This window comes from Roseovarius indicus (genome assembly GCF_008728195.1).
Classification (GTDB): domain Bacteria; phylum Pseudomonadota; class Alphaproteobacteria; order Rhodobacterales; family Rhodobacteraceae; genus Roseovarius; species Roseovarius indicus.
Map to the genome: position 1 here is coordinate 2419271 of NZ_CP031598.1, position 220357 is coordinate 2639627.

Here is a 220357-nt window from a genome sequence, read left to right on the forward strand (position 1 = left end):
CGGCCAATGATTAACGGGCGTGAGCGGAGGGGGCGCTGCGCGAGAGGAAGTCTACGAGTGCGACGGAAGGGCAGGTGCCGTCAGGTTGGCGATCCAGGTATTCAACCTTTTCGAACACGACTTCTACCGTCACGTCGTTGAACGACACCGTCCAGAACCGGGGTTGGAGCGACTCCCATTTTTCTGTTCGGTCGGCGCCGGAAATTTCTGTGAATTCCCAGTGCCTTGTCGGGTATTTCGCGTCTGCCAGCCCTTTTGTGTTGGTTGGATTCTGTTCGAAGTGGATGACCGAGGAGAACCTGAGAATGGCTATGCCACCGCCTGCGACTGGCGCAATCTCGTAACTCAATAGAAGGTCGTCTCCGTCGCTGAAGAGGGCGGGATTTTGCACCGTGCCAATGGAGGGAAAGGCCTCTGTCGGGGTTTTGGCTTCCATCTTCTCCTCGCAAGGCCACCTGGCCAAAGTGCGGATCAGCGTAGAGCCAGGTGCAATTTGCGGCAAGGTCGCAGTGCCGGGCCGCGATGGCCAACGAAAAAGGCCGCGCCTGTGCAGCGCGGCCCTTGATCTTTCGGGAAGGCGGGAGGGCCTACTTGTCCTCGTCTTCGCCTTCTTCCTCTTCGGGAAGCACGTCTTCGACCGCGTCGGCGAGATCTTCATCGTCGGAGGCGGCGGAGCCGATATCGTCGAAGAGTTCCGCGATTTCGTAATCGGCGGCTTCCTCTTCCTCGGCGGCGACTTCCTGGATGGTCTTGCCGGACGCCTGCAGCTCGGCCTCTTCGGGCGAGCGGGCGACGTTGACCTTGATGATGACCTCGACCTCGGGGTGCAGGGTCACGTGGACCTCGTGCAGGCCCAGATCCTTGATCGGGCCGCCCATCGCGACCTGTTTGCGGTCGATGGAGAAGCCTTCCTCGGAGACGGCGTCGGCGGCGTCACGGGTGGTGACGGAGCCGTAGAGCGCGCCCGAGTCGGAGGCCTGGCGAATCACGACGAACTGTTTGCCGTCGAGGGTTTCGGCCAGTTTCTCGGCTTCCTTGCGGGTTTCGAGGTTGCGGGCTTCGAGCTGTGCCTTCTGGTCCTGGAACTGGGCGATGTTGGCTTCCGAAGCCGTCAGCGCCTTTTTCTGGGGCAGGAGGTAGTTGCGGGCGAAACCCGGTTTCACGTCGACGACTTCGCCCATCTGGCCAAGCTTGGCGACACGTTCGAGAAGGATGACTTGCATTGATATTCCTCCTTACTTCACGGCGTAGGGCAGAAGGGCGAGGAAGCGGGCGCGCTTGATGGCGCGGGCCAGTTCACGCTGCTTCTTCGCCGAGACGGCGGTGATGCGCGAGGGGACGATCTTGCCGCGCTCGGAAATGTAGCGCTGCAGGAGCTTGGTGTCCTTGTAGTCGATCTTGGGTGCATTCTCGCCCGAGAAGGGGCAGACCTTGCGGCGGCGGAAAAACGGTTTTGCAGCCATGGTTTAGTGTCCTTTCTTCAAGCTGGGATCAACGACGCTCGCGACGGTCGCCGCGTTCTTCTTTCTTCTGCATCTGGACCGACGGGCCATCTTCGTGGCTGTCGACCTTGATGGTCAGAACGCGCATCACGTCGTCATGCAGCCGCATCAGGCGTTCCATTTCGTGAACGGCCGGTGCCGGGGCATCGGTCTTCAGAAAGGCGTAGTGGCCCTTGCGGTTCTTGTTGATCTTGTAGGCCATCGTCTTGACGCCCCAGTACTCGCTGTCGACGACTTTGCCGCCATTGTCCGCGAGAACGGTGCCGAAATGTTCGACGAGGCCTTCGGCTTGCGCGTTGGACAGGTCCTGGCGCGAGATGAATACATGCTCATAGAGCGGCATGTTTGCTCCACTTCTATCTAGGCGCATTTCAAAGGCGGGCCTTTTCATCCTTTCGCGGCCCGTCCACGAGAGACTGCGCGGTTCATGCGTGATGCGAAAGGAATGCGGCCTATACGACGGATCGGCGGGCTTGGCAAGCGCCGAACAGGTGCCGGAGTTTTGCCCACGCGCCGCCCTATTGCTGGCGCGATTGCGGGGCAGGGTGCGGCCCTGACCAGACCAGACAGCGTGGACCGATCCGATGACTGCATTGCCCGATTTCGCCGACCAGTTTCAAGCCCATGACCGCCGTTCCGCGCTGCGTGAACCGGTGGACGCGGTCGACGGGCCGGGCGGGATGGCCGGGCGGTTCGCGATGTTCTGCGCGGCCACGGCGCTGATGATGGCGGCGGCGGGCATCTGGATGTTCCCGGCGCCGGATCACGCGGTGATGCTGGTCAAGCTGGGCGCCTCGCTGGGCATGTTCGGGGCGGGCGCGGTTCTGCTGTCGGGGCTGAATGCGACGCAGGAGATGGCCCGGGTCGAGATCGACGCCGGCCGCGACGAGATCCGGACCTATGACCGCGAGCTGCGGGGGCGCGTTTTCCTGACCGGGCGCTACCGGATGTCGGAGTTTGCCGAGATCCGGCTGTGCAACCGCACGTTTTTTGCGCGCGACACCGCCGGGCAGCTTGTCGTCTCGGTGCCGGTGCGGAGCCGGTCGCAGGAGCGGGCGATCCGCTCGGCGTTGTCGCTGGCCTGAGGGGCGGTTTTCACTTCACCTGCCGGGCGGCCGTCACGACCATTTCGCTGGCACGGGTCAGCCGCGCCGGGCGGGCGCGGCCGCGGCGCGTGACGAGCCAGAGTTCGTGCCAGCGGCGTTCCGGCAATTGCACGATGGAGAGACGATCCTTGCGGTCGAAGGCCTCGACCCCGCTGCGGGGCAGGAGAGTGTAGCCGATGCCCCGCGCCACGGGCGCCGGGATCTGGCCGATCTGGTTCACGTAGCCGCGGACATGGATGCGGTCGGCGCCGGGATAGGCGCCGGGGAAATTCCGGTAAAGCAGGTCGTCGGCCAGCGCGTAGCCGTCGGGATGGGCGATGAAGCCGCGCGCGTCGAGCTCGTCGAAGCTGGCGATCGTCTCGGGGGCGCCGGCGGGCAGGATCAGGCAAAGCTCTTCGCGCCCGAGCTGCCGGGCCTCGAGCCGGGGATGATCGGGGTCTGCTCCCAGCACGCCGAGGTCGAACCGGCCGTCGAGCAGGCCCGAGAGGATGTCGGGCTGGGGGGCGGCCTCGAGGTGGATCGAGAGGGCCGGCGCCGCGTTCATCCAGGGCATGAGGATCGGGTAGAGCAGCATGGCGAAGCTGCCGGAACAGGCGATGCGGAGCTCGCCGATATCGGGGTCATCGGTTTCTATCGTCTCGCGCAGGCGCTTTTCCTCGGTCCGGCGGGAGAGGCCGAGTTGAAAGACGGCCTCGCCCGCCGCCGTGAGGGCAAAACTCTTGCCCTGCTGGGTGACCAGCTCGTGGCCGACCTGGTCTTCGAGTTTGCGCAGGTGCTGGGAGACGCCCGGCTGGGTCATGTTCAGGCGCCGGGCGGCGCGAGTGAAGTGCCCGGTTTCGCAGAGCGTGGTGAAGGTATTGAGCCAGGTGGCATTGAGCATTGGTGCGCAAACGTTTTGTTATGATTTTTATTTGAAATGATAATTTCACACCGGAGGGTCCGGTGTCTACCTCCGCGGTATCGCTCATTGAATGGAGATGGAGATGACCCAGACGACCCCCCGTACATTTTCCCATATCGGCCTGTCCGTGCCCGACCTCGAGGCGGCGGTTAAGTTCTATTCCGAGGTGCTTGGCTTTTACGTGGTCATGGAGCCATCCGAAGCCGTGGAAGACGAGAGCGCCATCGGCGTGATGTGCACCGACGTGTTCGGCCCCGGCTGGGGTTCGTTGCGGATTGCGCATCTGTCGACGGCGGATGGTATCGGCATCGAGATCTTCGAATTCCCCGGCAATTACGCGCCGGAGGAGAAGCTCGAGCACAAGCGGCACGGCACGTTTCACTTCGCGCTGCAGGACCCGGACGTGGAAGGGCTGGCGCGGCGGATCGTGGAGGCCGGCGGGCGGCAGCGGATGCCGGTGCGGGAGTATTTCCCGGGCGAGAAGCCCTATCGGATGGTCTATGTCGAGGACCCGTTCGGAATCGTCTTCGAGCTTTACAGCCACAGCTACGAGCTGACCTATTCGGCCGGGGCCTATGCGTGATGGCCGGGGTCGGCGCGATTGCGCCGGTTTTCCGGGCAGATGCGCGGGATTTTGCGGCATGTGCGGGCAGGCCGCGCCGTCTGTGTGTTTGTCCACACATCCTGTTGATTTCCACCGGATTGAAGGCGGCTGACCGCGCGTTAGCTTCTGCACCACGACGATACTGTCGCATTTGAAACAGGAGTTACGCGATGAAAACGACACTGATGGCCGCAGCTCTGGCCTTCGCGGCCACCGGCGCCGTTGCCGCCCCCGTGCAATACGACCTCGATTCGAGCCACAGCCAGGTGGTGTTCACCTACGAGCACCTCGGCTATTCGACGACCTACGGCATGTTCTCGGGCTTCGAGGGCGAGATCATGTTCGACCAGGAAGACCCGGCGAATTCGTCGGTGGAAGTGTCGATGCCCGTGCGCTCGATGCTGACCGGCTGGGAAGAGCGTTTTCAGCACTTCATGTCGGATGACTTCTTCGGCGCGGAAGAGGGCGACATGATCACCTTCGTGTCGACCGGCATCGAGGTGACGGGCGAGGACACCGCGAACATCACCGGCGACCTGACCATCGGCGACACCACGCAGGAAGTCGTTCTGGACGCCACGCTGAACCAGGCGGGCACGCACCCGATGGCCAACAAGGAGTGGGTCGGCTTCGACGCCACGACCACGGTTCTGCGCTCGGATTTCGGGCTGGACAAGTTCGCGCCTGCGATCAGCGACGAGGTTCAGGTGATGATCTCGATCGAGGCCGGGAAGGCTGAGTAAGCTTTTCGGATTTCAGAGTTGATGGGGCCGCCGGGGACACCCGGCGGCCTTTTTGTTCGGGTGGACGGAATTTTTCAAAATTCCGTCTCGGAAAATTGGAATTTTCCGGACCGTTTTCTTCGAAGAAAACGGGGGCGTCGCTAGCCTGTCACCGGCGTGCGCACCCAGAGCAGCACCGCCAAGGCGATCAGCAGGCCCAGCCAGATCCCGCCGTTGATGAGGGAAGATCGGCGGGCCTGTTTCTTTTCGAACCAGGTGCGGGGGGTGATGCCGCGCGACAGCATCACGACCTGGGCCGCGAGGTTGACGCAGGCGACGTTGACGCAGAGGAGGAGCGCCGCGCCGAGGGCGAATTCGGGGTGCCCTGCGCCGAGGAAGAGGCCGATGGCGGCGGTGGGGGGCAGCAGCGCCACGGCGACCATCACGCCGACAAGCGCCGAGGAGAGGCCGGTGACGAGGGAAAGCGCCGCGGCGGCGCCGGAGGCCAAGGCGATGGCCATGCCGTCGAAGCCCACCTGCGTGCGGGACATGAGTTCCTTCGACGCCGCATCGACGGGCCAGACCGCGCCGATGAGCAGGCTGAGCCCGAGGGCCACGGCGATGCCGGCGGCGTTGGTGGTGATGGCGCGGCCCATGAGCTTGCCGTCGCCCAGGGCCACGCCCACCGCCAGCGCGAGGTTGGGGCCGAGAAGGGGGGCGATGACCATGGCGCCCACCACGACCGCGACGTTGTCGGCGATCATGCCGAAGGCCGCGACGACCGTGGAGAGCACCACGAAGACCAGGTAGTTGCGGTCGGTCTGGGCCTGTTTCCAGACGTTGTTGTAGATCTCCTCGCGCGACTGGCCGCCGCGGTTCTTGCGGGCGTCTTTTGTGGCGTCGTCTTCCTCTTCCTCCTTTTCTTTCTCGGGGAAGGGAATGGTGGTTTCCACGGGCAGGAGGGTGATGCGCCAGTCGTCGCGTGTGCCCATCAGGGATTGCAGGCGGTCGAGCAGGGCCTGGCGGTGGTCCTGCGTGGCGAGGATGTGGACGCAGACATGGTCGGTATTGTGGAGGTCGGCTGTTGCCGTGGTGCTCAGGGCCTCGTGCTCCTCCGCCTGCCGGAGGATATCCGGCAGGGCGTCTTTCGGGGCGGAGACGATGATCTGGCGCAGGCTCATGGCGCAAAGTGTTAGCGCATGGCTGCGCCGGGGTCACTGGCGTTTGGCGGTCAGGTCGAAGGATATGTCGACGGTGAAGCCGAGGGTGCCTTCGTCCTTTGTGCCGAGGCCGATGTTGAAGTCGCGCCGGTCGACGGTGAGGGCGCCGTTGGCGGTGGCGGTGTCGCCGTCGATGGTGAGGGTGAAGGGGAGCGTGACGGGGACAGATTGGTCCTTGATCGTCAGCGTGCCGTCGGCGACGTGGCCGTCTTCCTGCGCCATGATATCGGCGTTGAACGTTGCGGTTGGGTGGGTTTCGGCGGCGAAATAGTCGGGGCCCATGGCCTGATCGGTGACGGAGCCGAGGGTGAGGGAGGGGATGGAGACGGTGACGGTGACGTCGCCGTGCATGCCGTCGGCATCCGGGTCTTCGGAATAGGCGATCTCGGCGGTCCAGTCGGAGAAGGAGCCGGAGACGTCGGAGCCCATTTGCGAAACGGTGATGTCGAGGGAGCCGTTTTGCACCTGCCAGTCGCTTTCGACGGCTTCGAGGGCGGCGGTTTGGGTGGGTTCAGAACCGGCTTGGGGGAAGAGGCCCGCCGCGGCGCCGCCGCCGATGGCCAGTGCCCAGACCGCGAGGGCGGTGAGGACCGGCAGGGCGTGACCGGGCTGGCGTGGTGTGGGTTCGGCGCGGGTGCGGCCGGGGAGCATGCGGCGGAGGGTGGCGTCGCGGTCGATGCTGTGGTGCTTGATGGCGCCGAGGATGTGGAGGGTGATGGCGCCGATCAGCACCCATTGCAGGATGTAGTGCAGGGTGCCGGTGACCTGGGCCACGGTTTCGTCCTTGGGGACGAAGGGGAGCGACTGGCCGAAGGGCCACCAGATGGGTGCGAAGCCGGAGGTGGCGGCGTGGTGGATCCAGCCGGTGAGGGGGACGATGACGAGGGAGCCGTAGAGCAGCCAGTGGATGGTGTGGGCGAGCCAGGCCTCGGCGGGTTTGTCGCCGTTGAGGAGGCCTGTGCGGGGCTGGCCGAGGGCCCAGAGGATGCGCAGGAGGGCCGTGAAGAAGATGGTGACGCCGATGGTCTTGTGCAGCGAGAAGAGGAGCGCGGCGCGGGCGGTGTCGGCGTCGGTCGTGGCGATGTCGGGGTTCCGGACCGCATGGGCCAGGTCGCTGGCGATGAGGCCGAGCGGAATGACGGTGAGGATCAGCAGGGCGGTGAGCCAGTGGAAGGCCTTGGTGACGGCGCCGTAGCTGTCGTGGGAATTGGCGTAGGGCATGGGGTATCCGGTGAGCGAAAATATGTTGTGGGGGAGAGTAGGGGCCGCGGCGGCGGGAGCAACTGCAATCGGCGCACATTTCCGGTGCGCCGGGTGAGAGGCGTTGCCTCTGGACGGCGGGCAAGGTATCGGGGGGCACGATTTGGAGGGGATTGAGCATATGAGCCGAGCATTCGTATTTCCCGGGCAGGGCGCGCAGAGCATTGGCATGGGCCGCGACCTGGCCGAGGCCTATCCGGCGGCGAAGGCCGTGTTCGACGAGGTCGACGAGGCCCTGGGCGAGAAGCTGAGCGCGCTGATCTGGGAGGGGGAGGCCGACGAGCTGACCCTGACGCAGAACGCGCAGCCGGCGCTGATGGCGACGTCGCTGGCGGCGATGCGGGCGCTGGAGGCCGAGGGCGTGGGCGTGGAGGCCGCGGGCATGGTGGCCGGGCATTCGCTGGGCGAGTATTCGGCTTTGGCCGCGGCGGGCGCGCTGAGCGTGGCGGATACGGCGCGGTTGTTGCGGACAAGGGGCCGCGCGATGCAGGAGGCGGTGCCGGTGGGCGTGGGTGCGATGGCGGCCTTGCTGGGCATGGACCTGGAGGGTGCCAAGGCGCTGGCGGCGGATGCGGCAGGCGACCAGGTGCTGCAGGCCGCGAATGACAACGACCCCAGCCAGGTGGTGATTTCCGGGCACAAGGAGGCCGTGGAACGGGCCGTCGAGATGGCCAAGGAGCGGGGTGCCAAGCGCGCCATGCTGCTGCCGGTGAGCGCGCCGTTCCATTGCGCGCTGATGGAGCCCGCCGCGAAGGTGATGGAAGAGGCGCTGGCCGCGGTGGAGATTGCCGCACCGAAGGTGCCGCTGGTCGCCAATGTGCGGGCCGGGGCGGTGAGCGATCCGGCCGAGATCAGGGCGTTGCTGGTGGAGCAGGTCACGGGCTCGGTGCGGTGGCGCGAGTCGGTGGAGTTCATGAGCCGCGAGGGTGTGACCGAGGTCTGGGAGATTGGCGCCGGGAAAGCGTTGAGTGGCATGATCCGGCGGATCGACAAGGCGATTGCCTGCCGGGCCGTGGGCGCGCCGGCGGATGTGACCGCCGCGGCGGAGAGTTTGAAAGGTTAAGGCCGTAGGCCCCGGGGGATGCCCCCGGAGACAGGATGAACAGGGAGACCTAGATGTTTGATCTGACGGGAAAATATGCGCTGGTCACGGGTGCCTCGGGCGGCATCGGCGGCGCGATTGCCAAGGCGCTGCACGCGGCGGGCGCGACGGTGGGCCTGAGCGGCACGCGGGTCGAGCCGCTGGAGGCGCTGGCCAAGGAGCTGGGCGAGCGGGCGCATGTGCTGCCCTGCAACCTGGGCGATCCGGAGGCCGTCGATTCGCTGCCCAAGCAGGCGATCGAGGCGATGGGCGGCCTCGATATCCTTGTGAACAACGCGGGCGTGACGCGCGACCAGCTGTTCATGCGGATGTCGGACGAGGACTGGCAGACGGTTCTGGACGTGAACCTGACCGCGACGATGCGGCTGTGCCGGGCCGTGGTGCGGCCGATGATGAAGGCGCGCTGGGGCCGGATCATCAATATCAGCTCGGTCGTGGGCACCACCGGCAATGCGGGGCAGGTGAACTATGCCGCCTCGAAGGCCGGGATGGTGGGGATGACCAAGTCGATCGCCCACGAGGTGGCGAGCCGGGGCATCACCGCGAATGCCGTGGCACCCGGTTTCATCGCCACCGCGATGACCGAAAAGCTGTCGGATGCGCAGAAAGACGCGATCAATACGCAAATTCCCGCCGCGCGCATGGGCACGCCCGAGGAAATCGCCGCGGCGGTGCTTTACCTGGCCAGTCCGGAGGCCGGATATGTCACTGGCGCGACCTTGCATGTGAATGGCGGCATGGCCATGATTTAGGGCGTGACGCCTTGTAAATGCGCCGGTAAACCACAGGTTGGGAAAACATTTGCCAATCGCGCGCCATGTGCTATAGGCGGCGCAGTTTCGAACCGGGGGCGGGTGAATGTCTTGCCCGCCGACGCCCGCAGTGAACGGGCCGAATGAACCGCCCAGAGGGGCATAACCGAAGGCCGCTTCCCGGTGCGGGCAGGGGCGGAAAACGGGCCAGAGCGCCCGAGACAGAATGAGGAACAAAAACATGAGCGATATCGCAGACCGCGTGAAGAAGATCGTTGTCGAGCACCTTGGCGTGGAAGAGGACAAGGTGACGGAGAACGCTTCGTTCATCGACGATCTGGGCGCAGACAGCCTCGACACGGTCGAATTGGTCATGGCCTTTGAAGAAGAATTCGGCATCGAAATTCCCGATGACGCCGCCGAAACCATCCAGACCTTCGGCGACGCGGTCAAGTTCATCAGCGAAGCCCAGTAAGCCACGCGAGAACGACCGCAGGATTGCAGGCCCCCGCTTGAAAAGGCGGGGGCTTTTTGCATGCGCAGGTTGTGGCCGGGAAAGGCTGGACGGGGGCGGGTGGCGTTCTATTTGAGGCTGTGAGGCCGTTTACGGCGCTCATCATGCCGATTTGGAGATATACCCGAAATCGCATAGACTTCATTTTCCCCGCCGACCGCTGTGCTGGGCGGGGACAAGCCGAATCAAAAGGGCTATTTACATGATTATCTATCCCACCCTCGAACTTTATAACGGCAAGGTCGTGTCGCTGACGCGCGGACGGCTGGAGGAGCCGGTCATCTGGCATGTCGACCCGATCGAGACGGTCAAGAAATTCGCCGCCGACGGGGCGTCGTGGCTGCATGTCACCGATATCAACGCGCTGGCCGGCGACGGCGACAACAACGAGCTGCTGGAACAGATCATCCGCGCGGCGGGCATTCCGGTGCAGCTGGGCGGCGGGTTCCGGTCGCGCGACGGCGTGATGCGCTGGATCGACAAGGGCGCGGGCCGGGTCGTGATCGGCACGATGGCGGCGCATGACCCCGATGCGGTGAAGGAGCTGGCGAAATACTATCCCGACCAGATCGTTCTGGCGGTCGATATCTTCGACGGCTCGGTGATGACCGAAGGCTGGCGCACGCGCAGCGCCTTCGTGCCCGAGACCTATGTGGCCGCCTTCGAGGAAGCGCCGCTGGCGGGGATCATCGTGACCGATATCGACGCCGATATCGAGGATACCGATGGCAGCCTTGGCGTGATTTCCGGGCTGGCCAAGCAGACGCGGCATAACGTGATCGCCCGGGGCACCGTGCGCACCGCCGATGACGTGGCGCGGCTCAAATACATCCCCAATATCGAAGGGACGCTCATTGGCCGGGCGCTGCTTTCGAAGGACATCGACCTGAAGGAAGCGCTGGAAATCGCCGCCGCCGAGGGCGAGCCGATTGCGGAATTCCAGTAATCTCCGCAGGATGTGAACGAGCGGGGGCGCCGATGCGGGCGCCCCTTTTTCGTTGGGCTTGCCCCTTGGGGGCAAGGCACGGTATGAGCAGCGAACAGAGTTGAGAAAGGGCATATTATGCGTCGTGTCGTCGTCACAGGTCTGGGACTGGTTACGCCTCTGGCGGATGGGGTCGAGGAAACCTGGAAGCGCCTTCTGGAGGGAAAGTCCGGGGCGGGGCCGATCCAGAAATTCGATGCCAGCCGGGTGATCACCAAGTATGCCTGCGAAGTGCCCTATGGCGATGGCAGTGACGGGACGTTCAACCCCGACACCTACATGGAGCCGAAGGAGCAGCGGAAGGTCGATGATTTCATCCTTTACGGGATGGCCGCGGCCGACCAGGCGGTGAAGGATGCCGGCTGGACGCCCGAGGACGAGGAAAGCCTGCTGCGCACCGGCGTGATGATCGGGTCTGGCATCGGCGGCTTGCGCTCGATCGAGCAGACGACGCTTCTGATGCATGAGAAGGGCCCCAAGCGGGTGTCGCCCTTCTTCATTCCGGGCGCGCTGATCAACCTGGTCAGCGGGCAGGTGGGCATTCGGTACGGGTTCAAGGGGCCGAACCACGCGGTTGTGACGGCCTGTTCGACCGGCGCGCACGCGATCGGGGATGCGGCAAGGCTGATTCAGCATGGCGATGCCGAGGTGATGGTGGCCGGAGGCGCGGAATCGGCCATCTGCGAGATCGGGATTGCCGGGTTCAACGCCTGCAAGGCGCTGTCGACCAAGCGCGAGGACAACCCGCAGGCGGCAAGCCGCCCCTATGACGTGGACCGCGACGGGTTCGTCATGGGCGAGGGCGCGGGCGTGGTGGTGCTGGAGGAGTACGAGCACGCCGTGGCGCGGGGCGCGAAGATTTACGCGGAAATCCTTGGCTATGGCCTGTCGGGCGATGCCTATCACATCACCGCGCCGAGCGAGGATGGCGATGGCGGGTTCCGGGCCATGCAGGCGGCGCTGCGCAACGGGGGGCTCGACGCCTCTGAGGTGGATTACATCAACGCGCACGGTACCTCGACCATGGCCGACACGATCGAGCTGAAGGCGGTGGAGCGGATCCTGGGCAATGCGGCGAGCAAGGCGACGATGAGCTCGACCAAGTCGTCGACCGGGCACCTTCTGGGGGCCGCGGGGGCGATCGAGGCGATCTTCTCGATCCTGGCCATTCGCGACCAGGTGGCGCCGCCGACGATCAACCTCGACAACCCGGCGGTGGAGACGCCGCTTGATCTTGCGCCGAACGCGAAAGTCGAACGGAGTATCAGCGTGGTGATGTCGAACAGCTTCGGCTTTGGCGGCACCAACGCGTCGGTCGTCATGGGGGCGCCGCGCTGATGTGGCGGAACATTGCGTCGAATTTCCTGACGTTCCTGGTGGTCGTGGTGTTCCTGGTCGCCGGGGTGATCCTTTGGGGACAGAACGAATATAACGCGACCGGGCCGCTTGAGGGCTCGATCTGCCTGCGGGTGGAACGGGGCAGCAACATGCGGCGCGTGTCGGAGGACCTCGAGGCGCGGGGCGCGGTGAGCAGCAGCACGATCTTCCGGATCGGTGCGGATTACACCGGCAAGGACAGCCAGCTGAAAGCCGGAAGCTGGCTTATTCCCGAGGGCGCCACCATGGCGGAAGTGACCGATCTCGTCACCCGCGGCGGGGCCAGCACCTGTGGGACGGAGGTCGTCTATCGGATCGGGGTGACGCAGGTTCAGGCGCAGGTGCGCGAGCTGGACCCGGATACGGAGACCTACGAGGAGGTCGCGGAGTTCGACCTGCTGGGCGAGGAGGCCGCGCCGGCGGAGTATACCGACGTGGTGGCGCAGGCCGACACGCGGTTCCGGATCAACATTGCCGAGGGCGTGACCAGCTGGCAGATCGTCACTGCGCTGAACGCGGTGGACGTGATGGAAGGCGAGGTCGACGGCGTGCCCCCGGAAGGCAGCCTTGCGCCCACCAGCTACGAGGTGGAGCGCGGCGACGGGCGCGTGGCGCTGCTGGACCGGATGAAGGAGATCCAGAAGACGCGGCTGGCCGCGGCCTGGGAGGCGCGGGACGAGGACCTGCCGCTGGAAAGCCCGGCCGACGTGCTGATTCTGGCCTCGATCATCGAGAAGGAGACAGGCCTGCCGGACGAGCGCGGGCAGGTGGCCAGCGTGTTCGTGAACCGGCTGCGGCGGGGCATGCGGCTTCAGACCGACCCGACGGTGATCTACGGGATCACCAATGGCGAGGGCACGCTGGGGCGGGGTCTGCGGCAGAGTGAACTTCGGCAGGCAACGCCTTACAACACTTACGTGATTGCCGGTTTGCCGCCCACGCCGATTGCCAACCCGGGCGAGGCCAGCCTGATGGCTGCCGTGCAGCCCGCCGAGACGGATTACGTGTTCTTCGTGGCCGATGGCTCGGGCGGGCATGCCTTTGCCGAGACGCTGGACGAGCACAACCGGAACGTGGCCCGCTGGCGCGAGATCGAGGCGCAGCAGCAGAACCAGTAGGCCGGGGCGCGGGCGCGCCGGCCCTTGGCATGTTTAACAAAACGTAATCATTACGGGCGCTTAGCTGGCAAGGCTCGGGCGCAACAGATTGACTTTTGGTCAAGTTGCACGTATAGGTTGTGCTTGCGTGCCGGTGGGTTGGGGTGACCGGAACAGAAGCTGCCGGTCACAGGCGGTGAGCGTCGCCCGCCCCGGATGGGCGCGCCTCACGAGCGGTGACACATGATTCTCATAACACGGGACGACGGGCCTTCGGGCCTGGCGGCATCTGTCGGCCTGATCGAACGCCAGCTGGCGGAGATGCGGGCCGAGATGGAGGCCATTCACGGGCGGATCAGGAAGGGTGAGCTGGAGGGTATCAAGGATGCCGCCCGGGTCACCGCCGATATTCGCCATTGGTTCAAACTTGCGCTGGAAGCGGAGGTGCAATTTGCAAAATACACATCAGAGGAAAAGGGAATCGTGCGCGATTACGCCCTCGATTTCTCGGAAGCAAGAGAGTCTATCCGGGGCCGCCTGGCTCGTCTCGGAAGGGGCTGAGGTTCAGGCCGAGTTTCTCGACAGCCTGAGCGACGGGGAGATCCTGGCGCTGCCTTACCTGTTCGAGTTCTGGGCGATGGCGCACCAGATGCCGCCCGAGGGCGACTGGCGGGCCTGGGTGGCCATGGGCGGGCGCGGCGCGGGCAAGACACGCGCCGGGGCGGAATGGGTGCGGGCGCAGGTCGAGGGGGCCAAGCCGCTCGACAAGGGGCGGTGCCGGACGGTGGCTTTGGTGGCCGAGACGGTGGACCAGGCGCGCGACGTGATGGTGTTCGGGGAGAGCGGGATCCTGGCGTGTTCGCCGCCCGACCGGCGGCCCGAGTGGCAGGCGACGCGGCGGCGGCTGGTCTGGCCGAACGGGGCCACGGCGCAGGTTTTTTCGGCCAGTGAGCCGGAAAGTTTGCGGGGGCCGCAGTTCGATTGCGCCTGGGTGGATGAATATGGGTGCGCGGCGATTGACAAGGGGACGAACCAGCCCAACAAGTTCCTCGATCCGAAGTCGTCGGAAAGTGCGGTGCCGCATTATTCGAATGGCCAGCAGGACGAGCTGATCCAGTTCCAGTACCTTCGGGCGATGGCGGGGTATTGGGGCGATCCGGCGCACAACCCGGTGTCGGAGGAATATGGCGGGCCGATGGTGGATATGGAGCACGCCTATGCCTGGTCGTGGGATGCGCGGCCCTATCCGTTTTTCCCCAACGATTCCGAACGGTGGTCCGAGGGGGAGAATTACCTGCGCGGGCACTGGATCACCGGCCGGATGACGGCGTGGCGGCTGGCCTCGGTGGTGGAGGAAGTCTGCGGCCGGGCGGGGCTGGACGCCTGCGATACGGGCGGGCTGCACGGGCATGTGCGCGGTTACCTGGTGGAGCAGGTGGCCGAGCCGCGGGCGGCGTTGCAGCCGCTGGCGATCCGGTACGGCTTCGACGCGGTGGAGCGCGGGGGCGCGTTGGTGTTCCGTCCGCGGGACGGGCTGGCGGATCACGTGGTCGATGTCGACCGCGTTGTGCGCGATGACGAGCGCGACGGTGCGATCGAGGAGGTGCGCGGCAGCGACGTGGAACTGGCGGGCCGCGTCAGGCTGCGGTTCATCGAGGCGGGGGCGGATTACGACGTGATCTCGGAAGAGGCGGTGTTGGGCGTGGATGATGCAAGCGTCTCGACGTCGGAGATTCCGCTGGCGATGACACGGGCCGAGGGGCGGCAGACGGTGGAGCGCTGGTTGTCGGAGTCGCGGGTGGCGACCGATACGGTGCGGCTGACGTTGCCGCGGTCGCGGCTGGCGGTTGGTGCGGGGGATGTGATCGCGCTGCCGGAAGAGGGCGGGCAGGGGCATTTCCGGGTCGACCGGGTTGAGATGCTGGCCCATGCGCAGAAGCTCGAGGCGATCCGGATCGAGCCGGCAAGCTACCGGCCGGTGCTGGTGGAGCCTGAGCTGGGCCCGCTGCGTGGGTTCGACGCGCCGGCGCCGGTGACGCCCTTCTTCCTCGACCTGCCGCTGATGACCGGCGAGGAGGTGCCACAGGCGCCGCATGTGGCGGTGACGGCGCGGCCCTGGCCCGGGTCGGCGGCGGTCTACGTGGCGGAAGGGGGCGAGGATTTCAGCCTCGACCAGATACTGGAGGCGCGGACGCCGATCGGGGTTACGGAAAATGCTTTGGCGCCGGCACCGAGCGGTGTGTTCGACCGGGGGGCGGCGCTAAGGGTGCGGATGCGGCATGGCGGGTTGCAGAGTGTCGGCGCCGACCGGTTTTTGTCGGGTGCGAACCTCTGCGCCATTGGAGATGGCAGCCCGGACGGGTGGGAGCTGTTCCAGTTCCGCGATGCGGCGCTGGTGGATGTGGACACCTACGAGATCGGGTTCCGGCTGCGGGGGCAGTTGGGGACGGAGGTGGAGGCGATCTGGCCTGCGGGGTCTTATATCGTGCGGCTGGATGGGACGCCGAAGCAGATCGGATTGACGGAAGGCCAGATCGGGCAGGAGCGGCATTACCGGGTGGGCCCGGCGAGCCGGCCGGTGGATGATCCGTCTTACGTGCACACGGTGCTGGCGTTCGAGGGGGCGGGGCTGCGGCCGTTGAGCCCGGTGCATTTGTCGGTGAACGGGGCGCCTGGTTCGGATATGGCATTCGGCTGGATTCGGCGGACGCGGATCGGCGGGGACCGGTGGGAGACGCCCGAGGTTCCGCTGGGCGAGGAGGCAGAGCGGTATGTCGTGCGGGTCGTGCAGAGCGAGGCTGTGCTGCGCGAGGAGATGGTGAGCGCACCGGTCTGGACCTACACGGCGGCGGCACAGGGCGCGGACGGGCTGGCGGGGGCGTTCGAGGTCCGGGTGGCGCAGGTGTCGGCGCTGGTAGGTGCGGGGCGGTTCGCGGCGCTGGGGCTGGTGGCGTAGGGTGGGTGCGAACCCACCTTCGCGACGGTGAACGGGGTTTGGTGGGTTGGCACCCACCCTTGTCTCTTTGATCTGTGCGATATTGTGTATCGGCAGGCGAGACCCCGTCCCACCCTTGGTCCTTGAGACCGTCACGTAGCCCGGGGCTCGTCTGCCGACCGTTGTCAAACCTGAACAGTTGCCAGGGAGGGCTGTGCAACCAGCCGATCCCGCAGATCAAGGACAGGCCCCATGACTTTGCCACAAGATGTCATCGGCGTCGATATCGCCAAGGACTGGATCGACGTCTTCTTTCTGTCCGCCCGCCGGGCGGAGCGGGTGCCGATGGCGACCGCCGAGCTTCGGGCTTTCGCCGCCCGGGCCCGGGGGGCGCTGGTGGTGTTCGAGGCCTCGGGCGGGTACGAGCACCCGCTGGCCGAGGCGCTCGGCGCGGCGGATGTCACCTACGCCCGGGTCAACCCGCGGCAGGCGCGGGAGTTCGCCCGCGCCACGGGCCGGCTGGCCAAGACCGACCGGGTCGATGCCCGGGTGCTGGCGGAGATGGGTCGGGCGCTGGCTTTGCGCCCGACGCCGCCGGCCGATCCCGGGCGGGCGCGGCTGGCCGGCCTGATGGGCCGCCGGGACGATCTCGGCGCGATGCTGCGGGCCGAGATGGCGCGCCTGCGTCAGGCCCGCGATGCCTCTGTCCGCCGCGATATCGGCAGCATGATCGCGCTGCTGCGCCGCCGGATCGGCAAGCTCGAGGCCGAGATCGCCGCGGTGATCGGGGCGGATGAGGCGCTGTCGGACCGGTCGCGCCTCTTGCGGACGATGCCGGGGGTGGGGCCGCTGCTGGCGGCAAGCCTGCTGGCCCGGCTGCCCGAGCTGGGCCGTCTCGACCGCCGGGCGATCGCCAGCCTCGCCGGTCTGGCGCCGCATGCCTGCGACAGCGGCCGGTTCCGGGGGAAGCGGCGGATCTGGGGCGGCCGCGCGGAGGTGCGGCGCACGCTCTGCCTCGCGGGGTTCATCGCCAGCCGGTATGACCCGGCGCTAAGGGCCTTCCGGCGCAAGCTGCAGGAAGTCGGCAAGCCCGTGAAACTCGCCATCGTCGCCTGCGCCCGCAAGCTGATCACCGTCCTCAACGCAATGCTGCGGGATCAAAGGGAGCACCGGCCAGGGACGGGATAAGAAAGACAGTTGCTACGGGTCAGCCGCTCGCGCAGTCAACGCAGCGGGAGGCGGCCGGGTCGAGGCGGAGGCGGCCAGGGGCGATGGCGTCGCCGCAATCCTCGCAATAGCCGAACTCACCGTCGTCCATGCGGGACAGGGCCGCCTGGAGCCGGGCGCGTTCGGTCTTGCGGCGGGCGCTGGTGGCCTTGGCCATGGCCTGGTTCTGGAGGGCGTCCATCCGGCTGAGGCGGCCGACAGCCTGTTGGTCAAGTTCCACCGTCGCCTGACCGGCCTCGCCCATGTGATCCTCGGCGTCGAGCTCGGCCATGCGCGCGGCGATCAGGTCGCGGAATTCCTGAAGGCTTTCTTCATTCATTCTTGTGAAAGCTCCCATCACGCCTTTGCATTTTACGCGCCGTGCCTAAATGGTATAGTCCGGCATGCCCATGAGGAGCAATGACATGGCTGAAACCCGTACCAAACTGGCCGAGCTCGACCCGGTCTGGGCCCGGATCAAGACCGAGGCCGAAGAATCCGTCGAGCATGAACCGCTTCTGGGCGGGGTCGTGCATTCATCCATTCTGCACCACAAGACGCTGGAATCGGCCCTGGCCTACAGGGTGTCGATGAAGCTGACCTCGAACGAGATGTCGGAGCAGATCCTGCGGGAAATCTGTGACATGGCCTATAGCGACGACGACAGCCTGGGCATGGCGGCGCGGGCCGATATCGTGGCGGTCTATGACCGAGACCCGGCCTGCGACCGGTTCCTGCTGCCGATGCTGTTCTTCAAGGGCTTCCAGGCGATCCAGGCGTATCGCATCGCGCATTGGCTGTGGACGAAGGGCCGCCGCGACATGGCGCGGTTCTTCCAGATGCGCGCGTCGGAAACCTTCGGGGTGGATATTCACCCGGCGGCGAAGATCGGCAAGGGCATCATGATCGACCATGCTCATTCGATCGTCATCGGCGAGACGGCGGTGGTGGGCGACAACGTCTCGATGCTGCATTCGGTCACGCTGGGCGGGACCGGCAAGGAAGAGCAGGACCGTCACCCCAAGATCGGCGATGGTGTTCTGATCGGGGCCGGCGCCAAGGTCCTGGGCAATATCAAGGTCGGGCATTGCAGCCGTATCGCCGCAGGGTCGGTGGTGTTGCAGGAGGTGCCGCCTTGCAAGACGGTGGCCGGTGTGCCCGCGAAGATCGTGGGCGAGGCGGGCTGCGATCAGCCGTCGGTCAACATGGACCAGCTGCTGGGCGTGCGCTGAAGGAGCCTCGCGTCCCGGGCTTGATCCGGGACCTCGTGCTGGCCCTGGCTGAAATGAAAAAGCCCCGGATGATGTCCGGGGCTTTCCTGTGTCCGACGGTCTGACGCGGCTCAGTTCACCGAGTCGAGCTCTGCTTTCTTGGCTTCGCGTTGCTTGCGCGCGCGCTTGTAGGCGAAGACCTCCTGGCGCGGGGTCCAGTTGTAGCGGGTGTCCTCGCGGACGATGTCCCAGTACAGATCGCCGGCGTTGCGCCAGGGGTCGAGCACGATGCTGTCATACATCGAGTCGCCGCGACGGCCGAGGATGGTCGAACTGTGCTCCAGCCGGATGTTGTTGTAATTGGCGATGGCGCGGTGGATCTCGAGCGTCTTGAACCGCTCCATCTGAAGGCGGATGTCGAGGTCATGCGCCCAGTGCCAGCAGAGGCCGCGGGGCTTCTGGCCGAAATTGACCTTGGTGTTGTGCGCCAGCGGGCTGCTGTCTTCGATCTGGTACTCGACGACGAGCTGGTCGACATAGGTGTAGACGACGCGGGCGGCGCGGGCCGCTTCCTCGGGGTCGACGCCTGGGCCGAGATTCATGAACGCCTGGCGAAGCTTTTCGATGTCGGCGGCGTGTTTCTGCGCCGAGGCATCGCGGAACGCCTGGTCGAACAGCTTGGGCGGCGGGACAGTGCGGACCTGACGGGTGCCGTAGGCGGTTTCGACTTCCCGGATCGTGCCGTTCGTTGCGGCGCTGCCGGGGGCGAGGGCGTTGGTCGTCACATCCTCGGAGAAGCTGGCCGACGTGACGGGCGCGCGCACATCGTTGGGGGCCTCCACGCAGCCGGCGGCAAGTAGGATGAGCGGAACGGCGGCGAACCGTCTGACAGTCGATAGCATATACTCGGAATCCGATCGTCGTTGGGACTTTCGTGCAAGCTAGTCTCAGCGGCCCGGGAAGTCGATAGAACGCGATGGATTGTGCGCCCGGGGTGGCGCCGACGCATCAGTTCGCGGTCACGATTTCGTCAGCAGAGCTGATCGTAGGCTTCCATCGCCTTCACGCCGTACATGAAGCCCGGCCCGCCGTTCATCATCACGCAGACATTGATGGTTTCGGCGATCTCGTCGCGCGTGGCGCCGGCGCGGATGGCGGCCTTGACGTGGAAGCCGATGCAGTCGTTGCACTGCTTGGAAATGCCGATGGCGAGGGCGATCAGTTCCTTCTCCTTCGTGCCGAGCGCGCCGGGGGCCAGGGCTGCGTTGTGCAGGTCGCGAAAGCCCTTGGCGGCGTCGCTTTGCTCGGCGCGGAAGGGGGTGAGAAGGGAGTTGGTATGGTCGAGGGTGGCTTTCCAGTCCATCGGGTGTCTCCTGTTGCCGGTTGGTTTCGGGATAGCGCCAGATGGACCGGGGCGAATTGAGCCAGATCAAGATGTGAAAAGGCCCCCGGGGATGCCGGGGGCCTTGGGTGTCTGGAAGGGGTGGCCCGGGTCAGGCCAGCATCACCATCGGGTTCTCGAGGTTCTGGACGATCTGCTCCAGAAGCTGTGCGCCGAGCGCCCCGTCGATGACCCGGTGATCGACCGAGAGGGTGACCGACATGACGGTGGCCACGGTGAGTTCGCCATCGTCGCCTACGACCGGCTTCTTCACGCCCGAACCCACGGCAAGGATGCCGCCATGGGGCGGGTTGATGACGGCGTCGAAATTGTCGATGCCGAACATGCCGAGGTTGGAGATGGCGAAGCTGCCGCCCTGGTATTCCTGGGGCGCGAGCTTGCGGTCGCGGGCGCGGGTGGCGAGGTCTTTCATCTCGGCCGAGAGGGTCGAGAGCGATTTCATGTCGGCATCTTTCAGCACCGGTGTGAAGAGCCCGCCTTCGATCGCCACGGCGACGGCCACGTCGGAGGCCTTCATCTTCAGCACCCGGTCGCCCGCCCAGACGGCGTTGGCATCCGGCACGGCCTGAAGCGCGAGGGCGCTGGCCTTGATGATGAAGTCGTTGACCGACAGTTTGACGCCGCGGCCTTCGAGCTGCTTGTTGAGTTGGCTGCGGAATTTCAGCAGCGCATCAAGCTTGATATCCCGGCGCAGGTAGAAATGCGGGATGGTCTGCTTGGCCTCGGTCAGGCGGGCGGCGATGGTCTTGCGCATCCCGTCGAGCTTGATCTCTTCGTACTCGCGGCCCTCGTACATGGCGGCGACGGCGTCGGCCGATGGGCCGGCCGGTGCGGCGGCAGGGGCTGCTGCGGCGGGTGCGGCTTTTTCCTCGGCCTTGGTCGGGGCCGCCTCGGGCTTGGCGCCTTCCACGTCGGCCTTGACGATGCGGCCATGGGGGCCGGAGCCCTTGATCTGGCCGAGGTCGAGACCTTTCTGTGCGGCGATCCGGCGGGCGAGGGGGGAGGCGAAGATGCGCTCGCCCTTGTCGTCTTTCGGGGCGGCCGGGGCAGGGGTGTCAGGCTTGGCCTCGGGCGCGCCGCCACCGCCGCCTTCGGGCGTGGCGGCGGGTTTCTCGGCCTTTTCGTCACCGGCACTGCCGCCTCCGGCAGGTTCCGATTTCGGGGCCGAGGCGTCGCTGTCGATGTCGTCGGCGCTTTCGCCTTCTTCCAGAAGCACGGCGATGGGGGTGTTCACTTTCACCCCTTCGGTACCTTCCTCGATCAGGATCTTGCCGATCGTGCCTTCGTCGACGGCTTCGAACTCCATCGTCGCCTTGTCGGTCTCGATCTCGGCCAGAAGGTCGCCGGAATTGACCGTGTCACCTTCCTTGACCAGCCACTTGGCCAGCGTGCCCTCTTCCATGGTCGGAGACAGGGCGGGCATGAGAATTTCGGTAGGCATTCGTTGATCTCCTTACCGGTAGGTGACTTGGCGAACCGCTTCGAGCACTTCGGCGGTCGAGGTCAGGGCCAGCTTTTCGAGGTTGGCGGCATAGGGCATCGGCACGTCCTTGCCGGTGCAGTTGATGACCGGCGCGTCGAGATAGTCGAAGGCGCGTTCCATCAGCGTGGCCGAGATGTGGTTGCCGATGGAGGCGACGGGCCAGCCTTCCTCGACCGTGACGCAGCGGTTGGTCTTCATGACCGACTTGATCACGGTGTCGTAGTCGATGGGGCGCAGGGTGCGCAGGTTGATGACCTCGGCCTTGACGCCGTCCTCGGTCAGCTTCTCGGCGGCTTCGAGCGCGTATGTCATGCCGATGCCGAAGCTGACGATGGTCACGTCCTCGCCAGACCGCTCGATGCGGGCCTTGCCGAAGGGGATGGTGAAATCGTCGATGGCGGGCACCTCGAAGCTCTTGCCGTAGAGGATCTCGTTTTCGAGGAAGATCACCGGGTTGGGGTCGCGGATGGCGGTTTTCAGCAGGCCCTTGGCGTCGGAGGCCGAGTAGGGCTGGACCACCCGCAGGCCGGGCACCTGGGCGTACCAGGCGGCATAGTCCTGGCTGTGCTGGGCGGCCACGCGGGCGGCGGCGCCATTGGGGCCGCGGAACACGATGGGAGAGCCCATCTGCCCGCCGGACATATAGAGCGTCTTGGCAGCCGAGTTGATGATCTGGTCGATCGCCTGCATGGCGAAGTTGAAGGTCATGAACTCGACGATCGGCCGCAGACCGCCCCAGGAGGCGCCGACGCCGATGCCGGCGAAGCCGTGCTCGGTGATGGGCGTGTCGACCACGCGCTTGGCGCCGAACTCGTCGAGCAGGCCTTGGGTGATCTTGTAGGCGCCCTGGTACTCAGCGACTTCCTCGCCCATGATGAAGACGGTGTCGTCGTTGCGCATCTCCTCGGCGATGGCCGAGTTGATGGCCTCGCGCACAGTCATGGTCTTCATCTCGGTGCCTTCGGGCCAGTCGGGGCTGGCGTCAGGTTCCGGGGTTGCGGGGGCGGCGGCTTTGGCCGGGGCTTTCTCCTCGGACTTGTCGTCTTTCTTGTCGTCTTCTTCGGACGTGTCGTCGCCGGACGCGGCGGCCGGGGAGGTCGCGTTTTCAATGTCGGAGGCGTCTTCGCCTTCTTCCAGAAGCACCGCGATCGGCGTGTTCACTTTCACGCCCTCGGTGCCTTCCTCGATAAGGATTTTGCCGATCGTGCCTTCGTCGACCGCCTCGAATTCCATCGTGGCCTTGTCGGTTTCGATCTCGGCGAGGATATCGCCCGAGCTGACTTCATCGCCTTCCTTGACCAGCCACTTGGCCAGCGTGCCTTCTTCCATCGTCGGCGACAGGGCGGGCATGAGAATTTCGGTTGCCATCTTTCTTATCTCCTTCTCACGCGTTCTGCGGGGCGACGTCGGCGACGATGTCGGTCCAGAGCTCTTCGGTCGCGGGCTCGGGGCTGTCCTTGGCGAAATCGGCGGAGGCGTTCACGATGCCCTTGATCTCCTTGTCGATCGCCTTGAGATCTTCCTCGGTGGCGTGGTCGCCGGCCAGCAGCAGGTCGCGCACGTGTTCGATGGCGTCTTTCTCCTCGCGGATCTTCTGGACCTCCTCGCGGGTGCGGTACTTGGCCGGGTCCGACATGGAGTGGCCGCGATAGCGGTAGGTCTTGATTTCGAGGATGTAGGGGCCGTCGCCCGAGCGGCAGTGCTTGACTGCCTTTTCGCCGGCTTCCTTGACCGCCAGAACGTCCATCCCGTCGACCGCCTCGCCGGGGATGCCGAAGGCCTCGCCGCGGGTGTAGATCTCGGGGGTGGAGGTCGAGCGTTTCTGCGAGGTGCCCATGGCGTACTGGTTGTTCTCGATCACGAAGACGACCGGCAGCTTCCAGAGGGCGGCCATGTTGAAGGTCTCGTAGACTTGGCCTTGGTTGGCGGCGCCGTCACCGAAATAGGTGAAGGTGACGCGGCCGTTCTCGAGATACTTGTCGGCGAAGGCGAGGCCCGCGCCGAGGGGCACGTTGGCGCCGACGATGCCGTGGCCGCCGTAGAAGTGCTTGTCGGTCGAGAACATGTGCATGGACCCGCCCTTGCCCTTGGAATAGCCCCCATCGCGGCCGGTGAGCTCGGCCATGACGCCATCGGGGTTCATCCCGCAGGCCAGCATGTGGCCGTGGTCGCGGTAGGTGGTGACCCGCTTGTCGCCTTCCTCTGCCGCGGCCTCTAGGCCGACGACGACGGCCTCCTGGCCGATATAGAGGTGGCAGAACCCGCCGATGAGCCCCATACCGTAAAGCTGACCGGCTTTTTCCTCGAATCGCCGGATCAGAAGCATGTCACGGTAGTATTGTTTCAGCTCGTCGGCAGAAACGTTTGGTTTCTTTGTGGTTTTCCGGGCAGCCATGGGTGGCGTTCTCCTCCGCTCACAATATAGTTTAGTGTTAAACTATTCATACCATGAGAAGGCCCTTTGTGGCGAGGGCGAATTTGCCGCAGGGTTGTGTGGCAATTCCACGGGGGCGGTGTAGGCTGACGCGGCAGGGCTTCGGAGGTGCGCGCATGGCTGTGAGGATCGAGAAGAACGGGGCGGTCTGGACGATCGTCAATTCGCGGATCGAGGCGCGCAACGCGGTCGATCCCGAGACTGCACGGGACCTGTACGACGCCTTTCTCGGGTTCGAGGCGGATGACAGCGCCGCGGTGGCCGTGTTCTGGGGCGAAGGCGGGGCGTTCTGCGCCGGATGGGATTTGAAACGGGCGGCGACGCTGTCGGAACCGGACGCCATCGATGCGTATGATTTCGGTGATGGCGACCCGCCGGGCATGGCGCCGATGGGGCCGAGCCGGCTGGACCTGTCGAAGCCGGTGATCGCGGCGGTGGCCGGGCCCGCGGTGGCGGGCGGCATGGAACTTGCGATGTGGGCGGATATGCGGGTGATGGAGGAGACCGCTTTCATGGGCGTCTATTGCCGCCGCTGGGGTGTGCCGCTGATCGATGGCGGCACGGTCAGGTTGCCCCGCCTTGTGGGCGAGGGGCGGGCGATGGACCTGATCCTGACCGGTCGCAAAGTAGATGCGCAGGAGGCCATGCAGATCGGGCTGTGCGAATACGTGGTGCCCGAGGGCGGCGCGCGGGCGAAGGCCGAGGCGCTGGCGCAGGATATCGCGCGCTATCCGCAGAGCTGCGTGCGGGCGGATCGCCGTTCGGCCCGGGCGCAGGCGGGGCTGTCGGAGCGTGAGGCGATGCGGGCCGAGTGGCAGGGCAGCAAGGGCGAGGTTGCGGCAGCAGGTGTCGCCGGCGCCGGGCGATTTGCCTCGGGCAAGGGGCGGGGCGGTGATTTCGGGGATATCTGAGAGGTCAGGGAGGCGCCGATATGGTTGAAACCCCCTATTACGCGGCGCTGCGGGACAGCGTGGAGGCGGCCTATGCGGCCGCGCCTGACCGCGTGTCGCCCGGGCTTGAGGTTTGCGACTGCCCGGTCTGCATGACCGAGGAGGTTCGGCAGAAGATCATTGGCAGCCCGTGTCGCGACCTGAAGGGCTGGCTGATTGCCGAGTACAGCAACTCGGCGCATGGCGTGCCGTCGACCCTTGATGACCTGGCGGCGCTGTTGCCGCGGTACCTCGACCTGATGGCCGATGGGGAGGCGACAGATTCGCTTGGTATCGGGGTGGAGCTGTCGCGCTTTGGCGGGGCGGTGGCGGTGTCGGAGGGGGCGTTTCCGCCTGCGAAACTGCGGGCAGCGTATCACCAATGGGCCGAGCTGATGCTGCTGCATGGGGGCTGGCTTCGGGCGCGGGCGCTGCGGGGCAAGGGCGTGGGTGAAGACCGGCTGTCAGCTTTCTACCTGTTCCAGGCCATCGCGGCGGGCGGCGTGCCGGCGGGGGTGGTGACCGGGGCCCTGGACTCTCTGTTTGCCGATCCGGAGGTCGGCAAGACGGCGCAGGTTCAGTTCTTTTCCGAGCTTGGCAAGGCGTGGGATCGGAAGGCGTTCGACCTCTACGCGCTGAAACAAATCGACGAGAGCGGGCGCGCCGCTTTGGTGGAATGGCTTCAGAGGTGGCTGTCGTCCTGGGAATTGGAAGAGCTGATCACGGATCCGGGCATCCTTGGCCCGCCCTTCTGGGCCGAACAGGTGCAGGCGGCGATCACCAATCGGGATGCCCTGACGCCCAAGGGGATTGCGGAAGAGGGGTAGGGGCCGGCCCTTAGCGGATCACGATCTCGTCGGCGCGGATCATGCCGAGCACGTCGCGGGCCTGCTGGTCGAGCAGGTCGAGATCGAGGAAGTCGTCGGACAGGCGCTTGGTGAGGTTTTCCATCCGCGCGACCTGGGTCTCGAGCTGGTCGAGTTGTGCCTGCAGGGCCTTTTCCTCGGCCACGATCTCGGCACGGCGGAAGAGGCCATAGTCGCCCTGCACGGCGGCGAAGGTGAAATAGCCGCACATGGCGAAAGCGATCATGAAGTAGACTAGCGCGCCGAAGGCGGGCCGTTTGCGGGTGGACATAGGGTGTCTGCTCTGCCTTTTGTTGCCGCCTCTTTGCGGGCGGTCGCTTGCATCATGACACAGGCGAATCGCTTTGTGAATCCCCTTTCGTTCACAAGGGTTTGCGCGCTAGAAATAGGGGCGAGGAGAGTCTTTCATGCCACATCTGCCCCCCCGAGCCGACCTGTCGACGCACGAGGTCACGAACCAGCCGCCCACGCGCGGCGATATCGACCTCTGGGCGAGTGATCCGGCCTTGCAGACTCATGCCGGTGCGGCAGGTGCGGATGCGGCGCACCTGGCCAGATATGGCGCGACGATCGGGACGGCGGAGATGCAGGCGGCGGGGCGTACGGCCAACCGGCAGGCGCCGGAACTGGTTCTGTTCGATGCGGGCGGGCGGCGGCTGGACGAGGTGCGGTTTCATCCCGCTTATCACCAATTGATGAAGGCAGGCGTGGGGGCAGGGTATTCCGCCATCGCCTGGGAAGGGGCGAAAGGCGGGCATGCCACCCACGCGGCGATGGTGTACCTCACCAGCCAGATCGAGCCTGGCGTGTGCTGCCCGATGACGATGACCTATGCCGCCGTGCCGGCGTTGCGGGCCGATGAGGGCCTGTTCGGCACATGGGTGCCGAAGCTGACCTCGCGGGTCTATGACGGCTCGGCCCTGCCGCTGGGGCGCAAGCCCGGGGCGACGCTGGGCATGGCCATGACCGAAAAGCAGGGTGGCTCGGACGTGCGGGCCAATGCGACGGTGGCCACGCCGGATGGCGAGGCCTATCGGCTGCACGGGCACAAGTGGTTCTGCTCGGCGCCGATGTCGGACGGGTTCCTGACGCTGGCGCAGGCCGACGGGGGGCTGACCTGTTTTCTCGTGCCTCGGTGGCTGGAGGAGGGGCGCAATGCCATCCGCATCCAGCGGCTGAAGGACAAGCTGGGCAACCGGTCGAACGCTTCGTCGGAGATCGAGTACGAGGGGGCTTTGGCCTATCGCGTCGGAGAAGAGGGCGCGGGCGTGCGCACGATCATCGAGATGGTCCACCATACAAGGCTGGATACGGCGATGGCGCCGGCGGGCTTGATGCGGGCGGCGCTGGATCATGCGTGGTATTGGGCAAGGCATCGGACGGCGTTTCAGAAACAGCTGAGCGACCAGCCTTTGATGCGGGCCGTGCTGGCCGATCTGGCGCTCGACTGGGAGGGCGCCTTGGCGCTGGGGATGCACGTGGCTCGGAGCTTTGACAGCACGGGTGAGGGGCACCGGGCGTTTGCCCGGCTGGGTGTGGCGCTGGCCAAGTTTCTTGGCAACAAGCTGTGCCCCAACGTGGTGTACGAGGCGATGGAGTGCCTTGGCGGCATGGGCTATGTCGAGGACACGCCGATGCCGCTGCTCTATCGCGAGGCGCCGCTCAATTCGATCTGGGAAGGGTCGGGCAACGTGATTTGCCTCGATATCCTGCGCACGCTGCGCAAGGCGCCGGAGGCGGGCGAGGTGCTGGCCGCGGAACTGGGCCGGGCCACGGGGCAGGATGCCCGGTTCGATGCAGGACTGAAGGCGCATATGGAGCGGTTTCCGAAGCTGCCCGAGGAGGGGCAGGCACGGTGGTACGTGGAAAGCCTTGCGTCGCTGCTGACGGCGGCGGTGCTGATCCGGAACGCGCCGGCGCCGGTGGCCGAGGCCTATGCCGCCACGCGGCTTGGGGCGCCGCGCGGCCGGGTGGCGGGGGCGATGGAAGGCGTGGATACCGGCGCGGTGCTGGCGCGGCTGGGGGAATGACGGCTAATTGATCCCGTTCTCGCGCTGCACGGCGCGCACGTAGGCCACGATATTCTCGATATCGGAATTGGTCAGCCCCTCGACGGGCGGCATGTCACCGAATTTCCAGTGATGCGCCCGCACGCCCTGCCGGGCGGCCATCAGGAAAGCCCCGTCGCCGTGGTGGCTGGGTTCGTAGATCTTGTGGATGAGCGGCGGGCCGTTGCCCACGAGTCCGCCCGCGTTCTCGCCGTGGCAGGTGGCGCAGTTGCCCTCGAAGGCCTGTTTCCCCAAGGATTGTTGCTCTGTGAACTCGGCGGGCAGGGTGACATCGACCATCGTCACACCGTCGGATGACGGGTTTGCGGTTTCCGGGGTGTGCTGGCCGCTTTGCGTGAGTAGATAGGTGCCGCCGGCGAGCAGAACCGCCGCGAGAAGCCAGAGAAGTCGGGAAGTCATGTGTCGTTTCATCCTTGCCAGTCAGGTCGGCGCGCGCTCGGCGATTGCCGAGTGCGCGCCGTTGCCGCCTTCTATGCGGGTTCCAGCAGGAGGAAGGTCAAGCGCCGTTTTGCGCCCGTCTCACCCGGCGAGGTGGATCTTGAACCGGTCGCGGATGGCCCTGTCGGTCAGCGGGTCGAAGCGCGCCAGCGAGGGCTCCGACAGGATCGCCTCCTTCCGCCGGATCGCGCTCTGGTTCAGGTCGGGCTTGTCCTTTTCGACCCATTCCTTCGGTGACATGCGCTCGCCCGTGGAGGGGTAGACATAGTCGCGCTGCATGCGCGCCAGTGTCTGGCCCATGCCGAGGTAATGGCCGGGGCCTTGAAGGCAGACCTCGCGGATCTGTTCGACGGCAAGCGTTTCGTCATCCACCTCGATCCCGCGGACACAGCGCAGGGCGTGGCCGATCAGGTCGTCGCCAAGGATAAGGCTTTCGTGGCAGAAACCCAGGAGGGAGGCATGCATGCCCGCCGCCTCGTAGACCATGTTGAGACCCGAGAGCCCGGCCATGACATTCGAGCACATCGATTCCCAGCCGGCCTGCATGTCGGGCAGCTTGGCGTCGGTGATGCCGCCGACCGCGCCGCCGGGCAGGCCGTAGAACTTGTGCATCTGGGCGCAACCCGCCGAGAGGAGCGCCTGCTCGCCCGAGCCGCCCGTCATGGCGCCGCTGCGCAGGTCGAGGCCGAAGGGCCAGGTGCCGAAGATCGCCGGGGCGCCGGGGCGCACGGCGTTGACGTAGACCAGCCCGGCCAGGCACTCGGCGACCGACTGCACGATGGCGCCGGCGATGGTCGAAGGGGTGGTCGCGCCCGCCATGCCGGCCGACAGCAGCAGCACGGGCATGCCGCCCTCGATGCAGAGTTCCATCGTCTGGCAGGCTTCGGTCGCGAATTTCATCGGCGGGACGACGAAGCAGTTGGAGTTGCTGACGAAGGGGCGCGCGCGCCATTCGGCCTCGCCGCCCGCGATGAGGTGCAGCATCTCGAAGGCGTCGGCCACGTGCGACGGGTCGGAGAAGGAGACGCCCACGTGTTTCGTCGTGCCCGCGGTACAGGCATAGAGCGTGTTGAGGTCCATCTCGCGGCTGTCGGTGATGTCGCGGGGCACCATGGGCCGCTGCAGGAAGTGGATATTGTCGAGCCGGTCGGTGATGCGGGCGGCATCGTGCAGGTCCTGCAGGGTGCTGTCGCGGTAATTGCGGCCGTCGACATCGACCATGTTGACGGCCGCGCCGGCGGTGCCGTAATGCACGCGGTTGCCGGAAAGCTCGAGGTCGCGCTTGCCGTCGCGGCTGTAGAGCATGATCTGCCGGTTGGCATGCGCCACCGTATCCTCGACCAGCGCACGGGGGAACCGCATGCGGCCGTCGGTGCCGTGGATGGCGCCGGCCCGGGTCATGTGGTCGATCCCGCTTTGCGGCGCATCGGCGAGGCCGATCTCTTCCAGCACCTGCAAGGCGGCGTTGTGGATCTTCAGGATGTCCGTCTGTGACAGCACCTTGAGGGCGTCACATTCCATACCCGGGCGTACGGGGCGGATGGCGTCATCAAGCGGGGCGGCACGGCTCGCACGGCGAGCGGCGCGTCCACCGGTGCGGCGCGGAGGGTTGTCTTTCATGATCTTGATCCTTGTCGTGAAATTGGCCTTGGGGAAGTTCAGAACCTTCCCGGCCTTCCACGTGCGGCGAGCCCGCGCACGGCGCCGATCGTATAGATCACAAGGGCGATCTTGCAGCTTGGCGACATCGGCCAGCTCCTCCCGAAAGTGGGAGGAGATGACCATGATTCCCTGCGACAGTCTGTCCCAATTGCGACTTGTGTCGCTTTCGGACCATGCGGCAGCGTTTGGGGGTGATCAAGCGGCCAGTTCGGTGGCCAGCTCGATCAGCAGGCCGATGGCTCCGGCAAGGCGGTCGTCGTCGACGGTGAGCGCCACGCGGATGTGCCCCGCGGCCGCCTGACCGAAGCTTTCGCCCGGCATGACGCCGACGAGGTGCTCGGTCAGCAGCCGGTCTGCGAACTCTTCACCGGAGAGCCCGGTGGCACGAACGTCGAGCATGACGAACATGCCGCCGTCGGCGGGGATGGCACGCACCGCTGTCTGGCCTTCGAGCATGTCGATCACCAGATCCCGGCGGCGACGGAACGGGTCCGATACCTCGGTTTCGAAGGCCTCGCCCATGCCGAGGGCAAAGGTCGCGGCCTCCTGAACGAAGCCGGCCACGCCATAGGTGGTGTGGGTCGAGAGGTTGCCGAGATGCTCGATCGCCTCTTCGGGGCCGACGATCCAGCCGATGCGGCTGCCGGTCATGGCGTGGCTTTTCGACATCGAGCCGACGACGAGCGTGCGCTCGGCCATGCCGGGCAGGGTACGCGGGCTGATGTGTTCGCCTTGCCAGATCATCGACTCGTAGACCTCGTCGGAGATCAGCCAGAGGTCGTGATCCTGGCAGGCACCGGCGATGCCTTCCATTGTCTCGCGCGTATAGATCACGCCGCTGGGGTTGTTGGGCGTGTTGATGAGCAGGCTTTTCGCGCCCGGGGCAACGGCGGCAATCTCTGCCGGGTCGGGCTGGAAGTTCCGGTCGGGCCGGGCGAAGACGGGTTGCGCCCTGGCGCCCACGCCGCGGATCGTGCCGGGGTAGGTGGCATAGTAGGGGTCGATGTAGAGCGCGGTGTCGCCTTCGTCGCAGGCGGCGTGATGGGCGGCGAAAAGGCCGGCCTGGCCGCCGGGCACCACGAGCACGTTCTCGGGTGTCGTCGGCACGCCGGTGCGCGTGGCGACGCGGGCTGCCACGGCCTCGCGCAGGTTGAGGTTGCCGTTGAACATGGAATAGCCGACATGGCCTTCAAGCGCGGCGGCATGCATGGCGTCGATGATCTTGCGATCGGTGCCGATGTCGTGTTCGCCGATGGTCAGCTGGATCACGGGCTCGCCCGCGGCCAGCATGTCCTTGGCGCGATAATACACATCCCACCCGTCCGAGCCGCCGGCCGTCAGCCCGGTGATCCTGCGCGACAGTTGCATGGCCTGCCTCCTCCTGTTCAGTGCCCTCTGGAATTGCCGCGCCAGATGGCCCGGGGCGTATGGCCAAGTCAAGCAGGTAGCCAGGGGCCGGGTGTTCAGATGTCGTCGGAGCGATCTCCCATGACGTAGCGAGGCCCCTGGCCCCGCGTGCGGGCCTTGTCTTTCGGGTTGTAGAGCGAGCAGGTCTTCAGCGACAGGCACCCGCAGCCGATGCACCCGTCGAGCCGCGACCGCAGGGCCTGCATCTGTTCGATCCGGGCGTCGAGCACCTTTCCGAACCGGCGCGAGATGCGGGACCAGTCGGCCTTGCTGGGCGTGCGGTGCTCGGGCAGGTCGGCCAGCGCCTCGCGGATTTCCGCGATGGTGAAGCCGAGCCCCTGCGAGATCATGACGAAGGAGAGCCGCCTGATGTCGGACCGGGCATAGCGGCGGTGGCCGCTGTCGTTGCGGTCGGGCGTCACGAGCCGTTCGTCCTCGTAGTAGCGAATGGCCGAGGGCGCGAGGCCCGTCCGGCTGGCGATCTGGCCAATTGTCAGGCCGCGATTTCGCAAGGCGTTGGCAGGCATGAATATTTTCCGTCTTGGCTTAAAGTTAACTTGAAGAATTAATCTGATTTGGCAACGGAATCAACATTCGAAGGAGGACCCCATGCAGATCGAACATGTGAACATCACCGTCCCCGACCCCAAGGCGAGCGCCGCCAAGCTGTGTGAACTGTTCGGCTGGCACATCCGCTGGCAAGGCGATGCCCTTAACGGAGGGTTTACGGTGCATGTCGGCGACGAGGACAGCTATCTTGCGCTCTATGCCCCGATACCGCCGCTGGAACCGCGCGGTGTGACCTATGGGCGGGTCGGCGGGCTTAACCATGTGGGCGTGGTGGTCGACGACCTGCGCGGCACCGAGGCAAAGGTGAAGGCGGCCGGATATACGCCGCATAACCATGCAAATTATGAACCCGGCGAACGGTTCTATTTCGACGGGCCCGACGGGATCGAATTCGAGGTGGTGCATTATGGCTGAGGCCGCGACTACGGGGCGGGCCATAAGTCTGTTGCTTTACACCGGCGCGTTGCTGGGGGTGAACTTCCCCCTCGGCAAGCTCGCGGCAGAGGCCGGGATGCCGCCGCTCATGTGGGCGATGGTGGTCTCGGCCGGGGCGGTGGGGCTGATGATCCCGGCGCTGGTGGTGCAGAAGCGGTTCGTGGTGCCGAGGGGGCAGATGCTGCGCTACACGGCGGTTTCGGGGCTGGTGACCTTCGCCGCCGTCAACGGGCTGGTCTTCCTGCTGATCCCCCATGTCGGCGCGGGCTATGCCGGGCTGATGTTCGCATTGTCGCCGGTGGCGACGCTGGGGGTGACGGCCTTGGCCGGTCTCAAGACGCCGCCGCGGTTGGGCGTGATCGGCATCGGGTTCGGGCTGGCCGGGGCCGTGGTTGTGGCGTTGACGCGCAGCGGGACGGGCGGCGCCGAGGGGGTCATCTGGCCGCTTCTGGCCTTTGCCATCCCGGTGATCCTGGCGCTCGGCAATGTCTATCGCACCCTCGACTGGCCCGAGGGGGCGCATCCGGCGGCGCTGGCGGTGTGGAGCCATGTCTTCGCTTTGCTGGCTTTGGCCGGGTTTCAGGTGGCGCTGACGGGGGACCTGCCGCTCCACCACCTGCGCGACGCGCCGCTGGCCGTGATGGGCCAGGCGCTGGCGGCAGGGCTGACCTTTCCGGCATTCTTCGCTCTGCAGAAGGCGGGTGGGCCGGTGCTGCTCAGTCAGATCGGCTATGTCGCGGCAGCGGTGGGGCTGGCGACTGGCACGCTGCTTCTGGGCGAAACCTATGCCCCGCTTACATGGGCGGGGGCGGCGGTCATCGCGGTGGGCATCGGGCTCACCATCCGTGCACAGGTGGCGCCCCGTCCCGACGTCAGCCGTGCTGAGACGGCCGCAAGTCGCTGCCCCGCCTGATCCGGGGCGCCGCCACCGACACCAGGTGGCGGCGCTTTTTGGTGGTTTGACGATGAGGAGCTCCCCATGCAGATCGAGAAATTCGGCATCATACTGAACACCGAGCAGTACGCCGCGTGTGTGAGCTTCTACCGGGACGCGCTTCAGTTGGAGGTGTTGTTCGAGAAGGACACGGAGGAGGAGCGGCTGACCTGTTTCGACCTGGGCGGCGTCTATCTCATGGTGGAGCCGGGCGGGCGGGCGTCTGCTAGCGGCAAGCCTCCGGCAGACTGCCCGTCCAAGCTGCGTTTCAACGTGGCCGATGTCGAGGCGGCCGTGGCGGAGCTGGCCCGCCGGGGCGTGCGGGCCGAGCTGCGCCGGCGCCCCTGGGGCATCACGGCGGAGTTCCATGACCCCGACGGAAATCGCTGTGCGCTGCGGGAGGTGGCGGGTTTCGGGGCATGAGATGGCTTGACCGGCCGGGGGCGGCCTCATATGGTCGCCCTCATGACGACCGCACCCATCATCATTTGCTGCATTACCCGTTGACATAGTCAGGCGGGCCGGTCTTCTATTCCATCTTCCAAACCGAGTTGATAAGCCCGCCGCGGGAAACGCATGCCTGCGCAAGAGGGCCCTATGACCGAGATCACGCTCTACAACACGAAGACGCGGAAGAAGGAGCGGTTCGCGCCGCTTAATCCGGAGAATGTGCGCATGTATGTCTGCGGGCCGACGGTCTATGACCGGGCCCATCTGGGCAACGCGCGGCCCGTCGTGGTGTTCGACGTGCTTTACCGGCTTTTGCGGCATGTCTATGGGCCGGACCACGTAACCTACGTGCGCAACTTCACCGACGTGGATGACAAGATCAACGCGCGAGCGAAGGAGAACGTGGGCGAGGGCGGCGACGTCAATGCCGAGATCGCCCGGCTGACGGCGCAGACGACGCAGTGGTTCCTTGACGACATGGGGGCGCTGGGGGCGCTGGAGCCGTCGATCAAGGATGATCCGGATCATCAGAAGGCGATGCCGCGGGCGACGCAGTATATCCCGCAGATGATCGCGATGATCGAGGGATTGATCGAGAAGGGTCATGCCTACGAGGCCGAAGGGCATGTGCTTTTCGCGGTCGATAGCTGGAAAGAGCGGTACGGCAACCTGTCGGGTCGGTCGGTCGACGACATGATCGCCGGTGCCCGGGTGGAAGTGGCGCCCTACAAGCGGAATCCGATGGATTTCGTGCTGTGGAAGCCCTCGTCGGACGACCTGCCGGGGTGGGAAAGCCCCTGGGGACGCGGTCGGCCGGGCTGGCATATCGAGTGCTCGGCCATGTCCTATGAACTGCTGGGGGACAGCTTTGATATCCACGGGGGCGGCAACGACCTGATGTTCCCGCACCACGAGAACGAGATCGCCCAGTCCTGCTGTGCCCATCCGGAGGGGGAATTCGCCCGCGTCTGGATGCATAACGAGATGCTGCAGGTGGAAGGCAAGAAGATGTCCAAGTCGTTGGGCAATTTCTTTACCGTGCATGACCTGCTGGAGAAGGGCTATCCGGGGGAGGTGATCCGGTTCGTGTTCCTGAGCACGCATTACCGGAAGCCGATGGATTGGACACACGAAAAGGCCATGGAGGCAGAGGCGGAACTTCGTCGTTGGAGAGCCTTTGCGGCTGGCATCGAGCCGATGGGATCGCCGCATCAGGACGTGGTGAAGGCGCTGGCGGATGATCTTAACACCCATGGCGCTATCACGATCCTGCGGGAGCTCTACAAGTCCGGCAATGCACATGACTTCCGTCAATCGGCTGAGTTGTTGGGGTTGCTGACGCCTGAGCTTGGCAGTTGGGCAGATGGAGACATTGAGCCGGAAGTCGGCGAGCTTATCGATCACGCTCTGAAGATGCGGACTGAAGCGAAGGCAACGAAGGATTTTGCGACCGCCGATGCTCTCCGGGATGCATTGGCGGAGGCAGGCGTTCTGGTGAAAGATACCAAGGATGGCGCCTCGTGGGAGTTGGGCCCTAACTTCGACCCTGCCAAACTGGAGGCCCTGAAATGAGCCACCCGGCAACGACGCACCGTCGCTTCCCGGGCCTGACCCGGGACCTCTGCGCCACCGCGAGGCCCCGGCTCGGGGGCCGGGGCGGGGAGGTCTGTCGATGACCCGCGAGCGCCTCTACCTCTATGACACGACGCTGCGAGACGGGCAGCAGACGCAGGGGGTGCAGTTCTCCACCCCCGAGAAGCAGGCCATTGCCGAAACGCTCGACAAGCTGGGGCTCGATTATATCGAGGGGGGCTGGCCGGGCGCGAACCCGACCGATAGTGCGTTTTTCGACGCCGCGCCGGAGACGCGGGCCACGATGACCGCCTTCGGCATGACCAAGCGGGCCGGGCGGAGTGCGGAGAATGACGATATTCTCGCCGCTGTGCTGAATGCGGGTACGAAGGCGGTGTGCCTTGTCGGCAAGACCCATGATTTCCATGTCGAGACCGCGCTTGGCGTCACGCTGGAAGAGAATACCGAGAATATCGCCCGGTCGATCGAGCATATCGTCAAGCAGGGCCGCGAGGCGCTGTTCGATGCGGAGCATTTTTTCGACGGGTACAAGTCGAACCCCGACTATGCGTTGGAAACGCTGAAAGCGGCGTTGGATGCGGGGGCGCGGTGGATCGTGCTGTGCGACACCAATGGCGGCACGCTGCCCACGGAGATTTTCACCATCACCAGCGCGGTGATCGCGGCCGGTATTCCCGGCGAGCGGCTGGGCATTCACACCCATAACGACACCGAGAACGCGGTGGCGGGGAGCCTTGCCGCTGTCGATGCGGGGGCAAGGCAGATCCAAGGCACCCTGAACGGGCTGGGGGAACGGTGCGGGAATGCGAACCTGACCTCGCTCATCCCGACGCTGCTATTGAAGCAGCCCTATGCCTCGCTTTACGAGACCGGGATCACGGAAGAGGCGCTGACCACGCTGACCATGGCGAGCCGGCAGCTGGACGAGATCCTCAACCGGGTGCCGATGAAACAGGCGGCCTATGTGGGCGCCTCGGCCTTTGCCCACAAGGCGGGGCTGCATGCCTCGGCGATACTGAAGGATCCCAGCACCTACGAGCATATCGACCCGACTGCCGTGGGCAATGCCCGCGTCATCCCGATGTCGAACCAGGCCGGACAGTCGAACTTGCGCCGCAGGCTGGCCGAGGCGGGGCTGGAGGTGGAGCCGGGCGACCCGGCGCTGGCGCGTATTCTCGACGAGATCAAGGAGCGCGAGGATCGCGGCTATACCTACGACAGTGCGCAGGCGAGTTTCGAGCTGCTGGCGCGGCGGGAGCTGGGGCGGCTGCCGGATTTCTTCGAGGTCAAGCGCTACAAGGTCACGGTCGAGCGGCGGAAGAACAAGTACGACAAGATGGTGTCTCTGTCCGAGGCGGTTGTCGTGGTGAAGATCGATGGCGAGAAGAAGCTGTCGGTCTCGGAATCGATGGACGAGCTGGGCTCGGACCGGGGGCCGGTCAATGCGCTGGCCAAGGCGCTGGCCAAGGACCTGGGCAAGTACCAGTCGGCGATCGACGACATGCGGCTGGTGGATTTCAAGGTGCGGATCACGCAAGGGGGCACCGAGGCCGTGACACGGGTGATCATCGACAGCGAGGATGGCTCTGGCCGCCGCTGGTCGACCGTGGGGGTGAGCCCGAACATAGTGGATGCGTCTTTCGAGGCGCTGCTTGACGCGATCGCGTGGAAGCTCTTGCGCGATGCATGAAGACGTCATCGCCTGTGCCGATCTGGTGCGCCGGGGCGATCCTGACCGCTTTCGCGCGGTGATGGCGGCGCCTGTGCCCGCGCGCGAAAAGCTGTTTCCGGTCTATGCCTTCAACCTCGAGGTGTCGCGGGCGCCGTGGGTGACGGAAGAGCCGATGATTGCCGAGATGCGCCTGCAATGGTGGCGCGATGCGCTGGAGGAAATCCGCTCGGGCGGGCCGGTGCGGCGGCACGAGGTGGCGAGCCCGCTGAGCGAGACGGTCGATGCCGAAGGTGCGGAACTGCTGGATCAGCTGGTTGCCGCGCGGCGGTGGGATGTCTACCGGGAGCCCTTCGAGGATCTGGCGCATTTCCGGGAATACCTGGGCAAGACGTCGTCCAACCTGTTGCTGGCGGCGGCCGGGTCGCTGGCCGAGGTGCCGGAGGATACGGTGCGGGAGGCGGGCTATGCGCTGGGGCTGGCCAACTGGCTGCGGGCGGTGCCGGCGCTGGAAAAGGCGGGGCGCATTCCGCTGGTCGAAGGCACACACGCGGCGATCCGGTCGCTGGCGGAAGAGGGGCTCGACCACCTGGCCAGTGCCCGGTCGGCGCGCGGCAGTATCCCGAAACCGGCGCGGCCCGCCTTGCTGGTGATGTGGCAGGTCGGGCCGGTGCTGAAGGCGGCGCGGGACGACCCGGGGCGCGTGGGTGACGGGCTGCTCGACCCGGCGCCGTTTCGCAGCCGGCTCGAGCTTATGGCGCGGGCGGCCACGGGGATGTGGTAGCCGCGGCTCAGGCGCCCTTCTTCACGGTCCAGCCTTCTGCGCGGGTGACGAAGCGGCGGGTCTGGGCCATGGCGAAACTGTCATCGCCCTCGGCGGCCGCATAACGGGTCACGTCGATCAGCCCGTCGTCGATCTCCAGCAGGTTGAAATCGTTGTCCTGCCCGCGCAGGCGGGTCGACAGGCCGGTGCCGGCATGGACCTGCAGGACCGCGTTGCGCCCCGGTTTCTCGGCAAAGGGATCGGCGCGCCAGCTGTGCAGGTGGCCGGAGAGGACGATGTCGGTGTTGAGGCGTCCGAGTTCCTCCATCGCCTCGTCGGCGCCGCGCATCAGCTTCTTCTTCTCGCCCGGCAGGTGTTCGAGCGGGTGATGGGCCACGACGATCCGGGCGCGGCGGCCGCGGGTGTTGCAAAAGGCGTTGCGGACCCTGTCAAGGGCACGGGGCGTGAACCAGCCGCTCTGGTGTGCCATGGGGTTCACGGTATTGACCCCAAGCACGATCATCTCGCTGTCGTGGAATTCCGGCTCGAGGTCGGGCGATATCCACTTGCGGTACTGCCGCCACGGCCAGAGGAACCGCAGAAACAGGTTATGAAGCGGCACGTCATGATTGCCCGGGACGGCCAAGACCGGCGCTTCGAGCCGGTCGATGAAATCCCGTGCCGCGCGGAACTGCGAGGGGCGGGCGCGCTGGGTCAGGTCGCCGGAAATGGCCGCGAGGTCGGGCTCGAGCTCGTTGACCGCCTCGACCAGCGGGTCCAGCAGTTCCGGCCGGTCGCGCCCGAAATGCAGGTCTGACAGGTGGGCGATGCGCCTCAACGGATATCCCCTTGCCGTGACTCGGGGGCCATGACGTTCAGCTCGTTTTCAATGACCTGAAGGTCGTAAGGCGCCGCCATCCGGTCGCGCTCGCCATCGCAGGCGATGTCGTGCTTTTTCTTGTGGTCGACGATCTGGATGCGCTTGGCCGCGACGAAGTCGAATTCCTTTTCCCGCTCGGCCAGCCCCAGCGCCAGCAGCAGCGCGTTGCGCAGCATCCCCCAGCGGTTGGTATCTGGGGCGATGAAGAGGGCGAGCCGCCCCTTGGCAATCTCCTCTTCGCCCTGCAGGCCAACCTGGTTCAGCTGAAAGGCGTTGTTGACCGCGAAGATCAGGGGCGTGCGGCGCTCGAGCACTTGGTCGCCCGCCTCGATGCGCACGCGCAGCGGACGGCGCAGGGTGACCAGCGTCAGGAAGACCGACCAGTAGGCGGCGATGCGGCGGCGGCCCCAGCGGCGATAGACATCCTCGCGCGTCTTGAGGATGGCGGGGTAGGCGCCGAGGCTGGCGTTGTTGAGGAAGATGCGCTCGTTGATCCGGGCGATGCGGACGGGGCGGGCGGCGCCCTCGCAAAGCAGATCGACCGCCGCCGGTATTTCGGTGGGAATGTCGAGCGACCGGGCGAAATAGTTGAACGTGCCGAGTGGCAGGATGCCCATGGTCACGCCGGTGCCGTGCAGGACACTGGCCACGCCCGACACTGTGCCGTCGCCGCCGGCGGCGACGACCATGTCGAAGCCTTCCTCGACAGCCTTGCGCGTTGCCGGAAGCAATTCCGACCCGCTGTCGAGAATGCGCAGCTCGGCGCCCGGCGCATTGGTTTCCAAAGCCTTACGGATCTGCGCAGGAATGTCCTGCGTATCGCGGCGGCCGGATTTCCCGTTCATGATTACGCAAATGCGCCCGAGATGACTTCGGGTACCTTCAATTGGTTGCATTTTCATTCTGTCCCCGCGCGTTGCGCATACACCTGTCCTTCAACGCGACGCAGGCGGGCGAGTTCCCCGGCTTCACGAAAAGCTGATAGCGGGCGGAGGCGGTCAGTATGCGGCCAAGGCCTTGCGGAGCCAGCTTGCGGGCCGTTTGGAAAGATATGCGAAGGCATCCTCGGGCGCGATGGCTTTGCGGTGCATGAATTCGGCAAGCGCGACGGCGCGAGATGCCTGTGACATATACCCCGCCCAACCGGCCTGTTCGGCCGCTTCAAGCTGGATCACGCCAAATCCGGCGATAATGGCGTGGAGGTCGGTGGCCAGTTCATGGGCGGGTTCGCCCCCGGGCAGATCGTCGACCACCGGGGACAGACGGGCATGGATCAGCTCGTGTGCGAGCGTGTTAATGAACACGACCGGGCGGCGCATCAGCTTGGGATTGTAGGTGATCAGCGGTGTCTCGGCGTCATCCCAGTACTGGCCGGCGGTGTCGCTCATCCGGCCATATTCATGCAGCAACTCGTCGGGCAGGTCCGGCAGCGGCTCGAGCTCGATGGGTTGCGTGGTTCCGAGCAGGCGCTTTATGTCCTCGAAAACCAGCAGGGCGGTTTCGTGATTATGCCCGCCCGGGGCGTGAAAATATTCTTTCGTCGGGCGGATGAGCTCGGCCATTTGCCACCAGAACGGCCGCTCGCTTTCGACCCAGTCGAAATTTTCGGTGATCCAGTCGTGCAGATCCTCGCCGATCAGGGGCTTCTTCCCGAACAGGCGCACCTCAGGCCTCTTTCGGCCTCAGCACGAGCCAGATCAGCGCCCCGCCGGCCAGCGTCAGGCAGGGGATCATGGCGAGGTTGACCGAGGCCCAGCCGGCTTCGGGCGTGCCGCCGGAGCAGTTCATCAGCCCGCCCGAGGACAGCGAGGCCATGGTCACGCCGCCGAAGACGATCAGGTCGTTGAGCCCCTGCATCCGCCCGCGCTCATGCGGTTCATGCGAGGCGGCGAGCATGGTGGTGGCCCCGATGAAGCCGAAATTCCAGCCGAGGCCCAGCAGGATGAGGGCGAGGAAGAAGTTCTCCAGCTCGACCCCCTGCAACGCCACGGCGCCGGCGCAGGCCAGGATGAACAGCCCCAGCCCCATGATCTTTTCTGTGCCGAAACGCGCGATCAGGTGGCCGGTGAAGAAGGATGGCGCGAACATCGCCAGCACGTGGCCGGTGACCACGTCGGCGGCGTTGCTCGTCTCGAACCCGCAGCCCACCACCGCAAGCGGCGTCGAGGTCATCACGAGGTTCATCAGCGCATAGGAGACGGTGGCGCAGATCACCGCCACGGCGATGCGCGGGGTGGTCAGGAGCTCCATCCGCGAGCGCCCACGCGGCGCGTCATCCCCCGGCACCGGCGGTTTGGGAATGTCGAGGAAGAGGAACAGGAAGGCGCCCACGAGGTTCACGCCGATCACCGCGAGGTAGGTGCCGAGGAACGGGATCACCATCGCCTCGGCCGTCATCTTGACCAGCTGCGGCCCGATCACCGCGCTGATCAACCCGCCGGCCAGCACGTAGGAAATGGCCCGCGGGCGGAATTCGTCGCTGGCCGTGTCGGCCGCGGCGAAGCGGTAGAAGCCCTGTGCCGACATGTACATGCCGGTGAAAAGGCTTCCCAGCAGGTAGACCGGGAAAGAGCCCAGGTAGAGGCCGTAAGCCCCGATCGTGGCCCCGATGGCCCCGCCGGCGGTGCCGATCACGAAGCCCGCGCGCCGCCCCCAGCGCTGCATCGCCCAGCTGAGCGGCGTGGCCGACAGCATCGAACCCAGCACGATCAGCGAGATCGGCAGGGTGGCGAAACAGATATTGCTGGCCAGCGACTGCCCGGCCAGCCCGCCGACCACGAAGATCATCGGCATCTGCGAACCAAGCACCGCCTGCGCCAGCACAAGGACGGCGACGTTGCGCTTGGCGCGGGTATCGGAGTGGGGCAGAACGGCATCGGTCATGCCGCTCTGCTAGCCCCGTTCCCCGGGGGCCGCAAGTGGGTGCTAGCGCACAGTCGGACCTGCGTCGATGACATGGGCGAAGCTGCCGCTGACCCGGCCGCGGCGCAGGCCCATGTCTGGCAGGCATGTGCCCTCGGCATCGGTGGCGCGAAAGAGCGGGTCGCCGACTTCCCGCAGGGTCGTGGCATAGTGGAATTCGTGGCCGCTGAGCGGCCCGGTGAAGGGCCCGCCGAGGGGCGCGAGATGGCGATACCCGAGGTGGAGGCGCCGCGATTCGAACGAGGTCTCGACGCTCAGCAGGCCGGCCATCGCGTGGCGGGTGCCACCGGCATCGACCAGCCCGTCGCCGAGCACCATGTAGCCGCCGCATTCTCCATATATGTCGGTGGTTTGTGCCGCTCTCCTCAGGCTTTGAAGGAAGCGTTCCGACGACGCGATGCGGCCGGCATGCAGTTCCGGATATCCGCCCGGGAGAAAGACGAAGCCGGCCTCGGGGACAGGGTCGTCGGCCAGTGGTGAAAAGGGGCGAATCTCGGCCCCCCTGGCGCGCCAGTCGGCCAGCATATGCGGGTAGGAGAAGGCAAAAGCCTCGTCGCGGGCCAGGGCGATCACCTGGGCGGGCGGGTCGAGCCTTGGAGAGGGGGGCGCCTCGGGCAGTGGGCGCGCGAGAGCGCACAAGCCCGCCCGGTCGAGCGTATCCGCCAGCGCGTCGGCCGCCCGGTCGAGAAACGCCTCGAGGTCGGGGCGCTCCTCTGCCTGGACGAGACCGAGGTGCCGCGACGGCTGGGTGAGGTCTGTATCCCGCCGCAGCGCTGCCAGAATGGGCAGGCCCAGCGGTGCGAGGGCCCGGCGCAGCATCGCCTCGTGCCGGGCGCTGCCCACGCGGTTCAGGATCACGCCGGCCACCCGCACGGCCGGGTCGAACGCGGCAAAGCCTGCCACCAGCGGCGCGACCGATCCGGCCATTCGGCCCGCATCCACCACCAGCACGACCGGCAGGTTCAGTTCACGCGCCAGATCGGCCACGGCGCCGCGCCCGTCCGGCGGCGCGCCGTCGAAGAGGCCCATCGCCCCTTCGATCAGCAGCAGACCATCGCCCGCCGCCAGCGCCCGCAGGCGTTCGGGGCCCATCGCCCAGGCGTCGAGGTTCACGCAGACCTGGCCGCAGGCGGCCTCGTGAAACTTCGGATCGATGTAATCCGGCCCGGATTTCGCCCCACGCACCGGCATCCCTTCGCGCGCCAGAAGCCGCAACAGCGCCAGCGTGACGGTCGTCTTGCCCGCGCCGGAAGAGGGGGCCGCAAGGATCAGGCCCTTTCCCACGCCAGGACTTTCATCTTGCCGGAAATACTCCGGGGGAGGCGTTGAAATTCCAAGGGAATTTCAACGTCAGGGGCAGCGCCCCCCAAGTCCCGTCCACCCTTCAAGACGCCTCGGCGGGGCGCCCCCGGCCCAGCGGGTCGAGGTTGCGCGGGCGTTCGCCCGCCAGCATGCCCTGCCAGTCGAGCACCTGCCGCATCAGAACCGAGCGCCCGACGCAGAGGATGGCGGGCGGCTCGAGCGTGCTGGCGGCGATGTCTTCGGCCATGCGGCCCAGCGTGGTTTCGAGCACCTGCTGGTCGCCCGTGGTGGCGGCACAGACCACGGCGCAGGGTTCGCTGGCCGGGCGGCCAGCGTCGATCAGCGCTCCGGTGATCTGTTCGACGTGCTTCATGCCCATGTAGATGACGATGACCTGGCTGCCCTGGGCGATGGCTTTCCAGTTGAGGGACGAGGGTGTCAGCCCCGACTGGTCGTGGCCGGTGACGAAGGTCACCGACTGGTTCACGTCGCGGTGGGTGACGGGGATGCCGGCATAGGCCAGCCCGCCGATTCCGGCGCTGATGCCGGGGATGATGCGGATGGGAACGCCATGCTGCACAAGGGTTTGCGCCTCTTCCCCACCGCGGCCGAAGACGAAGGGGTCGCCGCCCTTGAGGCGCAGGACGCGCTTGCCCGCCGCCGCGAGGTCGACCAGCCGGAGGGAAATGTCGCGCTGTACCGCGGAGGGTTTGCCGCCGCGCTTGCCGGCGTAGATATGTTCGGCCAGCGGGGCCCAGTCGAGGATGCGGGGCTCGACCAGCGCGTCGTAGATCACGACGTCGGCCTGCCGCAGGGCGTTGAGCGCGTGCAGCGTCAAAAGCCCCGGGTCGCCGGGGCCGGCGCCGCAAAGCCAGACCCAGCCGGGTTCGAGCGTGGGCCAAGGGCCGTTGGGAAGATCAAGCGAGTCGGTCATGACCCTTGTATGCCCCGACTTTGCCCGTCGGGAAAGGGCGGCAGCGACGCCTGACCCTGCCTGTCGCGACATGTGAATTGCGGATTGGCCTCGATTTGCGGCATGCCTATAGTCCGCCCCTGAGATGGCCCGCAAACCCGACAGACCCCTGCGCCGCGGCTGGACCACGGGCGCCTGTGCCACCGCCGCGACGAGGGCGGCGTTGCTGGGGTTGTGGGGGGCGGAGCGGCCGGACCGGGTGACCATCACGCTGCCGAAGGGCGAGCAGCCGGAGTTCGGGATTTCCCATTGGGATCAGGGCGATGGGTGGTGCGAGGCGGGTGTGGTCAAGGATGCGGGCGACGACCCGGACGTGACGCATGGTGCGCTGGTGAAGGCGCGTGTGTCGGCGTCTGAGGGGGGCGTGGTGTTTGCCGCAGGAGAAGGGGTTGGGACCGTGACCATGCCGGGCCTGCCCATTCCGCCGGGGGAGCCGGCGATCAACCCGGTGCCGCGCCGGATGATGGAAGACGCGGTGGGCGAGGTGGCGGCCGAGTTCGGGAAGGCGCCGGATATCCGGATCGAGGTGTCGATCCCCGGGGGCGCGGCCTTGGCGCAGAAGACGTGGAACCCGAGGCTGGGGGTGAAGGGCGGTTTGTCGATCCTGGGGACGACGGGGATCGTGCGGCCGTATTCCTGTGCCGCCTGGATCGCCTCGATTCACCGGGGGATTGATGTTGCCTGTGCGCAGGGGCTGGAACATGTGGCGGGCTGTACGGGTGCAAGCAGTGAAAGGGCGGTTCAGGCACTCTACGGCCTGCCGGATCATGCGATGCTGGACATGGGGGATTTTGCCGGGGGCATGTTGAAATACCTGGCGAAACATCCGGTGCCGCGGGTGACCGTAGGCGGCGGGATCGGCAAGATGACCAAGTTGGCGCAGGGGGCGCGGGACTTGCATTCGGGGCGCAGTCAGGTGGATTTCCGAAAGCTGGCCGAGGTGCTTGGGGATGAGGATGTGGCTTACATGAATACGGCCCTTCAGGTGTTTGAAAATACGGGTGAAAAATACGCTGAATGGGTGGCGGAAACGGCCTTGGACCAAGTGCGGGCGATGCTGCCGGAGGGGGTTCGGGCCGATACGGTGGTGACCGATCGCCAAGGCGCGATACTGGCGAGGGCCGGGGTATGAAACTGTTGCTTCTGGCGGGCACGGGCGAGGCGCAGCAGGTGGCCAAGGCATTGGTGGAAAGGGATATTCCGGCGGTGGCGTCGCTGGCCGGGGCGACGCGGGCGCCGAAGCCGACGGGGTTGCCAACCCGGATCGGCGGGTTCGGGGGCGAGGAGGGGTTTGCCGCGTTCCTGGAGGCCGAGGGGATCACGGCGGTGCTGGATGCGACGCACCCCTATGCACATCGGATATCGGAACGCACGGCGCGGATTTGCAAAGAAAAATCAGTGCCTTACTGTCAAATCCTCAGACCGGAATGGATCCCGGGGCCAAAGGACCGGTGGACACAGGTTCAGCGCGAGGAGGACGTGGCAGCGCTGGTGCCGGAGGGTGCGACTGTATTCCTGGCGACCGGGCGGCAGACGCTGGACCGGTTTGCCAACATGGGCCATGCGCAGCTGATCTGTCGCCAGATCGACCCGCCGGACCGCCCATTTCCATTCGTTAACGGAAGGTTTCTTGTGGGGCGTCCGCCTTTTTCGGTGGAGGAGGAGCGAAATCTGTTTCAAGAGCTCGGTGTCGACTGGCTGGTTGTTAAGAACGCGGGCGGGGCGGCGGCGATGTCGAAGCTGGTGGCGGCGCGGGAGTTGGGCTTGGACGTGGCGATGATTGTACGGCCGCCGCAGCCCGATGCGCTTAAGGTTGCGAGCGTTGCGGAGGCGCTGGACTGGGTGGAGGGCCTGTGACCGGGCGGATCATCGAGACGTCGGCGGATGTCGAGGAGGGTGCGGATTACCTCGAGCGCGTCTGCCCGCGGCTGGCGCATGCGCGGCAGCTGACGGGGCCGCTGCCGCTCAGGCGGAAGCCGGACGGGTTTGCCCAACTTTTGAGCGCCATCGTCAGCCAGCAGGTGAGCATCGCGTCGGCCGCGGCCATCTGGGGCCGGATGAAGGCTGCCGGGCTGACCGGGCCGCGCAAGATCATGTGGGCGAGCGACGACGATCTGCGGGCCGTGGGGCTGAGCCGGCAGAAGATCCGCTATGCCAGGGCGCTGGCGGAGGCGCGGATAGATTTCAAGGGGTTGCGGGGCAAACCTGATGCGGAGGTCGTGGCGACGCTGACCGAGGTGCCGGGCATCGGCGTGTGGACAGCGGAGATCTACGCGATGTTCAGCCTTGGCCGGGCGGACGTGTTCGCGCCCGGTGACCTGGCCCTGCAGGAGGCGGCGCGGGTGCTTTACGATCTGCCGGAGCGGCCGAAGGACCGGGAGTTGAGGGCGATGGCCGAGGCGTGGAGCCCGTGGAGATCGGTTGCGGCGCGGCTTTTGTGGGCCTACTACCGGGTGGACAAACAAAGGGAAGGGATCAGATGACGCGCGTTCTGAAAGCGGGCCGGACGGAGCCGCAATCCGGTGAGACACGGTCGATCGTGGTGTTCCTGCACGGCTATGGTGCGAACGGGGCGGATCTGCTGGGGCTGGCCGACGTGCTGGGCGAGCATCTGCCCGATACGCTGTTCGTGGCGCCGGATGCGCCGGAAGTGATCCCGATGATGCCGACGGGGCTGCAATGGTTCCCGATCCCGTGGATCGACGGCTCGTCCGAGGAAGAGGCCGAGCGCGGGCTTATGGCCGCGGCGGAGGATCTGAACGCCTTTCTCGATGCGCTGATGGTGGACGAGGATGTTCTGCCGGAACAGGTTGTTTTGTTTGGGTTTTCCCAAGGGACGATGATGGCACTGCATGTTGCGCCGCGGCGCGAGGATTCGGTGGCGGGCGTGGTGGCCTTTTCGGGGCGGCTGTTGTCGCCGGACCTGTTGAAGGACGAGGTGGTGAGCCGGCCGCCGGTGCTTCTGGTGCATGGGGACCAGGATGACGTGGTGCCGCCGCAATCGCTTCCCGAGGCCGCCGAGGCGCTTCAGGCGGCGGGGTGGAAGGACGTCTATGCCCATGTGATGAAGGGCACGGCGCACGGGATCGCGCCCGATGGGCTGTCGGTGGCGCTGGCCTTCATGCGCGACAAGCTGGGGCTTTAAAACCAGGTTAATTTCCGGCCGGACAGGGCCCCAAAGGTGTTGCGCGGCCCGGATGAATTAATTTCGGTAAACGGCTGAAATGGCCGGAAATCCAACGTCGGTATAACGTCGGTATTTTGTCGGTATGCCATCGGTGCGGGGGAATGGCCGATGGGATGCGGGCGGAAGGTTAAGGCGCGGTCTGGCCTTTTCGGCGCGCGCGGTTGGTACGCGGCGAACCGTCTTGGCTGTTGACTGTTTTTCGCGGCGGGCCCACGCTCGGAGCAAGGACGCTCTGACAGGAGGATTGCCGTTTGCCGATGAAATTGCCTCGCCTCTTCTTTGTCGCCACGATGGCCGCCGCGATGACGGCCTCGGTGCCTGCCAACGCGGCGGACAGCGCGGATATCCCGGGCTGGCTGCAAAAGCATGTCGGGACAGGATATGGCCAGATTGCCCCGGTGGTGCTGGAACGGGCCCGGGCGCTTTACCAGCAGAAGGTCAAGGCGGGTGAGATCAGCAACCCCTGCTATTTCGCCAAGGATGTGACCCGGCCAAGCGGGACGAACGGTGTGGCGACGCCGCGCTTCTACGTGATCTGCGAGGAAGAGAAGTCGTTTCAGGCGGTGTCGTCGGGCTATGGCAACGGGCGGAACCTGAAGAAGGCGGATTTCTCGAACGGGCGGCAATGCGCGCAGAATTTCAGCAATGCGGAAGGGTCGAAGCTGACCATGGGCGGGCCCTATGTGACGGCGGAGACGAAGACCTCGTTCAAGGGTTATTACGAGCAGGGGGGCAAGAAGACGCCGTTCTATCGGTCGTTCCTGCAATACGACGGCGAGGGCGAGACCGAGAATGCGCGAGAGCGGGAGATCGGCGGGCACGAGGCGCGGTTCCTGAAGTGGCAATGCCGGTTCACGAAAGAGGACAGCCCCCATGCCGACGAGGAGGGCTATGTGCCCTTCGGCACGCTGGTGAACTATACCGGCGGGCGGAGCAATGGCTGCACGACATGGTCACCATCCGAGACCGAGGAGGTTCTGCCGCTGGCGGACGGGAAGCCGACGACGCTGTATGTCTATCCGGAGTCGCGGGATATCGACGCCGTGGCGAATGCGGTGACGGCGGGGACGTCGCTGTCGAAGGCGGGTGTTTACTGGAACGCGGAGTGCCTGAAGGCGATTGGCAAGCCGAAGTTCTGGCCCAAGAGCCAGTTGCAGCCGATCATCGACGATTGGCGGGAGTCCTTGCCGGAAATGGCGCCCTATGTGCTGCCGATCTGCAAGTGAGGGGTGAGGGGGCTGTGGGGCTGAGCGGCGCAGATTGACGGAGCGCCCACGCAGCGACCCAGGCCGCGGCTGGAAGCGGGGCGGGCCGCGCCCACCTGCGGTTGGGCGCGGCCCGGCTTTTACCCCAGCTTGCGGAGCCGCTTGAAGAGGCTCGAGGTGTCCCAGCGGCCGCCGCCCATCTTCTGGACGTCCTTGTAATACTGGTCGACCAGCGCCGTGACGGGCAGGGATGCGCCGTTTTCATTGGCGGTGTCGAGGCAGATGCCGAGATCCTTGCGCATCCAGTCGACCGCGAAGCCGTGGTCGAACTTGTCGTCGAGCATGGTCTCGTAGCGGTTGGCCATCTGCCAGGAGCCGGCGGCGCCCTGGCTGATCACCTCGACCACGGAGCGGCCGTCGAGGCCGGCCTTCTCGGCGAAATGGAGGGCTTCGGAGAGGCCCTGCACGAGGCCGGCGATGGCGATCTGGTTGGCCATCTTGGTCATCTGCCCGGCGCCCGAGCCGCCGATTCGGCGGCAGAGCTTGGCGTAGGTGTTCATGACCGGCTCGGCGGCGGCATAGATGTCTTCGTCGCCGCCGCACATGATCGAGAGCTGGCCGTTCTCGGCGCCCGCCTGGCCGCCGGAGATGGGGGCGTCGACATAGCCGAGACCCGCCTCTTTCGCGGCGGCGTAGAGTTCCTCGGTGACCTTGGCCGACACGGTGGTGTGGTCGACGAAGGTGGCACCCGTCTTCATGCCGGCAAAGGCGCCGTCGTCGCCCAGGCAGACGCTGCGCAGGTCGTCATCGTTGCCCACGCAGGACATGACGAAATCGGCGCCGTCGGCGGCCTCGCGAGGGGTGGGGGCGTGGGTGCCGCCGTGCTGATCCACCCATTTCTCGGCTTTCGCGGTGGTGCGGTTGTAGACACAGACCTCGTGGCCCGCCGCCTGCAGATGCCCCGCCATCGGGTAGCCCATCACGCCAAGGCCCAGGAATGCCAGTTTTGTCATCGTCTCTTCACCTCCCATTGTCTCGCCCCGAATTTCTGACTATCCCGGCCCGAGATGCAAGGAGAAACCGGGCGGCATGGCGCAGGTCTTCAAATGGCTTTTTCGGATTGCCGGGGCGATGGTGGTGCTGGCCGTGCTGGGTGTCACGGTCGTCTATTTCCTGCTGTCCCGGTCATTGCCGGAGTATGACAAGACGCTGGCGGTGAACGGGCTGTCCAGCAAGGTCGAGATCGTGCGCGACCATTCCAACGTGCCGCATGTGTTCGGGGGCACCGACCTCGATACGTTCTTCGGGCTGGGCTATGCCCATGCGCAGGACCGGCTGTGGCAGATGGTGATGCTGCGGCGCACGGTGCAGGGGCGGCTGTCGGAGGTGTTCGGCACGCAGACCGTCGAGATCGACAAGGTGCTGCGGCGGTTCGACCTGTACGGGCAGGCGCGGGATTCGGTTTCGGTGCAGGATGCGTGGACGCAGGAGGCGCTCAGGGCCTATTCGCGGGGGGTCAACGCGCGGCTGAACGAGATCAACGAGGAGGCGCGGGGGCGCGGGGCGCCGGAGATGTTCCTGTTCGATTTCCCGATTTCGCCGTGGCAGCCCGCCGATTCGATCGCCATCGTGAAGCTTCTGTCGGTGCAGCTGTCGGCGCATCTGCAGGAGGAGGTGCTTTTTGCGCGGACCTCGATGGCGCTGGGGGATGACGGTCTGATGGAGGATATCATGCCGCTGGCGCCGGGCAGCGGGATCGCGGCGCTGCCGGATTATGCCTCGCTGTTCCCGGAGCTGAAGGACCACGCGCCGCGCTATGCGAAATCGGATATCACCGCCAATCCGCTGTCGCCGTTCCATGACCGGGCCTTTGCGGGGGCGTCGAACGCCTGGGCCGCCGCGCCGTCGCGCTCGGCCGCGGGCGGCACGCTTCTGGCCAATGACCCGCATCTGGAACTGACGGCGCCGGCGATCTGGTACCTGGCGCGGATCGAGCTGTCGACCGGCGGCGTGATCGGCGGGACGATCCCCGGCGTGCCGGTGGTGATGACGGGCCGGAGCGAGAAGCTGGGCTGGGGGGTCACGTCATCCTACATGGACGATCAGGACGTCTATATCGAGCGGCTGAACCCCGACAACCCGGGCGAATACCTGACGCCCGACGGCTACAAGGATTTCCGCACCGAGAGCACGATCATCGAGATCAAGGACATGGACCCGATCACCCTGACGCTGAGGTGGACGGATAACGGCCCGGTCATGCCCGGCACCCATTACGACCTGGCCGAGGTGACCCCGCCGGGGCATGTGGCCTCGGTCGCGTGGACGGCGCTGTCGGGGGCGGACACGACGATGACCGCCGCGATGCGGCTGATGCAGTCGCAGAATGTCGACGAGGCGCTGGAGGCGGGCAGGTTCTACGTCGCGCCGTCGCAGAACCTGATGCTGGCCGATGACGAAACCATAGCCATGAAGATGATCGGGGCGATGCCGCGGCGCAATGCCGGGCACGAGACCAAGGGGCGGATGCCGTCGCGCGGCTGGGTGGAGGCGAACCGCTGGCCGGCGATGACGCCCTATTCGGCGAACCCCGAGTTCGTGGCGCCGATCGGCGGGGTGCTGGGCAACACCAACAACAAGACGGTCGACCGGCCGTTCCCGTCGCATGTGAGCTTCAAATGGGGGGACACGCAGCGGATCCACCGCTGGCAGCGGCTGATGCAGTCGCGCGAGGTGCATACGCGCGACAGTTTCATCGAGGCGCAGCTGGATACGGTGAGTTTCACCGCGCGGTCGCTGTTGCCGCTGATCGGGCGGGACCTGTGGTTCACCGGCGAGGCCGCGCCGGACGGCACGCCCGAGCGGCAGCGGCAGCGGGCGCTGGACCTGCTGTCGAACTGGAACGGCGAGATGAACGAGCATCTGCCGGAGCCGTTGATCTATGCCGCCTGGCTGCGGGCGCTGATGACCCGGCTGATCCAGGACGAGCTGGGGCCGCTGGCGACCGAGTTCACGCATCCCGACCCGGTGTTCATCGAGCGGGTGTATCGCGATATCGACGGGGCGTCGGAATGGTGCGACATCAAGCAGTCGACCCAGGAGGAGACTTGCACCGACATCGCGCGGCTGGCGCTGGACGATGCGCTGGTGTGGATCGACGACAACTACGGCACCGCGCTGGAAAGCCTGCGCTGGGGGGATGCGCACCAGGCGACCCATGACCACCAGGTCCTGGGCGATGTGCCGTTGCTGCGGTATTTCGTGAATATCCGGCAATCGACCTCGGGCGGGGACAACACCCTGTTGCGCGGGCGGACGAGCGGCGAGGGGCCGGACCCGTTCCAGAACGTGCATGGCGCGGCGTTCCGGGGGGTGTATGATTTCGCCGACCCCGACAGCAGCGTGTTCATCATTTCCACCGGCCAGTCGGGGCATTTCCTGAGCCGGCATTACGACGACCTTTCGCAGCTTTGGCGGCGGGGGGAGTATATTCCGATGTCGCTTGACCCGGCGTTGGCGAGGGCGGCGGCCGTGGGAGTGACGATGCTGGTGCCGCGGTAGGGGCGGGTGCCGGAATTTTCGAAAATTCCGGGGACGGAAAATTGGAATTTTCCGGGCCGTTTTCTTCGAAGAAAACGGGGCGTTGCGGGTGGGCCCAATGTGGCGACGGGCAGGGACATGGCGGTTGGCCGCCCGAGAGGGCGTTGTTCAGACCACCCTGTCGTCAGTATTGCGGCATCCGGGCAAGACAGTTTTTTGCGAGCATTCGAACACTTTGCCAGTCTTCCGAGTGCCGAAGCGCACCGAATGTCCAAATATGCGCGTTTGTGGTGGCGCTCATGATCCCGAACAAGTCGTCGAGTTTTCGAAGCTCGTCGAACAGGGCGGCGTGATCCGGTTTGATGGCTTCGATCGCCCTGTACATGTCATCGAATTCGAGTGCGAGTTCGCCAGGACCGACGCCGCATTGTTCGGGATCGATGTCATCGAGATAGGCGACCTGAGTATCGACCGGGCTTGCCAGGACGCGTAAGGTTTCCTTCAGCATGGAAAGCCGGTTGTCCATGACATCTCCCCGTGTCTCATCCTGGTGGAAGGCCGTCCTTCCGCAAATCTTCCAGGGCCGCCGCCGGTGCGGCCGCAATGGCAACGTACCGGGTATTTCGCTTATGGCGCCAGCCTCTATCGCTCCGTGTTTGACCTTGTGCGGAACCCCCACTAGCTTCATTTCCAACGCTTCCGAACAGGAGACCCCATGCTCGACCGCCCTGTCGGCCACCCCGTCGCCCGCATCGAGAACTTGCGGGTGGACTTCCAGACGCGTGATGGACCGGTCACCGGTGTCGAGGACGTGTCGTTCGAGGTGTTCCCCGGGGAGACGGTTTGTATTGTCGGCGAATCCGGGTCGGGCAAGTCGGTGTCGTCGCTGTCGCTGATGCGGCTGGTGGAGTTCGGGGGTGGCGAGATTGCCGGGGGCCGGCTGATCTTCGACGAGGGCGAGGGGCACGAGATCGACCTTGCCAAGACGCCGCAGAACCTGATGCGGACGATCCGGGGCAACCAGATCGGGATGATCTTCCAGGAGCCGATGACGGCGCTGAACCCGGTCTTCACCATCGGGCGGCAGCTGACCGAGGGGTTGCGGCTGCACAAGAACATGGACCGGAAGGCGGCGAGGGCGCGGGCGCTGGAGCTGTTGCGGGAGGTTCGGATACCGGAGCCGGAAAGGCGGCTGACGCAGTATCCGCACGAGCTGTCGGGCGGGATGCGGCAGCGGGTGGTGATTGCGATGGCGCTGGCCTGTCAGCCGAAGCTGCTGATCGCGGATGAGCCGACGACCGCGCTGGATGTGACCATTCAGGCCGAGATCCTAGCCCTGATGAACCGGCTGAAGCGGGAGACCGGCACGGCGGTGATGTTCATCACGCACGATATGGCCGTGGTGGCGCAGATGGCCGACCGGGTGGTGGTGATGTTCCGGGGGCGGAAGGTCGAGGACGGGCCGGTGGAGGAGATCTTCGCCAACCCGCAGCATGAGTATACGAAGGCGTTGTTGGCCGCCGTGCCGCGTTTGGGCGAGATGCGGGGGAAGGCGGCGCCGGAGCCGATGAAGCTTTTCGGGGTCGAGGATCAGGAGATCGCGCCGATCGTCGGGAGCGACGAGACGCTGTTATCCGTGAAGGGGCTGGTGACGCGGTTTGCGGTGCGCGGCGGGCTGCTGCGGCGGACGGTGGCCAATGTGCATGCGGTGGAGGATCTGTCGTTCGAGCTGGGCCGGGGCAGGACGCTGTCTCTGGTGGGAGAGTCGGGCTGCGGGAAGTCGACCGCCGGGCGGTCGATCCTGCGGCTGATCGAGCCTTTGCGGGGCGAGATCACGCTGGATGGCACGGATATCATGGCGCTGGGGGATGGCGCGTTGCGCAAGGCGCGGCAGGACATGCAGATGGTGTTCCAGGACCCGTTCGCGAGCCTCAACCCGCAGATGAAGTTGGCCGATCAAGTGGCGGAACCCATGAGAAATTTCGGGATCGGCAGCGGGTCGGAGCGGGATGACCGGGTGGCGATGCTGTTCGACCGGGTGGAGCTGCCGCGCAGTTTCCTGCGGCGCTATCCGCATGAGTTGTCGGGCGGGCAGCGGCAGCGGGTGGCGATTGCGCGGGCGCTGGCGCTGAACCCCAAGCTGATCGTGGCGGACGAGGCGGTGAGCGCGCTGGATGTCAGCGTGCAGGCGCAGGTGCTGAACCTGATGATGGAGCTGCAGGCCGAGCTGGGCGTGTCATTCCTGTTCATCAGTCATGACATGGCGGTGGTGGAGCGGGTGAGCCACGACGTGGGCGTGATGTACCTGGGCCGGATCGTGGAGCGCGGGCCGCGGGCGAAGGTGTTCGAGAACCCGCAGCACCCCTATACCAAGGCGCTGCTGAAGGCGGTGCCGGTGGCGGACCCGGCGAGGCGCCACAAGGAAGATGACTTGAAGTTCAAGCCGATCCCGTCGCCCATTCACGATGTGGGATACGAACCGGGCCCGTCTGTTTACGAAGAGGTGGAGCCGGGGCATGTCGTGCTGGTGTCCGACAGCGGCTATTGAGGAAAAAGGAGCGAAAGAGATGCCCGTGAAGAACCGGTTTGCAGAGATGCATGACGAGATCACCGCCTGGCGGCGGGATATGCACGAACACCCGGAGATCCTGTTCGAGACGCACCGGACGAGTGCGTTGGTGGCCGAGAAGCTAGAGGCGTTCGGCTGTGACGAGGTCGTCACCGGGTTGGGGCGCACGGGCGTTGTCGGGATCATCAAGGGGCAGAAGGCCGACAGCGGCAAGGTGATCGGGCTGCGGGCCGACATGGATGCGCTGCCCATTCATGAGCAGACGGGGGTCGAGTATGCCTCGAAGACGCCCGGGGCGATGCATGCCTGCGGGCATGACGGGCATACGGCGATGCTGCTTGGCGCGGCGCGCTACCTTGCGGAGACGCGGAATTTCAATGGCACGGTCGCGGTGATCTTTCAGCCCGCCGAGGAAGGCGGCGGCGGCGGCAAGGAGATGTGCGACGACGGGATGATGGAGCGGTTCGGCATCCAGGAGGTCTACGGGATGCATAACTGGCCCGGGGTGCCGATGGGGCAGTTCGCGATCCGGCCGGGCGCGTTCTTTGCCGCGACCGACAAGATCGAGATCCTGGTCGAGGGCAAGGGCGGACATGCCGCCAAGCCGCATGAGACGGTGGACCCCTCGGTGATGGCGGCGCATCTGCTGACGGCGATTCAGTCGATTGCCAGCCGGAACGCCGACCCGACCGAGCAGCTGGTGGTGTCGGTTACGTCGATGGAGACCTCGTCGCATACGTTCAACGTGATCCCCTCGTCGGTGAAGATGATCGGGACGGTGCGGACGCTGAGCGGCGAGATGCGGGATTTGGCCGAGGAACGGTTGCAGGCGCTGTGCGACAGTATCGGGCCGGCTTTCGGGGGCAAGATCACGCTCAACTACGAGCGGAACTACCCGGTGATGGTGAACCATCCCGACCAGACCGAGTTTGCGGCGCAGGTGGCGCGATCGGTCAGCGGGCAATGCGATGACGCGCCGCTGGTGATGGGGGGCGAGGATTTCGCCTTCATGCTGGAGGCGCGGCCGGGGGCGTATATCCTTGTGGGCAACGGCGACACGGCGGCGGTGCATCACCCGGAGTACAATTTCAACGACGAGGCGATCCCGGCAGGGTGCAGTTGGTGGGCCGGGGTGGCCGAGCAGCGGATGCCTTTGTGATACGGGTGTAGGAGTGGGGGCCAGCCCCCACGCCCCCGGGATATTTTTACCAAGAAGAAGCTGGGGCGGCGTGCTGACCTGCGAATGGTGCTTTGGCGTTAACGGTAGGCGTGGGGGGCGGCCTAACGGTAGGCGTGGGGGGCGGCCCCGCCGCCGTTGGGCCCGGACGAATGGTGCACGATGGCGGTCTCCGGGATGTTTTCGGCCAGAAGAAGAGGGGGTTAGCCCTCGGACCAGAGCCGGTCGTAGACGGCGGCGATGGCGGTGGCTTCCTGCTCGATGCTGTAATGGGTTTGGGCTGCGGCGCGGGCGGCGGTGGACATTGCTTCGAGGCGCGCGGGATCGGAGAGGAGGGTGGCGAGGGTTTGGGCGGCGGTCTCGGGCTCGGTGATGAGGCCGCAGGTGCCCTGGCCGGAGAAGCTGCGGTAGTAGCCTTGGTCGGTGGCGACGAAGGGGGTGCCGGAGGCCATGCCTTCCAGCGGCGCCATGCCGTAGCCTTCGTAGCGGGGGAGTTGGACGACCGCCGAGAGGGCGCGCATGAGCGGGGGCAGGTCATCGGGGGGGAGTTCGCCGGGGAAGAGGATGCGGCCCGTGAGGCCGGCGGCGGCGATGCGCTGTTCGAGGCCGGCGAGGAAGGCGGCGTCGGATTTGGCGGCGCGGCCGATGACGAGGGCAGTGAGGCCGGGGTGGTTCGGCAGCAGCTTTATCATGGCGTCGACGAAGCGGTCGGTGCCCTTTTCGGGGCGGATGCGGCCGATGGTGGCGATACCTGACGTGCCAGGGTGGCCGGTGGCGGCCCAGGCGGCGGCGCGATCTGTGGCCGGCGTGAAGCGGGCGGTGTCGACGCCGTGGGTGACGGTGGCGCGGACATGGGGGACGAAACCGGCGGCTTTTTCGGTGGTGGCGATCACCGCGTCCATGCGCGAGATGAGCCAGCGGGGGAAGGCCGAGTGGCGGCGGATGGCGGCGGAGGTGAAGACGATTTTCACCGGCAGGCGGAGCACGTCGCGGGCCCACAGGGCGGCGCGCATTTCCGGGTTTCGGCGGACGTGCCAGATGGTGAAGGGGCGGTTTTCGGGTTTGGTGCGGGAGAGGCGGAGGGCGTCGCGGCGCGTGACAGGCGTCGGGCAGCCCGGCAGGGGGTGGCCGGCGAGGACCATGTCGAACCGAGAGGCCTGCTGGCGGATGACGCCGGCGGCGGTGGCGGAGACGCCGGTGAAGTTGGGGTTGAAGTTGGTGACGATGAGCTCGGGCAAGGGAGGTGCCTTGGTTGGGGTGGCGCCTGCCTAGCGCATGGCGAGGGCCTTGCAAAGGGTGTCGGCGAAGGCGTCGAGCACGTCGTCCTGGGCGGCGGCGAAGCGGCGGGCGTTGTCACGGAGGGTGTCGAGGCGGTCGGGACTCTTGAGGAGTTTGTCGAGTTCGGTGGCAAGGGCCTTGGCGTCGTCGACTTCGATGCCCGCGCCGGCGGCGTCGAGCTCGGGGTAGGTTTTGGCGAAATTGGCGTAGAGCGGCCCGTGGAGGATGGCGGAGCCCGCATGGGCAGGCTCGAAGGGATTGTGGCCGCCCACCGGCGTGAAGGAGCCGCAGAGGCAGGTGAGGGGCGAGAGGGCGTACCAGAGGCCGGTCTCGCCCAGCGTGTCGGCGAGGTAGACCTGGGTCGTGGCGGTGAGAGGGTCGCCTTTGCTGCGCCGGGCCGGTGTGAGGCCGGCGTCGGTGATCTGTTTCGCGATGGTGTCGGCGCGCTCGGGGTGGCGGGGGACGAGGATCAGCAGGGCGTCGGGGTTGTCTTGCAGGACGGATTTGTGGGCGGCGAGCATGACCTCGTCTTCGCCGGGATGGGTGGAGCTGGCGAGCCAGAGGGGGCGGTTGGCGATCGTCTCTTGCAGCCCGGCGAGGGCGGCGGCGTCGTAGGGGGCGGGGCCGGCGAGGGATTTCAGGTTCTGGCCGGCTTCGGCCTGGGTCAGGCCGAGATCGTGGAGGTGGTCGGCCGTGCGCTGATCCTGGCAGTGGATCATTCGGAAATGGTTCATCAGGTAGCGCGCCGTTTCCGGGAAGCGCTTCCAGTTGCGGGCCGAGCCCTCGGAGATGCGGGCGTTGATGAGGGCGAGCGGGATGCCCCTGTCATGGGTGCGGGTGAGCATCTGGGGCCAGAGCTCGCTTTCGACGAAGACCGCCGCGTCGGGGTGCCAGTTGCTGAGGAACCGGCGGAGCGGGCGGGAGGCGTCGAGGGGGGCGAACTGGTGCTGGGTGCGGGGCGGCAGGCGCTTGGCCACGACCTGGGCCGAGGTGGCGGTGCCGGAGGTGAGCAGGAAGGAGGTGTCGGGGAGGGCCTGGCCGAGGTGTTCGATGAGGCGCAGGACAGAAAGGCTTTCGCCGACGGAGGCTGCGTGGAACCAGACGAGGCGGCCCTTGGGGCGCGCGGCGGTGGCGCGGCCCATCCGTTCCTTCTGGCGGGTGGGGGAGATGCCCTGGGCGTCGAGCTTGGCGGCGACGCGGCGGTAGGCCAGCGGGGCCACGATGTTGGCCGCGGCGCGGTACAGCCAGATGGGCAGGGGCGCGCCCTGCATCACCCGCCGGTGTGGCTCATGTGGCGGGACATCTGGCCGTCGACGGCCTGGCGCGAATAGTCGAAATCGTGGCCCTTGGGCTTATGCGCGATGGCGTCGCGGATGGCCTGTTCGAGGGGCGCATCGTCGGCGGGGTTGTTGCGGAGCGGCGCGCGCAGGTCGGCCATGTCTTCCTGGCCGAGGCACATGTAGAGCTCACCCGTGCAGGTGAGGCGGACGCGGTTGCAGCTTTCGCAGAAATTATGGGTGAGCGGCGTGATGAAGCCGATCTTCTGGCCGGTTTCTTCCAATTGCACGTAGCGGGCGGGGCCGCCGGTGCGTTCGGCCAGGTCGGTGAGGGTGTATTCCTGTGACAGACGGGCGCGGAGGTCGGTCAGTTTCCAGTACTGGTCGAGCCTGTCCTCGTTGCCGATATCGCCCATCGGCATGACCTCGATGAAGGTGAGGTCCATGTCGCGCTCGGCGCACCACTGGACGAGGGTGAACAGCTCGTCTTCGTTGAAGCCCTTGAGCGCCACGGTGTTGATCTTGACCAGGAGGCCGGCCTTCTGGGCAGCGTCGATGCCCTTGAGCACCTGCGGCAGGCGGCCCCAGCGGGTGACGTCGGCGAATTTTTTCTCGTCGAGCGTGTCGAGGGAGATGTTCACCCGGCGGACGCCCGCGGCGTAGAGATCGTCGGCGAAGCGGGCGAGTTGGGAGCCGTTGGTGGTGAGGGTCAGTTCGCGCAGATCGCCGCTTTCGAGGTGGCGGGTCATCGACTGGAAGAAGGTCATGATATCGCGGCGCACCAGCGGTTCGCCGCCGGTGATGCGCAGCTTTTCCACGCCGAGGCGCACGAAGGTCGAGCACATGCGGTCGAGCTCTTCCAGGGTCAGGAGTTCCTTCTTGGGCAGGAAGGTCATGTTCTCCGACATGCAGTAGACGCAGCGGAAATCGCAGCGGTCGGTGACGGAGACACGCAGGTAGGAAATGGCGCGCTGGAAGGGGTCGATGAGCGGTGCTGTCATGGGGCAGAACCTATGCCGTGGGGGAACGGGGCACAAGGGCTGTTCTTTGGATTGTCGGGGGCGGCCGGGGGCCCTAGATTGGGGGCATGAAACGGGTTTTCTTGATTTTCGGCGGCTTGATGCTGGCCGGGTGCGGCGCCTTCGAGGGAGGGCTGTTCGCGCCGAAGGACCGGGCGCCGGAGACGGCGGAGGCGCAGGCGACGACCACCGCGGCGGCACCGCCGGCGGGGGCTAATACGGCGGATACGCTGGATACCACGAGCGAGGAAGAGCGGGCGCAGGCCGTGGCCGATGCCGGGGCGGCCGGGGGCGAGACCGATCTTGGCGTGACCATCGCCTCGCTGGGGGCGGTGGCGGAGCCGGGGATCTGGCTGAAGACGCCGCTGGTGCAGGCCGAGGCGCGGGGCCGGGTGGAGTTTCCGGAGAAGGGCACCAAGGTGGCTGTCGATCTTATTCCGCTCGATGCGGAGCCCGGTGCGGGGAGCCAGATTTCGCTGGCGGCCATGCGGCTGCTGGAGGCGGACCTGACCTCGCTGCCGGAGTTGCGCGTATACCGGACGGAGTGAGGCCCCGCATCAGCCGAAGTTTTCGTCGAGATATTTCGAGGCTTCGCGGCGGGCGAAGCGTTTCATGTGGCTGGCGTTCGCCTTGAGGAAGGCGCGGACGCGTTCGGCATCGTGTTTCGACAGCTCGCGCAGCCACCATGCCACGGATTTCTGGATGAACCAGTCGGGGTCTTGCACATAGGCCTCGGCCCAGCCGAGGACGCGGGTGCGAATCTCGTCTTCATGCGGCTTGGGGTTGTTCTGGTGCGCGAAGGGCAGGGTGATGACCATCGCGGCGCGGCGAATCCAGTGGGAGTCGGACTCGGTCCAGCTCGCCACCTCCTCGATGCGGGAGGGCTCGGCGGTGAGGCGTTTCTGCCCCGCCATCATGGCGTGATCGGCGATGGCCCAGCTGTCGAGGTCGGGCAGCCAGCTTTTTATGAGCTCCCAGACCGCGTCATCCGGGCGGATGCGGGCCTGGGTCAGCAGCTTGGCGGCGGCGAGGCGGGCCTCGAAGATATCGGTGTTCCAGAGATCGCGGGCGAGGGTGACGCGCTCGTCGACCGTGAGGGTCTGGCGCCATTCCTTGGCAAGCTCGTTGATGGCCGGGTTGGCGACGCCGAGATAGCGGCGGGGCACCTTGTGATAATCGGCCATCCCCTCGGCGCGGCCGGGTTCGACATGCGTTTCGAGCTGGGCGAGCGCGTCTTCCAGGGTCATGCCGGGCCCTCGATGCCGGTGGGGGCGCCGTCGACGGTTTTGGCGTTGCGTTCCGTCCAGTAGGTGCGGATGCCGTCTTCGCCCTTGTCGTCGGTCCAGTGTTTGAGCGTGTCGCGGTCGCCCACATGCTCGAAGAAGGGCACGGCATAGCCGCAGGATTTCTGCACCATGTCGATGGACATGTCGTAGATCTGGCGCATGCCGGGCTGGGGCGGGAAATGGTCGGCCATCTCGGCCCAGTCGGTATCGTGCGGGTGGATGGTGCGGGCGGTGCCGTAGGCGCGCAGGATGATCGGCTGACGGGTGAAGGAACACCACATCAGGGTCATCCGGTTGGATTGCGCGAGGTGGCCGGCGGTTTCGTTGCCGCTGCCGGTGAAGTTGCGCCAGAGGATCCGGTTGGGGGAGAGGACGCGGAGGCTGTCCATCCCCTTGGGCGAGACGTTGACGAACCCGGTGGGCGCAGCGGTGGCGCAGAAGAAGAGGTGCTGCTTGCCGATGAGCTTTATGTGGGCGTCGGAGAGGGCGTCGTACTGGGTTCCCATGGGGTTACTCCACCGTGACGGATTTGGCGAGGTTGCGGGGCTGGTCGACATCGGTGCCCTTGGCCACCGCCGTGTGATAGGCGAGGAGTTGGGCCGGCAGGGCATAGAGGATGGGGGCGACCAGCGGGTCGCAATCGGGGACGATGAGCTGCCACCAGACGCCGTCATCGGCCTCTTCCGCGCCGCCGCGGTCGGTGACGAGGAGGACCTTGCCGCCGCGCGCCATCACCTCCTGCATGTTGGAGACGGTCTTGTCGAAGAGCGCGTCGCGGGGGGCCATGACCACGACCGGCATCTGCTGGTCGATGAGGGCGATGGGGCCGTGCTTGAGTTCACCAGATGCGTAACCTTCGGCGTGGATGTAGCTGATTTCCTTGAGTTTCAGCGCGCCTTCGAGGGCGAGGGGGTAGAGCATGCCGCGCCCGAGGAAGAGGGCGTGGTCGGCCTCGGCCAGGTGGTTGGAGGCGCGGCGGAATTCCTCGCCCCGTTCCAGTGTCAGGTTCATCAGCGCCGGCAGGGAGCGGACGGCGGAGAGCTTGTCGGCGAGCTGGTCTTCGGTCATGGCGCCGCGATCCCTGGCGGCCTTGAGGGCGAGGAGCAGCAGGACGACCAGCTGGCAGGTGAAGGCCTTGGTGGAGGCGACGCCGATTTCGGTGCCGGCATAGATCGGCAGCGCAAGGTCGCTTTCGCGGGCGATGGAGCTTTCATTGGCATTGACAATGGAGAGGAGCCGCTCGGCCCGGCCGTTGCAATAGCGCAGGGCGGCGAGCGTGTCGGCGGTTTCGCCCGACTGGCTGACGAAAAGGGCGGCGGTGCGGGGCGGCACGGGCGGTTCGCGATAACGGAATTCCGAGGCGATATCCACGTCGACGGGGAGGTTCGCCACCTGTTCGAACCAGTATTTCGCCGTCAGGCAGGCGTAATAGGCGGTGCCGCAGGCGACGAGGGTCAGCCGGTCTAGCGAGGCGAAGTCGAGCTTCGGGTCGTCGAGCGCGATGTTGCGGCCATCGTCGGAGAGGTAGTGGCGCAGGGCGTCGCCGAGGACGACGGGCTGTTCGGCGATTTCCTTGGCCATGAAGTGCTTGTGCCCGGCCTTGTCGACGCGGGCGTTTTCCATGTGGATGGTGCGCATCTCGCGGTTGGCAAGGTCGCCATGGGCGTCGGTGATGGTGACGCCGGTGCGGGTGACGACGGCGCAGTCGCCTTCCTCGAGATAGGTGATGCGGTCGGTGAGGGGGGCGAGCGCGATGGCGTCGGAGCCCACGAACATCTCGCCGTCGCCGTGGCCGATGGCGAGCGGGCTGCCCTTGCGGGCGGCAACCAGAAGGTCTGGCTCGCCGTCGAAGAGGAAGCAGAGGGCGTAGGCGCCCTCGAGCTCGTTCAGGGTCAGCTTGGCGGCCTCGACGGGGCCGTGGCCTTCCTGCATGAAGTGGCGGGTCAGGAGGGCGACGGTTTCGGTGTCTGTGTCGGTGTCGAAATCGTGGCCCTTCTCGGCGAGCCTTGCGCGGAGGTCGCGGTAATTCTCGATGATGCCGTTATGGACGACGGCGACGGGCCCGGCCTTGTGCGGGTGGGCGTTGGAGACGTTGGGCGCGCCGTGGGTGGCCCAGCGGGTGTGGCCGATGCCGGCCTTGCCCGCGAGCGGCTGGTGCACGAGCAGGTCGGAGAGGTTGACGAGCTTGCCCACCGCGCGGCGGCGGTCGAGCTGGCCTTCGTTGATGGTGGCGATGCCGGCGCTGTCATAGCCCCGGTATTCGAGCCGCTTGAGCGCCTCGACCAATGTGGGGGCGACCTCGTGGGTGCCCAATACGCCTACGATGCCGCACATGTCAGCCTGCCTCCGTTTTCGTTTTTTGCGCCTTCTTTTTTCGAAGAAGGTCGAAGAGTTTCCGGGCCATGCCGGGCTTGTTCACCTGGGTGGCGCGGGCGATGGCCAGCGCGTCGGCGGGCACGTCCTTGGTGATGACGGAGCCAGAGCCAGTGAGGGCGCCGTTGCCCACGGTGACGGGGGCGACGAGCATGGTGTTCGAGCCGATGAAGACGTTTTCGCCGATCTCGGTGTGGTGCTTGGAGACGCCGTCATAGTTGCAGGTGATGGTGCCGGCGCCGATGTTGGAGCGCTGGCCGATATGGGCGTCGCCGATATAGGACAGGTGATTGACCTTGGCGCCCTCGTCGATGGTGGCGTTTTTCACCTCGACGAAATTGCCGATACGGGTGTCTTCGGCCAGTTCCGCGCCGGGGCGCAGGCGGGCGTAGGGCCCCACGACCGCGCCGCGGGAGACGTGGCAGCCCTCGAGATGCGAGAAGGCGCGGATATGGGCGCCGGTTTCCACGGTGACGCCGGGGCCGAAGACGACGTTCTGTTCGATGATCGTGTCGCGGCCTATGGCGGTGTCGAAGGCGAAATGCACGGTTTCGGGGGCGGGCAGGGTGACGCCGTTCTCCATCGCCTCGGCCCGGGTGCGGGCCTGGAAGGCGGCCTCGGCGGCGGCGAGGTCGGTGCGGGAGTTGATGCCGAGGGTTTCGGCCTCGTCGCAGGCGATCGCGGTGGCGGAGAGGCCCTTGGCGTTCGCGATGCCGACGATGTCGGTGAGGTAGTATTCGCCGGAGGCGTTGTCGTTGCTGACCTGTTCGATGAGGTCGAAGAGGGTCGCCGCGTCAGCGCAGATCACGCCGGAATTGCAGAAGGTTATGGCGCGCTCTTCATCCGAGGCGTCCTTGAATTCGACGATCTGGTCGAGGCGGTCGCCGGACATGACGAGACGGCCGTAGCGGGCCGGGTCGGCGGCTTCGAACCCCAGCACGACAACGTCGTGGGTTTTGCGGGCCTCGGCCATGCGTTCGAGGGTTTCGGGCGAAATGAACGGCGTGTCGCCGTAAAGGACGATGGCGTCGCCCGAGAAGTCGTCGAGGGCGGGTTTGGCCATGGACACGGCGTGGCCGGTGCCGTTCTGCTCTTCCTGGAGGGCGATGAGGGCGTCGGCGTCGTAGTCTTTCGCCGCCTTTTCCACCTGATCGGCGCCGTGGCCTGCGACGACGATGGTGCGTTCGGGCGAAAGCGCCGCGCCGCCGCGCATGGCGTGGTGGAGCATCGGCACGCCGGCCACCTTGTGGAGCACCTTGGGCAGGTCGGATTTCATGCGGGTGCCCTTGCCTGCGGCAAGAATGATGAGCGCGGTGGCCATGCGGTTCCTCTTCCAATTTCGATGCGCCCGTTTTATCGGGTTGCGTGTCCCGTGCAAGGCGGGGGCCCATCAAAGTTGATTGCGGCATGTGACAGGCCTTGGCGGATTGATGCCGAGAGGGAGACAGGCGATGCGGACGGTTGTGTTCGATCTGGATGGAACGCTGGCGGATACGAGCGGCGACCTGATCGCGGCGGCGAATGCCTGTTTCCGGGGCATGGGCGAGGGCGACCTGCTGGACCCGGTGGCCGATGCCGGGACGGCGCTGCGCGGCGGGAAGGCGATGCTTACGCTGGGGATGGAAAGGCTGGGTCGGGCTGGCGATATGGCCGAGGTGGAGCGGCAGTATCCGTTGTTGCTGGAGGCCTATGCGGGGGCGATCGATACGCATACGACGCTTTATCCGGGCGCGATGGAGGCGGTGGCGCTGCTGGCGGACAGTGGCTATCGCGTGGCGATCTGTACCAACAAGCCCGAGCGGCTGGCGGCGATGCTGCTGGACCGGCTGGGGGTGAGCGGGGCGTTCGGGGCGATGATCGGGGCGGATACGCTGCCGGTGCGGAAGCCCGACCCCGAGCCGCTGCGCGAGGCGGTGCGGCGGGCCGGGGGCGTGCCGGAGCGCGCCCTGCTGGTGGGCGATACGGTGACGGATCGCGAGACGAGCCGGGCGGCCGGTGTGCCGTCGGTTCTGGTGACCTTCGGGCCGACGGGGATGAGCGTGGCCGAGCTGGAGCCGGAGGCGCTGATCGGGCATTTCGACGAGCTGCCGGGGGTGTGCGACCGGTTGCTGGGGCCCGCGTGAAGGCCGCGTGAAGGGGCGTTTCGGGTTTTCTGAAAGCGGTGGTGTCAGAGCGGGCAGGTTCTTGACCTGCGCGTAAGGCGGGCGCACAAAAGGGCCATGACGGAAGTTTTCAAAGGCAGTTTCACCCAGCAGGAGCCGATCCCCGAAGACGGGATCGCGGCGGCGCTGGACGTGCTGCGGCATGGGCGGTTGCACCGGTATAACCTTGCGCCGGGCGAGGACGGCGAGGTGGCGCTGCTGGAGCGGGAGTTCGCGGCCTATGTCGGGGCGCGCTATGCGCTGGCGGTGGCGTCGGGCGGCTATGCGCTGGCGACGGCGCTGCGGGCCGTGGGGGTGAAACCCGGCGACAAGGTGCTGACCAACGCCTTCACACTGGCGCCGGTGCCGGGGGCGATTGCGAGCGTCAATGCGGTGCCTGTCTTCGTGGGGGTGACTGAGGATCTGGTCATCGATCTCGATGACCTCGAGGCAAAGGCCGGTGAGGCCAGCGTGCTGATGCTGAGCCATATGCGCGGGCATATCTGCGACATGGATCGGCTGATGGAGGTCTGTAACCGGGCCGGGATCACCGTGATCGAGGATTGCGCCCATACGATGGGGGCGGCGTGGAAGGGCGTGCCCTCGGGCCGGCATGGGCTGGTGGGGTGTTATTCGACCCAGACCTACAAGCACATGAATTCGGGCGAGGGCGGGTTTCTTGTCACCGACGACGACGAGGTGATGGCGCGGGCGGTGATGCTGTCGGGGTCGTACATGCTTTATGGCCGGCACGGGACGGTGCCGCCGGAAGAGGTTTTCGCGCGGGTGAAATACGAGACGCCCAACGTGTCGGGGCGGATGGATAATCTGCGGGCGGCGATACTGCGGCCGCAGCTGGCGAAGCTGGACGACCAGTGCGCCGCGTGGAACGCGCGGTACGGGGCCGTCGAGGATGGGCTGCGCGGGACGCCGGGGCTGACCGTCGTCGCCCGGCCGGAGGCGGAGAGATATGTGGGCTCGTCGATCCAGTTCCTGCTGCTCGACTGGCCGGATGCTGCCGTGGCGGACGTGATCGACCGGTGCAAGGCGCGGGGGGTGGAGCTGAAGTGGTTCGGCGGGGCGGAGCCCACGGGGTTCACCAGCCGGTATGACAGCTGGCGATATGCCCCGTCGGAGCGGATGCCGAAATCGGACCGGGTGCTGAAGGGGATCGTGGACATGCGGTTGCCGCTGACCTTCAGCCTCGACGATTGCGCGCTGATCGCGCGGATCATCCGGGCCGAGGCGGGGGCCGTCTGGCAGGAGCAGGCGGCGTAAATTGAAAGGCGCGGCCCGGGAGGGAGCCGCGCCTTTCGCGTTCTGCAGATCGGTTCAGATCAGTTTCAGAACGTCAGGTGGCCGTGCTTGCCGAGGTCGGGGGTGTCCTCGGTCATGTTGGCGCGGGCCATTTCGAAGAGGGTCTTGGCGGTGCCGTCGGTTTCCCAGACTTCGGCCTTGGTGGGCTTGAACCCGACGAGGCAGACCTTGTCGTCGTGGCGGCCGTCTTCGAACCACGCGGCGGCCATGGGCGACCAGATTTCATCGAGCTTGTCGGGGTCGTTCACCAGCGAGAGCGTGCCCTCGACGGCGGCGTAAAGCTGACCGTGCGAGGAGGCCAGGGTGTAGTGCCCCTGGGCGCCGCCCTGTGCGGCTTCTTCGATGTCGGTGCCCTTGGCGGTGATGAACCACAGCATGTCGTCCTTGCGCTTGGCGACGTGGGCCATCGGGCGCGGCGGGGCGGTGGGGGTCGAGAGCATACCGGCGGTGATGTCGTCGAGCCGGTCCCAGAACGTGTCTTTCATGGTGTCGGTCATGGTAGGATCCTTTCCGATGTTGGCCTGTTTGAAGGGTCAACGCGCGCCTGCTCGGCGCGGTTCCTCGCTGATCGGGCGGGATGGCGGGGCGGCGCCGACGGTTCCGGGATTGACGCGACTCGGTTTGCGATATAGTAAATGAACAAGTGTTCAATAAATGCCGGAGGAGGCCCATGTTCAACGCCGTGATGAAATTCGATCTGGGCGAGGATGTGAACGCGCTGCGCGAGATGACGCATCGCTGGGCGCAGGACCGCGTGAAGCCCATGGCCGCCGGTATCGACGAAGAGAACGCCTTTCCCAACGAGCTTTGGAAAGAGATGGGCGAGATGGGCCTTCTGGGCATCACCGTGCCGGAGGAATATGGCGGGGTGGACATGGGCTACCTCGCGCATGTCGTGGCCGTGGAAGAGGTGGCGCGGGCGTCGGCCTCTGTCTCGCTGAGCTACGGGGCGCATTCGAACCTGTGCGTGAACCAGGTGAAGCTGAACGGCAGCCCGGAGCAGAAGGAGAAATACCTGACCCGTCTGGTGTCGGGCGAGCATGTGGGCGCGCTGGCGATGTCGGAGGCGGGCGCGGGCAGTGACGTTGTCGGCATGAAGCTGAAGGCCGAGAAGCGGAACGATCATTACAAGCTGAATGGCAACAAGTACTGGATCACCAACGGGCCGGATGCCGACACGCTGGTGGTCTATGCCAAGACCGACCCGGAGGCCGGGAGCAAGGGGATCACCGCCTTCCTGATCGAGAAGAGCATGAAGGGGTTCTCGACCAGCCCGCATTTCGACAAGCTGGGGATGCGCGGGTCGAACACTGCCGAGCTGATCTTCGAGGACGTGGAAGTGCCCTTCGAGAACGTGCTGGGCGAGGAAGGTAAGGGCGTGCGCGTTCTGATGTCTGGCCTCGATTACGAGCGGGTGGTGCTGGCCGGGATCGGGCTTGGCATCATGGCCTCGTGCCTCGACGAGATCATGCCGTACATGGTGGAGCGCAAGCAATTCGGCCAGCCGATCGGGAATTTCCAGCTGATGCAGGGGAAGATCGCCGACATGTACACGGCGATGAATTCGGCGAGGGCCTATGTGTATGAAGTTGCCAAGGCCTGTGACCGGGGGGAAGTGACCCGGCAGGATGCGGCGGCGTGCTGTCTTTATGCCAGCGAGCAGGCGATGGTGCAGGCGCACCAGGCCGTGCAGGCGATGGGTGGCGCGGGCTTCCTGAACGATGCGCCGGTGGCAAGGATTTTCCGGGATGCCAAGCTGATGGAGATCGGCGCCGGGACGAGCGAGATCCGGCGGATGCTGGTGGGTCGCGAGCTGATGGGGGCGATGTCGTGAGGATCGCGCTTCTGGCGGTGATGCTGGCGGGGCCTGTGGCGGCGCAGGAGCGGGTGTTCGATGCGTCCGTGGCCGAGGCCTGTCTCGAGAGCGTCGGGGTGTCGGGTGCGTTCGAGGACTGCGTGGGGCAGGCGGCTGAACGGTGCATGGACGAGACCGATGGCGGGCAAACGACCGCGGGCATGAGCCAGTGTTTGCAGGCCGAGGCGCAGTGGTGGGACACGGTGCTGAACGCGACCTATGGCGAGCTGCTGGCGTTTTCCAAGGAGGCGGATGCGGCGAACGGGGTCGAGGTGCCGAGCCAGGAGACGGCGCTGCGGGACATGCAGCGGGCGTGGATCGGCTATCGCGACGCGAAATGCGGGTTCGAGCGGTCGCAATGGGGCCGGGGCTCGGGCGCCGGACCGGCGGTGGCCGCGTGCCTGATGGAAGAGACGGCGCAGCAGGCGCGCGTGTTGAAATCGGCGCTGCCGGAGTAGGCGATGCTGGTTAGGGCCGGGTCATACGAGGCGCTGTACGACGGGTTCCGGTGGAACCTGCCGGAGCAGCTGAACATGGCGGCGCAGGTGTGCGATTACTGGGCCGGGACGGCGCCCGACCGGGTTGCGATCGTCGATCTGAGCGACGGGCGGCAGGAGATCACCTATGGCCGGCTGCGGGAGATGGCCGACGGGCTGGCGCAGGCGCTGGTGGCGCGCGGTATTGGCCGCGGCGACCGGGTGGGCGTGCTGCGGAGCCAGGGCGCGTGGTGTGCGGCGGCGCATGTGGCGATCTGGAAAATCGGTGCGATTTCAATCCCCTTGTTCAAGCTCTTCAAGCAGGATGCGCTGACGAGCCGGGTGTCGGATGCGGGGGCCCAGGTTGTGGTGACCGATGCCGAGGGCGTGGGGATGCTGACGGCGTTGCCGGGCGTTTCGGCCTTCGTTCCGGAGGAGGAGCGTTTGCCCGGGGGGCGGTTCGAAACGGTGGAGACGGCGGCGGACGACCCGGCGGTGCTGATCTATACTTCCGGGACGACGGGCAGCCCCAAGGGGGCGCTGCACGCGCATCGGGTGCTGACGGGGCATCTGCCGGGGGTCGAGATGAGCCATGATTTCCTGGGCGAAGAGGACGATTGCCTGTGGACGCCGGCGGATTGGGCGTGGATCGGCGGTCTGTTCGATGTGCTGATGCCCGGGCTGGCGCTGGGGGTGCCGGTGGTGGCGGCAAGGCTGGCGAAATTCACGCCGGAGGAATGCGTGAGGGTCGTGCGCGAAGCCTCTGTCAGGAATGTGTTTTTCCCGCCCACGGCGCTCAGGATGCTGAAGGCGGCGGATACCCGGATCGAGGGGTTGAGGACGGTCGCAAGCGGCGGGGAGCCGCTGGGGGGCGAGATGCTTGACTGGGGGCGGTCGGCCTTCGGGGTGACGATCAACGAGTTTTACGGGCAGACCGAGTGCAACATGGTGGCGAGTTCCTGCGGGGCCCTCTTCAGCCCGTTGCCGGGCTGCCTCGGGAAGCCGGTGCCGGGGCACGAGATCGCGGTGCTGGATGAGGCCGGCGAGCCTGCGGATGGCGAGGGCGACGTGGCGATAAGGCGTGGCTCGGCCTCGATGATGCTGGAATACTGGAAGCGGCCGGAGGCGACGGCGGAGAAGTTTCGCGGCGACTGGATGCTGACCGGGGACAGGGGCGCCTGGGAGGGCGATTACCTGCGCTTCGTGGGGCGGGAGGATGATGTGATCACCTCGGCCGGGTACCGGATCGGGCCTGCGGAGATCGAGGATTGCCTGCTGAAGCACCCGGCGGTGGCGACGGTCGGCGTGGTGGGCAAACCGGACGAGATGCGCACCGAGATCGTCAAGGCCTTCGTGGTGCTGAAGGACGGGGAAACGCCGAGCGACGAGATGGCCGAGGCGCTTCAGGTGTTCGTGAAGGAACGGCTGGCAAGCTATTCCTATCCAAGGGAAATCGCGTTTCTCGATGAGCTGCCGATGACGGTGACGGGCAAGGTCATCCGCAAGGAGCTGAAGGCGCGTGCGGCGGCGGAGGGTGGCTCATGATGCCTGAAACGCAACGGGCCGACGTTTCCGCCGGCCCGTGCCTGTCCCGCCCTTTGATGGGTTCAGAATTTCATGACGTAGGCGGCACCGATCACGATCGGGTCGATGCTGACATTGCCGATCGGCACGCCGCCGACCTTGGCCTTGGTGTCGATGTCCATCCAGCGGATGTCGGCACGCAGCGAGGCTTTCTCGCTGATCTTGAAGTCGAGGCCCGCGTGGACGGCGACGCCCCAGCTGTCGTCGAGGCTGACCGGCACGCCGGCCAGAACGCCGGTACCTTTTTCATCCCAGAAGTGGGTGTAGTTGACACCGATGCCGGCGAAGGGCGTGATGTTCGACGAGTTGGTGAAGTGGTACTGGATCGAGACCGTCGGCGGGAGGTGCTTGGTCTTGACGACGTCACCGGCGCCCAGCAGCTGGGCGTCGTGTTCGAAGGGCCAGGCGGCCAGCACTTCGAGGCCGATACGGTCGGCGACGAAGTATTCGAAGGTCAGGGTCGGGCGGACGTTGTCGTCGACGCGAACCGGACCGGCGAGCGTGGCGCTCCAGCTGTCGGTCGGCATCACCCAGTGGACACCGAGGCCGAGGAGCATGTCGCCCTTGGACTGTGCGAGGGCCGGGGCGGCCGCTACGGTGGCGAGGGCGGTGGTGAGGGCAAGTTTCGTGAGGGTTTTCATGGTGTGTCCCAGTCTTTCTGTACGGGGACTGCATGCGCCCGCCGGGGTGATTCCGGCTTTGACCTGCATCAAATGAAATCGCTTGTGCGGCACTGCAGCATAATTGCAACAACCCGGGCCATGTTCGGCCTGCGCGTGTGTGAGGAGATCCGATGAAACTGAAATCCAAGGCTTTGACATCGTCGGAGGATTTTCTGGCCAACCGCAAGGCGCATCTCGAGGCGCTGGGGCTGGTCGAGGAGGCCGTGGCCGCCGCCGCGCAGGGCGGGGGCGAGGCGGCCCGCGACCGGCAGCGCAGCCGGGGCAAGATGCCGCCGCGGGAGCGGGTGGCGAACCTGCTCGACCCGGGCAGCCCGTTCCTGGAAGTGGGCGCCACTGCGGCGCATGACATGTACGGGGGCGACGCCCCCTGTGCCGGGGTGATCGCCGGTGTGGGTCGGGTGAGCGGCACCGAATGCATGGTCGTCTGCAACGATGCGACCGTGAAGGGTGGCACCTATTACCCGATGACCGTGAAGAAGCACCTGCGCGCGCAGGAGATCGCGGCGGAATGTGGTTTGCCGTGTATCTACCTGGTGGATAGCGGCGGCGCGAACCTGCCCAACCAGGACGAGGTATTTCCCGATCGCGACCATTTCGGGCGGATCTTCTACAACCAGGCGAACATGAGCGCGAAAGGCATTCCGCAGATCGCCGTGGTGATGGGGTCTTGTACCGCGGGCGGGGCCTATGTGCCGGCGATGTCGGACGTGACGATCATCGTGAAGGAGCAGGGGACGATCTTCCTGGCCGGTCCGCCGCTGGTGAAGGCGGCGACGGGCGAAGTGGTGAGCGCCGAGGAACTGGGCGGGGGCGATGCGCATACAAGGCTGTCGGGCGTGGCGGATTACCTGGCCGAGGATGACGCGCATGCGCTGGCGCTGGCAAGGCGGGCGGTGGCCGGGCTGAACCGGCGCAAGCCGGATACGGTGATGTGGCAGGCCTCGGAAGAGCCGGCCTATGACCCGGACGAGATTTTGGGGGTGGTGCCGGCCGGGTTGCGGACGCCCTATGACATTCGCGAGGTGATTGCGCGGGTGGTCGACGGGTCGCGCTTCGACGAGTTCAAGGCGCGGTTCGGGGAGACTCTGGTCTGCGGGTTCGCCCATGTGAAGGGGTGTCCCGTGGGGATCATCGCCAACAATGGCGTGCTGTTTTCCGAGTCGGCGCAGAAGGGCGCGCATTTCGTGGAGCTGTGCAGCCAGCGGAACATTCCGCTGGTGTTCCTGCAGAACATCACGGGGTTCATGGTCGGCAAGGCTTACGAGAACGAGGGGATCGCGCGGCACGGCGCCAAGATGGTGACGGCGGTGGCGACGACGAGCGTGCCAAAGATCACCATGCTGGTCGGCGGCTCGTTCGGGGCCGGGAATTATGGCATGGCCGGAAGGGCTTATCAGCCGCGCTTCATGTGGACATGGCCCAATTCGCGGATCTGCGTGATGGGGGGCGAGCAAGCGGCGGGCGTGCTGGCCACGGTCAAGCGCGACGCGATCGAGCGCAAGGGCGGGACGTGGTCGGCCGAGGAGGAGGCCGAGTTCAAGCGGCCGACGCTGGAGCAGTTCGAGCACCAGAGCCACCCGCTCTTTGCCAGTGCGCGGATGTGGGATGACGGGATCATCGACCCGAGGAAGACGCGGGATGTGCTGGCGTTGAGCCTGAGCGCGGCGCTGAACGCCCCGATCGAGGAGACGAAGTTTGGTGTGTTCCGGATGTAGGCATGGCGCGCGGGCGTAAGGTCGTTCCGTTCCGCCGTGGGGCGCGCCGTCATCCCAAGTGGGATATGGGGGCGCCGAACCCGCGGGGGAAGACCCCGTTGCGACCGCGTCGGGGTCGGACGAACTGGCCGGTGGTGCTTATGATCGTGGGGGCATCTGTAATTTTCGGCCCTGTGGCGCTGGATGCCGCAAGCCTGACATGGAGGCAGAGCGAAGGATGCAAGGTCTGGATGGTCGTGGATGGCGACACGGTGAAGATGACCTGCCCCGCGGAGGGCTATGTCAGCGGACGAATCCTGGGGTTCGACACACCGGAAATGAAGTCGCGCTGCCCGACGGAGCTGGTGATGGCGGTATCGGCAACCTTCTACCTGCGCTGGCAACTCTGGACGGCGGGAAAGGTGGTGGCGACACCGCGCGGAAAGGACCGGTATGGAAGGGTTCTGACATTGATGACGGTCGACGACGAGCTTGTCGGGACACGCATGGTCGGGGCCGGACTGGCCCGGTGGTATGACGGCGGCAAACGTCGGAGTTGGTGCGGGGCGGATGGATGACGCTGAGCTTCGTCACTCGCGCCATGGTGCTGACCGCGGTGACGGTGGCGGGGTGGCTCTATATCGCGGAGCATGCCGGGACGTGGGGCGAGGGCGAGGTGATGGAGGGCTGCGAGGTGGCCGAGGTGATCGATACGCGGACGGTGCGGCTGATGTGTGGAGAGGCGGACCGGCTGGTCAGGCTGGAAGGGCTCGGGGTGCCGGATGTCGGCGAGCCAGGGTGCGATGCCGAGCTGGCGCATGGGGCGCTGGGGAGGGATCGGTTGCGGGTGCTGCTGGAGGATGGCCCCCTGGAATGGCGGCGGACGGGCGAGCCCATGGAGGGTGTGCCCGGTACGCCTGTTCCTGTCCGGGTGACGGTGGGAGACGAGAATTTGGCTGACCGGCTGGTGCGCGAGGGGCTCGCGGTGGAGGCCGGTGGCGAGGGGGCGAAGGTGAACTGGTGCGATCGGTTGGGCGCCCCGGTGGAAGTTGAGAAGGATTGAGCATGTTTGACACGATACTGATCGCGAACCGGGGCGAGATTGCCTGCCGGGTGATCGAGACGGCGCGGGCGATGGGCGTGCGCACGGTGGCGGTCTATTCCGATGCCGACCGCACCGCCAAGCACGTGGCGATGGCCGACCGGGCGGTGCATATCGGGGGCTCGGCGCCGTCGGAGAGTTACCTGAAGGGCGACCGGATCATCGAGGTGGCGCTGGAGACGGGGGCGCAGGGGATCCATCCGGGGTATGGCTTCCTGAGCGAGAACCCGGATTTCGTGGAGGCGGTCGAGGCGGCGGGACTGAGCTTCATCGGGCCGTCGGCGAAGGCGATCCGGGCGATGGGGCTGAAGGATGCCGCGAAGAAGCTGATGGAAGAGGCCGGGGTGCCGGTGGTGCCGGGCTATCATGGCGAGAACCAGGAGCCGGGGTTCCTGGCGGAGCAGGCCGATGAGATCGGCTATCCGGTGCTGATCAAGGCTGTTGCCGGGGGCGGCGGCAAGGGGATGCGTCTGGTCGAGAAGCCCGAGAAGTTCGCCGAGGCTCTGGAGAGTGCCAAGGGCGAGGCGAAGACGGCGTTCGGCAACGAGGCGGTGCTGATCGAGAAGTTCGTGCAGAAGCCGCGGCATATCGAGGTGCAGGTGTTTGGCGATGGTACGAAGGCCGTTCACCTGTTCGAGCGGGATTGTTCGCTGCAGCGGCGGCACCAGAAGGTGATCGAGGAGGCGCCGGCACCGGGGATGACCGAGGAGATGCGCGAGGCGATGGGCAATGCCGCCGTGCGGGCGGCCGAGGCGATCGGCTATGCTGGTGCGGGGACGATCGAGTTCATCGTCGATGGCTCGGATGGGCTGCGCACCGACGGGTTCTGGTTCATGGAGATGAACACGCGGCTGCAGGTGGAGCATCCGGTGACGGAGGCAATCACGGGTGTCGACCTTGTGGAGTGGCAGCTGCGCGTGGCCAGTGGCGAGGGGTTGCCGAAGGCGCAGGAGGAGCTGACGATCAACGGGCATGCATTCGAGGCAAGGCTCTATGCCGAGGATGTGCCGAAAGGGTTTTTGCCGGCGACGGGGCGGCTGGCGCATCTGGAATTCCCGGAGGGCGCGCGGGCCGACAGTGGCGTGCGTGCGGGGGACGAGATTTCGCCCTTCTACGACCCGATGATCGCGAAGCTGATCACCCATGGCGCGACGCGGGCCGGGGCGCTTCGGCGGATGTCGGCGGCGCTGGGGGATTGCCAGGTGGCGGGGACGGTGACGAACCTCGCCTTCCTGGGCGCGCTGACGCATCACAAGGGGTTTGCTGCGGGTGACGTGGACACGGGGCTGATCGAGCGCGATCTTGATGAGCTGGTCGTGGTGCCGGAGCCGGGGCCGCGGGAGACGGCGCTGGCGGCTTTGGCCGCGCTGGGGCTGCTGGGCATGGAAGGGTTCGAGACCGGGTTCATCCTGTGGACGCCGTTGACGCGCAGTGTGCATTTGGTCCGGGGCGGTGAGGAGATCGTCGTGAAGGTGCGGACGCTGTCGGCCGAGGCGCATGACGTGGTCGTGGGCGAGGCCACGGTCGAGGCGCGGCGCAGCGGGGGGCGCTGGCAGCTCGATGGTGAGACGGCGCCGCCGGTGGCGGTGAACGACCAGCTTGTCAGCGTCTTCTCCGATTACGGGCTGAGCTTCCTGGTGGTGGACCTTCTGGAGCGCGACAGCCTGGCCGGGGGGGATGCCGACGTGATCGAGGCGCCGATGCCGGGGTTGGTGAAGGTACTGCTCGCCAAACCCGGGCAGGAAGTCAAGGAAGGCGACCGGCTGGCCGTGCTGGAGGCGATGAAGATGGAGCACAGCTTGCTGGCGGCCCGTGACGGGGTTGTGGCCGAGGTGCTGGTCGAGGAAGGCGCGCAGGTGACGGCGGGCGCGGCGCTGGTGCGGCTGGAAGAGGGGGAGGCATGAGCGACGTTACCCTGACCGGGTATCATCTGAGCGTCTACACCTGGGCCGCACGGATGGCGCTGGCGGCGAAGGGCGTGCGCTTTGGCACCCGGGAGATCGACCCGTTCGAGCCGGAGAACCGGGAGGCGATGCGGAAACTGCACCCGTTCGGCAAGGTGCCGGTGCTGGAGCATGACGGGTTCCGGGTCTACGAGACGCAGGCGATCATGGATTATGTCGACGGGGCCTTCGACGGGCCGACCCTGACGCCGGTGACGCCCAAGCACCGGGCCAGGATGCGGCAGGTGATGGGGATCGTCGACAGCTATGTCTTCCAGCCGCTCGTGCTGGGGGTGTTCGTGCATCGTGTGTACCGGCCCCTTGTGGGCGAGAGTGTCGACGAGGCGGCGATTGCGGCCGGGCTGGAGACGGCGGGGCCGGTGCTGGATGCGCTGGAGGAAATAGCTGCGGAGGAGCAGACGCTGGTGCCGGGGCGGTTGTGCCTCGATACCTGCCTGTTGTGGCCGATGCTGGGATATTTCCGGATGGCGCCCGAGGGGGCCGAGATGATGTCGGCCCGTCCCGCGCTTGCGGCATGGGCGGCCTGGGCCGAGCGATGCGATGCCGCCAGAGAAAGCCGGCCGGAGCTGCCGGAAGGAGCTGACCGATGATCACGTTGCACCATGTGCCGCAATCCCGTTCGATGCGGGTGCTGTGGCTGCTGAACGAGCTGGACGTGCCGTTCCAGCTGGTCGAGCACCCGTTCGACAAGTCGCTGCGGCGGCCGGAATTCCTGACGCTGTCGCCCGCGGGCCGGGTGCCGGCGCTGGAGATCGAGGGCGAGCGGATGTTCGAGAGCGGCGCGATGGTCGAGTACCTGTGCGAGAAGTTTCCCGACAGGGGGCTGGGACGGCTTCCGGGCGACATGGGCAGGATGGACTGGCTGATGTGGGTGCATTTCGCCGAGACGATCAGCCAGCACGTGGCGATCCTGACGCAGCAGCATATCATGCTGTATGACGACGCGATGCGCAGCCCGGTGGTGATGAAGCTGGAGGCGGCGCGGTTGAAGAAATGTTACGCCGCGATCGAGGCGCAGCTGTCGACGCCGGTGGAGAACCGCGACTATCTGCTGACGAGTGGGTTTTCGGCCTGTGATATCTGTGTCGGCCAGGCCGTCTACATGGCGCGGCACTTCGCGAAGACCGACGAGTTTCCGGAAGTGACCGCGTGGATGGAGCGGATCACCTCCCGCGAGGCGTTCAAGGCGTCGCTGCCGGGGCCGGATGCCATGTTGCTTTATACAAAAGACTTCTACGAGGCCTGGGATGTCTGACTATGTCGAGATTTTCGAAGTGGGCCCGCGCGACGGGCTGCAGAACGAAAAGCGCCAGATCGCCACGAAGGACAAGGTCGCGCTGGTCGACTGCCTGAGCGGGGCGGGGTTCCGGCGGATCGAGGTGGCAAGCTTCGTGAGCCCGAAATGGGTGCCGCAGATGGCGGATTCGGCGGAGGTGCTGGCGGGAATCCGGCGGGCCGAGGGGGTGCGATACGCGGCGCTGACGCCCAACATGCGCGGGTTCGAGGCGGCACAGGCGGCGCGGGCCGACGAGGTGGCGATCTTCGGGTCGGCCTCGGAAGGGTTTTCGAAGGCCAATATCAACGCGACGATTGCCGAGAGCCTCGAGCGGTTCGCGCCGGTGGCGGCGGCGGCGAGTGTCGCGGGGCTGCCGGTGCGGGGCTATGTCTCCTGCGTCACCGACTGCCCCTATGACGGGACGGTCGCGCCCGCGTCGGTGGCCCGGGTGGCCGAGGCGCTGTACAGGATGGGCTGCTACGAAATCAGCCTGGGCGACACGATCGGGCAGGGCACGCCGGAAAGCATCGACGCGATGCTGGCGGCGGTGGCCGAGGTCGTGCCGGTGGAGAATCTGGCGGGGCATTACCATGACACGTCGGGCCGGGCGGTGGAGAATATCGAGGCCTCGCTGGAGCGGGGCGTGCGGGTGTTCGACGCGGCGGTCGGCGGCCTGGGAGGTTGCCCCTATGCGCCCGGGGCCAAGGGGAACGTGGCGACCGAGAAGGTGCATGCGCGGCTGAGGGGGCTGGGCTATGAGACAGGGCTCGATTCCGCGATCCTGAACGATGCCGCGGTGCTGGCGGTCGAGATGCGTGGCCGGGCGGGCGGATGAGCGGGCTCTACCGCGCCACGGAACGCCTGATGGGCATGAGCGACCGGGTATGGGCGCGGCATGCGAGCCCGTGGTCGGTCTATAGCCGCTTCACGATCCTGCCGCTTCTGGCGCTGGCCGTCTGGTCGCGGGTGTGGATCGGGGCCTGGGCCTGGGGCGCGGTGACGGCGGTGCTGCTTTGGACATGGGTGAACCCGCGGGCTTTTCCGCCGCCTGCGAGCCTGGATAGCTGGGCGTCACGGGGCGTGCTGGGGGAGCGGGTGTTCCTGAACCGGCGGGACGAGGTGCCGGGGCATCACCGGGTCTGGGGGGCGATGCTGTCGGCGGGCGCGCTGCCCGGCGCGGTGGTGATGGCGTGGGGATTGTGGGCGCTTGACGCGGCCTGGGCCGTGTTCGGCACGCTGCTGACGATGATCCCGAAGATATGGTTCGTGGACCGGATGGTGTGGGTTTACGCGGACTGGCTGAGAAAGACTGGCAAGGAGTTGGGCGATGTATGAGACGGTGAGTATCGAGACCGACAGCCGGGGGGTGGCGACGCTCTGGCTGGACCGGGAGGAAAAGCACAACGCGCTGTCGGCGCAGATGATTGCCGAGCTGCATGATGCGGCCGAAAAGCTGGGGCAGGATGACGACGTGCGCGTGGTCGTGCTGGCCGCGAAGGGCAAGAGTTTCTGCGCGGGCGGTGATCTGGGCTGGATGCGGGAGCAGTTCGAGGCGGAGCCCGGCGTGCGCTCGGCCGAGGCCACGAAGCTGGCGATGATGTTGCAGGCGCTGAACACGATGCCCAAGCCGCTGATCGGGAAGGTGCACGGGAATGCGTTCGGCGGCGGGCTGGGCGTGATGAGCATCTGCGACGTGGCGATCGGTGCGGAGGGGGTGAAGATGGGCCTCACCGAGCCGCGGCTGGGGCTGATCCCGGCAACGATCGGGCCGTATGTCTGTGCCCGGATGGGAGAGGCCAAGGCGCGGCGGGTGTTCATGTCGGCCCGGATCTTCGACGCGGAGGAGGCCGTGCGGCTGGGCTTGCTGGCACGCGTGGTGCCGGCCGGCGAACTGGATGCCGCGATCGAGGAAGAGGTCGTGCCCTATTTCAACTGTGCGCCGGGCGCGGTGGCCCGGTCGAAGGCGCTGCTCAGGGCGCTGGGGCCACGGATCGACCGGGAGATGATTGACCTCAGCATCAATGCGCTGGCCGATGCGTGGGATACCGAGGAGGCGCATGAGGGGGTTGCCGCCTTCTTCGACAAGCGCAAGCCCGGGTGGATTCCGGAAGGATAAGGTGATCCGGCCGATGCGGGGCCGTGGTTAACGGCCCATAAACCATGCTGTGTCAGACCTGTTGCCATGAAGTGCAGGAGGTCGGGCATGGCTGGTTTCATGAGGCGTTGGGTTGCGGCGGTGGTGTTCGTGCTGGGCGCGATGCCGGCGGCCGCGGAGGAGGGGATGTACAACCCCGACGGGCTTGTGCGGACGAGCCTGCGATATTCGGAAGAGATGTTCGACCGGCAGGCGCATGTGCCGAACAAGATTGCGCGGATGTTCCTGGCCCGCAGCGAAGGGCGGCTGGAGCCGGGGGCGCTTTATCTTGGCGGGCGGTTCGTGGCCACGCGGATCTGGGAGACGACCAATACGCCGGGGCGGTTTCCCATCCTGTCGCGGCTGCCGCCGACCCATACCGCCGGCACGTCGGACGGGTACGGGGTGATCAACGAGATATCGGTTCATACGACACTCGCGCTGCCGATGGTGACGGCCTTTGCGCAAGGGGAGTATACCGAGGTCGAGTATCCGGGGCAGAAACCCATCCAGTTACGGAAGTACTGGGTGGCGATCGGCGATCCGGACGTGGCGCCGGTCTATCTGGCCTTCGGGCGCAAGACGGTGAATTTCGGGAATTTCGCCACGTATGCGCCGTTCACGCATAGCCATTCCACGCATTATTTCTGGCCGCAGAGCGACGACCCGGTGATCGAGCTGGGCTATGTCACGCCGCGGACGGAGCTGGCCTTCACCCTCATCCCGGCGCATCGCGGGCTGCGTGTGCTGAGCACCCCGAAGAATGACGGGGCGTTCAGCAATTTCGCGGTGAACGGGTCGCACCGGTTCGACCTTGGCCGGGGCAGGAGCCTGCGGCTGGGGGCCGGGTTTCTGCGCGGGACGATCTATGACAGCGTCATCGCCCATCACCCGCCCGGCGTGGGCATTAACCGGCAATGGAACGGGTTGTGGGACGTGAATGCCGTCTACAATGCGCCGCGCTTCGACCTGATGGCCGAGTTCACCCGCACGCTGCATGACTGGCCGGCGACGGGGCATCACGTGCAGGCCACCACGTTGCAGGGGCGCTGGCGGGGTGAGGTCTTCGGCCGGCCGGCGGTTTGGTCTGCCTCGGTGAGCCGGGGGGTGCAGGGCGCGCGGGGCCTGCCGTGGGAGGTGATGGAGCAGGCGATACTCGGGCTCGAGGTGGACCTGGCGCCGCATGTGAAGGTTGGCGCCGAGTACATGTATAACGAAGGGTTCGTGCCGCTGATCCTGCCGCGGGTGACAAGCGTGGCGGGGGTGAAATCGCACACGGTGATCCTGGGGGCGGAACTGACCTTTTGAGCGACCCGACCGGGCGATCACCTGCGGGACAGGTCATGGCGGTCGGCTGGCCGTTGGTATTGCCGGGCGCGCCCGCGCGATGCGGTTTGTCTGGCGGTTCGGCGACGTTGCGGCAAGACGCGGACGGGGCGGGACCAGGTGCCCGTGCAGGGCAGACTCAGGGGGCGGGCGCTTTGCCGCGTTGCAGGCATGGATCATGCGGCAGCGCGGCGAAAACTTGACCGGCGGCCCCCTCGACAGCGTTGGCTGGCGGCATATGTTGTGTTGCATGACGCGCCTGAGCGCCTTGAAATCAAGCAGTTTTTGGCGAACCGGCCCGCGATCTCGCCGTGTGACGATCGGGGCCGTCCGGCCCGTGCGAAATTGTCACCGTCTGGTTGACCCCATCATGGGGCAGGGGTAAACCCGATTATGTCAAAAGAGCCAGCTTGATGCGCATGGCATTGCGCATGAAAGGAGCCACCACGTGGATGAGATGCTGAGGGAGTACCTCCCCGTCCTTTTTCTTCTGGCCATTGCCATCGGTCTTGGCCTTGTCCTGATCCTCGCCGCCGTCGTTCTGGCCGTCCGTCACCCGGACCCGGAGAAGGTGAGTGCCTATGAATGCGGCTTCAACGCTTTCGACGATGCGCGGATGAAGTTCGATGTGCGGTTCTACCTCGTGTCGATCCTGTTCATCATTTTCGATCTGGAGATCGCGATGCTGTTCCCGTGGGCCGTGGCCTTCCAGGATATCAGCATGGCCGCCTTCTGGTCGATGATGGTCTTCCTTGCCGTGCTGACCGCCGGGTTCGCCTATGAATGGAGAAAGGGAGCCATGGAATGGGAGTGAAGAGCGAGACTGCCGAAAAAGAGGGCCTTGTTACCGAGACGCAAGGCCAGGGCCTTCAGAGCGACCGCGTGAAAAGCGGCCCCTCGGCGGAAGCGCCGATCGGGGCGGAGCAACCCTCGGCTTCGGCCGAACCGGCGGTTCAGGCGCTGAACCGCGAGCTGCAGGACAAGGGTTTCCTGCTGACGTCGACCGAGGACATCATCAACTGGGCCCGGACGGGTTCTCTGCACTGGATGACCTTCGGGCTGGCCTGCTGTGCCGTCGAGATGATGCACACGTCGATGCCACGCTACGACCTCGAACGCTTCGGTACCGCGCCGCGGGCCAGCCCGCGCCAGTCGGACCTGATGATCGTGGCCGGGACGCTGACCAACAAGATGGCCCCCGCGCTGCGAAAGGTCTATGACCAGATGCCCGAGCCGCGCTACGTGATCTCGATGGGTTCCTGCGCCAATGGCGGGGGGTATTACCATTACAGCTATTCCGTGGTGCGCGGCTGTGACCGGATCATCCCGGTCGATGTCTACGTGCCCGGCTGCCCGCCGACGGCGGAGGCGCTGGTTTACGGCATCCTGCAGCTGCAACGCAAAATCCGCCGGACGGGGACGATCGTAAGATGACAGCAGCACTGAAGGAACTGGGCGCCCATATCGAGGCCAAGCGCACCGATTGCGTGATCAGCTGGGAGGTGGCGTTCGACGAGTTGAATGTCGACGTGGCGCTGGCGAATATCGTCGGGCTGGTCGACTTCCTGAAGACCGACCCGACCTGCCGTTTCTCGACGCTGGTGGACATCACGGCGGTGGATTACCCGGAACGGCCCAAGCGGTTCGACGTGGTCTATCACTTCCTGTCGATGTACCAGAACCAGCGCATTCGCCTGCGGATGGCAGTGCGCGAAGAGGACATGGTGCCGTCGATCACCGGTATCCACCCGTCGGCCAACTGGTTCGAGCGGGAGGTGTTCGACATGTTCGGCATCCTGTTCTCGGGCCATCCGGACCTGCGGCGCATCCTGACCGATTATGGCTTCCGCGGCTATCCGCTGCGCAAGGATTTCCCGACCACGGGCTACACGGAAGTGCGCTATGACGAGGTGCAGAAGCGGGTGGTCTACGAGCCGGTGAGCCTTGTGCAGGAATACCGGCAGTTCGACTTCATGAGCCCGTGGGAGGGTGCCGAGTACATCCTGCCGGGGGACGAGAAAGACACCGCATCGAAATGAACGGGTGGGGGCGCAGCGAGGGGCGACGGTATGATCTGGCTCATTCTACTCTCGGTGGCATTCGTGGTTCCGTTCTGGAAGCTGCTGCCGGAGTACGGCATTTCCAGCTACTGGCCGATCACCGCGATCTTTCCGCTCTGCACGCTCATCATGCTCTATATCATGGCCTTCGGGGCCGAACGTAAGGGAGGTCCGCGATGATGGACGGCTCCAAGGGATTTGACGACGCCCAGACGGGTGAACAGAAGATCCGCAACTTCAACCTGAACTTCGGCCCGCAACACCCTGCGGCGCACGGGGTTTTGCGGCTGGTGCTCGAGCTTGACGGCGAGATCGTCGAGCGCTGCGACCCGCATATCGGGCTGCTTCACCGCGGCACCGAGAAGCTGATGGAAAGCCGCACCTACCTGCAGAACCTGCCGTATTTCGACCGGCTGGATTACGTGGCGCCGATGAACCAGGAGCACGCCTGGTGCCTGGCGATCGAGAAGCTGTGCAAGGTCGAGGTGCCGCGGCGGGCGCAGCTGATCCGGGTTCTGTATTCCGAGATCGGGCGCATCCTGAACCACCTGCTGAACGTGACGACTCAGGCGATGGACGTGGGCGCGCTGACCCCGCCGCTTTGGGGGTTCGAGGAACGCGAGAAGCTGATGGTGTTCTACGAGCGGGCCTGTGGCGCGCGGCTGCACGCCGCGTATTTCCGGCCCGGTGGCGTGCACCAGGACATTCCCGACGAGCTGATCGACGATATCGAGACCTGGGCGAACGAGTTTCCGAAGGTGCTTGCCGATCTCGACGGGCTTCTGACCGAGAACCGGATCTTCAAGCAGCGCAACGCCGATATCGGCGTGGTGAAGGAGAAGGATATTCTCGAATGGGGCTTCTCGGGCGTGATGGTGCGCGGCTCGGGCCTTGCCTGGGATTTGCGCCGGGCGCAGCCTTATGAATGCTACGACGAGATGGAGTTCCAGATCCCCGTCGGCAAGAATGGCGATTGCTATGACCGCTATCTCTGCCGGATGGAGGAGATGCGGCAATCGCTGAAGATTATGCACCAGTGCTTTGAGAAGTTGCGGGCGCCGGAGGGGAAGGGCGACGTGCTGGCGCGCGGCAAGCTGACGCCGCCGACGCGGACCGACATGAAGACCTCGATGGAAGCATTGATCCACCACTTCAAGCTTTATACCGAGGGCTTCCACGTGCCCGAGGGCGAGGTGTATTGCGCCGTCGAGGCGCCGAAGGGGGAATTCGGGGTGTACCTGGTGGCGGACGGGTCGAACCGGCCGTACCGCGCCAAGCTTCGGGCGCCCGGCTTCCTGCACCTGCAGGCGATGGATTTTGTCGCCGGCGGCCACCAGCTGGCCGACGTGGCGGCGATCATCGGCACGATGGATGTCGTGTTCGGGGAGATCGACCGGTAATGACGCTGGCACAGGCTGCCATATGGCTTTCCGGCGGGGGCGTGCTGGTGACGGGGGTTCTGGCCCTCATGTTTCTGCGCGACCCGGTGAGCGGGATGGCGGCCACGACACACCGGGCAGAGAAGCTGCCCGAGGTGATGACCGACCGGTATATTGCCTTCCTGATCCTGGCGATCGGGGCGACGGTTTACGGTGACCTGAAGGTCATCGCGGTTCTGTTTTTCGCGTTCTCCTTCATGGGGTACGCGGATGCGTATATTTATGCGCGCGGCGGCTATCCCTACGCCAAGCATGTCGGGGCCGGGACGGCCGCGCTGTTGGTGGCGGCGGTCGCGGTGCTGGCGCTGCTGGGCAGCGGAGAGGGAGTATCCTGATGCGTTTTGCGAAATGTCTGGCCCTTGCGGGGCTGCCCTTGGGGCTTGCGGCCTGTATGACAACGCCCGAGGGCGTCAACGAGCAGATGATCGCGGATTACACGGCGGCCGTGGCGACGATCGGCTGCGAGATGAAATACGATTCCGATTACCTGCCGGTCGAGCTTCAAGCCGGGATCACCCGGCAGCAAGCGCTTGATATCACATCCTACATGCTCGCCAACGACAAGGCCGTGAACCTGCCTGACGGTGGCGTGAAACTTACTACGGGAGCCTGTGCCTGAGCATGCTGAGACGTCTTCACCACGAACAGCCAGAGAGCTTTGCGTTCACCGAGGCCAACCGGGCCTGGGCGGAAGCGCAGATCACCAAGTACCCCGAGGGCCGGCAGGCCAGCGCCGTCATCCCGCTTTTGTGGCGCGCGCAGGAGCAGGAAGGCTGGCTGACGCGGCCGGCGATCGAACATGTGGCCGATATGCTGGACATGGCCTATATCCGGGCCTTGGAAGTGGCGAGCTTCTACTTCATGTTCCAGTTGCAACCCGTTGGATCGGTTGCACATATCCAGATTTGCGGGACGACCTCCTGCATGATCTGCGGGGCGGAGGACCTTGTGGGGGTCTGCCGCGACAAAATCGCGCCGAATGCCCATGAGGTGAGCGCCGACGGCAAGTTCAGCTGGGAAGAGGTGGAATGCCTCGGTGCCTGTGCGAACGCGCCGATGGCGCAGATCGGCAAGGACTACTACGAAGACCTGACGGCCGAACGGCTGGTCGAGATCCTCGACGAGCTGGCCGCCGGAAAGGTGCCGGTGCCGGGCCCGCAGAACGGGCGCTATGCGTCGGAGCCGGCCTCGGGGCTGACCACGCTGAAGGAGTTCGACAGCGGGCAGACCAAGTATAACGCGAGCGTGCAGTTGGCGACCGATATCGGCGACACGGTCAAGCGGATCGACGGCACCGAGGTGCCGATGCTGGCGCCGTGGCGCGAGAAGGGGGCGAACCACCAGCCGGCGGACCCGGCCGTGAATGTGAAAGAGCCGCCGAAGCAGGAAGCCGCGAAGGACCAGCCGGTCGAGAAGGCGCCCAAGGCCAAGGCCGACGATACCGGCGTGAGCAAGGCGGAGGCGCAGGCCAAGGAGAAGGGCAAGCCCGAGTCGAAGCGTGCGCCTGAGGACAAGGCCGGCAAGGCGGAGAAGGCTGTGCCCAAGTCGAAGGCGAAGGCCGGCGACAAGGCCACGGCCGATGCGGGCGAGGGCACCAAGCCGGAGCTGCTTTCGGAGGCGCGCGAGGGCGGGCCGGACGACCTGAAATATATCAAGGGGGTCGGGCCGAAGCTGGAGCAGGCGCTGCACGATATGGGCGTGTTCCATTTCGACCAGATCGCCAGTTGGACCGACGAAGAGGTGGCCTGGGCCGATCAGAACCTTGTCGGGTTCAAGGGCCGGGTGAGCCGTGACGACTGGGTCAGCCAGGCGAAAATCCTGGCCGAGGGCGGCACGACGGAGTTCTCGGACCGGGCCAAGAAGGGCGACGTGTACTGACGCCCCGACGGGGCATCTGAGGAAAGGCTGCGATGTCAGAGACCGCGAAACCGGAGACCTGCCTTTGGGCATGCTGGGGCGTTGGCGCGCTCGCCGGTGTCGTGGCGCTTTGGCAGGTGATCGAGGCGTTTCCGGTGCTGGCGGCGCTGATGTTCAGCGGGGCCCTGGCGGTGCTGATCGCCATCGCGGTGTCGCGGGCGGTGTGTGTCGACAAGGGGATGAAGCGCAATCTCGGCCTGGCGATGGGGCTGGAGATCGACGACAGTTACAAGGACGAGACCGAGACGGTGTCTCTGGCCCGGGTGCCTGCCGACAAGGGGGCCGATGCGCGGCCCCCGAAGCTTGGTGCGGCGCGGGACGGCCAGCCGGACGACCTGAAGAAGATCAAGGGGATCGGGCCCGCGCTCGAGACCCTGTGCCATGAGCTTGGGATCACGCATTACGACCAGATCGCCGCGTGGGGACCAGACGAGATTGCCTGGATGGACGACAATCTCGAGGGGTTCCGCGGACGGGTGGGCCGGGACGATTGGGTGAGCCAGGCCAGGGCCCTCTGTGACGACGCGGAGACGCAGGCGTCAAAGCGTGGTAAGAGTGCAACGGACGGTGCCGCATGACGGGCCGCGTTCTGCACATAACCACAGGGGGGAAATGACATGGCGAATTCGAACTCGGGACTGAGCTGTTCGGCCGGATGCTGGCTTATGGCCGCAGGGGCGGGCGTGGTGGCGCTGATACTGATGCTGACCTTGGGCAGTGTCGGGTTCATCGGCTCGATCTTCCTGAGCGGCGTGATCTTCGTGGTGCTGGGGCTGCTGTTCGGCTTCCTGTTCTGTCGCGAGCTGCCGCAGTCGGGCGTGGCCACCGCCGGCAAGGCGGCCCCCGCGGCGAAGCCGGCCCCCGCGGCCGAGGCACCGACACCGGCGCCGGCGACCGAGCCGGCCCCGGCCAGCCCGGCCACCGCTGCGGCACCAGCGGCGGAGGCGAGCGCCGTGAAATCGGGCACGCAATTGCCGGGCGAGGAAGAGCTGGCCTCGCGCAAGGGCGAATGGAAATACGAGGGCGGTGCCGACGCGCCGAAAGCCGCGCCCAAGGCGGCGGCCAGCGATGGCGGCAGCAAGCCCGAGGGCCTGTCTGAGCCGCGCGGCGGCAAGGCGGACAACCTCAAGGAAATCAAGGGCGTCGGGCCGAAACTGGAACAATTGCTCAACTCGATGGGCTTTTACCATTTCGACCAGATCGCCAGTTGGGGCCCCGCCGAGGTGGCGTGGGTCGACGAAAATCTCGAAGGCTTCAGGGGCCGGGTCACCCGCGACAACTGGGTCGAGCAGGCGAAGACGCTTGCCGGCGGCGGGGAAACCGAGTTCTCGAAGCGGGTCGAGGATGGTGACGTGTACTGAATGAGCAAGGGGCATGAGCGACCGCGACACAGCCGCCCGCAAGGGGCGCCAGGCAGCGCTGGTCATCGCCGGAACGGCGGTGTTCTGGATCCTGGTGACCCTGATCGGAGACAAGGAAGGCTTCAGCCAAGGGCTGAGGCTTGTCTTCGATCTGCTGGCGCTGGCGGGGTTCGTCTTTGCCTTCTGGCTGATCTTTCAATACTGGCGGGCACGCCAGGACAATCAGGGGTAGCGGCATGCTAAAGGACCAGGACCGTATCTTTACCAATCTCTACGGGATGCACGACCGCACGCTGAAAGGCGCGCAAAAGCGTGGTCACTGGGATGGTACGAAGAAGATCATCGAGATGGGCCGGGCCGAGATCGTCGACCAGATGAAGGCGAGCGGCTTGCGCGGCCGGGGCGGGGCAGGCTTCCCAACCGGGCTGAAATGGTCGTTCATGCCGAAGGAGAGCGACGGGCGGCCGGCCTACCTGGTGGTCAATGCCGACGAGTCGGAGCCGGGCACCTGCAAGGACCGCGAGATCATGCGGCACGATCCGCATACGCTGGTCGAGGGATGCCTGATCGCGAGCTTCGCGATGGGGGCGCATGCCAGCTATATCTATATCCGCGGCGAGTATATCCGCGAGCGCGAGGCGCTGCAGATGGCGATCGACGAGGCCTATGACGCGGGGCTGATCGGCAAGAACGCCTGTGGCTCGGGCTGGGATTTCGACCTGTACCTGGTGCACGGGGCCGGGGCCTATATCTGTGGCGAGGAAACCGCGCTTCTGGAAAGCCTGGAAGGCAAGAAGGGGATGCCGCGGATGAAGCCGCCGTTCCCGGCGGGGGCGGGGCTTTATGGTTGCCCGACCACGGTGAACAACGTCGAGTCGATTGCCGTTGTGCCGACGATCCTGCGGCGCGGGGCCGACTGGTTCGCAAGCTTCGGGCGGGCGAACAATGCCGGGACCAAGGTGTTCGCCATTTCCGGGCACGTGAACAACCCCTGCGTGGTGGAAGACGCCATGTCGATTTCCTTCGAGGAGCTGATCGAGACCCATTGCGGCGGTATCCGCGGCGGGTGGGGCAACCTCAAGGCCGTCATCCCCGGCGGCTCGTCCGTGCCGTGTGTGCGCGGCGAGAAGATGAAGGACGCGACGATGGATTTCGACGCGCTGCGCGAGGTGGGCTCGAGCCTTGGCACCGCGGCGGTGATCGTGATGGACAATTCGACCGACATCATCAAGGCGATCTGGCGGCTGTCGAAATTCTACAAGCATGAAAGCTGTGGCCAGTGCACGCCCTGCCGGGAAGGGACCGGCTGGATGATGCGCGTGATGGACCGGCTGGTGCGCGGCGAGGCCGAGGTCGAGGAGATCGACATGCTGTTCGACGTGACCAAGCAGGTCGAGGGCCACACGATTTGTGCGTTGGGCGATGCTGCCGCGTGGCCGATCCAGGGCCTGATCCGCAACTTCCGGGACGAGATCGAGGACCGGATCAAGGCGCAGAAGACCGGCCGTGTCAGCGCCGTCGCGGCGGAGTGATCGGATCATGCGCGTTTCCCCCGCATATCCCTGCATGTCAGGGCAAGTGACCGCGCCCGCGCGGGTGAGGGGGGCGTCATGATCAAGAAGTACCGTTTCACCGGTGAAGATGTCGTCGCGGATATCCGCGAGAAATACGACTATGACGGCGATCTGGCCGAGATCTATGCCACGACGCAGGATTACGTGGTGCACAAGTGGCATCATTACATCCCGATCTATGACCGGTATTTCGGCAAGTATCGGGGCACCAAGGTACGGTTCCTCGAGATCGGCGTCGACAAGGGCGGCAGCCTGCAGATGTGGCGGCGGTTCCTGGGCGAGGATGCGGTGCTGTTCGGTGTCGATATCAAGAAGAAGTGCAAGGAGTTCGACGGCGTGTCGGGGCAGGTGCGGATCGGGTCGCAGGACGACCCGGATTTCCTGAACTCGGTGATCGACGAGATGGGCGGGGTCGACGTGGTGCTGGACGATGGCAGCCACCAGATGCCGCATATCGAGGCCTCGCTGCGCACGATCTATCCGCGGCTCGAGATCGGCGGCACCTACATGATCGAGGATCTGCACGCAGCCTATTGGAAGGGGTTCGAGGGCGGCTTTGACGCCGAGGCGAATTTCTTCAACACGGTGCGGAAGATCGTGGATGACATGCACGAGCGGTATCACCATCAGGGGTATCATGTGCCCGAGCTGGAAGGTGCCGTGAGCGGGCTGCACGTGCACGATTCCATCGTGGTGATCGACAAGGATGCGGTGCATCCGCCGACGCATTCGAAGGTGAATTGAGCATATGAGCGGGCTGCCCGGATATCACCTGGCCGAGCTGAACGTGGGCCGGCTTGTGGCGCCGACGGACGACCCGCGCGTGGCCGAGTTCATGAACGCGCTCGACCGGATCAACGGGCTGGGCAAGCGGATGCCGGGGTTTGTCTGGATGATGGAAGGCTCGGGCGAGCCGGGGACGGGGAACACCGAGAACAATATCGGGGACGACCCGCAATTCGTGGCGAACCTGACCGTGTGGGAAGACGCGGAGACGCTTGAGAATTTCGTCTTCAACACGGTGCATCGACAGTTCTACGAGCGCCGGGCCGAGTGGTTCGAGGTTCTGGGCGAGATGCATTTCGTGATGTGGTGGGTGCCCGAGGGGCACCGGCCCACGCTGGACGAAGCGCTTGAAAGACTGGCGCATTTGCGCGACCACGGAGACGGCGAGCAGGCCTTCGGATGGTCGTATCTGAAAGACACGAAACTGTGGCGAGACCACGCATGTACAGGAGTTGCGGCGGAATGAGAAAGTGGGCGGCGACGATGGCATTGGCGCTGGTGCCTGCGGTGGCAGGGGCGGAGACGCTGCAATCGGACAGTCTTCAGGCGGATCTTCAGCGGCGGCCGGTTTCGATGACGTCTAAGGATGGCGACACGATCCAGGGTCAGCAGGTCTATGTTACCCTGCGCCGCCGCGATGGTCAGCCGATCGGGGCGGATGACCTGCCGGAGTATGTCGGTTTTGCCGAGAAGGCGGCCTGCCAGGGGCGAAAGGTTCTGGTGTCGCTGATGGTGAGCGTCTCGGCCGGGGCCGGCAAGTACGAAGTTCTTTGCGCCGCGGGCGGAAACTGAAGGGATCAAGCTGAACCGATGACGGGTTTTGCGGAATACGGACACGCCCTTGTGGCGATCGTGGGACTGGCGCTGCTGCAGCTGGTGCTGAGCCCGTTGTCCGCGATCCGCAAGACACAGGCGGGGCTGGCGCCGGGCGCACAGCCGGTGGCGGATTATTCCGACAGCTGTTACCGGTGGCACCGGGCCTATGGCAACCTGACCGAGTCGATGGCGGCGTTTGTCGGGCTGACGCTGGCGGCGATCCTTGCCGGGGGCAGCCCTTTCTGGGTCAACCTCTTCGCATCGGGCTTTCTTCTGTTGCGTCTGGTTCTGGCGGTGGTGCATATCAACGGCATCGGAAAACCGGATATGGGCCTGAGGTCCTTCACCTATGTCGCGGGCTGGCTCATGTGCCTTGGCCTTGCGTATCTTGTTGTAAAGGCGGTATTTTTCAATGGCTGAACGGAAATTGCATAAGGCGGCGGTGACGCTTCTGCTGGTGGCGACTGTGGCCGTGGCGGGCTGTTCGAAGAAAAGCGAACGGGTCTATTTCAATGGCAATTACTATCCGCACAAGGCGCGGGCCGTCGACAAGTCTGACCGGAAGCGGTTCACCGTGTCGATCCGCCGGGCCGACCAGGGCATGGCCGGTGCGCGCGAGGCCGGGCGCTATGGCGGCAAGCAATACTGCCTGAAGAACTATGGCACCTCGGAGATCGAGTGGCGCGTTGGGCCGGATGCGCCCGACGCGGTGCTGGCCCAACAGCCCGGGCGGCTGACCTTCAGCGGGGAATGCATCCTTTGGTGATTTTGCCTTTCATATCAGGGGTTTCGCGCGCGTGTTATTGCATATCACGCGGCGTGCTTCCCATCTGCGCAGCAGATGGGTGTGCCGCCGTGGCGCGCCCCCGTGTGTGTGAAAGGAAATCCTCATGAAACGCATGACTGCCCTTGTCCTGAGCCTTGCCCTGTCGGCCGGTGCTGCCGGTGCCAGCGCCGGGGCCGGCCTCGAGAACGAGCGGGATATCAACGAAGGCCTGCTGGCGCTGGCCGTGGCCGACAAGATCCGCCGCGAATGCAGCAGCATCGGCGGCAAGTTCTTCAAGGCGCAGAGCTATGCCAACGGTCTGAAATCGCTGGCCTCGGCCCGGGGCTACAGCGAGGCCGAGATCGACGCGTATATCAATGACGACGTCGAAAAGGAAAAGATGCGCCAGCGGCGCAACGACTATTTCGAAGCCAGGGGGGCCAGCAATCTGGATGCCGAGAGCCTGTGTGTGCTCGGCCGGGCGGAGATCGCCCAGAAAAGCCGGATCGGCCAGTTACTGAGAGCAAAGTGAGAACGGATGTCTGACCTTCGCAAAATCATCATCGACGACAACGAGATCGAAGTCGACGGGGCGATGACCCTGATCCAGGCTTGCGAGCAGGCGGGGATCGAGATTCCCCGTTTCTGCTATCACGAGCGTCTGTCGATCGCGGGCAACTGCCGGATGTGTCTTGTCGAGGTGGTGGGCGGCCCGCCCAAGCCCGCGGCAAGCTGTGCCATGCAGGTGCGTGACCTGCGGCCCGGGCCGGAGGGCCAGCCGCCGGTGGTCAAGACCAACTCGCCCATGGTCAAGAAGGCGCGTGAGGGGGTGATGGAGTTCCTGCTCATCAACCACCCCCTCGATTGCCCGATCTGCGACCAGGGCGGGGAATGCGATTTGCAGGACCAGGCAATGGCTTACGGGGTGGATTTCAGCCGTTTCCGCGAGCCGAAGCGGGCGGTTGACGACCTCGATCTGGGGCCGCTGGTGGAAACTCACATGACGCGCTGCATTTCCTGCACGCGTTGCGTGCGCTTCACCACCGAGGTGGCCGGCATTCACCAGATGGGCCAGACGGGCCGGGGCGAGGATGCCGAGATCACCGCCTACCTGGGCGAGACGCTGGATTCGAACCTTCAGGGCAACATCATCGACCTGTGCCCGGTGGGCGCGCTGGTGTCGAAGCCCTATGCGTTCACCGCGCGGCCGTGGGAACTGACCAAGACCGAGACGATCGACGTGATGGATGCTTTGGGCAGCAACATCCGGGTGGATACGAAGGGCCGCGAGGTCATGCGGATCCTGCCGCGCAACCACGACGGCGTGAACGAGGAATGGATTTCCGACAAGACGCGGTTCGTGTGGGATGGCCTGCGTCGCCAGCGGCTGGACCGGCCGTATATCCGCGTCGACGGCAAGCTGAAGCCTGCCACGTGGCCCGAGGCATTGTCGAAAGCGGCCGAGGCCATCAAGGGCGCCAAGAAGGTGGCCGGGCTGGTCGGCGATCTGGCCCCGGTGGAAGGCGCCTATGCGCTGAAACAGCTGGTTGAAGGCGCAGGCGGTCAAGTGGAATGCCGCACCGACGGGGCGCATCTGCCAGCGGGCAACCGGTCGGCCTATGTGGGCAATGCCACGGTCGAGGAGCTGGATACGGCGAAAAAGGTCTACCTGATCGGGACCGATCCGGCCATCGAAGCGCCGGTGCTCAATGCGCGCATCCGCAAGGCGTGGCTGAAGGGGGCCGAGGTCATCCATATCGGTCAGCATACCGATCTGACCTACGAGGCGACCCAGCTGGGCGCGCGCAACAAGTTCCTGTCGCAGGCGCTGAGCCAGGCCGAGGCGACCGAGGGCGCGATTGTCGTGGTCGGCCAGGGCGGTCTTCGGGGCGAGAATGGCCCGGCAGTTCTGAGCCTGTCGATGCGGCTGGCCGAGAAGCTGGGCGGCAAGATGATGGTGCTGCATACCGCGGCGTCGCGCGTGGGCGCGATGGATGTGGGCGCGGTGGCCGAAGGTGGCGTCGAGGGCGCGCTGGACGGGGCCGATGTTGTCTACAACCTGGGCGCCGACGAGATCGAGATCGCCAGTGGTCCCTTCGTGATCTACCAGGGCAGCCACGGCGACCGGGGCGCGCATCGTGCCGACGTGATCCTTCCGGCGGCGGCCTATACGGAAGAGCAGGGGCTCTTCGTCAACACCGAGGGTCGGCCGCAGCTGGCGCTGCGCGCGGGGCACCCGCCGGGTGAGGCGAAAGAGAACTGGGCGATCCTGCGGGCGCTATCGGGCGAGATGGGTAGCGCGCTGCCCTTCGACAGCATCGCGCAGCTGCGCCGGGCCATGGTCGAGGCGGTGCCGCACTTTGCCAAGGTCGACCGGGTGCCCGAGAACGAGTGGACGCTGGTCGACGAGGTCGAGCTGGGCGCCGGGCAGCTGATGCCGGCGATCAACGACTTCTACCTGACCAACCCGATCGCACGGGCCAGCGCGCTGATGGCCGAGTTGTCGGCCGAGGCCAAGGCCCGCCGGACAGAGCAGGTGGCCGCCGAGTAATGGGGCGCGGTGCGCTCATATCTCCGCTTGTGATGTCGGTAGCGACGGCCGTGTCGGGGTGCGACGCGGCCGAGTCCGAAAGCGTGACCCAGTTCCGGCCCGATTACCGGGGAATCGAAACCCGCCTGCTGGACGGTGATCTGGTCAGTTTCCGGGTCGAAATGGCCGGTGCGCGGGACACCACGGATGTCGATCGCTACGCCGAATGTGCTGCAGCGCAGTATACTCTGATCCGTGGCTTCGGATTTGCGCGACATGTGCGCACGAAAGTGGTCGAAGAGGGTGGCATCTGGCGCGGAGATGCGGTTTACACGATCTCGCCGGCGCTGCCCGATGGGATCAGGAAAATAGACGCCGAAGTCGTCGCCGCCGATTGCGCGGAAAACGGAATACCGATGGTGTGAGGAGCTGATGGCTGAATTTCTGACAACCCCCCTCGGGATCGCGCTGCTGATCGTGGCGCAGTGCCTGGCCGTCGTCGGCTTCGTGATGATCTCGCTGCTCTTCCTCGTCTATGGCGACCGCAAGATCTGGGCCGCGGTGCAGATGCGCCGGGGGCCGAACGTGGTGGGCGTCTATGGCCTGCTGCAGACGGTGGCCGACGCGCTGAAATACGTGGTCAAGGAAGTGGTCGTGCCCGCGGGCGCCGACAAGGCGGTGTTCATGATGGCGCCGCTGACCAGCTTCGTGCTGGCGGTGCTGGCCTGGGCGGTGATCCCGATGAACGAGGGCTGGGTGCTGTCGGATATCAACGTGGCCATCCTGTTCGTCTTCGCGGTTTCCTCGCTCGAGGTGTACGGCGTGATCATGGGCGGCTGGGCGTCGAACTCGAAATACCCGTTCCTGGGCTCGCTTCGGTCGGCCGCGCAGATGATCTCCTACGAAGTGTCGATCGGGTTGATCATTGTCGGCGTCATCATCTCGACCGGCTCGATGAACTTCAGCGCCATCGTGGGCGCGCAGGACACGGCCTATGGGTTCTTCGGCTGGTACTGGCTGCCGCATTTCCCGATGGTGTTCCTGTTCTTCATCTCGGCCCTGGCCGAGACGAACCGCCCGCCCTTCGACCTGCCCGAGGCGGAATCGGAGCTGGTGGCGGGCTACCAGGTGGAATATTCGGCAACGCCCTTCCTGCTGTTCATGGCGGGCGAATACATCGCCATCTTCCTGATGTGCGCGCTGACCTCGCTGTTGTTCTTCGGCGGCTGGCTGTCGCCCATCCCGGGCCTGCCGGACGGGGTGTTCTGGATGATCGCGAAGATGGCGTTCTTCTTCTTCATCTTCGCGATGGTGAAGGCGATCACGCCGCGCTATCGCTACGACCAGCTGATGCGGATCGGCTGGAAGGTGTTCCTGCCGCTGTCGCTGGCATGGGTGGTGATCATCTCGTTCCTTGCGAAATTCGAAGTGCTCGGGGGCTTCTGGGCCCGCTGGGCGATTGGAGGCTGACAGATGACGCAGATCGATTATGGCCGGGCTGCCGGTTACTTTCTGCTGAAGGACTTCGCGAAGGGCTTCAAGCTTGGTTTGAAGTATTTCTTCGCGCCGAAAGCCACGGTGAACTATCCCCACGAGAAGGGCCCGCTTTCGCCGCGGTTCCGGGGCGAGCATGCGCTGCGCCGGTACCCGAACGGCGAGGAGCGCTGCATCGCGTGCAAGCTGTGCGAGGCGATCTGCCCGGCACAGGCGATCACGATCGATGCCGAGCCGCGCGATGACGGCAGCCGCCGGACGACGCGCTATGACATCGACATGACCAAGTGCATCTATTGCGGCTTTTGCCAGGAGGCGTGCCCGGTGGATGCCATCGTCGAGGGGCCGAATTTCGAGTTTGCCACCGAGACCCGCGAGGAGCTGTTCTACGACAAGGCCAAGCTTCTGGAGAACGGCGACCGGTGGGAAGCCGAGATCGCCCGCAACCTGGAACTGGATGCGCCTTACCGATGAGCCCGCTGGCAAGGTCATATCATGCACTTTGTGTACTGGCCTTTGGCTTGGCCGCCTCGGCGGCTTCAGCTGCGTCCGAGGACGTGCCGGGCTGGAATGCCGAGCGCGCGGAGCTGTTCTCGAAAGTGTGCATGGGCTCTGCGCCGGGTTTTTCGGGAATGGAAAAAACGGCTCGCAGCCTTGGATTTCGCACGATCAACGGTAACCTGATGCACGAGCCGGAAGTCGCGGTAAGTCTGCAGAACACCGACACCGGCTGTGCCTGCTACATGACGATGGGCGCCTATGACCCCACGGCTCTTGTTCAGGCTATCTTTCAGCGTTTGGTGAATGATTATCCGGACGCGTGGCGGCCTGAAAGCGAAAGTGGCCCTGTCAACGACACCCGTTTCGAGCGCGAGGGGGAGATGGTCCGCCTGGTTCTGACGCCCGCGAAACTGGATGGAAATGACTGGATCGCAGGCCGTGTTTATAGCTCGAACCGGTGCCCGGCATGACAGATATGAAGAACCCCTTCGAGGCCATGATGGCCCAGGCGCAGGAGATGGCGAAGGCCTTCAACCCGGCGCTTGAATCGTTCTCGCCGAAGGGGTTCGAACAGCTCTGGCCGACCATGCCGAAGGAATTCATGGAAATGTCCTTCGGCAGGGGGTTGAACAAGGATGGTCTCGATGCCAAGACGCGGCTGCTGCTGACATTGGCGGGGCTGACGATGCTGGGCGCCCAGAGCGACACGCAGATCCGGATGACGGTGCGCCATGCGCTCGAAGCCGGGGCAACGAAGGACGAAATTGCCGAGACGATCGCGCAAATGTCCATGTTCGCCGGCATCCCGTCCATGACCCGGGCGATGGAGTTCGCCCGAGAGGTGCTGGACGAGGACAAGGAAGGGGATAAAGACCGATGACCGTAGCCGCGCTTTCCTTCTATCTATTCGCCATATCGGCGCTTGTTGGCGGGCTCTTTACCGTCATCAGCCGCAGCCCCGTGCACTCGGTGCTCTGGCTGATCCTGTCGTTCATCTCGGCGGCGGGGCTGTTCGTGCTGCTGGGGGCCGAGTTCGTGGCGATGTTGCTGATCATCGTCTATGTGGGCGCCGTGGCGGTGCTGTTCCTGTTCGTGGTGATGATGCTCGACGTGGACTTTGCCGAGCTGAAGGCCGAGATGGCAAAGTACATGCCTCTTGCTCTGCTGATCGGGGTGATCCTGCTGATGCAGTTCGGGCTGGCCTTCGGCAACTGGCAGGTCGCAGAGGGGGCAGAGGCCGCGCGGGCCGCCGTGCCGACCGAGGGGGTCGAGAACACCGCCGCGCTGGGGATGATCCTTTACGACAAGTACTTCCTGCTGTTCCAGCTGGCCGGTCTGATCCTGCTGGTGGCAATGATCGGGGCCATCGTGCTGACCCTGCGGCACCGGACGCATGTCAAGCGGCAGGACGTTCTGGCGCAGATGTACCGCGACCCTGCCAAGGCCATGGAGCTGAAGGACGTGAAGCCGGGGCAGGGGCTTTAAAGACGAACGCTGGCGCCCTGACCGAAACGGTCAGGGGTTTGCGGCAAACAGATATTTCGGCGGCCAAGACCGAAGAGGGACGGACAAATGATAGGACTCGAACATTACCTGACGGTGGCTGCGGCCCTTTTCGTCATCGGCATCTTCGGGCTTTTCCTGAACAGGAAGAACGTGATCATCCTGCTGATGTCGATCGAGCTGATGCTTTTGTCGGTCAATATCAACCTCGTCGCCTTTTCCGCCCATCTGGGCGATCTGGTGGGGCAGGTCTTCACCCTTTTCGTGCTGACCGTGGCCGCCGCCGAGGCCGCCATCGGCCTGGCGATCCTGGTCTGCTTCTTCCGGAACCGCGGCACGATCGCGGTGGAAGACATCAACGTGATGAAAGGCTGAGCGGGATGAAGAGCAAGATCGTTTCGCTGCTGTTCGGGGTTGCCGTTGCGGGAAGTGCGCAAGCTTTGTCTTACGAACGCCCCGACTGTGTCGCCGATGACATCGAGTATTTCATCGAGCGGGACTATAGTGATGGGCTTCGGATCGCTTTCGGGCGCGCTGAAGAAAACCATGATGTGAGATGGTTTGTTCTCGGTAACTGTTCTGCCGGATCGCAGCTCAAGATGCTTCTCATCGAACACGGAGACGCCGGCCTCGACGCTGCTGCCATCCGGGACAGGATCGTCGAGATGATCGCCAGTTCCAAAACGTACACGTTCGAGGACGTGGCGAGTGAATTTTCAACCGACGTAGCGATCGCAGAAGTTGGCCCGATTTCTCCCGACCACTGCATTTGCAAGCATAAGGCGGTGTAGACATGGAAACGATCATTCTCTTCGCCCCGCTGGTGGGCGCCATCATCGCGGGTTTCGGCTGGAAGATCATCGGCGACGCCGCCGCGCAGTGGGTGACGACGGGGCTTTTGTTCCTCGCCTGCCTGCTGAGCTGGGTCGTGTTCCTGGGCCATGACGGGCAGAGCCATTCGATTCATATCCTCGACTGGGTGCAGTCAGGCACGCTGGATACGTCATGGGCGATCCGGCTGGATCGGCTGACGGCGATCATGCTGATCGTGGTCACGACTGTGTCGGCGCTCGTGCACCTCTATTCGATGGGCTACATGGCCCATGACGAGAACTTCAACGACGATACCGAGAGCTATCGGCCCCGGTTCTTTGCCTACCTGTCGCTGTTCACATTCGCGATGCTGATGCTGGTGACGTCGGACAACCTCGCGCAGATGTTCTTTGGCTGGGAGGGGGTTGGCCTCGCGTCCTACCTGCTGATCGGGTTCTATTTCCGCAAGCCATCGGCCAATGCCGCCGCGATCAAGGCCTTCGTGGTCAACCGGGTGGGGGACTTCGGCTTTGCGCTGGGGATTTTCGCGCTGTTCTACCTGACGGACTCGATCAAGTTCGACGATGTCTTCGCTGCGGCGCCCGAGCTGGCCGAGACGCAGCTGACCTTCCTGTGGACCGAGTGGAACGCGGCCAACCTGATCGCCTTCCTGCTGTTCGTGGGGGCGATGGGCAAGTCGGCGCAGTTCATCCTGCACACCTGGCTGCCGGACGCGATGGAAGGCCCGACGCCGGTGTCGGCGCTCATTCACGCCGCGACCATGGTGACGGCGGGGGTGTTCCTTGTCTGCAGAATGTCGCCGGTTTTCGAGTTTGCGCCCGAGGCGAAGATGATCGTGGTTGGCATCGGCGCCATCACCGCATTTTTCGCGGCGACGGTGGGCCTCGTGCAGAACGACATCAAGCGCGTGATCGCCTATTCGACCTGTTCGCAGCTGGGCTACATGTTCGTGGCGGCCGGTGTGGGCGTCTACTCGGTGGCGATGTTCCACCTGCTGACCCACGCCTTCTTCAAGGCGATGCTGTTCCTCGGGGCCGGGTCGGTCATTCACGGGATGCATCACGAGCAGGACATGCGGAATTATGGCGGCCTGCGGTCGAAGATGCCCTACACGTTCTGGGCGATGCTGATCGGGACGCTGGCGATCACCGGGGTTGGCATTCCGCTGACCCATATCGGTTTTGCCGGGTTCCTGTCGAAGGACGCGATCATCGAGAGCGCCTATGCGGGTACGGCCGGTGGTTTTGCCTTCTGGTCGCTGGTCATCGCGGCGCTGTTCACCAGCTTCTACAGCTGGCGGCTGATGTTCCTGACCTTCTTCGGCGAACCGCGTGGCGACAAGCATACGCATGAGCATGCGCATGAAAGCCCTATGGTGATGCTGGTGCCGCTTGGCGTTCTGGCGCTTGGGGCGATCTTCTCGGGGATGGTCTGGTATGGCAGCTTCTTCGGCGATCATAACAAGGTGAACAGCTTCTTCGGGATCCCGGCGCATCACGCCGAGGCGGAGGCCGGGCATGGCGAGGACGCTGCCGAAGAGGGCCACGGCGAAGAGGCCGTGGCAGAAGAGGGCGACGCCGCCGTGGCCGACGAAAGCCATGGCGAGGACGGCACCGCCGCCGAGAGTGGCGAAGAAGCGGGTCACGACGTGGCCATGGCCGGCGCGCCGCAGGGTGCAATCTACATGGGGGCCGACAACCACGTGATGGATGACGCGCACCACGTGCCCACATGGGTCAAGGTCAGTCCGTTCGTGTCGATGATCCTCGGCTTCCTCGTGGCGTTCTGGTTCTACATCGTCAACCCGGCCATGCCCAAGGCGCTGGCCGAGAGCCAGCGGCCGCTGTACCTGTTCCTGCTGAACAAGTGGTATGTCGACGAGATCTACGACTTCCTGTTCGTGAACCCCGCCAAGCGACTGGCGCGCGTGCTGTGGCGCGGTGGCGACGGGCGCATCATCGACGGGTTCCTCAACGGCGTGGCGATGGGGGTCATTCCCTTCTTCACCCGCCTCGCGGGCCGGGCGCAATCCGGCTACATCTTCACCTATGCCTTCGCCATGGTGCTGGGCATCGCGGTTCTGGTCACGTGGATGACCTTCACCGGAGGGGCTGAATAATGGATAACCTGCTTTCCATCACCACGTTCATCCCCGCCATCGCTGCGGCCATCCTGGCGATCTTCCTGCGTGGAGAAGATGCGGCTGCGCAGCGGAACGCCAAGTGGGTGGCGCTGATCGCGACGACGCTGACCTTTGTCGTGTCGATCTTCATCCTCGTGGGCTTCGACCCGAACGATACGGGCTTCCAGTTCGTGGAAGAGCGCGACTGGCTTCTGGGCCTGAAGTACAAGATGGGGGTCGACGGGATCAGCGTTCTGTTCGTCATGCTGACCACCTTCATCATGCCGCTGACCATCGCCGCGTCGTGGAACGTGACGAGCCGGGTGAAGGAATACATGATCGCCTTCCTCGTGCTGGAAACGCTGATGCTGGGCGTGTTCATGGCGCTCGACTTGGTGCTGTTCTACCTGTTCTTCGAGGCGGGCCTCATTCCGATGTTCCTGATTATCGGCATCTGGGGCGGCAAGGAGCGGATCTACGCATCGTTCAAGTTCTTCCTCTACACCTTCTTCGGCTCGGTGCTGATGCTGGTGGCGATGGTTGCGATGTTCGCCGAGGCCGGCACCACCGACATTCCGACGCTGATGACGCACGAGTTCGCGTTCGAGAGCTTCTCGCTTCTGGGCATCCAGATCGTGGGCGGCATGCAGACGCTGATGTTCATCGCCTTCTTCGCAAGCTTCGCGGTGAAGATGCCGATGTGGCCGGTGCACACCTGGCTTCCGGATGCGCACGTGCAGGCGCCGACCGCCGGGTCGGTCGTGCTGGCGGCGATCCTGCTGAAGATGGGGGGCTATGGCTTCCTGCGGTTCAGCCTGCCGATGTTCCCGGTGGGGGCGGACGTGATGACGCCGCTGGTGCTGTGGATGAGCGCCATCGCGATCGTCTATACCTCGCTGGTGGCGCTGGCGCAGGAGGATATGAAGAAGCTGATCGCCTATTCCTCGGTCGCGCACATGGGGTACGTCACCATGGGCATCTTCGCGGCGAACCAGCAGGGCGTGGATGGCGCGATCTTCCAGATGATCAGCCACGGCTTCATCTCGGGCGCGCTCTTCCTGATCGTGGGCGTGATCTATGACCGGATGCACACCCGCGACATCGACGCCTATGGCGGGCTGGTGAACCGGATGCCGGCCTATGCACTGATATTCATGCTGTTCACCATGGCCAACGTGGGCCTGCCGGGCACGAGCGGGTTCATCGGCGAATTCCTGACGCTGGTCGGCATCTTCCAGGTGAATACCTGGGTGGCGGCCGTGGCGACCTCGGGCGTGATCCTGTCGGCGGCCTATGCGCTGTGGCTCTATCGCCGGGTGGTGTTGGGCGAGCTGGTGAAGGAAAGCCTCAAGTCGATCACCGACATGACGAAACGCGAGCGGGCGATCTTTGCGCCGCTCGTGGTGATGACCCTGCTGCTGGGCGTCTACCCGAGCCTTGTGACCGATGTCACCGGCCCGGCAGTGGAGACGCTGATCGGCAATTACGAAACGGCCTTGTCGGAGGCGGGCGCCGCCAACGACGTGGCGCAGGTGGCGGAATAACGGAGACCCATGATGCAGGCTGATCTGAATGTTATCCTGCCCGAGATCGTGATCTCGGTCTACGCGCTGGCCGCACTGCTGGTGACGGCCTACACGGGCAAGGACAAGATGGCGGGCATGCTGACATGGCTGACCGCCGCGATCCTGGTGGCGATGGCGCTGTGGCTGGGCACCACCGGGCAGGGCACGCGCACCGCCTTCGGCGGCATGTTCAACGATGACGCCTTTGCCCGCTTTGCCAAGGTTGCGACGCTGCTGTCGGCGGCGGCCGTGATGGTGATGGGGCAGGAATACATGGCCCGCCGGGGGCTGTTGCGCTTCGAGTATCCGCTGCTGATCGCGCTGGCCTCGGTCGGCATGATGATGATGGTGAGCGCCGGTGACCTGATGGCGCTTTACATGGGGCTCGAGCTGCAGTCGCTGGCGCTTTACGTGGTGGCCTCGCTGCGCCGGGACAGCGTGAAGTCGACGGAGGCAGGCCTGAAGTATTTCGTGCTGGGCGCGCTGTCGTCGGGGCTGCTGCTTTATGGCGCCTCGCTGACCTACGGGTATACCGGCACCACGCTTTTTTCGGGGATCATCGCCTCGGCCGAGGGGCAGGCGCCCATTGGCCTTCTGATCGGGATCGTCTTCGTGATCTCGGGTCTGGCCTTCAAGGTGTCGGCCGTGCCCTTCCACATGTGGACGCCGGATGTCTACCAGGGCGCGCCGACGCCGATCACCGCCTTCTTCGCCACCGCGCCCAAGATGGCCGCGATGGGGCTTTTTGCCCGCGTGGTGCATGACGCCTATGGCGGCGTGGTGCAGGACTGGCAACAGGTGATTGCCGTTCTGTCGCTTCTGTCGATGTTCCTTGGCGGCATTGCGGCGATCGGGCAGCGGGATATCAAGCGGCTGATGGCCTATTCCTCGATCGCGCATATGGGCTATGCGCTGATGGGGCTGGCCTCGGGCACGGTGTTCGGCGTGCAGGCAATGCTGATCTACATGGCGATCTACATCACCATGAACGTCGGCACCTTCGCCTTCATCCTGTCGATGGAGCGGGACGGGCAGCCGGTGACCGAGATCTCGAGCCTCAACATGTATTCCAAGGCACATCCGGGCCGCGCCATGGCGATGCTGGTCCTGATGTTCAGCCTTGCCGGCGTGCCGCCGCTTCTTGGCTTCTTCGGCAAGCTCTATGTGCTGCGGGCCGCTTATGAAGGCGGGCTGGTGTGGCTGGCGGTGGCCGGCGTGCTGGCCTCGGTGATCGGCGCCTTCTACTACTTGCGGATCGTCTATTACATGTATTTCGGCGAGGAGCAGGAGCCGCTGGAGACGGGCAAGTCGCCGGTGCAGTGGGGCTTCCTGATGGCCTCGGCCGCGATCATGCTGCTGGGTATCGTCAACATGTTCGGCATCGAGGGCATGGCACAGGCCGCGGCGGCGACCCTTGTCAACTGACCTGACGCGCAAGCCTCGCCGGGGGATGCCTCCGGCGGGAGTATTTTCGGAACAATGAAAGTCGCGGGCTGGCCAGAGGGGTACGGGCGGCGCGTGTTGCCGGAGGTGGACAGCACCAATGCCGAGGCCGCGCGGGTGGCTGGCACGCTGGCCGGGCCGGAGTGGATCCTGGCGCTTAAGCAGACCGCCGCGCGCGGACGGCGGGGGCGGGCCTGGGCCAACCCGGAAGGGAATTTTGCCGCGAGCCTCGTCTTGCAACCGACCGAGCCGCCGGCGACGGTGGCGCTCCGGTCGTTCGTGGCCTCCCTGGCGCTCTACGATGCGTTCGTGGCGGCGACGGGGCGGCCCGAGGGCTTCGCGCTCAAGTGGCCGAATGACGTTCTGCTGAATGGAGGCAAGGTGGCCGGGATATTGCTCGAGCAGGCCGGGCAGAGCGGGCGCCTGTCGCCGTTGGTGATCGGGATCGGGATCAACCTTGTCCACGCGCCGAGCGCCGAGGACGTGGAGCCGGGCGCCGTGCGGCCCGTTTCGCTTCTGTCCGAGACCGGGGTGGAGATCAGCGCCGGCGATTTCCTCGACCTGCTGGCGCCGGCCTATGCCAGATGCGAGGCGCAATTCGTTCAATACGGGTTCGAGCCCATTCGCAGGGCTTGGCTGGAGCGGGCGGCGCGGCTGGGCGAGGTGATCACCGCCCGCACCGGCAAGGCCGAGATCACCGGCACCTTCGAGACGGTGGACGAGGCGGGCAATCTTGTTCTAAAGACCCGCGATACCCGGCAGGCCATCCCGGCGGCGGAGATCTTCTTCTAATGAATTTGCCTGACGATCCCTGGAACAGGTTCGTTTTGCGCGCTGTCGAAGAAGCGCCGCAAATCGAGGCTGAAAAGCCGCTCTACGCGCTCTTTTGGTATCAGTCAGAGGTCAATAACGGCGGGCATCTCCAGTACTTCCTGAATGTGACCGAGCCCGGTGAATGGCATATCGCAGTAGATGCGGCGCGAAGCATCGGGCAGGACGAGGTTGCTGCCAATCTTGCCCAGGCCGTCGCGCTTTGGGAAAGCGTGGAACACAGAGCGCCGAATACGACGGAAGAATTCGTGGACGAGGCTCTCGAGGACGAATTCGGGCACTTTGACCGAAAGTTCTACGAGCTTGAAGGCCCATTCCGGCAGGCCTTTGAAAACGCGATAGAGTGACGTAAGGAGGCGCTCATGCTACTGGCGATCGACTGCGGCAATACCAACACGGTCTTTTCCATCTGGGATGGGACGGAATTCCTGTGCACGCTCCGGACCTCGACCCACCATGCCCGCACCGCGGATGCCTATTTCACCTGGTTCTCGACGCTGGTGAAGCATTACGGGATCGAGATGGACATCACCGACGTGATCATCTCGTCGACCGTGCCGCGGGTGGTGTTCAACCTGCGCGTCTTTGCCGACCGGTTCTTCGGCTGCCGGCCTGTGGTGGTGGGCAAGCCGGACTGCGCTCTGCCGGTACAGCCGCGGGTGGACGAGGGCACGCAGGTGGGGCCGGACCGGCTGGTGAACACGGCGGGCGCCTATGACCGGCATGGCGGTGACCTGATCGTGGTGGATTTCGGGACGGCGACGACCTTCGACGTTGTGGCCCATGACGGGGCCTATGTGGGCGGGGTGATTGCGCCGGGCGTGAACCTGTCGCTGGAGGCGCTGCACGCGGCCGCGGCGGCCCTGCCGCATGTGGACGTGACGAAGCCGCAGAAGGTGATCGGCACCAACACGGTGGCCTGTATGCAATCGGGCGTGTTCTGGGGCTATGTGGGCCTTGTGAACGGCATCACCGAGCGGATCCGGGCGGAATACGAGCAGCCGATGAAGGTGATCGGCACCGGCGGGCTGGCGCCGCTATTCGCGCAGGGCGACCTGCTCTTCGACCATATCGAGGAAGATCTGACAATGCATGGGCTGACGGTGATCCATGCGCATAACGTGAAAGGCTGAGGCAGCATGAGCAAAGAGCGGCTGATCTACCTGCCCCTTGGCGGGGCGGGCGAAATCGGGATGAACGCCTATGTCTACGGTATTGGCGAGCCGGGAAAGGAGCGACTGATCCTTGTCGATCTGGGCGTGACCTTTCCGGATATGGACACGACGCCGGGCGTCGACCTGATCTTTCCCGATATCAGCTGGCTGGAGGAACGGCGCGATCGGCTGGAGGCCGTGTTCGTGACCCATGCGCACGAGGATCACGTGGGCGCGGTCTCGCATTACTATGACCGGCTGGGCGCGCCGATCTATGCGCGCGCGTTCACCGCCAACATTGCCCGGAAGAAGATGGAAGAGCGGGGCCAGCCCGAGAAGGCGGTGATCACCGCGAGCCCGTGGCCCGAGGTGATCGAGGCCGGCCCGTTCAAGGTGGGGTTCGTGCCGATCTCGCACTCGATCCCGGAAAGCGCGGGGCTGGTGATCGACACCAAGCTGGGCCGGCTGGTGCATTCGGGCGACTTCAAGATGGATACCGACCCGGTCGTGGGCGAGGCGTTCGACGAGGAGTTGTGGGCGTCGCTGTCGGAGCCGGGGGGTCTGGCGCTGATGTGCGATTCGACGAATGTGTTCAGCCCCCATGCGGGGCGGTCGGAAAGCAGCCTGGGGCCGGAGATCGAAAGCCTGATCGCGGGCGCCAAGGGCATGTTCGTGGCCACCACGTTCGCCAGCAACGTGGCGCGGGTAAAGACGCTGGCCGAGGCCGGTGAACGGGCGGGGCGGTCGATCTGCCTGATGGGCCGGGCGATGCGGCGGATGATCGAAGCGGCGGTCGAGACCGGCGTGCTGACCGGGTTTCCGCGCACGGTGAGCCCGGAGGATACGAAGAACATTCCGCGCGAGAACCTGATGCTGATCGTGACGGGCAGCCAGGGCGAGCGCCGGGCGGCCAGCGCGCAGCTGGCGCAGGGCAAGTATAACGGGATCGAGATGAAGCCGGGCGATACGTTCCTGTTCTCGTCGAAGACGATTCCGGGGAACGAGCGCGGCGTGATCCGGATCATGAACCAGTTCAGCGAGATGAGCGTGGATGTCGTCGACGACGATGGCGGGCGGTATCACGTGTCGGGCCATGCCAACCGGCCCGACCTGGAGCGGCTGCACAAGCTGATCAAGCCGTCTTACGTTGTGCCGATGCATGGCGAGCACAGGCATCTGCGCGAGCACGTAAAACTGGCGAAATCCAAGGGGTTCGGGGCCGTTCTGGCACCGAACGGCACGATGATCGAGCTGTCGGGAGAAAGCCCGTCGGTGGCCGATTACGTCGAGACCGGGCGCGTGTACCTTGACGGGAACGTGCAGGTCGGCGCGTTGGACGGCATCGTGCGTGACCGGATCCGGATGGCGCTCAACGGGCATGTGATGGTGAACGTCATCCTCGACGAGGATGACGAGCCGCTGGGCGAGCCGTGGTGCGAGCTGAAGGGGCTGGCCGAGGAGGGCAGCAGCCGGGCGCCTCTGGTCGACGTGCTGGAAGAGGACCTTAGCCAGTTTCTTGGCCGGGCGGGTGACAAGACCCTGACCGACGACGACAAGCTGGAAGACGGCGTACGCAAGGTCGTGCGGCAGGTGGCGCAGGCCGAGATCGGCAAGCGGCCCGAGGTGACGGTGATCATCAGCCGGCTGACGAACTGAGCCTCAGTCGCCCCGGCGAATCGCCAGGCCGAGCTCGGTGTGCAGTACGTTGCCACCAAAGGCCCATGAGCCGCTTTTGACCTCGTGAATGCGGGCGGAGGTGTTTTCCTTCATCCGGCCGCCCGCGGCCTCGCCAAAGGCGTCGATCACCTTCAGAAGGATGCGTTCCTTGTCCTCGTCGGTGAACACACCTTCGAGCACGTGAATGTCGATGAGGGGCATGGCTGTCTCCCGTCCGTGTTGCCCCTTCGATGATAAGGGCTAGGGACGGGAGGCCAAAGCGCCTTAGCTGGCGCGGCGCTGGTCGAAGCTGAGGGCGATGAACTGGGGCAGGTGGTCGCCCATGCCCACGGTCTTGTTGCCGTCGTCCTTCTTGCCACGCTTGGAGCCACCGCGGGAGGAGGACGACCGCGGTTTGCTGTCGTCACTCTTCTGCGGCTGGGTGTCCTCGGCGACGGTCTCGGTTGCCGGGGCTTCTTCGGCCTTCTTGGCAGGGGCGTCGTCGGACTTTTTCGAGCGGCTGCGCGAGGCGCGTTTGGGCTTTTCTTCCTCCTTCGCCTCATCGGCGGCGGGGGCGGTGTTGCCCAGCGGGTTCTCGGCCCGGGGAATTTCCTTCTGGATCAGCTTCTCGACTGCGTCGAGCGCCTTTTCGTCGCGCGATCCGCAGAGGGTGATCGCCTTGCCGTCACGGCCTGCGCGGCCGGTGCGGCCGATGCGGTGGACGTAATCCTCGGGGTGGCCGGGGACGTCGAAATTGAACACGTGGCTGACCGAGGGCACGTCGAGCCCGCGGGCGGCCACGTCGGAAGCCACCAGCAGCTTGAGCGTGCCTGAGCGGAACCCGTCGAGCGTGCGCGTGCGCTGGCTCTGGTCGAGGTCGCCGTGGATGGGGGCCGCGTCATAGCCATGGGTTTTCAGCGACTTGGCAACGATATCCACATCCGTCTTGCGGTTGCAGAAGATGATCGCGTTGGTCAGCTTCTCGCCCTCGGCGTCGATCATGGCCCGCAGAAGCGCCCGCTTCTCGCTGTCGGCCTTGTCGCGGCGGGAGGGTTTGAACATCACCACTTCCTGCTTGATAGTCTCGGAGGCGGTGGCCTGACGGGCAACCTCGATGCGCTCGGGGGCCTGCAGGAAGGTGTTGGTGATACGCTCGATTTCCGAGGCCATGGTGGCCGAGAAGAAGAGCGTCTGCCGGGTGAAGGGGGTCAGACCGAAGATACGCTCGATATCGGGGATGAACCCCATGTCGAGCATGCGGTCGGCCTCGTCCACCACCATGATCTTGACGTCGCTGAGGATCAGCTTGCCGCGCTCGAAATGGTCGAGCAGGCGGCCGGGCGTGGCGATCAGCACGTCGACGCCCTTGTCGATGATGGCTTCCTGTTCCTTGAAGCTGACGCCGCCGATCAGAAGGGCGCGGGTGAGCTTGAGATACTTGGAATAGGTGTCGAAGTTCTCGGCCACCTGCGCCGCGAGTTCGCGGGTGGGGCAGAGCACCAGGCTGCGCGGCATGCGCGCCCGGGCCCGGCCACGTGCCAGAAGCGACAGCATCGGCAGGGTGAAGCCCGCCGTCTTGCCGGTGCCCGTCTGGGCGATGCCCAGAACGTCGCGGCCTTCGAGGGCCGGGGGGATGGCGCCCGCCTGGATGGGTGTGGGGGTTTCGTAGCCGGCTTCTTCTACGGCCTTGAGGACCTTCGGATTGAGGTTCAGATCAGAAAATTTGGTCATATGTGTCCATGGTTTGCGGACACAGTCTTGGCCCGCCGTCTCGTCGAATGTGGAGGTGATGGCTTACGTATCGGTCAGCGCACCCCCATGCGTGCGCCAGCCTTTATAGAATCAAGGGGGGTATGGTCAATGCAAGCTTGCATTAACTGCCCTGTAGCGTACCGAAATAACACCAGATCGTGATATTGTTTCCCCTTGGGTGACAATCAAGTGAAATATGGAAACTGTTTCTGGCGCTTCGTGTCGAGGTCGAGCCGGACGGCGTGGAGATGGCCGTGTCTGTCGAGCCGCGCGCGCAGGTCGGGCGTGGCGGTGCAGACCTCGCGGTAGAAGGCGCGCAGGGCGGGCTCTCCGCCGTCGTCTTCGAGCATCGAGAACAGCTGGTTCATCGTCAGGGCGATTCCATCGGGCATTGGGGCGGCGCGGAGGCCGTCGCGGTAGCTGCCCTGGGCCATGCGGAAGCGGAAGGTCTCTTGCCAATGGGGCCAGCTGTGGGCGTGGAGGTGGACGAGGTGCATGGCGTCGAGGCGGGCGGGGTCGGGATCCTGCTGGCGGTCGAAAAAGGCGTTGTGGATGCGCAGGGAAACGCCGTCGAGCCCGGTGCGGACGAAGACCTTGCCGGCGACGTGGCTGAGGAAGCCCCCGTTCAGGTGTTCGCCGTAGGTGGGGTAGATTTCGTTGGTCTGGGCGCGGCGGGGGCCCTGCTGGCGGGCGTGGCCCTTGCACCAGATCTGGCCCTTGGGCGGCGGGTCGTCGGGGTCGGGGGCCAGTGCCTCGATGGGGTGGACGCGGGCGCTGCGGGTCTCGGACGGAAGGGCGGCGAGCTGGTCGGCGATGGGGGCCGCGGGCCAGAGGAACTCGTCGACGTCGATATGGGCCAGCCAGTCGACCTGTGGATTGCGATTGTAGCAATGGGTGGCGTTGGCCGTCTGGCGCGGCTGGTGGGCGCCGGGGCGGCCCTTGGCGCGGCGGCTCCAGTAGGCGTCGTCGGTGACGGTGACGCGGCATTTGGGATGGGCGGAGAGGTGGTCGCGGGCCTGCGGGTTGTCTTCGTCGAGATAGACATGCACCCGGTGGGCGCCCAGATCGAGGTGGTGGGCGGCGAAATTCAGGATGTCGGCGGCGGGGGCCTTTATAGTCGAGACCACGCCCCAGGTGGGAAGGCTGCTCATGCGGCGACAATGCGGTTTGGCGGCCGGGGGCGCAAGAGGGATACGGTGCGCGTGGGGTGAGGGAGGGACGCCTCCGGCGGGAGTATTTCGGGCAAGATGAAGGGCTTGGGCGCCACTTCTACATCGTGGTGGCGACGTAGATCGCGGGCAGCAGGAGGAGGTAGCCGAGCGCCACGGCCGCGCCGTCGCGGGTGGTGAGGCCAAGGGCGAAGAACAGCACCGGGATGCCCATCAGCGGCGGCAGAATGGGAATGGCGCCGAGGACCGTCATGGAGAGCCCCAGGAGGATCAGCAGGAGCGCGATGATACGCAGCGACACGGAGCCCTCGGCGAGGGGCGTGGCGCGGGGGCGCAGGCGGTGGCTGAGCCATTGCATTCGGGGGCGCAGAAAGCTGCAGGCGCGGCGCAGGTGGCGGGCGGGCATGCGGCGGCGGCGGATGAAGCCGGGCAGCCAGACGCCGCGGCGGCCGCGCATGATCTGGATGCCGATCACGGCCATGATCAGGCCGATGGCGCCGCCGACGCCGGGGATCATGCCGAAGGGCAGGACAAGCAGCGCGGCGAGGCCGAGGAGAAGGGGGCCGAAACCCTGGGCGCCGATGGTTTCGACCACATCGCCGAAGGGGATGGACGTGCGGTCGGTCGCCATGTCGTCGAGCGTGTCGACGATGGTGACCACGGTGTCGGGGCCGGTATCGGTGGCGTCGGAAAGGGCGGCGGTGTGAGCGTTCATGCCCGGTCAACGTTAACGCGGGCTTAAGGTTTCTTAACGTTTTGTGAAACCTGGGGTCAGCCCATCATTTCCTTGGTGGCGGACAGGGTTACATCCGGATAATCCCGTTCGATCCGGTCGATATCCCATTGCAGGCGGGTCAGGTAGACGACGTCGCCGTCATGGTCATGGGCGATATGCTGTTTGTTCGCGTCCATGAATTTCTCGACCGCCTGCTTGTCGCCCCTGACCCAGCGGGCGGAGGTGAATTGCGAGGCTTCGAACCGCACGGGCAGGCCATATTCCAGCTCGATCCGGGAGCCCAACACCTCGAATTGCAGGGCGCCGACGACGCCCACGATGAACCCTGACCCGAAGGCGGGCTTGAAAACCTTGGCCGCGCCTTCCTCGGCGAATTGCATGAGCGCCTTTTCGAGGTGCTTGGCCTTCATCGGATCGCCGGCACGGCAGGATTGCAGCAGTTCCGGTGCAAATGACGGGATACCCGTAACACGCAAAGCTTCCCCTTCGGTTAACGTGTCGCCGATGCGCAGCTGGCCGTGGTTGGGGATGCCGATGATATCGCCCGCCCAGGCCTCTTCCGCGAGTTCGCGGTCGGAGGCGAGGAAGAGGACGGGCGCCGAGACGGTGAGCGGTTTCTTCGTGCGGACATGGGTGAGTTTCATGCCGCGCTTGAAGTGGCCGGAGGCCATGCGGACGAAGGCCACGCGGTCGCGGTGCTTGGGGTCCATGTTCGCCTGAACCTTGAAGACAAAGCCGGAAACCTTTGTTTCTTCAGGGGAAATCTGGCGCGGTTCGGCCGATTGCGGCTGCGGTTCGGGGCCGTAGGCGCCGATCCCTTCCATCAGTTCCTTGACGCCGAAGGAGTTGATGGCGGAGCCGAACCAGATGGGGGTCATGTGCCCTTCGAGCACCGACTGGGGGTTCAGCGTGGGCAGGAGTTCGCGGGCCATCTCGACCTCCTCGCGGAGCTGATCGACGAGGTGGTCGGGCACATGCTCGGCCAGTTTTGGGTCATCAAGCCCTTTGATTTCAATGGTTTCCGCGACCTTGTTGCGGTCGGCGCGGTCCATCAGTTCGAGCCGGTCGTTGAGCAGGTCGTAGCAGCCGACGAAATCGCGCCCCACCCCGATGGGCCAGCTTGCCGGGGTCACGTCGATGGCCAGGTTTTCCTGGATTTCGTCAATGATTTCAAACGTGTCCCGGCTTTCCCTGTCCATCTTGTTGCAGAAGGTCAGGATTGGCAGGTCGCGCAGGCGGCAGACCTCGAAAAGCTTGCGGGTCTGGCTTTCGACGCCCTTGGCGCCGTCGATCACCATGATCGCCGCATCGACCGCGGTGAGGGTGCGATAGGTGTCTTCGGAGAAGTCGGAGTGGCCGGGCGTGTCGACAAGATTGAAGCGGAAGTGCTTGAAATCGAACGACATTGCCGAGGCGGAGACGGAGATGCCGCGATCTTTCTCCATCTGCATGTAGTCTGAGCGGGTGCGCCGCGCCTCGCCCTTGGCGCGGACCTGGCCGGCCATCTGGATGGCGCCGCCGAAGAGCAGGAACTTCTCGGTCAGAGTCGTCTTGCCGGCGTCGGGGTGCGAGATGATCGCGAAGGTCCGGCGGCGGGCAATTTCTGCGGGCAATTCGGGGCGGTTATGAGAGGCGTCGGGCATGAGCGGGCATATAGAGGGGTGGGGCAAACGGCGCAAGCTGGCACGTCGGTATAACGTCGGTATTTTGTCGGTATTACGTCGGTGCGCGTGCGGTGGGTGCGGTTGTCATATGGCCGGCAGGGCTTACGTGGAGTGAGGTAACCGAAAGGAGGACCCATGGCATCCAAAGGCCAAAACCCGAATTTCGCACGCCCCGACAAGCAGGACGATCCGGCCACCCCCGTGCCGGACAGGAAGCAGGGCGAACCCGCCAAGACGAGCAACACGGTGAAGGCGAAGGACGCCTTCGGCCAACCGCGCAACGAGACCCAGTGGACCCGGGAATCGATCAGCGCGCATAACGCCAAGCCCGCGCTGGAGCCCGATGGCAAGGCCGCCAAGGAACAGGCGCGGAAATTCAGAGGATAGGCGTCTGGCCCGAGGCTCAGCGCGTCGAGGCGCGCTTGAGCAGGCTGGCGGCGTCGGGATGCTTGAGAAGCGCCTCGCTGACCTCGTATTCGAGGTGGCGGCGGCCGGAATGGCCGGAGAGCCCCTCGTCGAGGGTGCGGGTCAGTTCGGCCGGCAGGGCATCGCGCGTGCGGGTGTCGACGAGGAAGGTTTCCGCGGCGATGCCTTCGGCGAAGATGATGTGGTGCCGGTCGAAGAGCAGCTGGAAATAGTCGACGAAGCCGCCCGACTGGCGGGTGACGGTATCGCCGTTGACGAGATGGCGGGCGCGCACGAGCACTTCGTGCCGGCCGGCGCCGAGCGCGTCGAAGCGCTGGTAGATGAAAAGCCGGTGATCGGGGCTGACCAGCAGGTCGTTCTCGTTGTGGAGGGTGCCGGCCTTGATGCGGATCGGGGCGAACTCGCCCACGGCGCGGACGGTCGACTGGCCGATCCAACGGACGGCCTGGGGGCCGTCGTCGCGGGTGAGGACGAGATCGCCGAGGGTCAGCTCCTCGATGGGTTTCTGGGCGCCGGAGGCCATGGTGATATGGGTGCCGCGGGAGAAGGAGACGCAGGCGACCTGGGCGAATTTCTGGCGGGCGGTCTCGCGGTCAATGCCGACCAGCGAATAGCCCATGCGAGGGGTGAGCTGGGCCAGGGGCAGGGCGAAGACGTTCTCGACATTGCTGTGGTCGTCGACCTCGACCAGCACGAGGACCTCGGCGGTCTGGCCGGTGGAGGACATCAGGGTCAGGCTGCTGTCGAGATAGAGCGTGGCGCCGGGGCGGCCGATGGCCGAGTCGGGCGAGATGATGAAGGTGCCCTTGTCGGACGGCGTGATCGACAGGCGGCGCAGGCGGGCGTTCTGGCGAAGCTCGTAGGTGTCGTCGAGATCGAGCTCCATCGCGAAGGAGAGCGGATCGCCGAGATTGGCGCCGTTGACGACCGTCAGGTCGGCGGACTGGTAAACCGGAATGGATTGCGCGGCGTTCTGGGCGGGTGTCTTCATCTATCTACCAATCACACTTGCAAAATCTGAGGCGCCCGGGCGGGCCAACTCAGGCAACGCATCTAGACCGCCTTTGTGGCAGCAACTGGTCGAATCCCCGGTGTTTTGCTGGCAATGCGGGCGTAAGCAGTGGTACGTCTTTCCGGAGGAAAAGGGGAGAGTTTTGATGGATCTTGGTATCAGGGGAAAACGGGCCTTGGTTTGCGCGTCGTCGAAGGGGCTGGGGCTGGGCTGTGCCCGGGCGCTGGCCGAGGCGGGCGTGGACCTGGTGATGAATGCGCGGGGCGCCGAGGCTTTGGAGGCGGCGGCGAAGGATATCCGCGAGGCGTTCGGTGTCGAGGTGGTGACCGTTGCGACGGACGTGACGACCGAGGCCGGGCAGGCGAAGGTGCTGGAGGCCGCGGGCGATGTGGATATCCTTGTCACCAATGCCGGGGGCCCGCCGCCGGGCATGTGGAGCGACTGGGACCGCGAGGATTTCATCAAGGCGCTCGATGCCAACATGCTGACGCCGATCGCGCTGATGAAGGCACTGCTGCCGGGGATGATGGAGCGCGGCTGGGGGCGGGTGGTGAACATCACCTCGCAATCGGTGAAAGCGCCGATCGCGGTGCTGGGGTTGAGCAATTCGGCGCGGGCCGGGCTGACCGGGTACGTGGCGGGCACGTCGCGCCAGGTGGCCGGAAAGGGTGTGAATATCAACAACCTGCTACCCGGCATTCATGCGACCGACCGGGCGGATTCGCTCGACAAGGCGGCGGCCCAGGCCGAGGGCCGGCCCTTCGAGGAGGTGCGGGCGGAGCGGGAGGCATCGCTGCCGGCCGGGCGCTATGGCACCAAGGAGGAGTTCGGTGCGGCCTGCGCGTTCCTGTGCAGCCAGCATGCCGGGTTCATCGTCGGGCAGAATATCCTGCTCGATGGCGGCAACGTCAACGCGACGCTGTAAGGGCTGACGGGGGTGGGCGCCTTGGAGTTTGCCGATTTCGACAAGCGGGCGGGCACGCGGATGGTCGCGGACGCGGTCTATGGCCATGCCCCGCTGGACGGGCAGGAGGTGGCGCTGCACGCGACGCTCTACCTGCCGAAACAGCGACGGCGGCGGCCGCCGCCGCTTTTGGTTTGGATCCATGGCGGCGGGTTTCGCGACGGAGCCCATGACCAGCTGCAGATTCGCCGGCTGGCGCGGCAGCTGACGATCGAGGGGTTCGCGCTGGCCACGCCGGAATACCGGCTGGGGGCCGGGGCGGCCGACCTGTCGGAGGGCAGCCGGGCGAGGCTGGACGAGCTGGAGCGGATGCCGGTGGCCGAGGGCGCGGGCTGGTTCTCGGGCGCGGCGGCGATCGCGGCGGCCGAGGACCTGTCGCGCTTCATGACATGGCTGGAGGGCGTCCGCGACGAGATCGGCTTTGCCGGGCGCCCGGTGCTGGGCGGCAGCGGGGCCGGGGCGGTCACCGCGTTCAACCTTGCGTTCCTGGCGCCATGGCTGGGGTTCGAGCGGCCGGACCCCGCGGGGATCCTCAGCTTTTCCGGGGGTTTTGCCTGGCCGGAGCTGTACGAGGCGGGAAAATACCCGGTCTTTGCCTTGCACAACCCGTTCGACGAGAAGCTGGCGATCGGCTCGATCCGGGCGCTGTCGCAGCTTGACCCGCGGCTGGAGCTGCTCGAGGCGTGGGAGCAGGAGCACGGTCTTCTCAGGGTGCATCCGAAGGAGACGAAACCGGTCACCTTCGGGCGGATCCGGGGGTTCGTGGAGCGGTGGACCGCCGCCTGAGGCGGGCGGGTCAGCGTCGTATCGTCTCAGGCCCGTGCCGGGGATTGCGGCAAAGCCTTCAAAAAACCGCGTGAGAAGCCCCATTCCCGCTTTCATCCGCCCGCGCGAAGGCTTAGATACGGTTGACGAAATTGCGAGGGTCGCGCACAAACGTGGCCCGACCATGGGAGAGAAAGCATGCTCAACAATATCGGCCTTCCGGGCCTTCTTCTGATCGCCGTCGTGGTGCTGGTTCTGTTCGGCCGCGGCAAGATCTCTTCGCTGATGGGTGAGGTGGGCAAGGGCATCACCTCGTTCAAGAAAGGCGTGTCCGAGGGCAACAAGGAACTCGAAGACGCCAGCAACGACGCCTCTGCCGAAGAGACGTCGACCGAGAACGAAAAAGACAAGGCCTGATCCCTTAAATGTTCGACCTTGGCTGGACCGAGCTTCTGCTCATCGGCATCGTGGCGCTGATCGTGGTGGGCCCGAAGGACCTGCCCGGCATGTTCCGGACGGTGGGCAACTTCGTCGGCAAGGCCAAGCGCATGGCGCGCGACTTCTCGAAGGCGATGAACGATGCCGCCGACGATGCCGGGATGAGCGACGTGAAACGCTCGCTCAACGCCGCGTCCAACCCGATGAAATCGGCGATGGACGAGGTCAGGAAGTCGACCGAGAGCTTTACCGCGAAATCGATGGCCGGCCCGCAGAAGAGCGAGCTTGACCCGGAACGGGCCGAGCAGGCCGAGAAGATCCGCGAGCGCGCCGGCAAGATGGCCGAGGAGCGCCGCGCGAAGGAGGCCGAGGAGGCCGCCGCGAAGGAGGCCGACACGGCCTCGGGCGGGGCCGTGGCCAAGGCGGAAGACAAGACCAAGGCGGCCCCGAAGTCGGGTGGCACCAAGACGGCCGCCAAGTCGTCGACCGGAACGAAGACGGCGGCGAAATCCTCCTCCTCTGCCAAGAGCACCGCGAAACCGGCGGCGAAGAAGACCCCGGCCAAATCCACGGCGAAGGCGTCGACCGCGTCGAAGAGCACGTCGAAATCGACTGGCACACGCAAGACGGCGGCGAAATCCGGGGCGGCCGGGTCTAAATCGACAACCAAAAAGCCGGCCGCGCGCAAATCCACGGCCTCCAAGACCGAGGACAAGGCATGACCCGTGCCGCCGATGACGAGATCGAAGACAGCGCCGCCCCGCTTATCGAACACCTGGCCGAGCTGCGCACGCGGCTGATCAAATGTGTCGTCGCCTTCATGGTCGGCATGATCATCTGCTTCACCGTCGCGACGCCGATCTTCAACTTCCTGACCGCGCCGTTGTGCCAGGTTCTGGCCGAGCGGGGACAGAACTGCGACCTGATCTTCATCAAGCCGCAGGAAGGCTTCTTCGTGGCGATCAAGGTGTCGCTGCTGGGTGGCTTCATGCTGTCCTTCCCGTACCTGGCGAACCAGATGTGGCGCTTCGTGGCGCCCGGGCTCTACAAGTCGGAGAAGGGGGCGTTCCTGCCGTTCCTGCTGGCGTCGCCCTTCATGTTCATCCTGGGCGCGTCCTTTGCCTTCTACGTGGTGACGCCGCTGGCCTATGACTTCTTCCTCGGGTTCCAGCAATTCGGCACCGGGGGCGAGGCCGTGCCGGCGGGTGATCCGCAGAACCGGCCGGGCCTGTCGGTGGTGTTCCAGGGCTCGGCGCAGGAATACCTGAACCTGACGATCAAGTTCATCGTGGCCTTCGGCCTGTGCTTCCAGCTGCCCGTGTTGCTGACCCTGATGGGCAAGGCCGGGCTGGTTGGGGCCGAGGGGCTCAAGACCATGCGGAAATACGCGGTGGTGGGCATCCTGGTGCTGGCCGCGCTGGTGACGCCGCCGGATGTCATCACCCAGGTGATCCTGTTCGTGGTGGTCTACGGGCTTTACGAGATCTCGATTTTCCTTGTGGGTCGTGTCGAACGGAAGCGCATCGAGCAGCTGAAGGCCGAGGGCGCGTGGTTCGAGGACGATGACGAGGATGATCCGCTGCTGGCCGAGTTCGAGGACGAGGACGGCGACCCGGAGGATCGCGAGGGCCGGTCGTGACCGAGCCGCTCGACAGGATCGCGGCGGCGCTGGAGCGGATGAGCCCGGCGCCGCTGGAGGCGCCCGATTTCGCGGCGGCCGATGCGTTCGTCTGGCACGTGGAGCCCGACCGGCTGGTGCCGGTGCCCAAGGTCAACCGGATCGACATGTCGCTGCTGGTGGGGATCAACCGCTCGCGCGATACGCTGCTTGAGAACACCCGCCAGTTTGCCAAGGGTCTGCCGGCCAACAACGCGCTGTTGTGGGGCTCGCGGGGGATGGGCAAGTCGTCTCTGGTGAAGGCGGTGCATGCGGCTGTCAGGGCCGAGGGGGCGCCGCTGAAGATCGTCGAGCTTCAGCGGGAGGACCTGACCAGCGTGGGCCGTCTGCTTGGCCTGTTGCGCGACGCCGAGGAGCGGTTCCTGCTGTTCTGCGACGACCTGAGCTTTTCGCATGACGACCAGCATTACAAATCGCTGAAGGCGGTTCTGGATGGCGGGATCGAGGGGCGGCCGGAGAACGTGGTGTTCTACGCCACCTCGAACCGCCGCCACCTGATGCCGCGTGACATGATCGAGAACGAGCGCTCTACCGCGATCAGCCCGTCGGAGGCGACGGAGGAGAAGGTCTCGCTGTCGGACCGGTTCGGGCTGTGGTTGGGCTTCCATCCCTGCGATCAGGACGAGTACCTGACGATGATCCGCGGCTATTGCAACGCCTACGGGGTCGAGATCGACGACGCCACCCTGCGGGCCGAGGCGATCGAGTGGCAGGCCACGCGCGGGGCCCGGTCGGGCCGGGTGGCATGGCAGTATTTCACGGATCTGGCCGGCCGTCGGGGTGTCCCGGTCGCGCTCTAGGCGCCACACCCCGCTTCTTCTGGCCAGAAATATCCCGGGGGAGACGTTGAAACCCCGCAGGGTTTCAACGTTGGGGGCAGAGCCCCCTTACTCCGCCGATTTACTGAAGATACGGGCCCGGATCGACCGAATCGAAGCCTTCGCGCACTTCGAAATGGACCGCCGCCGTGCCGTCGCTGCGGATCTCGGCGAGCTTCTGGCCGCGGCTGACGCTGTCGCCCTTGGACACCGCGACGCCGCCGACGTTGGAATAGACCGTCAGCAGGTTGTCGGGGTGCTTGACCACGATGATCGGGATGCCGTTGGTATCCTCGGTGATGGCCGCGACGGTGCCGGAGGCGGCGGCGTTCACCGCCGTGCCGGGGGAGGCCGCGATGTCGATGCCATCGTTCTTGCCCTTCTCGTAATCGCGGATGATGTCGCCGCGCACCGGCATTCCCATCTTCCCCTTGGGCGCCGAGGCTTCCGAGCTCATGTCCGGGGCGGCGGTGGTTTCCACCTCTTCGGCCGCGGGCAGGGTTTCCTCGTCGGGCAGGGGTTTCGAGGCGCTCGGCGGTTCGGGCGTCTGGGTGCCTTGGCCGGGCATCGAGGTCGACTCTTCGTTGAGGGCGGATTTCGGTTTGCCGGGCAGGGCCACCGGGATCAGCAGGAACTGCCCCTCGCGGACGCCGAAATCGCTGCCCAGTCCGTTCCATTCGGCAAGGCTGCGGACGGAGACGTTGTAGAGCCGGGCGATGGAATAGGCGGTTTCGCCGCGTTCGACCTTGTGGCGCACCGGTTCGACGCCCGAGGTGCCGCCGGGTTGCTTGCTGGGCGCCGTCGGCGCCGGGTCGAGCGTGCTGGTCTGGACGCCTGCCGTGCTGGTGCTGTCGGCCTCGTCGATGGCGTTGCCGGCGAGCGTGGTGATGTCGACACCGCCCGGCCGGATCGGGCCGCCCTCGGGTTCGGTGACGCGCTGGGGCAGGGCGACGATCTCGCCATCGCGCAACGGGTCGGAGGGTTGCAGGCCGTTGTAGCTGGCAATCGCCTGAACGTCGGCGCCGATACGCTGGGCGACATCGGCGACGGTGTCGCCGCGCCGGGCGACGGCCACCTGGTAGCTGGGGTAGGAGATCACGCCGCGGCTGTCGGGCCGGGGCCGGTCGGCCGTGGCCGCGCGGGCCGCGTCGGATGTGCTGGGGGCGTTGCCGAAGGCGCCGCGCATGTCGAAGTCGAGCCCCGAGTCGCCGCAGGCCGACAGGCCCGCGAGCGCGGCTGAGGCCATCAATACGGCCGGGCGAAGGGGAAAACGCATCTCGATAAGCTCCTCATCTCGTTCTTTGCCCCGTGTGGCCCGGGGTCTTCAATCAGGTTGTCCTGTCCTACCCTTATCCGCTGTCCCGCCCGAGGCCTTCGACCAGCGGAACGAAACGTACCGGGAGCATCTCGTCATACTCGAAGCCGTCTTCCGTGCGCGTCACGCGGATCAGGCTTTGCACGGCATCTGACTGCCCCACCGGCAATACCATGATACCCCCGATTTTCAACTGGGCCAAGAGCGGCCCGGGCGGGTCTTCCGCAGCGGCAGTCACGAGGATGCGATCGAACGGCGCCTGGTCGGGCAGGCCGAAGCTTCCGTCGGAGGTGACGGCGGTGATATTGGTGAGGTCGAGTTTGCGGAAGACATCCGTCGCCTCGACCACGAGCCGCTTGTGGCGGTCGACGGTGTAGACCCGGCGCGCCAGCTGGCTGAGGATGGCCGCCTGGTAGCCCGAGCCGCAGCCGACCTCGAGCACCTTGTCGCGGTTCGACACCTTGAGGGCCTGCGTCATCAGCCCCACGACGGAGGGTTGCGAAATGGTCTGGCCACAGGCGATGGGCAGCGGCATGTCTTCATAGGCGCGGGCCGCGAAGTGGCCGCGCACGAAGAGGCCGCGATCGACCTTTTCCATGGCATGCAGCACGCGCCGGTCGGTCACCCCGCGCGAGCGCAGGGCGAACAGGAACTGCATCTTGCGCTCGGCGATATCGGGGGAATCGTCGGTCATTCGATCGCTTTCAGCGCCTCCAGCGCGTCATGCGCCGTCAGGTCGGCGCGCATCGGCGTGACCGAGATATAACCCTTCAGGTTCCAGTCTGCATCGGTGCCTTCGGAGGTGGGCTGTTGCTGTGGTGCGCCGGTGACCCAGAGGAAACGGCGGCCCGAGGGCGACTGGGCGGGCTGGACGCCGAAGCCCATGTCGCGGCGGAAGCCTTGCGGGGCGGCGCGGGTGCCTTTCACCGCGTCCGAGGGCACGGGCGGGAAGTTGATGTTGTAGAAGATGCCGTAATCGTCCTTCGTCCAGACGCCCTTGTCGAGCAGCCGGCGGAGGGTGTCGAGCCCGTGGCCACGGGCGGATTCGAACTGGTCGTCGAGGTCGCGGTTCTCCGGCCCGTAATACTGGCTGAGCGCCACGGCCGGCAGGCCCTGGAGCGCCGCTTCCATGGCGCCGCCCAACGTGCCGGAATAGAGCGCGTTCTCGGCCGCGTTGTTGCCGCGGTTGACGCCGGAGAGGACGAGATCGGGGCGCTCGGGCATGATGTCGTGCACGGCGGCCAGCACGCAGTCGGCGGGCGAGCCTTGCGTGGCGAAGCGGCGCTCGGCCATCTGGCTGACCATCATCGGCTGGGTGTAGGAAATGCAGTGGCCGACGCCCGATTGCTCGAAGGCGGGCGCGACTGTCCAGACCTCACCGCCGGGCCCGGCAAGCTCGGTGGCGATCTCTTCCAGAACGGCGAGGCCGGGGGCGTTGATGCCGTCGTCATTGGTGATGAGAATGCGCACGTCGTTTGCCTCCGGGATGCCTGTCCGCCTTGTGTAGCGGCGGTAATCCGCCGGGGCAAGCGGGGTGGGGGCGGCTCGGGCTGTCAGAGCATTCCGAGCAGGCGCTGTGCCTCTTTTGCCGTGGTCGTGAGCGCCGCGCGGTCTTCGCCGGGGAAGAATCGGGCGCGGGTGGCGGTGGGCATGGGGTTGGGTTCGAGCACGTGGACATGCGGGCCGATCTTGGCGGTTTCCGCCTGCCAGCTGCGGGCGAGCGCCGTCTGGGCGGCCTTGGTGGCGCCGTAGGCCGCGAAGAACTTGTCGCCGGCATGGGGGTCGTCGAAGAAGAGCGCGGTGCCGGTTTCGCCCAGCAGCGGCGCGAGGAAGGGGATGAGCCGGCCGGTGGCGGTGACGTTGACGGCGACGGATTTGTCCCAGTCCTTGGGGTCGAGGTGGTTGGCGGGGGTCAGGGGCGCCGCGTGAATGGCGCAATGGGCCCAGAGATCGATCTTGCCCCAGCGGTCGTAGATCGAGCGGCAGAGCTGGGCCATGGCATCGGCGTTGGTGATGTCCATCGGCGCAAGCGTGGCCTGGCCGCGCTTTTCCTTGATGCGGTCGTCGAGCTCTTCCAGGGCGCCGGTGGTGCGGGCCACGGCGACGATATGGTACTCGGGTGCCAGCGCCTCGGCGATGGCGGCGCCGAGACCGCGGGAGGCGCCGGTGACCAGCGCGATTTTCGGGGATGACATGTCGCTCATGGGCTGGGGATGTCCCACTGCCGGTTGGTAAATTCAAGTGCAATTGCTTGACTTCCCCCCTGCAAAGGCGAAAAAGTCGCACAGGTTTTTAAAGCAAAGGATGCGAGGACGATCATGCGCGATACCACTCTGGCCGGGGCCGTCATTGGCCAAGACTCCCTTCTGAAACAGGCCGCCCTGGTGCTGGGCGGGACGATGTTCATCGCGCTGGCCGCGCAGGTGAGCATTCCGTTCTTCCCCGTGCCGCTGACGCTGCAGACGCTGGCGATCCTGATCGTGGGCCTGACCTTCGGTGCGCGGCTGGGGGCCGTGACGCTCGCGGCCTACCTGGCCGAGGGTGCGATGGGCCTGCCGGTTTTTGCCAACGGTGCCTCGGCGCCGGCGCTGATCGGGCCGACCGCCGGCTTCCTGTTCGGCTTCGTGCTGATGGCATGGGTTGCCGGGCTGGCCGCAGATCGCGGGCTGACCCGTGGCGTGGTGTCGACCGCCGTCGTGGCGCTGGTCGCCTCCGCCGTGCTGTACATTCCGGGCGTCGCATGGCCGATGGCCGTGGCCGAGCTGGCCGGGATCGGCGGCAAGTGGGTCGGCACCTCGGCCGGCGCGTTGTGGAGCGGCTGGGTCGCGCCCTTCCTGCTGGGTGACGTGGTCAAGTCGGTCATCGCCGCGATGGTCGTGACCGCTGGCTGGAAGGCGGCGCAGGCCCGCAAAGGCTGAGCCTCATTCCATATGACTTTCAGAGCGCCGTCCCGGTTTGGGGCGGCGTTTTGCGTTTCATTGTTCTGAAAATACTCAATCCGCGGCTTCGGCGTGCAGATCGCTCAAGGCCCTTTCGCACAGTCCCAGCTCGAGCCACTGGCAGCCCGCGCAGAGCGAGGCGAGGGCGCCCGGGGGCACGCGCTTGACGATGCGGCGCTTGGCCTCGCCCCAGGTGAGGCGGGTGCCGGTGAAGAGGCCGAGGGCGCGGGCGTGGCGGGTGTCGAGCGTGGTGATCTTGGCCTGGCTTTCGCATAGCTGGCCGCGGCGCTTGGGGCAGGGGCCGCAGATATCGTCGGCGGCGCCCACGACCTCGATCTCGATGTCATCGCCGCCCGGCGCGCGCAGGCGGCCGTCGATGATATCGCTCATGTTGGCGACGAATCCGTCGGAATAGCCCTTGCCCTGGAACCCCAGCGAGCACAGGAAATGATGCGGGCGGTAGCGGACGGGTGTGTCAGTCATGGCGCGGCAGGATGGGCCGGGGCTGGCCCGGCGTCAAGCGTCACTCGGTCTTGTCTTCCGGCCGGGCATGGGGGCGGACGCGGGCGGGTGTGCCGGGCTGGATCGGGGGCATGGTGAGCTTGCGGGCCATGCCGCCCTGGGCGAGGTGCAGCGCACCGGTTTCGATGGCGGTGACGACCGCGTAGCCGAGGTGGTCGCCGCGGGCGAGCTTGCGAATGTCGCCCGAGGCGGTCCGCACCAGCGCTGCGGAGCCGTCGCCGCGGACGAAGGTGCCCAGCAGCACGGCCTTGTCGAGGGGCAGGACGTTCAGGTCTGTCGCCTCGAAGGCGGCTTTCAGGGCGGGCGGTGTGGTGTCGGTGTCTTGTGCCATAGAATCGGGTCCGTGGATGCGAAACGGCGCGCCAGAGGCGCGCCGAGGCGGGGGGTGTAGGGGAGTTCGCGCCCCGGTAAAAGGCCCGTGGAGCGCTGTGCGCGGAAAGCTGCTTGCTGCGCCCGGGAAAGGGCGGCGGGTTACTCCGCCGCCTTGAGCTGGAAGCCCTTCTCGATCTGGTCGGAGGGTTCGACCGGGTAGTCGCCCGAGAAGCAGGCATCGCAATATTGCGGGCATTTCGCATCACGGCCCGAGGCCTCGCCGACCGCGCGGTAGAGCCCGTCGAGCGAGATGAACTTCAGGCTGTCGACCGCGAGATGTTCGCGCATCTCGTCTTCCGACATGGTGGCCGCCAGCAGCTTGTCGCGCTGGGGCGTGTCGACCCCGTAGAAGCAGGGCCAGGCCGTGGGGGGGCTGGCGATGCGGAAATGCACCTCCTTGGCGCCGGCGTCGAGGATCATTTCCTTGATCTTGCGCGAGGTGGTGCCGCGCACGACGCTGTCATCGACGAGGATGACGCGCTTGCCCTCGATCAGGGCCCGGTTGACGTTCAGCTTGAGCCGGACGCCCATGTTGCGGATCTGCTCGGTGGGCTCGATGAAGGTACGGCCCATGTACTGGTTCCGGACGATGCCCATGGCGTAGGGGATGCCGGATTCCTGGCTGAAACCGATGGCCGCGGGCGTGCCGCTGTCGGGGACCGGGCAGACGAGGTCGGCGTCGACGGGGGCCTCGCGGGCCAGTTCGATGCCGATCTGGCTGCGGGTTTCATAGACCGAACGGCCGCCGATGATGCTGTCGGGGCGCGAGAAATAGACGTGCTCGAAGATGCAGAAGCGCGACTTGGCCGGGCGGAAAGGCCGGTGGCTTTCGACGCCGTCATTGGTGATGACGACCATCTCGCCCGGCTCGATCTCGCGCACGAAACGCGCGCCGATGATGTCGAGCGCGCAGGTTTCCGACGACAGCACCCAGCCATCGCCGACCTGTCCCAGCACCAACGGGCGCACGCCCAGCGGGTCGCGGACGCCGATCAGCTTGGTGCGGGTCATGGCCACGACCGAGAACGCCCCTTCGACCCGGCGCAGCGCGTCTTCCATCCGTTCGGGGATGTTGCGCTGAAGCGAGCGGGCCATCAGGTGGATGATGCATTCGCTGTCGGAGTTGGACTGGAAGATCGAGCCACGCTCGATCAGCTCGCGGCGGAGCGCGTCGGCATTGGTGATGTTGCCGTTATGCGCGATGGCCGCGCCGCCCATGGCAAACTCGCCGAAGAAGGGCTGCACGTCGCGGATGACGGGGGCCTTACCCCCGGCGGTGGAATAGCGCACGTGGCCGATCGAGAGCGGCCCCGGCAGGGTTTCCATCAGCGATTGGCGGGTGAAGTTGTCGCGCACGTAGCCGAAGCGGCGGGCAGAGTTGAACCCCTGCTCGGCGTCATGGCTGACGATGCCGCCGGCCTCCTGCCCGCGGTGCTGCAGGGCGTGAAGGCCGAGGGCCACGAAGTTGGCGGCATCGGCAACGCCGATGACACCGAAAATACCGCATTCCTCGCGCAGTTTGTCGTCGTCGAAGGGATGGGCGGGGGGCATTTGCTTGGGCAAGGGGCAGCTCCGAATCTCACGGTATGCCAGTCACGCCCTACATAGGGCGACATCCAGCCGATGTCACGAAACTATCATGAAAGTGATCTTACGGAAGGTAAGGGTGTGGCCCCGGTGCTGTGCCGGGGCCGGGTGGCGCTTACGAGGGCTCGCACGCGCCCACCAGTTCCTCGTATTGGCGGGTGATCCAGCCGAGCGCGGCTTCGGGGTCGCGGTCTTCGACATTGTCGGTCAGGCGGGCGAAGACGCGGGCCGAGCGGCTGTCGTCGATGATCTCGATATCCTGGCTGGTGATGATCGTCTCGTAGACGAAATAGGCGATGGCCACGAGCAGCACGCCGCGGGCGACGCCGAAGAGGAAGCCGAGCGCCTGGTCGATGCCGCCCAGGGCCGAGCGCTGGACCAGCGACGAGAAGAGCGGCGTGATCAGCGAGGCGGCGATGAGCGCTATGGCGAAGATGGCGGTGAAGGCCGCGATCATCGAAAGCTCGCAGCTGTCGGCGATGAAGTCGCCCACCACCGGGATTTCCTTGACCAGCGGTTCGATCTGGGGCGCGAAGATGAAGGCGAGGATGCCGGCCGCGACCCAGCCGGCGATGGCCAGCGCCTCGCGGACGAGGCCGCGGGAATAGGCCAGCAGGGCCGACAGCACGATGACGAGCGCCACGACGCCGTCGATGATGGTGAAGCCTTCCATACGCTCTTCCTGTCCCTTTGTCGCGCTTAACCTGCGCCGAAAATGTCGCCGACGAAAGCGGTCAGATCGCCGTATTCGTCAAGGCGCATGCCACCCGCTCCGCCCGGCTTGCCGCCGGCCGGCACGATCGCGGACGTGAAACCAAGTTTTTGCGCCTCTTTCAACCTGTTTTCCGTCTGCGACACCGGGCGGAGCGCGCCGGACAGGGATATTTCCCCGAAAACCGCCGCTTCAGGCGGGAGGGCGATGTCTTCGCGGGCGCTGAGGAGGGCCGAGGCGACGGCGAGGTCGGCGGCGGGTTCGGAGATCTTTATGCCGCCGGCGACGTTGAGGTAGACGTCGAGCCCGGCGAAGGGGATGCCGCAGCGGGCCTCGAGCACGGCGAGGATCATGGCGAGGCGGGCGCTGTCCCAGCCGACGACGGCGCGGCGGGGCTGGGCCGTGGTGGTGGGGGCGACGAGGGCTTGCAGCTCGACGAGGAGGGGGCGGGTGCCCTCGATGCCGGCGAAGACGACGGAGCCCGGCGAGGGGGTGCCGCGGCCGGAGAGGAAGAGCTCGGAGGGGTTGGAAACCTCTTCGAGGCCGCGGCCGGTCATCTCGAAGACGCCGATCTCGTCGGCGGGACCGAAGCGGTTCTTGACCGAGCGGAGGATGCGGAACTGATGCCCGCGCTCGCCTTCGAAATACAGGACCGTGTCGACCATGTGCTCGACGACGCGGGGGCCGGCGATCTGGCCTTCCTTGGTGACGTGGCCCACGAGGATGACCGAGCAGCCCTTGCGCTTTGCGAAGGTGGTGAGTTCGTGGGCGGCGGCGCGGACCTGGGCGACGGAGCCGGGGGCGCTGTCGACGGTGTCGACCCACATGGTCTGGATCGAGTCGATGATGACGAGGCCGGGGGCCTCGGAGTCCAGAGTGGTGAGGATGTCGCGCAGGGAGGTGGCGGTGGCGAGCTTGACCGGTGCCTCGGTGAGGCCGAGGCGGGCGGCGCGCATGCGGATCTGGGCGGTGGCCTCTTCGCCGGAAATATAGAGCGTTTTCAGGCCCTTCTCGGCGAAGCGGGCCGCGGCCTGGAGGAGCAGGGTGGATTTGCCGATGCCCGGATCGCCGCCCACCAGCGTGGCCGAGGCGGGCACGAGACCGCCGCCGAGAACGCGGTCGAGCTCGGCGATGCCGGAGCCGGAGCGGGGCGGCGGCGTCTCCTTGGTGGCGAGGTCGGTGAGGGCGATGGCGGCGCCGCGTTTGGCGCCCAAGGCCTTCTTGCCGGGGCCGGCGGAGAGGGGGGCTTCCTCGATGATGGTGTTCCATTCGCCGCACGCGTCGCAGCGCCCGGACCACTTGGAGTGGACGGCGCCGCAGGCGGTGCAGGTGAAGGAGGCTTGTTTGGCCATGGGGGTGTTAGTGCCTGCTGTTTGGGTCGGTGGCAAGCGGCTCGTCGCGCCCTTGCAGGCGCGCCTCGCGGGCCGTGAGGATCGAGAGGGCGAGGGAGGCGAGGATGCAGGCGGTGAAGAGGTAGAGGCCCCAGGCGGTTTCGATCCGGCCGATGCCGATGCCCTTCAGGATGGTGATGTAGAGGGCGATGAGGAAGATGTCGGCCATGGCGAGTTTGCCCAGGATATGCAGGGCCGGGAGCACGGCGCGGTCGAGCAGGTGGAAGTGCACCAGCGCGAGGCCGAGGGTTTTGAGATAGGGGGCGAAGAGGGCGAAGATCGTGACGATGAGGGCCAGGATGACGTCGGATTGCCAGAGGGATTGAAGGCCCGAGATGACGGAGATTTCCGACAGCCCGAAGAGCGGCAGCATGCCGGCGCGCATCATCGGGGCGAACCACGAGACGGGGAAGAGGACGAGGAGGGCGAGGTTGGCGTAGCGGAGCATGGCGTCGGATGTGTGAAAGGTTAGGCAGAGGTAAACGGTGCGGACGGGGGCGGCAAGCGGTGTGGCGCCGCGTTTTGGGCGAATCGGGGTTAACGGCGTTGTTTTGCGGGGAAAGGGCGGGTCGGTATCGCGTCGGTATAACGTCGGTATTGCGTCGGTGTTTTTCGCGGTGGTCGGCGGGGTTAACGGGGCGTGCGGTGTGGGTAGGGTTTGGTGAGTTTTTGAGGGGGAGGGTTGCGGGATGGTTTTTTGTGTGGAGACTCGGCTTGTAACCGGGACGGGTGTGATTAGGCGAAGCTGGCGGTTTGGGGCGACGGGCGAGCGCCGGGCCGTGGGGAGGCGCTGCAACAGTTTTGGCTTAAGCTTTATGGTGCCAAATACATCTTCCCCAAGAACGTTGTGCAACATCGCCAAAGCGCCTGCCCGTCGGGACGGACCGGCGCTCGCCCGGCGCCTACGGCGCTATTCGGGCGTGTGCCATGATCATCCGTGGCCGGGTTTGAAGGAGCAGGGCGTGGTGGGTTGGCACCCACCCTACGTCACCGCACCGCTTCGATCGGGCCTTCGGGGCTGCCGGTGATGAACTGGGCGAGGTAGGGGTCGCCGGAAGTGTCCATCTCGGACACGGGTCCCGTCCACTGGATCACGCCGTCATGGAGCATGGCGACGTTGTCGGCGATGGCGCGGACGGAGGTCATGTCGTGGGTGATGGTCATGGCGGTGGCGCCCATTTCGGTGACGATCTCGCGGATGAGGTCGTTGATGACGCCGGCCATGATCGGGTCGAGCCCGGTGGTGGGCTCGTCGAAAAAGATGATCTCGGGCTCGGCGGCGATGGCGCGGGCGAGGCCGACACGTTTCTGCATGCCGCCCGAAAGCTCGGCCGGGAAGAGATCGGCCTGTTCGGGTTTGAGGCCGACGCGGCGGAGTTTCTCGATGGCGATTTCGCGGGCCTCGGCCTTGGGCCGTTTGAGCGAGCCGCGCAGGAGGCGGAAGGCGACGTTCTGCCAGACCGGGAGCGAGTCGAAGAGCGCGCCGCCCTGGAAGAGCATGCCGAAGCGGGCGAGGAAGGCGTCGCGGTCGCCCTTGGTGACGTCCTTGCCGTCGAGCGTGATGAGGCCGCTGTCGGGCCGGACCAGCCCCAGCACGCATTTCAGCGCGACCGACTTGCCGGTGCCCGAGCCGCCGATGATGACCATCGAGGTGGCGGAGGGAATCGTCAGGTTGACGCCGCGCAGGACGCGGTTGCTGCCGAAGGCTTTATGGACGTCCTTGAGCTCTATCATATCGTGAAGAAGATGCTGGTGAGGAGGAAGTTGGCGGCGAGGATCAGGACGGCGGCGGCTTCCACCGCGGATTTGGTGGCGCGGCCGACGCCTTGCGCGCCGCGGCCGGTGTTCATGCCGTAGTAGCAGCCGAGCAAAGTGGCGATGAAGCCGAAGGCGGCGCCCTTGACCAGCGAGGAGACGACATCGCGGGTTTCGATGAAGTCGAAGGTGTTCTGGAGGTAGGCGGAGGCGTTGAAGCCCAGGCTTTTGACGCCCACGACATAGCCGCCGAGGATGCCGATGATGTCGCCCACGCCCACCAGCACCGGCACCATGATGAGGCCGGCCAGCACGCGGGGCACGGTGAGGTATTTCATCGGGTGGGTCGAGAGGGTGACGAGCGCGTCGATCTGCTCGGTCACCTTCATGGTGGCGATTTCGGCGGCGATGGAGGAGGTGACGCGGGCCGCGACCATCAGGCCCACGAGGACGGGGCCCAACTCGCGGACCATGCCGATGGCGACGATCTGGGGCACCACGGCCTCGGCATTGAAGCGGGAGCCGCCGGAGTAGATTTGCAGGGCCAGCGCGCCGCCGGTGAAGATGGCGGTGAGGCCGACGACGGGGAGGCTGAAATAGCCGACGTTCAGCAGGCTTTGCAGGATTTCCTTGAGGTAGATCGGCGGGCGGACGACGTGGGAGAGCGTCTGGCCGCCATAGATCGCCAGCCGGCCGATCAGTGCGAGCCCGCCCATCACCGCGCGGCCGATGGCGGCCAGGAAGGCGGTGATCCAGCTCATCCGCCGATATACCGTCGGGAATAGCGGGGGCCGAGGGAGGTGAGGATCTCGTAGCCGATGGTGTCGGCATTGTCGGCGAGCGTGTCGATCGACTGGTGCCGGCCCATGAGCTCGAGCGTGGCCGGGTCGGAGCCGGAGGGCAGGTCGGTGATGTCGACGCCGATCAGGTCCATCGAGATGCGGCCGGCGATCGGGCAGGGCGTGTCGCCCGCGTAGAGGTGGGTTTTGGGCCCGAGGGCGCGCAGGATGCCGTCGGCGTAGCCCGCCGAGACGGTGGCGATGCGGGTTTCACGCTCGGCTGTGAAGCTGTTGGCATAGCCCACGGTTTCGCCCTTCACGAGGTTGCGGCACTGGATGACGGGGATGTCGAGCGTGACCACGGGGGCCGCGTCGATATAGGGCAGGCCGCCATAGGCGCCGATGCCGGGGCGGGTCATCTCGAAATGGTAGTCGGGGCCGAGGAGCACGCCGCCGGTATTGGCCAGCGACCGGGGCACGCCGAGCCCGTCGGTGAGCTCGGTGAAGGTCTTGAGCTGCTGCGCGTTCATCGGGTGGTCGGGCTCGTCGGCGCAGGCGAGGTGGCTCATCAGGAGGGTGGGGCGCTGTTCGAGCGCGACCTGGGCCACGGCGCCCCATTCGGCGGGCTCCATCCCCAGCCGGTTCATGCCCGAATCGAGCTGGATGCCGAACGGGTGGCCCGGCAGCGCCTCGACATGGCGGATGAGCTGGTCGATGGAGTTGATCATCGGCACGAGGCCGGTGTCGTGAATCATGTCGGCATCGCCCGGCATGTGGCCGGAAAACACGTTGATGACGGGGTCTGGCCCCAGTTCCTGGCGCAGGGCTGCGCCTTCCTCGGCCATGGCGACGAAGAAGGTGCGGGCGCCTTCCTTTTGCAGGGCGCGCGCCACCTTGCCGGCGCCGAGGCCGTAGCCGTCGGCCTTGACCACGGCAGAGGTTTCGCCCGAGTTCATCGCCGCGAGGTTGCGCCAGTTGGTGCGGATCGCACCGAGATCGATTGTCAGTTTTCCGGTACCCATGGGACGGGTTTTGACAGTCTGGGCGGAGGGGTCAAGCGGAAAGGCGGGCTCAGGGGGCGAGACGGGCGCGGATGCGGTCGCGCAGGGCGGTGGCTTCGCTATGGTCGAAGGGCATGTGATCGGGGTCGAAGACCTCGAGCGCTGCCTCGACATGCTCCAGCGCGGCGCGCAGATGGGGAACTTGGTCGGTGGTGGTGTCGTGACCGGCGAGGGCTTCTTCGGTTTGGGCCATGGTCTCGCGGGTGATGGCCCATTGCACGGGATAGGGTTCGCGTTTGCGGACCTCCAGCGCCGCGTGGCAGGCCGCGACAGCCCGGCCTAGCAGGTCGGCCCCTGCCTCGCCCTTGGTGCGGCCGCCTTGTTCCTTGAGTGTAACGGCGAGGTTATTCTGGGTCACGGCCCAGCCCATCGGGTGATCAGCACGGGTATAGACCTCAAGCACCGCACGGTAAGCGGTGGCGGCTTCGGACAGAAGCCGGGTGCCGACGGGCCCGCCTGTGAGAAGCCCCTGTTCCTTCAGCGTGATGGCGAGGTTGTTCTGAGCCCCGGCCCAGTCGACAGGATGGGCCTGCCGGGTGAAGACCTCGAGTGCCGCGCGGCAGGCCGTCGCGGCCCGGGCGAGCAGGTCCGCCCCCTCGGACGGGTCGGAGCGCTTGCCCTTGACGGCCAGCGCGATGGCGAGGTTCATCTGCGTCACGGCCCAGTGCATCGGATGGTCCTCGCGGATGCGGACCGTCAGCGCGGCGCGAGCGGCGGTGATGGCCTCGGACAGGAGCGCGGCGCCCTCCGGCCCGCCGGTCCGGCTACCATGGTCGCCCAGGACGAGCGCAAGATTATTCTGCACTTTGCCCCAGAGTACCGGGTCGGCCGAGCGCAACTCCTCCAGCCCTATGGCGCGCAGCATGTCGATGGCCCGGGCCAGTCCGGGGCCGCCATAGCGCAGCCCGTGGGTCCGCAGGGAGATCGCAAACTCGAACCGCCGCCGGGCCGGTTCCCACGGGGCCACTGCCGCGAAGCTGTCGGCGGCGGCGGAGAGGATGCGGTAGGCCTGGTCGGTGCGGCCGCGGAGGAGGGCGTTTTCGGCGCGGAGTTCGGAGGTTTTGGCGGCTTCCTCCAGTTCCACTTCCTGCACGCGCGAGAGGATCTCCTCGACCTCGTCCAGCCGCATGGCGGCGATTGCCTCGCGCGCCGCCGTCTTGAGGTTGGAGAGGCGTTTGTAGCCGTCCTCGATGGCGTCGATCTCCTGCCGGAGGGCGCGGTATTCCGTGCCTTTCTTGGTCAGGAATTCCACCAGCGCCGGCTTGCTCATGGCTTCGGTCGCGCCGAAGGCGCCGGCGATGAGTTGCAGATCGCCGGCCGACTGGGCCTCGAGGGTGGCGAGGACGGTCTCGATCCCGCCCAGGCGGCGCAGCACCTCGTCGGTCTTTTCCTCGACCCGTTCGAGGATTTCCACAGCACCGTCCGTCTGGCGGGCGGTGTCGATCAGCACTTCGCGGGTGATGCGGGTCTGAAGCTCGGGGTTGTCGTAGCAGGCGCGCATTGCCGATTGCAGGGCCAGCCGGAGCAGGCGCTTAGTGCGCGCGTCGTCGCCGTCGAAGGGGATCCGGGCGTAGAGCGCCTCGGCCAGCGCTTCGGTGCGGGCGCTGTCGGTTTCGGCCTTGGCGGCCTCGACGAGGGTGTGCGGGGTGAGCGTGGCGTGGCTGGGCCGGTCGGCCAGCAGGGCCCCGGCGCGGGTGAGGTCGGCATCGGCAAACTCAGGCGAGGCTTTCAGGGCGGCAATGGTGCGGGCGGCGGCGGTGCGGCCGGCGGTTTCGGCGCAGCCTCGCCGCAGGCTCAGCCCCAGGATGCCCAGCCCCGCGAGCCCGGCCGCGACAGTGGCGGTGCCCGATGGGTCGCCCCAGAGAAGGGCCAGGGCCCCCACGCAGATATCGCTGCTGCCCTCGGCGATCTTTTCGAATGTGCTCATGCTGCCCGTGCCCCGCCCGTCGCCCTTTTGTCAGACTGGAACATGCGGGCCGGGCTGGCAAGCCTGCGGGGGTCAGGCGGTGGCGGTGGCGATGACGAATTCGCCGGGGATTGCGTAGGCTTCGCCGGTTTTGTGGCTGGCAACGGAGGCGAGGAATTCGGTTTCGACGTCGGAGCGGGTGTCGGGGTCGAAGCGCTTGGCGGCCATGGCGACGGGGCCGCCGTCGATCACCGCGGCGAGGAGGTCGGTATCGGAGGCAAAGTGCAGGGTGGTGGAGAGGCGGGCCTCGCCATAGCCGGTAAAGCCGGCGCCTTCGGTTGCGGCGCGGAGGGCGCCGGGGGCGCCGAGGCCGAAGAACATGGGGCACACCTCGGATTGCACGCGGGCGTCGGTGATGGGGAAGATGGCGGACCAGCCGCAGTTTCGGCGCTCGCCCCAGACCGCGAGGGCCGCGCGGCCACCGGGGCGGAGGGTGCGTTTCATTTCCGCAAGGGCCGCGTCGGGGTCGGGCATGTACATCAGGCCCAGCGCGCAGAGGGCGCGGTCGAAGCTGGCATCGGGGAAGGTGAGCGCCTCGGCGTTCTGGCGCTCGAAACTGACGTTGGGGATGCCCAGCCAGGCGGCCTGGGTGGTGCCGCGGGTGACCATTTCGCCGGAGAGGTCGGTGGCGGTGACATGGCCGCCGGGGGCGATGGCGCGGGCGGCGGGGAAGGTGACGAGGCCGGTGCCGGCGGCGGTTTCCAGCACCTGCTGGCCCGGGGCGAGGTCGGCCATGGCGAGCATGTGCTGCTGGACGGCTTCGAGATTGCCGCGCCAGCTGTCTTCGTAGTGTGTGGCGGCGGCATCCCATCCGTAGCGCTGCACGCGGAGTTGCAGGCGGGCGTCCATCAGCGTGTGAGGGTGAGGTCGGTGACGACCTTTTGCGCGTCGCGCAGGGCGAGGAACCACGGGTCGCGGTTCATGGCGGTGTCGACGAGGGCGCGCAGGGCGTCTTCGGGTTCGTCGGAGGTGAGGGTGATGGCGAGGCGGGTTTCCAGGGGCGCGGCGGTGTTGGGGCCGAGGCCGAACATCGCCGCGTCGTCGAAGTCGGTTTCGATGGCGATGTCGATGGCGGCGAGGTCGAGCCCTTGGTTGATGGCGGTCATCTTGATGCCGATGCCGAGGCAGCCGGCGATGCCGGCGCGGGCGTAGAAGCCGGGGGTGGGGCCGGTATTGGTGCCGCCCATGATCTCGGGCATGTCCATGACCGCCGTTTCGTCGCCTTGCGTGAAGTCGCAGCGCAGGCCGGCGCCCACCGTGGCCTGGGCGGCCTTGCTGCTGAAGGCCGCGTCGGGGCGGCTTTCGAACACCTTGATCATGCGGGCGTGCTTGGCGCGGATGTCGGCGGCGCTGTCGGGTTCGTTGTCCTTGGCCATGATGCTGTCCCCCTGCGGTCAGGGGGAGCATAGCACGAAAACCGGTTTCTCAGAACTCCGCGTCGTTGCCCTGTTGCCAGGGTTTGACGAGGTTGCCGAAGCGGGTGAACTGGCCCTCGAAGGAGAGCTCGACCGTGCCGATGGGGCCGTGGCGCTGTTTGCCGATGACGACCTCGGCCTTGCCGTGGAGGCGTTCCATGCGTTCCTGCCAGGCGGCCATTTCCTCGAGCCGGTCCTCGGAGGGTTTCTCGCGCTCGACGTAGTATTCCTCGCGGTAGACGAACATCACGACGTCGGCGTCCTGTTCGATCGAGCCGGATTCGCGGAGGTCGGAGAGCTGCGGGCGCTTGTCGTCGCGGCTTTCGACCTGGCGCGAGAGCTGCGAGAGGGCGATGACGGGGATGTCGAGCTCCTTGGCGATGGCCTTCAGGCCCTGGGTGATCTCGGAGACCTCGTTCACCCGGCTGTCCTTGGCCGAGGAGGGGCGGACGAGCTGCAGGTAGTCGATGATCAGCACGTCGAGCCCGTGGGTGCGCTTGAGGCGGCGGGCGCGGGCGGCCAATTGCGAGATCGGCAGGGCGGGCGTGTCGTCGATATAGAGCGGGCAGGTTTCGAGCGTCTTGGCGGCCTCGACGAACTTGCGGAACTCGCCCTCGGTCATGTCGCCCTTGCGGATCTGCTCGGACGGGATTTCGGAGGCCTCGGAGAGGACACGGGCGGCGAGCTGTTCGGCGCTCATCTCGAGCGAGTAGAAGCCGACGACGCCGCCTTCGATCGCGCCTTCGGTGCCGTCGTTGCGGGTGCCGCGCTTGTAGGCCTTGGCGATGTTGAAGGCGATGTTGGTGGCGAGCGAGGTTTTCCCCATCGAGGGGCGGCCGGCGAGGATCAGGAGGTCGGACTTGTGAAGGCCGCCCAGCTTGCGGTCCATGTCGATGAGGCCGGTGGAGATGCCGGCGAGGCCGCCTTCGCGCTGGTAGGCGGCGTTGGCGACGCTGACGGCATCCTTGACGGCGCTGAGGAAGCTCTGGAAGCCGCGTTCGGCCTGGCCCTGTTCGGAGAGGGCGTAGAGCTTCTGTTCGGCCTCGACGATCTGGTCGCGGGGTTCGACCTGGACGTCGGCCTTGGCGGCGCGGCCGGCGATGTCGTGGCCGAGCTCGATGAGCTCGCGCCGGATCGCCATGTCGTAGATCATCTGGGCGTAGTCGCGGGCCGCGAAGGAGGAGATCGCGGCGCCGGCGAGGCGCACGAGATAGGCGGGGCCGCCCAGCTCGGCGAGGCCTTCATCGTCTTCGAGGAAGGTCTTGAGCGTGACCGGCGAGGCGAGGTTGCCCTTGCCGATGCGGGCGGCGGCGGTTTCGTAGATGCGGGCGTGGACGGGCTCGTGAAAATGGTGCGGGCCGATGATGCTGGCGACCCGGTCATAGACATCGTTGTTCGTCAGGATCGCGCCCAGAAGCTGCTGCTCGGCCTCGATCGAGTGCGGTAGAGACTCGGTTTCCGTGGCTTCAGCGCCGGTGGCGTTGAAGCTTGCGACATTGCTCATCATGTCCCCCATGTACCTGTAGGGTGCTGTCATACAAACGTTACCTGAGGCCGCGCAACTTGTATGTTTTTGTGGAAAAGCGTGTGGATAACGATTTCCGGGTATATCTTGAGGTCGGGCGGGTGCACCTGTCAAGATGTTGGGGTGTAAGGCGTGGCTGACAGGTCACACCGGGGCGGGAAAATGCCTATGCATCCCAACCGCTTGCGTGAGTCCCGCGAGGGGCAAGGATTTTATTTGCGGGCCTCCTGCCAGGCGCGGGGATCGTTGAGGAAACGCTCGACGCCGTCGAGGGTGGCTTTGGAAAAGGCGCCCTGTTCGCGGGCCTCGGCGAGCACGTCCCACCAGGTGCAGAGGTAGTGCAGGTTAACCCCGTGATCGCCCAAGGTTTTCACGGTTTCGGGGAAGATGCCGTAGTAGAAGATGACGCCGGTATGGGCACAGGTGGCGCCGGTTTCGCGGATGGCGTCGACGAAGGAAAGCTTCGATCCGCCGTCGGTGGTGAGGTCTTCGACGAGGAGGACGCGCTGGCCCTCGGACATGGCACCCTCGATTCGCGCGTTGCGGCCGTAGCCCTTGGGCTTCTTGCGGACATAGGTCATGGGCAGGGCCATACGTTCGGCGACGAGGGCGGCGAAGGGGATGCCCGCGGTCTCGCCGCCGGCGATGTTGTCGAAGGCCTCGAAGCCGGCGTCGCGCATCACGGTGACGGTGAGGAAATCCATCAGCGTCGCGCGGATGCGCGGGAAGGAGATGAGCTTGCGGCAGTCGATATAGGTGGGCGAAGGCAGGCCGGAGGCAAGCGTGAAGGGCTCGTCGGCGTTGAAATGCACCGCCTCGATCTCGAGCAGCATCCGCGCGGTGAGGCGGGCGATTTCGTCTTTCGGGGGGTAGCTGCTGGGGATCATGATGTGTCTCGCGTGGGGATCGGGCCGGGGGTTGAGGTGGACTACCCCCGGCGCGGGCGGAGATCAAGCGGGACGCGGGACGTGTCAGAAGAGGATGAAGTCGTTTTCGTCGATGACTCCGGTTTCGCCTTCGAGCGTGATGGTGATATCGGCGGCGTCCCAGGTGATGACGGTGTCGCCGCCCGTCTGGTCGATCGTGAGGTCTTCGAAAGCGACCGGCCGATAGCTGCTTCCGAGGCGGATCAGGTCGGTGCCGTTATCGAAATCGGTGATCGTGTCGTCGCCATAGTCAATAGTGCGGAAGGCGAAGACATCCGCGCCGGGGCCGCCGGTGTAGGTGTCGTTGCCCACGCCGCCGATGAGGGTGTCGTTGCCGAAGCCACCGTTGAGCGTGTCGAAGGCCGAGTGCGCGTCGAGCAGGTCGTTGCCATTGCCGCCGTTGAGTGTGTCGGTGCCGACGCCGCCGAGAAGGGTGTCATTGCCGGAGCCGCCGTTGAGCGTGTCGTTGCCGGCGTCGCCCCTGAGGCTGTCATTGCCGCCGCCGCCGGCGAGGAAATCGTCGCCGTTCAGGCCCACGAGCATATCGTCGTTGGGGCCGCCGATGAGGGTGTCGCTGCCGTCGTCCCCCTCGAGGTCGATTTCGAAATCGGTTGCGTCGATGGGGCCGGTCTCGCCGAGAAGGGTGATGATCTCGGCGCCGTCGTGGCTGATGATCGTGTTGCCGCCAGACTGCGAGACGGTCAACGCCTCGTAGGGGACAGAAACGCGGATCAGGTCGGTGCCGTTCTGAAAATCTGTGACCGTGATGCCGGTGACGACCAGCATGTTGTTGGAGCTATCGAGGCCGAAGGTCTGGAAGATATCCGCACCGGGGCCACCGGTCACGAGGGTGCCGCCTTCGATCGTATCGTTGCCGCTGCCGCCGTTCATGGTGTCGCCGGAACGCAGCAGGTCGTTGCCGAGCCCGCCATCAAGGGTGTCGTCGCCGGACCGGCCCCGGAGGGTGTCGTTGCCGGGGCCGCCGTCGAGGCTGTCGTCGCCTATCCCGCCGTCCAGATGGTCGTGCCCGTCGTCGCCGTAGAGGCTGTCATCGCCATAGTCACCGGAGAGCCTGTCGTGGCCGGTGCCGCCATGCAACTCGTCATCGCCGAACAGCCCGTAGAGCGTGTCGTTGCCGGCGCCGCCATAGATCAGGTCGTTCTGGCCGATGCCGGAGGGTTCGGGGTCGTCGCCCTCTTCGGGGAAGAACCAATAGGAGCTCTCGCCGTTCAGGATGTCGTCGCCATCCCCGCCATAAAGGGTGTCTGCGCCGAGGTTGCCGGAGAGGCTGTCGTGGCCGTTGCCGCCGTAGAGTTCGTCGTCCTGATAGCCGCCGCCGAGGCTGTCGTCGCTGGTGCCGCCATGCAGCGTGTCATGCCCGTTGCCGCCCTCGAGCCAATCCTCGCCATGGCCGCCGTCGAGCCAGTCGTTGGCCGGGCCGCCGTAGAGCCGGTCGTTGCCGTTGTTGCCGAAGAGGCTGTCATTGCCGTTGCTGCTGTCGAGCGTGTCGTCTCCGTTCTGGCCGAGCAGGGTGTCGTTGCCGTTGTTGCCGTAGAGCCAGTCGTCATCGGCGCCGCCCTTGAGGCTGTCATCGCCGTTCTGGCCGAGGAGGGTGTCATTGCCGGCATCGCCGAGCAGCGCGTCATCGTCTGCGCCGCCCTTGATGCTGTCATCGCCGATGCCGCCATAGACGCGGTCTTCGCCGCCTTCGCCATAGAGGGTGTCGTTGCCGCCCTCGCCGCGGATGAGGTCGTCGTTCGGGGTGCCGGTCAGGACTTCGCCGAGGGCGTTGCCGATGATGTCTGCGAAGGTGACGGGATTACTGGTCTTGGGCATGGTCTAAAATGCGTCCTTCAAAATGGCATTGCAATCTATGAGCGTACCGTAATGAGATGAAATGGCGTGCGAAAGGGGAAATCTGGGTTGGGCCGTTGAAAAACCAAAGGCGCGCCGGGGCGCGCCTTTGGCCGTGCTGTCCGGAGGGTCCGGTCAGCTGAAGGTGAAATCGTTCTCGTCGATCACGCCGGTCACGTCGGTGAGCGTCACCGAGCCGCCTTCCCAGGAGACGACGGTGTTGCCGTCGATCTCGTCTATCGAGAGGTCGGAGAACTCGGTCGAGCCGGCGATCAGGATCGTGTCGAACCCGTCTTCGAAATCGGTGATCGTGTCGTCGCCGGTGCCGACATCGGGGTTGAAGACGAAGAGGTCGGGGCCGTTGTCGCCGGTCAGCACGTCGTCGCCGAAACCGCCGATGATGGTGTCGCGGCCGGTGCCGCCCATCATCGTGTCGTTGTCGGGGCCGCCATGCATGAAGTCGTTGCCGCTGCCGCCGAGCACGGTGTCTTCGCCGGCATTGCCGTAGAGCCGGTCGCGGCCGTTGTTGCCGAGCACGCTGTCATCGCCCAGGCCGCCCGAGACGGTGTCGTAGCCGTTCTGGCCGAGGACGGTGTCGTCGCCGGAGCCGCCATCGATCGTGTCCCAGTTGAAGCCGCCCTTGATCGAGTCGTTGCCAGCGTCGCCATTCATGGTGTCTTCGCCGTTGTTGCCGATCATGGTGTCGTTGTCGGCGCCGCCGTTGATCACGTCGCTGCCGTTCTGGCCGTAGATGTAATCGTCGCCTGCGCCGCCGTCGATCGTGTCGGCGCCGCCGCCGCCCTTGACAAAGTCGTCGCCTTCGCCGCCCTCGATCGTGTCTTCGCCGCCGCCGCCGAAGAGCTCGTCGTCGCCGGCGAGCCCGACAAGCCGGTTGGCCATGGCGTCGCCGATCAGCAGGTCGTTGAAGTCGGAGCCCCGTGCGCTTTCGATGTTGCGCAGGGTGTCGGTGCTGCCGAAGCCGTCGATCGCGAAGCCGTCGGCGAGGTCGACCGTGACGCCCGCGGTGCCGCCGTAGTCGGCATCCTTGTCGTAGCGCACGACGTCGTGGCCGTCGTGACCGTCGATGAAGTCGTCGCCGTCGAGGCCGCGGAAATGGTTTTCGCCCTCGTCGCCGGTCAGGCTGTCGGCGAAGAGAGAGCCGCGGACCGCCTCGTTGAAGAGCAGGATGTCGGACCCGCCATACCCGTCGGTGGCGCTGCGGGTGGAGAGGTCGACGGTCACGCCGGCGGGGTCATTCTCGTAGTGGACCTCGTCGAAATCGGGGCCGCCATTCAGGATGTCGTCGCTCGGGCCGCCGGTGAGCTCGTCTTCGCCGTCGCGGCCCCAGAGCGTGTCGTTGCCGCCATTGCCGAAGATGGTGTCGTCGCCGGCGCCGCCGTCGATCAGGTTGCCGTTATTGCCGTCGATGATGAGGTCGTCGAGCGTGGTCTGCGCCGAGGGCAGGCTGGCCCAGACGATGGTGTCGCCGGGGGCATAGGGCGAGGGCGCGATCTGGATGTTGGTGATGCTGTTGCTCAGCGCGTTGAAATCGGCCGGGGTGTCGATCGTCGGCAGCGGGTCGCCGGCGAGGCGGAAGACGAAGCTGATGTCGGTCTCGGTATCCGGGATCGCGTAGTTGATTTCGAGCACGACGGTCTGGTTGCCGTTGCCCCATGTCACCAGACCGAGCGAGACGTCGACATCGTCGGGGATCCGCTGGCCGTCGATGTAGAAGGCATAGGCGTCGTCAGTGACCGAGATGAGCGGCAGGCTGTCGGGCGAGAAGTCGTCGACGGAATAGGTGAAGCTGGTGCCGTCGGGGCCGACGACCGTCAGTTCGACATTGGAGTCGACCGAAACGATGCTGTCGGTGTCGCTGTCATAGGTGTTCGAAAAGCCGGTGATCGTGGTGGTGGACATGGTATTTGGGTACTTCCGTAATAACTGAACAGGAATGCTCGAAAAGGCTTCAAATCAATGTCTTGGCTCAAATCCCCACGAGCCCGGGTACATTACCCAGAACGCCGCTCAAGGAAAGCGCGCTCGCGGCTAACGTAACGTAAACTTTGGTTGAATCAGTCGCTGACGTGCCAAAAAACATCAAAGCCCGGGTCGAAGACCGTGACGGGCCCATCGCCCGTATCGATCCTGGCGGGAAAAGCCGTGGGCGTTTCGCCTTTGGAGAGTGTGATCGTTCCGTCATTGACCGGCAGCCCGTAGAAGGCGGGGCCATGGCGGGAGGCGAATCCTTCCAGCCGGTCGAGCGCGCCGTCTTCCTCGAAGACATGGGCGAGCAGGGGCAGGGTGTTGGTGGCCGTGAAGCAGCCCGCGCAGCCGCAGCCGGTTTCCTTGGCCGCGTCCACATGCGGGGCGCTGTCGGTGCCGAGAAAGAAGCGCGGATCGCCCGAGGTGGCGGCGGAGCGCAGCGCGAGGCGGTGTTCCTCGCGCTTGGCCACCGGCAGGCAGTAGTAATGCGGCCGGATCCCGCCCACGAGGAGGTGGTTGCGGTTGATGATCAGGTGATGCGTGGTGATCGTGGCGCCGAGGTTCTCGGCGTTCGACAGCACGTAGTCGACGCCGTTGCCGGTGGTGATGTGTTCCATCACCACCTTGAGCCCCGGCGTGGCGCGGCGGACCGGGTCGAGCACGCGGTCGATGAAGACGGCCTCGCGGTCGAAGATGTCGATCTCGGGATCGGTCACCTCGCCATGCACGCAAAGGGGGATGCCGGCCTCGGCCATGGCGTCGAACACGGGGCGGACGCGGTCGAAATCGCGCACGCCCGAGGCGGAGTTGGTGGTGGCGCCCGCCGGGTAGAGCTTGACCGCCGTGACGATGCCGTCGGCATGGGCCTGCACCACGTCTGACGGGTCGGTGTCCTCGGTGAGGTAGAGCGTCATCAGGGGGGTGAAGGTGCTGCCCTCGGGGCGCGCGGCGAGGATGCGCTCGCGGTAGGCCGAGGCCTCGGCGCCGGTGACGACGGGGGGCACGAGGTTGGGCATGATGATGGCGCGCGCGAAATGGCGGGCGCTTTCGGGGCAGACGGCGGCCAGCATCGCGCCGTCGCGCAGGTGCAGGTGCCAGTCATCGGGGCGGGCGAGGGTGAGCGTGTCGGTCATGGCCGAGGCTTTACACTGTCGCGCGGGGCAGGGCCAGAGGGCGCGGCTCAGCCTTCGTTGGCGGCCTTGGGCGGGTTCTCGCGGATGCCGAGCTGATCCTCGGCATGGGTCAGCGCCTTGCGGAAGGGACGGCCGTTGCGCCGGCGCAGCACGTCGTTGCAGAGGTGGATCACGAGGCGGTGCCGTTCCTGTGCCTGGAGGTGGCGGAGCAGGGTGAACTGGTAGGGCGCGTCCTTCTGGCGGGCGCGCAGAAGCTTGGCGATGTTGACCGGCGTCAGCTTGTCGGCGCTGAGCTGGGCCAGCATCCGGTAGAGCACCTGCATCCGCAGGAACGCCGCCTCGAGGTTCGTGTCGAGGAAGCGGACGCGGATCTTGGTGACGTTGGGCCGGGTGAAGAGCGACGCGTGCATGGCGTCGAGCTCGTTTTCCTGGTCGTAGACGATGAAGGCCTTGTCGGCGGCCTCCAGCATGTCGGGCGCATAGCCGAAGCGCGCGGTGAAATCGGTGCGGCGCATGGGGCGGAAGCGGTCATCCCATTCGGTGATGCGGGGGTCGAGCGTGGCCTGCGGTTGCAGGGCTAGTACCCGGGCGCCGGGGGCCGAGAGGGAAAAGGCCGTCGCGGCATAGCCGCCGGGGCCGGCACCGTAGAAGATGACCTGTTCGAAATCCTCGAAGAAGCCGTCGTCGATCAGCCGGTCGAAGAAGCCAAAGACGTGCCGGTCGCGGAACCAGGTGTCGCCCTCGCTGACGAGGCAGAGCTGGGACCAGCCCAGCGCCTTCATCATTTCCCAGCCGACCGGGTGCGCGGCCTCGGAGCGCTCGCGGATCGCGTCGAAGCTTTCGAAACTGACCAGCAGCACGGGTTTCTTCTCGATGAAGACGGCCGCGTGGCGCTCGCCCAGGCGTTCGGCGAACCCGTCATCGCCGGCCACGTCCTGCATGCGCTGGCACCAGCTGTCCCAGCCCAGACCGCTGAGGTCGGTTCGTGTCGGGCTCGTCGTGTCGTCCATCCTGCTCGGTCCTTCGCAACATCCTGCATGCGGCCGCTTTTTTGCGCGGCTTGTCGGGCGTCGGTCTAGGCTCGAACTTGGGCGAAAATTTGGAAAATCCAAGAGGGTTCTGGGCGGGCGCGCGGCCTTCCTGCGGCGATGGCGTCTCTTGACGGAAGAGGGGTGGCGATGCAGGTAATTGAGCCAGCGGGGAGAGTTACATGAGCGACATTTCATCCATCGACGAGGTGCAGGCCATGCTGGCGGGCCAGGGCTATGTCTGCGGGCGGGCGCTTGGCACGGTGGTTTTCCTGTCGCTGACGCTGGGGCGGCCCTTGTTCCTGGAGGGCGAGGCCGGGGTCGGCAAGACCGAGATCGCCAAGGCGATTGCGGCGGGGCTGGGGCGGCGGCTCATTCGGTTGCAGTGCTACGAGGGGCTGGATGCGTCTTCGGCCGTCTATGAATGGAACTTCGCCGAGCAGATGATCGCCATCCGCGCCGCCGAGGCCGCGGGCGGGGTGGATCGCGAGCGGCTGACCGATGAGTTGTTCACCGAGGAGTTCCTGATCGAACGGCCCTTGCTGCAGGCGATGCGCCCGCAGGCGGGGGGCGCGCCGGTGCTGCTGATCGACGAAGTGGACCGCACGGATGAGCCGTTCGAGGCCTTCCTGCTGGAGGCGCTGAGCGATTTCCAGGTGACCATTCCGGAGCTCGGCACGATCCACGCGCCCGAGCCGCCGATCGTGATCCTGACCTCGAACCGGACGCGGGAGGTGCATGATGCGTTGAAGCGCCGGTGCCTGTATCACTGGGTCGATTATCCCAGTTTCGAGCGTGAGATCGAGATATTGCAGGCCCGCGCCCCGGAGGCGGCGGAGAAGCTTTCCCGCGAGGTGGTGGCTTTCGTCCAGCGGTTGCGGACCGAGGACCTGTTCAAGAAGCCGGGCGTGGCCGAGACGATCGACTGGGCGAAATGCCTGCTGGCGCTGGATGTGGTCGATCTCAGCCCTGAGGTGATCGCCGATACGGTGGGGGCGATATTGAAGTACCAGGACGATATCCAGAAGCTGCAGGGGTCGGAGGCGAAACGCATCCTCGACGAGGCGAAGGCGGGGCTGGAGCCGGCATGATGCTTCTTCTTGGCCGAAATATCCCGGGGGTGTGGGGGCAGCGCCCCCACGTGCGCCATGCCTGAGATCGCGCCGCTCGACCTGCCGGAGACCCCGCGCCTCAGTCACAACATCACGCATTTCGCGCGGGCGCTGCGCAAGGCGGGCCTGCCCGCCGGGCCGGGGCGGGTGATCGATGCGATACGGGCGGTGGAGGCGGCGGGGTTCACCTCGCGCGACGATTTCTTCTACACGCTGCGCGCCTGTTTCACGTCGCGGCCCGAGCATCGGGCGGTTTATGCGCAGATCTTCCGGCTCTACTGGCGCGATCCGCGCTACATGGAGCACATGATGGCGATGATGCTGCCCGCCATTCGCGGTGTGCAGGAGGAGCAGCTGGCGGAGGCCGCGCAGAAGCGGGCGGCGGAGGCGCTGCTCGACGGGGTGGAGCGCGAGGCGCCCACGCCGGAGGACGACGAGCAGGACGGCGAGACCGAGATCGAGGTGGATGCGTCGCTGACCATGTCCACCGAGGAGCGGCTCAGGACGCTCGATTTCGAGCAGATGAGCACCGAGGAGATCGCGCAGGCCAAGCGGATGCTTTCGAAGCTGACCCTGCCGGTGAAGCCCTTCGCCTCGCGCCGGGGGATGGCGAGCCATACCGGCCACCGGATCGACCATCGCAAGACGTTGCGTGCCGCGATGCGGCGCGGGGGCGAGATGCGGCGGATCCATCTGAAGAAGCCGCGGCCGAAATGGCCGAACCTCGTGGTTCTGTGCGATATCTCCGGCTCGATGAGCCAGTACAGCCGGATGGTGCTGCATTTCCTGCATGCGGTGGCCAATCACAAGGGGGCGGGCTGGGCGAAGGTGCATGCCTTCACCTTCGGCACGCAGCTCACGAATATCACCCGGCACCTGGCCACGCGCGACGTCGATGCCGCGCTGGCGGCGGCGGGCAAGCAGGCGCAGGACTGGGAGGGCGGCACGCGGATCGGGAGCTCTCTGCACGCGTTCAACCGCGACTGGTCGCGGCGGGTGATGGGGCAGGGGGCGGTGGTGCTTCTGATCACCGACGGGCTTGACCGGGACGACCCGGAGGCGCTCACGCGCGAGATCGAGCGGCTGCACCTGTCAGCGCGGCGGCTGATCTGGCTCAACCCGTTGTTACGGTGGGATGAATTCGCGCCAAAGGCCCGGGGTATCGCGGCCATGCTGCCGCATGTCGACAGCTTTCGAGCGGGGCATTCGGTGGCCACGCTGGAAGAGCTCGCCCAGGTGATCTCGCGCCCCGACGATGCCGGCGAGAAAGCGCGCCTGATGGCGGAAATCCGCTAGGCTCCGAAACCTTTTTCTACATCCCGCGTTGTCTCCGCATACATGAACGTCCCCCGGCGGGCGCGCTTGACGCGCGTGCGCTGTAACAGTGACTGGAGGAACAGAATGAAACGCAACTGGTTCAAATCGACCACAGCCATCGTACTGGTCATCGGGCTTGCAGCCCCGCATGGAGCGATCGCGCAAAGCGCGGAGAACGACACCACCGGGCTTACCCTTGAGGGTACTGCCGACAGCGTTGGCAAGCAGGTCGACAACCTCGGCAACGCGCTGGGGCTTGGCAACCAGAACAACCAGCAGGATGATTCCGGTCAGGCGCAGCAGAACCAGGCCCAGGGCAATGCCCAGACCGAGGCCAATACCGAGACGCAGGCGCAGGGCAATGCGAACGCACAAGCCGAGGGCAACGCCAACGCCCAGGCCGACGGCAACGCGAACGCCCAGGCCGAGGGCAATGTCAATGCGCAGGCGCAGGGCAATGCCGAGCAGGGTGGCCAGAACAACCAGGCCGAAAACCTGCGTCAGAAGCTCGAAGAGCAGCAGCAGAAGGTGCAGGAGCGCGTTCAGAAGCAGCAGGAAAAGGTTCAGGAGCGCGTCGAGAAGCGCCAGGAACGGGCGGAAGAGCGCAACGAGCAGGCGCAGCAGACCGCCGACCAGCTTGAGAACGCGCTGCAGAACAACAACCAGGACGATGGCACGACCAATGCCGACGCTGACGCGGTTGCGACCCAGAATGCCGATGCGAACCAGAACGCCGATGCAAATGCCAATGCAAACGCACAGGCCAATGTCGACGAGGACCTGGCGGAAGAGGCGCGGCAGAAGGCGCAGCAGGACAATGTCGAACAGCTGAGCGCGAAGGAGCAGGCCGAGCAGGCCGCGCAGACCGCCGCCGACACCGGCGCGGCGGCCCTGAGCGGCGTGGGCGAGCTTGTGGACCGGGCCCAGGAAACGGTGACCGAACAGCAGGCGCGCTCGTCGAACGAGGAGTTCCAGACCGATGCCGCCGGCGAGCGGCGTGCGAATGCCCGCGCCAACGCCCGGGCCGCCGCGCAGGCCGATGACGACGACAACCTCGCCGAGGTTCTGGGCGCGGCCGCCGTGGGCGCGCTTGGCGCCTACATGGTCGGCCAGTCCTTCGAGGGCGGCGGGCAGGTCGTCTCCAACACCGGCGACCGGGTGGTTGTCGAGCAGGACGGCCAGTACCGGGTGATCCGCGACGACAACGCGCTTCTGCGCCGTCCGGGCAGCCAGGTCGAGACCGAGACCTACAATGACGGCTCGACCCGCACCATCATCGACCACGAGGACGGCAGCCGCGTCGTCACCGTGCGCTCGGGTAATGGCGCGATCCTGCGCCGCACGCTGATCCGGCCCGACGGGCAGGAGATCGTGCTGATCGACGACACGCGCCAGTATAGCGACGTCGACGTCACCCGGCTGGAACAGCAGCAGGCGCAGCAGGTGGATTACAACGCGTCGGAGACCGACCAGCTGCGCGCCGCGCTGGCTGCGAACAGTGGCAGCATGGACCGCGCCTATTCGCTGAACCAGGTGCGCAACATCGCCGTGGTGCGCAACCAGGTGCCGGTGATCTCGCTCGACTCGATCAATTTCGAGACCAACTCGGCCGTGATCCAGCCGGAAGAGGCCGAGGAGCTGCAGGCGCTTGGCGATGCGATGCGGCAGGCGATCGAGGAGAACCCGCAGCAGCTGTTCCTCGTCGAGGGCCACACCGACACGGTGGGCCGCGCCGCCTATAACCTTGCGCTGTCGGACCGCCGGGCGGAATCGGTGGCGCTGGCGCTGACCGAGTATTTCAACGTGCCCGCGTCGAACCTGATCGTTCAGGGTTACGGGGAATCCGACCTGAAGGTGCGCGAGACCGGTGACATTCGCGAGAACCGTCGCGCCGCCGTGCGCAACATCACGCCGCTTCTGAACGGCGGGTAAAAGCCGGCATCCGGGGTCACGCCCCCCGGAGAGCCTGGAGTCGCGGTCGGGACACCGGCCGCGGCTTTTTTTGTGCCGAGCCTCATGCGGCAAATTGACGTGGATCAATGTAATGGGATAGGCAGTCGTTATATTCACGAACATGAATATAATTGAATCGGACATGAGGTCACGACCATGCCACTCAACTGGAAAACCGGCGGGCTGCTTCTGGGGCTCGTCTTTTTTGCGGCGGTGCTGCTTGTCAAACCCATCGGGGTGTCGACGCAGTTCGTCATTTTCGACGCGATGATCGGGGATGTCGCCAACCCCGACCTGATCACGCAGGCGGACGAGGGCTATACCTCGACCAATGCCTACCTGGCGAAGTCGGGCGGGAAATATGCCAAGAACGCGGCCAACCCGCTGAATTACAGCTTCGTCTTCGTGCTGGCGATGATGGCCGGGGCGGCGGGCTCGGCGCTGCTGCGCGGCGGGATCGGGCGCGAGGAGCGCCGGTTGCCGGCGATCTGGAAGGCCAATTTCGGGGATACGCCGTGGAAGCGCTATGCCGTGGCCTTCGCCGGCGGGTTCATCGTGCTTTACGGCGCGCGGCTGGCCGGGGGGTGCACCTCGGGGCACATGATGTCGGGGATGATGCAGACGTCATTGTCCGGCTACATCTTCGCTGCCGCCGCCTTTCTCGCCGCGATCCCCGTTTCCATGATGATGTACAGCAAGGAGGGCTGAGCCATGAGTACCATCATTCTTGCCATCGTGATCGGTGCGGGTTTCGGCGCCGTGCTCGACCGGATCGGGGCCACGAACCCAAACTGGATCGGGAAGATGCTGTCGCTGAAGCATCTGCACCTGATGAAGACCATCCTGCTGGCCATCGGCACGGGCTCTGTCCTGATGTTCGCAGGCCAGATGGCCGGGCTGGTCGATGTGGGCCACATGGATGTGAAGACCGCCTATACCGGCGTCTTCATCGGCGGGCTGATGCTGGGCGCGGGCTGGGCCGCGGCGGGCTATTGCCCGGGCACCGGCGTTGCGGCGGCGGCCACGGGGCGGCGCGACGCGCTGTTCTTCGTGGCAGGCGGTCTGCTGGGGGCTGCGGCCTACATGGTGACCTACCCGGCGTGGGAGGCCTGGGGCCTGCTGGACGGCGCCAAGCTGACGCTGGGGACGGTGCCGGATGCCGGGTATGACGGACTGATCGCGTTGCGCGGCGATGTCTTGGGCATCCTCCTGGGGCTTGGGTTCATCGCTGTCGCCTTTGCCCTCCCTGAGCGTCCCCTGGGAAGGGCGGCGAGTGTCGCGGCCGAGTGAGGGCTGCGGCGATTGCCAAGGGCGGCCGTCCCGAAAGGGGCGGCCGTTCCGGGGGCAAATTCCTTAACGGATAAGGTGCCGTGCGACTGGCACAAGCCGGGGCATGCTGTCGGCAATCACTCTTGCGGACGCAGCGCGCTCACCCAGGTATGGCGGCTTTCCGTATGAACTTCCTGGGTGGGTCCGGGGAAATGCGGATCTCCGAACGAGCCGGCCCCGACAGCCACCATATCGGGTTTGCGAGACGGCTCCCAGAACACCGTAGACCCGCAATCGCCACAGAAGTGAAACGCCAGTCCGAAACCGGTATCCGACTGTCGGTGAAAAGTTTTGTAAGGCCCGAGAACCTGGACGTTTGTCTTTTGGAAGAACGCGGCGATCCCATATGCGGAACCCGTTCGTTTCTGGCAGGCAAGGCAGTGACACAGGGAGACCAATTCCGGCTCACCATGACACAGGACTTTCAGATTGCCGCAGGAACAGGTTGCCTCGCGTCTCAATTCGACCCCCTCTGACTGGCCCAAGTATGTTGGAAACCGGGCTTCAGGCAACAGTTAGAAGATGGGGGCCGTTCTGGGTGGGAACCGGGCCGGGGCGGCACAGGGGTGGAGGGCGGCTTCGTGGGTCTGACCGCTCTTTCCCACCCGACGGTGAGGAGCCGCGCATCGGCGGGCCGTGGTGCGGCGAACCGACGTTGGTGAAGGGCAGTTTATGTCTGCCAAGTACATCCACCCTTCGCGCGTGGCACTCCAGTTGCCAAATCGCCGTGCCGTCGGGGCGGCCCGTCGATGCGCGGCGGGCTGAAGCCCTTGATTCCGCGCAGGCGCTTCACGGATACGTCAGCAATGGGCTCGAACCGACCATCGCGGCGATGCGGCCGATGGCTGTGCTGCGGGGCCTCCGGCAAGGGGCCGGTCCCGCAAGGGTCGGCCGTTTTTCATTGTACCCCGCTGGCAGCGTCTCCATATTGGCCCCGCCGGAAGGAGGCTCTCATGGACCGCTTCGACACCATTCCCGAAACCGCGCTGGCCTGGCACAGAGAGGGCAAGCGCGCTGCGCTGGCGACCGTCGTGCAGACATGGGGCAGCGCCCCGCGCCGGGTGGGCAGCCAGCTGGCGATATCCGGGACGGGCGAGATCGAGGGCTCGGTCTCGGGCGGCTGTGTCGAGGGGGCGGTGGTGGCCGAGGCGATCGACGCCATCGAGGAGGGCAAGCCGGTTCTGCTGGAATATGGCGTGAGCGATGGCGATGCGTTTGCCGTGGGTCTGGCCTGTGGCGGGACGATCAAGGTGCTGGTGGAGCCCATCGGCAGCGTGATGCCCGAGCAGTTGCTGGAAGACCTGACCATTGCCCGCGACGGGCGGGTCGCGGTGGCCTATGTCACCGGGCTGAACGTGGAGCGGAAGATCGTGCGGACCGGCTATGAAGACCGGTTCCGGATGGACCGGTCGGGCTTCGAGGAGGATGGCGAGACCTTCGTGGCCATTCACAACCCGCCGCTCAGGCTGATCATCGTCGGCGCGGTGCATATCGCGCAGGCGCTGGTGCCGATGGCGCGGATTGCCGGGTATGACCCGCTGCTGATCGACCCGCGGGAGAGTTTCGCGAGCGAGGAGCGGTTTCCCGGCGAGACGGTGCTGCATGACTGGCCGGACGAGGGCGTGCGGGCGTTCGGCCTCGATCAGCGGACGGCGCTGGTGTTGCTCACGCATGACCCGAAGCTGGATGACCCGGCGCTGGAGGAGGCTTTGAATTCGGACGTCTTCTATATCGGCGCGCTGGGGTCGACGCGGACCCATGCCAAGCGGGTGGAGCGGATGAAGGCGCTTGGGCTGACGGATGCGCAGATTGCGCGGATTCACGGGCCCATCGGCCTCGATATCGGGGCGGCGGGGCCGGCGGAGATTGCCGTGGCGATCCTTGCGCAGATGACCCAGGTGCTGAGGCAGGGCGGATGAAGTTCGGCGCTGTGCCCGTGACGGAGGCGGCGGGCGCGATGCTTGCCCATTCGCTGAAGCTGCCGGGCGGGCGGCTGAAGAAGGGGCATGTGCTGACGTCCGAGGATCTGGGCAAGCTGGACGAGGCCGGGATTGCCGAGGTGACGGTGGCGCGGCCCGATCCGGGGGATCTGTCGGAGAATGACGCGGCGGAGATGCTGGCGGGCGCGATCCATGACGGGGCGCCGGGGCTGCATCTGAGTACGCCGTTTACCGGACGGGTGAACCTTGTGGCCGATGGGCCGGGCGTGGTGCTGCTCGATGCGGACCGGATCAATGCGGCCAATGCGGTGGACCCGATGATCACGGTGGCGACGGTGCCGCCCTTTCGGCAGATCCATGACGGCGGGCTGGTGGCGACCGTGAAGATCATCTCTTACGCCGTGGCGGAAGGGGCCGTGCAGGAGGCGGCGGAGGCGGCAAGGGGAGCGATCCGGCTGGCGGTGCCGGCCTTCGAGGATGCGACGCTGATCTTGACGGATATTCCGGGCGGGCCGGGGGAGAAGGGCGTCGAGGCGATCGAGACGCGGCTGGCGGGGCTGGGGATGACGCTGTGCGAGACGGTGAGCGTGGCGCATGACGAAGATGCGCTAGCGGAGGCTTTGACGGCGGCGAAAGGCGGGATCGTGCTGGTGCTGACCGGGTCGGCCACGTCGGACCCGGAGGATACGGCGCCGGCCGCGTTGCGCCTTGCCGGGGGCCGGGTGGAGCGGTTCGGGATGCCGGTCGATCCGGGGAACCTGTTGTTTTTGGGCGACTTGCGGGGCAAGCCGGTGATCGGGTTGCCGAACAGCGCACGCTCGCCTGTGCTGCACGGGGCGGACTGGGTGCTGTCGCGGGTGGCCTGCGGGATCGAGGTGACCAGCGCGGATATCGCGGCGATGGGGGTGGGCGGTTTGCTGAAGGAAATTCCGACCCGTCCGCAGCCGCGCCAGCGCAAGCCGGCCGGGTAGGCCGGACTGGTCAGGCGAACCGGGCGGCGGGCCGCCCGGTGCCGGGATCAGGCGACGGTCGCCAGTTTCTCGAGAATGGACGTCCAGCCCTTGCGGTGGCCGTCGCGCTGGTCTTCGCCGAGGAAGCGAACCTGCGTGAGGGTGACGAGCGTGCCGCCGGGGGCCGGCGTGAAGGTCAGGGTGACTTCGCTGTCGTCGCGCGAGGCGTGGCTTTCCCAGGTGAAGACGAGGCGGTTGGGCCGGTCGATGAGTTTGTAGGTGCCGGTGTGGGGGAGGTCCTTGCCGTCGACGCGCATCATGACTTCGAACCGGCCGCCCTCGTGGGCATCGGAGAAGGCGGAGGGCACGGTGGTGTCGCCCGGGCAGATGAAGCGTTTCATCATCTCGGGGTCGAGCCAGGCGTCGAAGAGTGTTTCGGGCGAGGCGTCGATGACGCGTTCGACGGTGAGGGTGAGGTCTTTTTCGGTGGCAGTCATGGGTCGTCCTTTCCGGTGAGCAGATGGTCGAGCGCCTCCAGCCGGAGAGCCCAGATCGAACGGAGATCGCGGAACCAGCGGTCGACGAGGGCGAGGTCTTCGACCCGCAGCTCGATCAGGTGTTCGCGCCATTCTGTGCGGCGCGTGGCGAGCCCGGCCGATTCGAGCACCTTGATGTGCTTGGAGACGGAATTGAGGCTCATGTCGAAATGCCCGGCGATGTCGGTCACCCGGAGGGGGCCTTCCTGGGCCAGCAGCGTCAGGATGGCCCGGCGGGTGGGGTCGCCGGCGGCCTTGAAAATCTCGGTCAGTCGCTGGTCTGATTCTTGTTCAACCATATGGGTGAATAACCCGTGGCGCCTGATCGGTCAACCATTTGGGTGAATGAAAGGACCGGCAAGCGGCTGCCGGTCACTTGGGCATCTCGTCGCGGGTGCTGAAAAAACGGACTTCTCTTGTGGCAGGGCGCGTGTTTAACTCGGCCCATCGATTACAAAAACATATTTGGGAGGAGCCAGATGTCTCAGGTCAGCATGACCGTGAACGGCAAGCCAGCGTCCGGAGAAATCGAAGGCCGGACCTTGCTCGTCGAGTTTCTGAGAGAGAACCTGCACCTGACCGGCACGCATGTGGGCTGTGATACCAGCCAGTGCGGCGCCTGCGTGGTGCATGTGGACGGCAAGGACGTGAAGGCCTGCACCATCTTCGCCGCGGAATGCGAGGGGGCGAACGTCACCACGATCGAGGGGATGGCCGCGGCGGACGGGACGCTGAACAAGGTTCAGCAGGCGTTCCAGGACCATCACGGGCTGCAATGCGGTTTCTGCACGCCTGGGATGGTGATGACGGCGGCGGCGCTGCTGGAGAAGAACCCCAGCCCGAGCGAGGAGGAGATCCGCTCGTACCTGCAGGGGAATATCTGCCGCTGCACCGGGTATCACAACATCGTCAAGGCGATCATGGCCGCAGCCGGCCAGGATACGTCGAAGATCGCCGCCGAGTGAGGCGGGGGCTCGTCGCGCCTTGCGGCGCGCCTCGCGACGGGGCCGGGACGAGCAACGGAGATTAGGGAGGACTAACCATGCCCAAAGATGGCGGCATAGGCGACGCGACCAAGCGGCGCGAGGACGTGCGGTTCCTGTCGGGGACCGGGAATTACACCGACGATATCAACGTGGCCGGCCAGGCCTATGTGCATTTCCTGCGCTCGGACGTGGCGCATGGGAAGATCACCGGTCTCGATACCGCGGCGGCCGAGGCGATGCCGGGGGTGCTGCGCATCTTCACCGGCAAGGATTTCGAGGGCGTGGGCGGTATTCCCTGCGGCTGGCAGGTGACCGACAAGCATGGCGAGCCGATGCAGGAGCCGGCGCACCCGGTTCTGGCGCAGGGCAAGGTGCGGCATGTGGGCGACCCGATTGCCGCCGTGGTGGCCGAGACGCGCGAGCAGGCGCGGGATGCGGCCGAGGCGATCGAGGTGGAGATCGAGGATCTGCCGGCGGTCATGGACATGAAGACGGCCTTGGAGGAGGGCGCGCCGAAGGTGCATGACGATCTGAGCTCGAACCTGTGTTACGACTGGGGGTTCGTCGAGGACAACAAGGCGGCGACCGATGCGGCGTTTGAAAGCGCCGCGCATGTCACCACGCTGGAGCTTGTGAACCAGCGGCTTGTCGCGAACCCGATGGAGCCGCGGGTGGCCGTGGGCGCCTATAACCGGGCGGGTGACGATTACACGCTGTATACCACCAGCCAGAACCCGCACGTGATCCGCCTTCTGATGGGGGCGTTCGTGCTGGGCATCCCCGAGCACAAGCTGACGGTGATTGCGCCGGATGTGGGCGGGGGCTTTGGCTCGAAGATCTATCATTACGCGGAAGAGGCGTTCGTTACCTTCGCCGCGAAGGCGATCAACCGGCCGGTCAAGTGGACCTCGAGCCGGTCGGAGGCGTTCATTTCCGATGCGCAGGGCCGCGATCACGTGACCAAGATCGAGCTGGCGCTGGATGCGGAGAACAACTTCACCGCGTTGCGCACCGAGACCTATGCCAATATGGGGGCGTACCTGTCGACCTTTGCTCCTTGCGTGCCGACCTATCTGCACGGCACGCTGATGGCCGGCAATTACAAGACGCCGAATATCTACGTGAACGTGAAGGCGGTCTTTACCAACACTGTGCCCGTCGATGCCTATCGCGGGGCCGGGCGGCCGGAGGCGACCTATCAGCTGGAGCGCGTCATCGACAAGGCGGCGCGGGAGCTGAAGGTGGACCCGATCGCGCTTCGGCGGCAGAACTTCATCACGGAGTTTCCCTATGCGACGCCTGTCGCGGTGGAATATGACACGGGCGATTACGTGGCGACGATGGACAAGCTGGAAGAGATCGCCGACGTGAAGGGTTTCCCGGCGCGGCGGGCCGAAAGCGAGAAGAACGGCAAGCTGCGTGGGCTGGGTGTGAACTGCTACATCGAGGCCTGCGGGATTGCGCCGTCGGCTCTGGTTGGTGCGTTGGGCGCGCGGGCGGGGCTGTATGATGCCGCGACCGTGCGGGTGAACGCCACCGGCTCGATCAGCGTGATGGTCGGCGCGCATAGCCACGGGCAGGGGCACGAGACCGCGTTCCCGCAGGTGGTGGCCGAGATGCTGGGGATCGACCCGGGCATGATCGACATCGTGCATGGCGATACGTCGAAGATCCCGTTCGGGATGGGGACGTATGGGTCTCGGTCCCTGGCGGTTTGTGGGTCGGCCATGGTGCGGGCGACCGAGAAGATCATCAACAAGGCCAAGAAGATCGCCGCGCACCTGATGGAGGCCAGCGAGGCCGATATCGAGTTCAAGGACGGTCAGTTCAGCGTGGCCGGCACCGACAAGTCGGTGGCCTGGGGTGATGTGACGCTGGCGGCTTACGTGCCGCATAACTACCCGCTGGAAGAGATCGAGCCGGGGCTGGAGGAGACGGCGTTCTATGATCCGGCGAACTTCACCTATCCCTCGGGCGCCTATGCCTGCGAGGTGGAGGTGGACCCCGAGACCGGCAAGGTCACCGTCGAGCGGTTCGCGGCGGCGGATGATTTCGGCAATATCATCAACCCGATGATCGTCGACGGGCAGGTGCATGGCGGGATCGGCCAGGGCATCGGCCAGGCGCTTCTGGAACAGTGCGTCTATGACGAGAGCGGGCAGTTGCTGACCGGCTCCTACATGGATTACGCCATGCCGCGCGCCGATGACGTGCCGTTCTACGCGGTCGACCATTCCTGCCAGACGCCGTGCACGCACAATCCGTTGGGCGTGAAGGGCTGCGGCGAGGCGGGGGCCATCGGCTCGCCGCCCTCGGTGGTCAACGCCGTGATCGACGCCCTGCAATCGGGCGGGCACAATGTCACCCATATCGATATGCCGGTCTCGCCTTCGCGGGTCTGGCAGGCGATGCAAGGGTAAGGAGGACAACACCCATGTATGCATTCGATTTCGAACGGCCCTCGACGCTGGCCGATGCGGTCAAGGCGATGGCCGACGAGGACGCGCTGGCGCTGAGCGGGGGGCAGACGCTGATCCCGTCGCTGAAGCAGCGGCTGGCGATGCCCTCGAAGCTGGTGAGCCTGACCGGCATCGACGAGATCAAGGGGATCTGTGTCGACGATGACGGGCGGGTGTGCATCGGCGCCGCGACCATCCATGCGGATGTGGCGGCGCAGGAGCATTACCCGGCGCTGGCGGCGCTGGCCTCGAACGTGGGCGACCCGGCGGTGCGCAACCGCGGAACGATCGGCGGTTCGCTGGCCAACAACGACCCGTCGGCGTGTTATCCGGCGGCGGCGTTGGGCTCTGGTGCCGTGATCCGGACCGACAAGCGCGAGATCGCGGCGGATGACTATTTCACCGGGATGTTCGAGACGGCGCTGGAGGAAGGCGAGATCATCACCGAGATCAAGTTCCCGGTGCCGGAAAAGGCCGCCTATATGAAGTTCGAGCAGCCCGCGTCGCGCTTTGCGCTGGTGGGCGTGTTCGTGGCCAAATACGCCGATGGCGTCAGGGTGGCCGTGACGGGTGCCTCGAACGGGGGCGTGTTCCGCTGGTCGGAGGCCGAGGCGGCGCTGGGGTCGGATTTCTCGGCCGGGGCCGTGGAGGGGCTGTCGCTGGATGGCTCGGACATGATCGCGGACGTGCATGGCTCGGGCGATTACCGGGCGCATATCGCGGCGGTGATGACCAAGCGGGCGGTTCAGAAGGCCGGGTGAGCCGGTCGACCTTTGGATTGTGAACGGGCCGGGGCCGGGTGCCCCGGCCCCTTTTGTTTGGATGCCGTGAAAGCGGGGCGGTCGCGCAACAGGTGGTGGCAAGCGTTTCGCCGTGAGGCGGGCTGTGGTTGTACTGCGGGATCAGTCTTGTAGCCTTGCCGGACGTATTGACGTCAGAACTTTATTTTCGAAAGCCAATGGTGCACAGCTTGGCCCTGTTTCGCCGATTGAACGTTTTTCTAAGCCTTGCGGGGGTCGTGATCTTCGCGACGGCCTTGGGTGTACTGGTGACCGCGCCGGACCGGATCGACCGGATGGTGCAGGATTTTGCCGTGAGCCAGGTGTCCGACCGGTTCCAGGAGACGATCGCCGCGCATCAGCTCGAGGATCGGGCGGGGCGGCTGAAGGGGCTTGCGGAAGGGCTGGCGGCGCGGTTCTCGGACTCCATCGAGGCACAGAAGGCGCGGCTGGAGGCGAGGATCGACAAGTTCGTCGCGGATGTGCTGACCGCGGGCTGCAAGATCGATTGCGACCGGCAGGCGGCCGTGCGCGAGGACGTCACCGCGTTTTTCGAGGGAGTGCTGCGCGCGACGGAAGACGCGCGGGCACAGATCGAGGCGTTTATCGAGAAAGAATACGACGAGGTGCTGGCCGAGCTGCGGCGCGACTTGAAGATCTTCTGCGCATCCAACCTGGTGGTGTTCCTGATGGCGCTGGCCCTGGCGGTGTTCAAGGGCCGGGCCAGCGCGCACCTGTTGCCGATCTCGCTGCTGCTTTCGTTGGCAACCGTGATTGCGACCTATTTCTACGTGTTCAACCAGAACTGGCTGTGGACGATCGTCTTCAACGATTACTGGGGGTGGAGTTACCTGGGCTTTGTCGGGGTTCTGTTCGCCTTCCTGATGGATATCGCCTTCAACCGGGGGCGGATCACCACGCGGGTGATCAATTTCTTTTGCCACTTGGTTGGTGCGGCGGTGGCCGTGTTTCCCTGTTAGGGGCGAGGGGTAGTCTTGACGCATAGGAGCCGCGCATCGGCGGGCCGTGGTGCGGCGAGCCGACATTGGTAGCCTCGTGCTTTATGGTGGCCAAGAACATCTGACTACGGCGGTGTGGCACTCCGATGGCCAAATCGCCGTGCCGTCGGGACGGCCCGCCGATGCGCGGCGGGCTTCGCCCTTTGTTCCGCGCAGATTTATTCCTCGTCGAACCACAGGCGGGGTTCGGCGATCTCTATCGAATTGCCCGCCGGGTCGCGGAAATAGATCGAGCGGGCGCCGTTGGGCCATTGGAAATCGGCCTCGATCGGGTGGCCGGCGGCTTGCAGGCGGTGGCGCCACTGGTCGAGCTCGTCGGCGGTGGCCGAGAAGCAGAGGTGGCCGGGACCGTGGGCGCCGTGGGGCGGGACGGGGAGCTTGGGATTGGAGGAGCCCTCGACCGTGGCGGCGGGGTTGAAGATCAGCAGGATGCCGGCGCCCACGCGGTAGAAGATGTGGCGGCCCTCGACGCGGATGACCTCGGGCAGGCCCATGACATTGCCGTAGAAGGCGGCGGCGGCGTCGAGATTGTCGGCGTAAAGCGCGGATTCGAGGATTGCGCCGGGGCTCGGGGCGGGGGGCAGGTCAGCGGGGTAGGTCATGGACTATATGTAGGCGCATCACAACGCTGCACAAACCCCGGGCAGGGGTGTGGATAAGTGTCACAATAGGGTTACGGAATCAGCATACTCAAAACGCAAAATGTTCCGCAATTCGTGGGGCTTGTCAGGTCCGAAACACGATATATAGTGAACATCACGACGGGGCGGTCTGCACCGCCCCGGAGCCAAAAACAAGAGGTGTACCGGGCGGGAGCGAGTGGCTGTCATGGATGGGGATTTCAGAACAGAATTTGTCAGGGAGCCGTCGGCGCTGAAACATCATCCGGCGCTGGTGCTGAACGCCGATTATCGGCCGCTCTCGTACTACCCTCTGTCGCTTTGGCCATGGCAGGACGCGGTGAAGGCGGTTTACCTCGATCGTGTTGATATCGTTGCCGAATACGAACACACGGTCCGAAGCCCGAGTACCGAGATACGCATTCCGAGCGTGATCGTCCTCAAGGACTACGTCAAACCCCAGAAGCGCGTGGCATTCACGCGCTTCAATCTTTTTCTGAGGGACGAATTCCGCTGCCAGTATTGCGGGTCGAAGGGGGAATTGACCTTTGACCACGTGGTGCCGCGGGCCAGGGGCGGAATCACCTCCTGGGAAAACGTGGTCGCGGCCTGTTCGCGGTGCAACCTGCGGAAGGGGTCGAAGAGCCTGCGGCAGGTGGGCATGGCGCTGCAGAAACCGCCCCGGGCGCCGGGGGCGGAGGAGCTGCGCAACATGGGGCGGAAGTTTCCGCCGAACCACCTGCATGACAGCTGGATCGACTTCCTCTACTGGGACGCCGAGCTGGAAGCCTGAACGCTTGCAATCGGCCGGGGCATTGCGCATCCTTGGTTTCCGCGAAAAAGGGAGCCGAACCGCGCATGGGGGCGTCGAAACTTAGCCAGGATCCGCACAAGCTTCGGGAAAGCCGGGAGAAAAATCTCGAAACGGCGATCGGCCGCGAGGTGCGGGAGTTTCGCCATGCGCGGAGCATGACCGTGGCCGACCTGGCGGAGGCGGCGGGGCTGTCGGTGGGGATGCTGTCGAAGATCGAGAACGGGGTGACCTCGCCCTCGCTGACCACGCTGCAGGCCTTGTCGGCGGCCTTGTCGGTGCCGGTGACGTCGTTCTTCCGCCGGTTCGAGGAGCGGCGGGAGGCGGTGCATGTGAAGGCGGGCGAGGCGCTGGAGATCGAGCGGGCCGGCACGCGGGCGGGGCATCAGTACAACCTTCTGGGGCATATCGGGGCCAATAACAGCGGCGTCGTGGTGGAGCCCTACCTGATCACGCTGAGCGAGGAATCGGATACGTTCGAGACGTTTCAGCATGAGGGGATCGAGCTTTTGTACATTCTCGAGGGGGAGGTGGGCTATCGCCATGGCGACCAGAGTTTTCACCTTCGGCCCGGGGACAGCCTGTTCTTCGATGCCGACGCGCCGCATGGGCCGGATGAGCTGATCCGGCTGCCGATCCGGTATCTTTCGGTGATTTCCTATCCGCAGGGTGGTGGGTGAATATTCCCCACAGGAAACTATAATTCCGGATATTGAACCTCGTCGCAAATTGCGCTAGCGTGTGGTCAACACCTGCAATGGAGACGCCAATGTGTGGAATCGTCGGACTGTTTCTGAAGGACAAGTCGCTCGAGCCGAAGCTGGGCGAGATGCTGACGGATATGCTGATCACCATGTCGGACCGGGGGCCCGACAGCGCGGGGATCGCGGTTTACGGCACGGATCGTGACGGGTTTGCCAAGCTGACTGTTCAGGCCGCCGACCCCTCGGGGTTCGCGGGGCTGGACAAGGCCCTTGGCGAGGCCATCGGGGCGGACGTGAAATGCCGCGTGATCGACACGCATGCGGTGCTGGAACTGCCCGAGGAGAAGATGGCCGAGGCGCGGGCGGCGCTGAAGGCGGATCATCCGAATATACGCGTGATGAGCGCCGGGGAAGTCATTGAAATCTACAAGGAAGTCGGGCTTCCGGGCGATGTGGCGAAACGTTTCGACATTCCGCACCTGACCGGCACGCATGGCATCGGGCACACGCGGATGGCGACGGAATCGGCGGTGACGACGCTGGGCGCGCACCCGTTTTCGACGGGCGGCGACCAGTGCCTTGTGCATAATGGCTCGCTGTCGAACCACAATTCGCTGCGGCGCAAGCTGAAGCATGAGGGGATCGAGGTGGAGACCGAGAACGACACCGAGGTCGCCGCCGCATACCTGACATGGAAGATGCGCGAGGGCGCCAGCCTTGGCGAGGCGCTGGAGGCGGGGCTCGACGATCTGGACGGGTTCTACACCTTCGTGGTGGGCACCAAGGACGGGTTCGGCGTGCTGCGCGACCCGATCGCCTGCAAGCCGGCCGTCATGGCCGAAACCGATCAATACGTGGCGTTCGGCAGCGAATACCGCGCGCTGGTGAACCTGCCGGGCATCGAGGATGCCAAGGTTTGGGAGCCGGAGCCCGCCACTGTCTATTTCTGGAGGCACTGAGACATGCAGACCTATGACCTTGCCGCCGATGGCCTGCGCGGCCTGAACGAGGCGTTGCAGGCGCAGAACGCGCAGACCAACGAGACCGCCTGGGAGGTGGTGAACCCGAGGGGCAGCCACGCGATTGCCGTGGGGCTGGATGCGCCGATCGAGGTGCAGGTGAACGGCTCGACCGGGTATTACTGCGCGGGCATGAACCAGCAGGCGACGGTGCATGTGAAGGGCTCGGTGGGGCCGGGCGTGGCCGAGAACATGATGAGCGGTACGGTGATCGTCGAGGGCGATGCCAGCCAGTATGCAGGCGCCACGGGCCATGGCGGGCTGCTGGTGATCAAGGGCAATGCCTCGTCGCGCTGCGGGATTTCCATGAAGGGGATCGACATCGTGGTGCATGGCAACGTGGGGCACATGTCGGCCTTCATGGCGCAGGCTGGGCATTTGGTGGTGTGCGGCGATGCGGGGGATGCGTTGGGCGACTCGATCTACGAGGCGAAGCTGTTCGTGCGCGGTAGCGTGAAGAGCCTCGGGGCCGACTGCATCGAGAAGGAGATGCGACCGGAGCATCTTGAGGTGCTGGCCGACCTGCTGGAACGGGCCGGATCGGATGCCAAGCCGGAAGAGTTCCGCCGCTATGGATCGGCCCGGCAGCTTTACAACTTCGATATCGACAACGCCTATTGAGGAGCGCAGGACATGGCCAAAGATAACGGACACGCCCCGCAGACCCCGCCGCGTTTTTCCGCCACCTTCACGCCGGACGTGAATGCCGAGATCCGGCGGGCGGCGGCGACGGGCATCTATGACATTCGCGGCGGCGGCGCCAAGCGCCGGGTGCCGCATTTCGACGATCTGGTATTCCTCGGGGCGTCGATGAGCCGGTACCCGCTGGAAGGGTATCGCGAGCGGTGCGATACGAGCGTGGTTCTGGGCACGCGGTTCGCGAAGAAGCCGATCGAGTTGAAGATCCCGATCACCATTGCGGGCATGTCTTTCGGCGCGCTTTCGGCGCAGGCGAAAGAGGCGCTGGGGCGCGGGGCGAGTGCCGCCGGCACCTCGACCACGACGGGCGATGGCGGCATGACGAAGGAAGAGCGGGGCGAGTCGAAAACGCTTGTTTATCAGTATCTTCCATCGCGTTACGGGATGAACCCGGATGATCTGCGCAAGGCCGATGCGATCGAGGTCGTGGTCGGTCAGGGCGCCAAGCCCGGTGGCGGCGGTATGCTGCTGGGGCAGAAGATTTCCGACCGGGTGGCCGAGATGCGGACGCTGCCCAAGGGGATCGACCAGCGCTCGGCCTGCCGGCATCCGGACTGGACGGGGCCGGATGACCTAGAGATCAAGATCCTCGAGCTGCGCGAGATCACCGGGTGGGAGAAGCCCATCTATGTGAAGGTCGGCGCGGCGCGGCCCTATTTCGACACGACGCTGGCGGTGAAGGCCGGGGCGGACGTGGTGGTGATCGACGGGATGCAGGGCGGCACGGCCGCGACGCAGGACGTGTTCATCGAGCATGTGGGCATTCCGACGCTGGCCTGTATCCGCGAGGCGGTGCACGCGCTGCAGGACCTGGGGATGCATCGCGAGGTGCAGCTGATCGTGTCGGGCGGTATCCGCTCGGGCGCGGATGCGGCAAAGGCGCTGGCTCTTGGCGCGGATGCGGTGAGCATCGGCACCGCGGCGATGATCGCGCTTGGCGACAACGATCCGAAATGGGAGGCCGAGTATCAGAAGCTGGGCAGCACCGCGGGGGCCTATGACGACTGGCACGAGGGGCGCGACCCGGCGGGGATTTCGACGCAGGATCCGGAGCTGTCGAAGCGGCTTGACCCGGTGGAGGCCGGGCGGAGATTGCGCAATTATCTCAAGGTGATGACGCTTGAAGTTCAGACGCTGGCACGGGCCTGCGGGAAGAACCACGTGCATAACCTGGAGCCGGAAGACCTGGCGGCGCTGACGATGGAAGCGGCGGCGATGGCCAAGGTGCCGCTGGCCGGGACGGCGTGGTATCCGGGGATGCCGGGCCAAGGGTTCTGATGCCGCTTTACATGGTCATCGAACGGTTCAGATCCGGCTCTTCCGCCGCCGTTTACCAGCGGTTCGCGGAGAAGGGCCGGATGCTGCCCGATGGCCTGCATTATCTCGACAGCTGGCTTTCCGGGCAGGACGACACCTGCTTTCAGCTGATGGAGACCGACGCGCCCGAAACCTTTGACAAATGGGTGGGGCATTGGGACGATCTCGTGGATTTCGAGATCGTCGAACTGAAAGAAAAACCAACCGGGAGCATTCACGTATGACCAAGAGTCTGGCCGCCTTTGCCAAGGACAAGGGCGTAAAATACTTCATGATTTCCTTCACCGACCTGTTCGGCGGGCAGCGGGCCAAGCTGGTGCCGGCACAGGCGATTTCGGACATGGAAGAAGACGGGGCCGGGTTTGCGGGCTTTGCCACCTGGCTCGACATGACGCCGGCGCATCCCGACATGCTGGCCGTGCCGGATGCGAGTTCGGTCATTCAACTGCCGTGGAAACCCGAGGTGGCGTGGGTTGCCGCCAACCCGGTGATGGAAGGCGAGGACGTGGCGCAGGCGCCGCGCAACGTGTTGCGGCGGCTGATCGACGAGGCGGCGGCAGAGGGGCTGCACGTGAAGACGGGCGTCGAGGCGGAGTATTTCCTGCTGACGCCCGATGGGAATGCCCTGTCGGACGAGTTCGATACGGCCGAGAAGCCGTGCTATGACCAGCAGGCGGTGATGCGGCGCTATGACGTGGTGCGCGAGATCTGCGATTACATGCTGGAGCTGGGCTGGGGCCCGTACCAGAACGACCACGAGGATGCGAATGGCCAGTTCGAGATGAATTGGGATTTCGACGATGCGCTGGTGACGGCGGACCGGCATTCCTTCTTCAAGTTCATGACCAAGTCGGTGGCCGAGAAGCATGGCTTCCGTGCGACCTTCATGCCGAAGCCGGTGGAAGGGCTGACAGGGAACGGGGCGCATGTGCATATTTCCGTGTGGGATGCGCCGGGCAAGAAGGCCAAGACCAACATGTTCGCCACCGACAAGGGCGAAGGTCAGACCGGCGAATTGGGTCTCTCGGAGCAGGGCGCGCATTTCCTTGGCGGGATCATGAAGCACGCCTCGGCGATGGCGGCGATCACCAACCCGACGGTGAACAGCTACAAGCGGATCAACGCGCCGCGCACGACTTCGGGGGCGACATGGGCGCCGAACACGGTGACGTGGACGGGCAACAACCGCACGCACATGGTGCGGGTGCCGGGGCCGGGGCGATTCGAGCTGCGGCTGGCGGACGGGGCGGCCAACCCCTACCTTCTGCAGGCCGTGGTGATCGCGGCGGGGCTGTCGGGCATCCGCAGCAAGGCGGACCCGGGCAAGCGGCACGATATCGACATGTATGCCGAGGGTCACAAGGTGCGCGGTGCGCCCAAGCTGCCGCTGAACATGCTGGATGCGATCCGGACCTATGACAAGGACAAGGAGCTGAAGGCGGCGCTTGGCGAGGAGTTCTCGAAGGCGTTCATCAAGCTCAAGACCAACGAGTGGAACAGCTACTGCGCGCATTTCTCGCAGTGGGAGAAGGATCACACGCTCGATATCTGAGCCGGTTGCCCGATCCGGGTTCAGCGCCTGCCGGACGCCCCGGCGGGCGCTGATTTCTTTCGGAAATTGCGCCCGCGACCCCATTGACCCCGGTGGGTGGAATGGCCTTAATGCCGCCATCTGATATGGGAGGAAATTTTCATGAAATTCCGTGCATTCACGGCGCTGGCCGTTGCCGCCGCCATGGCCGTTCCGGCCGCCGCCGAAACCCGCGTGACCTACAAGTCGGCGAAGTCGAGCTCGTCCTACTACCAGATGGCCGTGCAGATCGCCGAGGCGATGCAGGAGGCCAGCGACGGGGAGATCAGCGTGACCGTTGAGGAAAGCCAGGGCTCGGTGCAGAACGTGATGGAAGTGCGCGCCCGCGGTGGCGACTATGTCTTCACCACGCCGCCGGTGCTGGTGAGCCTGGCGCAGGGCGGCAAGGCGATGTTCGAGGGCAAGGGCGACCCGGCCTTCGACGATATCCGGGCGCTGTTCCCGATTCCGTCGCTGACCATGCATTTCGTGATGAGCGAGGAAAGCGGGGCCAAGACCTTCGATGACCTGAAGGGCAAGACGATCCTGCTGGGCAAGGGCAGCTTCGGCGCCAAGGAGGGCGAGAAGTATCTCGAGCTGTTCGGTGTGCAGGACGAGGTGAATATCGCCGACGTTGAACTGTCGAACGCCGTGCCGGCGATGCAGAACGGGCAGATCGACGGGTTCGTGACCGCCGGCTCCTGGCCCGCGCCGAACGTGGTGGAGGCCGCGGCCTCGACCGGTGTGCATGTGCTGTCGCTGACCGACGAGCAGATCGCCGAGACCAAGCGCGCCAAGCTGGTGATCCCGGCGGGCACCTATGCGGGGCAGGACGAGGATATCGTGACGACCTCGCTGCCGGTTGTGGCGTTCACGACCACCAAGATGGATGACGACACGGCCTATCAGCTGACCAAGACCTACTGGGAGCAGAAAGCCAGCATGGCCGAGGCGGCGAAATGGTGGGGTGGCGTCGACGAGGCGCTGATGGAGAACATCACCGGCCAGATCCACCCCGGCGCCGTGCGCTATTACGAGGAAGCGGGCTTTACGCTCACTGACGATCAGAAGTGAGCCTGACCTCGACCGACAGCCCCGCGCCGGCAGGTCTGGCGCGGGTGATCTGGGCCAGCTTCGCGCTGGCCTCTGTCGTTTTTCACCTTGGGCTTGTGTTCTCGGGGCTGGTGCCGAACTTGGTCAGCCGGCCGATGCATCTTGTCTTCGTGCTGCCCTGGGTGCTGATCTGGGGACGGCAGGGCGTGTCGCTGTGGTCGGGCGTGGTGCTGACGGGGCTGGGCGTGGGGGCGGCGCTGTGGATCGTGGTCAACCGCGAGATGCTGGGGGACCAGTACGGGTTTCTCGAAGGCAATTTCCAGGTGGCGCTGGCGGCGGTGCTGGTGCTGGTGGTGCTGGAGGCGGCGCGGCGGTCGATCGGCTGGCCGCTGCCGCTGGTGGCGGGCGTCGCGCTGCTATACGGGCTGTTCGGCCAGCATATTCCGGGGCGGTTCGGGCATTCGGGGACGCCGCTGGAAAGTTTCCTCGGGACGCTGACGATTTCCGAGGGGGCCCTCTGGGGCACGCTGACCGCCGTGTCGGTGAACGTGGTGGCGGTGTTCGTGATCTTCGGTGCGGTGCTGAACGCGGGCGAGGCGGGGCAGGGCTTCATGAACGTGGCCTCGGCCGCGGCCGGGCGGCTGCGGGGCGGTGCGGCGAAGGTGTCGGTGCTGTCCTCGGCGCTGTTCGGGTCGATCTCCGGCTCGGCCTCGGCCAACGTGGCCTCGACCGGCGCGATCACGCTGCCGGCGATGGACCGGCTGGGGTATCCCAAGCGGATTGCCGGCGCGGTGGAGGCGGTGGCCTCGTCGGGCGGGCAGATCATGCCGCCGCTGATGGGGGCCGGGGCCTTCGTGATGGTCGAGCTGACGGGGATGCCCTACACGGGCATCATGGCAGCGGCGACGCTGCCGGCGCTTCTGTATTTCTGGGCGGTGTGGATCGGGATCGACGGCTATGCGCGGCGGTTCGACCTGCGGGGTCTCAGGGCCGAGGACAGGCCGGCGCGGCGCGACGTGGTGGTGACCTCGGCCTTTTTCCTCGTGCCGTTCTTCATCCTGCTCTGGGGCATGTTCGGCCTTGGGGTGACGCCGCAATACGCCGCGTCGCTTTCGGTGTTCGCGGGGATTGCGCTGCTGCTGACCGGGAACGACCTGAAGCTTGATCTGAAGCGCTTTTTCGACCGGGCCGAGACGGCGGTGCTGACGGCCGGGCGGCAGGTGGCGCTGATCGGGTCGATCATCTTCTGCGCGTCGCTGGTGATCGGGGTGCTGGGGGTGACCGGCTTGGGCGTCAAGATCACCTCGCTGATCCTGTCGGCCTCGGGCGGGATGCTGTGGCCGTCGCTGCTTCTCACGGCGTTTGCCTGCCTGATCCTGGGGATGGAGGTGCCGACGACGGCGGCCTACGTCATCTGCGTGTCGGTGGCCGGGCCCGCGCTGATCGAGCTGGGGATGGACCCGCTTCAGGCGCATCTCTTCGTCTTCTGGTATGCGCTGTTGTCGACGATCACGCCGCCGGTCTGCGGGGCGGTCTTCATCGCGGCTGGGATGATCGGAGAGAACTGGCTGCGCGTGGCGCTGACGGCGATGACGCTGGGCGTGGGGCTCTACCTGATTCCGCTGGGGATGGTGGCGGCGCCGCAGGTGACCCAGATGATTGAGACGCCGGTCATGGCGATCGTGGCGGCGCTGAAGATCGGGGCCGGGCTGGCGGCGATCAGCTTTGCGCTGGTGCGGCGGAAGAGCCTGGCATTGCGCGGCGCGGCGATGGCCGCGGGTGCGGTGTTGGTGTTGTGGCCGTTGTGACGGGACGGGTGCCGGGCTGAAGCCCGACCTACGATTGGCTCCTGCGCCCTGTGCTTCTTCTGGCGAAAAATATCCCGGGGGCGTGGGGGCAGCGCCCCCACTCCGATGCCTGAATTACGCGTTGGCTTCGCGGATCTTTTCGGCGGCGTCCTTGTCGTAGGAGACGCCGGATTTCTCGAAAAGCTGGTCGAGCTCGCCCGAGAGGGTCATCTCGGTGATGATGTCGCAGCCGCCGACGAATTCGCCCTTCACGTAGAGCTGGGGAATGGTCGGCCAGTCGGAGTAATCCTTGATGCCCTGGCGGATCGTGTCATCGGAGAGCACGTTCACGTCGGTGAACTCGACACCCATGTAGTTGAGCACGCCGGCCACGCGGCTGGAAAACCCGCATTGCGGCATGGTCTTGGTGCCTTTCATGTAGAGCACCACGTCATTGGCTTTGACGGTTTCGTCGATCTGGGTCTTTGCGTCAGTCATTGCGGCGTTCCTGTTCGTTGTCTTGGTCGGGCAGGGCGCTGTCGGCGTCCTCCTCGGGTGGTGGTTCGTAGCTTGGCGCATCCTCGTTGATCGGAAAGTTGCTACGCTTGTTCTCCGATGGACCGTATAGCCACCAGCGCCGGAATTCCATCCATGCCGCCCACACGAAGATCACGATGAAGGGCGTCAGGATCAGGATGGCGGCCGGATGCACGTCGATCCCGGGCAGTTTCTCTACGTCGAGGCAATCGACGATGTCGTCTATTTCACAAGTGGCCATTGAGCGCCTCAGGTCAAGTGTGGCCCCCGGCGAAAGGTTTGTGTCAGGCCGGCGCCTTGGTGGTCAGCGCCAGCGCGTGCAGATCGCCGTCGGGGCCATCCATCTTGCCCTTGAGCGCCGCGTAGACGGCGCGTTGCTGCTGCACGCGGTTCATGTCCTTGAAGGAGGCGTCGATGACTTCGGCGGCGTAGTGGTTGCCGTCTCCCGCAAGGTCGGTGATCGTGATCTGTGCGTCCGGAAATGACTTGCGGATCAGATCTTCGATTTCCTGGGCTTGCATTGCCATTCGCGGATTCCCCCTTGCTAGCTTTGCCTCAGACTTATGACGGTTTGGGGTGGCGTTCAAGCGTCGGAAGTGGAGGGCTGCGGGCTGTCGGGGGTGACGAGGTCGACATGGGGCCTGGCGGCCAGGTTGGCGAGATCGGCCTGGTAGGCGTTGGCCATGGCGGCGTGGTCGGCCGGTTTCCACGGGTCTAGGCCGGGGGCGCCGTCTTTCTTGGGAAAGCGTTTGCGGGCGGCGAGGACGGCGTCCTTGTCGGGGGCGGTTTCACGGGCAAGCCAGTCGGCGGCTTCGGCCGAGAGGCCCGGGCGCATGATGCGCTTGACGGGGGTGACCTGTGCGGCGGCGTCGGGGCCGAGGAGGCGCGCGGCGAGTTGCGGGAAGAGGGCCGGGTAGTCCTCGTAGCGCCAGACGATCATGCGGGCTTGCGGGCTTGTCTCGTGCAGGCGGTCGGCGAGCGCGGCCCAGCTGAGGGCGAGCGGATCGATGTTCTTGATGAAGCGGCGGAAGGGTTCGTAGGGGCCGTGGTGGAGGCTTTCGCTCCAGCAGGACGGCAGGAAGGTGGCGGGGCTGCGGATGGCGAGGCCGATCTCGATATCGTGATCGGGGAAGAGGGCGAGGATGCGGCCGAGCCGGTGGTGGGCCCAGGGGTAGAGGCGGGTCTTGCGCATCAGCATCTTGCGGTCGGTGCTGCCGAGGATGTTCTCGTCCATCAGGATGACGGTGCCCGCCTCGCCTGCGTGGAGCGGCAGGAAGGCCGCGCCGGCGCCGTGGCCGATTTCGGGGGAGATGCCGTCGCGCACCAGTGCCGAGACGGGCGTGAGGTCGGCGCGGACGGTCTTGGGGGGCACGATTGCCACGCCATGGGCGGCGAGAGCCGCCTCTGCGTCGAGAAGGCTTTGCTGCAGGTGGCTCGACGCGGTTTTATGCGCGCCCACCAGGAAGACAAGCCTGCGGCGGGCGGGCGCGGCCGTCACGGGATTATCCGAACTGGGCGCCGAAGCTCGACCGGTAGATCTCGGACAGCTCGGAGAGCGGGGCGGACGAGCCGCCGTAGCTGACATCGCTGCCGGCGAAGCGGCCGACGGTCTGGATCGGGACGCCGGCCTTGCCGGCGGCGGCCATCAGCGCTTCGGCCGCGTCGAAATTGCAGGCGATCAGGTAGCGGCCCTGATCCTCGCCGAAGAGCTGGCCCATGTCGGCGCTGTCGAGGTTGACGCCGACGCCGGCGGCTTCGGCCATCTCGAAGGCCGCGAGGGCCAGGCCGCCATCGGAGAGATCGGTGCAGGCGCGGATGAGCCGGGCATTGGCGCGGATGAAGTCGCCGTTGCGCTTTTCTGCCTCGAGGTCGACGGGCGGGGCTGTGCCCTCGACCCGGTTGAAGACCTCGGCCAGGATGGCGGATTGGCCGAGATGGCCCTGGGTTTCGCCGACGACGATGGCGACGTGACCTTCGCGGGCCATGCCGGTGATGGCGTCCTCGGGGTCGTGGATCAGGCCCACGGCGCCGATGGTGGGGGTGGGCAGGATCGCGGTGCCGTCGGTTTCGTTGTAGAGCGAGACGTTGCCCGAGACGATCGGCATGTCGAGGGACGAGCAGGCCTCGCCGATGCCGCGGATGGCGCCGACGAACTGGCCCATGATCTCGGGCTTTTCGGGGTTGCCGAAATTGAGGTTGTCGGTGGAGGCAAGCGGCGTGGCGCCCACGGCGGTGAGGTTGCGGTAGGCTTCGGCCACCGCCTGTTTGCCGCCTTCGACCGGGTCGGCCTTGACGTAGCGCGGGGTCACGTCGGAGGTGAAGGCGAGAAGCTTCTCGGTGCCGTGCACGCGGATGAGGCCGGCGCCGAGGCCCGGCGTGCGGGCGCTGTCGGCCATGACCATGGTGTCGTATTGCTCGTAGACCCATTCGCGCGAGCAGTAGTTCGGCGAGGAGATGAGCGCGCGGAGGCCGTCGACGGGGTCGACGGCGGTGATGGAGCTTGTGTCGAGCGCCTCGGCCGGGACCGGTTCGTTCCACGGGCGGTCGTATTCGGGGGCGGAGCCCGAGAGGGTGGCGAGCGGCAGGTCGGCTTTCACGTCATTGCCGTGCAGGACGAGGAAGCGGTCTTCGGCGATGGTCTCGCCTACGATGGCGAAGTCGAGATCCCATTTCTCGAAGACGGCGCGGGCCTCGGCCTCTTTCTCGGGGCGCAGGACCATGAGCATACGCTCCTGGCTTTCCGAGAGCATCATCTCGTAGGCGGTCATATGCGCCTCGCGCTGGGGCACCTTGTCGAGGTTGAGCTTGATGCCGAGCCCGCCCTTGTCGCCCATTTCCACGGCCGAGCAGGTGAGGCCGGCGGCGCCCATGTCCTGAATCGAGATGACGGCGCCGGTGGCCATCAGTTCGAGGCAGGCTTCCATCAGGCGTTTCTCGGTGAAGGGGTCGCCGACCTGGACGGTGGGGCGCTTTTCCTCGATCGACTCGTCGAATTCGGCGCTGGCCATGGTGGCGCCGCCGACGCCGTCACGGCCGGTTTTCGCGCCGAGATAGACCACGGGCATGCCGACGCCGGAGGCGGCGGAGTAGAAGATCTTGTCGGTGTCGGCGAGGCCCGCGGCGAAGGCGTTGACGAGGCAGTTGCCGTTATAGGCGGGGTCGAAGCGCACTTCGCCACCGGCGCAGGGGACGCCGAAGCAGTTGCCGTAGCCGCCAATGCCCTCGACCACGCCGTGCACGAGCTGGCGGGTCTTGGGGTGTGCGGGTTCGCCGAAGGAGAGCGAGTTCATCGAGGCGATGGGGCGGGCGCCCATGGTGAAGACGTCGCGGAGGATGCCGCCGACGCCGGTGGCCGCGCCCTGGTAGGGCTCGATATAGGAGGGGTGGTTGTGGCTTTCCATCTTGAAAACCACGGCCTGGCCGTCACCGATATCGACGATGCCGGCATTCTCGCCCGGTCCGCAGATAACCTGGGGCCCGTCGGTGGGCAGGGTGCGGAGCCATTTCTTGGAGGATTTGTAGGAACAGTGCTCGTTCCACATGGCCGAGAAAATACCCAGCTCGGTAAAGCTGGGCTCGCGGCCGATGATCTGAAGGATCCGGTCGTATTCGTCGGGTTTGAGGCCGTGGGCCTCGATCAGCTCGGGCGTGATGGCCGGCTCTTCCATTGCTCGTCAATCCCCTCGGGTGGTCCGCCTTGGCGCCTCTTTAGGACATCCGTGCGCCGGGGAAAAGGGGCTGGTTCGGGGCAATGGGCGAAGGAAAACCGGGCCGCAGCCTGTGCGGCCCGGTGTAGAAGGCTGGCTTAGTTGGTCGCGGTCGCTTCGACCTGTGCCGCAATGCGGGTTTGCAGCTGTGCCAGGGTCATGCCGTAGGTCAGTTCGCCATCGGCACGATCGGTGAGATCCTGCGCTTCGACGGCGACTTGCGCGACGGGCGAGCCGATGCTGTCGGAGAGATCGATGATGGCCTGGGTGCTGCCATCCTTCTCGTCGACGCGGGTGCCGGTGACTTCGCCGATGATCTCGCCATCCGACGACATCACGGTCGCGCCGGTGCTGACCGTCTGGTTCAGCTCGCCGCTCGATTCGGTGCCGGTCGCGGCCGAGGCGCTGGCGCTGCTTGCATCGTCGCCGGTGCTTGCGCTGCTGTCAGCGGTGTCGGAGCTGTCGCTGTCCGACGACGCGCCGCTGTCGGCGGTTTCGCTGCTGTCGCTGTCGGCGCCGGCGGCCGCGTCTGCGCTTGCGTCGGCATCTGCGCCGACGGATGCGCCCGTGTCGCTGCCGGCGCTTGCGTCTGCGCTGGCGTCAGCGTCGGCCGAGGCGCCGGCATCGGCGGTATCGGTGTCTGCACCGGCATCTGCGCCTGCATCGACATCTGCACCGACGCTTGCGCCATCGGTACCCACGTCGGCCCCGACATCTGCGCCGACGCTGGCGCCGGCATCAGCGCCAACACCGCCAACGCCTGCGTCTGCGCCAACGCCCGCTTCGGCGGATCCGCCGACGCTTTGCGCGTATCCCGGAAGGGCCAGGGTTGTGGCCAGTGCAGTCGTCAGTGCGAGTGTCTTGAGTTTCATTGTGCTCACCTTTCTACTTGTGACTTCACGGGCCATGGGGGCGACCCGGAGGACGTGGCTGGAACGTGGGGAGGGATGGAAAAGTTCCAAGAAATCTGCGCGGACCCTGCTTTGGGAGAGCGGGAAACGGCCTGTTCCAGGGGATCGGGCGGCGGCCGGCCGCGCATCGGTGGCGGCTTTGAAACTCTTTCGCCGTGGCGGCGTGACTGGGTGGGCTGGGTTAGTGAAGTTCGGGCGCCAAGCCGTTGTTGGACAAAAAATGCGGCCCGGAGGCTCCGAGCCGCATTTCCGTTCGTGGGGGCCGGAAGAGTTAGCCGCCCAGAACTTCCTGAAGGTGTTCACGGAGGTGATCGTTGCCCGAGTGATATTCGAGCGCGTCACCTTCCTCGACCACTTGCAGCGTGGCGACGGGGAAGGCCAGCATCGGCGCCGGCAGGCCGGCCTCTTCGCTGACATCGACGATCACGATGGCGCCTTCCTCGGCATCGTCACGGGTGGAGGCGACGGCGCCGATGGTCTCGCCCGTCACGGAATAGACCGGCGTGCCGGCTGCGGCGGCGTTGAGGATGTTTTCCGGCTCGGTCAGGGCGGTGTCACCGGGCTCGTTCGGGGCCAGCTCGTCGTTGACGCCTTGTTCGCTGGCGTCGCGTTCGGGGCCGACGGTCACGACCTGGTCGCCATTGATCTCGTAGGAATCGGTGTCGACCTGGGCGGTTTCATCCATGCCGGTGCCGGCATCGACCTCGGCGGCGTTTTCCATCGTGTGGCCCTTTTCCTCGATCGCATCGTCGGCGGCGAAGGCGCTCAGGGCGGTGGCGCTGGTCAGGACGGTGGCGAGGGCGAGTTTGTGGAAGGTCATAGGGTTGATCTCCTGTCTGTTGCGTCGTGCAGCACACGCTGCGGTGATGAAGTGGCCGGCGCTGCCGACCTTGCCGCGGACCAACCGTGCCCAGCGCACAAGGGTTCCCCTGCTGACGCCGGGGAAGGCGCATGGGTGATGCGCCGCAGGGCGTGGAAAACAGCTATTTTTCTGGGTTTCCGGGAGTGCTCTCGGTCTCTTGACGTTTTCGTGAGCCACGTCAGCACATCGCTCTTGACCCATCGGCACGCGCGGGTTGTTGTGCAGGCAGGAGGTCGGCGATGGACATACTTGAGAACGCGTGGCGCCCGCAGGGCGGTCTGGACGAGGATGTCATGGCGGGTGTGCCGTGGCCGAGCGTGGAGGCGGGGCGCCCGGTGGAGTTGCTGGCGCGCTGCCCCGCCGCCGCGACGACGCCGCTGACCGTGCTGGACGGGTTAGGGGCGACGGTCTGGGCCAAGGACGAGCGCGGGCGCATGGGGCTGGGCAGCTTCAAGGCGCTCGGCGCGGCCTATGTGATCGGGCATGAGGCGGATGCGACCGGTGCGGAGGATATGTCGACGGCCCTCGAGGGCCGGACCTACGTGACCGCGAGCGCCGGGAACCACGGGATGTCGGTGGCCGCCGGGGCGCGGGTGTTCGGGGCGAAGGCGGTGGTCTACCTTGCCGAGACGGTGCCCGAGGGCTTTGCGCAGCGGTTGCGGGACAAGGGGGCCGAGGTTGTGCGCGAGGGGGCGGAATACGCCGCCAGCATGGCCGCCGCAGCGAATGCCGCCGAGGCGAAGGGCTGGACGCTTTTGTCGGACAGTTCCTGGCCCGGCTATGTCGATATTCCGCACCGGCTGATGGAAGGCTACCTTGCCATGGCGGCGGAGGCCGTCGAGCAATGCCCGAAGACGCCCACGCATATCTATCTTCAGGCCGGGGTTGGCGGGCTGGCCGGGGCCTGTGCCGCGTATTTTCGGGCGGTCTGGGGCGGGGCGCCGCGGATCACGGTGGTCGAGCCGGCCGCGGCGCCGGCGCTGATGGAGAGCATTCGCGCGGGCAAACCGGTGGTGACGGAGGGGCCGGTGTCGAACATGGGGCGGCTGGATTGCAAGGAACCGTCGCTGATTGCGCTGAAGGGGCTGGCGCGGGATGCCGATGCGTTCCTGACGATCACGGATGAAGAGGCCGAGGGGGTTCTGGCGGAGCTCGAGGCGCAGGATATGGCCACGACGACGTCGGGCGCTGCCGGGATTGCCGCCGTGAAAGAGATGAACCCGGGCGCGGATGCCCGCGTGCTGACCATCATCAGCGAGGACGCCGAAGGGTGAGCCGGGGCTTCCCCCAGGCGGAATACGAGGGCCGTCTGGCCCGGGCGCAGGCGCGGATGGCAGACGAGGGCCTTGGGGCGCTGTTGCTGACGACAGAGCCGGAGGTTCGGTATTTCACCGGGTACCTGACGCGCTTCTGGGAATCGCCCAGCCGGCCGTGGTTCCTGATTGTGCCTTCGAGCGGCAGGCCGATTGCCGTGATCCCTTCGATCGGGGCGGCGTTGATGGCGAGTACGTGGATCGAGGATATCCGGACATGGGCGGCACCCGACCCCGAGGACGATGGTGTGAGCCTTCTGGCGGATGCGCTGCGCGAGGTGGGCGGGCCGGTGGGCGTGCCGTCGCACCTGGAGACGCATCTGCGGATGCCGCTGGCGGATTTTGCGCGGGTTCAGCGGTTGGCGGGGCTTGAGTTCACCGATGACAGGCGGATCGTCGCGGATCTGAGGGCGATCAAGTCGGAGGCGGAGATCGCGAAGATCGCGGACAGCTGCGGGATTGCGGCGAGGGCGTTCGCCCGGATGGGTGAGATTTCCGGGCCGGGGGTGCCCTTGGCGCAGGTGTTCCGGGATTTTCAGCGGCTGTTGCTGGAGGAGGGGGCCGATTGGGTGCCCTACCTGGCGGGCGGGGCCGGGCCGGAGGGCTATGCCGACGTGATTTCGCCCGCGACGGAGGTGCCGCTGGCGGTGGGCGATATCCTGATGCTGGATACCGGGGCGGTGCGGGACGGGTATTTCTGCGATTACGACCGGAATTTCGCGATTGGTCGGGCGTCGGAAGGGCAGCAGGCGGCCCATGCGCGGCTGATCGAGGCGACGCAGGCCGGGCTGGAGGCGGCCCGGGCCGGGGTGCGGGCCGATGAGGTCTGGCAGGCGATGGCGGCCATCGTGGGCGGCGGAGAGGGCGCCGGGCGGCTGGGGCATGGGCTGGGGATGCAGTTGACCGAGGGGCTGTCGCTGACGGCGAAGGACCGGACGGTCTTGCAGCCGGGTATGGTGATCACGCTGGAGCCGGGGGTGGAAACGGCGCCGGGGCGGATCATGGTGCATGAAGAGAATATCGTGATCACCGAGGGCGCGCCGCGGGTCTTGTCGCCGCTCTCGGGGCCGGACTTGCCGGTTATCTGAGGGCGTAGCGCAGGAGGGGCAGGCGGCGGCCGGGGATGGAGCCCGAGGGCGCGCTGCCGGCCATCCTTGCGCCCATGCGCTGGTAGAAGGGCACGGCCTCGGGGTCGGCCTCGATCCGCAGTTCGGCGGCGTCAAGCTTGCGGGCCTCGGCCACGCACCAGTCGAAAAGCTGTCGGCCGACGCCGGTGCCCATGTGCGGCGGGTCGACGAAAAGTTTCCAGATCTCGGCCCCGTTCTCTTCCGGCTTGACTTGGGCCACACCGGCCAGCCCCCCGTCGCGCCAGGCGGCTGTCAGCGCCGAGGTCTCGATGTCGTGGTCGGTCAGGGTCAGTTCGTCCCGGCAGGCCGCCATGAAAACGGCGTCATACCCCCAGTACGCCTTGGAGCGCAGGCAGAGGGCTGACATCTCCGGAAGGTCGGCGGCAGAGGGCGATGACAGCGTGATGGGCATGATGCTCATATACGCGGCATTTTACGAAAAAAAAGGCCGAGCACTAAGCTCGGCCATAGTCCAACAGGGAGGTATGATGGTGAGCGCTAGGCGCTGCACCGTCACGATTGGCAATTAAGAGTTGAGGCGGCGCCGATCAAGGAAAATTATGCTGCAAGTGCATCATGGCCGGTATGTGTTGCATGCATAACTCACACATAAACCGGTGAAAAATTCAGCTATCCGCCTGTTTTTGAACTTCTTTTCTGTAGAGGATAATCTCCTCCTGCACGAAATCGCGGAAGGCCGCTATTCGTTTAGATTGTCTGAGTTCGGACGGGTAGGCGAGGAAGACCGGAACCTCGACGGAGTGGATATCGGGAAGAACACGCTCGAGCTGGGTGAAATCGCGACTCAGGTAATCGGGCAGGACGCCGATGCCGAGATTGTGCAGCACCGCCTGAAGCACGCCGTAGTAGTTGTTCACCGTCAGCAGGGCGGGAATTTCGTTGGTCATCAGCTCCTGAACCAGCGTTGCGCCGGCCCCGACCTGGGCCGAGCGGGGGTTCTGGCAGATCAGGCGGTGATTGGTCAGGTCTTCGGGGCGTTCGGGCATGCCCTTTTCGGCGAGGTAATCTTGTGAGGCGAAAAGGCACATGTGGACACTCATCAGCCGTTTGCGGATGAGATCGGCCTGGCTGGGTTCCTTCATGCGGATGGCGACATCGGCCTCGCGCATCGGCAGGTCGAGCACCTGTTCCTCGAGCATGAGGTCGATGTTGAGTTCGGGGTATTTCGCGAACAGCTTGGGCAGGCGGGGGGCCAGCCAGAGTGTGCCGAAACCGATGGTGGTGGTCACGCGCAATTCGCCGAACACCTCTTCCTCGCTGTCGCGGATGCGGGCGGTGGCGGTGTCGAGGCGGCGCATCATGGCCTTGGTGGCGTCGAACAGAAGCTCGCCCTGTTCGGTCAGAATCAGGCCGCGCGCATGGCGGTGAAACAAGGTGGCATTCAGCGAATCCTCGAGCGCGCGGATCTGCCGGGAGATGGCGGATTGCGAGAGATGAAGCTGATCACCGGCATGGGTAAGGCTGCCTGCATCGGCCACTGCATGAAAGATTCTGAGTTTGTCCCAATCCATCGTATTACTTTCGTTACCCTTCGTCCCCGGGGACGAAATAGCAGAAAACCGGGGCCAGTATAGACACCGACAGGTGATCATTTCCTAAATATTGTTTGATAGGTCACTATTTATGACCTAATATTGCCCTATATTTCAACATCAGGATCAACCCACCCGGGAGGCCCGCCATGAGCAAGCAGAAGATCAGTCTGAACGACCGTTTCGACCTAACGAAATCCCCGGTCCTGCTGAACGGCACGCAGGCGCTGGTGCGCTTGATGCTGATGCAGGCCGCGCGCGACAAGGAAGCGGGGTTGAATACCGCCGGTTACGTGATCGGGTATCGGGGGTCGCCGCTTGGAGCGGTCGACATGCAGATGACGCGGGCGGAGAAGATCCTGGCGGAATCGCAGGTGACCTTTCAGCCGGGGCTGAACGAGGACCTTGCCGCCACCGCGCTGTGGGGCACCCAGCAGGCCGAGATGCGGGGCGAGGGCAAGTATGACGGTGTCTTTGGCCTTTGGTACGGCAAGGGGCCGGGGGTTGACCGCTCGGGCGACGTGATGCGGCATGCCAACATGGCCGGCACCTCGAAGCATGGCGGCGTGCTCATGGCGATGGGGGATGACCACACCGGCGAAAGCTCGACCGTGTGCCACCAGTCGGACTGGGCGCTGGTAGACGCCTACATGCCGGTGCTGTCGCCGGCGGGGGTGCAGGAAATCCTCGATTTCGGACTGTACGGCTTTGCGATGTCGCGGTTCGCGGGCGTCTGGTGCGGGTTGAAGACGATGAAGGACACGGTCGAGGTGACGAGCGTCGTGGATGCGCGGCCCGATCGGCAGCAATTCGTTATCCCTGACATCGATCTGCCCGACGATGGGCTGAATATCCGGCTGGGCGATCATTGGATTCCGCAGGAAGCGCGGATGATCGATCACAAGAGGTTCGCCGCCGAAGCCTTTGCACATGCGAACAAAATCGACAAGCGCATGTGGGGTAAGCCGGGGGCGAAGATAGGCTTTGTCGCGGCAGGCAAGAACTGGCTCGACCTGGTGCACGCGCTCGATCTGCTGGGCATCGACGAGGCCGAGGCGGAGCGGCTGGGGATTACCACCTACAAGGTGGGCCAGACCTTTCCCATGGACATGAAGGGGTTCCACGACTGGGCCGAGGGGCTGGAGCTGATCGTGGTGGTGGAAGAAAAGCGCAAGCTGATCGAGATTCAGATCAAGGAGGCGATTTTCGACGACAGGCGGGGCCGGCGTGTCTATGGTTGGTACAAGGGCGGTGCCGGGGGCATGCATACCGAAGAGCTGTTCCCGACACGCATGGCGCTCGATCCGATCATGATTGCCGAGAAGATCGGCGACATCCTGATCGAGGAGGGGCGCGGGACCGACCGGGTGAAAGCCGGGCTGGCCGAGATTGCCGAGTCGCGCAAGGCCGACAACGCCGAGGATATCGCGGCGCGGCTGCCGTATTTCTGTGCCGGGTGCCCGCACAACACCTCGACCCGGGTGCCCGAGGGGAGCCGGGCCTATGCCGGGATCGGCTGTCACATCATGGCGCTGTGGATGGACCGGGAGACCAGCGGCTATACCCATATGGGGGCCGAGGGGGCCAACTGGATCGGGGAGGAGAAGTTCTCGAAAACCGGGCACGTGTTCCAGAACCTTGGGGACGGGACGTATAACCACTCGGGTATCCTGGCCATTCGCGCGGCGCTCGCGGCGGGGACGAACATCACCTACAAGATCCTTTACAACGATGCCGTGGCGATGACCGGTGGCCAGACCAACGAGGGCGGGCTTGGGCCGGATCGGATTGCGCGGGAATTGCAGGCGATGGGTGTCGAGCACGTGGCCGTCGTCTATGACGAGAAGGAAGAGCCGGACCGGGCGCCGTTTCCGAAAGGCTTGACCTGGCATGAGCGGGAGGAGTTGCCGCAGGTTCAGGAGAAGTTCAAGGATATCAAGGGTGTATCGGCCATCATTTACATCCAAACCTGTGCCGCCGAAAAGCGGCGGCGGCGCAAGCGGGGCAACTTCCCGGATCCGGACAAGCGGGTGTTCATCAACACCGACATCTGCGAGGGCTGCGGCGATTGCGGGGTGAAATCGAACTGCGTGGCGATCGTGCCGGAAGAGACCGAGCTTGGCCGCAAGCGGGCGATCGACCAGTCGGCCTGCAACAAGGATTTCAGCTGTCTGAAAGGGTTCTGCCCGTCCTTCGTGACGCTGGAGGGCGCGAAGATTCGCAAGGAGGCGGCGACCGAGCTGAAGCTGCCGGAGTTGCCGATGCCGACGCTGCCGCAGATCAAGCGGACGCATAACGTGGTGATCACCGGCGTGGGCGGCACGGGTGCCGTGACCATCGGTGCCGTGCTGGCGCAGGCCGCGCAGATCGACGGCAAGGGCGCGGGCATGATGGAGATGGCGGGCCTCGCCCAGAAGGGGGGCGCGGTGCATATCCACTGCCGGATTGCCGAGAAGCCGAGCGATATCAGCGCGATCCGCGTGGCGACCGGCGAGGCGGATGCGCTGATCGGCGGGGACCTTGTGGTCAGTGCCGGGGCGAAGACGCTGGGCCTGACCAAGGGCGGGCGCACCGGGGGCGTGGTCAACAGCCACGAGATCATCACCGGTGAGTTCACGCGGAATACGGAGTTCCAGATTCCGTCGGACCGGCTGGAGCTTTCGTTGAAGGCCAAGTTGAAGGACGACGTGCAACTCATTGATACGACTGAGCTTGCGCAGGCCACGATGGGCGACTCGATCTATTCGAACATGATGGTGTTCGGGGCCACGTGGCAGCGGGGGACGATCCCTGTGAGCCTTGAGGCGATCGAGGAGGCGATCCGGCTGAACGGGGCGGCGGTGGATGCCAACCTGCGGGCGTTCGAGATTGGCCGCTGGGCCGCCGCCTTCCCGGAAGAGGCCGGGAAGATGATCGAGCCGAACGTGGTGGAGATGCCGAAATCGCTGGAAGAGCGGATCGCGTATCGGGAGGATCACCTTGTTGCCTACCAAGGCAAGGGGCTGGCCAAGCGGTATCGCAAGCTGGTCGACGACATCTCGGACGCCGCGGTGAAGGAGGCCGTGGCCAAGGGCTATCACAAGCTGCTGTCCTACAAGGACGAGTACGAGGTGGCGCGCCTGCTTCTGAAGAGCCGCGACAAGGCGAAGGAAGAGTTCGACGGCGACTTCAGGATGACCTTCCACCTTGCGCCGCCGATCCTTGGCGGGAAGGGGCCGGATGGAAAGCCGAAGAAGCGCGAGTTCGGGCCGTGGCTGGAGAAGCCGCTGCGGGTGCTGCCCAAGCTGAAGGCGCTGCGCGGAACGCCGCTGGATATCTTCGGTTATTCCGCCGAGCGCCGGATGGAGCGCGGCTTGATCAAGCAGTACGAGGCCGACATGGCCGAGGTGCTGCCGAAGCTGGATGCCAAGACGCATGATGCGATTGTCGCGCTGGCCGAGCTGCCTCTGTCGATCCGCGGGTTCGGGCATGTGAAACAGGCCAACGAGACCAAGGCGGCCAAGCGGCGCGAGGAGCTTCTGGCGGTGATCCGCGCGGGTGGCGAGGAGATGTCGAAAGCGGCACAGTGATTGTCACGAAAGCTTCACCAAGACTGTTCAGAACCGTCTAAAACACAGCCTAGGCGCTCGAATCGAACAGGACTGGGACCATGCGGCACGACCGTCACATTGCCCGTGACATAAGCTATTCATATTCCGCCCAAACCCGGGGCGGCCGGGCGATGATCCGGACGATGGAGAACCTGACCGGCCGCATCCGCCTGATCAAGCGGGCGGAGGGGTATGAACGGGAAGTGGCCGAGGGGCGCGACTTCTGGCAGGTCATGGTGGAGCGCTATGGGCTGACGCTGGACGTGACTGGCGGGAGCCTTGCCAACATCCCGCGCGAGGGACCGCTGGTTCTGATCGCGAACCATCCCTACGGTATCCTCGACGGGCTGATGATGGGGCATATCCTGAGCCAGACGCGGCCGGATTTCCGTATTCTGGCGCATCACGTGTTTCGCAAGGCCGAAGACCTGAACCGGATCATCCTGCCGATCGATTTCGACGAGACGAAGGAGGCGATGGCGCTGAACCTTCAGACGCGGCGGGTGGCGCATGAATATCTGGGCCAGGGCGGCGCGATCGGGATCTTTCCGGGCGGCACGGTGTCGACGGCGGCCAAGCCGTTTGCGCAGCCGCTCGACCCGTCGTGGCGCAATTTCACCGCGCGGCTTGTGGGGCGCAGCAATGCGACCGTAGTACCGGTGTTCTTCGACGGGCATACGAGCCGCCTGTTCCAGCTTGCCAGTCACCTGCATTACACGCTGCGCATGGGCCTGCTGATCAAGGAGTTCAGCAAGCGCGTCGATACGTCGGTGCGCGTGGTGGTGGGCGAGCCGATTGGCCGTGACGCGCTTGACGCGCGGGCGAAAGATTCGAAATCCCTCATGGCGTTCCTGCGGCAGAAGACGTATGAGCTTAGCCCGAGGCCGATCAATCCCAACGATCTCGGCTTCGAGTTCGAATGAGGGACGCCCCGCGCGGGCTGCAGGCGAATGACGGTTGGTATTTTCGACAGCGGGCTGGGCGGCCTGACCGTGCTGGATGCGGTCAGCAAACGGCTGCCCGACGTGAATTTCATCTATCTTGGTGACAATGCGCATGCGCCTTATGGCGTGCGCGATGCCGATGATGTCTATCACCTGACGAAAGCGCATGTCGAAACGCTGTGGGACATGGGGTGCAACCTTGTCGTGCTGGCCTGCAACACGGCGTCGGCCGCTGCGCTGCGGCGGATGCAGGAGGATGGCGTGCCCAAGGGCAAGCGGGTGCTGGGCGTGTTCGTGCCGCTGATCGAGGCGCTGACCGAGCGGAACTGGGGCGACAATTCCCCGCCGCGGGAAGTGGCGGTGAAGCATGTGGCGCTGTTCGCGACGCCCGCCACCGTGTCGAGCCGGGCGTTCCAGCGGGAGCTGGCATTCCGGGCGATTGGCGTCGACGTCGAGACGCAGGCCTGTGGCGGCGTGGTGGATGCCATCGAGGAGGGGGACATGATCCTTGCCGAGGCGCTCGTGAAAAGCCATGTCGAGGCGCTCAAGCGGAAGATGCCGCATCCGGAGGCGGCGGTGCTGGGTTGTACGCATTACCCGCTGATGGAGGAGGTGTTCCAGGCGGCGTTGGGCGAGGACGTGACTGTTTATTCGCAGGCCGACCTGGTGGCCGCGAGCCTTGCGGATTACCTGGAGCGGCGGCCGGAGATGCGGGGCGACGACCTGCCGGCGCGGTTCCTGACCACCGGGGATCCGGGGCGCGTGTCGGACCGGGCGACGCAGTTCCTCCGACGAAGGATCAGTTTCGAGGCGGCCCCGAAACCGGCCTGAGCCCAGTCGCCGCATTGCGGGGGGCGGGCATATCTCTTACATCCTTTCAAACATTTGCATGTGAGGTCTTCCGATGACCCAGAAAATCGCAATTCTCGGCGCGTCCGGATATACCGGCGCCGAACTTGTCCGGCTGATCGCCACCCATCCGGGGATGGAGATTGCCGCGCTGGCCGCCAATTCCAAGGCGGGACAGAGCATGGCACAGGTGTTTCCTCATCTGCGCCATCTCGACCTGCCTGATCTCGTGACGATCGAGGAGATCGACTTTGCCGGGATCGATCTGTGCTTTTGCGCCTTGCCGCACAAGACCAGCCAGGAGGTGATCAGCGCGCTGCCGCGTGATTTGAAGATCGTCGACCTGTCGGCGGATTTCCGGCTGCGCGATCCGGACGCCTACGAGAAGTGGTACGGCAACCCGCATGCGGCGGTGGAAATGCAGGGAGAGGCGGTTTACGGCCTGACCGAGTTCTACCGCGATGAGATTGCCAAGGCGCGGCTGGTGGCCGGGACGGGGTGCAATGCCGCGACCGGGCAGTTCGTGTTGCGGCCGTTGATTGCGGGCAAGGTGATCGATCTCGACGAGATCATCCTCGACCTGAAATGCGGGGTGTCGGGGGCAGGGCGGAGCCCGAAGGAAAACCTGCTGCATGCCGAGTTGTCGGAAGGGTACAACGCCTATGCCGTGGGTGGGACGCACCGGCACCTGGGCGAGTTCGACCAGGAGTTTTCGGCGATTGCGGGGCGGGATGTGCGCATTCAGTTCACACCGCACCTGATGCCGGCGAACAGGGGTATCCTGGCGACGGCTTACGTCAAGGGCGAAGCCGAAGCAGTATATGCCGCGCTGGCCAATGCCTACGCGAAGGAGCCGTTCATCGAGGTGCTGCCGTTTGGCGAGACGCCCAGCACGCACCATGTGCGGGGCAGCAATTTCTGCCATATCGGCGTGGTGGCGGACCGGTTGCCGGGCCGCGCCATCGTGGTGGGTGCGCTTGACAACCTGACCAAGGGGTCGAGCGGGCAGGCCATCCAGAACGCCAACCTGATGCTGGGCTTGGAGGAGACGGAGGGGCTTATGCTGGCCCCGCTGTTTCCGTGAAGAACGGGTGATAGGGATATGAAATCGCTCAAGAAAAAGAGAAGGGTGCAGATCATTGCCGTGGCGGCGGTGGCGCTGATCGTGTCGACCGCGCTGATCGGGTATGCGATGCGCGACGGGATCAACTTCTTTCGCTCGCCCAGCCAGATCATGGCCGAACCGCCGGGGCCGACGGAAGTGTTCCGGATCGGCGGGCTTGTCGAGGAAGGCAGCCTTGTGCGGGGCGAGGGCGAGACGGTGCGCTTTAGCGTGACGGATGGCGGTGCGGTGGTGCCGGTGACCTATACCGGCGTGCTGCCTGACCTCTTTGCCGAGAACCAGGGCATGGTTGGCACGGGCACCTACAAGGATGGGGTGTTCGTGGCGACGGAGATTTTGGCCAAGCATGACGAGGATTACATGCCCAAGGAAGTCATCGACAGCCTGAAGGAACAGGGCGTGTACGAGGCACCGGACGGTAGCTGAACCCGTCGTTAATCAATCCTGACCAGCCTTTCCGCGAGCAAGTGGCGGAAGGGCTGGATATGCAGACTGTTGAAGACATTGCGAAAGAGATCGTGGCCCGCGAAGGCGGCTACGTGAACGACCCCGATGACCCGGGCGGGGCCACCAAGCATGGCGTGACGATTCACACGATGCGGCGGCTGGGGCTGGATCTTGACGGCGATGGCCGGGTCGGGGTGGGCGATGTGAAAGCGCTGACGCAAGACCAGGCCCAGGCGATCTTTATCGAGCACTACTTTCGCAGGCCCGGCATCGGGGATTTGCCCGGCGTGCTGCAGGCCTCGGTCTTCGACATGTATGTCAATGCGGGTGGGAATGCGGTCAAGATCCTGCAGCGGCTTTTGCGGCAGATGGGGCATGACGTTGCGGTCGACGGGGTGATCGGGCCGCAGACGGCTGCCGCGGCGCAGGCAGCTCATGCGGCGGCGCCGAGCCACCTTGCGGATGCCTACGGGATTGCCCGGCGCAACTATTACTTTCGGCTGGCAGATCGTCGGCCGGCTTCGCGCAAATTTGCGAGGACGCGCTCGGGCGGGAAGGGCGGTTGGATCAAGCGGGCCGAGGCGTTCATTTCGCCCCGGTATCACATGACCGAGGCGGAATTCGGCCAGCGGGTGGCGTCATGGGGCTGATCGGTCGCCTGTTCGGCATGCTCTTCGGGGATGGGCGCAACGTGGTGGCCGAAACGGCGGAGGTCTTCCGGGTCAATGCGGATGGCGCCGACCGACGTGCTGCCGACATTCAGAGCGCCGCGCTGGCGCAGCTGGCGGCGGAGTTCCAGCATCCGAAGAAGGGCCTGTTCGACAGGGTGATCGACGGGCTGAACCGCGTGCCGCGCCCGGCGATGGCGCTTGGCACGCTGGCGTTGTTCGTTTCGGCGATGACGAACCCGGTCTGGTTTTCCGAACGAATGCAGGGAATTGCGCTGGTGCCCGAGCCGATGTGGTGGCTGCTGGGGGCGATTGTCAGCTTCTATTTCGGGGCGCGGCACCAGGCGAAGGGGCAGGATTTCCAGCGCTCGCTGGCGGGGGTGATGGCACGCACGCCGCAGGTGGTGGACAACATCGCCGCGCTGCGCCGGCTTGAGGCGGACACGCCCGGGGTGGCAGGGACGGGCCCGGATGCGCGGCTGACGCTCGAGACAGTGATCGAGGGCGAGAACCCGGCTCTGGATGCGTGGCGGCGGAGTGCCGCGCCGGCCCCCGCGACAATGTGATACGGCCCGCGCCCCGATTGTGATTGGCCCAAGGGGCGCGGGATTCTATACATGGCCCATGATTACAGAACTTGGCCATTTCGCCCTGATCCTCGCCTTCTTCGTGGCGTGCTTTCAGGCCATCGTTCCTCTCGTCGGCGCGCACAAGCGCTGGCCCGGCTGGATGTCGGCGGCAGAACCAGCCGCGATTCTGCAATTCCTGCTGACGGCCGGATCGTTCCTGGCGCTGATGTGGGCCTTCGTGACGTCGGACTTTTCGTTGCAGCTTGTGGTGCAGAACAGCCATTCGCTGAAGCCCATGCTTTACAAGATCACCGGCGTTTGGGGGAACCACGAGGGCTCGATGCTGCTGTGGGTGCTGATCGTCACGCTGTTCGGCTTTTTTGCCGCCTGGTTCGGGCAGGAATTGCCGCCGACGCTCAAGGCGCGGGTGCTGGCGGTGCAGGGGATGATCGGGGCGGCGTTCTTCGCCTTCATCCTGTTCACGTCGAACCCGTTCCTGCGCATGGCGGTGCCGCCGTTTGACGGGCAGGACCTCAACCCGCTGTTGCAGGATCCGGGCCTCGCGTTCCATCCGCCGTTCCTCTACCTCGGCTATGTCGGGCTTTCGATGACCTTCTCCTTTGCCGTGGCCGCCCTGATCGAGGGGCGGGTCGATGCGGCATGGGGCCGTTGGGTGCGGCCCTATACGCTGGCGGCGTGGATGTTCCTGACCATCGGAATCGGGCTGGGCTCGTGGTGGGCCTATTACGAGCTGGGCTGGGGCGGGTTTTGGTTCTGGGACCCGGTGGAGAACGCCAGCTTCATGCCGTGGCTGATCGCGGCGGCGCTGCTGCATTCGGCCGTGGTGGTGGAAAAGCGGGAAAGCCTGAAAAGCTGGACAATCCTGCTGGCGATCATCGCCTTCGGGTTCTCGATGATCGGGGCGTTCATCACCCGATCGGGCGTGATCACCTCGGTGCATGCCTTCGCCTCTGACCCGGAGCGGGGCGTGTTCCTGCTGATGATCCTGGCCGGGTTCATGATGCTGGGGCTGACGCTGTTTGCCGCGCGAGCCAACGTGATGCAGTCGAAGGGCGTGTTCGGGCTGGTGAGCCGCGAGTCGGTGTTGGTGGTGAACAACCTTTTGCTGGGCGTTGCGGCCTTCGTGGTGTTCGTGGGCACGATCTGGCCGCTGATTGCCGAGATGTTCTTTGACCGGAAGCTGTCGGTCGGGGCGCCGTTCTTCAACATGGCCTTCACACCGTTCATGATCGTTCTTGGCCTGGTCCTGCCCGTTGGGGCGATGCTGTCGTGGAAGCGGGCCCAGATGGGCCGTGTGCTGCGCAAGCTGGCGCCGGCGTTCGTGCTGGCGCTGGCCGTCGGTGCGCTGGCGTGGGCCATGCAGACCGGGCGCAGTGCCGTCGGGCCCGTGGGGCTGTTCCTGGCGGCCTGGCTGATCGGCGGCGCGATCACGGATATCTGGTCGCGCACCGGGCGGAGCGGCGACAAGCTGGGCCGCCTGCGGCGCCTGCCGCGGGGAGACTGGGGCAAGACGGTGGCCCATGCCGGGCTTGGCGTGACCATGGCGGGTGTGGCCGCGATGACGGCGTGGCAGGTCGAGGATATCCGCGTGGTTCAGGAAGGCGAGAGCTTCGAAGTGGCGGGCTTTACCCTGACACTGGATGATGTGCGCCGGGTCGAAGGGCCGAATTATCGTTCGACGACTGGGGATTTCACGCTGGCCAAGGATGGCAGCGAGATTGCCAGCATGCATCCGGAGAAGCGCGTTTACCCCGTCGCGGGGATGCCGACGACCGAGGCTGCGCTCGATAACGGGTTCCTGCGCGATGTCTACGTTGTGATCGGCGATCCGCAGTCGGGTGGTGGCTGGGCCGTGCGGACCTATTACAAGCCGCTGGCCAACTGGATCTGGGGCGGCGCCATCCTGATGGCGCTTGGCGGGGCGTTGTCGTTGTCTGATAGGCGGTATCGCGTGGCCGCGGGCGCGCGGCGGACGAAGGCACAGGGAGTGCCGGCGGAATGAAGCGGCTGATCCTTGTTCTGTGCGTTCTGGCGGGGCCGCTCTTTGCCGTTCAGCCGGACGAAATGCTGGATGATCCGGAGCTGGAGGCGCGGGCCCGGGAAATATCCTCGGGCCTGCGCTGTCTTGTCTGCCGCAACGAGAGCATCGACGATTCGAACGCCGAACTGGCAGGGGATCTTCGCGTGCTCGTGCGGGAGCGTCTGCTGGCCGGGGACAGCAACGAGGAGGTCGTCGATTACATCGTCGACCGCTACGGGGAATACGTGCTGTTGAAGCCGCGCGCCGGCGGCTCGAACCTGGTGCTCTGGCTGGCAGGGCCGGCGATGCTGTTGCTGGGCGCGGGCATCGGGTTCGTCTTCGTGCGCCGCCGCTCGACGGCCACGCAGGAAGCCGAGGCGACGCTGACCGACGAGGAACAGGCGCGCCTGCGGGAGATCATGAAGGAATGACGCATCGTCGGGCTTGGCCCGCACCGGGTTTTCCGGCTAGACCTTTGACGTGAGACAGGAAAGGCGGGCCAGGTGAAACAGTACGAAACCATTTCTCTTGAAATCGAGGACGATATTGCCGTTCTGCGGCTTGACCGGCCCGACCGGATGAACGCGCTCAGCACGCAGATGCGGGCCGAGGTGGCCGATGGGGTGCGTTTTGCCGGGCAGGAGGCGCGGGTGGTCGTGCTGACGGGCAATGGCAAGGCCTTCTGTTCGGGGCAGGATCTTTCGGACAGTGGCAATGCCGCCGCCCTCGATCTCGAACGCGTTCTGCGGGACGAATACGTGCCCATGCTCAAGGCGATCAGCGACTGCCCGGTGCCGACCATCGCCGCCGTGAACGGGCCGGCCGCGGGCGCGGGGGCAAACCTTGCGCTGGTGGCGGACGTGGTGATTGCCACGGAAAGCGCCTATTTCCTGCAGGCCTTTACGCGGATCGGCCTGATCCCCGATGCCGGCGGTACGTTCTGGCTGCCGCGCCAGATGGGGGCGGCCAAGGCGATGGGAGCGGCGCTGTTTGCAGAGCCGATCACCGCGCGCGAGGCAGACCAGTGGGGCATGATCTGGGAGGCGGTGCCCGATGCGGAGTTCGACGCGCATTGGCGCGCCCGGGCCGAGCATCTGGCCAAGGGGCCGACAGCGGCCTATCGCAACCTGAAACAGGCGATCCGGGAAAGCTGGGGCAACGGGATCGATGCTCAGCTCGACCTCGAGGCGCGGCTTCAGGGGGAATGCGGCAATTCGCGAGACTTCAAGGAAGGCGTTGTCGCGTTCCAGGAGAAGCGGAAGGCGAATTTCGAGGGGCGGTAGGCCCCGTCAATCGTCGGATTGCGTGATCGCCACGTGATCGAGCGAGAAGCCCATGCTTTCGAGGTGAAGCACGGCCATCGGTTTTCCGTTGGCCAGCAAGGCGCTTATGGCGCGGTCTTCATCCGTTTCTATGCTCAGGTCGGGCATGGCTGCGCCGGATTCGAATTCCAGCGTCAGGATGTGTTCGCGCGGGTCGAACCCTTCGATACAGATCGGGCTTTCATCCTCGCTCCAGTAGCCGGCGCGTGCCGGGGAGGCCTTCAGAAAGGCTGGCAAGCCGCCGTGACCGGCAGGCGCTACCGCCTCTGCCTGAGGGCGGTCGGGGTCCGCAGGCCTGCGCAACAGGGGCGCTTGGGGCCATGGGGAGGTGTGTGTGGCTCGATAGGTCATTTTCTGCATTCCGCCTGTCTACCGAGGCCGTATGGCAGAATGAGGGAAAACAGATGGTAAATCCGGGCCGGTTTCATGCCGCGGATTTTACGGGACTGTCACGAAAAACCCCGGGCAGGGTGGGCCTGCCCGGGGTCGCAATGCATGGTGTCTCGCCTTGGCTCAGCGCTTTTCGATATCCACGTAGTCGCGCAGGGTGGCGCCCTGGTAGAGCTGGCGCGGGCGGCCGATCTTGAGTTGGGGATCGGCGATCATTTCCTTCCACTGCGAGATCCAGCCGACCGTGCGGCTGAGAGCAAAGATCGGCGTGAACATCGAGGTGGGGAAGCCCATCGCCTCGAGGATGATGCCCGAGTAGAAGTCGACATTCGGGAAGAGCTTCTTGTCGACGAAGTAATCGTCTTCCAGTGCGGCCTTCTCGAGCTCCTTGGCGACCTGGAGGGTCGGGTTGTCCTCGATGCCGAGCAGGTCGAGCACTTCGTCGGCCGACTGTTTCATCACCTTGGCGCGCGGATCGAAGTTCTTGTAGACCCGGTGGCCGAAGCCCATCAGGCGGAACTCGTCGTTCTTGTCCTTGGCGCGGGCGATGTATTCGGGGATCTTGTCGACCGAGCCGATCTCGCGCAGCATTTCGAGACAGGCCTGGTTGGCGCCGCCATGGGCCGGGCCCCAGAGACAGGCGATGCCCGCCGCGATACAGGCGAAGGGGTTGGCGCCCGAGGAGGAGGCCAGACGCACGGTCGAGGTCGAGGCGTTCTGTTCGTGATCGGCATGGAGGGTGAAGATCCGGTCCATCGCGCGGCTCAGGATCGGGTTCACCTCGTAATCTTCGGCCGGAACGGCAAAGCACATGCGCAGGAAGTTCGACGCGTAGTCGATATCGTTGCGCGGGTACACGAAGGGCTGGCCGATGGAATACTTGTAGGCCATCGCCGCGATCGTCGGCATCTTGGCGATCAGACGGATCGAGGCGACCTCGCGCTGCCACGGGTCGTTGATGTCGGTCGAGTCGTGGTAGAAGGCCGACAGGGCCCCGACCACGCCCACCATGATCGCCATCGGGTGCGCATCCCGGCGGTAACCGCGGAACAGGAAGTGCATCTGTTCATGCAGCATGGTGTGGTTGGTCACACGATCCTCGAAATCCTCGAGCTGGGCCGCCGAGGGCAGTTCGCCGTAAAGCAGCAGGTAGCAGACTTCGAGGAAATGAGATTTTTCCGCCAGCTGGTCGATGGGATAGCCGCGGTGAAGCAGCTCGCCCTTGCCACCGTCGATGAAGGTGATGGTGCTGTCGCAGCTTGCGGTCGAGGTGAAGCCCGGGTCGTAGGTGAACACGCCCGCCTGCCCATAGAGCTTGCGGATGTCGATTACGTCGGGGCCGGCGGTTGGCGATAGGATCGGCAGTTCGTAGTCGGTACCGTCGATCGTCAGCGTCGCGGATTTGTTACTGTCAGCCATAGGGGTACTCCCTCTTCGCGCCCGCGCGGAAATTCGCAGTCGGGCAGGTTTCTTTCATCTGGCCTTTCGAGAGGTCAACCTTTCTCGCAGGCGGCATCCCCGAGCCGGGCGAGGGATTCCTCTCGTCCCAGCACGAGCATCATATCGAACACGCTAGGTGTCGCAGCCCGGCCGGCCAGTGCGGCCCGCATCGGGCCCGCCAGCTTGCCGAATTTGGTATCAATGGACTCGGCGAACTGCATGGCGGCAGCCTCCAATTCCTCACGGGTCCAAGTAGCATTTTGCAGATGCGGCGTCAATTGGGCCAGTATACCACGGGATACATCGTCGAGGTTCTTCGCCGCCTTCTCGTCAGGCTCGATTGGCCGATCCGCCAAGATAAATTCTGCCTTTTCAAGGAGTTCCGGAAACGTCTTGGCCCGCTCCTTGAGACAATACATGCCCGCGGCGAGCAAGGCTGTCTTTGCGTCAGGCAAGGGCGGCTCGCCGGTGACCGCAAGGTAGGCCTGAAGCTCATGCAGCAGCGCAGCATCGTCGGATGCGGCGATGTGCTGGCCGCTGAGGTTGTCGAGCTTCTTGAAATCGAACCGGGCGGGCGATTTGCCGATGCCGTTGAGGTCGAACCAGTCCTGCGCCTGCGCATCGGTGAAGAACTCGTCGTCGCCGTGGCTCCAGCCCAGGCGGGCGAGGTAGTTGCGCATGCCCGCGGCCGGGTAGCCCATGCGCTGATACTCCTCGACGCCGAGCGCGCCGTGGCGTTTCGACAGCTTCTTGCCGTCGGGGCCGTGGATCAGCGGAATATGGGCGTAGACGGGCAGGGGCCAGCCCATCGCCTGGTAGATCATCATCTGCCGGGCGGCGTTGTTGAGGTGGTCATCCCCCCGGATCACGTGCGTGACACCCATGTCATGATCATCCACGGCGACGGCCAGCATGTAAACCGGTGTGCCATCGCTGCGTAACAGGACCATGTCGTCGAGCTGGTCGTTGCGGATGGTGACGTCGCCCTGAACCTCGTCGCGGATGACGGTGCTGCCGTCGCGCGGGGCCTTGATGCGGATGACATAGGGCGCATCCGGGTGGGTCGAGGGATCGGCGTCGCGCCAGGGGCTGCGGAAGAGGGTCGAGCGGCCCTCGGCGCGGGCGGCCTCGCGGAAGGCTTCGATTTCCTCCTGTGTCGAGAAACACTTGAAGGCTTCGCCCTTGTCCAGAAGTTCGCGCGCCACCTCGGCATGACGGTCGGCACCGGCGGCCTGGCTGACGGCCTCGCCATCGTGATCCAGGCCAAGCCATTCCAGACCGTCCAGGATGGCCTGCGTCGCCTCGGGGGTGGAGCGGGCACGGTCGGTGTCCTCGATCCGGAGCAGGAACTTGCCGCCACGCCCGCGTGCATAAAGCCAGTTGAACAGCGCCGTCCGGGCCCCGCCGATGTGCAGAAAGCCGGTGGGAGAAGGGGCAAATCGGGTGACGACTGTCTCGGACATGTCGGGCAGGGTCCTTTCTGGATTAACCTTTCGGTAACGGTTTTGGGGGATAGCGAACGGATCAGTTTTCCATGACTGTCTATCGGCCCGCCGGAGGGGAAACAAGTCTTGGAACTCGTCCATAGCGCCGTTTCCGCATGGCTGGCACAGCGGGGGCACCTGTTTTGCTGGACACCCGTGGCGCTGGCCGCGGGGATTGGTCTGTACTTTGCGTCGAAGGTCGAACCGACGACGAGTCATTATCTCTGGATCGGCGGTCTGGGTGTGCTGTGCATCGCCCTGGCGCTGCGGGCGGGGGCCGTGGTGTCGCCGGCTTTCTGGGCGGTGGCGCTTGTCTGCCTGGGCATCTGCATCGCCGGCGCGCGGGCGCATCTTGTCAAGGCGCCGGTGCTGACATGGCGCTATTATGGCCCGGTGGAGGGGCGCGTTACGGGGATCGACAGATCGGGGTCGGATGCGCTGCGGCTGACGCTCGATCGGGTCGTGCTGGCGCGTGTCGCGCCCGAGCGCACCCCGGCGCGGGTGCGCGTGTCATTGCACGGCGCGCAGGGCTGGCTCACGCCCGGCCCGGGGATGAGGGTGATCCTGACAGGGCACCTGTCGCCCCCGTCAGGCCCGGTCGAGCCGGCCGGGTTCGACTTTCAGCGACATGCGTGGTTCGAAGGGCTGGGCGCGGTGGGATACACGCGAACGCCGGTTCTGTTGCTTGAGCCTGCCGGGGGCGGGCAATGGCTGTTCAAGGCGCGGATGTGGTTGTCGCAGAGGGTGCAGGCGACCTTGCCGGGGGAAACCGGGGCTTTCGCCGCGGCCATCATGACGGGCGACCGGTCGGGTATCGGGCAAGACACGTTGGAGGCGCTGCGGATATCCAACCTGGCGCATCTGCTGGCCATCTCGGGGCTGCACCTGGGGTTGCTGGCCGGCGTGGTCTTCGGGGCTGTCCGGCTGGCGTTTGCGGCTGTTCCGTACCTGGGCCTGCGTCTTCCGGGCAAGAAGATCGCCGCCTGTGTCGCGGTTCTCGCGGCTGCCGGGTACTATGCGCTGTCCGGGGGTAATATCGCAACCGAGCGGGCCTTCATCATGGTCGCGGTCATGCTTTGCGCGGTGATGGCCGACCGGCGGGCCTTGTCGCTGCGAGCCGTGGCCCTGGCCGCGCTGATCGTGCTGGTCCTGCGGCCGGAAGCCATGCTGGGGCCGGGGTTCCAGATGTCGTTCGCGGCGACGACCGCCCTGGTGGCCGTCTTTGGCTGGTTCCGCGACCGGGAGATATCGCTCGGCCCGCGATGGCTGCGCCCCGCCGTGGCGGTCGCGGTCTCGTCGCTGGTGGCGGGGCTGGCCACGGCGCCCTTTGCCGCGGCACATTTCAACCAGATCGCGCATTTCGGGCTGCCCGCCAACCTGCTGAGCGTGCCGTTGATGGGGGTGCTGGTGATGCCCGCCGCGCTTGTCGCGGTGTGCATTCTGCCCTTTGGGCTGGAGGGGCTGGCGCTTTGGGTGATGGGGCAGGGGCTGGCGTGGATCCTGGGTGTTGCACATTGGATCTCGGCACTGGAAGGCGCGCGCGGCACCGTGGCGGGGCCGGGGCCGGCCGTTCTGCCGCTGATCGCCCTCGGGGCGCTCTTGTTGATCTTGTGGCAGGGGCGCCTTCGGGTTGCCGGGCTTCTACCCGTCGCGGCCGGTTTCCTGCTGTGGTGGCAGGCGGAGCGGCCGGATGTCCTGATCTCGGACAGCGGCACGCTGGTCGGGGTCATGACAGAGGAGGGGCGCGCGCTGAGCAAGCCTCGTGGTGCGGGATTCGTGGCGGATATCTGGCTTGAAAACGATGGCGACGCGGCCGTGCAGGAGGCGGCCCATGCCCGCTGGCCAGATGTGGCCGATACCGGCTGGCCCGTGTTCGCCATGTCGGGCAAGCGTGCGGCAGAGGCGTTGACCACCTGTCGGCCCGAAGACTGGGTCGTTCTGACGGCGGCCCCGGTCTCGGACCTGCCGTGCCACGTGTTCACGCCGGAAACGCTGCGCGAGACCGGCGCTGTTGCCCTGTTCCGGGAAGACGGCAAGATCCGCCAGGTCACCGCGCGCCAGGTCACCGGCGCGCGGCTCTGGAACACTCAGTAGGTGCGGATCAGGCCCACGAGCCTGCCCTGCACGCGCACCTTGTCCTCGGGGAGGACGCGGGTTTCATAGGCCGGGTTGGCGGCCTCGAGCGCGATGGCGTTGCCGTTGCGGTAGAATTTCTTGAGCGTCGCTTCCTGATCTTCGACCAGCGCCACGACGATGTCGCCGTTATCGGCGACCTCGGTCTCGCGGATCACCACGATGTCGCCATCGTTGATGCCGACGCCGATCATCGAATCGCCTTTGACTTCAAGAGCATAGTGGTTGCCCTTGCCGCTCAGCATGTCGCCGGGCACGGCGACGTTATGGCTGGCATGGGCGATGGCCTCGATCGGGACACCGGCGGCGATACGGCCCATCAGCGGAAGTTCCGCCAAGGCGGCGTGCCCGACCGGCAGGGCATTGGCAGGGGGTGTCGCCTCTGGCTTGTCGCCTTCGATCACCCGGGGCTCGAACCCGCCGGCCTTACCGCCCAGGCTTTCCGGAAGCTTCACGATTTCCAGCGCCCGCGCCCTGTGGGCGAGGCGGCGGATGAAGCCGCGTTCCTCGAGCGCGGTAATCAGCCGGTGAATACCCGATTTCGACCGCAGGTCGAGCGCATCCTTCATCTCGTCGAAACTGGGTGGCACGCCATCGCGTTGCACCCGTTTATGGATGAATTCCAGCAGATCGAGCTGTTTCTTGGTCAGCATGTTGCACGTCCTCCGTGACCATACGTTTACGTTTGTTCTACGCATGTTCCCGTTTTGTGTCAACTCTGCCAAGCAAAGTCTGTGGATAAGTCAGATCGGGATGTACTCGATCGTCTCACCCTTTGCGCGGGGCGCATCGTCGGGCGGGCGGATCATGAGGGCGTTCGCCCGGGCCAGCACCGAGAGGAGCGAACTGTCCTGCCGGTCTTCGGCGAGGATCGTGCCATCGGCGACGGTGGCGCGCATGTAATGCTCGCGCGGGCCGCCCTTGTCGATGTCCTGCGCGAGGCGGGCCGAGCGACGAGGCGCGGGGGCCTCGCCAAGGCCAAGCATCAGCCGGATCATGGGTGCAAGGAAGACGTGGCCGCAGACCATGGCCGACACCGGGTTGCCGGGAAGGCCCACCATTGCCGCCTGGCCCATCCGGCCCGCCATCAGCGGTTTGCCGGGGCGCATGCGCACCTTGTAGAAACTGCGCTCCATCCCGAGGCTGGCGGCGACATCGCCCACCATGTCATGATCGCCCACCGATGCGCCGCCGATGGTGACGACAAGATCGGCGCCCTCGGCAAGGTCGAAGGCCGTTTCGAGGGAGGCGGTGTTGTCGCGGGCGATGGGCAGAAGCCGGGCAGTGGCGCCCATCTCTTCGAGCATGGCCTTGAGGCCGAAGGTGTTGGAGGCGATGATCTGGTCCGGCCCCGGGTCTTCGCCCGGCATGACCAGTTCGTCGCCGGTCGAGATCAGCGCGACGACAGGTTTGCGGGCCACCATCACCCGCGGGATGTTCATCGCCGCCAGAAGCGCCACATCCGACGGTGTGAGGCGGCGTGGCGCTTTCATTGCGTCGCCCACGGAGAAATCGGTGCCCTTGCGGCGGATATGCGGGCCTTCGTCAAGCTGGTCGCCGAGGGTGATCGTGTTGCCTTCGCGTGCCACGTCTTCCTGGATGACGACGCGGTCGGCCCCGTCGGGGACCGGCGCGCCGGTAAAGATGCGCACGGCCTGGCCCTGGCTGAGGCCGCCCGCAAACCCGTGACCGGCCGCTGCTTCGCCGATCACGGATAACCGGGCGCCAGGCACGGCATCGGATGACTGCACGGCATACCCGTCCATCGCGGAGGCGGAAAACGGCGGCTGGTCACGCCGGGCGGTGACGGTTTCGGCAAGAACCCGGCCGCAGGCGTCCTGCAGCGGTGCGGACTCGGCCTCAAGAGGGGCAACGAGCGAGAAGAGGTGCGAGAGTGCCTCGTCGACCGAGATCATATCGCCTCGTACCGCCCTGATTTTCCACCATCTTTCAGGATCACGCGGGTGCCGCCGATCTCCATCGCGCGATCGACGGCCTTGAGCATGTCATAGACCGTCAGCGCCGCGGTGCTGACCGCTGTCAGCGCTTCCATCTCGACCCCGGTCTGGCCGGTGGTCTTGACCGTGGCTTCGATGCGAACACCGGGCAGATCGGTATCGGGCGTCAGATCGACCGTGACCTTCGTCACTGGCAGCGGATGGCAGAGCGGGATCAGCTCGGCCGTCTTCTTGGCGCCCATGATCCCGGCGAGCCGGGCCACGGCCAGAACGTCGCCCTTCTTGGCGCGGCCTTCCGTCATGATTTCAAAGGTTTCACGGGCCATCTTCACATGACCTTCGGCGACGGCGACGCGGGCGGTTACCTGCTTTTCGGAAACGTCGACCATATGCGCATGGCCATCGCCATCGAAATGGGTCAGCCCGCTCACATCATCCCCCCGGGCACGGCCTGTGCGTCGAGCATGGCCTTCGTGGCGGTCATCACGTCATCCTGCCGCATCAGGGCCTCGCCGATCAGGAAACAGCGAGCCCCGTAGCGGGCCATGTCGGCCAGGTCGTCTGAACTTGAAAGGCCGCTTTCGCAAACGACGATCCGGTCGGGCGGTACCAGCCGGGACAGGTGGCGCGACGTATCGAGCGTGGTTTCGAACGTGTTGAGATCGCGGTTGTTGATGCCGATCAGTTTCGACTGCAGGAGCGACGCGCGGTCAAGCTCCGCCTTGTTGTGCACCTCGATCAGGGCATCCATGCCCCAGCGTGTCGCGGCCGCCTCAAGCTCGGCGGCCTGCTCGTCGGTGACGGAGGCCATGATGATCAGGATACAGTCGGCGCCCCAGGCGCGCGCCTCGGCCACCTGGTAGGTGTCGTACATGAAATCCTTGCGCAATACCGGCAGGTTACAGGCCGCTCTTGCCTGCTTCAGGAACTCGGGCGAGCCCTGGAAACTGGGCGTGTCGGTCAGCACCGAAAGGCAGGCGGCCCCGCCGTCCTCGTAGGCCTTGGCCAGCGCCGGCGGGTCGAAATCGGGGCGGATCATCCCCTTCGACGGGCTGGCCTTCTTGATTTCAGCGATCAGGCCGAAGCCGACCTTGCTGGCCTGCAGCAAGGCGTCGGCAAACGGGCGGACGGGCGGCGCGGCCTCGGCCTGTGCCTCGATTTCCTGCTGGCTCGTTGCCTGCTTGGCGGCGGCGATTTCTTCGAGTTTGTAAGCCTTGATTTCCTCAAGGATCGTGGGCGTGCTCATGCGGCCTCCGATGTAACCTGGGCGAGCGTTTCGACCTTCGCCTTTGCCGCCCCGCTATCGAGGCTTTCCCGGGCAACGTCCACCCCGTCTTTCAGATTTTCCACTTTACCGGCGACAACCAGCCCGGCGGCCGCGTTGAGCAACACGGCATCGCGATAGGCGCCGGGGGCCCCGTCAAGAAGGGCGCGGAAGGCGTCTGCGTTTTCCTGCGGGGTGCCTCCGAGGATGTCCTCGAAGGGATGGACCGGCAGGCCGGCATCTTCGGGATGCACTTCCGCCTCGCGCACGCTGCCATCTTCTTCCAGGGCCGCAAGCCAGGTGATGCCGGTGATGGTCATCTCGTCGGTGCCGTCGCTGCCATGTACCAGCCAGGCCCGCTCCGACCCGAGCTTGCCCAGGGTTTCGGCCATCGGCCGGATCAGGTCGCGGGCGAAGGCGCCGGTGAGCTGGCGCTTGACCCCGGCGGGGTTGGTCAGCGGCCCGAGGATGTTGAAAATGGTGCGGGTGCCAAGCTCGGTCCGGACCGGGCCGACATGGGCCATGGCGGGGTGGTGCATGGGCGCCATCATGAAGGCGATGCCGGCTGCTTTCAAAGCCTTTTCAACGACTTTCGGGCCGACCATCACGTTGATGCCCATCTGTGTCAGCGCATCCGCCGCCCCGGATTTGGAGCTCAGGTTGCGGTTCCCGTGCTTGGCCACGGGCACGCCGGCGCCGGCCACGACAAAGGCGGTGGCCGTCGAGATGTTGAGCGTGCCCTTGCCGTCTCCACCCGTACCGACAATATCAATAGCGCCGGGCAAGCTACTGACCTTGTTGCATTTTGCCCGCATCACCGAGGCTGCGGCGGTGTATTCATCCACCGTTTCGCCCCGCGTGCGCAACGCCATCAGGAAACCGCCGGTCTGAGCCGGGGTGGCCTCGCCTTCGAAAAGACAGTTGAACGCAGCCTCGGCCTCTTCGCGGGTCAGCGCGCGGTCGGCCGCGGTCCCGATCAGGGGTCTGATATCGCTCATGCGGGTACCTTCAACATGTCGAGAAAATTCTTCAGGAGCGCATGCCCGTGCTGCGATGCAATCGACTCGGGGTGGAATTGCACACCATGGATCGGCAACTCGCGATGCTGCAGGCCCATGATGGTGCCATCTTCGAGTTCTGCCGTGATTTCAAGGCTTTCCGGGCAGGAGCTGCGCTCGACCACCAGGGAATGATAGCGCGTCGCCTCGAACGGCGATGGCAGGCCGGCGAAGAGGCCCTTGGCGGTGTGCGTGATGTGGCCCATCTTGCCATGCACGATCTCGGAATGGCGGACGACCTTGCCGCCGAACGCCTGCCCGATGGCCTGATGACCGAGGCACACGCCCAGCAAGGGCGTTTTCGTCTCGGCCGCGGCTTCGGTCAGGGCGAGGCAGATTCCGGCCTGGTCGGGGTCGCAGGGACCGGGCGACAGCAGGATCCCCGCAGGGTTCATCGCCATCGCCTCCTGCACGTTCAGGGTGTCGTTGCGCCGCACCACCACATCGGCCCCCAGTTCACCCACGTAATGCACCAGATTGTAGGTAAAACTGTCGTAATTATCGATCAGTAGCAGCATTTCGAGCATCCTGACGGGATTGGGGGGCTTTAGCCCGGGGTGTCGGTCGCGGTATACTTGTTCAGGGTTGCAAGGCACCGTCAAGGGGCGCAAAGGTAACAAGACGGCAAATAAGAGGGCAGATTTCGTGCTACGTGGGGTTTTGGGCGGTTTTCTGACGGGGACCATTCTATCGGGGCTGGCGCTCGGGACGGCGTCCGTGGTGACGTCGCTTCCGGAGCAGGCGCCGCCGGAAGCATCCGAGGTCGAGGTGCCGGCCGCCTCCGAATTCAACCAGTCGCGCGAGGATACCGAGGCAGAGATGCCCGCCGCCGACGAAACACCCAGTGCCGATGCCGCGCCCAAGGTCGAGCCGCCGGAGCCGGATGACCTGAGTTCGCTGGAAGGTGCGGATACGGCACCGGCCTCTCAGCCGCAAACGGGCAGCGCCGAAAGCACGCTGAGCTCGCCCGAGGCGCAATCCGGCAATTCCGGCGTGGACGTCGACAGTGACGAGCCGGTCTTGCCAAGCCCGCAGGCCCTGGCCCCAGAGGCGCCCGACAGCGAGGAGGGGCTCTCTATCTCGACCGAACCGGCCCAGCCGGTGCAGCCCGAGGTCGAGCAGGACAGCGGCGTGTTCCAGCCCGAAGCGGACGAGGAGCCCACGCAACCGGAGGCGCCGGAGGCAGAGGCGGCCGACGATCCGGCGGCCGATGAGACGGTGACCCAAGACGTGGGCGACCCGGCCCCCGTGGACGACGCCCCTTCAGACGGTGCGGCTGACGCCACTGAGGAGAACGCAAGCGAAGGGGAAATGGCGGCGCTGGATGAGGAGCCGGAGGAGCCCTCGGGCACGATCGGCGATCTTGCGGAGGGTGTCACCACGGACCGTCTGCCATCTGTGAGCGATGATGGCGCCGGGGCGGAGGATAATCCGCCGCCCCTGGTGAGATATGCCGCGCCATTCTCCAACCCGGAAAACAAGCCTCTCATGGCGATCGTGCTGATCGATGACGGCAGCAGCCCCATCAGTTTCGAGGCCTTGGCGGATTTCCCGTACCCGATCAGCTATGCCGTCGATGCCGACTGGCCCGGTGCGGCCGAGGCCGCCGTGAAGTACCGGGGGGCCGGTCTCGAGGTTCTGGCGATGGCCGACCTTCCGCCGGGCGCGGGGGCGACCGATGCCGAGGTGGCGATGCAATCCTATCTGGGCGCGGTGCCGGAAGCCGTGGCTGTGATGGAAGGCACGGATACCGGTTTGCAAGCGAGCCGCGCGGCGACGGAACAGCTTATCCCGATCCTGCAGGATAGCGGGCACGGGCTGGTGCTTTTTCCCAACGGGCTCGACACCGCGCAGAAGCTGATTTCGCGCGAGGGCGTGCCGGTGGTCTCGGTGTTCCGGGATTTCGACGGCGATGGCCAGGATGCGACGGTGATCCGGCGTTTCCTCGATCAGGCGGCGTTCAAGGCCGGTCAGGGAGACCAGGGCGTCATCATGGTTGGCCGACTGCGCGCCGAAACCGTCAGTGCGTTGTTGCTTTGGGGGTTGCAGGACCGGGCCGGCAGCGTGGCGCTGGCGCCGGTATCCGCTGTGCTGCGTGCGGAGCAATAGATATATAGATCAGGCGGTTACGGTGCGATCTTGTGATTGGCGTCGCGCCATTTTCCGGGTTCGAGCCCGTCAAGGCTCCAATCGCCCACATGGTATCGGACGAGGCGCAAGGTCGGGTGACCCACATGCGCCGTCATCCGCCGCACCTGGCGATTGCGCCCTTCGGAAATCGTGAGTTCGAGCCAGCAATCCGGGACGGACTTCCGATAACGGATCGGCGGATCCCGCTCCCATATGGACGGCGGAGCGATCCGTTGCACCTTGGCGGGCCGCGTCAGCCCGTCTTTCAGGTCGACACCGTCGCGCAGGGCTGCGAGAGCGGCCTCGTCAGGCTCTCCCTCGACCTGAACCAGATAGGTTTTTTCCAGCTTATGCCTGGGATCCGAAATACGGGCCTGCAGGCGGCCATTGTCGGTCAGCACGAGCAACCCCTCGCTGTCACGGTCCAGCCTGCCGGCGGGGTAGACACCGGGCAGGTCGATATAGGCGGACAGGGTCGGGCGCTTGCTGCCTTCGGTGCCCTTGTCGGTGAATTGCGACAGGACTCCGTAGGGTTTGTTGAAGAGGATCACGCGGGTCATGGCCCGGTTTACCCGGCCGGCGGGGCCAATTGAAACCATTCTTTCGGCGCAAAATCGCGCGCTTTCGGGGATACTCGAAAAAGGCGGTACCAGTTCGCCTGTTTCTTTGAGGTTGCGCCTTCATGTCGGTCGTGTTTCGCCTTCGGGTTCTGTGGGTTGCATGGTGGTACCGCGCGATCTTTGCCCGGCTGTCCGGACAGCGTGACATCATCCGTGGCAACCTGGCCCGGGTCTTTTCCGGTGAAACCGATCGCGCCCGTCGGGCGCTGGAACGGCGGATTATCGGTAACCAGGCCCGGTTCTATGGCGAGATCATGAATGCAGACCGGTTCCTGAAGGGCCTTGGCCAACCCGAGATCGACGGGCCGGGGCAGGCGCCCTTTTTCGAAGCGGTGGAGGCCGGAAAGCCGGTGATCCTGTTGACCGGCCACGTGGGCAACTACGTGGTGGGCCTTCAGATGCTGACGGCGCTCGGTATCCGGGCCGGGTTTCTTTATCGCACGCGGGGCAACGTCCTGCTCGACAGTCGCTTCGACCGGGTTCTGAGCGCGATGGGCCAGGTTGGGTTCAAGATCAGTCACCGGAAACACAGGCAGTACGAGGGAAATCTCAGGGATTTCATTGCCTTCCTGGGGGAAGGTAATCCTGTTGTCATGCTGGGGGACCATCGCGACCGGCGCGGCGCGCGCCTGCGGTTCCTGGGGCAGCGCAAGGCGCCGACGTCACTAACGCCCGCCAAGCTGGCACTGGCGCATGACGCGCCGCTCATTCCATGTTTCGTGTTGCGAAAGGGAAGGCGCAGCCGCTTTCGCGTCTACATGGCCGCGCCGATCACGCCGGGAGAGCCCAAAAAGATGATGCAGGCCTTCAACGACGTTGAAAGCGACCTGATTTTCGAGGACCCTGCGCAATGGTCATGGACGATCCGCAGATGGTGACACCCAAACTTTTGATTCACGTACCTGGCAACCTGCTCGACCGGCACGGACAAGCGGGGTTCGGTATCTACGGTCGCATCGCCCCCGACCTGCGCCGCATGGGGCTGGAGGTCGATTTCGTCGAGCGCCCGTCGACCACCGAGCTCAGCGCGTACACGAAGGAAGACTTTCACCTCGTTCATCACGGCTTCCTGCGGCGGTTCAACCTGCTCAACTGCGGGATCGCCTATGTCTGGCCGTACTGGTACCTCGATCAGCGCGGCGTGCTGTGCGACAGCTCGATGTTGAACGCCAAGCCCAGGCTTGACGGAGTGAATGGCAGGCAGGCCCGGAAGTTTCTGGATGCCCTGCAGCGCAAGACCATTGGGCGCGGCGTTTCGAAATACGATCAGCCCGAACGGACCGAACCAATCGGTCACGGCGCCATCGTGGTGTTCCTGCAAGGCCTGTCGGATCCCGTGATGCGCAGCATGCACATGATGGAAACCGAGATGCTCGACCTTGTCCTACGCCATCGGCAGGGTCGCCGGGTTCTGATCAAGCCGCATCCGAAGTTTCCCGACACGATCGCCTCGGCCCACGCGCGGATGTTGGCCGAACGCGAGCCGGAGGTGCGTGTCATCGATGCCAACATCCACGACCTTCTGGAAGGCGCTTATTGTTCAGTTTCAATATGTTCCGGGGCGTCCTTCGAAGGGCTTTTTCACCGGGTTCCGGCCATTCTCTTCGGGCGGAGCGACTTCGCTGTCTGCGCCTGGACCGTGCGCAATGCGGAGGAGGCCGAACAGGCACTGACGGAGATCGGGGAGGTGGACTTCCCGTATGAGCGCTTCCTGTTCTGGTTCCTGCGGAAGAAGATGTACAATCAGCGCGACCCGAACCTTGTGGCGCGTGTGCTGCAGCGGATCAAGCGGACCGGGTTCGACCTGATGCCGGACGGGCCTGCAGGCCCGGTGACACGGGTTCTGGGGCCTGCGGAGGATGAGCCTCCGCCTTCGCCGCTGGTGCCACTGTCAGCCAAGTCTGACGACAAAGGGCCCGGCCGGAAAGGGTGAGCCTACCCGGCCCTTAGCTGTTTCCGTCGCCGCTGAACCGGGCCGCATCGGCCGCCGCGCGGCGAATGGCGTTGGATTTGTGGACCGTCTCCATGTACTCGGCATCCGGGTCGCTGTCATAGACGACACCGCCGCCAGCCTGGATATAGAGCTTTTCGTCTTTCACCAGTGCGGTTCGCAGGGCAATACAGATGTCCATGTCGCCGCCGGCGCTGAAATAGCCCACACCACCGCCGTAGACGCCCCGTTTCTCGGGTTCGAGCTCGTCGATGATCTCCATCGCGCGGACCTTGGGGGCGCCGCTGACGGTACCGGCGGGCAGGCCGGCCAGCAAGGCCGACAGCGCGTCCTGATCGTCAGCAAGTTCGCCCACGACGTTCGAGACGATATGCATCACGTGGCTGTAGCGCTCGATGATGAATTCCTCGGTCGGGCGCACCGTGCCTATGCGGGCGACACGTCCGACGTCGTTCCGGCCAAGGTCGAGCAGCATCAGGTGCTCGGCCAATTCCTTCTGGTCCGCCAGCAGGTCTGTTTCGTGGGCGCGGTCTTCTTCCGGCGTGGCGCCGCGGGGGCGGGTGCCGGCGATCGGGCGGATCGTGACCTGCTTGTCGAAGACGCGCACGAGAATTTCGGGGCTGGCGCCCACCACCTGGAAGCCGCCGAAATTGAAGTAGAACATGAAGGGCGACGGGTTGGTGCGCCGCAGACTTCGGTAGAGCGCAAAGGGCGGCTGGCGGAAGGGTTGTGTCCAGCGCTGGCTGGGAACAACCTGGAAGATGTCGCCGGCGCGGATGTATTCCTTGGCCTTTTCGACAGCCTCGCAATAGGCCTCGCGGGTAAAGTTCGATTGCGGCGGAGCGTCCTCGTGCGCTTCGCCGAGGTTGCGGCTGGTTTGGGGCAGGGCGCGGTCGAGGTCGCGCACGGCGTCCATCACCCGCTCGGCGGCCTGGGCATAGGCCGCACGGGCCGAAAGCCCGGCGTCGGCCCATGCGGGCGCCACGACCGTGACATCGCCCTTCACACCGTCGAGCACCGCCACCACCGATGGTCGCAGCATCAGCGCGTCGGGCAGGCCAAGCGGGTCGGGGTTCACGTTCGGCAGATGCTCGACCAGGCGGATCATGTCGTAGCCCAGATAGCCATACAGCCCGGCACTGGCGGCGGGCAGGTCATCGGGGAGGTCGATCTTGCAGGCGGCGATCAGGGCGCGCAGATTTTCCAGCGGGCCGCCGTCTTCATCCTCGAAGGCGGCGCTGTCATAGCGGGCCTGCCGGTTGATGCGGCTCTTTTCGCCATGGCATTGCCAGATGAGGTCGGGCTTCATGCCGATGATCGAGTATCGTCCGCGCACTTCTCCGCCGGTCACCGATTCTAGCATGAAGGCATCCTGCGCCGCACCGGTCAACTTGAGCATCAGCGATACGGGCGTATCGAGATCTGCCGCAAGCCGGGCATAGACAACCTGGTTCTTTCCGGCTTCGTAGCCCTCGGCGAAGGTCTCGAAAGAGGGGGTCAATTCCACCTTAGGGGCCCTTTACTGGAAGTTTGAATGAACGGCGTTCATTGCGGCCTGGTCCAGCTCTATCCCGGCGCGATTGCGGATGTCGTTTGCCAGAACCTGGAACAGATCCTGCGACAGGCTGGTCGCGGCACGTTGCTGCAGAAGGTCCTGAAGCTCTTGCAGGTCGCTGTCCTCGGAATCGGGCGGCAGGATTTCGTCGAGCTTGATGACGAACACACGGCCGTCGCCTTCAATCATCGTGGCGCCGCCTTCTTCCATGCCGAACACCGTTTCGATGAATGAGGGCGGGACTTCTGCGCGGAAGCCGCGGCGCGTCAGCGTCTGCGATCCGTCGACGGAGAGGCCTGCCTCCTCGAGGCTTTCCCCGCCGGCGAGACGTTCGACCACGGGTTCGGCCTGAGCCTTGAGTTCGGACACCAGCGCCTCCTGTTCCCAGGCGGCGGTAACCGCGTCGCGCACCTCTTCAAGCGGCTGAACCTCGGGCGGAACAACCTCGTCGAGGCGCATGGCGAAGATCCCGCCCTCGTCGAGTTGCATCACCTCTGGATAATCTCCCTCGCTCACCGCGCTGGCGGCGCTTCGAAACGCGTCATAGGCGGCGATGCCCTCGCTGATGCCCTCATGCCAGTCGATCTGGCCAAGCTCGAGGTCGGTTTCGTCGGCCAGGTCCTCGATCGTGGCGCCGCCGGCCAGAAGGTCATCGACCGCGTCGATCCGGCTGTCGACGACGCGGCGGGCGCGGTCGGCGGCCAGTTCGGCGCGCAGGTCGGGTTCGGCTTCCTCGAAGGTGGTGACCTGCTCGGACAGGACGGCGTTCACCCGGAACAGGGCAGGGCCCACGGGCGAAGAGAGCGGCCCCACGACATCCCCCGTGCTGGCGGCAAACACGTCGTCACCGGCGCCTTCAAGATCGGCGCGCGACACGTCGCCCAAGTCGATATCGGCGAGGTCTAGGCCGCGCTCGGCGACCAAGTCCTCAAAGGTGGAGTCTCCGCTCTCGATCTGCTCGAGTGCGGCCTGTGCGGCTTCTTCCGAGCCGAAGGCCAGCCGTTCGACCAGCCGGCGTTCGGGCTGGTTGAATTCGCTCTCGCGCGCCTCGTAGGCGTCGCGAAGCGCCTCTTCATCCACCTCGATCGTATCGATCAGCATGTCGGGCGTCAGCAGGGCATAGGTGATGCGCTTGCGTTCGGGGACCGTGAACTGATCTTCGTTTTCAGAATGATAGGTTTGCAGGTCGCTGTCATCGGGCACCGGCATGCCGGTCTGAAGGTCGTCGCGGCCGAGGACGGACCAGGTCACCGAGCGCTGTTCGCCGAGATAGTCGAGAAGGGTCTGCATGTACCCTTCGGGCATGGTGACGCCGGCCATCACCGCCGCCTGAAGAAAGCTGCGGGCGGTTTCTGCGCGGATGTCTTCCTCGAACGCCGATTCCGACAGGCCGGCCTGATCGAGCGCGTAGCGATAGCCTTCGCGGTCGAAACTGCCGTCAACGCCCTGGAACTGCTGCATGCCGACAATCTCGTCACGCAGGTTCTCGTCGCCGATCGACAGCCCGATCTGCCCGGTTTCATGGTCGAAGGCGGCCGAGGCGATGAGACGCGCCAGAACGGAATCGGTGACACCGATGTCGCGCGCCTCGGCAAAGCTGACAGGCTCTCCCCGCTCGGCCTCGACCGCTCGGATCTCGCGCTGAAGGGCGCGGGCATACTCGTCGACGTCGATATCGGAGTCGCCGACCGAGCCGATCGAGCGGACGGTGCCCGACAGGTTGGTCACGCCAAAGCCCCCGAGCCCGAGGATCAGGAGGGCCATCAAGACCCAGACGAGCGTGTTGGTGATGCCCTTTTTCGCCATGTTTTCCCCTGTCAGACAGCGATGTTCCGAGCCTGTCTACGCGCTGTCGCCAGTGGGGGCAAGGGGCAGGCCGAGCCCGGCCAGACGGTCGAAAAACACCCCGATGGCGGCGCGGTCGACATTGGCGAAGGCCACGCGCAATTCCCGCCTGCCGCGCGGGTCACCCTCGGGGTAGAACATCGTGGCGGGCAGCAGCAGGATACCGGCTTCACGCACCAGGAGCGGCGCCAGTTCATCAGACGGAATGTCGAACGGGTGTTGGAGATAGGCGAAATACGCGCCACAGCCCAGCAGGCGCCAGCCCTGCGGCGTGATTTTCGGCATGTTGTCGTGAATGGCGGCGCGGCGGTCGAGGATTTCGGCCCGCTCTCCGGCCAGCCATTGCCCGAGGTTGCGCATCCCCCAGAGGGCCGCAATCTGACCCAGCTGATTGGGGCAGATGGTGACGGTGTCGAGGAACTTTTCGACCTCGGCCAGAAGGCCCGTGTGGGCCACCATGGCACCGACGCGATGACCGGTCAGCCGGTAGGCCTTGGAGAAGGAGTAGAGCTGAATCAGCGTGTCGGGCCAGTCCGCATGCGTGAAGAGCTCGTGGGCAGGGCCGGGGCGCGGGTCGAAATCGCGGTAGGTTTCGTCGACGATCAGCTTGAGGCCGCGCGCCTGTGCAAGGCGATAGAAGCTCTCGACGAGATCGGCCGGGTATTCGACGCCGCCCGGATTGTTGGGGGTCACCAGAACGATCGCGCGGGTCTTGTTGGTCAGCCGCGCCTCGGCCTCGTCCGGGTCAGGCAGGAGTTCGGGCCCGGTCGGCAGGGGCACGGCTGTGACGCCGGACATATCGAGCCACATTTTATGATTGAAATACCAAGGGATTGGCAGGAGAACTTCATCTCCTTCATTGCACAGCGCGGTGATCGTGGCGCAAAAGGCCTGGTTGCAGCCAGAGGTGATGGCCACCTGTGCCGCGTCGATTTCGCCGCCATAGGCGCGGCTCCATTGTCCGGCGACTTCCTCGCGCAGGGCCGGCAGGCCGAAAACCGGGCCGTAAAGATGCGCCGACGGCTGGTTCAGCGCGGCCTCGGCGATGACCTGCCTCAAGGCTTCGGGGGGTGGTTCGGCAGGGGCGGCCTGGCTCACGTTGATGAGCGGGCGGTCTGCCGGGAAATCGACGCCGTCGAGCCAGCGTTTCGCGGCCATGATCGGCGGGGCAAAGGTCGTCGCGGTGCGGGAGGTGCCGGTCATGAACGTGCCTCAGGTGCCGCGATAGGGTTCGACATATTGCAGGGCCATGTCCCACGGAAAGAAGATCCACGTGTCCTGGCTGACCTCCGTGACGAAGGTATCGACCATGTCGCGGCCCATCGGCTTGGCATAGATCGTGGCGACCTTGGCCTTGGGCATATGCTTCCGCACCACTTCCAGCGTCTTGCCCGTATCGACAAGGTCGTCGACGATCAGCACGCCGTCGCCGTCGCCGACGAGGGCCATGTCGGGCGACTTGATGACGACGGGCTCGCTTTGCGTCTGGTGATTGTAGGATTTCACGCTGATCGTATCCACCGTGCGGATATCAAGCTCGCGCGCGACGATCATGGCCGGCGCCATCCCACCCCGGGTGATGGCGACCACGGCCTTCCAGCCGTCATCCGGTGCCTCGCCCTGTAGCCGCCACGCCAGCGCGCGGGCGTCGCGGTGAAGCTGATCCCAGCTGACATGGAAGCCTTTTTCGTGGGGCAGGCGGTCTTGCATGGCGTCTCTCCGTCGTTTGCCCGCGCATAGCGCAAAGAAACAGCGAACGGAAGCCGGTCTTTGGCCCGTTCTCAGCTGCGGTCGAACACCAGTTTCAGCCCGAGCGCCGCCAGTACGCCCGCGGCGATCCGGTCGAAGAGCGGCTTGAGCCGGAGGTAACCGTCACGGGCCGCCCGGGTCGAAAGGGCGACTGCGAAGATCGTGTAGGCTGCGTATTCCACCAGCATGTGATTGCCCACGATCAGGGCCTTCTGCGCCAGCCCCATATCGCGCGGAAAGATCACGACCAGGACGGCCGAGGCGAAAAGCACCGATTTCGGGTTGGCCAGGTTCACCAGCATGCCGCTGACGAAGGGCCGCCGTCGTGCCGGGGGCGCGGTATCCAGTGGCGTGTTGGCCTCGCGCCAGATGGATACGGCAAGGTAGATCAGGTAGGCGGCGCCGACAAACTTGAGCGTCATGTAGGCCCAGGGGAAGAGCGTGAAGATCACGTCGAGCCCGAGTAGCGCGGCGCCGGTCCAGGCTGCTGCGATGGTGCCAAGGCCCAAGCCTGTCAGGATACCGGCCATGCGCCCCTCGACCAGTGTCGTGCGCAACGCCATCAGCATCGCCGGCCCCGGGCTGGCCAGGGCGGCCAGCAAAGTCAGGTTGAAGGCGATGAGATGGGCCGTTTCCATCGGGTCAGGTCTTGTCGATATCCGGTGCGTCGACCGCTTTCATGCCGACCACGTGATAGCCGGCGTCCACGTGCAGAACCTCGCCCGTGGTGCCGCTGCCGAGATCAGACAGAAGGTACAGCGCGGCCTTGCCGACATCGTCGATCGTCACGTTCCGGCGGAGAGGCGAGTTCAGTTCGTTCCATTTCAGGATATAGCGGAAGTCGCCGATGCCGCTGGCGGCGAGCGTCTTGATCGGCCCGGCAGAGATCGCGTTGACGCGAATGCCGTCCTTGCCCAGGTCTTCGGCCATGTACATCACCGATGCCTCGAGCGCCGCCTTGGCGATGCCCATGACGTTGTAATGCGGCATCACTTGCTCGGCCCCGTAATAGGTGAGGGTCAGCATCGAGCCGCCTTCGTTCATCATCTTTTCGGCGCGCTGAGCGACGGCCGTGAAGGAATAGACCGAGATGTCCATCGTGTTGAGGAAGTTGGTGCGCGAGGTATCGACGTAGCGGCCGCGCAGCTCGGTCTTGTCGGAAAACCCGATGGCGTGGACAAGGAAATCGATCTTGCCCCAGGTCTTTTCCAGTTCGGCAAAGAGCGCATCGACGCTGTCCATGTCGCTGACGTCGCAGGGCAGGACGACGTTCGAGCCCAACTGCTCGGCCAATGGCGCCACGCGTTTCTTGAGCGCGTCGCCCTGGTAGGAGAAGGCCAGTTCGGCCCCGGCCTCGGCGCAGGCGCGGGCGATGCCCCAGGCAATGGATTTATCATTCGCAAGGCCCATGATCAGCCCGCGTTTGCCTGCCATCAACGTATTTGACATTTCTTGCCCTCGGCGCACTTTGTCTTGTGCTATCCCTTTAGGCGATCGACCACTCCGCATCAAGGGCATGGCGGGCCGAAGAAATGCGCGTGGCTGATCAAGGGACTAGGCAAACGCGTCGAAAATGGGCTTGTGCGGGGCGCCGCAGCATCCTAGCAGCGGCGAAAAACACCTCATGGAGAGAACAGAGACAATGCAACGCGACGGGATTTTCGCAGGGGACAATCCGTTTCAGATTGCGCGCGACTGGCTGGCCGAGGCGGAAACGGGCGAGTTGAACGACCCCAACGCTGTGGCGTTGGCGACGGTCGACCCATCCGGCTTGCCCAACGTGAGGATGGTTCTTTTGAAAGACATCACGGACACCGGCTTCTGGTTCTACACCAATTACGAAAGCGCGAAGGGCCAGGAGATCGCGGCATCGGGCAAGGCCGCGATGGTGTTGCACTGGAAGTCGTTGCGCCGTCAGGTGCGTATCCGTGGTGACGTGGTGAAAGAGGACGGGCCGGAGGCCGACGCCTATTTCGCCTCGCGCTCGCTCAAGAGCCGGCTGGGGGCCTGGGCGTCGCACCAGTCGCAGCCGCTCGAGTCGCGCACGAAACTGATGGCGGAGGTGGCAAAGGTAACGTCGCGTAAGGGGGCGAATCCCGCGCGACCGCCGTTCTGGGGCGGTTTTCGCATCGTTCCGGTCGAGATCGAGTTCTGGGCCGACGGTGCCTTCCGCCTGCACGATCGTTTCGTCTGGCGACGGGAAACTCATGAAAACGCATGGGAAATTCAGCGGCTAAGCCCGTGACACCCGTTTCAGTCGAATTGCAACGTGCTGAATAAAAATGGAATTTCCCTTGCCATGTGTGTCCAATACACCTCTAATAAAGACACATGTCTAGGGCGGGACTTGTAGGTTGAAGGCTGTGACGAAAGACAGGGACAACACGCGGAGACTCAAGGGGCAAGTCAAGTGGTTCGATCCAGTCAAGGGCTTCGGCTTCGTCGTCGCTGACGAGGGCGGGCCGGACATCCTGCTTCATGCCAATGTGCTGCGTAATTTCGGGCAAAGTTCGGTCGCTGACCGGGCAGGGATCGAACTGGAAGTTCAGAAGACGGATCGTGGCATACAGGCGGTCGAAGTCCTGTCGATTGAACCTCCGGATCAGGATACGCTCGGCGGGCTGGCCGATCTGGAAGACATCGACCCCGACGAGATACGCGCGGCCCCGCTCGAGCCTGCCCGCGTCAAGTGGTTCGACAAGGGCAAGGGCTTCGGCTTTGCCAACACTTTCGGGCGTGACGAGGACGTGTTCATCCATATAGAAGTGTTGCGCAGGTCCGGCATGGCCGATCTGCAATCCGGAGAGGCGCTGGCCATCCGGGTGATTAATGGTAAACGCGGCCGGATGGCCACGGAGGTATGTGGATGGGAAACCGCGGTAAAGCAATCCGACTGATCGTTGCCGGGCTGGGGCTATCGCTGCTTCCGGCCCTTGCTGCGGCTGACGAGGCCTGTCGAGACGACCAGATTACCCTTCGCGGCGACTGGGGCCAGGCTCGTTTCACCATCGAGGTGGCCGACGATGCCGGCGAACGCGCGCAAGGTCTCATGCACCGCGAGAGCATGGCACGCAGTGCCGGTATGCTTTTCGTGTACGACAGCCCGCGCACGGTACGCTTCTGGATGAAGAACACGCTCATCCCGCTCGACATGATCTTCGCCGACGAGACCGGCACGGTGCGGCACATCCACCGGATGGCCGAGCCGGAAAGCGAAGACATGATCTATGGCGGCAACAACATCCAGTTCATCCTCGAAATTAATGGCGGCATGGCTGACGCCTTGAACATCGGCAAGGGCAGCGAGATGCGCCACCCGGCCATTGCGACAGACGACGCCACCTGGCCCTGTTGAGCCCTCGCGGCCGATAGCGCCGATGCGATCAGTTTTGGCTTTTCAAGCGGTCCGTTCCCGATTAGATACCCCCCACGGTCCGGGGCGTGGCGCAGTCTGGTAGCGCACCTGTTTTGGGTACAGGGGGTCGTGAGTTCGAATCTCGCCGCCCCGACCATTCCCCACTTTCATCCACTAGATGTAGCTATTGACGTGCCCGTCGTGCAACAGGTCGTGCTCGGGGGCGACTGTGGCGGTCGATTGCTCATTTTTTCCGCCTCCGCTTCCGAGCCCGATCTCGAGAGAGATGGCATCGGCTCTCGGCCGAGCTATGGGACTGTCCACACAAGCCCTGCGGCGTAAGGCATAAGCATGCTTAGACTTTCCCGGGCTCATCCACAGGTGGCCCGTGTGATGTAACAAATCTGTGAATCACCCGGGGGTCGGCGTGGAACCGAACCCCCACCGATGGTCAACTTTTTTTTGGAGAAAATTGTCAAAAAAACACGTTGACCCTCTATGGCTTCATACGCCAGTTTGTGTGGGCGGATCGCTAAGCCACAAGATATAGTGGCGGCGGGATGCGGTAGGGACGATCCAACTCGGTTACATCGGGCCACAGGCCCACAACCCGGCAATGCGGCTCGCGCACAGGCTGCATCGGTGTCCTTTACTGCCCCGTCAAACCGCAAGACAGGTCCGGGCCATCAGGCTGGTTCCGGAGCCATCACAAACGCAAATGCTGAAGTCACGGGGCAGCAATGAAAATTGAACGCAAATTTACCAAGGCAGGTCAAGACGCATACGCCGAGCTCGAATTCGTCACCACGAGCTCGGAGATTCGCAATCCCGACGGGACGACCGTTTTCCGGCTGGACAACGTCGAGGTGCCCGCACGCTGGAGCCAGGTGGCCAGCGACGTGATCGCGCAGAAATATTTTCGCAAGGCCGGCGTTCCGGTCAAGCTCAAGAAGGTCAAGGAAAAGGGCGTGCCCGAATTCCTGTGGCGTTCGGTTGCAGCCTCGGACAAGACCGAACGCACCGGCGAGAGCTCGGCCAAGCAGGTTTTCGACCGGCTGGCCGGCGCATGGGCGTATTGGGGCTGGAAGGGCGGCTACTTCTCGACCGAGGACGACGCTCGCGCCTATTACGACGAGATGCGCTTCATGCTGGCGCGCCAGATGGCCGCGCCCAACTCCCCGCAATGGTTCAACACCGGCCTGCACTGGGCCTATGGCATCGACGGCCCCAGCCAGGGCCACTACTACGTTGATTTCGAAACAGGCGACCTGACCAAATCGAGCAGCGCCTACGAGCACCCGCAACCCCATGCCTGCTTCATTCAATCCGTCGCCGATGACCTGGTGGGCGATGGCGGCATCATGGATCTGTGGGTGCGTGAAGCCCGGCTCTTCAAGTACGGCTCGGGCACCGGCACGAACTTCTCCTCCCTGCGTGCCGAGGGGGAAGCCCTTTCGGGTGGCGGCAAGTCAAGCGGCCTGATGGGCTTCCTCAAAATCGGGGACCGCGCCGCCGGCGCCATCAAGTCGGGCGGCACCACGCGCCGTGCCGCCAAGATGGTGATCTGCGACGCCGACCACCCCGATATCGAGGAGTTCATCAACTGGAAGGTGCGCGAGGAGCAGAAGGTCGCTTCCATCGTGGCCGGGTCCAAGATGCACGAAGCCAAGCTGAACGACATCTTCGCCGCCATCCGCGGCTGGGACGGCAGCGCGGAAGACGCGGTCGACCCCAAGAAGAACGATCAGCTGAAAGAGGCGATCCGGGGCGCGAAGAAAGCCTCGATCCCCGAAACCTATGTCAAGCGCGTGCTCGACTATGCGCGGCAGGGGTATGACAGCATCGAATTCCCGACCTACGACACCGACTGGGACAGTGAAGCCTACGCGTCGGTCTCCGGACAGAATTCCAACAACTCGATCCGGGTGACCGACGCGTTTCTCAAAGCCGTCGAGGACGATGCCGACTGGGCACTGATCAACCGCACCGATGGCAAGGTCGCCAAGACCATCAAGGCGCGCGACCTGTGGGAAGACGTGGGCCACGCGGCCTGGGCCTGTGCCGACCCCGGCATCCAGTTCCACGACACGATCAATTCTTGGCACACCTGCCCGGAAGACGGCGAGATCCGCGGCTCGAACCCGTGCTCGGAATACATGTTCCTCGACGACACGGCCTGCAACCTGGCCTCGATGAACCTGCTGACCTTCTTCCGTGACGGTCAGTTCGACGCCGACGCCTATGTCCATGCCACCCGGCTCTGGACGGTGACGCTGGAAATCTCGGTTTTGATGGCGCAGTTCCCGTCGAAGGAGATCGCCCAGAATTCCTACGACACCCGTACGCTGGGTCTCGGCTACGCCAATATCGGCGGCCTGCTGATGAACATGGGCTTTGGTTACGACTCGACCGAGGGCCGCGCCCTCTGTGGTGCGCTGACTGCGATCATGACCGGTGTTGCCTATGCAACCTCGGCCGAGATGGCGGGCGAGCTCGGCGCGTTTCCGGCCTATGAGCGCAACGGCGAGCACATGCTGCGCGTCATGCGCAACCACCGCAACGCCGCATACGGTGCGACCGATGGATACGAGGGGCTGGCCATTCCGCCGGTGCCGCTCGACCATGATGGCTGCCCCGACGCGCGGCTGATCGATCTCGCCAAGGCCTGCTGGGACGAAGCCCTGAAACTCGGCGAGCAGCACGGCTACCGTAACGCACAAGCCACCGTGATCGCGCCCACCGGCACGATCGGCCTTGTCATGGACTGCGACACCACCGGCATCGAGCCCGACTTCGCCCTGGTGAAGTTCAAGAAGCTGGCCGGCGGCGGTTACTTCAAGATCATCAACCGGTCGGTGCCGGCCGCGCTCGAGAAGCTTGGCTATGGCTCGGCCCAGATCGAAGAGATCGTCAGCTATGCCGTGGGCCACGGCACCATCGGCAACGCGCCGGGTATCAACCACACCTCGCTGGCCGGTCACGGCTTTGGCGCCGCGGAGCTTGAGAAGGTCGACAATGCCGTGGGCCAGGCCTTCGACATCCGCTTCGTCTTCAACCAGTGGACCCTGGGCGAGGAATTCTGCACCCGCGTGCTTGGCATCCCGGCCACCAAGCTGAACGACCCGACCTTCGACATGCTGGCGCATCTGGGCTACTCCAAAGCCGAAATCGAGGCCGCCAACGACCATGTCTGCGGGACCATGACGCTGGAAGGTGCGCCGCATCTGAAGCCCGAGCACTACTCGGTCTTCGACTGCGCCAATGCCTGCGGCAAGAAGGGCAAGCGCTTCCTGTCGGTCAACTCGCATATCGACATGATGGCGGCGGCACAGAGCTTCATCTCGGGCGCGATCTCGAAGACGATCAACATGCCCAACGACGCCACCATCGAGGATTGTCAGTCGGCCTACGAGCGGAGCTGGAAGATGGGCGTCAAGGCCAACGCGCTCTACCGTGACGGCTCGAAACTCAGCCAGCCGCTCGCTTCGGCTCTTGTCGAGGATGATGACGAGGCGCAGGAGGTGCTCGAATCCGGCAGCCCGCAGGAAAAGGCACAGGTTCTGGCCGAGAAAATCGTCGAAAAGGTGGTGGTCAAGGAGATCGTCCGCACCCATCGCGAGAAAATGCCTGATCGCCGCAAGGGCTATACCCAGAAGGCGATGGTCGGCGGCCACAAGGTCTATCTCCGCACCGGGGAATACGGCGACGGCAGCCTGGGCGAGATCTTCATCGACATGCACAAGGAAGGTGCCGGGTTCCGGGCGATGATGAACAACTTCGCCATCGCGGTGTCGGTCGGCCTGCAATACGGTGTGCCGCTCGAGGAGTTCGTCGACGCCTTCACCTTCACCAAGTTCGAACCGGCCGGCATGGTTCAGGGCAACGACTCGATCAAGAACGCGACGTCGATCCTCGACTATATCTTCCGGGAACTGGCGGTCAGCTATCTCGACCGGACGGACCTGGCCCATGTCAAACCGCAGGGCGCGTCTTTCGACGACCTTGGCCGGGGCGAAGAAGAGGGCGTCTCGAATATCTCCGAGATGAGCGAGGATGCCGCCAACAAGTCGCTGGAAGTGCTGAAGCAGATCAGCTCGACGGGTTACCTCCGCAAGCGGCTGCCGCAGGAGCTGGTGGTGTTCAACGGCGGTCAGGCGATGGGCGCCACGGCGCTTGACGGCGCCTCCGACCCGTCGGCCACGCTGAAGACGCTGGTGCCGGAAACGGCCCAGGCCACGACCACAACGACGACGGCCGTGTCGTCCGGCAATGTCGGCATGCATGCCGCCACCAAGGCGCGGATGCAGGGCTTCGAGGGCGAGGCTTGCGGCGATTGCGGCAACTACACGCTGGTGCGCAACGGCACCTGCATGAAGTGCAACACCTGCGGCTCGACGAGCGGCTGCAGCTGACGGGACCAAGATCGCGCCCTAGGGCGTGAAGGGGTGGCAGGGCCGAGCCGACCGGTCCGCACCCCGCCGAGACAAGGGGGGATGCTGCCAAGCTTTTTCCCGAACCGACATGGAGCGGGTGCGCTCGCTCTTTGACGGCACTCAGGCCGCAGGCAGAAACCGGGCGGTACCAAACATCGAGCCTGAGTGGCGAAACTTTTACCGGGGGGCTTCGGCCCCCCGTTTTTCTGTTGCATGGCCGGTTGCGGCTGGGGCACAGACACCGGCATGAGCACAGCACCCGCCATCAGCATCTGCATCCCCGCCTATGACATGGGCGGCGCGGGGGGCGAGTACCTGGGCTACTCGTTGGAACGTCTCACCCGGCAGGGCTTCACCGATTTCGAAGTGGTCGTTTCGGATCAGTCCGACGGCTCCGGCGTGGCGGAGACCTGTGCGGCCTATGCTGACCGGCTGACCATCCGCAGGGTCGCGTACACCGAAGGCAAACGGCAGGCGTCGGCCAATTCGAACAACGCGATGCGCCATGCAAATGGCCGTATTCTGAAGATCCTGTTCCAGGATGATTTCCTGTGTGATGACAGTGCCTTGCAGCAGGTTTTTGACGCCTTTCAGGAGCCCGGCTGCAAGTGGGCTCTGATGGGCTCGGCCGTCACCCGGGATTGTGAAACACTGGAACGCCCGATGGTGCCACGCTGGCACGACCGCATCCGCTGGGGCTTCAACACGATCTCAAGCCCGTCTGTCCTTGCGCTTGAAGCCCGGCATGACCTCTGGTTCGACGAGAACCTGCAATGGCTGATGGATGGCGACATGTACCAAAGCTGTCACCAGGCTTTCGGCGATCCTGTCATCCTGCCCGACACGCTGGTCGCCAACCGCATCCACGAGGGTCAGGTCAGTGCCGGCGTGAGCCGCAAGTTGCGTCGGCAGGAGGTGGTCTACACGGCAAGGAAGGGCGGTTTGACGCGGGCGAAGGGTGACCTGCGGGCGTTTCTCTACCAGTACCTGAAAGCCTTGGGCTGAGCTATCGGCGGAACAGTCCCTTCAGCAGTGGTTTGCGCTGCTTCGGAAGGGCCTTTTCCGGTTTCTTCTGCTTCACCACGTCTTCGCAGGTATATCCGAACCGCTTGAAGTCTTCCGCGTAAACCTTTGCGATCACGTCGAGAACCTCGTCTGAAAGTGGCGCTTGCCCTGCGGCATAGCTGGCGCCGCCGCGGCTCTTGTTCTCATGCGGCATCTCGCGCGGGCCATCGCTTTTCCCGGCAAGGCCGTCGAGATGCGCCACGACACCCTGAACGCCGTCTTCCAGCCTGAAGACCTTGGCTCCGTCGGGCACGAGGTCGGCCGCCGGGCGTGGGTGGTTGTCATAGCGGAACGGCATTTCGTCTCGGTGCGCCACCCAGTCCAGGAACCAGGCGTTGATGTCCATGCCCTCTGGAACGGTCTTCTCGCCCGTCAGCTGGTAATCAAAGGCGCTCCGCAGACGCGTCACCGGGTGGCGGACCACGCCGAAGCTGGATGCAATCCACCCCGGCGGAACCAGCAGGGCCAGCGCCTCGCGGTCGATGTGCTGGGGCGAGGATTTCGTCCAGCGCTGTGCCTCGGGCACGTTGTAGAATTGCGAATTGGCAAAAGCGATCTTGCCGAAGCGCTTGCGCAGATACACCTCGACAGAGGCGCCGGCGCATTTGGGCACGTGCGCAAAGTAATGAAGCTCGCGGTCGATTCGAAAGAACGGCATGGCGCATAGTTACTGGCGCTCTGCGGGGGCGTAAAGCTCAGGCCCCGGCGCGTTGCAGCATCCCGAACAGGTCGCGCGGATCGTCCGGATCGGCCAGCAGATCGAGCTCGAGATAGTAGTCGGTGCCGCCGATATGGTCGCGGATATAGCGCAGGGCGCTGAAATCCTCGATGGCGAAACCGACGCTGTCGAAGAGCGTGATCTGCTGGGCGCTGGTGCGGCCCTGCGCCTCGCCATTCATTACGCGCCACAACTCCGTCACGGGGTGGTCGGCGGCCAGCTGCTGAATCTCGCCCTCGATGCGGGTCTGCTCGGGATATTCGACGAAGATCGACGAGCGCTCCAGCACTCCCGGTGCCAGTTCCGTCTTGCCCGGGCAGTCGCCGCCGATCGCGTTGATATGCACGCCGCTGCCGACCATGTTGTCGGTCAGGATCGTGGCATACTGCTTGTCTGCCGTACATGTCGTGATGATCTGGGCGCCTTCCATGGCCTCCTCGGCGCTTTCGCAGGCGACCACGCTCAGGCCCATGCCCTGCAGGTTCCGCGCGGCCTTCTCGGTGGCCGCCGGGTCGATGTCGTAAAGCCTTACGCTTTTCAGCCCGCAGATGGCCTTCATCGCCATGCTCTGGAATTCCGATTGCGCGCCCGCGCCGATCATCGCCATCGTATCGGCGCCTTTGGGCGCAAGGTAACGGGCGACAAGCGCCGAGGTCGCCGCCGTGCGAAGGGCCGTCAGTACGGTCATTTCCGACAAGAGCACCGGGTAGCCGTTGCTGACATCCGCGAGCAGGCCGAACGCCGTCACGGTCTGCAGACCTGCCTTGGTGTTCTTCGGGTGGCCGTTCACGTATTTGAACCCGTACACCTCGCCATCAGACGTCGGCATCAGCTCGATCACGCCCTCGGCCGAGTGGCTGGCCACGCGCGGTGTCTTGTCGAACAGCTCCCACCGTTTGAAATCGTCTTCGATATAATCGGCCAAGCCCGTCAGCATCTTTTCGATGCCGATATGGTGCACCAGCTTCATCATGTTCTCGACGCTGACGAACGGCACCAGCGCCTTGTCGGAGGGGGGCAGAGTGGTCATGAGGCAGCCCTTTCATAGGCGAAGGAATGTGTAGGGCGGTCGAAGACGCGGCGGCCAAGTGCCGAGGCCGTGAGGTCTACCATCACCTGCGCGGTCCGGCCGCGGTCGTCGAGGAAGGGGTTGAGCTCCACGAGGTCGAGCGAGGTCATGAGGCCGCTGTCGCAGATCATCTCCATCACGAGATGCGCTTCGCGGATCGTGGCGCCGCCGGGCACGGTGGTACCCACGGCAGGGGCGAAGGAGGGGTCGAGGAAGTCGACATCCAGTGACACGTGCAAAGCCCCGCCCGCCTTGGCCACGTCTTCCAGGAAGGCCGCCAGCGGCCGGGCGATGCCCGCCTCGTCTATGGCGCGCATGTCGGCATAGCGGATCCGGCTGGCCTGCAGGACTTCACGTTCCGCCGCATCGACCGAGCGGAGGCCGAGGATGCAGATATTCTCCTCCGGCACCGGGGCCTTCACCTCTGGAAAGCCGTGAAACCCGTCGCGGCCGGTAACATAGCCCAACGGCGTGCCGTGAAGGTTGCCCGAGGCGGTGGATTGGGGTGTGTGGTAGTCGCTATGCGCATCCAGCCAGAGGACGAATTGCGGCCGGTCGCGGCGTGCAGCATCCATCGCAACACCGGCGACGGAACCCAGCGACAGGCTGTGGTCGCCGCCAAGAAAGATCGGCAACCCTTCCTGCATCGCTGCTTCGGCAGCGCCGGCCAGCGCCTCTGTCCAGCCGATGGTTTCCGCCGGTTCATGCACATGGTTCGGCATCTCGCCCGGGGTGACGGCCGGACGCGGCCGCAGGTTGCCGGCGTCCTGGACATGGTGCCCGAGCCCTTCCAGCGCCTCCGTCAGCCCGGCCACGCGATAGGCATCCGGCCCCATCAGGCAGCCGCGCCGCTCCTTACCGCTATCGACCGGGGCGCCGATCAGGATACAGGTCTGCTCAGTCATCGTTTGCTCATTTGTCAGAAATGTCAGGTTGCGCGCAGAGTCTGTTCAAATCGGGTTGAAATGAACCCGCCATTTTGCACTATTCGAGTGGAGTTTGGCCAAAACGGAGGCTTCCGTTTGCGAAATGGATGAGGTTGATCAACGCCTGATTTCGGCGCTCAGGCACGATGCCCGGGCTTCGCTATCCGATCTCGCGCTGACGTTGGGGGTTTCGCGCACAACCGTGCGCGGCCGGATCGAACGATTGCGCCGGTCGGGCGATATCGTCGGCTTCACGGTGGTGCTGAAGGGCGATGCGGCGCGTGACCCCGTGCGGGGCCTGATGATGATCGGCATCGAGGGGCGCGGGACCGATCGTATCCTGCGCCAGTTGAACGGCCTGTCATCGGTTCGGGCCACCCATACGACGAACGGACGCTGGGATGTGATCGTCGAGATCGGCACGCCCACGCTGGAGGAGTTCGACGAGGTGCTCGCCCGCATTCGCCGCTTCGATGGCATCGCCCATTCCGAGACGAACCTGCTCTTGTCGACCCGGAAGTCGGCCAATTGAGGGCAGGGGGTGTCAGCCCCCGGCGGCCTCGACCAGCTTCTTCTGGAAATACGCAACGCCCTGCTCGTGCCGCGGCGAGAGCGGCCCGGCACGATAGCCGCCGCTTTCGTAGTTCTTCTGGGTCTCGATGCAGACTTCGAAATCCTCACGCACCACGGCAAGATTGTCGGCGATTGTCTTTTCGCGCGCCGCTTGCCCCTCGGGCGAGGTGTCCTCGAAGTAGAAATTGTAGATCAGCTCCGTCCGACGGTGATCGATCGGGTTGATCCGCGACGTGTTCATGCCGCCCGAAAACAGTGAAAGTGTCCAGTTCGGCCACATCCACAGCCATTTGCCGCGATAGAACAGCCCTTCGCGCGGCGGCGCAGTCATCCGGACCATGCCATCATGCGCCGTGGTCTCGAAGTGATCGAACTCGATGGCGCTGTGAAAGGCCGGGTGAATGCCCGGGATATGGTAACCTTCGACGAAATTGTCGGTGTATATCTTCCAGTTGGCGTCGAAGACCATCCGCTCTTCATGCATCCAGGTGAAGCTCTCCATCGGCTCGTCCTGAAGCTCGGGGATGATCGCGCCAAGCTGGGCCTTGAGCGGTTGCGACGGCGCAATCGCCACGAAGAGCAGCCCCCGCCAGATGTCGAACTCCACCGTGTCGAGGGCCCAGTCGGACTTCTCGAAATCCGGATCGTCGCCCCACCATGGCACGTTGAGAAGCGAGCCATCCTCGCCCCAGACCCACTGGTGATAGGGGCAGCGTATGGTGGCGCAACGACCATTTCCCTCGGGCAGAAGCCGGGCGCCCCTGTGGCGGCAGACATTGCGGAAAGCCCGAAGCCCGTCGCGGGTGCGGATCACGAAGACCTTCTGCCCGGCAATCTCGGCCGCGATGTAATCGCCCCGCTGAGCCAGCCTCGAGGCCGGCCCGAGCAACTGCCACGTGGACGAGAAGATGTGGCTGACATCCCCTGCATGGATTTCGGG

General features: G+C 65.5%; 226 protein-coding genes and 1 tRNA gene (1 of these 227 only partly in view). 131 read left to right on the forward strand and 96 right to left on the reverse strand.

Annotation, left to right across the window (positions count from 1 at the left end):
• Positions 1-10 precede the first annotated feature (10 nt).
• The 4 genes from RIdsm_RS11250 to rpsF form a co-directional block, all read right to left on the reverse strand.
• A complete protein-coding gene (locus tag RIdsm_RS11250) occupies positions 11-436 on the reverse strand; it encodes a hypothetical protein (protein ID WP_057819311.1) in 426 nt (141 codons plus the stop codon).
• Positions 437-587: 151 nt separating this feature from the next.
• Positions 588-1223 (reverse strand): 50S ribosomal protein L9, encoded by a 636-nt coding sequence (rplI, locus tag RIdsm_RS11255; protein WP_057819309.1) that lies wholly within the window; start codon positions 1221-1223, stop codon positions 588-590.
• 12 nt (positions 1224-1235) lie between these two features.
• A complete protein-coding gene (rpsR, locus tag RIdsm_RS11260; RefSeq protein WP_009805008.1) occupies positions 1236-1463 on the reverse strand; it encodes a 30S ribosomal protein S18 in 228 nt (75 codons plus the stop codon).
• A gap of 28 nt (positions 1464-1491) precedes the next feature.
• Positions 1492-1845, reverse strand: a complete 354-nt coding sequence (rpsF, locus tag RIdsm_RS11265) for a 30S ribosomal protein S6 (protein WP_057819307.1) — start codon at positions 1843-1845, stop codon at positions 1492-1494.
• Positions 1846-2086: 241 nt separating this feature from the next.
• On the opposite strand from rpsF, the gene RIdsm_RS11270 reads away from it, so the two are divergent.
• Positions 2087-2587, forward strand: coding sequence for a hypothetical protein (locus RIdsm_RS11270; RefSeq protein WP_074940611.1), 501 nt, complete (start codon positions 2087-2089; stop codon positions 2585-2587).
• A gap of 10 nt (positions 2588-2597) precedes the next feature.
• On the opposite strand, the gene RIdsm_RS11275 is transcribed toward RIdsm_RS11270, so the two are convergent.
• A complete protein-coding gene (locus RIdsm_RS11275; protein WP_057819303.1) occupies positions 2598-3488 on the reverse strand; it encodes a LysR family transcriptional regulator in 891 nt (296 codons plus the stop codon).
• Between the two features lie 103 nt (positions 3489-3591).
• On the opposite strand from RIdsm_RS11275, the gene RIdsm_RS11280 reads away from it, so the two are divergent.
• A complete protein-coding gene (locus RIdsm_RS11280; RefSeq protein WP_057819529.1) occupies positions 3592-4092 on the forward strand; it encodes a lactoylglutathione lyase family protein in 501 nt (166 codons plus the stop codon).
• A gap of 191 nt (positions 4093-4283) precedes the next feature.
• A complete protein-coding gene (locus RIdsm_RS11285; RefSeq protein WP_057819301.1) occupies positions 4284-4856 on the forward strand; it encodes a YceI family protein in 573 nt (190 codons plus the stop codon).
• A 140-nt stretch (positions 4857-4996) separates the two neighbouring features.
• Here the strand turns inward: RIdsm_RS11285 and RIdsm_RS11290 are convergent, their stop codons facing one another.
• Together RIdsm_RS11290 and RIdsm_RS11295 are read right to left on the reverse strand one after the other, a co-directional pair.
• Complete coding sequence (locus RIdsm_RS11290; protein ID WP_057819299.1) at positions 4997-6016, reverse strand: TIGR00341 family protein; 1020 nt, start codon at positions 6014-6016, stop codon at positions 4997-4999.
• Between the two features lie 33 nt (positions 6017-6049).
• The gene (locus tag RIdsm_RS11295; protein ID WP_057819297.1) at positions 6050-7276 is read right to left on the reverse strand and encodes a cytochrome b/b6 domain-containing protein; all 1227 of its coding nucleotides are present in this window, start codon (positions 7274-7276) and stop codon (positions 6050-6052) included.
• A gap of 160 nt (positions 7277-7436) precedes the next feature.
• Here RIdsm_RS11295 and fabD point away from each other — a divergent pair, with 160 nt between their 5' ends.
• From fabD to RIdsm_RS11340, 9 genes are all read left to right on the forward strand, one after another.
• The gene (fabD, locus tag RIdsm_RS11300) at positions 7437-8378 is read left to right on the forward strand and encodes an ACP S-malonyltransferase (RefSeq protein ID WP_057819295.1); all 942 of its coding nucleotides are present in this window, start codon (positions 7437-7439) and stop codon (positions 8376-8378) included.
• A 53-nt stretch (positions 8379-8431) separates the two neighbouring features.
• Positions 8432-9169 carry a 3-oxoacyl-[acyl-carrier-protein] reductase gene (gene fabG, locus RIdsm_RS11305; protein ID WP_057819294.1) on the forward strand — a complete coding sequence of 246 codons (738 nt, stop codon included), beginning with the start codon at positions 8432-8434 and terminating at the stop codon, positions 9167-9169.
• 241 nt (positions 9170-9410) lie between these two features.
• Entirely contained in the window at positions 9411-9644 is a 234-nt protein-coding gene (locus RIdsm_RS11310) for an acyl carrier protein (RefSeq protein ID WP_057819526.1), read from the forward strand.
• A gap of 241 nt (positions 9645-9885) precedes the next feature.
• Positions 9886-10629 (forward strand): 1-(5-phosphoribosyl)-5-[(5-phosphoribosylamino)methylideneamino]imidazole-4-carboxamide isomerase, encoded by a 744-nt coding sequence (locus tag RIdsm_RS11315; RefSeq protein WP_057819292.1) that lies wholly within the window; start codon positions 9886-9888, stop codon positions 10627-10629.
• 117 nt (positions 10630-10746) lie between these two features.
• On the forward strand, positions 10747-12006 hold the full coding sequence (fabF, locus tag RIdsm_RS11320) for a beta-ketoacyl-ACP synthase II (RefSeq protein WP_057819290.1): 1260 nt from the start codon (positions 10747-10749) through the stop codon (positions 12004-12006).
• Entirely contained in the window at positions 12006-13163 is a 1158-nt protein-coding gene (gene mltG / locus RIdsm_RS11325) for an endolytic transglycosylase MltG (RefSeq protein WP_057819289.1), read from the forward strand. The genes fabF and mltG overlap by 1 nt, the downstream gene beginning before the upstream one ends.
• Before the next feature lie 222 nt (positions 13164-13385).
• Positions 13386-13703, forward strand: a complete 318-nt coding sequence (locus tag RIdsm_RS11330; protein WP_057819287.1) for a hypothetical protein — start codon at positions 13386-13388, stop codon at positions 13701-13703.
• Positions 13704-13779: 76 nt separating this feature from the next.
• Positions 13780-16098: a baseplate megatron protein TIM-barrel domain-containing protein gene (locus RIdsm_RS11335; RefSeq protein ID WP_057819284.1), complete on the forward strand. Its 2319-nt coding sequence runs from the start codon at positions 13780-13782 to the stop codon at positions 16096-16098.
• Between the two features lie 237 nt (positions 16099-16335).
• On the forward strand, positions 16336-17265 hold the full coding sequence (locus tag RIdsm_RS11340) for an IS110 family RNA-guided transposase (RefSeq protein WP_151175236.1): 930 nt from the start codon (positions 16336-16338) through the stop codon (positions 17263-17265).
• A gap of 19 nt (positions 17266-17284) precedes the next feature.
• On the opposite strand, the gene RIdsm_RS11345 is transcribed toward RIdsm_RS11340, so the two are convergent.
• Entirely contained in the window at positions 17285-17623 is a 339-nt protein-coding gene (locus tag RIdsm_RS11345) for a TraR/DksA family transcriptional regulator (RefSeq protein ID WP_057816474.1), read from the reverse strand.
• 85 nt (positions 17624-17708) lie between these two features.
• Here RIdsm_RS11345 and cysE point away from each other — a divergent pair, with 85 nt between their 5' ends.
• On the forward strand, positions 17709-18515 hold the full coding sequence (gene cysE / locus RIdsm_RS11350; RefSeq protein WP_057816475.1) for a serine O-acetyltransferase: 807 nt from the start codon (positions 17709-17711) through the stop codon (positions 18513-18515).
• Positions 18516-18625: 110 nt separating this feature from the next.
• On the opposite strand, the gene RIdsm_RS11355 is transcribed toward cysE, so the two are convergent.
• The 5 genes from RIdsm_RS11355 to pdhA all read right to left on the reverse strand — a co-directional run bounded on the left by RIdsm_RS11355 (position 18626) and on the right by pdhA (position 23774).
• The gene (locus RIdsm_RS11355) at positions 18626-19396 is read right to left on the reverse strand and encodes a hypothetical protein (protein WP_057816476.1); all 771 of its coding nucleotides are present in this window, start codon (positions 19394-19396) and stop codon (positions 18626-18628) included.
• 128 nt (positions 19397-19524) lie between these two features.
• Positions 19525-19857 carry a carboxymuconolactone decarboxylase family protein gene (locus RIdsm_RS11360; RefSeq protein WP_057816477.1) on the reverse strand — a complete coding sequence of 111 codons (333 nt, stop codon included), beginning with the start codon at positions 19855-19857 and terminating at the stop codon, positions 19525-19527.
• 130 nt (positions 19858-19987) lie between these two features.
• A complete protein-coding gene (locus RIdsm_RS11365; RefSeq protein ID WP_057816478.1) occupies positions 19988-21337 on the reverse strand; it encodes a pyruvate dehydrogenase complex dihydrolipoamide acetyltransferase in 1350 nt (449 codons plus the stop codon).
• Positions 21338-21349: 12 nt separating this feature from the next.
• Positions 21350-22747: a pyruvate dehydrogenase complex E1 component subunit beta gene (locus RIdsm_RS11370; RefSeq protein ID WP_057816479.1), complete on the reverse strand. Its 1398-nt coding sequence runs from the start codon at positions 22745-22747 to the stop codon at positions 21350-21352.
• Positions 22748-22763: 16 nt separating this feature from the next.
• Positions 22764-23774 (reverse strand): pyruvate dehydrogenase (acetyl-transferring) E1 component subunit alpha, encoded by a 1011-nt coding sequence (pdhA, locus tag RIdsm_RS11375; protein WP_057816480.1) that lies wholly within the window; start codon positions 23772-23774, stop codon positions 22764-22766.
• A gap of 155 nt (positions 23775-23929) precedes the next feature.
• On the opposite strand from pdhA, the gene RIdsm_RS11380 reads away from it, so the two are divergent.
• Both RIdsm_RS11380 and RIdsm_RS11385 read left to right on the forward strand, forming a co-directional pair.
• Positions 23930-24724: a crotonase/enoyl-CoA hydratase family protein gene (locus RIdsm_RS11380; RefSeq protein WP_057816481.1), complete on the forward strand. Its 795-nt coding sequence runs from the start codon at positions 23930-23932 to the stop codon at positions 24722-24724.
• A 20-nt stretch (positions 24725-24744) separates the two neighbouring features.
• On the forward strand, positions 24745-25569 hold the full coding sequence (locus tag RIdsm_RS11385) for a hypothetical protein (RefSeq protein WP_057816482.1): 825 nt from the start codon (positions 24745-24747) through the stop codon (positions 25567-25569).
• Between the two features lie 10 nt (positions 25570-25579).
• Here the strand turns inward: RIdsm_RS11385 and RIdsm_RS11390 are convergent, their stop codons facing one another.
• On the reverse strand, positions 25580-25879 hold the full coding sequence (locus RIdsm_RS11390; RefSeq protein WP_057816483.1) for an FtsB family cell division protein: 300 nt from the start codon (positions 25877-25879) through the stop codon (positions 25580-25582).
• Positions 25880-26015: 136 nt separating this feature from the next.
• On the opposite strand from RIdsm_RS11390, the gene RIdsm_RS11395 reads away from it, so the two are divergent.
• Positions 26016-27638, forward strand: coding sequence for an acyl-CoA dehydrogenase family protein (locus tag RIdsm_RS11395; protein ID WP_057816484.1), 1623 nt, complete (start codon positions 26016-26018; stop codon positions 27636-27638).
• Between the two features lie 3 nt (positions 27639-27641).
• Here RIdsm_RS11395 and RIdsm_RS11400 read toward each other — a convergent pair whose 3' ends face one another.
• The 4 genes from RIdsm_RS11400 to soxR form a co-directional block, all read right to left on the reverse strand.
• The gene (locus RIdsm_RS11400; protein WP_057816485.1) at positions 27642-28076 is read right to left on the reverse strand and encodes a c-type cytochrome; all 435 of its coding nucleotides are present in this window, start codon (positions 28074-28076) and stop codon (positions 27642-27644) included.
• A 120-nt stretch (positions 28077-28196) separates the two neighbouring features.
• Positions 28197-29735, reverse strand: coding sequence for a trimethylamine methyltransferase family protein (locus tag RIdsm_RS11405; protein ID WP_057816727.1), 1539 nt, complete (start codon positions 29733-29735; stop codon positions 28197-28199).
• Between the two features lie 237 nt (positions 29736-29972).
• Positions 29973-31145 (reverse strand): pyridoxal phosphate-dependent aminotransferase, encoded by a 1173-nt coding sequence (locus RIdsm_RS11410; RefSeq protein WP_057816486.1) that lies wholly within the window; start codon positions 31143-31145, stop codon positions 29973-29975.
• A gap of 95 nt (positions 31146-31240) precedes the next feature.
• Positions 31241-31711: a redox-sensitive transcriptional activator SoxR gene (gene soxR / locus RIdsm_RS11415; RefSeq protein ID WP_057816487.1), complete on the reverse strand. Its 471-nt coding sequence runs from the start codon at positions 31709-31711 to the stop codon at positions 31241-31243.
• A gap of 82 nt (positions 31712-31793) precedes the next feature.
• On the opposite strand from soxR, the gene RIdsm_RS11420 reads away from it, so the two are divergent.
• From RIdsm_RS11420 to RIdsm_RS11445, 6 genes are all read left to right on the forward strand, one after another.
• Positions 31794-32168 (forward strand): VOC family protein, encoded by a 375-nt coding sequence (locus tag RIdsm_RS11420; protein ID WP_057816488.1) that lies wholly within the window; start codon positions 31794-31796, stop codon positions 32166-32168.
• Entirely contained in the window at positions 32161-33102 is a 942-nt protein-coding gene (locus RIdsm_RS11425) for a DMT family transporter (protein ID WP_074939791.1), read from the forward strand. Before RIdsm_RS11420 ends, RIdsm_RS11425 begins: the two co-directional genes overlap by 8 nt.
• A 66-nt stretch (positions 33103-33168) precedes the next feature.
• A complete protein-coding gene (locus RIdsm_RS11430; RefSeq protein WP_057816490.1) occupies positions 33169-33546 on the forward strand; it encodes a VOC family protein in 378 nt (125 codons plus the stop codon).
• A 174-nt stretch (positions 33547-33720) separates the two neighbouring features.
• Positions 33721-35145: a cysteine--tRNA ligase gene (gene cysS, locus RIdsm_RS11435; protein WP_143100358.1), complete on the forward strand. Its 1425-nt coding sequence runs from the start codon at positions 33721-33723 to the stop codon at positions 35143-35145.
• Positions 35146-35245: 100 nt separating this feature from the next.
• A complete protein-coding gene (cimA, locus tag RIdsm_RS11440) occupies positions 35246-36856 on the forward strand; it encodes a citramalate synthase (RefSeq protein ID WP_057816492.1) in 1611 nt (536 codons plus the stop codon).
• Entirely contained in the window at positions 36849-37619 is a 771-nt protein-coding gene (locus RIdsm_RS11445) for a squalene/phytoene synthase family protein (protein WP_057816493.1), read from the forward strand. Before cimA ends, RIdsm_RS11445 begins: the two co-directional genes overlap by 8 nt.
• Before the next feature lie 7 nt (positions 37620-37626).
• Here the strand turns inward: RIdsm_RS11445 and RIdsm_RS11450 are convergent, their stop codons facing one another.
• The 6 genes from RIdsm_RS11450 to cobA form a co-directional block, all read right to left on the reverse strand.
• Complete coding sequence (locus RIdsm_RS11450; RefSeq protein ID WP_057816494.1) at positions 37627-38436, reverse strand: metallophosphoesterase family protein; 810 nt, start codon at positions 38434-38436, stop codon at positions 37627-37629.
• On the reverse strand, positions 38433-39323 hold the full coding sequence (locus tag RIdsm_RS11455; protein WP_057816495.1) for a diacylglycerol/lipid kinase family protein: 891 nt from the start codon (positions 39321-39323) through the stop codon (positions 38433-38435). The genes RIdsm_RS11450 and RIdsm_RS11455 overlap by 4 nt, the downstream gene beginning before the upstream one ends.
• A 153-nt stretch (positions 39324-39476) precedes the next feature.
• Positions 39477-40142, reverse strand: coding sequence for a hypothetical protein (locus tag RIdsm_RS11460; protein ID WP_057816496.1), 666 nt, complete (start codon positions 40140-40142; stop codon positions 39477-39479).
• A 1-nt stretch (position 40143) separates the two neighbouring features.
• Positions 40144-41361, reverse strand: a complete 1218-nt coding sequence (locus RIdsm_RS11465) for an MFS transporter (protein WP_057816497.1) — start codon at positions 41359-41361, stop codon at positions 40144-40146.
• A gap of 42 nt (positions 41362-41403) precedes the next feature.
• Positions 41404-42684: a cobyrinic acid a,c-diamide synthase CobB gene (locus tag RIdsm_RS11470; protein WP_057816498.1), complete on the reverse strand. Its 1281-nt coding sequence runs from the start codon at positions 42682-42684 to the stop codon at positions 41404-41406.
• Positions 42685-42784: 100 nt separating this feature from the next.
• The gene (cobA, locus tag RIdsm_RS11475; protein WP_057816499.1) at positions 42785-43636 is read right to left on the reverse strand and encodes a uroporphyrinogen-III C-methyltransferase; all 852 of its coding nucleotides are present in this window, start codon (positions 43634-43636) and stop codon (positions 42785-42787) included.
• A gap of 124 nt (positions 43637-43760) precedes the next feature.
• Between cobA and RIdsm_RS11480 the strand changes: the two genes are divergently transcribed.
• From RIdsm_RS11480 to RIdsm_RS11500, 5 genes are all read left to right on the forward strand, one after another.
• Complete coding sequence (locus RIdsm_RS11480; RefSeq protein WP_057816500.1) at positions 43761-44807, forward strand: cobalt-precorrin-5B (C(1))-methyltransferase; 1047 nt, start codon at positions 43761-43763, stop codon at positions 44805-44807.
• Positions 44804-45532 (forward strand): cobalt-precorrin-6A reductase, encoded by a 729-nt coding sequence (locus RIdsm_RS11485; protein WP_057816501.1) that lies wholly within the window; start codon positions 44804-44806, stop codon positions 45530-45532. The genes RIdsm_RS11480 and RIdsm_RS11485 overlap by 4 nt, the downstream gene beginning before the upstream one ends.
• On the forward strand, positions 45529-46158 hold the full coding sequence (locus RIdsm_RS11490; RefSeq protein WP_057816502.1) for a DNA-3-methyladenine glycosylase family protein: 630 nt from the start codon (positions 45529-45531) through the stop codon (positions 46156-46158). The genes RIdsm_RS11485 and RIdsm_RS11490 overlap by 4 nt, the downstream gene beginning before the upstream one ends.
• A complete protein-coding gene (locus RIdsm_RS11495) occupies positions 46155-46820 on the forward strand; it encodes an alpha/beta hydrolase (RefSeq protein WP_057816503.1) in 666 nt (221 codons plus the stop codon). The genes RIdsm_RS11490 and RIdsm_RS11495 overlap by 4 nt, the downstream gene beginning before the upstream one ends.
• 299 nt (positions 46821-47119) lie before the next feature.
• The gene (locus tag RIdsm_RS11500; RefSeq protein WP_057816504.1) at positions 47120-48088 is read left to right on the forward strand and encodes a murein L,D-transpeptidase catalytic domain family protein; all 969 of its coding nucleotides are present in this window, start codon (positions 47120-47122) and stop codon (positions 48086-48088) included.
• 119 nt (positions 48089-48207) lie between these two features.
• Here RIdsm_RS11500 and RIdsm_RS11505 read toward each other — a convergent pair whose 3' ends face one another.
• The gene (locus RIdsm_RS11505; protein WP_057816505.1) at positions 48208-49080 is read right to left on the reverse strand and encodes an NAD(P)-dependent oxidoreductase; all 873 of its coding nucleotides are present in this window, start codon (positions 49078-49080) and stop codon (positions 48208-48210) included.
• A gap of 76 nt (positions 49081-49156) precedes the next feature.
• Between RIdsm_RS11505 and RIdsm_RS11510 the strand changes: the two genes are divergently transcribed.
• Positions 49157-51628 carry a penicillin acylase family protein gene (locus RIdsm_RS11510; RefSeq protein ID WP_057816506.1) on the forward strand — a complete coding sequence of 824 codons (2472 nt, stop codon included), beginning with the start codon at positions 49157-49159 and terminating at the stop codon, positions 51626-51628.
• 163 nt (positions 51629-51791) lie between these two features.
• Here the strand turns inward: RIdsm_RS11510 and RIdsm_RS11515 are convergent, their stop codons facing one another.
• Entirely contained in the window at positions 51792-52133 is a 342-nt protein-coding gene (locus tag RIdsm_RS11515) for a hypothetical protein (RefSeq protein WP_057816507.1), read from the reverse strand.
• A gap of 189 nt (positions 52134-52322) precedes the next feature.
• Between RIdsm_RS11515 and RIdsm_RS11520 the strand changes: the two genes are divergently transcribed.
• The gene (locus RIdsm_RS11520) at positions 52323-54155 is read left to right on the forward strand and encodes an ABC transporter ATP-binding protein (protein WP_057816508.1); all 1833 of its coding nucleotides are present in this window, start codon (positions 52323-52325) and stop codon (positions 54153-54155) included.
• Positions 54156-54174: 19 nt separating this feature from the next.
• The gene (locus RIdsm_RS11525; protein WP_057816509.1) at positions 54175-55335 is read left to right on the forward strand and encodes a M20 aminoacylase family protein; all 1161 of its coding nucleotides are present in this window, start codon (positions 54175-54177) and stop codon (positions 55333-55335) included.
• Between the two features lie 221 nt (positions 55336-55556).
• Here the strand turns inward: RIdsm_RS11525 and RIdsm_RS11530 are convergent, their stop codons facing one another.
• From RIdsm_RS11530 to moaA, 3 genes are read right to left on the reverse strand one after another with little or no spacing between them, the layout of a single operon-like run.
• On the reverse strand, positions 55557-56591 hold the full coding sequence (locus RIdsm_RS11530) for a glycosyltransferase family 4 protein (protein ID WP_057816510.1): 1035 nt from the start codon (positions 56589-56591) through the stop codon (positions 55557-55559).
• Positions 56592-56621: 30 nt separating this feature from the next.
• On the reverse strand, positions 56622-57902 hold the full coding sequence (locus RIdsm_RS11535) for a 3-deoxy-D-manno-octulosonic acid transferase (protein WP_057816511.1): 1281 nt from the start codon (positions 57900-57902) through the stop codon (positions 56622-56624).
• Complete coding sequence (gene moaA / locus RIdsm_RS11540; protein WP_057816512.1) at positions 57902-58909, reverse strand: GTP 3',8-cyclase MoaA; 1008 nt, start codon at positions 58907-58909, stop codon at positions 57902-57904. The genes RIdsm_RS11535 and moaA overlap by 1 nt, the downstream gene beginning before the upstream one ends.
• Before the next feature lie 86 nt (positions 58910-58995).
• Here moaA and RIdsm_RS11545 point away from each other — a divergent pair, with 86 nt between their 5' ends.
• Entirely contained in the window at positions 58996-59475 is a 480-nt protein-coding gene (locus RIdsm_RS11545) for a hypothetical protein (RefSeq protein ID WP_057816513.1), read from the forward strand.
• 9 nt (positions 59476-59484) lie between these two features.
• On the opposite strand, the gene RIdsm_RS11550 is transcribed toward RIdsm_RS11545, so the two are convergent.
• The 4 genes from RIdsm_RS11550 to glmU are packed head-to-tail and all read right to left on the reverse strand — an operon-like array spanning position 59485 to position 63907.
• Positions 59485-60174 carry a DNA alkylation repair protein gene (locus RIdsm_RS11550; protein WP_057816514.1) on the reverse strand — a complete coding sequence of 230 codons (690 nt, stop codon included), beginning with the start codon at positions 60172-60174 and terminating at the stop codon, positions 59485-59487.
• Positions 60171-60719 (reverse strand): pyridoxamine 5'-phosphate oxidase family protein, encoded by a 549-nt coding sequence (locus tag RIdsm_RS11555; RefSeq protein ID WP_057816515.1) that lies wholly within the window; start codon positions 60717-60719, stop codon positions 60171-60173. Before RIdsm_RS11555 ends, RIdsm_RS11550 begins: the two co-directional genes overlap by 4 nt.
• 4 nt (positions 60720-60723) lie before the next feature.
• Complete coding sequence (glmS, locus tag RIdsm_RS11560; RefSeq protein ID WP_057816516.1) at positions 60724-62547, reverse strand: glutamine--fructose-6-phosphate transaminase (isomerizing); 1824 nt, start codon at positions 62545-62547, stop codon at positions 60724-60726.
• A 1-nt stretch (position 62548) separates the two neighbouring features.
• Complete coding sequence (gene glmU / locus RIdsm_RS11565) at positions 62549-63907, reverse strand: bifunctional UDP-N-acetylglucosamine diphosphorylase/glucosamine-1-phosphate N-acetyltransferase GlmU (RefSeq protein ID WP_057816517.1); 1359 nt, start codon at positions 63905-63907, stop codon at positions 62549-62551.
• 130 nt (positions 63908-64037) lie between these two features.
• Between glmU and RIdsm_RS11570 the strand changes: the two genes are divergently transcribed.
• Positions 64038-64709, forward strand: coding sequence for an HAD-IA family hydrolase (locus RIdsm_RS11570; protein WP_057816518.1), 672 nt, complete (start codon positions 64038-64040; stop codon positions 64707-64709).
• A 96-nt stretch (positions 64710-64805) separates the two neighbouring features.
• Entirely contained in the window at positions 64806-66005 is a 1200-nt protein-coding gene (locus tag RIdsm_RS11575) for a DegT/DnrJ/EryC1/StrS family aminotransferase (protein ID WP_057816519.1), read from the forward strand.
• A 65-nt stretch (positions 66006-66070) separates the two neighbouring features.
• Here the strand turns inward: RIdsm_RS11575 and RIdsm_RS11580 are convergent, their stop codons facing one another.
• Positions 66071-66541 carry a pyridoxamine 5'-phosphate oxidase family protein gene (locus RIdsm_RS11580; protein ID WP_057816520.1) on the reverse strand — a complete coding sequence of 157 codons (471 nt, stop codon included), beginning with the start codon at positions 66539-66541 and terminating at the stop codon, positions 66071-66073.
• A 173-nt stretch (positions 66542-66714) separates the two neighbouring features.
• Between RIdsm_RS11580 and RIdsm_RS11585 the strand changes: the two genes are divergently transcribed.
• The 3 genes from RIdsm_RS11585 to RIdsm_RS11595 are packed head-to-tail and all read left to right on the forward strand — an operon-like array spanning position 66715 to position 69920.
• Positions 66715-67878 carry an isovaleryl-CoA dehydrogenase gene (locus RIdsm_RS11585; RefSeq protein ID WP_057816521.1) on the forward strand — a complete coding sequence of 388 codons (1164 nt, stop codon included), beginning with the start codon at positions 66715-66717 and terminating at the stop codon, positions 67876-67878.
• A complete protein-coding gene (locus RIdsm_RS11590) occupies positions 67875-68357 on the forward strand; it encodes a lysozyme inhibitor LprI family protein (RefSeq protein ID WP_057816522.1) in 483 nt (160 codons plus the stop codon). The genes RIdsm_RS11585 and RIdsm_RS11590 overlap by 4 nt, the downstream gene beginning before the upstream one ends.
• A 3-nt stretch (positions 68358-68360) precedes the next feature.
• Positions 68361-69920: an AMP-binding protein gene (locus RIdsm_RS11595; protein ID WP_057816523.1), complete on the forward strand. Its 1560-nt coding sequence runs from the start codon at positions 68361-68363 to the stop codon at positions 69918-69920.
• 62 nt (positions 69921-69982) lie between these two features.
• Here RIdsm_RS11595 and RIdsm_RS11600 read toward each other — a convergent pair whose 3' ends face one another.
• Complete coding sequence (locus RIdsm_RS11600; RefSeq protein ID WP_057816524.1) at positions 69983-70600, reverse strand: OmpW/AlkL family protein; 618 nt, start codon at positions 70598-70600, stop codon at positions 69983-69985.
• 152 nt (positions 70601-70752) lie between these two features.
• Between RIdsm_RS11600 and RIdsm_RS11605 the strand changes: the two genes are divergently transcribed.
• The 44 genes from RIdsm_RS11605 to RIdsm_RS11815 all read left to right on the forward strand — a co-directional run bounded on the left by RIdsm_RS11605 (position 70753) and on the right by RIdsm_RS11815 (position 106490).
• Complete coding sequence (locus RIdsm_RS11605; RefSeq protein WP_057816525.1) at positions 70753-72357, forward strand: carboxyl transferase domain-containing protein; 1605 nt, start codon at positions 70753-70755, stop codon at positions 72355-72357.
• Between the two features lie 140 nt (positions 72358-72497).
• On the forward strand, positions 72498-72914 hold the full coding sequence (locus tag RIdsm_RS11610; RefSeq protein WP_057816526.1) for a thermonuclease family protein: 417 nt from the start codon (positions 72498-72500) through the stop codon (positions 72912-72914).
• Positions 72911-73399, forward strand: coding sequence for a hypothetical protein (locus RIdsm_RS11615; RefSeq protein ID WP_057816527.1), 489 nt, complete (start codon positions 72911-72913; stop codon positions 73397-73399). Before RIdsm_RS11610 ends, RIdsm_RS11615 begins: the two co-directional genes overlap by 4 nt.
• A 2-nt stretch (positions 73400-73401) precedes the next feature.
• The gene (locus RIdsm_RS11620) at positions 73402-75342 is read left to right on the forward strand and encodes an acetyl/propionyl/methylcrotonyl-CoA carboxylase subunit alpha (RefSeq protein ID WP_057816528.1); all 1941 of its coding nucleotides are present in this window, start codon (positions 73402-73404) and stop codon (positions 75340-75342) included.
• Entirely contained in the window at positions 75339-75992 is a 654-nt protein-coding gene (locus RIdsm_RS11625; protein WP_057816529.1) for a glutathione S-transferase family protein, read from the forward strand. Before RIdsm_RS11620 ends, RIdsm_RS11625 begins: the two co-directional genes overlap by 4 nt.
• Positions 75989-76657 (forward strand): glutathione S-transferase family protein, encoded by a 669-nt coding sequence (locus RIdsm_RS11630; protein WP_057816530.1) that lies wholly within the window; start codon positions 75989-75991, stop codon positions 76655-76657. Before RIdsm_RS11625 ends, RIdsm_RS11630 begins: the two co-directional genes overlap by 4 nt.
• Positions 76650-77513, forward strand: coding sequence for a hydroxymethylglutaryl-CoA lyase (locus tag RIdsm_RS11635; RefSeq protein ID WP_057816531.1), 864 nt, complete (start codon positions 76650-76652; stop codon positions 77511-77513). Before RIdsm_RS11630 ends, RIdsm_RS11635 begins: the two co-directional genes overlap by 8 nt.
• On the forward strand, positions 77510-78013 hold the full coding sequence (locus RIdsm_RS11640; protein ID WP_151175225.1) for a DUF6653 family protein: 504 nt from the start codon (positions 77510-77512) through the stop codon (positions 78011-78013). The genes RIdsm_RS11635 and RIdsm_RS11640 overlap by 4 nt, the downstream gene beginning before the upstream one ends.
• Complete coding sequence (locus RIdsm_RS11645) at positions 78006-78794, forward strand: crotonase/enoyl-CoA hydratase family protein (RefSeq protein ID WP_057816532.1); 789 nt, start codon at positions 78006-78008, stop codon at positions 78792-78794. The genes RIdsm_RS11640 and RIdsm_RS11645 overlap by 8 nt, the downstream gene beginning before the upstream one ends.
• Positions 78795-78881: 87 nt before the next feature.
• Positions 78882-80120 (forward strand): hypothetical protein, encoded by a 1239-nt coding sequence (locus RIdsm_RS11650; RefSeq protein ID WP_057816533.1) that lies wholly within the window; start codon positions 78882-78884, stop codon positions 80118-80120.
• 466 nt (positions 80121-80586) lie between these two features.
• Positions 80587-80952, forward strand: a complete 366-nt coding sequence (locus RIdsm_RS11655; protein ID WP_057816534.1) for an NADH-quinone oxidoreductase subunit A — start codon at positions 80587-80589, stop codon at positions 80950-80952.
• Positions 80943-81572, forward strand: a complete 630-nt coding sequence (locus RIdsm_RS11660) for a NuoB/complex I 20 kDa subunit family protein (protein WP_138179198.1) — start codon at positions 80943-80945, stop codon at positions 81570-81572. The genes RIdsm_RS11655 and RIdsm_RS11660 overlap by 10 nt, the downstream gene beginning before the upstream one ends.
• Positions 81569-82177 carry an NADH-quinone oxidoreductase subunit C gene (locus tag RIdsm_RS11665; protein WP_057816535.1) on the forward strand — a complete coding sequence of 203 codons (609 nt, stop codon included), beginning with the start codon at positions 81569-81571 and terminating at the stop codon, positions 82175-82177. Before RIdsm_RS11660 ends, RIdsm_RS11665 begins: the two co-directional genes overlap by 4 nt.
• Before the next feature lie 30 nt (positions 82178-82207).
• Positions 82208-82378 (forward strand): hypothetical protein, encoded by a 171-nt coding sequence (locus RIdsm_RS30110; protein ID WP_177228376.1) that lies wholly within the window; start codon positions 82208-82210, stop codon positions 82376-82378.
• On the forward strand, positions 82378-83598 hold the full coding sequence (locus RIdsm_RS11670; protein ID WP_177228377.1) for an NADH-quinone oxidoreductase subunit D: 1221 nt from the start codon (positions 82378-82380) through the stop codon (positions 83596-83598). Before RIdsm_RS30110 ends, RIdsm_RS11670 begins: the two co-directional genes overlap by 1 nt.
• Positions 83598-83972 carry a hypothetical protein gene (locus RIdsm_RS11675; protein ID WP_057816537.1) on the forward strand — a complete coding sequence of 125 codons (375 nt, stop codon included), beginning with the start codon at positions 83598-83600 and terminating at the stop codon, positions 83970-83972. The genes RIdsm_RS11670 and RIdsm_RS11675 overlap by 1 nt, the downstream gene beginning before the upstream one ends.
• Positions 83972-84256: a hypothetical protein gene (locus tag RIdsm_RS11680; protein ID WP_057816538.1), complete on the forward strand. Its 285-nt coding sequence runs from the start codon at positions 83972-83974 to the stop codon at positions 84254-84256. Before RIdsm_RS11675 ends, RIdsm_RS11680 begins: the two co-directional genes overlap by 1 nt.
• A gap of 2 nt (positions 84257-84258) precedes the next feature.
• Positions 84259-85515 carry an NADH-quinone oxidoreductase subunit E gene (locus RIdsm_RS11685; RefSeq protein WP_057816539.1) on the forward strand — a complete coding sequence of 419 codons (1257 nt, stop codon included), beginning with the start codon at positions 84259-84261 and terminating at the stop codon, positions 85513-85515.
• A gap of 32 nt (positions 85516-85547) precedes the next feature.
• Positions 85548-86132: a hypothetical protein gene (locus tag RIdsm_RS30505; RefSeq protein ID WP_236553232.1), complete on the forward strand. Its 585-nt coding sequence runs from the start codon at positions 85548-85550 to the stop codon at positions 86130-86132.
• Between the two features lie 39 nt (positions 86133-86171).
• On the forward strand, positions 86172-86915 hold the full coding sequence (locus RIdsm_RS11695; RefSeq protein ID WP_057816540.1) for a hypothetical protein: 744 nt from the start codon (positions 86172-86174) through the stop codon (positions 86913-86915).
• A 13-nt stretch (positions 86916-86928) separates the two neighbouring features.
• Positions 86929-87147 carry a DUF5337 domain-containing protein gene (locus tag RIdsm_RS11700; protein ID WP_057816541.1) on the forward strand — a complete coding sequence of 73 codons (219 nt, stop codon included), beginning with the start codon at positions 86929-86931 and terminating at the stop codon, positions 87145-87147.
• 4 nt (positions 87148-87151) lie between these two features.
• Positions 87152-88447 carry an NADH-quinone oxidoreductase subunit NuoF gene (nuoF, locus tag RIdsm_RS11705; RefSeq protein WP_057816542.1) on the forward strand — a complete coding sequence of 432 codons (1296 nt, stop codon included), beginning with the start codon at positions 87152-87154 and terminating at the stop codon, positions 88445-88447.
• A gap of 78 nt (positions 88448-88525) precedes the next feature.
• Positions 88526-89233: a class I SAM-dependent methyltransferase gene (locus RIdsm_RS11710; protein ID WP_057816543.1), complete on the forward strand. Its 708-nt coding sequence runs from the start codon at positions 88526-88528 to the stop codon at positions 89231-89233.
• Positions 89234-89237: 4 nt separating this feature from the next.
• The gene (locus RIdsm_RS11715; protein WP_057816544.1) at positions 89238-89741 is read left to right on the forward strand and encodes a DUF3291 domain-containing protein; all 504 of its coding nucleotides are present in this window, start codon (positions 89238-89240) and stop codon (positions 89739-89741) included.
• On the forward strand, positions 89738-90067 hold the full coding sequence (locus RIdsm_RS11720) for a hypothetical protein (RefSeq protein ID WP_143100357.1): 330 nt from the start codon (positions 89738-89740) through the stop codon (positions 90065-90067). The genes RIdsm_RS11715 and RIdsm_RS11720 overlap by 4 nt, the downstream gene beginning before the upstream one ends.
• An 18-nt stretch (positions 90068-90085) precedes the next feature.
• The gene (locus RIdsm_RS11725; RefSeq protein WP_057816546.1) at positions 90086-90511 is read left to right on the forward strand and encodes an MAPEG family protein; all 426 of its coding nucleotides are present in this window, start codon (positions 90086-90088) and stop codon (positions 90509-90511) included.
• Entirely contained in the window at positions 90504-90857 is a 354-nt protein-coding gene (locus tag RIdsm_RS11730; protein ID WP_057816547.1) for a hypothetical protein, read from the forward strand. Before RIdsm_RS11725 ends, RIdsm_RS11730 begins: the two co-directional genes overlap by 8 nt.
• A gap of 124 nt (positions 90858-90981) precedes the next feature.
• Complete coding sequence (locus RIdsm_RS11735) at positions 90982-91389, forward strand: DUF5333 domain-containing protein (protein ID WP_057816548.1); 408 nt, start codon at positions 90982-90984, stop codon at positions 91387-91389.
• Between the two features lie 6 nt (positions 91390-91395).
• The gene (gene nuoG / locus RIdsm_RS11740) at positions 91396-93408 is read left to right on the forward strand and encodes an NADH-quinone oxidoreductase subunit NuoG (protein ID WP_057816549.1); all 2013 of its coding nucleotides are present in this window, start codon (positions 91396-91398) and stop codon (positions 93406-93408) included.
• Positions 93409-93440: 32 nt separating this feature from the next.
• Positions 93441-93812 carry a hypothetical protein gene (locus RIdsm_RS11745; RefSeq protein ID WP_236553233.1) on the forward strand — a complete coding sequence of 124 codons (372 nt, stop codon included), beginning with the start codon at positions 93441-93443 and terminating at the stop codon, positions 93810-93812.
• Positions 93813-93819: 7 nt separating this feature from the next.
• On the forward strand, positions 93820-94857 hold the full coding sequence (gene nuoH / locus RIdsm_RS11750) for an NADH-quinone oxidoreductase subunit NuoH (RefSeq protein WP_057816551.1): 1038 nt from the start codon (positions 93820-93822) through the stop codon (positions 94855-94857).
• Between the two features lie 3 nt (positions 94858-94860).
• Positions 94861-95355, forward strand: coding sequence for an NADH-quinone oxidoreductase subunit NuoI (gene nuoI, locus RIdsm_RS11755; RefSeq protein WP_057816552.1), 495 nt, complete (start codon positions 94861-94863; stop codon positions 95353-95355).
• Positions 95352-95852: a hypothetical protein gene (locus RIdsm_RS11760; RefSeq protein ID WP_138179204.1), complete on the forward strand. Its 501-nt coding sequence runs from the start codon at positions 95352-95354 to the stop codon at positions 95850-95852. The genes nuoI and RIdsm_RS11760 overlap by 4 nt, the downstream gene beginning before the upstream one ends.
• Positions 95849-96262, forward strand: a complete 414-nt coding sequence (locus RIdsm_RS11765; RefSeq protein ID WP_057816554.1) for a carboxymuconolactone decarboxylase family protein — start codon at positions 95849-95851, stop codon at positions 96260-96262. The genes RIdsm_RS11760 and RIdsm_RS11765 overlap by 4 nt, the downstream gene beginning before the upstream one ends.
• Positions 96259-96867: an NADH-quinone oxidoreductase subunit J gene (locus RIdsm_RS11770; RefSeq protein WP_057816555.1), complete on the forward strand. Its 609-nt coding sequence runs from the start codon at positions 96259-96261 to the stop codon at positions 96865-96867. The genes RIdsm_RS11765 and RIdsm_RS11770 overlap by 4 nt, the downstream gene beginning before the upstream one ends.
• Positions 96868-96954: 87 nt before the next feature.
• Positions 96955-97260 (forward strand): NADH-quinone oxidoreductase subunit NuoK, encoded by a 306-nt coding sequence (nuoK, locus tag RIdsm_RS11775; RefSeq protein ID WP_057816556.1) that lies wholly within the window; start codon positions 96955-96957, stop codon positions 97258-97260.
• Positions 97261-97265: 5 nt separating this feature from the next.
• Positions 97266-97676, forward strand: coding sequence for a hypothetical protein (locus RIdsm_RS11780; protein WP_057816557.1), 411 nt, complete (start codon positions 97266-97268; stop codon positions 97674-97676).
• Between the two features lie 2 nt (positions 97677-97678).
• A complete protein-coding gene (nuoL, locus tag RIdsm_RS11785) occupies positions 97679-99838 on the forward strand; it encodes an NADH-quinone oxidoreductase subunit L (RefSeq protein WP_057816558.1) in 2160 nt (719 codons plus the stop codon).
• Complete coding sequence (locus RIdsm_RS11790) at positions 99838-101385, forward strand: NADH-quinone oxidoreductase subunit M (RefSeq protein WP_057816559.1); 1548 nt, start codon at positions 99838-99840, stop codon at positions 101383-101385. The genes nuoL and RIdsm_RS11790 overlap by 1 nt, the downstream gene beginning before the upstream one ends.
• Before the next feature lie 9 nt (positions 101386-101394).
• Positions 101395-102831: an NADH-quinone oxidoreductase subunit NuoN gene (gene nuoN, locus RIdsm_RS11795; protein WP_177228375.1), complete on the forward strand. Its 1437-nt coding sequence runs from the start codon at positions 101395-101397 to the stop codon at positions 102829-102831.
• Between the two features lie 54 nt (positions 102832-102885).
• The gene (locus RIdsm_RS11800; protein WP_057816560.1) at positions 102886-103641 is read left to right on the forward strand and encodes a biotin--[acetyl-CoA-carboxylase] ligase; all 756 of its coding nucleotides are present in this window, start codon (positions 102886-102888) and stop codon (positions 103639-103641) included.
• Positions 103641-104027: a DMP19 family protein gene (locus tag RIdsm_RS11805; RefSeq protein ID WP_057816561.1), complete on the forward strand. Its 387-nt coding sequence runs from the start codon at positions 103641-103643 to the stop codon at positions 104025-104027. Before RIdsm_RS11800 ends, RIdsm_RS11805 begins: the two co-directional genes overlap by 1 nt.
• Positions 104028-104042: 15 nt before the next feature.
• Complete coding sequence (locus RIdsm_RS11810; RefSeq protein ID WP_057816562.1) at positions 104043-104813, forward strand: type III pantothenate kinase; 771 nt, start codon at positions 104043-104045, stop codon at positions 104811-104813.
• A 6-nt stretch (positions 104814-104819) separates the two neighbouring features.
• Positions 104820-106490 carry a ribonuclease J gene (locus RIdsm_RS11815; protein ID WP_057816563.1) on the forward strand — a complete coding sequence of 557 codons (1671 nt, stop codon included), beginning with the start codon at positions 104820-104822 and terminating at the stop codon, positions 106488-106490.
• A gap of 3 nt (positions 106491-106493) precedes the next feature.
• Here the strand turns inward: RIdsm_RS11815 and RIdsm_RS11820 are convergent, their stop codons facing one another.
• The 5 genes from RIdsm_RS11820 to RIdsm_RS11840 form a co-directional block, all read right to left on the reverse strand.
• The gene (locus tag RIdsm_RS11820) at positions 106494-106712 is read right to left on the reverse strand and encodes a tautomerase family protein (RefSeq protein ID WP_057816564.1); all 219 of its coding nucleotides are present in this window, start codon (positions 106710-106712) and stop codon (positions 106494-106496) included.
• A 63-nt stretch (positions 106713-106775) separates the two neighbouring features.
• Positions 106776-108221, reverse strand: a complete 1446-nt coding sequence (locus tag RIdsm_RS11825) for a DEAD/DEAH box helicase (protein WP_057816565.1) — start codon at positions 108219-108221, stop codon at positions 106776-106778.
• Between the two features lie 206 nt (positions 108222-108427).
• Complete coding sequence (locus RIdsm_RS11830; RefSeq protein WP_057816566.1) at positions 108428-109393, reverse strand: glycosyltransferase family 2 protein; 966 nt, start codon at positions 109391-109393, stop codon at positions 108428-108430.
• Between the two features lie 118 nt (positions 109394-109511).
• Positions 109512-110126: an exopolysaccharide biosynthesis protein gene (locus tag RIdsm_RS11835; protein WP_057816567.1), complete on the reverse strand. Its 615-nt coding sequence runs from the start codon at positions 110124-110126 to the stop codon at positions 109512-109514.
• Positions 110127-110182: 56 nt separating this feature from the next.
• Positions 110183-111790: a peptide chain release factor 3 gene (locus RIdsm_RS11840; protein ID WP_057816568.1), complete on the reverse strand. Its 1608-nt coding sequence runs from the start codon at positions 111788-111790 to the stop codon at positions 110183-110185.
• Positions 111791-111946: 156 nt separating this feature from the next.
• On the opposite strand from RIdsm_RS11840, the gene RIdsm_RS11845 reads away from it, so the two are divergent.
• On the forward strand, positions 111947-112198 hold the full coding sequence (locus tag RIdsm_RS11845) for a hypothetical protein (RefSeq protein ID WP_057816569.1): 252 nt from the start codon (positions 111947-111949) through the stop codon (positions 112196-112198).
• Positions 112199-112214: 16 nt separating this feature from the next.
• Here the strand turns inward: RIdsm_RS11845 and RIdsm_RS11850 are convergent, their stop codons facing one another.
• The gene (locus tag RIdsm_RS11850) at positions 112215-113228 is read right to left on the reverse strand and encodes a Hint domain-containing protein (RefSeq protein WP_057816570.1); all 1014 of its coding nucleotides are present in this window, start codon (positions 113226-113228) and stop codon (positions 112215-112217) included.
• Between the two features lie 166 nt (positions 113229-113394).
• Here RIdsm_RS11850 and RIdsm_RS11855 point away from each other — a divergent pair, with 166 nt between their 5' ends.
• The 6 genes from RIdsm_RS11855 to RIdsm_RS11880 all read left to right on the forward strand — a co-directional run bounded on the left by RIdsm_RS11855 (position 113395) and on the right by RIdsm_RS11880 (position 117894).
• Positions 113395-114174 (forward strand): SDR family oxidoreductase, encoded by a 780-nt coding sequence (locus RIdsm_RS11855; RefSeq protein ID WP_057816571.1) that lies wholly within the window; start codon positions 113395-113397, stop codon positions 114172-114174.
• 21 nt (positions 114175-114195) lie between these two features.
• Entirely contained in the window at positions 114196-114999 is an 804-nt protein-coding gene (locus tag RIdsm_RS11860; RefSeq protein ID WP_201455569.1) for an alpha/beta hydrolase, read from the forward strand.
• 177 nt (positions 115000-115176) lie between these two features.
• A complete protein-coding gene (locus tag RIdsm_RS11865; RefSeq protein WP_057816573.1) occupies positions 115177-115395 on the forward strand; it encodes a twin-arginine translocase TatA/TatE family subunit in 219 nt (72 codons plus the stop codon).
• Between the two features lie 8 nt (positions 115396-115403).
• A complete protein-coding gene (gene tatB, locus RIdsm_RS11870) occupies positions 115404-116138 on the forward strand; it encodes a Sec-independent protein translocase protein TatB (protein ID WP_074939783.1) in 735 nt (244 codons plus the stop codon).
• Positions 116135-117055, forward strand: a complete 921-nt coding sequence (gene tatC / locus RIdsm_RS11875; protein WP_057816574.1) for a twin-arginine translocase subunit TatC — start codon at positions 116135-116137, stop codon at positions 117053-117055. Before tatB ends, tatC begins: the two co-directional genes overlap by 4 nt.
• Positions 117052-117894, forward strand: a complete 843-nt coding sequence (locus RIdsm_RS11880) for an ATP-binding protein (protein WP_236553234.1) — start codon at positions 117052-117054, stop codon at positions 117892-117894. Before tatC ends, RIdsm_RS11880 begins: the two co-directional genes overlap by 4 nt.
• A 100-nt stretch (positions 117895-117994) precedes the next feature.
• Here the strand turns inward: RIdsm_RS11880 and RIdsm_RS11885 are convergent, their stop codons facing one another.
• The 4 genes from RIdsm_RS11885 to RIdsm_RS11900 form a co-directional block, all read right to left on the reverse strand.
• Positions 117995-119188, reverse strand: a complete 1194-nt coding sequence (locus RIdsm_RS11885; RefSeq protein ID WP_057816575.1) for a LysM peptidoglycan-binding domain-containing M23 family metallopeptidase — start codon at positions 119186-119188, stop codon at positions 117995-117997.
• A gap of 73 nt (positions 119189-119261) precedes the next feature.
• Positions 119262-119921 carry a protein-L-isoaspartate(D-aspartate) O-methyltransferase gene (locus tag RIdsm_RS11890; protein WP_057816576.1) on the reverse strand — a complete coding sequence of 220 codons (660 nt, stop codon included), beginning with the start codon at positions 119919-119921 and terminating at the stop codon, positions 119262-119264.
• Positions 119918-120697 (reverse strand): 5'/3'-nucleotidase SurE, encoded by a 780-nt coding sequence (gene surE / locus RIdsm_RS11895; protein ID WP_057816577.1) that lies wholly within the window; start codon positions 120695-120697, stop codon positions 119918-119920. Before surE ends, RIdsm_RS11890 begins: the two co-directional genes overlap by 4 nt.
• 83 nt (positions 120698-120780) lie before the next feature.
• Positions 120781-121431, reverse strand: a complete 651-nt coding sequence (locus tag RIdsm_RS11900; RefSeq protein ID WP_057816578.1) for an SDR family oxidoreductase — start codon at positions 121429-121431, stop codon at positions 120781-120783.
• Between the two features lie 114 nt (positions 121432-121545).
• On the opposite strand from RIdsm_RS11900, the gene RIdsm_RS11905 reads away from it, so the two are divergent.
• Positions 121546-122145, forward strand: a complete 600-nt coding sequence (locus RIdsm_RS11905) for a biotin transporter BioY (RefSeq protein WP_057816579.1) — start codon at positions 121546-121548, stop codon at positions 122143-122145.
• A gap of 75 nt (positions 122146-122220) precedes the next feature.
• On the opposite strand, the gene RIdsm_RS11910 is transcribed toward RIdsm_RS11905, so the two are convergent.
• The 18 genes from RIdsm_RS11910 to RIdsm_RS11995 all read right to left on the reverse strand — a co-directional run bounded on the left by RIdsm_RS11910 (position 122221) and on the right by RIdsm_RS11995 (position 142160).
• Entirely contained in the window at positions 122221-122649 is a 429-nt protein-coding gene (locus tag RIdsm_RS11910) for a DUF1284 domain-containing protein (protein ID WP_057816580.1), read from the reverse strand.
• A gap of 40 nt (positions 122650-122689) precedes the next feature.
• Positions 122690-123019, reverse strand: coding sequence for a hypothetical protein (locus RIdsm_RS11915; RefSeq protein ID WP_057816581.1), 330 nt, complete (start codon positions 123017-123019; stop codon positions 122690-122692).
• Positions 123020-123159: 140 nt separating this feature from the next.
• A complete protein-coding gene (gene purF, locus RIdsm_RS11920; protein ID WP_057816582.1) occupies positions 123160-124611 on the reverse strand; it encodes an amidophosphoribosyltransferase in 1452 nt (483 codons plus the stop codon).
• 151 nt (positions 124612-124762) lie between these two features.
• Entirely contained in the window at positions 124763-125320 is a 558-nt protein-coding gene (locus RIdsm_RS11925; RefSeq protein WP_057816583.1) for a CvpA family protein, read from the reverse strand.
• A gap of 26 nt (positions 125321-125346) precedes the next feature.
• The gene (gene radA, locus RIdsm_RS11930; protein ID WP_057816584.1) at positions 125347-126711 is read right to left on the reverse strand and encodes a DNA repair protein RadA; all 1365 of its coding nucleotides are present in this window, start codon (positions 126709-126711) and stop codon (positions 125347-125349) included.
• 7 nt (positions 126712-126718) lie between these two features.
• The gene (locus tag RIdsm_RS11935; protein WP_057816585.1) at positions 126719-127198 is read right to left on the reverse strand and encodes a paraquat-inducible protein A; all 480 of its coding nucleotides are present in this window, start codon (positions 127196-127198) and stop codon (positions 126719-126721) included.
• A 539-nt stretch (positions 127199-127737) separates the two neighbouring features.
• Entirely contained in the window at positions 127738-128484 is a 747-nt protein-coding gene (locus tag RIdsm_RS11940; protein ID WP_057816586.1) for an ABC transporter ATP-binding protein, read from the reverse strand.
• On the reverse strand, positions 128481-129221 hold the full coding sequence (locus tag RIdsm_RS11945; RefSeq protein WP_420854131.1) for an MlaE family ABC transporter permease: 741 nt from the start codon (positions 129219-129221) through the stop codon (positions 128481-128483). Before RIdsm_RS11945 ends, RIdsm_RS11940 begins: the two co-directional genes overlap by 4 nt.
• Positions 129222-129262: 41 nt before the next feature.
• Positions 129263-130306 (reverse strand): alanine racemase, encoded by a 1044-nt coding sequence (alr, locus tag RIdsm_RS11950; RefSeq protein ID WP_057816588.1) that lies wholly within the window; start codon positions 130304-130306, stop codon positions 129263-129265.
• Between the two features lie 49 nt (positions 130307-130355).
• The gene (locus tag RIdsm_RS11955; RefSeq protein WP_057816589.1) at positions 130356-132272 is read right to left on the reverse strand and encodes a hypothetical protein; all 1917 of its coding nucleotides are present in this window, start codon (positions 132270-132272) and stop codon (positions 130356-130358) included.
• Positions 132273-132344: 72 nt separating this feature from the next.
• Complete coding sequence (locus RIdsm_RS11960) at positions 132345-133160, reverse strand: class I SAM-dependent methyltransferase (RefSeq protein ID WP_057816590.1); 816 nt, start codon at positions 133158-133160, stop codon at positions 132345-132347.
• Positions 133160-133687, reverse strand: a complete 528-nt coding sequence (locus RIdsm_RS11965) for an OsmC family protein (protein ID WP_057816591.1) — start codon at positions 133685-133687, stop codon at positions 133160-133162. Before RIdsm_RS11965 ends, RIdsm_RS11960 begins: the two co-directional genes overlap by 1 nt.
• 49 nt (positions 133688-133736) lie before the next feature.
• Complete coding sequence (locus RIdsm_RS11970; protein ID WP_057816731.1) at positions 133737-135230, reverse strand: replicative DNA helicase; 1494 nt, start codon at positions 135228-135230, stop codon at positions 133737-133739.
• Between the two features lie 233 nt (positions 135231-135463).
• A complete protein-coding gene (locus RIdsm_RS11975) occupies positions 135464-136138 on the reverse strand; it encodes an orotate phosphoribosyltransferase (RefSeq protein WP_057816592.1) in 675 nt (224 codons plus the stop codon).
• A gap of 84 nt (positions 136139-136222) precedes the next feature.
• Positions 136223-138013: a calcium-binding protein gene (locus RIdsm_RS11980; protein ID WP_057816593.1), complete on the reverse strand. Its 1791-nt coding sequence runs from the start codon at positions 138011-138013 to the stop codon at positions 136223-136225.
• A gap of 153 nt (positions 138014-138166) precedes the next feature.
• A complete protein-coding gene (locus RIdsm_RS11985) occupies positions 138167-139951 on the reverse strand; it encodes a calcium-binding protein (protein ID WP_057816594.1) in 1785 nt (594 codons plus the stop codon).
• Between the two features lie 155 nt (positions 139952-140106).
• Positions 140107-141150, reverse strand: a complete 1044-nt coding sequence (gene pyrC, locus RIdsm_RS11990; protein ID WP_057816595.1) for a dihydroorotase — start codon at positions 141148-141150, stop codon at positions 140107-140109.
• A gap of 47 nt (positions 141151-141197) precedes the next feature.
• The gene (locus tag RIdsm_RS11995; protein WP_057816596.1) at positions 141198-142160 is read right to left on the reverse strand and encodes a hypothetical protein; all 963 of its coding nucleotides are present in this window, start codon (positions 142158-142160) and stop codon (positions 141198-141200) included.
• Between the two features lie 200 nt (positions 142161-142360).
• On the opposite strand from RIdsm_RS11995, the gene RIdsm_RS12000 reads away from it, so the two are divergent.
• The 5 genes from RIdsm_RS12000 (at position 142361) to RIdsm_RS12020 (ending at position 147850) form a co-directional block, all read left to right on the forward strand.
• On the forward strand, positions 142361-143269 hold the full coding sequence (locus RIdsm_RS12000; RefSeq protein WP_057816597.1) for an AAA family ATPase: 909 nt from the start codon (positions 142361-142363) through the stop codon (positions 143267-143269).
• Positions 143270-143326: 57 nt separating this feature from the next.
• Complete coding sequence (locus RIdsm_RS12005; protein ID WP_057816598.1) at positions 143327-144586, forward strand: vWA domain-containing protein; 1260 nt, start codon at positions 143327-143329, stop codon at positions 144584-144586.
• A 105-nt stretch (positions 144587-144691) separates the two neighbouring features.
• Entirely contained in the window at positions 144692-146539 is a 1848-nt protein-coding gene (locus RIdsm_RS30710) for an OmpA family protein (RefSeq protein ID WP_057816599.1), read from the forward strand.
• Positions 146540-146716: 177 nt separating this feature from the next.
• Complete coding sequence (locus RIdsm_RS12015) at positions 146717-147268, forward strand: YeeE/YedE thiosulfate transporter family protein (protein WP_057816600.1); 552 nt, start codon at positions 146717-146719, stop codon at positions 147266-147268.
• Positions 147269-147271: 3 nt separating this feature from the next.
• Complete coding sequence (locus RIdsm_RS12020; RefSeq protein ID WP_057816601.1) at positions 147272-147850, forward strand: DUF6691 family protein; 579 nt, start codon at positions 147272-147274, stop codon at positions 147848-147850.
• Between the two features lie 116 nt (positions 147851-147966).
• Here the strand turns inward: RIdsm_RS12020 and RIdsm_RS30890 are convergent, their stop codons facing one another.
• Complete coding sequence (locus tag RIdsm_RS30890) at positions 147967-148401, reverse strand: GFA family protein (protein WP_420854120.1); 435 nt, start codon at positions 148399-148401, stop codon at positions 147967-147969.
• A gap of 441 nt (positions 148402-148842) precedes the next feature.
• Here RIdsm_RS30890 and RIdsm_RS12030 point away from each other — a divergent pair, with 441 nt between their 5' ends.
• Together RIdsm_RS12030 and RIdsm_RS12035 are read left to right on the forward strand one after the other, a co-directional pair.
• Positions 148843-149808 carry an XdhC family protein gene (locus tag RIdsm_RS12030; RefSeq protein ID WP_057816602.1) on the forward strand — a complete coding sequence of 322 codons (966 nt, stop codon included), beginning with the start codon at positions 148843-148845 and terminating at the stop codon, positions 149806-149808.
• Entirely contained in the window at positions 149805-150800 is a 996-nt protein-coding gene (locus tag RIdsm_RS12035; RefSeq protein WP_057816603.1) for a molybdopterin-binding protein, read from the forward strand. The genes RIdsm_RS12030 and RIdsm_RS12035 overlap by 4 nt, the downstream gene beginning before the upstream one ends.
• 47 nt (positions 150801-150847) lie before the next feature.
• On the opposite strand, the gene RIdsm_RS12040 is transcribed toward RIdsm_RS12035, so the two are convergent.
• Entirely contained in the window at positions 150848-151276 is a 429-nt protein-coding gene (locus RIdsm_RS12040; protein WP_057816604.1) for an SRPBCC family protein, read from the reverse strand.
• Positions 151273-151614, reverse strand: a complete 342-nt coding sequence (locus tag RIdsm_RS12045; protein WP_057816605.1) for an ArsR/SmtB family transcription factor — start codon at positions 151612-151614, stop codon at positions 151273-151275. Before RIdsm_RS12045 ends, RIdsm_RS12040 begins: the two co-directional genes overlap by 4 nt.
• Positions 151615-151794: 180 nt before the next feature.
• Between RIdsm_RS12045 and RIdsm_RS12050 the strand changes: the two genes are divergently transcribed.
• From RIdsm_RS12050 to RIdsm_RS12065, 4 genes are all read left to right on the forward strand, one after another.
• Positions 151795-152280, forward strand: a complete 486-nt coding sequence (locus tag RIdsm_RS12050; protein ID WP_057816606.1) for a (2Fe-2S)-binding protein — start codon at positions 151795-151797, stop codon at positions 152278-152280.
• 77 nt (positions 152281-152357) lie between these two features.
• Positions 152358-154721, forward strand: a complete 2364-nt coding sequence (locus RIdsm_RS12055; RefSeq protein WP_057816607.1) for a xanthine dehydrogenase family protein molybdopterin-binding subunit — start codon at positions 152358-152360, stop codon at positions 154719-154721.
• A 14-nt stretch (positions 154722-154735) separates the two neighbouring features.
• Positions 154736-155521, forward strand: coding sequence for an FAD binding domain-containing protein (locus RIdsm_RS12060; RefSeq protein ID WP_057816608.1), 786 nt, complete (start codon positions 154736-154738; stop codon positions 155519-155521).
• A 227-nt stretch (positions 155522-155748) separates the two neighbouring features.
• Positions 155749-156519 carry a hypothetical protein gene (locus RIdsm_RS12065; RefSeq protein ID WP_143100356.1) on the forward strand — a complete coding sequence of 257 codons (771 nt, stop codon included), beginning with the start codon at positions 155749-155751 and terminating at the stop codon, positions 156517-156519.
• Between the two features lie 197 nt (positions 156520-156716).
• Here RIdsm_RS12065 and RIdsm_RS12070 read toward each other — a convergent pair whose 3' ends face one another.
• Positions 156717-157160, reverse strand: a complete 444-nt coding sequence (locus RIdsm_RS12070) for a VOC family protein (RefSeq protein WP_057816610.1) — start codon at positions 157158-157160, stop codon at positions 156717-156719.
• A gap of 226 nt (positions 157161-157386) precedes the next feature.
• Here RIdsm_RS12070 and RIdsm_RS12075 point away from each other — a divergent pair, with 226 nt between their 5' ends.
• The 9 genes from RIdsm_RS12075 to RIdsm_RS12115 all read left to right on the forward strand — a co-directional run bounded on the left by RIdsm_RS12075 (position 157387) and on the right by RIdsm_RS12115 (position 166159).
• Positions 157387-157971, forward strand: a complete 585-nt coding sequence (locus tag RIdsm_RS12075; protein WP_057816611.1) for an HNH endonuclease — start codon at positions 157387-157389, stop codon at positions 157969-157971.
• A gap of 65 nt (positions 157972-158036) precedes the next feature.
• Entirely contained in the window at positions 158037-158669 is a 633-nt protein-coding gene (locus RIdsm_RS12080; RefSeq protein ID WP_057816612.1) for a helix-turn-helix domain-containing protein, read from the forward strand.
• Between the two features lie 89 nt (positions 158670-158758).
• Positions 158759-159652 carry a class II glutamine amidotransferase gene (locus RIdsm_RS12085; RefSeq protein WP_057816613.1) on the forward strand — a complete coding sequence of 298 codons (894 nt, stop codon included), beginning with the start codon at positions 158759-158761 and terminating at the stop codon, positions 159650-159652.
• 3 nt (positions 159653-159655) lie between these two features.
• On the forward strand, positions 159656-160333 hold the full coding sequence (locus tag RIdsm_RS12090; RefSeq protein ID WP_057816614.1) for a GltB/FmdC/FwdC-like GXGXG domain-containing protein: 678 nt from the start codon (positions 159656-159658) through the stop codon (positions 160331-160333).
• A 12-nt stretch (positions 160334-160345) separates the two neighbouring features.
• Complete coding sequence (locus RIdsm_RS12095) at positions 160346-161689, forward strand: FMN-binding glutamate synthase family protein (protein ID WP_057816615.1); 1344 nt, start codon at positions 160346-160348, stop codon at positions 161687-161689.
• On the forward strand, positions 161689-161952 hold the full coding sequence (locus RIdsm_RS12100; RefSeq protein ID WP_057816616.1) for a DUF3303 domain-containing protein: 264 nt from the start codon (positions 161689-161691) through the stop codon (positions 161950-161952). Before RIdsm_RS12095 ends, RIdsm_RS12100 begins: the two co-directional genes overlap by 1 nt.
• Positions 161949-163280, forward strand: a complete 1332-nt coding sequence (gene glnT, locus RIdsm_RS12105; protein WP_057816617.1) for a type III glutamate--ammonia ligase — start codon at positions 161949-161951, stop codon at positions 163278-163280. The genes RIdsm_RS12100 and glnT overlap by 4 nt, the downstream gene beginning before the upstream one ends.
• A gap of 141 nt (positions 163281-163421) precedes the next feature.
• Positions 163422-164372 carry a TAXI family TRAP transporter solute-binding subunit gene (locus RIdsm_RS12110; RefSeq protein WP_057816618.1) on the forward strand — a complete coding sequence of 317 codons (951 nt, stop codon included), beginning with the start codon at positions 163422-163424 and terminating at the stop codon, positions 164370-164372.
• Complete coding sequence (locus tag RIdsm_RS12115) at positions 164369-166159, forward strand: TRAP transporter permease (RefSeq protein ID WP_082647399.1); 1791 nt, start codon at positions 164369-164371, stop codon at positions 166157-166159. Before RIdsm_RS12110 ends, RIdsm_RS12115 begins: the two co-directional genes overlap by 4 nt.
• A gap of 114 nt (positions 166160-166273) precedes the next feature.
• Here RIdsm_RS12115 and grxD read toward each other — a convergent pair whose 3' ends face one another.
• From grxD to RIdsm_RS12150, 7 genes are all read right to left on the reverse strand, one after another.
• Positions 166274-166636: a Grx4 family monothiol glutaredoxin gene (grxD, locus tag RIdsm_RS12120; protein ID WP_057816619.1), complete on the reverse strand. Its 363-nt coding sequence runs from the start codon at positions 166634-166636 to the stop codon at positions 166274-166276.
• Complete coding sequence (locus RIdsm_RS12125; RefSeq protein WP_057816620.1) at positions 166629-166916, reverse strand: PH domain-containing protein; 288 nt, start codon at positions 166914-166916, stop codon at positions 166629-166631. Before RIdsm_RS12125 ends, grxD begins: the two co-directional genes overlap by 8 nt.
• 43 nt (positions 166917-166959) lie before the next feature.
• Positions 166960-167202: a BolA/IbaG family iron-sulfur metabolism protein gene (locus RIdsm_RS12130; RefSeq protein WP_057816621.1), complete on the reverse strand. Its 243-nt coding sequence runs from the start codon at positions 167200-167202 to the stop codon at positions 166960-166962.
• A 56-nt stretch (positions 167203-167258) separates the two neighbouring features.
• On the reverse strand, positions 167259-168173 hold the full coding sequence (locus RIdsm_RS12135) for a hypothetical protein (protein WP_057816622.1): 915 nt from the start codon (positions 168171-168173) through the stop codon (positions 167259-167261).
• A 4-nt stretch (positions 168174-168177) separates the two neighbouring features.
• A complete protein-coding gene (gene purL / locus RIdsm_RS12140) occupies positions 168178-170343 on the reverse strand; it encodes a phosphoribosylformylglycinamidine synthase subunit PurL (protein ID WP_057816623.1) in 2166 nt (721 codons plus the stop codon).
• A gap of 137 nt (positions 170344-170480) precedes the next feature.
• Positions 170481-171254, reverse strand: a complete 774-nt coding sequence (locus RIdsm_RS12145) for a hypothetical protein (RefSeq protein ID WP_057816624.1) — start codon at positions 171252-171254, stop codon at positions 170481-170483.
• Positions 171255-171564: 310 nt separating this feature from the next.
• The gene (locus RIdsm_RS12150) at positions 171565-172113 is read right to left on the reverse strand and encodes a hypothetical protein (protein WP_057816625.1); all 549 of its coding nucleotides are present in this window, start codon (positions 172111-172113) and stop codon (positions 171565-171567) included.
• Positions 172114-172394: 281 nt separating this feature from the next.
• Here RIdsm_RS12150 and RIdsm_RS12155 point away from each other — a divergent pair, with 281 nt between their 5' ends.
• A complete protein-coding gene (locus RIdsm_RS12155; protein WP_057816626.1) occupies positions 172395-173429 on the forward strand; it encodes a pyridoxal-phosphate dependent enzyme in 1035 nt (344 codons plus the stop codon).
• On the forward strand, positions 173426-174556 hold the full coding sequence (locus RIdsm_RS12160) for a M24 family metallopeptidase (protein WP_057816627.1): 1131 nt from the start codon (positions 173426-173428) through the stop codon (positions 174554-174556). The genes RIdsm_RS12155 and RIdsm_RS12160 overlap by 4 nt, the downstream gene beginning before the upstream one ends.
• Here the strand turns inward: RIdsm_RS12160 and RIdsm_RS12165 are convergent.
• Together RIdsm_RS12165 and RIdsm_RS12170 are read right to left on the reverse strand one after the other, a co-directional pair.
• Positions 174549-175016 carry a GNAT family N-acetyltransferase gene (locus tag RIdsm_RS12165; RefSeq protein WP_201259245.1) on the reverse strand — a complete coding sequence of 156 codons (468 nt, stop codon included), beginning with the start codon at positions 175014-175016 and terminating at the stop codon, positions 174549-174551. The two genes, RIdsm_RS12160 and RIdsm_RS12165, sit on opposite strands and share 8 nt — an antisense overlap.
• A gap of 205 nt (positions 175017-175221) precedes the next feature.
• Positions 175222-176127 carry a LysR family transcriptional regulator gene (locus tag RIdsm_RS12170; RefSeq protein WP_057816628.1) on the reverse strand — a complete coding sequence of 302 codons (906 nt, stop codon included), beginning with the start codon at positions 176125-176127 and terminating at the stop codon, positions 175222-175224.
• A 170-nt stretch (positions 176128-176297) separates the two neighbouring features.
• Here RIdsm_RS12170 and RIdsm_RS12175 point away from each other — a divergent pair, with 170 nt between their 5' ends.
• From RIdsm_RS12175 to RIdsm_RS12220, 10 genes are all read left to right on the forward strand, one after another.
• A complete protein-coding gene (locus tag RIdsm_RS12175; protein ID WP_057816629.1) occupies positions 176298-179717 on the forward strand; it encodes an indolepyruvate ferredoxin oxidoreductase family protein in 3420 nt (1139 codons plus the stop codon).
• 80 nt (positions 179718-179797) lie between these two features.
• Complete coding sequence (locus tag RIdsm_RS12180) at positions 179798-180661, forward strand: lysophospholipid acyltransferase family protein (RefSeq protein WP_057816630.1); 864 nt, start codon at positions 179798-179800, stop codon at positions 180659-180661.
• A 27-nt stretch (positions 180662-180688) separates the two neighbouring features.
• Complete coding sequence (gene murI, locus RIdsm_RS12185; protein WP_057816631.1) at positions 180689-181513, forward strand: glutamate racemase; 825 nt, start codon at positions 180689-180691, stop codon at positions 181511-181513.
• A 73-nt stretch (positions 181514-181586) separates the two neighbouring features.
• Entirely contained in the window at positions 181587-182615 is a 1029-nt protein-coding gene (argC, locus tag RIdsm_RS12190) for an N-acetyl-gamma-glutamyl-phosphate reductase (protein ID WP_057816632.1), read from the forward strand.
• An 18-nt stretch (positions 182616-182633) separates the two neighbouring features.
• Positions 182634-183080, forward strand: coding sequence for a cytochrome c maturation protein CcmE (gene ccmE / locus RIdsm_RS12195; RefSeq protein WP_057816633.1), 447 nt, complete (start codon positions 182634-182636; stop codon positions 183078-183080).
• 59 nt (positions 183081-183139) lie between these two features.
• Complete coding sequence (locus tag RIdsm_RS12200) at positions 183140-183751, forward strand: holin-associated N-acetylmuramidase (RefSeq protein ID WP_057816634.1); 612 nt, start codon at positions 183140-183142, stop codon at positions 183749-183751.
• On the forward strand, positions 183742-184335 hold the full coding sequence (locus RIdsm_RS12205) for a holin family protein (RefSeq protein ID WP_143100355.1): 594 nt from the start codon (positions 183742-183744) through the stop codon (positions 184333-184335). Before RIdsm_RS12200 ends, RIdsm_RS12205 begins: the two co-directional genes overlap by 10 nt.
• A gap of 58 nt (positions 184336-184393) precedes the next feature.
• Positions 184394-186361 (forward strand): heme lyase CcmF/NrfE family subunit, encoded by a 1968-nt coding sequence (locus RIdsm_RS12210; protein WP_057816635.1) that lies wholly within the window; start codon positions 184394-184396, stop codon positions 186359-186361.
• On the forward strand, positions 186358-186810 hold the full coding sequence (locus RIdsm_RS12215) for a cytochrome c-type biogenesis protein (RefSeq protein ID WP_057816636.1): 453 nt from the start codon (positions 186358-186360) through the stop codon (positions 186808-186810). Before RIdsm_RS12210 ends, RIdsm_RS12215 begins: the two co-directional genes overlap by 4 nt.
• Positions 186811-186882: 72 nt before the next feature.
• Positions 186883-187662, forward strand: a complete 780-nt coding sequence (locus RIdsm_RS12220; RefSeq protein WP_057816637.1) for an enoyl-CoA hydratase-related protein — start codon at positions 186883-186885, stop codon at positions 187660-187662.
• Positions 187663-187668: 6 nt separating this feature from the next.
• On the opposite strand, the gene RIdsm_RS12225 is transcribed toward RIdsm_RS12220, so the two are convergent.
• The 3 genes from RIdsm_RS12225 to gltX all read right to left on the reverse strand — a co-directional run bounded on the left by RIdsm_RS12225 (position 187669) and on the right by gltX (position 190994).
• Positions 187669-187938 (reverse strand): hypothetical protein, encoded by a 270-nt coding sequence (locus RIdsm_RS12225; RefSeq protein ID WP_057816638.1) that lies wholly within the window; start codon positions 187936-187938, stop codon positions 187669-187671.
• Positions 187939-188214: 276 nt separating this feature from the next.
• Positions 188215-189510, reverse strand: a complete 1296-nt coding sequence (gene gltA / locus RIdsm_RS12230) for a citrate synthase (RefSeq protein ID WP_057816639.1) — start codon at positions 189508-189510, stop codon at positions 188215-188217.
• 74 nt (positions 189511-189584) lie between these two features.
• Positions 189585-190994 (reverse strand): glutamate--tRNA ligase, encoded by a 1410-nt coding sequence (gene gltX / locus RIdsm_RS12235; protein ID WP_057816640.1) that lies wholly within the window; start codon positions 190992-190994, stop codon positions 189585-189587.
• A 108-nt stretch (positions 190995-191102) separates the two neighbouring features.
• Here gltX and RIdsm_RS12240 point away from each other — a divergent pair, with 108 nt between their 5' ends.
• Entirely contained in the window at positions 191103-193109 is a 2007-nt protein-coding gene (locus RIdsm_RS12240) for a ComEC/Rec2 family competence protein (RefSeq protein WP_057816641.1), read from the forward strand.
• Here RIdsm_RS12240 and lexA read toward each other — a convergent pair.
• The 6 genes from lexA to RIdsm_RS12270 form a co-directional block, all read right to left on the reverse strand.
• A complete protein-coding gene (gene lexA / locus RIdsm_RS12245) occupies positions 193103-193801 on the reverse strand; it encodes a transcriptional repressor LexA (RefSeq protein WP_057816642.1) in 699 nt (232 codons plus the stop codon). The two genes, RIdsm_RS12240 and lexA, sit on opposite strands and share 7 nt — an antisense overlap.
• Positions 193802-193891: 90 nt before the next feature.
• The gene (locus tag RIdsm_RS12250) at positions 193892-195064 is read right to left on the reverse strand and encodes a molybdopterin molybdotransferase MoeA (RefSeq protein WP_057816643.1); all 1173 of its coding nucleotides are present in this window, start codon (positions 195062-195064) and stop codon (positions 193892-193894) included.
• Entirely contained in the window at positions 195061-195495 is a 435-nt protein-coding gene (gene moaC / locus RIdsm_RS12255; RefSeq protein ID WP_057816735.1) for a cyclic pyranopterin monophosphate synthase MoaC, read from the reverse strand. The genes RIdsm_RS12250 and moaC overlap by 4 nt, the downstream gene beginning before the upstream one ends.
• Positions 195496-195533: 38 nt before the next feature.
• Positions 195534-196352, reverse strand: a complete 819-nt coding sequence (gene trpC, locus RIdsm_RS12260) for an indole-3-glycerol phosphate synthase TrpC (protein WP_057816644.1) — start codon at positions 196350-196352, stop codon at positions 195534-195536.
• Positions 196349-197368 (reverse strand): anthranilate phosphoribosyltransferase, encoded by a 1020-nt coding sequence (gene trpD, locus RIdsm_RS12265; protein ID WP_057816645.1) that lies wholly within the window; start codon positions 197366-197368, stop codon positions 196349-196351. The genes trpC and trpD overlap by 4 nt, the downstream gene beginning before the upstream one ends.
• Entirely contained in the window at positions 197365-197946 is a 582-nt protein-coding gene (locus RIdsm_RS12270; RefSeq protein ID WP_057816736.1) for an anthranilate synthase component II, read from the reverse strand. Before RIdsm_RS12270 ends, trpD begins: the two co-directional genes overlap by 4 nt.
• Positions 197947-198145: 199 nt before the next feature.
• On the opposite strand from RIdsm_RS12270, the gene RIdsm_RS12275 reads away from it, so the two are divergent.
• Entirely contained in the window at positions 198146-199537 is a 1392-nt protein-coding gene (locus RIdsm_RS12275; RefSeq protein ID WP_236553235.1) for a divergent polysaccharide deacetylase family protein, read from the forward strand.
• 17 nt (positions 199538-199554) lie between these two features.
• On the opposite strand, the gene RIdsm_RS12280 is transcribed toward RIdsm_RS12275, so the two are convergent.
• A complete protein-coding gene (locus tag RIdsm_RS12280) occupies positions 199555-200118 on the reverse strand; it encodes an rRNA large subunit pseudouridine synthase E (protein ID WP_057816738.1) in 564 nt (187 codons plus the stop codon).
• A 122-nt stretch (positions 200119-200240) separates the two neighbouring features.
• On the opposite strand from RIdsm_RS12280, the gene RIdsm_RS12285 reads away from it, so the two are divergent.
• Together RIdsm_RS12285 and RIdsm_RS12290 are read left to right on the forward strand one after the other, a co-directional pair.
• Entirely contained in the window at positions 200241-201056 is an 816-nt protein-coding gene (locus tag RIdsm_RS12285) for a lysophospholipid acyltransferase family protein (RefSeq protein WP_057816646.1), read from the forward strand.
• On the forward strand, positions 201050-202111 hold the full coding sequence (locus RIdsm_RS12290; protein WP_143100354.1) for a hypothetical protein: 1062 nt from the start codon (positions 201050-201052) through the stop codon (positions 202109-202111). The genes RIdsm_RS12285 and RIdsm_RS12290 overlap by 7 nt, the downstream gene beginning before the upstream one ends.
• A gap of 13 nt (positions 202112-202124) precedes the next feature.
• Here the strand turns inward: RIdsm_RS12290 and trpE are convergent, their stop codons facing one another.
• From trpE to fabI, 6 genes are all read right to left on the reverse strand, one after another.
• Complete coding sequence (trpE, locus tag RIdsm_RS12295; protein ID WP_057816648.1) at positions 202125-203636, reverse strand: anthranilate synthase component I; 1512 nt, start codon at positions 203634-203636, stop codon at positions 202125-202127.
• A gap of 12 nt (positions 203637-203648) precedes the next feature.
• On the reverse strand, positions 203649-205490 hold the full coding sequence (locus RIdsm_RS12300) for a peptidyl-prolyl cis-trans isomerase (protein ID WP_057816649.1): 1842 nt from the start codon (positions 205488-205490) through the stop codon (positions 203649-203651).
• Positions 205491-205526: 36 nt separating this feature from the next.
• Positions 205527-206732, reverse strand: coding sequence for an aminotransferase (locus RIdsm_RS12305; RefSeq protein ID WP_057816650.1), 1206 nt, complete (start codon positions 206730-206732; stop codon positions 205527-205529).
• Positions 206733-206741: 9 nt separating this feature from the next.
• The gene (gene gpt / locus RIdsm_RS12310) at positions 206742-207239 is read right to left on the reverse strand and encodes a xanthine phosphoribosyltransferase (protein ID WP_057816651.1); all 498 of its coding nucleotides are present in this window, start codon (positions 207237-207239) and stop codon (positions 206742-206744) included.
• A 71-nt stretch (positions 207240-207310) separates the two neighbouring features.
• On the reverse strand, positions 207311-207916 hold the full coding sequence (locus RIdsm_RS12315; RefSeq protein ID WP_057816652.1) for a LysE family translocator: 606 nt from the start codon (positions 207914-207916) through the stop codon (positions 207311-207313).
• A gap of 4 nt (positions 207917-207920) precedes the next feature.
• Positions 207921-208727: an enoyl-ACP reductase FabI gene (gene fabI, locus RIdsm_RS12320; protein ID WP_057816653.1), complete on the reverse strand. Its 807-nt coding sequence runs from the start codon at positions 208725-208727 to the stop codon at positions 207921-207923.
• A gap of 193 nt (positions 208728-208920) precedes the next feature.
• On the opposite strand from fabI, the gene pdxH reads away from it, so the two are divergent.
• The 6 genes from pdxH (at position 208921) to RIdsm_RS12350 (ending at position 216071) form a co-directional block, all read left to right on the forward strand.
• Positions 208921-209523 carry a pyridoxamine 5'-phosphate oxidase gene (gene pdxH, locus RIdsm_RS12325; protein WP_057816654.1) on the forward strand — a complete coding sequence of 201 codons (603 nt, stop codon included), beginning with the start codon at positions 208921-208923 and terminating at the stop codon, positions 209521-209523.
• A gap of 118 nt (positions 209524-209641) precedes the next feature.
• Positions 209642-210175 (forward strand): cold-shock protein, encoded by a 534-nt coding sequence (locus RIdsm_RS12330; RefSeq protein WP_057816655.1) that lies wholly within the window; start codon positions 209642-209644, stop codon positions 210173-210175.
• A complete protein-coding gene (locus RIdsm_RS12335) occupies positions 210145-210633 on the forward strand; it encodes a DUF192 domain-containing protein (RefSeq protein WP_057816656.1) in 489 nt (162 codons plus the stop codon). Before RIdsm_RS12330 ends, RIdsm_RS12335 begins: the two co-directional genes overlap by 31 nt.
• Before the next feature lie 80 nt (positions 210634-210713).
• Positions 210714-210790, forward strand: a tRNA-Pro gene (locus RIdsm_RS12340).
• 583 nt (positions 210791-211373) lie between these two features.
• Positions 211374-215045: a vitamin B12-dependent ribonucleotide reductase gene (locus RIdsm_RS12345; RefSeq protein ID WP_057816657.1), complete on the forward strand. Its 3672-nt coding sequence runs from the start codon at positions 211374-211376 to the stop codon at positions 215043-215045.
• A gap of 267 nt (positions 215046-215312) precedes the next feature.
• Positions 215313-216071: a glycosyltransferase family 2 protein gene (locus RIdsm_RS12350; protein ID WP_057816658.1), complete on the forward strand. Its 759-nt coding sequence runs from the start codon at positions 215313-215315 to the stop codon at positions 216069-216071.
• A gap of 1 nt (position 216072) precedes the next feature.
• Here RIdsm_RS12350 and RIdsm_RS12355 read toward each other — a convergent pair whose 3' ends face one another.
• Genes RIdsm_RS12355 through rocF form a run of 3 tightly spaced genes read right to left on the reverse strand, consistent with a single transcriptional unit; the run spans position 216073 to position 218823 of the window.
• Positions 216073-216789, reverse strand: a complete 717-nt coding sequence (locus RIdsm_RS12355) for a sulfotransferase family 2 domain-containing protein (protein ID WP_057816659.1) — start codon at positions 216787-216789, stop codon at positions 216073-216075.
• Positions 216790-216826: 37 nt separating this feature from the next.
• Positions 216827-217879 carry an ornithine cyclodeaminase gene (locus RIdsm_RS12360; RefSeq protein WP_057816660.1) on the reverse strand — a complete coding sequence of 351 codons (1053 nt, stop codon included), beginning with the start codon at positions 217877-217879 and terminating at the stop codon, positions 216827-216829.
• Complete coding sequence (gene rocF / locus RIdsm_RS12365; protein WP_057816661.1) at positions 217876-218823, reverse strand: arginase; 948 nt, start codon at positions 218821-218823, stop codon at positions 217876-217878. The genes RIdsm_RS12360 and rocF overlap by 4 nt, the downstream gene beginning before the upstream one ends.
• Positions 218824-218947: 124 nt before the next feature.
• Here rocF and RIdsm_RS12370 point away from each other — a divergent pair, with 124 nt between their 5' ends.
• Positions 218948-219376 (forward strand): Lrp/AsnC family transcriptional regulator, encoded by a 429-nt coding sequence (locus tag RIdsm_RS12370; RefSeq protein ID WP_057816662.1) that lies wholly within the window; start codon positions 218948-218950, stop codon positions 219374-219376.
• Positions 219377-219388: 12 nt separating this feature from the next.
• Here the strand turns inward: RIdsm_RS12370 and RIdsm_RS12375 are convergent, their stop codons facing one another.
• Positions 219389-220357, reverse strand: partial view of an aromatic ring-hydroxylating oxygenase subunit alpha gene (locus RIdsm_RS12375; RefSeq protein WP_057816663.1) — the 3' portion only. Its footprint extends 33 nt past the window's final position; only the last 969 of its 1002 coding nucleotides appear in the window; the start codon falls outside the window, past its right edge — the gene reads right to left on this strand; its stop codon occupies positions 219389-219391.

Coding starts and splice junctions, on each gene's coding strand:
- RIdsm_RS11650 (WP_057816533.1), top strand. CDS start 78,882: ATGGCTGGTTTCATGAGGCGTTGGGTTGCGGCGGTGGTGTTCGTGCTG.
- RIdsm_RS11660 (WP_138179198.1), top strand. CDS start 80,943: ATGGGAGTGAAGAGCGAGACTGCCGAAAAAGAGGGCCTTGTTACCGAG.
- RIdsm_RS12005 (WP_057816598.1), top strand. CDS start 143,327: ATGCCTGAGATCGCGCCGCTCGACCTGCCGGAGACCCCGCGCCTCAGT.
- nuoI (WP_057816552.1), top strand. CDS start 94,861: ATGACGCAGATCGATTATGGCCGGGCTGCCGGTTACTTTCTGCTGAAG.
- RIdsm_RS12285 (WP_057816646.1), top strand. CDS start 200,241: ATGTCGGTCGTGTTTCGCCTTCGGGTTCTGTGGGTTGCATGGTGGTAC.
- gltA (WP_057816639.1), bottom strand. CDS start 189,510: ATGGCTGACAGTAACAAATCCGCGACGCTGACGATCGACGGTACCGAC.
- RIdsm_RS11995 (WP_057816596.1), bottom strand. CDS start 142,160: ATGGACGACACGACGAGCCCGACACGAACCGACCTCAGCGGTCTGGGC.
- RIdsm_RS11685 (WP_057816539.1), top strand. CDS start 84,259: ATGCTGAGACGTCTTCACCACGAACAGCCAGAGAGCTTTGCGTTCACC.
- RIdsm_RS11985 (WP_057816594.1), bottom strand. CDS start 139,951: ATGTCCACCACCACGATCACCGGCTTTTCGAACACCTATGACAGCGAC.
- RIdsm_RS11980 (WP_057816593.1), bottom strand. CDS start 138,013: ATGCCCAAGACCAGTAATCCCGTCACCTTCGCAGACATCATCGGCAAC.
- RIdsm_RS11695 (WP_057816540.1), top strand. CDS start 86,172: ATGGCGAATTCGAACTCGGGACTGAGCTGTTCGGCCGGATGCTGGCTT.
- RIdsm_RS11390 (WP_057816483.1), bottom strand. CDS start 25,879: ATGTCCACCCGCAAACGGCCCGCCTTCGGCGCGCTAGTCTACTTCATG.
- RIdsm_RS11925 (WP_057816583.1), bottom strand. CDS start 125,320: ATGGAAGGCTTCACCATCATCGACGGCGTCGTGGCGCTCGTCATCGTG.
- RIdsm_RS12080 (WP_057816612.1), top strand. CDS start 158,037: ATGGGGGCGTCGAAACTTAGCCAGGATCCGCACAAGCTTCGGGAAAGC.
- radA (WP_057816584.1), bottom strand. CDS start 126,711: ATGGCCAAACAAGCCTCCTTCACCTGCACCGCCTGCGGCGCCGTCCAC.
- trpC (WP_057816644.1), bottom strand. CDS start 196,352: ATGAGCACGCCCACGATCCTTGAGGAAATCAAGGCTTACAAACTCGAA.
- nuoF (WP_057816542.1), top strand. CDS start 87,152: ATGCTAAAGGACCAGGACCGTATCTTTACCAATCTCTACGGGATGCAC.
- RIdsm_RS30710 (WP_057816599.1), top strand. CDS start 144,692: ATGAAACGCAACTGGTTCAAATCGACCACAGCCATCGTACTGGTCATC.
- RIdsm_RS11585 (WP_057816521.1), top strand. CDS start 66,715: ATGTTCAACGCCGTGATGAAATTCGATCTGGGCGAGGATGTGAACGCG.
- RIdsm_RS11595 (WP_057816523.1), top strand. CDS start 68,361: ATGCTGGTTAGGGCCGGGTCATACGAGGCGCTGTACGACGGGTTCCGG.
- RIdsm_RS11635 (WP_057816531.1), top strand. CDS start 76,650: ATGTCTGACTATGTCGAGATTTTCGAAGTGGGCCCGCGCGACGGGCTG.
- pdhA (WP_057816480.1), bottom strand. CDS start 23,774: ATGGCTGCCCGGAAAACCACAAAGAAACCAAACGTTTCTGCCGACGAG.
- RIdsm_RS11500 (WP_057816504.1), top strand. CDS start 47,120: ATGAAATTGCCTCGCCTCTTCTTTGTCGCCACGATGGCCGCCGCGATG.
- RIdsm_RS11935 (WP_057816585.1), bottom strand. CDS start 127,198: ATGCTCCGCTACGCCAACCTCGCCCTCCTCGTCCTCTTCCCCGTCTCG.
- nuoK (WP_057816556.1), top strand. CDS start 96,955: ATGATAGGACTCGAACATTACCTGACGGTGGCTGCGGCCCTTTTCGTC.
- RIdsm_RS11275 (WP_057819303.1), bottom strand. CDS start 3,488: ATGCTCAATGCCACCTGGCTCAATACCTTCACCACGCTCTGCGAAACC.
- RIdsm_RS12180 (WP_057816630.1), top strand. CDS start 179,798: ATGCGGCACGACCGTCACATTGCCCGTGACATAAGCTATTCATATTCC.
- RIdsm_RS11575 (WP_057816519.1), top strand. CDS start 64,806: ATGACGGAAGTTTTCAAAGGCAGTTTCACCCAGCAGGAGCCGATCCCC.
- RIdsm_RS11550 (WP_057816514.1), bottom strand. CDS start 60,174: ATGACCCTGGAAGACGCGCTCGCCCAGCTCGAAACGCATGTCGAACCC.
- RIdsm_RS12165 (WP_201259245.1), bottom strand. CDS start 175,016: ATGAGCATCATGCCCATCACGCTGTCATCGCCCTCTGCCGCCGACCTT.
- RIdsm_RS11625 (WP_057816529.1), top strand. CDS start 75,339: ATGAGCGACGTTACCCTGACCGGGTATCATCTGAGCGTCTACACCTGG.
- glmS (WP_057816516.1), bottom strand. CDS start 62,547: ATGTGCGGCATCGTAGGCGTATTGGGCACCCACGAGGTCGCCCCCACA.
- RIdsm_RS11315 (WP_057819292.1), top strand. CDS start 9,886: ATGATTATCTATCCCACCCTCGAACTTTATAACGGCAAGGTCGTGTCG.
- RIdsm_RS12110 (WP_057816618.1), top strand. CDS start 163,422: ATGAAATTCCGTGCATTCACGGCGCTGGCCGTTGCCGCCGCCATGGCC.
- RIdsm_RS11975 (WP_057816592.1), bottom strand. CDS start 136,138: ATGATCCCCAGCAGCTACCCCCCGAAAGACGAAATCGCCCGCCTCACC.
- purF (WP_057816582.1), bottom strand. CDS start 124,611: ATGCCCCCCGCCCATCCCTTCGACGACGACAAACTGCGCGAGGAATGC.
- RIdsm_RS11615 (WP_057816527.1), top strand. CDS start 72,911: ATGACGCTGAGCTTCGTCACTCGCGCCATGGTGCTGACCGCGGTGACG.
- RIdsm_RS12015 (WP_057816600.1), top strand. CDS start 146,717: ATGCCACTCAACTGGAAAACCGGCGGGCTGCTTCTGGGGCTCGTCTTT.
- RIdsm_RS12155 (WP_057816626.1), top strand. CDS start 172,395: ATGGACATACTTGAGAACGCGTGGCGCCCGCAGGGCGGTCTGGACGAG.
- RIdsm_RS11525 (WP_057816509.1), top strand. CDS start 54,175: ATGCCCGTGAAGAACCGGTTTGCAGAGATGCATGACGAGATCACCGCC.
- RIdsm_RS12345 (WP_057816657.1), top strand. CDS start 211,374: ATGAAAATTGAACGCAAATTTACCAAGGCAGGTCAAGACGCATACGCC.
- ccmE (WP_057816633.1), top strand. CDS start 182,634: ATGAAATCGCTCAAGAAAAAGAGAAGGGTGCAGATCATTGCCGTGGCG.
- RIdsm_RS11940 (WP_057816586.1), bottom strand. CDS start 128,484: ATGATAGAGCTCAAGGACGTCCATAAAGCCTTCGGCAGCAACCGCGTC.
- RIdsm_RS30110 (WP_177228376.1), top strand. CDS start 82,208: ATGATCTGGCTCATTCTACTCTCGGTGGCATTCGTGGTTCCGTTCTGG.
- RIdsm_RS11510 (WP_057816506.1), top strand. CDS start 49,157: ATGGCGCAGGTCTTCAAATGGCTTTTTCGGATTGCCGGGGCGATGGTG.
- RIdsm_RS11295 (WP_057819297.1), bottom strand. CDS start 7,276: ATGCCCTACGCCAATTCCCACGACAGCTACGGCGCCGTCACCAAGGCC.
- RIdsm_RS12315 (WP_057816652.1), bottom strand. CDS start 207,916: ATGGAAACGGCCCATCTCATCGCCTTCAACCTGACTTTGCTGGCCGCC.
- RIdsm_RS11955 (WP_057816589.1), bottom strand. CDS start 132,272: ATGAGCACATTCGAAAAGATCGCCGAGGGCAGCAGCGATATCTGCGTG.
- RIdsm_RS11290 (WP_057819299.1), bottom strand. CDS start 6,016: ATGAGCCTGCGCCAGATCATCGTCTCCGCCCCGAAAGACGCCCTGCCG.
- moaC (WP_057816735.1), bottom strand. CDS start 195,495: ATGGTCGACGTTTCCGAAAAGCAGGTAACCGCCCGCGTCGCCGTCGCC.
- RIdsm_RS11905 (WP_057816579.1), top strand. CDS start 121,546: ATGCGCGATACCACTCTGGCCGGGGCCGTCATTGGCCAAGACTCCCTT.
- RIdsm_RS11285 (WP_057819301.1), top strand. CDS start 4,284: ATGAAAACGACACTGATGGCCGCAGCTCTGGCCTTCGCGGCCACCGGC.
- RIdsm_RS11960 (WP_057816590.1), bottom strand. CDS start 133,160: ATGGACGCCCGCCTGCAACTCCGCGTGCAGCGCTACGGATGGGATGCC.
- RIdsm_RS12300 (WP_057816649.1), bottom strand. CDS start 205,490: ATGGCGAAAAAGGGCATCACCAACACGCTCGTCTGGGTCTTGATGGCC.
- RIdsm_RS11360 (WP_057816477.1), bottom strand. CDS start 19,857: ATGGACTGGAAAGCCACCCTCGACCATACCAACTCCCTTCTCACCCCC.
- RIdsm_RS12030 (WP_057816602.1), top strand. CDS start 148,843: ATGGACCGCTTCGACACCATTCCCGAAACCGCGCTGGCCTGGCACAGA.
- RIdsm_RS11850 (WP_057816570.1), bottom strand. CDS start 113,228: ATGAAGACACCCGCCCAGAACGCCGCGCAATCCATTCCGGTTTACCAG.
- gltX (WP_057816640.1), bottom strand. CDS start 190,994: ATGTCCGAGACAGTCGTCACCCGATTTGCCCCTTCTCCCACCGGCTTT.
- RIdsm_RS11505 (WP_057816505.1), bottom strand. CDS start 49,080: ATGACAAAACTGGCATTCCTGGGCCTTGGCGTGATGGGCTACCCGATG.
- RIdsm_RS11945 (WP_420854131.1), bottom strand. CDS start 129,221: ATGGGCGGGCTCGCACTGATCGGCCGGCTGGCGATCTATGGCGGCCAG.
- RIdsm_RS11495 (WP_057816503.1), top strand. CDS start 46,155: ATGACGCGCGTTCTGAAAGCGGGCCGGACGGAGCCGCAATCCGGTGAG.
- RIdsm_RS11820 (WP_057816564.1), bottom strand. CDS start 106,712: ATGCCCCTCATCGACATTCACGTGCTCGAAGGTGTGTTCACCGACGAG.
- RIdsm_RS11630 (WP_057816530.1), top strand. CDS start 75,989: ATGATCACGTTGCACCATGTGCCGCAATCCCGTTCGATGCGGGTGCTG.
- RIdsm_RS12205 (WP_143100355.1), top strand. CDS start 183,742: ATGGGGCTGATCGGTCGCCTGTTCGGCATGCTCTTCGGGGATGGGCGC.
- RIdsm_RS11480 (WP_057816500.1), top strand. CDS start 43,761: ATGGCCCGCAAACCCGACAGACCCCTGCGCCGCGGCTGGACCACGGGC.
- RIdsm_RS11675 (WP_057816537.1), top strand. CDS start 83,598: ATGACGCTGGCACAGGCTGCCATATGGCTTTCCGGCGGGGGCGTGCTG.
- RIdsm_RS12000 (WP_057816597.1), top strand. CDS start 142,361: ATGAGCGACATTTCATCCATCGACGAGGTGCAGGCCATGCTGGCGGGC.
- RIdsm_RS11310 (WP_057819526.1), top strand. CDS start 9,411: ATGAGCGATATCGCAGACCGCGTGAAGAAGATCGTTGTCGAGCACCTT.
- RIdsm_RS12050 (WP_057816606.1), top strand. CDS start 151,795: ATGTCTCAGGTCAGCATGACCGTGAACGGCAAGCCAGCGTCCGGAGAA.
- RIdsm_RS11580 (WP_057816520.1), bottom strand. CDS start 66,541: ATGACCGACACCATGAAAGACACGTTCTGGGACCGGCTCGACGACATC.
- RIdsm_RS11410 (WP_057816486.1), bottom strand. CDS start 31,145: ATGCAACTGTCGCGCAGGATCACCGGGCTGACGGCCGGCGGCTCGGAC.
- cobA (WP_057816499.1), bottom strand. CDS start 43,636: ATGACCGACTCGCTTGATCTTCCCAACGGCCCTTGGCCCACGCTCGAA.
- RIdsm_RS12350 (WP_057816658.1), top strand. CDS start 215,313: ATGAGCACAGCACCCGCCATCAGCATCTGCATCCCCGCCTATGACATG.
- RIdsm_RS12210 (WP_057816635.1), top strand. CDS start 184,394: ATGATTACAGAACTTGGCCATTTCGCCCTGATCCTCGCCTTCTTCGTG.
- fabD (WP_057819295.1), top strand. CDS start 7,437: ATGAGCCGAGCATTCGTATTTCCCGGGCAGGGCGCGCAGAGCATTGGC.
- RIdsm_RS11665 (WP_057816535.1), top strand. CDS start 81,569: ATGACAGCAGCACTGAAGGAACTGGGCGCCCATATCGAGGCCAAGCGC.
- RIdsm_RS12060 (WP_057816608.1), top strand. CDS start 154,736: ATGTATGCATTCGATTTCGAACGGCCCTCGACGCTGGCCGATGCGGTC.
- nuoG (WP_057816549.1), top strand. CDS start 91,396: ATGTCTGACCTTCGCAAAATCATCATCGACGACAACGAGATCGAAGTC.
- RIdsm_RS12170 (WP_057816628.1), bottom strand. CDS start 176,127: ATGGATTGGGACAAACTCAGAATCTTTCATGCAGTGGCCGATGCAGGC.
- RIdsm_RS12150 (WP_057816625.1), bottom strand. CDS start 172,113: ATGACCTTCCACAAACTCGCCCTCGCCACCGTCCTGACCAGCGCCACC.
- RIdsm_RS11725 (WP_057816546.1), top strand. CDS start 90,086: ATGACGGGTTTTGCGGAATACGGACACGCCCTTGTGGCGATCGTGGGA.
- RIdsm_RS11855 (WP_057816571.1), top strand. CDS start 113,395: ATGGATCTTGGTATCAGGGGAAAACGGGCCTTGGTTTGCGCGTCGTCG.
- RIdsm_RS12370 (WP_057816662.1), top strand. CDS start 218,948: ATGGATGAGGTTGATCAACGCCTGATTTCGGCGCTCAGGCACGATGCC.
- RIdsm_RS11405 (WP_057816727.1), bottom strand. CDS start 29,735: ATGAAAGACAACCCTCCGCGCCGCACCGGTGGACGCGCCGCTCGCCGT.
- RIdsm_RS12270 (WP_057816736.1), bottom strand. CDS start 197,946: ATGCTGCTACTGATCGATAATTACGACAGTTTTACCTACAATCTGGTG.
- RIdsm_RS12335 (WP_057816656.1), top strand. CDS start 210,145: ATGGGAAACCGCGGTAAAGCAATCCGACTGATCGTTGCCGGGCTGGGG.
- RIdsm_RS11430 (WP_057816490.1), top strand. CDS start 33,169: ATGCAGATCGAGAAATTCGGCATCATACTGAACACCGAGCAGTACGCC.
- cysS (WP_143100358.1), top strand. CDS start 33,721: ATGACCGAGATCACGCTCTACAACACGAAGACGCGGAAGAAGGAGCGG.
- pyrC (WP_057816595.1), bottom strand. CDS start 141,150: ATGACCGACACGCTCACCCTCGCCCGCCCCGATGACTGGCACCTGCAC.
- fabG (WP_057819294.1), top strand. CDS start 8,432: ATGTTTGATCTGACGGGAAAATATGCGCTGGTCACGGGTGCCTCGGGC.
- murI (WP_057816631.1), top strand. CDS start 180,689: ATGACGGTTGGTATTTTCGACAGCGGGCTGGGCGGCCTGACCGTGCTG.
- rocF (WP_057816661.1), bottom strand. CDS start 218,823: ATGACTGAGCAGACCTGTATCCTGATCGGCGCCCCGGTCGATAGCGGT.
- RIdsm_RS11520 (WP_057816508.1), top strand. CDS start 52,323: ATGCTCGACCGCCCTGTCGGCCACCCCGTCGCCCGCATCGAGAACTTG.
- RIdsm_RS11730 (WP_057816547.1), top strand. CDS start 90,504: ATGGCTGAACGGAAATTGCATAAGGCGGCGGTGACGCTTCTGCTGGTG.
- RIdsm_RS11825 (WP_057816565.1), bottom strand. CDS start 108,221: ATGACCAAATTTTCTGATCTGAACCTCAATCCGAAGGTCCTCAAGGCC.
- RIdsm_RS11445 (WP_057816493.1), top strand. CDS start 36,849: ATGCATGAAGACGTCATCGCCTGTGCCGATCTGGTGCGCCGGGGCGAT.
- RIdsm_RS11280 (WP_057819529.1), top strand. CDS start 3,592: ATGACCCAGACGACCCCCCGTACATTTTCCCATATCGGCCTGTCCGTG.
- pdxH (WP_057816654.1), top strand. CDS start 208,921: ATGCAACGCGACGGGATTTTCGCAGGGGACAATCCGTTTCAGATTGCG.
- RIdsm_RS11830 (WP_057816566.1), bottom strand. CDS start 109,393: ATGAGCAGCCTTCCCACCTGGGGCGTGGTCTCGACTATAAAGGCCCCC.
- trpD (WP_057816645.1), bottom strand. CDS start 197,368: ATGAGCGATATCAGACCCCTGATCGGGACCGCGGCCGACCGCGCGCTG.
- RIdsm_RS12200 (WP_057816634.1), top strand. CDS start 183,140: ATGCAGACTGTTGAAGACATTGCGAAAGAGATCGTGGCCCGCGAAGGC.
- tatB (WP_074939783.1), top strand. CDS start 115,404: ATGTTCGACCTTGGCTGGACCGAGCTTCTGCTCATCGGCATCGTGGCG.
- RIdsm_RS12070 (WP_057816610.1), bottom strand. CDS start 157,160: ATGACCTACCCCGCTGACCTGCCCCCCGCCCCGAGCCCCGGCGCAATC.
- RIdsm_RS11710 (WP_057816543.1), top strand. CDS start 88,526: ATGATCAAGAAGTACCGTTTCACCGGTGAAGATGTCGTCGCGGATATC.
- RIdsm_RS11330 (WP_057819287.1), top strand. CDS start 13,386: ATGATTCTCATAACACGGGACGACGGGCCTTCGGGCCTGGCGGCATCT.
- RIdsm_RS11805 (WP_057816561.1), top strand. CDS start 103,641: ATGAATTTGCCTGACGATCCCTGGAACAGGTTCGTTTTGCGCGCTGTC.
- RIdsm_RS12305 (WP_057816650.1), bottom strand. CDS start 206,732: ATGACCGGCACCTCCCGCACCGCGACGACCTTTGCCCCGCCGATCATG.
- rpsF (WP_057819307.1), bottom strand. CDS start 1,845: ATGCCGCTCTATGAGCATGTATTCATCTCGCGCCAGGACCTGTCCAAC.
- RIdsm_RS12045 (WP_057816605.1), bottom strand. CDS start 151,614: ATGGTTGAACAAGAATCAGACCAGCGACTGACCGAGATTTTCAAGGCC.
- rpsR (WP_009805008.1), bottom strand. CDS start 1,463: ATGGCTGCAAAACCGTTTTTCCGCCGCCGCAAGGTCTGCCCCTTCTCG.
- RIdsm_RS11845 (WP_057816569.1), top strand. CDS start 111,947: ATGGCATCCAAAGGCCAAAACCCGAATTTCGCACGCCCCGACAAGCAG.
- RIdsm_RS12090 (WP_057816614.1), top strand. CDS start 159,656: ATGCAGACCTATGACCTTGCCGCCGATGGCCTGCGCGGCCTGAACGAG.
- fabF (WP_057819290.1), top strand. CDS start 10,747: ATGCGTCGTGTCGTCGTCACAGGTCTGGGACTGGTTACGCCTCTGGCG.
- soxR (WP_057816487.1), bottom strand. CDS start 31,711: ATGCCTGCCAACGCCTTGCGAAATCGCGGCCTGACAATTGGCCAGATC.
- RIdsm_RS12125 (WP_057816620.1), bottom strand. CDS start 166,916: ATGGCCACTTGTGAAATAGACGACATCGTCGATTGCCTCGACGTAGAG.
- RIdsm_RS11535 (WP_057816511.1), bottom strand. CDS start 57,902: ATGCAGGGCGCGCCCCTGCCCATCTGGCTGTACCGCGCCGCGGCCAAC.
- RIdsm_RS11250 (WP_057819311.1), bottom strand. CDS start 436: ATGGAAGCCAAAACCCCGACAGAGGCCTTTCCCTCCATTGGCACGGTG.
- cysE (WP_057816475.1), top strand. CDS start 17,709: ATGGCTGAAACCCGTACCAAACTGGCCGAGCTCGACCCGGTCTGGGCC.
- RIdsm_RS11670 (WP_177228377.1), top strand. CDS start 82,378: ATGGACGGCTCCAAGGGATTTGACGACGCCCAGACGGGTGAACAGAAG.
- RIdsm_RS11455 (WP_057816495.1), bottom strand. CDS start 39,323: ATGAACGGGAAATCCGGCCGCCGCGATACGCAGGACATTCCTGCGCAG.
- RIdsm_RS11425 (WP_074939791.1), top strand. CDS start 32,161: ATGGCTGAGGCCGCGACTACGGGGCGGGCCATAAGTCTGTTGCTTTAC.
- RIdsm_RS11485 (WP_057816501.1), top strand. CDS start 44,804: ATGAAACTGTTGCTTCTGGCGGGCACGGGCGAGGCGCAGCAGGTGGCC.
- RIdsm_RS11885 (WP_057816575.1), bottom strand. CDS start 119,188: ATGCGTTTTCCCCTTCGCCCGGCCGTATTGATGGCCTCAGCCGCGCTC.
- RIdsm_RS12355 (WP_057816659.1), bottom strand. CDS start 216,789: ATGCCGTTCTTTCGAATCGACCGCGAGCTTCATTACTTTGCGCACGTG.
- RIdsm_RS11270 (WP_074940611.1), top strand. CDS start 2,087: ATGACTGCATTGCCCGATTTCGCCGACCAGTTTCAAGCCCATGACCGC.
- RIdsm_RS11810 (WP_057816562.1), top strand. CDS start 104,043: ATGCTACTGGCGATCGACTGCGGCAATACCAACACGGTCTTTTCCATC.
- RIdsm_RS12175 (WP_057816629.1), top strand. CDS start 176,298: ATGAGCAAGCAGAAGATCAGTCTGAACGACCGTTTCGACCTAACGAAA.
- lexA (WP_057816642.1), bottom strand. CDS start 193,801: ATGCTGACCAAGAAACAGCTCGATCTGCTGGAATTCATCCATAAACGG.
- RIdsm_RS11680 (WP_057816538.1), top strand. CDS start 83,972: ATGCGTTTTGCGAAATGTCTGGCCCTTGCGGGGCTGCCCTTGGGGCTT.
- RIdsm_RS11840 (WP_057816568.1), bottom strand. CDS start 111,790: ATGCCCGACGCCTCTCATAACCGCCCCGAATTGCCCGCAGAAATTGCC.
- nuoH (WP_057816551.1), top strand. CDS start 93,820: ATGGCTGAATTTCTGACAACCCCCCTCGGGATCGCGCTGCTGATCGTG.
- RIdsm_RS11790 (WP_057816559.1), top strand. CDS start 99,838: ATGGATAACCTGCTTTCCATCACCACGTTCATCCCCGCCATCGCTGCG.
- argC (WP_057816632.1), top strand. CDS start 181,587: ATGACCCAGAAAATCGCAATTCTCGGCGCGTCCGGATATACCGGCGCC.
- RIdsm_RS11815 (WP_057816563.1), top strand. CDS start 104,820: ATGAGCAAAGAGCGGCTGATCTACCTGCCCCTTGGCGGGGCGGGCGAA.
- RIdsm_RS11400 (WP_057816485.1), bottom strand. CDS start 28,076: ATGACTTCCCGACTTCTCTGGCTTCTCGCGGCGGTTCTGCTCGCCGGC.
- RIdsm_RS12095 (WP_057816615.1), top strand. CDS start 160,346: ATGGCCAAAGATAACGGACACGCCCCGCAGACCCCGCCGCGTTTTTCC.
- alr (WP_057816588.1), bottom strand. CDS start 130,306: ATGGGTACCGGAAAACTGACAATCGATCTCGGTGCGATCCGCACCAAC.
- RIdsm_RS11555 (WP_057816515.1), bottom strand. CDS start 60,719: ATGGGAACCCAGTACGACGCCCTCTCCGACGCCCACATAAAGCTCATC.
- rplI (WP_057819309.1), bottom strand. CDS start 1,223: ATGCAAGTCATCCTTCTCGAACGTGTCGCCAAGCTTGGCCAGATGGGC.
- RIdsm_RS12145 (WP_057816624.1), bottom strand. CDS start 171,254: ATGAAACTCAAGACACTCGCACTGACGACTGCACTGGCCACAACCCTG.
- moaA (WP_057816512.1), bottom strand. CDS start 58,909: ATGACAGCACCGCTCATCGACCCCTTCCAGCGCGCCATTTCCTACCTG.
- RIdsm_RS11640 (WP_151175225.1), top strand. CDS start 77,510: ATGAGCGGGCTCTACCGCGCCACGGAACGCCTGATGGGCATGAGCGAC.
- RIdsm_RS11345 (WP_057816474.1), bottom strand. CDS start 17,623: ATGAATGAAGAAAGCCTTCAGGAATTCCGCGACCTGATCGCCGCGCGC.
- gpt (WP_057816651.1), bottom strand. CDS start 207,239: ATGCAAGACCGCCTGCCCCACGAAAAAGGCTTCCATGTCAGCTGGGAT.
- RIdsm_RS11865 (WP_057816573.1), top strand. CDS start 115,177: ATGCTCAACAATATCGGCCTTCCGGGCCTTCTTCTGATCGCCGTCGTG.
- RIdsm_RS12130 (WP_057816621.1), bottom strand. CDS start 167,202: ATGGCAATGCAAGCCCAGGAAATCGAAGATCTGATCCGCAAGTCATTT.
- RIdsm_RS11835 (WP_057816567.1), bottom strand. CDS start 110,126: ATGAACGCTCACACCGCCGCCCTTTCCGACGCCACCGATACCGGCCCC.
- RIdsm_RS12055 (WP_057816607.1), top strand. CDS start 152,358: ATGCCCAAAGATGGCGGCATAGGCGACGCGACCAAGCGGCGCGAGGAC.
- RIdsm_RS11760 (WP_138179204.1), top strand. CDS start 95,352: ATGAGCCCGCTGGCAAGGTCATATCATGCACTTTGTGTACTGGCCTTT.
- RIdsm_RS11370 (WP_057816479.1), bottom strand. CDS start 22,747: ATGGCAACCGAAATTCTCATGCCCGCCCTGTCGCCGACGATGGAAGAA.
- RIdsm_RS12075 (WP_057816611.1), top strand. CDS start 157,387: ATGGATGGGGATTTCAGAACAGAATTTGTCAGGGAGCCGTCGGCGCTG.
- RIdsm_RS11620 (WP_057816528.1), top strand. CDS start 73,402: ATGTTTGACACGATACTGATCGCGAACCGGGGCGAGATTGCCTGCCGG.
- RIdsm_RS11515 (WP_057816507.1), bottom strand. CDS start 52,133: ATGGACAACCGGCTTTCCATGCTGAAGGAAACCTTACGCGTCCTGGCA.
- glmU (WP_057816517.1), bottom strand. CDS start 63,907: ATGGCCACCGCGCTCATCATTCTTGCCGCAGGCAAGGGCACCCGCATG.
- RIdsm_RS11910 (WP_057816580.1), bottom strand. CDS start 122,649: ATGACTGACACACCCGTCCGCTACCGCCCGCATCATTTCCTGTGCTCG.
- RIdsm_RS12100 (WP_057816616.1), top strand. CDS start 161,689: ATGCCGCTTTACATGGTCATCGAACGGTTCAGATCCGGCTCTTCCGCC.
- RIdsm_RS12250 (WP_057816643.1), bottom strand. CDS start 195,064: ATGATCTCGGTCGACGAGGCACTCTCGCACCTCTTCTCGCTCGTTGCC.
- RIdsm_RS11380 (WP_057816481.1), top strand. CDS start 23,930: ATGGCTGTGAGGATCGAGAAGAACGGGGCGGTCTGGACGATCGTCAAT.
- RIdsm_RS11395 (WP_057816484.1), top strand. CDS start 26,016: ATGCCACATCTGCCCCCCCGAGCCGACCTGTCGACGCACGAGGTCACG.
- RIdsm_RS11385 (WP_057816482.1), top strand. CDS start 24,745: ATGGTTGAAACCCCCTATTACGCGGCGCTGCGGGACAGCGTGGAGGCG.
- RIdsm_RS11915 (WP_057816581.1), bottom strand. CDS start 123,019: ATGGCACAAGACACCGACACCACACCGCCCGCCCTGAAAGCCGCCTTC.
- RIdsm_RS12280 (WP_057816738.1), bottom strand. CDS start 200,118: ATGACCCGCGTGATCCTCTTCAACAAACCCTACGGAGTCCTGTCGCAA.
- RIdsm_RS11700 (WP_057816541.1), top strand. CDS start 86,929: ATGAGCGACCGCGACACAGCCGCCCGCAAGGGGCGCCAGGCAGCGCTG.
- nuoL (WP_057816558.1), top strand. CDS start 97,679: ATGGAAACGATCATTCTCTTCGCCCCGCTGGTGGGCGCCATCATCGCG.
- RIdsm_RS11465 (WP_057816497.1), bottom strand. CDS start 41,361: ATGACCGATGCCGTTCTGCCCCACTCCGATACCCGCGCCAAGCGCAAC.
- RIdsm_RS11745 (WP_236553233.1), top strand. CDS start 93,441: ATGTCGGTAGCGACGGCCGTGTCGGGGTGCGACGCGGCCGAGTCCGAA.
- RIdsm_RS11420 (WP_057816488.1), top strand. CDS start 31,794: ATGCAGATCGAACATGTGAACATCACCGTCCCCGACCCCAAGGCGAGC.
- nuoN (WP_177228375.1), top strand. CDS start 101,395: ATGATGCAGGCTGATCTGAATGTTATCCTGCCCGAGATCGTGATCTCG.
- RIdsm_RS11720 (WP_143100357.1), top strand. CDS start 89,738: ATGAGAAAGTGGGCGGCGACGATGGCATTGGCGCTGGTGCCTGCGGTG.
- RIdsm_RS11645 (WP_057816532.1), top strand. CDS start 78,006: ATGTATGAGACGGTGAGTATCGAGACCGACAGCCGGGGGGTGGCGACG.
- RIdsm_RS11355 (WP_057816476.1), bottom strand. CDS start 19,396: ATGCTATCGACTGTCAGACGGTTCGCCGCCGTTCCGCTCATCCTACTT.
- RIdsm_RS11365 (WP_057816478.1), bottom strand. CDS start 21,337: ATGCCTACCGAAATTCTCATGCCCGCCCTGTCTCCGACCATGGAAGAG.
- RIdsm_RS11545 (WP_057816513.1), top strand. CDS start 58,996: ATGAAACGGGTTTTCTTGATTTTCGGCGGCTTGATGCTGGCCGGGTGC.
- RIdsm_RS11890 (WP_057816576.1), bottom strand. CDS start 119,921: ATGACCGACGATTCCCCCGATATCGCCGAGCGCAAGATGCAGTTCCTG.
- RIdsm_RS11770 (WP_057816555.1), top strand. CDS start 96,259: ATGACCGTAGCCGCGCTTTCCTTCTATCTATTCGCCATATCGGCGCTT.
- RIdsm_RS11780 (WP_057816557.1), top strand. CDS start 97,266: ATGAAGAGCAAGATCGTTTCGCTGCTGTTCGGGGTTGCCGTTGCGGGA.
- grxD (WP_057816619.1), bottom strand. CDS start 166,636: ATGACTGACGCAAAGACCCAGATCGACGAAACCGTCAAAGCCAATGAC.
- RIdsm_RS30505 (WP_236553232.1), top strand. CDS start 85,548: ATGTCAGAGACCGCGAAACCGGAGACCTGCCTTTGGGCATGCTGGGGC.
- RIdsm_RS12085 (WP_057816613.1), top strand. CDS start 158,759: ATGTGTGGAATCGTCGGACTGTTTCTGAAGGACAAGTCGCTCGAGCCG.
- tatC (WP_057816574.1), top strand. CDS start 116,135: ATGACCCGTGCCGCCGATGACGAGATCGAAGACAGCGCCGCCCCGCTT.
- RIdsm_RS12215 (WP_057816636.1), top strand. CDS start 186,358: ATGAAGCGGCTGATCCTTGTTCTGTGCGTTCTGGCGGGGCCGCTCTTT.
- RIdsm_RS11610 (WP_057816526.1), top strand. CDS start 72,498: ATGATCGTGGGGGCATCTGTAATTTTCGGCCCTGTGGCGCTGGATGCC.
- glnT (WP_057816617.1), top strand. CDS start 161,949: ATGACCAAGAGTCTGGCCGCCTTTGCCAAGGACAAGGGCGTAAAATAC.
- fabI (WP_057816653.1), bottom strand. CDS start 208,727: ATGTCAAATACGTTGATGGCAGGCAAACGCGGGCTGATCATGGGCCTT.
- RIdsm_RS12360 (WP_057816660.1), bottom strand. CDS start 217,879: ATGACCACTCTGCCCCCCTCCGACAAGGCGCTGGTGCCGTTCGTCAGC.
- RIdsm_RS11970 (WP_057816731.1), bottom strand. CDS start 135,230: ATGAGCAATGTCGCAAGCTTCAACGCCACCGGCGCTGAAGCCACGGAA.
- RIdsm_RS11715 (WP_057816544.1), top strand. CDS start 89,238: ATGAGCGGGCTGCCCGGATATCACCTGGCCGAGCTGAACGTGGGCCGG.
- cimA (WP_057816492.1), top strand. CDS start 35,246: ATGACCCGCGAGCGCCTCTACCTCTATGACACGACGCTGCGAGACGGG.
- mltG (WP_057819289.1), top strand. CDS start 12,006: ATGTGGCGGAACATTGCGTCGAATTTCCTGACGTTCCTGGTGGTCGTG.
- RIdsm_RS11965 (WP_057816591.1), bottom strand. CDS start 133,687: ATGGCCAAGGACAACGAACCCGACAGCGCCGCCGACATCCGCGCCAAG.
- RIdsm_RS11335 (WP_057819284.1), top strand. CDS start 13,780: ATGGCGCACCAGATGCCGCCCGAGGGCGACTGGCGGGCCTGGGTGGCC.
- RIdsm_RS11735 (WP_057816548.1), top strand. CDS start 90,982: ATGAAACGCATGACTGCCCTTGTCCTGAGCCTTGCCCTGTCGGCCGGT.
- RIdsm_RS11570 (WP_057816518.1), top strand. CDS start 64,038: ATGCGGACGGTTGTGTTCGATCTGGATGGAACGCTGGCGGATACGAGC.
- RIdsm_RS11600 (WP_057816524.1), bottom strand. CDS start 70,600: ATGAAAACCCTCACGAAACTTGCCCTCACCACCGCCCTCGCCACCGTA.
- RIdsm_RS12290 (WP_143100354.1), top strand. CDS start 201,050: ATGGTGACACCCAAACTTTTGATTCACGTACCTGGCAACCTGCTCGAC.
- RIdsm_RS11765 (WP_057816554.1), top strand. CDS start 95,849: ATGACAGATATGAAGAACCCCTTCGAGGCCATGATGGCCCAGGCGCAG.
- RIdsm_RS12040 (WP_057816604.1), bottom strand. CDS start 151,276: ATGACTGCCACCGAAAAAGACCTCACCCTCACCGTCGAACGCGTCATC.
- RIdsm_RS12020 (WP_057816601.1), top strand. CDS start 147,272: ATGAGTACCATCATTCTTGCCATCGTGATCGGTGCGGGTTTCGGCGCC.
- RIdsm_RS11605 (WP_057816525.1), top strand. CDS start 70,753: ATGAAACTGAAATCCAAGGCTTTGACATCGTCGGAGGATTTTCTGGCC.
- RIdsm_RS12035 (WP_057816603.1), top strand. CDS start 149,805: ATGAAGTTCGGCGCTGTGCCCGTGACGGAGGCGGCGGGCGCGATGCTT.
- RIdsm_RS11900 (WP_057816578.1), bottom strand. CDS start 121,431: ATGAGCGACATGTCATCCCCGAAAATCGCGCTGGTCACCGGCGCCTCC.
- purL (WP_057816623.1), bottom strand. CDS start 170,343: ATGGAAGAGCCGGCCATCACGCCCGAGCTGATCGAGGCCCACGGCCTC.
- RIdsm_RS11800 (WP_057816560.1), top strand. CDS start 102,886: ATGAAAGTCGCGGGCTGGCCAGAGGGGTACGGGCGGCGCGTGTTGCCG.